This window comes from Arenimonas sp. (assembly GCF_047602345.1).
Classification (GTDB): Bacteria; Pseudomonadota; Gammaproteobacteria; order Xanthomonadales; family Xanthomonadaceae; genus Arenimonas.
In genome coordinates this window covers 900362-1131047 of record NZ_JASGHN010000006.1, presented here as the reverse complement: position 1 = coordinate 1131047, position 230686 = coordinate 900362, and the positions used below count along the sequence as shown (strand labels likewise).

The window sequence follows — 230686 nt, the reverse complement described above, 5'->3', positions numbered from 1 at the left end:
CGCACGGAAGACCGCATTGGTGGTGCTCGGCGCGGGCGTGTTCGCCCCGCCTTCGTTGCAGTTGGCGGTGGTGCCGTAACCGACGAAGTCCTGGATCGATGCGCCGGTGGGGCAGGCGCCCGAGAGGGCTCCGGTGGCATTGACCAGCGCGACCTTGCCGGTGGTGGCGCTCATCGCGATCGTGCCTGTGACGTCAGGCGTCGGCAGATTATTGACGCCATTGGGGCCGGCGCCTTCAGACACCAGTAGATAGCCGCCTGCGGGAATGCTCACATTCGGCAGGTTCGTGACTTGCCAGGACGTGCCGGTGGCTGCGGCGTACTGCACCGACCAGCCATTGACGCTGGCGCTGCTGGTGCCGCGGTTGAACAACTCGATGTAATCGTTCTTGTAGGTCGAGCAGCCTGCCGTGCCGCAGCCGGCGCCGCCGTATACCTGACTGATGACGACTTGCGCCATAACGCCCGGCGCTGCGAGAACGAGCAACGCCGCCACTGCGGCGCGTGTGAGCATGCGAACCATTTGGATCCCCCGGAAACGGTCGGCCCTGCGCCGCCGTACTCCCTGATTCTAGCCCTAGCCGGGCGTCATTGGCATGACAGGCTGCAACAGAATTCCGGGTGGCCCCCGGTTCCTTGCGGGTGAATGGGTTAGGCTAGACAGCTCAAGTCGTTCCGCATTTTCTGCCTCCGATCGCCATGTCCCAGCCCCCGAACCAGCGCCCGCTCGAAGCCGGCATCACCACCGACCTGCGCGACCGCCTCAGCTACGGCGGCTATCTGCAGGTATCGACCCTGTTGTCGGCGCAGCAGCCCCTGTCGGATCCGCCGAACCACGACGAGATGCTCTTCATCATCCAGCACCAGACGGCGGAGCTGTGGATGAAGCTGGTCATCCACGAACTGAGTGCGGCGATCGGCCACCTGCAGCGCGACGAGCTCGACCCCTGCATGAAGATGTTCGCGCGGGTGAAAGCCATCCAGAAGCAGTTGACCGAACAATGGTCGGTGCTCGAGACGCTGACGCCGGCCGACTACATGGGATTCCGCCACGTGCTCGGCCCGGCCTCGGGTTTCCAGTCGGCGCAGTACCGGACGATCGAATTCCTGCTCGGCAACAAGAACGCCGACATGCTGCGCGTGTTCGCGCACGACGAGGCGGTGCAGGCCGAGCTGCGTCGCGTGCTGGAGGCGCCGAGCCTGTACGACGAATTCCTGCGCCATCTCGCGCGTCGGGGCCATGCGATCCCGGCGACGAGCCTGCAGCGCGACTGGTCGCAGCCGCACCGGCACGAGCCCGGCCTGCTGCCGGTGTTCCAGCGCATCTACGAGGACACCGAGGCGTACTGGGACTCGTACTACTTCTGCGAACTGCTGGTGGACCTGGAAGTGAATTTCCAGCTCTGGCGCTTCCGTCACATGAAGACGGTCGAGCGCATCATCGGCTACAAGCCCGGCACCGGCGGCAGTTCCGGCGTGGCGTTCCTCAAGCAAGCCCTGGAACTGACCTTCTTCCCGGAATTGTTCGAAGTGCGCACGACCCTGACCCCGCGCGGCTGATCCCGGCCCGGCTTCGGCGAGGCAAGCCCCGCTGCCGTCGTGATGTTGCGGCGCAGCATATCGTTCAGGTTTGACGGACGCGGCGACAGCGGTTACACCTTCCGGGCCTTGCGGCCGCCCGAAGCAGGTGGCCGCGCAGCCCGTTTTACCTCTTAAGTCATTCCAGGGAGAGACCGCATGAGCGGTGCAGCAAGTACGCAGGATTCGGCGCCCGTGCCCGAGTTCAAGCAGGTGATGGGACATCCGCGTCCGTTGTGGATGCTGTTCATGACCGAGTTCTGGGAGCGGTTCGCCTTCTACGGCATCCGCTGGGCCCTGACGCTCTACATCGTCGCGCAGTTCTACGCCGGTTCCGGCGAGGGCGAGGCGCCGGCCAGCCGCATCTACGGCGCTTATCTCGCGCTCGTTTACGCCGCTGCCATCTTCGGCGGGTACATCGCCGATCGCATCATCGGCTACCAGCGATCCATCCTGCTGGGCGCGGTCATCATGTCGATCGGCCTGTTCATGATCGCGATACCGGACGAGACGATATTCAAGCTCGGCCTGGCGGTCGTCATCACCGGCAACGGCCTGTTCAAACCGAACATCTCGACGATGGTCGGCAAGCTCTACGCCACCGGCGACGAGCGTCGCGACTCCGGTTTCACCCTGTTCTACATGGGCATCAACGCCGGCGCCTTCATCGCTCCCATCCTCACCGGTTGGCTGTCGGACAAGGTTTTCGGTACCGATGCGATGCCGGAATACAAGGTGGTCTTCATCGCCTCGGGCATCGGCATGCTGATCAGCCTCGTCTGGTTCTGGTTCGGTCGCCAGCAGCTGGCGGGTATCGGGCGGCCGCCGGAAGGCGACGGCGGTGGCGTCAAGATCCTGTACGTGCTCGGTTTCTGCGCCGTGGCCGTGCCGGTCTACTACTACCTGCTCGCCATCGACGCGGCCAAGTTGCAAGTGGTGCTGACGGCCTTGTTCCTGCTGCTGTGCGGCATGCTGCTCGTCGAAGGCATCAAGAACGGCCCGGAGGCACGCGACAAGGCGATCGCGATGCTGATCATCTTCACCTTCAACATCGTGTTCTGGATGTTCTTCGAGCAGGCCGGCAGCTCGTTCAACTTCCTGGCCGACAAGATCGTCGATCGCGATTTCGGCGGCTGGATCTTCCCGGTGGGCTGGTTCCAGTCGGTCAACTCGTTGGCGATCATCACGCTGGCGCCGATCGTCGCCTGGACCTGGGTCAAGATGGGCACGCGCAATCCGTCGATCCCACGCAAGTTCGGCCTCGGCATCATCTTCAACGGCCTGGCCTTCCTGCTGCTGATGGCGGCGCTGTCGGGCATGGTCAACCAGGCCGGGCTGATCCCGTTCTGGACGCTGTTCATGGTCTACGTGATCCAGTCCGTCGGCGAGCTCTGCCTGTCGCCGATCGGCTTGTCGATGACGACGAAACTCGCCCCGGTTCGCCTGGTCGGTTTCGGCATGGGCGGCTGGTTCCTGTCCACCGGCATCGGCAACAACCTGTCCGGCATCTTCGCCAGCCACGCCAGCGGCGAAACGGGCATGACCGTGGCGTCGGCGCATGCGAGCTACACGCAGGGCTTCTGGATCCTGATGGGATTCGGCGTGCTGCTGTTCCTGGTCGCGCCGCTGATCCAGAAACTGATGCATGGCGTGAAGTAAGCGATCACCATCGCTTCAGCAAGACGGAACGGCGGCCTTCGGGCCGCCGTTTTTTTTGGCAGGATGCCCAAACGCCGCGGGTACATGGATGTACAGGAGCGGCGCGTCCGCGCCCATCGCGTATGCGATGGCGCGGAATGTCGTCGAGACGGTGGGCCAGGGCCCACCCTACGGTTCGCGCGTCTCGCGCTCGCGTTCTTCCATGCGCGTCAGCAGGCGGTCGAGCGCGGCACGCTCGTCGGCTCGCAGCCCCTCCAGCAGGCGTTGTTCGTAGGCCAGGGCCAGGGGCGCGACTTCGTCGTACACCTTGTAACCCTTGGCCGACAGGGCCAGCACGGACCGGCGCCGGTCCGTGCCGTGCAGGTGGCGTTTCAGCCTGCCGTCCAGCAGCAGGGAGTTCACCGCGCGACTCACCGCGACCTTGTCCATGGCCGTGCGCTCGGCGACTTCGCCGGCCGACAGGTCCGGATAGCGCCCGAGGACCGCCAGCACCCGCCATTCCGTCACGCCCAGGTCGAAGCGCGCGCCGTACAGGGCAGCGATGTCCTGGCTGATGCGGTTCGACAGCACGGAAAGCCGATAGGGCAGGAAGCGGTCCAGCTCCAGCACGGCATGCTCCGGCGCGGCGCGGGCATTCTTAGGCGGTTCAGCGGCTCGGGGCATGTCGGCTTGCGAATAGTTTCAGATGAAACTAAATTATCACTCCCCGATTGGCAAGTCAGCCGGAGCCGCCGATGAACGCCCAGCCCAACCACGGCATGCAGGTCACCACCTTCGAGAACCCGATGGGCATCGATGGTTTCGAGTTCGTCGAGTTCGCTTCGCCGGAGCCGGAGAAGCTGCACGAGTATTTCCGCCTGCTCGGCTTCACGCCGGTGGCGCGCCATCGCACGCGCAAGATCACCAATTACCGCCAGGGCGATTGTACCTTCCTGATCAACGAAGATCCGGATTCGTTCGCGGCCGAGTTCGCCCGCCAGCATGGCCCCAGCGCTTGCGGTTTCGCCATTCGCGTCAACAAGCTGGCCGAATGGGTGCGGGTGCAGGCGCTGAAGAACGGCGCGGAGCCCTTCGGTGCGGAAGAGCTGACGAAGGCGGTCGCCGCGCCGGTCATCAAGGGCATCGGCGGCTGCATGCTGTACATCGTCGACCGTTACGACACCAAGGGCACGATCCACGATCCGGACTGGATGTGGCTGCCCGGCGCCGAAATGAAGCCGCAGGGCTTCGGCCTGACCTTCATCGACCACCTGACCCATAACCTGTATCACGGCAACATGGGCAAATGGGCCGATTACTACGAACGCCTGTTCAACTTCCGCGAGATCCGCTACTTCGACATCAAAGGCGCGAAGACCGGCCTGCTGTCGAAAGCGATGACGGCGCCGGACGGCATGGTGCGCATCCCGCTGAACGAGTCGTCGGATCCGAAGTCGCAGATCAACGAATACCTCGACGTCTACAAGGGCGAGGGCATCCAGCACATCGCCTGCTTCACCGACAACATCTACGACACGGTCGAGCGCATGAAGGCGGGCGGCATCAAGTTCCTCGACACCCCGGACACCTATTTCGACGTGGTCGATCAGCGCATCCCGAACCACGGCGAGGATCTGCCGCGCCTGCGCGCGAGCAAGATCCTGATCGATGCCGACCCGGAAACGAAGCAGCGCAAGCTATTGCAGATATTCACCCAGAACGCGATCGGACCGATCTTCTTCGAGATCATCCAGCGCAAGGGCAACGAAGGTTTCGGCGAAGGCAATTTCCAGGCCCTGTTCGAGAGCATCGAACGCGACCAGATGAAGCGCGGCGTGCTCTGAGGCCGCGCCCATGAGCCTCGCCTACCAGTCCGGTTTCGGCAACGAGTTCGCTACCGAGGCCTTGCCCGGAACGCTGCCGGTCGGACGCAATTCGCCGCAGCGCGTTCCGCATGGCCTGTATGCCGAACAGATCTCCGGCACGGCCTTCACCGCGCCGCGGCACGCGAATCGTCGCAGTTGGCTGTACCGCATCCGCCCGGCGGCGATGCACGGGCGATTCGAGCCTTTCGCGCAACCGCGCCTGCACAACGACTTCGCCAGCGGCCCCGTAACGCCTGACCAGCTGCGCTGGAGTCCCCAGGCGATGCCGGCCGTGCCGACCGATTTCGTCGACGGCCTGTTCACGATGGCAGGCAATGGCGGCCCGGAAGCGGGCGCCGGTATCGGCGTGCACCTGTACGCGGCGAATCGCAACATGGACGGCCGCTTTTTCTACGATGCCGATGGCGAGTTGCTGATCGTTCCGCAGCAGGGCCGTCTGCGCATCGCCACCGAGATGGGCGTGCTCGAGGTCGAGCCGCAGGAAATCGCCTTGATCCCGCGCGGCATCCGCTTCTCGGTATCGTTGCTCGACGGCGAAGCGCGCGGCTACGTCTGCGAGAACTTCGGCGCGATGCTGAAGCTGCCCGACCTCGGCCCGATCGGCAGCAACGGCCTGGCGAACCCGCGCGACTTCCTCGCGCCGGTCGCGGCTTACGAGGATCGCGAGGGCGATTTCGAGCTGATTGCGAAATTCCAGGGCCATCTGTGGCGCGCCGCGATCGGCCATTCGCCGCTCGACGTGGTCGGCTGGCACGGCAACTACACGCCTTGCAAGTACGACCTGCGCCGCTTCAACACGATCGGTTCGATCAGCTACGACCACCCCGATCCGTCGATCTTCCTCGTGCTGCATTCGCCCAGCGACAGCGAGGGCGTCAGCAACATGGACTTCGTGATCTTCCCGCCGCGCTGGCTGGTGGCGCAGGACACGTTCCGCCCGCCGTGGTTCCATCGCAACATCGCCAGCGAGTTCATGGGCCTCGTGCACGGCGCCTACGATGCGAAAGCGGAAGGTTTCGTGCCCGGCGGTTGCTCGCTGCACAACAGCTTCACCGGGCATGGCCCCGATGCGGCGACGTTCGAGAAAGCGTCGAATGCCGACCTGTCGAAGCCCGACGTCATCCGTGACACGATGGCCTTCATGTTCGAAAGCCGCGCGGTGTTGCGGCCGACGCGACAGGCGCTCGAGGCGCCGCAACGGCAGAAGGACTACCAGCAGTGCTGGCAGGGTCTAGTACGTCACTTCGATGGAGGAAAAGCCCGATGAAGAAGATGTTCGCGCTGGCCGCGTCGGCCCTGACGATCGCCGTTTCGCTCGCCGCCTGCTCGCGCGCGCCCGAACCTGCACCGACTCCCGCGCCTGCCGCAGAACCTGCGCCCGCGCCGGAACCGGCGACATCGCCGGAGGCCCCGGCCACATTGAAGAACGATCCCGCCGTGGTGAACTTCGAAGGCTTCGGCCCGGCCAAGTTCGGCGCGAACCAGGAACAGGTGCGCATGGCCTGGGGCCGTCCGCTCGAGGCCTCGAACGAAGCCGGCGATCCGGAAAGCGAAGCCTGCTACTACCTGACGCCGGATCCGGCGCCGCCGGATCGCAACGGCATCAATTTCATGATGGAAGAAGGCAAATTCGTGCGCTATTCCGTCGATGGCGACCTGTACGCGGCCCCGGGCGACATCCTTGTCGGCATGACCGAGGCCGACGTGCTGGCGAAGTTCCCCGGTCGCGTCGAACAACAACCGCACAAGTACACCGACGGCAAGTATCTGGTCGTCTCGCCGGAAGGCGGCGGAGAGTCCCGCCTGGTGTTCGAGACTGACGAAAAGGGCGTGATCGAACGGTGGCGCATCGGCGTTCCGCCGGCCGTTCACTACGTGGAAGGCTGCCTGTGACGGCAGCGCGAAATCGGAGCAATGGATGAAACTCGGTAGCTTGAAAGAAGGCGGCAGGGACGGCACGCTCGTGGTGGTTTCGCGCGACCTGTCGAAAGCGGTGAAAGCCAGCGGCATCGCGCCGACCTTGCAGCGTGCGCTGGAAGACTGGTCGAACGCGGCGCCGCGCCTGAATGCGCTGTATGACGTGCTGAATCAGAGCTCCGCCGAAACGGTGAATGGCGAAGAGGTGTTCGCGGTGGATTTCGCGGCACTGGCTTCGCCGCTGCCGCGCGCGTACGAGTTCGTCGACGGTTCCGCCTACCTGCCGCACGTCGAGCGCGTGCGCAAGGCGCGCGGCGCGGACGTGCCCGAGAGTTTCTACGTCGATCCGTTGATGTACCAGGCGGTCAGTGCCGGTTTCTACGGGCCGCGCGATTCGGTGCTGGTGGCGGACGAAGCCTATGGCATCGACCTCGAAGCGGAGATCGTCGTGGTGACCGACGATGTGCCGCAGGGCGCGACGCCGGAAGCCGCCGCCGCGCATATCCAGCTCATCGGTCTGGTGAACGACGTATCGCTGCGCAACCTGATTCCGCCCGAGCTCGCCAAGGGCTTCGGCTTCCTGCAGTCGAAGCCACGTTCGGCCCTGAGCCCGGTCTTCGTCACGCCTGACGAGCTTGGCGAAGCCTGGCAGGGCAACAAGGTGCATCTGCCCCTGTTGACTCACGTCAATGGCAAGTGGTTCGGCGCGCCGGAAGCCGGCGTGGACATGCAGTTCGATTTCGCCCAGCTAATCGCCCATGCCGCGAAGACGCGTCCGCTGTCGGCCGGCACGATCGTCGGTTCGGGCACGGTCGCCAATCAGGACACCTCGCTGGGCGCTTCCTGCTTCGCCGAGCAGCGCACTGTCGAAACCCTGCGCGACGGCAAGCCGAGCACGCCTTTCATGAGCTTCGGCGACGTCGTGCGCATCGAGATGCGCGGCCGGGACGGCGAGGATATTTTCGGCGCGATCGAACAGCGCATCGCCCGGGCCGAATAGGCCCGCGCGACCGTCTGGCTGCGCTCGTGGCGCGGGTGTAGGCTAGTCCGACGCCGGCCTTCGCGCCGGCCATCCAGGCGAAGGGGGCGTTATGACGGCAGGTCCTATCCGGCTGTATTCCTTCTGGCGGTCCAGCGCGGCTTACCGCGTCAGGATCGCGTTGAACCTGAAGGGACTTCCCTACGAAACGGTGCCGGTGCACCTGCTCAAGGACGGCGGCGAGCAGCATTCGTCCGAGTTCGCCGAACTCAATCCGCAGGAACTCATCCCGGTGCTGATGCACGGCAACCGGGTGCTGCGCCAGTCGATGGCGATCATCGAATACCTCGAGGACACCTGGCCGGAGCCGGCGCTGATCCCGACCATCGTGCGCGACCGCCAGCGCGTGCGCGCGCTGGCGCAGGCCATCGCCTGCGAGATCCATCCGCTGAACAACCTGCGCGTTCAGCAGTACCTGGAAAAAACCTTCAAGGCCAGCGAAGCGCAGCGCGAGGAATGGACGCGGCACTGGATCCACGCCGGATTCGAATCCTTCGAGAAGCTGCTTGCGGACAACCCCTCGACCGGCGAGTTCTGCGAGGGCGATGTGCCGACCATGGCCGACTGCCTGCTGGTACCGCAGGTGTACAACGCCGTGCGCTTCAAGGTGGACATGGCGCCGTTCCCGACCATCCGTCGCGTCAATGAGGCCTGCCAGGCGATGGAAGCGTTCCAGGCGGCGAAGCCGGAGAACCAGCCGGACGCGCCGAAAAGCTGAGGTTCGGATGCGCGAAAAAAACGCGGCCCATGGCCGCGTTTTCTTTTCCGCGATGAAATGGCGATTACTGGAAGCTGCTGGTGCTCTGCTGCTCGCCGCTGCCGTACATGTCGGCGTAGGGATCGTGCTCGCCGGAACCGCCTTCCGACAAACGGATCTTCAGGGCCAGGCCGTCGCGCGAGTCGGCCTTGCGCAGCGCCTCTTCCAACTCGATCTTGCCGTCCTTGTACATCTTGAACAGCGACTGGTCGAAGGTGTGCATGCCTTCCTGCAGCGACTTGTCCATCGCTTCCTTGATCTCGTGCACCTGACCTCGGCGGATCAGGTCGCGGATCATCGGCGTGTTGATCAGCACTTCGCTGGCGGGCAGGCGCTTGCCGTCCTTGCCGACCACCAGGCGCAGCGAGATGACCGACTTCAGGTTCAGCGACAGGTTCATCAGGATGTTCTTGTGCGCGGCCTCGGGGAAGAAGTTGAGGATGCGCTCCAGCGTTTGGTCGGCATTGTTCGAGTGCAGCGTCGCCAGGCACAGGTGGCCGGTCTCAGCGAAGGCGATGGCCGATTCCATCGTCGTCGCATCGAGGATTTCGCCGATCAGGATGACGTCGGGCGCTTCGCGCATGGCGTTCTTCAGCGCGTTGTGGAAGGCGTGCGTGTCCAGGCCGACTTCGCGCTGGTTGACGATTGACTTCTTGTGCCGGTGCAGGAACTCGATCGGGTCCTCGATGGTGAGGATGTGGCCGGTGCTGTTGGTGTTGCGGTGGTCGATCATCGCCGCCAGCGCGGTCGACTTGCCCGAGCCGGTGGAGCCGACGACGAGCACCAGTCCGCGCTGCTCCATCACGATGTCCTTCAGCACCTGCGGCAGCCGCAGCTGGTCGATCGTCGGGATCTCGCTCTTGATCGCGCGGATCACCATGCCGACTTCGCCGCGTTGCTTGAACACGTTGACGCGGAAGCGGCCGGCATCCTTCACGGCGATCGCCATGTTGAACTCCAGGTCGCGTTCGAACACCGGAACCTGGCCCTCGTCCATCAGCGAATAGGCGATCTTCTTGACCATGCCGGCCGGCAGGCCGGTATTGCCGAGCGGGTACAGCTTGCCCTCGACCTTGATGTAGACCGGCGCGCCGGTCGTGAGGAACATGTCCGAGGCGTTCTTCTCGGTCATCAGCTTGAGGAAGTAGCCGATATCCATGGGTGATCCCTTTCTCCTGGCCGCCTGGTTGCGCGTTGGGGCGACAGCTGTCGACAATACCGCCAAGCGGGCTTTTCGTGAATGAACTATATGGCACTAACCCGACGAAAAATCTATCTGTCGCTGGCCTTGACGGCGTTTGTCGTGACGGCTTTCGCAGCTACGCCCCCGACGGCCGATATGGCCGCCGCCGAAGCGGCCATCGTGGCCGCCGAGCGGGCCCAGCCGCGGGGTTCGGCCGAGCAGGCGCTGCTGGAGGCTCGGGACCGTTATTCGCAGGCCCAGGCCGCGATGGGTCGCAAGAAGTACAAGGACGCGCAGCGCCTCGCCCAACAGGCGACGGCTGGGGCCGACCTGGCCCTGGCCCGGGCCAGGTTGGCGACAGCCCTGCAGGACGTCGAGGAAAAGTCCACCCGGAATGCCGAGATGCGCCGGCAACTGTTGTTGCAGTCTGGGGGTGAGCGATGAATCGCCTCGCTGCCTGCCTGCTTGGCTTCGCCTTGCTGGTTTCCGCCGCTACGACGCTGGCACAGCGCGCACCCGATCCCGACGTCCTGCGCCTGCAGGAACAGTTGCAAGCCCTGGACGGCGACCCCTCCCTGGCCGAGCTGGCAGGCCTGGCCAGGCTCAAGGCGAGGCAGGCGGTGGCGAGCCTGCAGACGGCGCGGCGCAGCGATCGCGAGCATGCCCTGTTCCTGGCCAATCGCTGGGTCGAAGCCGCAGTTGCCTCGGCGCGCGCCGAACTGCTGCAGCAGCAGGCCGCCCAGCTCGATCGCGAACGCGACCAGATCATGCTGGAGGCGAGTCGACGCGATGCCGAGCGGGCGCGGCGCGAAGCCGACGACTTGCGTCGCCAGACCCTGGCGCGCGAGGAAGAGGCGCAGCGCCTGGCCGAGCAGGTCGAAGCCGAACGCCTGGCCAGCCAGCAGACCACGGCCGATGCCGAGGAAGAAGCGCGGCAGGCGCGAAAACTCGCCGATGCCCGCGGCCGCGAAGCCGAGTTGGCGCGCAAGGAAGCCGAGCTGGCGGCCGCGGTCGGCTCCGACGTGGCGCCGATCGGATCGCTGCCGCCGATGCGACGCAACGGTTCTCGCAGCATCTACACGCTCGATGGCAGCGCCTTCGCCAGCGGCAAGGCCAACCTGACCCCGGGAGCGCGGGCGAGCCTGCAGCGCCTGGCCAAGGCCATGCCTGCGCGCGGAAGCATCCGCATCGTCGGTTACACGGACAGCCAGGGCGACGATGCCGCGAACCTGGCCCTGTCCAGGCAGCGGGCCGAGGCAGTGAAAGCCAGCCTGCAGTCCGCCGGTATCGCCGCCTCGCGCCTGGGCGCCAGCGGCAAGGGCGAGGCCGATCCGGTGGCCGACAATGCCACGGCGGCGGGGCGCGCACGCAATCGGCGCGTCGAAATTGCCGTCGAATAGTCTTAAGGAACAAAGGCTTAGCGGATTCGTGCGAGCTAAGTGATTGAATTTCCGAGGCCGTTCCCGGTGTCTTGAAACGTCGGGGATAGTTCGGTGAGTGGTGAAAAAACAAGGGCTTGCGAAAGCCCTTGCGACCCCCGAAAGGCGGGAGTAGCGTCGGTATCCCATGCGGCATTCGCCGCATGGCGAACCGAGCCAGGCCGATGAAAGCAGACCTCGTCCGCACGGAGACCGCCGCCTCAAAGACCGAGGCGGGAGCGTTTTTCACGGACGCCGCCCGCACCGACGACCTGACCTGTACTCAATCCACACGCCCGGCCAGTCCGGGCGTTCGTGTTTCTGAAGGAGGTCACTGATGTTTGAAGGGCAACCCCAATCCGAAGTGGACGCGCTGATGAAGAGCGATCCGGAATTCCGGCAGCTCTATCACCGCCATCGCGAACTCGACAAACAGGTGTTGGACGCGGAGCTCGGCGTACTGCCGATCGACGACAACACGCTGGGCAAGATGAAGCGCGAGAAGCTGCACGCGAAAGACCGTCTGCTTCGGATGTTCGACGCCAGGCCGCACTGAACCAGTTCACCGCAGCGGTGGCGGCGGCCCATCCTCGTCGGGCCGCCGCCACCCGCAACCTGGGGCAGCTTTCCCTGGCGCAGGCTACAATCCCGCGTCGGCCCTCCGGCCATCGCACGCGCTTTCCATGACGGTCCAGAACAGTGTCCTCGAACTGATCGGCGAGACGCCGATCGTCAAAGCCCGCAACCTCGATACCGGCGTCTGCGAGCTCTACCTCAAGCTCGAATGCATGAATCCGGGCGGTTCCATCAAGGACCGCATCGGACTGCAGATGATCGAGGCCGCCGAAAAGGCCGGCCGCATCAAGCCCGGCGACACCCTCGTGGAAGGCACCGCCGGCAACACCGGCATCGGCCTGGCGCTCGTCGCGCAACAGAAGGGCTACAAGCTTGTCCTCGTCGTGCCGGACAAGATGAGCCGCGAAAAGATCTTCAACCTGCGTGCGATGGGCGCCGAGGTGGTGCTGACGCGCTCCGACGTCGCCAAGGGCCATCCGCAGTACTACCAGGACATGGCCGAGCGCCTGGCCAGGGAAACGCCGAACGCCTATTTCATCAACCAGTTCGGCAACCCCGACAATCCCGCCGCGCACGAGCAGGGCACCGGCCCGGAAATCTGGCGGCAGATGGACGGGAAGATGGACGCGATCGTGTTCGGCTGCGGCAGTTCCGGCACGATGACGGGGCTGTCGCGTTACTTCGCGAAGACGGCGCCGAACGTCGAATTGATCCTGGCCGACCCGGTCGGTTCCATCCTCGAGGAATACATCAACCGCGGCACGCTCAGCGAAAAGTCGGCGAGCTGGTTGGTCGAGGGCATCGGCGAGGATTTCCTGCCGCCGATTTCCGATTTCACCCGGGTCAAGAAGGCTTACGCCATCACCGACAAGGAAAGCTTCCTGGCCGGTCGCGAACTGCTGATGAAGGAGGGCGTGCTCGGCGGCTCTTCTACCGGCACCTTGCTGGCCGCGGCGCTGAAGTATTGCCGCGAGCAGACCGAGCCGAAGAAGGTCGTCGTCTTCGTCTGCGACACGGGCAACAAGTACCTGTCGAAGATGTTCAACGACTACTGGATGCTCGACCAGGGCTTCCTCGACCGTCCGGTCCACAACGACCTGCGCGACCTGATCCTGCGCCCTTACGCGCAGAAGGATACCGTCGTCGTAGGCCCGAACGATTCGCTCACCGTCGCCTACCAGCGCATGAAGATGTACGACGTCTCGCAACTGCCGGTGATGGACGGCGACCGCATCGTCGGCATCGTCGACGAGAGCGACGTCCTGCTGCATGTCTACGGCGAGGAGAAGCGCTTCCTCGATCCGGTATCCACGGCGATGGTCAGCAAGCTCGACCAGCTGGACGTCACCGCGTCGATGGAATCGCTGCTGCCGGTCTTCGATCGTGGCCACGTCGCCATCGTGATGGATGGCGCGAAGTTCCTCGGCTTGATCACGCGCATCGACCTTTTGAACTACCTCCGCCGTCGCGCCCAATAACTCCCTCTCCCATCGGGAGAGGGGCGGGATGAGGGTTCGCCTTCGTCCCGAAACACGGAAAAGAGAATGACCTCCGAAAACAAGTCCCACGGCCTCGGTACCCTGGCCATCCACGCCGGCCAGTCGCCCGATCCGAGCACCGGCGCGGTGATGACGCCGATCTACGCGACCTCGACCTATGCGCAGAAGAGCCCGGGCGTGCACCAGGGTTACGAGTATTCGCGCAGCCACAATCCGACGCGCTTCGCCTACGAGCGTTGCGTCGCGGCGCTCGAGGGCGGTCGAAACGGCTATGCCTTCGCTTCGGGCCTCGCCGCCACGTCCACCCTGCTCGATGCGCTCGACGCCGGCAGCCACGTGATCTGCATGGACGATGTCTACGGCGGCACTTACCGATTGTTCGAGCGCGTGCGCCGTCGCTCCGCCGGGCTGGATTTCAGCTTCGTCGATCTGAACGACATGACCGCGCTGGAAGCCGCCGTTACGCCGAAGACGAAGCTGATCTGGTGCGAGACGCCGACCAACCCGTTGCTGAAGATCGTCGATATCGCCCGCCTGGCCGAATTCGCGCGCAAGCGCGGCATCCGCCTCGCGGTCGACAACACCTTCTCCTCGCCGATGCTGCAGCGCCCGCTCGATCTTGGCGCGCACATCGTCATGCATTCGGCGACGAAGTACCTCAATGGCCATTCCGATATCGTGGGCGGCATCCTCGTGGTCGGCGACGACACCGAGCTGGCCGAGCAAATGACCTTCCTGCAGAACGCCGTCGGCGGCGTGCAGGGGCCGTTCGACAGCTTCCTGGCGCTGCGCGGACTGAAGACGCTGCATTTGCGCATGAAGGCGCATTGCGACAACGCGATGCAATTGGCCGAATGGTTGCAGTCGCATCCGGCGGTTGAAAAAGTCGTTTACCCCGGCCTGGCCTCGCATCCTCAGCACGCGTTGGCCAAGACGCAGATGCAGGGTTTCGGCGGCATGGTCAGCGTCTGGCTGAAGGGTGGCCTGCCTGCCGCGCGCCGCTTCATGGAGCGCACCGAGCTGTTCGCCTGCGCCGAATCGCTTGGCGGCGTCGAGAGCCTGGTCAATCACCCGGCGATCATGACGCATGCCTCGATTCCGCCGGAGCGTCGTGCCGCCCTCGGCGTGACCGACAACCTCGTGCGGCTGTCGGTCGGCGTCGAGGATGTCGCCGACCTGCGCGCGGAGCTGGCGGCGGCCTTGGCGGACTGATTTGTGACTGAGCGGGCCGACCGCGTCCGCGACGCCTGGAGCGATCTCTCCGCGATCGCGCGCACGCGCGAGTTGTGGTGGGCGCTGGCGGTGCAGGATCTGCGCCAGCGTTATCGGCGATCGGTGCTGGGCCCGTTCTGGATCACGCTGAGCATGGCGGTGCTGGTCTTCGCCATCGGACCCTTGTATTCGCTGTTGTTCAAGGTGCCGGCGCGGGAGTTCATCCCGCATTTCGCCCTTGGCCTGTGGTTGTGGAACCTGCTGTCGAGCCTGCTGACCGAAGGCTGCCAGGCCTTCATCCAGTCCGATAGCCTGATCCGCTCGATACGCCTCCCGTACAGCGTGCATGCGCTGCGCACGTTGGCGCGCAACCTGATGGTGTTCGCGCACAATGCATTGGCGATCGTCGCCTTGGTGCTGGTGTTCGGCATCGCGCCGCAGGCGAGCTGGTTGTGGTTGTTGCCGGGCCTGATGCTGATCGCGCTCGCATCGCTTCCGGCCATCCTGTTGCTGGCGATGGCCTGCGCGCGTTTCCGCGATCTGCCGCAGATCGTCGCCAGCGTGCTGCAGGTGCTGTTCTTCGTCACGCCGGTGATCTGGCAGCCGCGACTGCTCGGTGAACGCCAATACATCGCCGACTACAACCCCTTCCATTGGTTCATCGAAATCGTGCGGGCGCCGATGCTGGGAGAGGTGCCGCCGATGTGGATGTACGGCGCCTGCCTGGCCTGCGCTTTCGCGCTCGCTTTGCTGGCCATGATCGCTTTCGTCGGCTATCGGCGTCGCATCGCCTTCTGGGTCTGACATGGCCGCGATCTCGCTCGAACGCTGCAGCCTCGACCTGCCGATCTACGGCACGATCAACCGTTCGCTGAAGGGCGCGATCATGAGCGGCGTGACCGGCGGTTCGATCGCGCACGCCTCGCGCCGAGTCAGCGTCGTCGAAGCGGTGAAGGAGGTTTCGCTGGAGCTGCGCGATGGCGATCGCCTCGGCCTCGTAGGACACAACGGCGCCGGCAAGACCAGCCTGCTCAAGCTGATGGCGGGCATCTATACGCCGAGCTCGGGGCGCTGCGACGTGCAAGGCCGTCGCGTCAGCCTGCTCGACATGACGATGGGCCTGGACATGGAGGCCACCGGCCTGGAGAACATCCGGCTGCGCGGCCTGATGCAGGGCCTCGATCGCCAGCAGTTGCGCGAGCTGACGCCGGCCATCTGCGAATTCTCCGGCCTCGGCGAATTCCTCCGACTGCCGGTGCGCACTTATTCCAGCGGCATGCTGCTGCGTCTGGCCTTCGCCATCGTCAGCCAGGTGGAGGCCGAGGTGCTGCTGATGGACGAGTGGATCGGTGTCGGCGATGCCGACTTCATGCGCCAGGCCGACAAACGCCTGCACGAACTGGTCGACAAGGCGAACATCCTCGTGCTCGCCAGCCACAACGCCGACCTGGTGCGCGATGTCTGCAACCTCGTGGCCCGCCTGGAGCACGGGCGCCTGGTGGCGCTGGATCGTACCGGCTGAGTTTCCGGCGGACGCACAGGCGCGCAAGGTAGGGCGGTCGCGATAGAATCCGTTTCTCCCGACACGCCGAGTTTCCGCCATGGCCGACGCCGCCCGACGTTCCGACAAGGTCTATCCCGACGCCGCCACGGCCCTGCGCGACATCGTCAAGGACGGGCAGACACTGGCGGTCGGTGGCTTCGGCCTCTGCGGCATTCCCGAAGCACTGATCGCCGCGTTGCGCGATTCCGGTGCGAAGGGCTTGACCGCCATCTCCAATAATGCCGGCGTCGATGGTTTCGGCCTTGGCATGCTGCTGGCCACGCGACAGATCAAGAAAATGATCTCGTCCTACGTCGGCGAGAACAAGGAATTCGAGCGGCAGTATCTCGCTGGCGAACTCGAACTCGAATTCAACCCGCAGGGCACGCTGGCCGAGCGCCTGCGCGCCGGCGGCGCCGGCATCCCGGCATTCTTCACGCGCACCGGCTACGGCACCATCGTCGCCGAGGGCAAGGAAACGCGCGAGTTCGACGGCCACCACTACGTGATGGAAACGGCGCTGAAGGCCGATGTCTCACTGGTGAAAGCCTGGAAGGCGGATCGCTCCGGCAATCTCGTGTTCCGCAAGACCTCGCGCAACTTCAATCCGGCCTGCGCGATGGCCGGCAAGGTCTGCGTGGCCGAAGTCGAGCAGATCGTCGAGGTTGGTGCGATCGATCCCGACAATGTGCATCTGCCAGGCATCTACGTCGATCGCATCGTGCTGAACGCCTCTCCCGAGAAGCGAATCGAACAGCGAACCGTGCGGGCTTGACCGCGCCGTTTGCACGACACCCAGTGCGTATCGGGCAAGCAGTGCCACGCGCCACTAACGAAACCGAGAGGTAACACAATGCCCTGGACCCGCGATCAAATGGCGCAGCGCGCCGCCAAGGAACTCAGCGACGGCGCCTACGTCAACCTCGGCATCGGCCTGCCGACCCTGGTGGCGAATTTCATTCCCGAGGGCATGGACGTCTGGCTGCAGAGCGAGAACGGCCTGCTCGGCATCGGGCCGTTCCCGACCGAAGCCGAAGTCGATGCCGACCTGATCAATGCCGGCAAGCAGACGGTGACCGCGCGCGAAGGCGCCAGTTTCTTCGGCAGCCACGACTCCTTCGCGATGATCCGCGGCGGCCATATCGATCTCGCCATCCTCGGCGCGATGCAGGTGACGCACACCGGCGACCTGGCCAACTGGATGGTGCCGGGCAAGATGGTCAAGGGCATGGGCGGCGCGATGGATCTCGTCGCCGGCGTCAAGCGCGTCGTCGTGTTGATGGAACACACGGCGAAAGGCGGCGAACACAAGATCCTGCCGGAATGCACGCTGCCGTTGACCGGCGTCGGCGTGGTGAATCGCATCATCACCGAACTCGCCGTGCTCGACGTGACGCCGAATGGCCTGGTGCTGGTCGAGACGGCGCCGGACGTGAGCGAGGATGAGTTGCGCGAGAAAACCGGCGTTCCGATTGAAGGTTGATGGTGTGTGGTTGGTGGTTGATGGTTGGGAGCAGGTGCTTTTCACCACCAACCACTCACCACGAACCACCAACCAAGAAAAACGGCCGCTTTCGCGGCCGTTTTCTTTCGCAACAACGAAGCCGCGGATCAGCCCAACGCCGCTTCCAGCTCGGGCACCAGCGTGAACAGGTCGCCGACGAGGCCGATGTCGGCGATCTCGAAGATCGGCGCATCGCCGTCCTTGTTGATGGCCACGATCGTGCCCGCATCCTTGATGCCGGTCAGGTGCTGGATGGCGCCGCTGATGCCGATGGCGACATAGAGTTCCGGCGCGATGATCTTGCCGGTCTGGCCGACCTGCATGTCGTTCGGCACGTAACCGGCGTCGACCGCCGCGCGCGAGGCACCGACGCCGGCGCCCATCTTGTCGGCCAGCGAGTAGATAATCTTGAACGCATCGGACGAACCGAGCGCGCGACCGCCGGAGACGACCTTGCTCGCGCTCTGCAGGTCGGGGCGATCGGACTTGCCCTGCTGCAGCTCGACGAAACGCGTATGCGTCGGCAGCGCGACCGACACGGCCAGCGATTCAACCGAAGCGTTGCCGCCTTCGCCCGCCGCCGGCCACGAGGCCGTGCGCACGGTGCCGACGACAGTCTGGTCGCCCGGGGTGGTGACGGTGATGATGGCGTTGCCGGCGTAGATCGGCCGCTTGAACGTATGCGCGCCATCGACGGCGGAAATGTCCGATACCTGGGCGACGCCGAGCAGGGCGGCGACGCAGGGCATCAGGTCCTTGCCGAAGGTCGTGCTCGGACCGAGCACGTGCGAATAACCCTTCGCGGCTTCGGCGATCTGCGGGGCCAGCACTTGCGCGAGCGCATGCGCATTGGCCGGATTCGCGACGGTCAGCACTTTGCCGACGCCGGCGATCTTCGCGGCTTGCGCGGCGACGGCCTCGGGCGCGTCGGCCAGCACGAGCACATCGATGCTTTCGGCCTTGAAAGCCTGCGCGCAGGTGACGCAGCGCGCGGTGGAGGAGTTGAGTTTGCCGCCCAGGTGTTCGGCGATGATCAGGACTTTGCTCATGTCGTTCTCCTAATTACGCCAGGCCCTTGGCCTTCAATGCCGCGACCAGTTCGGCCACGTCCTTCACCATCACGCCCTTGCTGCGCTTCGCCGGCGGCGCATAGTTCGTCGTGGAAAGATGATCGCCGCTGGTCACGCCGAGATCGGCGAACGCGATCGTCTCCAGCGGTTTGCTCTTCGCCTTCATGATGTCGGGCAGCTTGATGAAGCGCGGCTCGTTCAGGCGCAGGTCGGTGGTGACCACGGCTGGCAGATCCACTTCAAGGACTTCGAGGCCGGCATCGACTTCGCGCGTCACGCGCGCCTTCTGGCCGTCGAGTTCGAGCTTGCTGGCGAAGGTCGCCTGCGGACGGCCCCAGAGCGTGGCCAACATCTGACCGGTCTGATTGCAGTCGTCGTCGATCGCCTGCTTGCCGAGGATGACGAGGCCGGGCTGTTCCTTCTCGATCAGCTTCAGCATCGCGCGCGCGGCGGTCAGCGGCTGCACGGCGCTGTCGGTGACGACGTGGATCGCGCGGTTCGCGCCCATCGCCAGACCGTTGCGCAGGTGCGCCTGGCAATCGGCGGGGCCGAGCGTGGCGACGATCACTTCGGTCGCCAGGCCCTTGTCGCGGATGCGCAGCGCTTCTTCCAACGCGATGTCGTCGAACGGGTTGGCGGAGAGCTTGACGCCCTCGGTCACCACGCCCGAGCCATCGGGTTTGACCTGGATGCGGACGTTGTAGTCCACGACGCGTTTGTAGCCGACCAGAATCTTCATCGTTGCAGCGTTCCTGTGGGACAGGCCCGTGTCCGGCGGAAGCCGGGGACGGGATCAAAGGGAACGCCGATTCTACCTGCTGAGGCCGTGCGCCGCAGTATCCGAGCCCGTGTCGCGGTCTCTATCGCACGAAAAATCAGTGACTTAAGCAGAGACGCCGCATCTCAGGCGGCGATCGCCTCGGCCTCCAGTGCGGCCAGCCAGGCATCGTCGGAACCCTCGGCGACATCCTCGAACAGGACCGTGGACAGATAGCGCTCGCCGGTATCGGGCAGCATCGCCAGCAGGACCGAGCCTTCCGGGGCGTCCTCGGCAACGCGGAGGGCCGCCGCGATCGTGGCGCCGGCCGACAGGCCGACGAAGAGTCCTTCCTCGCGCGCCAGGGCTCGCGCCGTATCGCGTGCAAGCAGGTCGTCAACGGGAAGGATGCGATCGATCACATCGCGATTCAGCACCGCAGGAACGAAATCCGGCGTCCATCCCTGGATCTTGTGCGGTTGCCATGCCGCGCCGGACAGCAGGGCCGCCGCCGCGGGTTCGGAGGCGATGACGCGCACCTCGGGACGCGCGAGTTTCAAGGCTTCGCCGACGCCGGTGATCGTGCCGCCGGTGCCCCAGCCGCTGACGAAATAATCCAGGCGTTTCCCGGCGAAGTCGCGCAGGATTTCCGGCCCGGTCGTCTGACGATGCCAGGCAGGATTCGCCTCGTTCTCGAATTGCCGTGCAAGGAACCAGCCGTGCTTTTCCGACAACTCCTTAGCCCGCCGTACCATGCCGCTGCCGCGTTCGGCCGCCGGCGTCAGGATGACCTTGGCGCCGTAGGCACGCATCAGCTTGCGACGCTCGATGGAAAAGGTTTCCGTCATCACCGCGACGAAGGGATAACCACGCGCGGCCGCGACCATCGCCAGGGCGACGCCGGTATTCCCGGACGTCGCTTCGACTATGGTCTGGCCGGGACGCAATGCGCCGCGTCGTTCGGCATCGAGCACGATGGCCAGCGCCAGTCGGTCCTTGACCGAACCGCCGGGGTTGAAGGCTTCGACCTTCGCGTACAGCGTCACATGTGTCGGTGCGAGCCGATGCAGACGGACGATGGGCGTCTCGCCGATGGTGTCGAGGATGCTGTCGTGCAATGACATGGGAACTCCTGGGAAGAAAACCGTCGCCCCGCGAAGGGAGAGAACCATGGATGCCTTGCGCTGCAGGGATGGACAACGCAGGGGGTGAGCTTTTCGCGGGACGACGAAAGCAAAGAGGGAATCTCTTGAGTCGGATCGTTCCGGATCAGGCGGCTTCGGCCAGGGGCGAGGGCAGCGATTCGGCGCCCAGCGGTGGCGAGCCGAACCAGTGCAGGCGTTCGGCCATCGCCGCCGTTTCGCCGAGGAGCAGCAGGGCCGGAGAACGCACGCCATGCGCTCTTGCGCGTTCCGGCAGCTCGACCAGCCGACCGACGATGACGCGCTGTCCCGGATGCGAGCCGTTTTCAACCAATGCGAACGGCGTCGCCGGATCGCGGCCGTGTTCGATCAGGCGATCGCGCCATTCGCCCAGGTTCGCCACGCCCATGTAGACGGCCAGCGTTTGTCGCGCTGGCGCCAACGCGATCCAATCCGGCGGAGACTCGTCGTCCTTCACATGCGCCGTGATCAACTGAACGGACTGGGCATGTTCGCGATGCGTCAGCGGAACGCCGGCGTAGGCCGCGCAGGCCAAAGCGGCGCTGATGCCCGGCACCACGTCGTAGGCGATGTCGTGCTCTCGCAGGAACTCCAACTCTTCGCCGCCACGACCGAAGACGAAGGGGTCGCCGCCTTTCAGCCGCACCACGCGCTTGCCCGCGCGGGCATGGTCCAGCATCAGTGTGTGGATCTGTTCCTGCGTGACATGGTGATGGCCCGATTCCTTGCCGACTTCGACGCGTTCGGCATCGCGACGCGCCAACGCCAATATCTGCTTGCTGACGAGCCGGTCGTGCAGGATGACATCGGCTTCGTTCAATCTCCGCAATGCGTGCAAGGTCAGCAGACCCGGATCGCCGGGGCCGGCGCCGACCAACGAAACACTGCCGGATGCCGAGTCCTCGTCCTTCGACAGCAGACGCCTGAGCGCGCGTTCCGCGGCGACGTCATCGTGACGGCGCAAGTGCGCGGCGACGTCTCCCTCGATCGCCCGCGTGAAGAATCGACGACGCCTCGCGAGATACGGGAAGCGCCGGCGGATGCGCTGGCGAAAGCGCGAGAACAACAGCGCCAATGCACCCCAGGAAGCGTCGATCTGGGTTTCGAGTTGCTCGCGCAGGTGCCGGGCCAACATCGGCGCATGGCCGCCGCTGGAAATGGCGATCTGCAGCGGGCCGCGTTCGACGCGTGCCGGTACATGGAAGGCCGAGCGCCGCGCATCGTCGACGATGTTCACCCAGACGCGACGGACCTCGCCGGCGTCGGCGACGGCACGATTGACGGCCTCGTCGTCGGTCGCGGCGATCGCCAGCCAGGCGCCGTCTAGCCATCGTGGTTCGAACTTGTCCGCGACGTGCTCGACGTGCCCTTCGGCGGACAGTCGGGTGAGTTCCGGTTCCAGCGCGGGTGCGACGATACGAAGACGCGCACCGGCTTCGATCAAGGTCAAGGCCTTGCGCCGCGCCACTTCGCCGCCGCCGACGATCAGCACGTCGCGGCCTTTCAGGTCGGCGAAAATCGGGAACAGGGCGCTCATGCTTGGGTCCGGGCGAAGGTCAGGGCTCCGACCCTAGGCAGGTTCGCGCCGGCGCGGAAATGGCGGCTGATCCTGTGCTTATGCCGCGCCGTCATGAGCGATACGCACTGCCGACTGGACGCGGCTGCACGCCTGCGATAGTTTGGCCATGAGCCCGGGAACGCCGGGCGTCCAAGACCCGATTCTTCCGAAGCCCATGTCCCTGCGTTCGTTCCCGATGTGTTGTCGCATGCCCGCGTTCACCCGCGCCGCCTGCCTGCGACCACTCTCGGGACGACCCAGATGACCCTGACACAGCTTCGTTACCTCGCCGCCATCGCCGATTCCGGCCTGAACATCACCCAGGCCGCCGAACGCGTTCATGCCACCCAACCCGGCCTGTCGAAACAGCTCAAGCAGTTCGAGGACGAACTCGGCTTCCTGCTGTTCGCGCGCAAGGGCCGCAGCTTGGAATCGATCACACCCGCCGGCGAACGCGTCTTGGCGCACGCGCGGCGTATCCTGGACGAGGCGGCCAACATCCGTTCGTACGCCGCCAACGAGCGCGGCGATCACGTCGGCCGACTCGTATTGGCAACGACGCATACGCAGGCACGGCACGTATTGCCCTGGGCCATCGCCGAGATCAAGCGCGCCTTTCCGCGCGTCAGCGTTCACTTGCAGCCAGTCGGCGATGGCGAGGTGCTGGAGCGTCTTGCGCGCGGCGAGGCGGATTTCGCCGTCGTCAGTACTTCGGGCGAAACGCCGGAGGGCGGCCTCGCGGTTCCGTTGTATCGCTGGCGCCGCCTTGTGCTGGTGCCGCGCGCACATGATTTCGCGCGCCTGGGTCGGGCGCCGAGCCTGGCCGAACTCGCGCGCGAACCGCTGGTGAGTTACGAATCCTCGACGCGCGCCGATTCTTCCTTCCAGCGCAGTTTCGCTGCTGCCGGACTGCGCCCGACCGTGTCGATGACGGCCCGCGATGCCGACCTGATCAAGACCTATGTGCGCGCCGGACTCGGCGTCGGCTTGTTGGCGGAAATGGCGGTGGGCGTCGGCGACGATGACCTGGTCGCCCTGCCCGCGCTGGACTTCGCCGAATGCGTCACCTGGGCGGTGTTGCCGCGTGAACGCGTACTGCGCGACTACGCGCTGGAGCTGCTGAAGACGCTGGCACCGCAGCTCGATCGCCGCGACCTGCGCCGTGCGCTGGAAGGCAATGGTGATGCGCATTGGTCGTCACCGCCGGCCTGGAGCGAGTTGGGGCAGGCGATAAGCGTGTGACTGTTTGATGGTTCGTGGTGAGTGGTTGGTGGCAAGCAGGGCGGCTTCTACCACCGACCATCAACTACCAACTACCAACCCGATTCGGTTCGGTGATGGTTCGTGATGTGCGGTTGGCAGTGCAGCTTTCATCGCCCACCATCAACCACTCACCACGAACCATCAACCACCCACCACCAACCCGCCTTCATGCAGACCGCACTCGCGTTTCAACCCGAAGAACCGGGTGTCTTCCTCGCGCATGCCTGGCTCCCAGCGGCGCGTGCTGTGCACGTCGCCTATCGAGACATAACCTTCGTGCCAGAGCGGGTGGTAGGGCAGGTCGTGTCGTTGCAGGTACTGCCAGACATCGCGATCGCTCCAGTCCGCGATCGGATGCAGTTTCCAGCGGCCGTCCTGCAGTTCCAGGAAATCGATGCCTGCGCGCGTGCTCGATTGCGAGCGGCGCAGCCCGGCGATCCAGGTGCGCACGCCGAGTTCGCGCAAGGCGCGCTGCATCGGCTCGATCTTGCGCAGGCGGTTGTAGCGCGCGAGGCCGTCGATGCCCTGTTCCCACAAGCGACCGTGCCGCGCTTCCATCCAGGCGATGCCGATCTGCGGGCGATACACCTTCAGGTTCAGCGACAGCCGCTCGCTCATCGTATCGACGAAGGCGTAGGTTTCCGGAAACAGATAGCCGGTGTCGATCAGGATTACCGGAAGATCGGGCTTCTGCTGCGAGGTGAGATGCAGGGACACGGCCGCCTGCGCGCCGAAACTGGAGGACAGCGCGTGCGTGCCGGAGAGATTGTCCAGCGCCCAGGCGATGCGCTCCTCCGCGCGCAGGCCGCCGAGCCAGCGATTGAGTTCGACCAGCGAACGTGCCGATTCGGCGGCAGCGACGGGATCAGGCGGGCTCATGCGACCAGTTCCGTGTCGATACGCCGCGAGGCGAGTGCGCCGCTGCGAACGAGGTAGTCGCCGAAACGCTCGCCCTGCTCGCGCTCGTGGGCATATGCGACGAGCAAGGGATCGAGCGCGGCCAAGATCCCCGCTTCGTCGATGTTCTCGCGATACAGGCGATTCAGGCGCTGGCCGCGGTGATCCGCGCCCAGCATCAGGTTGTAACGCCCCGGCGCCTTGCCGACCAGGGCGATTTCGCCCAGATACGGCCGCGAGCAACCGTTCGGGCAACCGCTGAGGCGTAGGTGGATCGGTTCGCCTTGCAGGCCGTGCTTTTCCAACAGCGCTTCGAAACGATCGAGGAAATCCGGCAGGTAGCGCTCGGCCTCGGCCATCGCCAACCCGCAGGTGGGCAGCGCGACGCAGGCCAGGGCGAGTCGGCGCGTCGGCAAATCGCGGCGAAAACGGTCGAGGCCGTGCTGCTGGATCAGGGTATCGATCGCCGCGACCTGCGTACCGGCAATGCCGGCGATCAGCAGGTTCTGGTTCGGCGTCAGGCGGAACTCGGGCCTGCCTTCGACATCGTCCAGCAACAGCAGTGCGATCTCGCGCAGTCCGTTGAGAAACGACGCGCCGTCGTGGTCTTGGATACGCCCTGCCAGGATTCGAAGGCCGAGACTCCAGCGGCCGTCAGTCTGCTGTCGCCAGCCGAAGCGATCGCCATTGTGTTCGAATGCGTGCGCGCGCAATGGTTCCAGCGCGAAGCCGGCGCGGCGTTCCACTTCGGCCTTGAACGCGTCCAGCCCGCGATCGTCGATGGTGTACTTTAGGCGTGCGCGTTTGCGCACGACGCGGTTTCCCCAGTCGCGCTGCGTGGTGACCACCGCTTCGGCCACCGCATTGACTCGGTCCGGCGTGATGAAGCCGATCGCATCGGCCAGGCGCGGATAGGTTTCCGCATCGCCGTGCGTCGCGCCCATGCCGCCGCCGACGGTGACGTTGTAACCGAGCAGTTGATCGTTCGTATCCAGAACGGCGATGAAGCCGAGGTCCTGCGCGAACACGTCCACGTCGTTGTCCGGCGGAATGGCGAAACCGATCTTGAACTTGCGCGGCAGATAGAATTCGCCATAGATGGGCTCGTCTTCTTCGCCGCCGACGATGCATTCCTCGTCCAGCCAGATCTCGTGGTAGGCGCGCGAACGCGGCAGCAGGTGCGCCGACAAGGTGACGGCCTGCGCCTGCACGCGGGCGTGTGCTTTGGTCGGGCGCGGATTGGCCGAGACGGCGATATTGCGGTTGACATCGCCGCAGGCGGCGAGCGTATCGATCAAGGCGGCATTGATCGCCTGCATCGTCGCCTTCAGTTCGCGTTTGATCACGCCATGGAACTGGAAGGCCTGGCGCGTGGTGATGCGCAGGCCGCGCTCGGCCCAGGTCGTGGCGATATGGTCGAGCTGCAGCCATTGCGCCGGCGTCACCACGCCGCCGGGCGTGCGCGTGCGGATCATGAAGCTGTGCGCCGGCTCGAGTTTCTGGCGGCGGCGCTCCTCGCGCAGGTCGCGGTCGTCCTGTTGGTAGCTGCCGTGGTACTTGATGAGTGTCTGGTCGGCCTCGGCCAAGGCGCCGGTGACCGGATCGGCCAGCGAAGCGAGAAGGCTGCCGCGCAGGCGCCGGCTGTCGCGCTTGATGTCTTCGACGGAGTGCGCGTTCATCAGTACACGTCCCGGGCATAACGGCCCTGTTGCTGCAACTGCTTCAGGAAGTCGGCCGCCGCATCGGGCGATAGCGCGCCCTGCGTCGCGATCAGTTCAAGCAGGGACGCATGCACATCGCGGCCCATTACGACCGATCCGCAGACGTACAGGTGTGCGCCGTCGCGCAGCCAGGCGAACAGTTCGCTGGCCCGTTCGCGCAAACGCTGCTGGACGTAGGTCCTGTCCCCGCCATCGCGCGAAAAGGCCAGATCCAATCGATGCAACTGGCCCTGCTTTAGCGCGCGCTGCCATTCGAGCTGGTAGAGGAAGTCGCTGCGCGCATGCGGTGCGCCGAAGAACAGCCAGTTCCTGCCGGTTGCTCCGATGGCGCCGCGTTCCTGCACGAATCCGCGGAAGGGTGCGACGCCGGTGCCGGGACCGATCATGATGATGTCGCGGGCCCCGTCCTTCGGCTGGCGGAAGCGCTCGTTGCGTTCCAGGTGTATCGATGCGTGGCCACCGATCCCGCGCGAGGCGAGGTGGTGCGACGCCACGCCCCAGCGCGTCGCGCCTTCGTGTTCGTACTCGACGTGGGCGACCGTCAAGTGAGCCTCTTCGCCGACGATCTTGCGGCTCGACGCGATCGAATACTGCCGTGGAACCAGCGGGCGCAGCGTCGCCACCAAGTCCTGCGGCGTCCATTCGGTGCGGTGGCGCAGCAGCAGGTCGATCGGTTGCTGCTGCGCGATCAGGGCGGCCAGCGATTCGGCCTGCTCCGCGTCGAGCAGACGCAGCAAGCCCGCATCGCGCGCGCGCGCGGCCTGCGCAGCGATGAAGCCGCGCGACAGTCGCGTTAGTTCGCGCTTCTCGCTCAGCCACGTTCGCAGCGGCAGTTCGACCCCGCCCTGTTCGACCAGGGTATCGCCATCCAGTCGCAAGGTCTCGAGCACGGCATCGACCAGGCGCGGCGGATTGTTCGCATGCACGGCCAGGGCATCGCCCGGCTCGTAGTCGAGCCCCGAGCCTTCGAGCGACAGTTCGATGTGACGGATATCGCGATAGCCTCCCCGTCCGGTGATGCGCTGGTTGGCCAGCAGTTGGGCGGCGAACGGATGTTCGCGATCGATCCGGGCCGGCACCGTGCGCAGCGGCGTGACGTTCGCGATCGCAGGTTGCGGCGATGGCCCCTGCTCTTTCGAGCGTTCCAGCACCTGCGCGGTCCACGGCGCGGCGAGAGTATCGATATCGAGATCGGCATCGACGCGCGGCAGCCAACGGCTCGCCCCGAGTTCCTCGAAGCGCGCATCGAGGCGCCTGCCGATTTCGCAGAAGCGCGAATAGCTCGAATCGCCGAGGCCGAACACGGCGAAGCGCAGTTCCGGCAGCTTTGGTGCGCGCGGGCCGAGCAGGAATTCGACGAAGGCCTGCGCGTCGTCGGGCGGATCGCCGTCGCCCTGCGTGCTGATCACGAGCAGCAGATGCCTTTCGTTCTTCAGCTCGTGCAGCGGGTAGGCGTCGGCCCGTTGCAGGCGTGAGGCGATGCCGGCCGACTCAAGCGTGGCTTGCAGCGTTTCCGCCACGCGATGGGCGTTACCGGTCTGGCTGCCGTAGACGATGGTCGGGCGGAATCCGCTTTCCAGCGCGGCGGCGAGCACCAGCGGCCGAACGCTTGGCGCTGGCGGCTGGGCCCGAGCGAGGCCGGCCGCATAGCCCGATATCCACCAGAGGCTGGCGGTCTCCAAGCCCTCAGTGAGCTGCGAAAGCAAGGCCAGGCGAGGCTCGGGCAAGGGCGGGGCGGGTAAGGAAGCGGCTGACATGGGGGAGTTCCGTAGGCAGGAACCCAGCCTAGGTCGTGCAATTCGCCGGCGGAAAGGACGATGCGGCATGCCGAAATAAGCCCCGTTTATTTGCCCCGGCTGCCCTTGGCCCGGATACTCCCCTTTCCTTCGCCATGGATGGGTCATGGAGCTCCCCCCGGATTTTCTCGTCTTCGTGGCCATCGGCTTGGCCGCGCAGCTGGTCGATGGCGCGCTCGGCATGGCCTACGGGGTCACGAGCTCCAGCCTGCTACTGGCCTTCGGGCTGCCGCCGCAGCTGGCCAGCGCGAGCGTGCATGCAGCCGAGGTCGCCACCACCGGTGTCTCGGGCATCAGCCATGGCATGTTCGGCAATGTCGATTGGAAGCTGATCTGGCGCCTGGCCTTGCCCGGCATGGTCGGAGGCGCCCTCGGGGCCTGGATACTCAGTGAAATGGCGTGGCCCTGGCTGCGCATCCTGATCGCGGTCTATCTGCTGATCATCGGCGCGGTCCTGCTGGTGCGCGCCATCCGCAATCGTCGCGGCGAGCCGCATACGCGCGGTGTGTCCGTGGTCGGTTTCGGCGCCGGCCTGCTCGATGCGATCGGCGGCGGTGGTTGGGGTCCGCTGACGACGACCCAGCTGCTGGCCCGCCATCTCGAGCCTCGTATCGCCGTGGGGACCGCCAACGCGGCCGAATTCTTCGTGACGGTCGCGATATCGACGGTCTTCATCTTCACCATAGGCATCAGCCATACGCACGTCGTGCTGGGCCTTCTGATCGGCGGCGTCATTGCCGCGCCTTTCGCCGCCTGGCTGACCAAGCGCCTGCCGGCGCGCGGCCTGCTGGGCATGGTCGGCCTACTGGTGGTCGCCCTCAGCACGTACAATCTCTACCGCGCTTTTGCCTGATCCCCCGACGTTTTGATGATTCCCGCCTCCCGACTCAGCCACCTCGACCGCCTCGAAGCGGAGAGCATCCACATCCTGCGCGAGGTCGCCGCCGAGTTCCGCAACCCGGTGATGCTCTATTCCGTGGGCAAGGACAGCTCGGTGCTGTTGCACCTGCTGCTCAAGGCTTTCTATCCGGCCCGCCCGCCGATTCCCTTGCTGCACGTGGACACCACGTGGAAGTTCCGCGAGATGATCGCCTTCCGCGACCGTCGCGCCGCCGAAACCGGCATCGACCTGCGCGTGCACATCAATCCGGACGGCATTCGCCAGGGCATCGGCCCGATCACGCACGGCGCCACCGTGCATACCGACGTGATGAAGACGCAGGGCCTGAAGCAGGCGCTGGATCACTATCGTTTCGATGCCGCCATCGGCGGCGCCCGTCGCGACGAGGAGAAATCGCGCGCCAAGGAGCGCGTCTTCTCCTTCCGCACCGCGCAGCATCGTTGGGACCCGAAGAACCAGCGTCCGGAGCTGTGGAATCTCTACAACGCCCGCATCGACAAGGGCGAGAGCGTGCGCGCCTTCCCGATCTCGAACTGGACCGAGCTCGACGTCTGGCTCTACATCTATCGCGAGAAGATCCCGGTGGTGCCGCTGTATTTCGCCGCCGAACGCCCGGTGGTCGAGCGCGACGGCGCCCTGCTGATGGTCGACGACGATCGCCTGCCGCTGCGCGAGGGCGAAACGCCGATGCAGAAGAAGGTGCGTTTCCGCACGCTGGGCTGCTATCCGCTCACCGGCGCGATCGAATCCGAGGCCGACACGCTGGAATCGGTGATCGAGGAAATGCTGGTCGCCACGACGTCCGAACGCCAGGGCCGCGTGATCGACCACGATCCCTCGGCCTCGATGGAAAAGAAGAAGCAGGAAGGATATTTCTGATGGCCGTCGCCGACGAGAACATCGCCGCAACGCCGGTCACCGTCGCCGCTTACCTGAAGCAGCACGAGACCAAGGGCCTGCTGCGCTTCATCACCTGCGGCAGCGTCGACGACGGCAAGAGCACGCTGATCGGCCGCCTGCTGCATGATACCAAGCTGCTGTTCGACGACCAGTTGGCCGCGCTCGAGCGCGACAGCAAGCGCCACGGCACGCAGAACGGCGAGATCGATTTCGCCTTGCTGGTCGACGGTCTCGCCGCCGAACGCGAGCAGGGCATCACCATCGACGTGGCCTATCGTTTCTTCAGCACCGAGCAGCGCAAGTTCATCGTCGCCGACTGCCCGGGGCACGAACAGTACACCCGCAACATGGCCACCGGCGCCTCCACCGCCGACCTCGCCATCGTGCTGGTCGACGCGCGCAAGGGCCTGCTGACGCAGACGCGCCGGCACAGCTATATCGTTTCCCTGCTCGGTATCCGCCACGTGCTGCTGGCGGTGAACAAGATGGACCTGGTCGGTTTCGACCAGGGCGTGTTCGACGAGATCGTCGCCGGCTATCGCGAACTCGCGGCGCAGCTCGGCATCGCCGACGTCACCGCGATCCCGCTGTCGGCCCTGCGCGGCGACAACATGATCCTGCGCTCCGACGCGACGCCCTGGTACGACGGCCCGACCCTGCTCGAACACCTGGAAACGGTGGACGTCGGCGCCGGCGAATCGCAGGAGGGTTTCCGACTGCCGGTGCAATGGGTCTGCCGTCCCGACCAGAATTTCCGTGGTTTCGCCGGCACCGTTGCGGCGGGCGGCATCCGCCCGGGCGACGAAGTCGTGGCCCTGCCGTCGGGCCGGCGCTCGCGCGTGCAGCGCATCGTCACCGCCGACGGCGACCTCGCCCAGGCGCAGGAAGGCCAGGCGATCACGCTGACGCTGACCGACGAGCTCGACATCAGTCGCGGCGACGTCATCGCCGATATCGCGCATCCGCCGCAGATCGCCGACCAGTTCGCCGCGCACGTGTTGTGGATGAGCGATGCCCCCCTGTTGCCCGGTCGCCGCTACTGGCTGAAGGTCGGTGCGCGCACCGTCAACGCCACCGTCACCGAGATCAAGCACAAGGTCGACATCAACACCCAGGAACCACTGGCGGCGAAGTCGCTGGACCTCAACGAAGTCGGTTTCTGCAACCTGTTCCTGGACCAGGACATCGCTTTCGAGCCGTATCGCGAGAACCGCACGCTCGGCGGCTTCGTCCTGATCGATCGCCAGACGAACGCGACGGTCGCGGCCGGCACGCTGGAGTTCGCGCTGCGCCGCGCCGGCAATATCCACTGGCAGCATCTGGACGTTACCCGGCAATCGCGCGCGGCGCTGAAGCAGCAGCAGGCGCGCTGCCTGTGGTTCACTGGCCTGTCGGGCTCGGGCAAGTCGACGATCGCGAACCTGGTGGACAAGCGCCTGCATGCGCTCGGTCACCACACCTACATCCTCGACGGCGACAACGTGCGGCACGGCCTGAACAAGGACCTCGGGTTCACCGACGAGGATCGCGTGGAGAACATCCGCCGCGTGGCCGAAGTCGCGAAGCTGATGACCGACGCCGGCCTGATCGTACTGGTGTCCTTCATCTCGCCGTTCCGCGCCGAACGTCGCATGGCCCGCGACCTGTTCCCGTCGGGCGAATTCCTCGAGGTCTTCGTCGATACGCCGCTGGAACTATGCGAACAGCGCGACGTGAAGGGTTTGTACCGCAAGGCGCGCGCCGGCGAGCTGAAGCATTTCACCGGCATCGACTCGCCGTACGAGACGCCGGAATCGCCGGAGTTCCATCTGCACACGGAAACCGACGCCGCCGAAGTGCTGGCGCAGCGTATCGTCGAGCGCCTGTTGCGCGAATAAGTCGAGAGGCGTTCGTTGCAATCGTAGGCTGGGCTGGCAAGTCCAGCCTCCAATATCCGCGTGAAGCAAGCTGGGCTTATTAGCCCAGCCTACGCCAACCAAGCCTACGCGAGGCGCTTCTTCAGGCTCTTGGCGAACTTGTCCGCCGCCTTGGCGTCGTGCAGGAAGAACAGCGAGGGCTCGGTCAATTCGAGTTCCAGCAATACCGGCGCGCCGCTTTGATCGCGGATCAGGTCTACGCGCGCATAAGCCAAAGGCCCTTTGTTGCCGAACAGTTTCGGTAGCGCGGCCAGGGCGGCCTTCGCGACCTGCAGTTCGTCCTTGCCGGGTTTACGCGCCGTGATTTCTTCCGGCGCGAATAGCAGTTCGGTCGGGCCTTCGTCGCGACGCAGCAGTGGGCCTTTGCGTATGGCATGGCTGAACTGGCCGTCGAAGAACATCAACGCGGTCTCGCCCGCTTCGTCCACCGCAGGCAGGTAGGGCTGTAGCAAGACGCTGCGATCCTCCGACAGCAGCCGCGCAACGTGTTTCTCCGCGGCGGCCTGTTGCGCACGCGAGTAACGCTGCGCATCGCGCGAACCGGCGCCGATGGCGGGTTTGGCGACGAATTCGGCAGCATCGGGAAAGTCGGCCAGGAAATTCCGCACCGCCTTTGCGGCATCTTCGCCCGGTTCGGCGAAACGGCTGGGCACCACCGGCACGTTCGCGCGCCGCAGTTCGTCGAGGTAGTGCTTGTCGGTGTTGTGCCGGATCACCGGCAGGGGATTGAGCAGTTTCGTCTTTTCGCCGATGCGTTCGGCCCAGGCGAGGAACTCCGGCAGGCGCTCGGCGTAGTCCCAGGGCGAACGCAGCACGGCTGCGTCGAAACGCGCCCAGGAAACGCTGGTATCGTCCCAGGCCAGGATCGGCGCTTCGATGCCGTTGGCCTGCAGCGCCTGCTGCAGCGGCGCCAGATCCTCATCCAGCGCGAAAGCGGCGATGGCGGTAACGAGGGCGATCTTCATGCGCCGATTCTCCCATATCCTCAGAGGGAGTGTAGGAGCGACGCAAGTCGCGACCATTCGCGTTCGCCTCAATGCGTAGGAGCGATGGCAATCGCGACCGTTTGGCTGCGCCGCCGCATTTGCCTGCCGGCGGCCCTACTTTTTGTTATGGCAAAAAGTAGGCAAAAACCATTGCGCCCGACGCTCGCCGGCTCGAAGTCCTTTCTCGCCGTACCCTACGCTTCTCGCCGTCCGCGGGCCGGCCCGAACTCGCGCATCCCTGCGCTCGGACAGTCGGGCCTTTCCCCCGCGGCCAGCTCCGATGCTCGGCTCGCTTTAGGGCGCGTTTGTTGCACTAGTACCGCGCTTCCTGCGCTGGGTCAGATTGGCTCGAAGTTCTGAGCCAAAATCGCCGCCGGCAGGGCAAATGCTTCGCAAGGACACTGGATTTGAAGCCACCGAACAAACGGACGGCAATTCAGTTACATCGTATCCATCAAGCGCTCGACCCACAGCGCGTACATCGCGCCGGAAGGATGCAGGCCGTCGTCGGCCAGCATGTCGCGTCGCGCGCCGTAGTCGCGCGTCAGGTCGGTGATGTCGCGCCAGACGGCGCCGCGGGTTTCGCTGACGTCGCGATTGACCGCGTTGTAGTCGTCGATCTCATCGGCGATGCGTGCGAGATCGCGCTTGCCGTCGCGCGCGAACGGCGTCACGCCCCAGTCGGGAATCGACAGCACCAGTACGCGACCGGGGTCGCCGCCGGCATAGGCGGTCGCGCGTTCGAGCAGGGCGGAGAATTCCGCACGATAGTTCTGCAGATCGCGCCCACGATACTGGTTGTTGACGCCGATCAGCAGGCTGACCAGATCCCACTGGCCCAACGGCTCCAGCGCATCGATCGCCGCCGACAGTTCGTCCGTCGTCCAGCCGGTCTGCGCGATGATGCGCGGCGCGTCGATCCCCGCGCCCAGCGCGCGCAGCGCGCTCGCCCACTGGTTCGGCCAGCGCTGGTCCTCGGCGACGCCTTCGCCGATCGTGTAGGAATCGCCCAGGGCGAGGAAGCGCACCGCGGTCAGGCGACGGCGGCGCTGCGGCGCAGAGCGGCGTCGGCGTAACGACCGAGCAATCCGTCGATGCGACGGAACACTTCGCGCATCGTTTCGGCTTCCGGCAACAGGGTCACGCGGAAATGATTGCGGTAGCGCACGTTGAAGCTCGATCCCGGCACGACCAGCACGTCCTCGCTTTCCATCAGTTCCAGCGCGAAGCGATGGTCGTCGAAGCCGTCGGCGGCCGGACCGACCACGGCAGGGAAGGCGTACAAGGCCCCGGCGGGCGCGACCAGTTCGAGATGCTCGCTTTCCGCGCAGGCTTCGATCACCGCGCGACGCGTTTCGTACAGACGACCGCCTTCGACGCAGAGCGGCGTGATCGTGTCGGGGCCCGACAGCGCGCCGGGAACCGCGTACTGGCCCGGCACGTTGGCGCACAGGCGCAGGGCGCCGAGCAGGTCCATCGCGTGGTGGTAGTCGCCCAGGCGCAGCGGATCGCCCGACAGCACCGCCCAGCCCACGCGCCAACCGCAGGCGCGATGCACTTTCGACAGACCACCGAAACTGATGCAGGGATGGTCGCCGGCGAGCGGCGCCAACGGCTGGAACGTCGCCTCGTCGTAGACGATGCCGTCGTAGATCTCGTCGGCCATCAGCAGCAGGCCGTGCCTGGTCGCGATCGCGACGAGCTGCTCGAGCAGGGCGCGCGGATAGGCGGCGCCGCTGGGATTGTTCGGATTGATGATGACCAGCGCGCGCGTGCGCGGCGTCACCAGCGCTTCGACCTGCGCCGGGTCGGGCAGGAAACCGTTTTCCGGGCGGCAGTCGTAGTGCACCGCCTTGCCGTCATTGAGGATGGTCGCGGCCGTCCACAGCGGGTAGTCGGGACTCGGCACCAGGACTTCGTCGCCGGGATTGAGCAGGGCGCGCAGCGAGATGTCGATCAGCTCGCTGACGCCATTGCCGACAAAGATGCGTTCCGGCACCGCGTTCGGCGTACCGCGCTGCTTGTAGTGCGCGGCGATATATTCGCGCACGGCCGGCAGGCCTTGCTGGTGCGTGTACGGATCGGTGCTCGGCAGATTGTCGGCGATGGCGCGCTGCAGATGTTCCGGCGCGCGGAACCCGAAGGCGCCGGGGTTGCCGATGTTGAGTTTGATGAGTTTCCGGCCCTGCGCTTCCAGCTCCTGGGCCCGACGAGCGAGTTCACCGCGAATTTCGTAACGGACTTCGGACAGGCGCTCGCGGGTCAATAATCGGGGGTGGGACATGGGAAGTGTCGGAAAAGGCTGGAAAAAGCAGCCCCGAGACTACCCGAAAGCGTTAAAGTTTTGTAGGCGCGACGCGGCTCGCCGACCGGCTCAGACCAGCCCGCGTTCAGCGTCGGACAAAGGCTCCGGTCCGACGATTCTCGAGGGCAGGTGAGCCAGACCCCAGCCCGCCAGCAAGGCGAAGCCCAGTTCCCAGGCCAGGGCGTAGCCGAAGTAGGGCGTGAACTGGCCGCCCAGGCCCAGGCAGGCGAGGCGTGTCAGGCCGATGCCGGCGTTGCCGAGCATCACCACCCACAGCCCGGCCCGGCGCCAGCGGCGATGCCAGGCGGCCATGAACAGGAAAATGGCCAAACCAAGCTCCAGGCCGCCGTAGAACGCGCGCAGCTCGATCCAGCCTGCCGCGCTGGCCCGCACGCCCAAAGGTTCCAGCGCTGTCTGCGGCGAAATGGCGAGCCAGCCACCGAAGCCGAGGAAACCCAGGCCGGCCAATAGGAGAACGATGCGCGAAAAGGTCGTCATGGGCCGACTGTGCGCTCAGCCAGGTCAAGGAAAAGTGCAGATGCGGCGGCCCGTTCGCGTGGAATCCTTCGGTCGGAACTCACTGGCGGGAACTCACCTGCGGAACCCAGCAGTTAGAATCGGCCCAATGACCCTCGCTCCCGATGCCTTCGACCGCCTGCGCGCCATCGGCTGGCCCGACACGCCGGAGCTGCGCGAAGCGGCTCGCGGCGATCGCGTCGCCCGCGTCATCGGCCAGCATCGCAGCGGCTACGACGTCGCCGAGTTCGCCGGCGATCTGCGCCGCGTGCAGCCCCCCGCCGCCTGGACCCGACCGCGTGGCGATCCGGCCGAGCGTGCCGCGGTCGGCGACTGGGTCGCATTGGATGCCGAGGGCAAACACATCCTGCGTCTGCTGCCACGCCATGCCTTGCTCAAGCGCGCCGCCGCCGGCGAGCATTACAAGCAACAGCTCATCGCCGCGAACATCGACCATGTGCTGGTCGTCAGTGGGTTGGACGGAGACTTCAATCCGCGACGCATCGAGCGTTACCTGCTGATCGTGCAGGCCAGCGGCGCCGCGCCGGTGCTGGTGCTGACCAAGGCCGACCAGTGCGACATGCTTGAGGACGTCATCGAAGTGCTGCACAACGAGCGCCTGACCGGCATCCCCGTGCATGCGGTCAATGCGAAGGATCGCGACAGCGTCGCCGTGCTGCATCCCTACCTCGGGCCCGGCAAGTCGGCCGTACTGGTCGGCTCGTCCGGTGCCGGCAAGTCCACGCTGAGCAATACGCTGCTCGGCATCGAGAAAATGAAGACCAATGCGGTGCGCGAGAACGACCAGCGCGGCCGCCACACCACCACGCATCGCGTGCTGATCCCGCTGCCGCAGGGCGGTTGCCTGATCGACACGCCCGGCATGCGCGAGCTCAAGCTCAGCGGCGACGAGGACCTGGCCGACGGCGGTTTCGACGACATCGAGGAACTGGCGCGCCAATGCCGTTTCAGCGACTGCGGCCACAGCAACGAGCCCGGCTGCGCCGTGCGCGCTGCGATCGAGAACGACGAACTCGACGAGGCCCGCTACAACAGCTATTGCAAGCTTCGCGACGAACGCGATGCCGCCGCCACGACGCTGGCGCAGCGTCGTGCCCGAAGAAAAAGTGATCCACCGCGCGCTGAACAAGCGCCTGAAAGACAAGTACGGCCGACGTTGATGGCGGCCGTCGCGCCCGCGTCGCTCAAGCACCATGCCGCGCTCGATGCGCGCCTGGTCGCGGCGGTGCGCGAAATTCGCCTGCTCGAAATGGTGAGCTGGCCGGCCAGCGCGCAGGAGGAATTCCTCGGCGCCTGGCGCATCGGCAAGATCCACATGCCGAAGATCGAGTACCAGCGGCGGGACTATACCGCCGTGCGCGCCGAGCTCGCCGCGGTCACGGCGGCGGCCGATGCCGACGATCCGGTCGGGCGCTACCTGCTGCAGACGGCGGAAAGCTGGCGCATCGCCACGCGCTTGCTCGATGCGGTCGGCACGCATCGCGTCACCGCGTATTCGGCGCGACTGTACGGCCGGCCGGCGGAGATGTTGCCTGGCGACGGGCCGACCAATCTCGATGCCGCCATGCACTTCGTCGACCTGGCCGACCAGCTCGACCAGGAACTGCGTGAGGTCGAGCCCGACTACGTGCTGCCGGCCGAAACGGTGCAGGCGGAGTTGCAGAAATCGATCGATGCCTTCTTCACCGGGCACAAGGTCACGGTCGAGCTCGATCCGAACCTGATCTCGAAAGCGGCGGCCAGCCCGACGCGCATTCGCCTGCGCACCAATACCGGTTTCTCCGACTACGACCGAAACCAGTTGCTGGTGCACGAGGCCTTCGTGCACACGCTGACCGGCCTCAATGGTCGCGAGCAACCCTTCCTGCGTTCGCTGGCGCGCGGTGCGCCAAGAACGACCGCGACGCAGGAGGGTCTGGCGACCTTCGCCGAACTGATGTCCGGCGCGATGGATATCGAGCGCATGAAGCGCATCAGCCTGCGCATCGTCGCCATCGACAAAGCCATCCATGGAGCCGACTTCGTCGATATCTTCCGCTTCTTCCTCGATGCCGGGCAGCCGCCGGCCGATAGTTTTTCTTCCACGCAACGCGTCTTCCGCGGCGTGCCGCTCGGCGGCGGCGCCGCCTTCACGAAGGACACCGTGTACCTGCACGGACTGCTCAGCGTGCACACCTTCTTCCGTTGGTGCCTGCGCCATCATCGCCTCGGCCAGGCCCGCCAGCTGTTCGTCGGCAAGCTCGCGCTCGAGGATGTGTTCAACCTGCAGGTGGCTTACGACGACGGCGGCATCGCACCGCCGCGCTATCTGCCGCCGTGGATGCAGCGCGCCAATGGCCTGGCCGGCATGCTGGCTTTCTCGCTGTTCGCCAACAAGATCCGCCTCGACCGCGTCGAGGCCGACGACCTCGTCCTCGGGCTGTAACCCCAGCCTGCTAGAATCCACGCCTTACGCCAAAGACAAGCCGCAATGTCAGAACACGACGAATTCAAGGAAGCCGCCCTCGACTACCACCGGATGGCTCCGGCCGGAAAGATCAAGGTCGCGCCGACCAAGCCGATGATCACTCAGCGCGACCTCGCCCTGGCCTATTCGCCGGGCGTCGCGCATGCCTGCGAAGCCATCGTTGCCGATCCGAACGAGGCTTCCTCACTCACCGCACGCGGCAACCTCGTCGCCGTCATCACCAATGGCACCGCCGTGCTCGGCCTCGGCAACATCGGCCCGCTGGCCGGCAAGCCGGTCATGGAAGGCAAGGGCGTGCTGTTCCAGAAGTTCGCCGGCATCGATGTCTTCGATCTCGAGATCAACGAAACCGACCCGGACAAGCTGGTCGACATCATCGCCAGCCTCGAGCCGACCTTCGGTGGCATCAACCTCGAGGACATCAAGGCGCCGGAGTGCTTCGAAGTCGAGCGCAAGCTGCGCCAGCGCATGAAGATCCCGGTCTTCCACGACGACCAGCACGGCACCGCGATCATCGTCGGCTCGGCGATGCTCAACGCGCTGCATGTCGCCGGCAAGCGCATCGAAGACGTCAAGCTCGCTACCAGCGGCGCCGGCGCGGCCGGCATCGCCTGCCTGGACATGCTCGTCTCGCTCGGCTTGAAGCCCGAGAACATCCTCGCCTTCGATCGCGAAGGCGTGCTCTACACCGGTCGTGGCCACATGGACGCCGACAAGCTGCGCTACGCACGCGACACCGACAAGCGCACGCTGGCCGATATCGTCAATGGCGCCGACGTCTTCCTCGGCCTGTCCGCCGCCGGCGTGCTGAAGCCCGAGATGGTCGCGACGATGGCCGACAAGCCCATCATCTTCGCGCTGGCCAACCCGAACCCGGAGATCCTGCCGGAAGACGCAAAGAAGGTGCGGCCCGACTGCATCATCGCCACTGGTCGCAGCGATTACCCGAACCAGGTCAACAACGCGCTCTGCTTCCCCTACATCTTCCGCGGCGCGCTCGACGTCGGTGCGACGACGATCAACGAGGCGATGAAGCTGGCCTGCGTGCATGCGATCGCCTCGATCGCGCGCAAGGAAGCCTCCGACCTCGGCAGCGCCTACAGCGGCGAAGTGCCGCGTTTCGGCGCCGACTACCTGATCCCGCGTCCCTTCGATCCGCGCCTGCTGACCGAGCTGGCACCGGCCGTGGCGAAAGCGGCGATGGACTCCGGCATCGCCGCGCGTCCGATCGCCGATTTCAAGATCTACGGCGAGAAGCTGGCGCAGTTCATCTATCGCACCGGGCTGCTGATGAAGCCGGTATACGAACTCGCGCGCAAGGACCGCAAGCGCGTCGTCTACGCCGAAGCCGAAGAAGAAACCGTGCTGCGCGCCGTGCAGACGATCATCGACGAAGGCCTGGCCGACCCGATCCTGATCGGTCGCCCGGATGTCATCGAGACGCGCATCGCTCGCCTCGGCCTGCGCATGCGTCCCGGCGTCGATTTCCAGTTGACCAATATCAACGACGATCCGCGCTTCAACGAATACTGGCAGCAGTACCATGCCATCACCGCGCGCCGCGGCGTGACGCCCGCGGCGGCGAAGAACCTGCTGCGCTCGCGACCGACGCTCATCGCGGCTCTGATGGTCGAGCGCGGCGAAGCCGATGCGATGATCTGCGGCCTGGTCGGTCGCTACCACAAGAAGCTCGGTTACATCCGCAGCGTGTTTTCGCTCGACAAGGGCTTGACCTCGACCTCGGCGATGACCGGCGTCATCAACGACCAGGGCGTGTCCTTCTTCCTCGACACGCATGTGCAGTACGACCCGAGCGCCGAGCAGATCGCCGAAGCGACGCTGCAGGCGAGCTACCGGCTCAAGCTGTTCGGCATTACGCCGAAAGTGGCGTTGCTCTCGCACTCGAATTTCGGCAGCCACAACAACGCCAGCGCCAAGAAGATGGCGGAGGCACGCGAGCTGATCGTCGCGCGCGCCCCGAAGCTCGAAATCGACGGCGAGATGATGGCCGACACCGCCTGGGACGAAGCGCTGCGCAAGCGCATCTTCCCTGGCACGACCTTGAACGGCCGCGCCAACCTGTTCGTGCTGCCGAATCTGGATTCGGCCAACATCGCCTACAACCTCGTGCGCGTGATGACCGATGGCGTGGCGATCGGCCCGATCCTGATGGGCGTGGACAAGCCCGCACACGTGCTGACGCCGGCCTCGACCCCGCGCCGCGTCGTCAACATGACGGCGATTGCAGCGGTGGAAGCGCAGATCCGCGCCGCGCGGGGCGGGTGAGCGTAAGCGCTCAGACCGTCCGGGTTTTCTTGTAGGAGCGATGACCGAAGGAAATTCCTTTGGATCGCAAGGCGCGACAAGGGTTTCCGCGACAGGGGAGGGCGATGAAACTCCACTCCGGGCTCACCATCAACGGAAAGAAGTACAAGGCCGGCGATGAAGTTTCCGGCTGGTCGGTTTATCCCTTCTTCCTCATGCACATGGGCATCTTCGGCGCTTCCGGCTTTTTCATGGCCTACGGCGCCAACGGCGTGGAACTGTTCTTCCTTTATCTGCACGGTGGCATCGCCATCCTCGCGTACGTGGTCTTTTACCTGACCATCTTCGGTGGCGAGGAAGTGAAATGGATGTTCATCAACGCCGCCCTCGGGCTGTTCGGCATTTATGCCGAGATCAACTACATCCTTTCCTGGTTCGGCAAGGCGCTTTCGGATTTCCCGCCGACCGTACACGTCACCCCTTTCCTGTACTACATCCTCTACACCTTCCTGTTGCGTCAGGCCCTGTTGGACGCCACCGGTTCGCGCGAGAATTCGCACCGCCGACGCAAGGTGGAGATCGCCTATGTGATCGGATCGGTGTTGCTCTACGGTGCGCTGTACCTGGCGCAGCGTTGATTTCTTCGGCCACCTTTTTGGTGGGGCGATGGCGATTGCGACTGTTCTTGCCGGGACGCGCCCGTAGGAGCGATGGCAATCCCGACCGTTCTCGCCTTGCGGCTTCTGTAGGAGCGACGCAAGTCGCGACCGTCCTCAATCTGCCTCGGTCGATGTAGGAGCGACGCAAGTCGCGACCTGTTCCTGCAACCAGATGGCGTCCCAGAACGAGTATTCCCGAATCCTTCGCGTCAATCCCGCGCGGACCGGATTCATTACCAGGTAGCGGGCGGCGACAACCCGATCGTCGCCGCAACGCAGGGCCCGATCATGGAATGATTTCGCCCATACCCGGCCCATTCCGGGGTGTTTCATATGCAGCCTACGAGCTGAATTTGCTTTCAGTTCCTGCACGATCTTCGAGAGATCTGCGCCATCGCCAAGCTCGATCAATCCGTGCCAATGGTCTGGCATCAATACCCACGCGCAAAGTCGAGCATGCCGCCAGTTGATCGGATCCGTCAGGGCGCGTGCGGCGGTGCAGCCCAAGGCAAAACTGGCGAACAGTCGACGGCGCCGGTGCGTCACGAACGTGATCACGTAAATCTGGCCAGCCTGCGAATGTCGTCCGCGGCGCAGTGCGGCATGGCCGTGAGAGTGGCTTGGTCGGCTCCATGTCATACCTGGTCCGGTCTTCCTGCAGCGGTCGCGACTTGCGTCGCTCCTACAAATTGCGCCCAGGCGTCGTTCACACCCACTCGCTGTTCCAGAACGTGTAGTCGTCCAGCGTGGCGGTGAGGCCGCAGCGCACCGGTTCAAGCACGAGGTAGCGCGCCGCTTCGGCCCGGTCGTCGTCGCGACGCAGGCGTCGTTCCTGCGTCGCACGTGCCCAGAGCGGTTCGATCGAGGCATCCCAGTCGCGCACGCTTCGCGTGGTGCTCGACTTGAGGTTCTGCACCAGGCGTGAGCGCGCGGCTTCGTCGCGCGTTTCCACCAGCCCCTGCCAGTGATCGGGCAGCAGCACCCAGGCCAGAAGCCGCGACTCGCCCCAGTGGCAGGGATCCGAAATGGCGCGAGCCGCGGCGCAAGCCAGGGCGAAATCGGCGAACACGGGACGGCGCAGATGCGTTTCGAACGTGAGCAGGGAGACCTGCGGCGCCGGCGCGGCGTTTGACCTGAGGGCGGTGGCGAGACCGGCAAGGGGCGCGAGCGTGGGCAGGGTCGTCATGGTTCGATGCTGTACTCGCTCTGGAAGCCCATGAATCCGACAATCGATCGGGCTGGCGTAGGAAAAGGCCGCCGACGCGCACCGGGTTTCGGCCGGGCCCTCGTGCCCGGCGCAGCGTGCCGACCGACATCCCTCCGGCAATGCGCGCTGTCCCTGGACAGCGCCGGTCGCGCACCTCGGCCCCATACCCCGCCGTACCGTGGATTTCGCCCCCATGCGCTAAACTTCGAGATTCAATGGAACGGAGCCGCGGCGCCGGATGCGTCGCGAGGGAACGCTGATGAGCTGGTTGAACGATCTGCTGGAACACGACCGCGACCCGCGCGAGACGCGCGAATGGATCGAATCGCTGAAGGCCGTGCTCGACCACGACGGCCCCGAGCGCGCGCACGAACTGCTCGAGCGCATGGTCGAACTGACGCGTCGCGCCGGCGCGCAGCTGCCGTTCTCACCGACGACCGAATACATCAACACCATTCCCGCGCACCTGGAACCGTCCATGGGCGGCGACCCGGCGATGGAATGGCGCATCCGTTCGATGATCCGCTGGAACGCGATGGCGATGGTCGTGCGCGCGAACCGCAAGCCCGGCGAACTTGGCGGGCACATCGCATCGTTCGCGTCGAGCGCTACGCTCTACGACGTCGGCTTCAACCATTTCTGGCGCGCACCCAGCGCCGATCATCCGGGCGACCTGCTCTACATCCAGGGCCACAGCTCGCCGGGCATCTACGCGCGCGCCTTCCTCGAAGGCCGCATCAGCGAGAACCAGCTCGACAACTTCCGCATGGAAGTCGACGGGCAGGGCATCAGCTCGTACCCGCATCCGTGGCTGATGCCGGATTTCTGGCAGACGCCGACGGTCAGCATGGGCCTCGGCCCGATCAGCGCGATCTACCAGGCGCGTTTCTGGAAGTACCTGGAAGCGCGCGGCCTGATGCCGAAGTCCGATCGCAAGATCTGGTGCTTCATGGGCGACGGCGAATGCGACGAGCCCGAATCCCTCGGCGCGATCGCGCTGGCCGGCCGCGAAGGCCTGGACAACCTGTGCTTCGTCATCAACTGCAACCTGCAGCGCCTCGACGGCCCGGTGCGCGGCAACGGCAAGATCATCCAGGAGCTGGAAGGCAGCTTCCGCGGTGCCGGCTGGAACGTCGTCAAGCTCGTCTGGGGCAGCTACTGGGATCCGCTCCTGCAGCGCGACCACCAGGGTCTGCTGAAGAAGCTGATGATGGAAACCGTCGATGGCGAGTACCAGAACTGCAAGGCCTTCGGCGGCGCGTATACGCGCGAGCATTTCTTCGGCAAGTATCCGGAAACGCTGCAGATGGTCGCCAACCTCAGCGACGAGGACATCCGTCGCCTGAACCGCGGCGGCCACGATCCGCACAAGGTGCATGCGGCCTATGCCAATGCCGTCGCCACCAAGGGCATGCCGACGGTGGTGCTGGCCAAGACCGTGAAGGGTTACGGCATGGGTTCGGCCGGCGAATCGCTGAATCCGACGCACCAGACGAAGAAGCTCGACACCGAATCGGTGAAGGCGTTCCGCGACCGTTTCCAGATTCCGGTCAGCGACCAGCAGATCGAAGACATTTCCTTCTACCACCCCGGCGCCGATTCGCCCGAGGTTCAGTACATGAAGGAACGTCGCGCCCAGCTCGGCGGTTCGTTGCCGCAGCGCCGGCGCAAGACGAGCAAGGCGCTCACCGCGCCGAAACTCGAAGTGTTCGACCGCCTGCTGAAATCCAGCGGCGACCGCGAGATCAGCACGACGATGGCTTTCGTGCAGGCGCTGAATATCGTGCTGCGCGACAAGCAGGTCGGCCCGCTCTGCGTGCCCATCGTCGCCGACGAAGCGCGCACCTTCGGCATGGAAGGCCTGTTCCGCCAGATCGGCATCTATTCGCCGCAGGGTCAGAAGTACAAACCGGTCGATGCCGACCAGCTCATGTATTACCGCGAAGACGCCGCCGGCCAGGTGCTGGAAGAAGGCATCACCGAATGCGGCGCGTTCTCGTCGTGGATGGCGGCGGCGACCAGTTACAGCACGAACGACCAGCCGATGCTGCCGTTCTACATCTATTACTCGATGTTCGGCTTTCAACGCATCGGCGATAGCGCCTGGCAGGCGGCCGACATGCGCGCGCGCGGCTTCCTGCTCGGCGCTACGGCTGGCCGCACCACGCTCAACGGCGAAGGCCTGCAGCACGAGGACGGCCATTCGCACCTGCTGTCGGGTGCGATTCCGAACTGCAAGTCCTACGACCCGACCTTCGGCTTCGAAGTCGCCGTCATCCTGCAGTACGGCATGCTGCGCATGATGGAAGAGCAGCAGGACGAGTACTACTACCTGACCCTGATGAACGAGAACTACACGCACCCGGAAATGCCGGCGGGCGCGGAGGCCGGCATCCTGAAGGGCATGTACTTGCTCAAGGACGCTGGCAAGGCGAAGAAGGGCGAACTGCGCGTGCAGCTATTGGGTTCCGGCACGATCTTGCGCGAAGCGATCGCGGCAGCCGAACTGCTCGACAAGGATTTCGGCGTCAGCGCCGACATCTGGAGTTGCCCGAGTTTCACCGAGCTTCGCCGCGATGGTTTCGATGTCGAGCGCCACAACCGCTTCCATCCGGAAAGTGAACCGCGCAAGGCCTACGTCACCGAATGCCTGGAAGGCCGCAGTGGCCCAGTGATCGCGGCGACCGACTACGTGCGTGCGTACGCCGATCAGATCCGCGCGTTTGTTCCCCAACGCTACACGGTGCTGGGAACGGATGGATTCGGCCGTTCCGATACGCGCGCGAACCTGCGTCGCTTCTTCGAAGTCGATCGCTACTACATCGCGCATGCCGCCATCGCCGCCCTCGCGGCCGAGGGCAAGATGAATGCGAAAGACGTGGCCAGGGCGATCAAGCAGTACAAGATCGATCCGGAGAAGAGCAATCCGCTGGGCGTGTGAGAAACGTCACGCGTGGGGCGAAAAGGGCGGCCAATGGCCGCCTTTTTCTTTTCGGCATAGGCCATTCGGCACTGGTGATCGGGAAGGCTTGCAAACTGCATTGCAACTACGGCCGCGTATGGCGACGACCCGACAGCAGCTCAGCCAAAAGGCGGCATCGCGAATCGCCGCAAAGCATGCATTCCGTCGCATTTTCGTGTGTGCGGCCTGCGGGCCGCGCATGAGACAATTGCAGGAATTTGCCTGACCTTGCGACCGCCATGCTCCGTTTTCTTCGCCACCTCCCCATGAGCTTCCGCGCCCTGGGTGCGGTCCTCGTCGTCACGACGTTCCTGGTCGCGCCAGCGATGGCAGGCCAGGTGGATTGGCAGGGCCCTGCGGGCAGCCTGAAGTTCGGGGCGCAGGTGGCTGTTTTGCCCAATGGCAATATCGTCGTGACCGACCCTGCGGATCCCGCGGGCGGCGCCGCCTATCTCTACCGCCCCGATCACACGCTGATCAGCAAGGTCACAGGCGTCAATCCCGGCGCAACACCCACGGCCGACTACGAGACGATCAAGATCGTCGTCTTGAAGAACGGCAACTATGTCCTGGTCAATACCGGCTGGAGCTCGGCTTCCACGCCGGGCGTCGGCATGGTGGCCTGGGGTAGTGCCACCACAGGGATCTCCGGTGTGATATCGGCGAGCAATGCGCTCGTCGGCTCGGTGCAGGGCGACTATGTCGGCTCCGACGGCGTCATGCCGCTGAGCAACGGCAACTACATCGTCCGGTCTCGCAACTGGGACAATGGCTCACTCGACGAAGCGGGCGCCGTGACGTGGGGCAACGGCGACGGCGGTACCGTCGGTCCTGTCTCTTCCTCGAACTCACTGGTTGGAACCAAGGCGCGCGAGCATGTCGGCTGGTATGCCTGGACGCTGAGTAACGGTAACTATGTTGCGCTGACGCATGTCTGGAACAACGGCACCGCGAACGTAGGAGCTGCGACCTGGGGCAACGGCGCCTCGGGCACGACAGGCATCATTTCTTCCGCCAATTCTCTGGTCGGATCGACCTTCAACGACTTCATCGGGGCGACCGTGACCCCGTTGACCAATGGCAACTATGTTGTCGCGGTGCCTTACTGGGACAAGAACGGCATCGTCGACGCCGGTGCCGTCGTCTGGGCCAACGGCGCGACGGGTCGCAAGGGCGTGATCGCCGCCAACATCGCCCTGACGGGCGACAAGACGGGAAATTTCGTCGGTTATCCCCAAATCGTCGCGCTCACGAATGGCAACTATGTGGTTGGCAGCTCCGATTGGGAGGACGCCAGCCATGACGATCAGGGGGCAGTGACCTGGGGCAACGGGACGACCGGTCGAACGGGCATTGTGTCGTCGGCAAACTCGCTCGTCGGCGACCAGAGTTTCCAATACATCGGCGACGACTGGGAGCACGTCACCGAAGGCATCGTCGCCCTGAGCAACGGCCACTACGTCGTCCCTTCGCCTCGATGGGGAACCAGCGGCAAACCGGACCTGGGTGCGGTTACGTGGGGTAACGGCAACACGGGAACGACGGGCGTCGTTTCCGCTGCCAACTCCTTGGTCGGCGCATCCAGTGGCGACATGGTCGGCTTGTACTCCGTTCATGGCGTTCGGCCGCTTAGCAACGGCAACTATGTCGTTTCCAGCCGTAATTGGAAGAATTCCGAAGGCATCGAGGTTGGGGCATTGACTTGGAGAAATGGCAGTGCGAGCTCGCCGGGCGTAGTTTCCGCTACCAATTCCGTTATTGGTGCCGTCGACGTCGTTACTCTGAAGGACGGAAACTACATTCTGGCTTCCAGCAACGGCATGTCATGGACCGATGGAGCCACCCCCCGCACAGCCCCTCTCACGGCCGAGAACGGATTGATGCGGCTCGGCAACGTGATCACCGTGATGGACGACGGCAGCTACATCGTCTGCCAAGCGAAAGGTATCGACGGCCCCGATGCTTCCGGTGCGGTCGCCTGGGTTCCGAAGGGCGAAAACCTGCTGGGCGAACTGTCCGCCAAGAACGCGCTGGTCGGAACGACCGCAGATGACAAGGTATGCACCGATTACATCGATGCCGAGTCTCGCGCGCTGGAAGACGGGCGTTACATGATGTTCAATTATTACTGGGACAACGGCGCCATCGTTAACGCCCGGGCGCTGACGCTCATGACGCGCGGCATGGCCGGTCCCGTGGGTGCCAGTAACAGCGTGGTCGGCACGGTCGGGTTTGGAGGAGAGAGCGTTACGGGCCGATCCGGGTTTTCATACGACTACGACCCCGTCCGCAAACACGCCGTTGTCGGCCGCTATGCCAGCAATGTCGTCAGTCTGCTGACGGCGCCGAACGACAGCGGCCCGAATTTGTCGGTTTCCGATGTTTCGATCAGCGAAGGAAACAGCGGCACGAAAGTCGCCACGTTCACGGTTCAGCTTTCCGCAGCCTCTGCTTCGCCTGTCACCTATGACATTTCCACGGCCAATGGGACCAGTACAGCCGGGTCCGATTATGTCGGCAGCTATCTGGTCGGCCAGACGATTCCGGCTGGCAGCACGAGCAAGACGTTCAGCGTCACTATCAACGGCGACGGCGCGTCCGAAGCAGACGAGTTGTTCACCGTCAACGTCAACAACGTGGTAGGCGCGAAACTGACGGATGGCCAGGCAGTCGGCAAGATCGTCAACGACGACGGCACCAGCCTTTCGATAGACGATGTCACGCTCTCCGAAGGTGCCGGTGGCACCAAGCAGATGACGTTCACGGTGAAGTTGCAGGCGGCAATCGCTACGCCGGTCACGTACAACATCGCCACCAGCAACGGAACCGCGACGGCGGGTAGCGACTATGTCGCGGCAAGCCTCACTGGACAGACTATTCCCGCCGGCAGCACCAGCAACACCTTTACCGTGCTCATCAACGGTGACACCGCGGAGGAGCTGGACGAGACCTTCAACGTCACCTTGAGCAACGTATCCGGCGCGAGCATCGGCGATGGCGTTGCGGTGGGTACCATCGTCAACGACGATCTGCCGGTGGTGATGATCGACGACGTCTCGATTGTCGAGGGCAACAGCGGCACGAAGCAGATGACATTCACTGTCAGCCTTTCCATCCCGTCCCTTACCCCGATCACCTACTCGATCGGTACGAACGGCAATACCGCGCTACCGGGTAGCGACTTCGTGTCGAAGCTGCTCGAGGGCGAAACCATACCCGCCGGCCAGACCAGCCGGACATTCACCGTGACCATCAACGGCGACGTGCTGTTCGAACCGAACGAGTCGTTCTGGGTGGAAGTGTTCAATGTCACTGGACGGCCTGGCTTCAGGCTCGAGGGTATAGGCACGATCGTCAATGACGACGCTGCAGCCGTCAACCCGGTACTTTCTGTCGCGGATGTCTCCGTCACCGAAGGCAATGGCGTAAAGCAGGCGGTTCTTACCGTCAGTCTCGACAAACCCGCGACCACCGCGGTGACCTACAGTATTGCGACGGCCGCGTTCTCGGCGACGCCAGGCCAGGATTTCACGTCGACGAGTCTTACCGGCCAAGTGATCCCCGCCGGCAGTACCAGCGGCACGGTCTCCGTTCCGATCATTGGTGACACGGTGCCCGAGTTCGAAGAGTTCTTTCTGTTCAGCGTCTCCAGCGTCGTGGGGGCCGACGTGGGGCTGGCGACCGCAAAATGCTTCATCGTGGATGACGACCAGCCAGGGCTTTCCATCGCCGATGTCGCGATAGAGGAAGGTAGTTCCGGGACACGCGAGATGACATTCACCATCCAGCTGTCGGCGATGCCGACGAGCCCGGTGTCTTTCAATATCGCCACCAGCAATGGGACGGCGACTGCGGGTAGCGACTATGTCGCCACCAGCCAGAGCGGGCTTACCATCCCGACGAGCGTGCATTCGACAACCTTCGTCGTGCCGATCAATGGCGACACGACCGTCGAATCCCATGAGACGTTCAACGTCACGGTAAGCAACGTAGTGGGAGCCACGGTGGTAGACGGGCAAGCGATCGGTACCATCGGCAACGACGATGGCCCGGGAATTCCGACGATTTCCATCGGCGACGTCTCCATCTCGGAAGGCAATAGCGGCACAAAGCAGGCGGTATTCACGATTAGTCTCTCTGCCGCCGCCAGTGGTGCGGTGACCTACGATGTCGCCACCAGCAACAGCACGGCCACCGCGGGCAGCGATTACGTCGCCACCAGTCTCATTGGCCAGACCATAGCGGCTGGGGCCACCAGCAAGACGTTCTCGGTACCGATCAATGGCGACACGGTCGGTGAGGCGGACGAAGTATTCCAGGCCGCCCTGAGCAATGTCGTGGGTGCGTTTGTCGGCGACGCGGTGGGATCCGCCACGATCACCAATGACGATGCTGGCAGTGGGCCGGGAATGTCGATCGCCGACATTTCCGTTGTCGAGGGCAACGATGGCGGAAAATTTGCCTTCTTCAACGTGACTCTTGCCGAACCATCCACCGACGACGTGTGGTTCAGTCTTGCCAGCAGCGATGGCACTGCGACAGCGGGCAGCGACTACAACGCAGTCAATGTTTCAAGTCAGATGATTTCGAGAGGCAATACCAGCGCGTCGGTTCTGGTGATCATCAATGGCGACACGGTTGCGGAAGCCAACGAGACGTTCAATGTGACGCTGAGTCAGGTCGTGAATGCCACCGTGGTCGATGGCCAGGCGGTCGCCACCATCCTCAACGACGATGGTGGCGGGCCAGCGTCGACGCTTTCCATCGGCGATGTATCGATCGCCGAAGGAGACGGCGGTTCGAAAACGGCGACCTTCACGGTAAGCCTGTCCGCGGCGGCGGCGACCGCTGTCACCTACGATATCGCGACCAGCAACGGTACGGCCACCGCCGGCAGCGACTATGTCGCGTCCAGCTTGACGGGCCAAAGCATCCCGGCTGGGCAGACCAGCAAGACATTCACTGTCACGATCAATGGCGATACGGCCGTCGAGCCGGACGAGACTTTCAATATCACGTTGACCAACCCGACCGGCGCGACGATCGCCGACGGCAGCGCCGTGGGTACGATCACCAACGATGATGGCGGCGGTGCGCCCGTCTTGTCGATCACCGATGTTTCGATCGCCGAAGGCAACAGCGGCAGCAAGCTGGCGACCTTCACGTTGAACTTGTCGGGACCCGCCGCCACGGCCGTGACCTACGACATCGCTACGGCCGCCGGCACGGCGACCGCACCGGCGGACTTCATCAACAAGAGCCAGACGGCCCAGACCATCGCCGCCGGCCAGACCAGCAAGACCTTCACGGTCTCGATCAAGGGCGATACCGTCACCGAGCCCGACGAGACCTTCCAGGTGGATGTCACGAACGTGGTGGGCGCAACGCTAGGCGATGGCCAGGCCGTCGGAACCATCACCAACGACGACGGCGCCGTTGCACCCGCGATGAGCATTGCCGATGTGTCCATCAGCGAAGGCAACTCGGGCACCAAGATCGCCACGTTCACGGTAACGCTGTCGGCGGCGGCAAGTACGGCGGTGACCTACGATATCGCCACCAGCAACGGCACGGCGACGGCCGGCAGCGACTATGTCGCGTCCAGCCTGACGGGCCAGAGCATCACGGCTGGCCAGACCAGCAAGACCTTCAGCGTCACGATCAATGGCGATACGACGGTCGAGAGCGACGAGAGCTTCACCGTGACTCTCAGCAATGCCGCCGGCGCCACGATTGGCGACGGCAGCGCCGTGGGTACGATCACCAACGACGATACGGCCGGCGCACCGACGCTGAGCATCGGCGATATGTCGATCAGCGAAGGCAACAGCGGCACGAAGACGGCGACGTTCACGGTGACCCTATCGGCGGCTGCAGCCAATGCCGTGAGCTACGACATCGCCACCAGCAATGGTACGGCCACGGCCGGCAGCGACTATGTCGCGTCCAGCCTGGTCGGCCAGAGCATCGGCGCGGGCCAGACCAGCCAGACATTCAGCGTCACGATCAACGGCGATACGACCGTGGAGAGCGACGAGACGTTCACGGTCACGCTGAGCAATCCGAGCGGCGCGACGATCAGCGATGGCAGCGCCGTCGGCACGATCACCAACGACGATACGGCCAGCGGTTCGACGCTTACCATCGGCGATGTATCGATCGCCGAAGGCAACAGCGGCTCGAAGCTGGCGACGTTCACCCTGACGCTGTCGGCCCCGGCGGCCACGGCGGTGACCTATAACATCGCCACGGCGGCCGATACGGCCACCGCACCGGCGGACTTCGTCAACAAGAGCCAGACGGCCCAGAGCATCGCTGCCGGCCAGACCAGCAAGGCCTTCACCGTCTCGATCAAGGGCGACACGATCACCGAACCGGACGAAACCTTCTTCGTCAACGTGACCAACGTGACCGGCGCGACGCTGGGCGACGGTCAGGCGGTCGGTACGATCACGAATGATGATGGGGTCACGACACCGACGTTGAGCATCGCCGATGTCTCGATCAGCGAAGGCAATTCGGGCACGAAGAGCGCGACGTTTACGGTGACCCTGTCGGCGGCAGCCAGCGCGGCCGTGACTTACGACATCGCCACGAGCAATGGTACGGCCACGGCCGGCAGCGATTATGTCGCGTCCAGCCTGGCGGCCCAGAGCATCGCGGCCGGCCAGACCAGCAAGACGTTCAGCGTCACGATCAACGGCGACACGACGGCGGAGAGCGACGAGACCTTCACGGTCACGCTGGCCAATCCGAGCGGCGCCACGGTCGCCGATGGCAGCGCCGTGGGCACGATCACCAACGACGACAGCAGCGGTTCCCCGACGTTGTCCATGGGTGACGTGTCGATCGTCGAAGGCAATGCCGGCACGGCGACGGCAACGTTCACCGTCAGCTTGTCCGCAGCGGCGGCCAATGCCGTGACCTACGACATCGCCACCAGCAATGGTACGGCCACGGCCGGCAGCGACTATGTCGCGTCCAGCCTGACCGGCCAGAGCATCGCCGCGGGCCAGACCAGCCAGACGTTCAGCGTCACGATCAACGGCGATACGACCGTGGAGAGCGATGAGACGTTCACGGTCGCGCTGAGCAATCCGAGCGGTGCGACGATCAGCGATGGCAGCGCCATCGGCACGATCACCAACGACGATACGAGCGGCGGCGGTCAGACCTTGTCCATCGGCGATGTCACGCTGGCCGAAGGCAATGCGCTGAACACGCAGTTCACGTTCACCGTCAGCCTTTCGGCTGCGGCCGCGGGCACGGTGAGCTTCAACATCGCCACGGCCGACGGGACCGCCCTGGCAGGCACCGACTACACGGCCAAGAGTGCGGCGGGCCAGACGATCGCGGCGGGCACCACCAGCAAGACCTTTACGGTCCTGGTGAAGGGCGATCGAACGCTCGAGTCGAACGAGACCTTCCAGGTAAATGTCACGGGCGTGACGGGCGCGACGCTAGGCGACGGCCAGGCCATCGGCACCATCACGAACGACGATGCGGGACTGATGACGGTGGCGCGCGTTGTCACCGGCGGTCTGGTGGACGACATCGATGACGGCAATGGCCAGCCGGTCGTGGGCAAGGACGAATACGCCCTGCTGTTGCTGGATACGGCGCAGGCCGTGTGTGAGCGCGCGCAGGCGCCGACGATCGCCGGCATCGACGGCGTCGAGAATCGCTGGGTGCTCGAAGACCTCGCCGAGACGGTGAACCTGCTCTGCCGACGCGAGCGGCATTACGCCGCCGTGTTCGATAACGCGCAGGGTGGCGAAGGCCTGGGCTTCCTGGTCGAAGTCGCCGATACGGCGCGATCGGAAGGAGCACGCGTACTCGATGCGCGAACCCTGGGTCAGGATGCGGCGCTCGCGACTTTGACGGTGCTGGCCAACGGCCACGACAAGGCCGTGACGGTGTTGCTGGCGCGCGATGCTGCATCTACCAAGCCCGGCAAGGCGGGGGATCTCGATCGTTACCTCGCTGCCCGCCGCAAGCTGGATCCGGAAGCGCGCCTCATCGTGCTGGGCGCGAACGAAAGACCGGATCTCGTCGATGCCAGCGTTCTCGCGGCCCAGATGCTCGAACTGGATGACATGCCGATCCTGCTGCCGAATGAACGCATCTTCGTCAGCGAGTCGCTGCTGGACGCGTTCGGGAACGCCGAAGTGATCCTGCCGTATCTGGACATTGACCCGCAGGTGCTGAAGCTGCAGCCTTGAGCATCCTCCGACAGAATCGGTGATCCGCTTGCGCCCTGATTTCCCGTCGTTTTGCGATACCACGGCGAAGGCCTTGCTGGCCTTCGCCGTGTCGTTTCCGGCCTTCGCTTCCGCGATGACGACGGGCGACAACGCGCTGCGCTTCCACATCATGCTCGGCGGGCAGCACGTCGGTGCCGCGCAGTGGCAATGGCGTGCGGGTGGCGAGCAGCCGTACTTCGCCGACGATCAGGAGCTTCGCATCGCCCAGCGTGGCGGCGGCGCCGGCGCCTCGCATCGTTACCGGATCGAGCGCGATCCGAAAACCGGCGCACTGCTGGTCCAGCGCCGCCTGGCGGCCGGACCCTCCGTGCAGGAAGACGAGGGCCGCATCGAGAAAGGTCGGTTGCATCTGGATCGCAGCCTGGCCGGCCAGAGCATCGGCGGCGATGTGCCGGCCGATGCCGTGATGCCGTACCAGCTCATCGGCCGCCTGCATGATCTCGCGCTGACGACATCACGCGAAAGCGCCTTCCCGCTGTTCGATCTCGACGGCCTGCGCACGACGAACGCGCGAACCGCCGCTTGCGGCGAGAACAGTGCCGCCGGTCTGCATTGCGTTCGCCTCGCCACGCCGACCCGCCGCGAAGACTGGTACTTCAGCGCCGACGGCCGCCTGCAGCGCATCGAATCGGAGTTCGCCGGCTTGCCGATGGTGATGCTGCGCTGCGAATCCGATTGCGACCGTCGCGTGGCGCAGCAGTTCGACGTCATCGGTCATCTCGTCGTCGCCTCGCCGTATCGCATTCCGAAGGATGCCGCGCAGAAGAAGCTGCGTTTCCTGCTTTCGCGCGAAGATGGGCAAACACCGGTACTCGTGCCGACGGGCGACCAGCTCGTCGTTGCCAACGGAGCACAGGCCGTCGTCACCGTCTGTCGGAATTGTGGTGAAGCCGAAGTCCCCAGTGCCGAAGAACTCGCCCGCTATCGCCAGCCGAACGCTTGGGTCCAGAGCGATCATGCCGAGATCCGCCGCCTGGCCGCGCGTGTCGGCAGCCAGAAGCACAGCGTGGATTCGCGCATGCGCCGCAGCGTGGCGCTGATGATCAAGACGCTGAAACCGGAAACCGGTTACATCGGTTATGCCGACGCCCTGCAGACGCTGCGCCTCGGCCGCGGCGACTGCATCGGCCACGCCATGCTGCTCGCCGCCCTGGCGCGGGCGCAGGGCATTCCCGCGCGCATCGTCGTCGGCATTGCCTATGCGGATCGTTTCAGCGGCCGCCGCGACGTGTTCAGTCCGCATGCCTGGGTACAGGCCTGGGACGGCAAGCGCTGGATCAGTTACGACTCGGCCCTGCAGGATTTCGATTCCACCCACGTCGCGCTGGCCATCGGCGACGGCAATCCGAACCAGGTTGGCGAAGCCTTCCTGCAGCTCAGTCGATTGAAGCTCGAACGCGTCGGCGTCGTAAAGCCCGATTGAGTAGCCTGGGTCGATGACCCGGGAACCGCATCACGACATCGCGAAACTCAGGGCTGCTTCGACGGCAGCCATTCCAGTTCGCCGATATTCGGCAAGGTGTCGAGCGCCGAGGCTTCGATCTCATCCTCGTCCGCCCAGCGCGCTTGGCCGGCGTCGAGGACGCCGCCCAGTGCGACGAATTGGATCTGTTCGGCCGTCAATATCGTCGTCGACTCAACGCTAGCTCGATGGGGTGCAGTAATGCCTGGTCCCAAAGGAATTGCAGCAACGTCTTCGGCCGTAATCACCGTGTCGGAGACGACAGTCTGTACTTCGAACAGTTTGGCGGCAGGCTTGGTTTCGGACGCATGCTGCGCCGGCGATTCCTTTGGCGCGTCCTGCGCTGCCGCCAGGCCCGAGCCCGTCAGCGTCGCCAGCATGGTGATGCCGAGGCCCAGGTTCCGGCGCTCCGCCTTGCGCTGCACCGTGTAGGCCACGCAGACCTTCTGCCCGGCGCAACTGCGCATGAAGGCCTCGCGCTGCGAACGGCTCATGCCATCGAGGTTATGCACCTGCCGGTCGCAATGCCCGCAATGGTCCTTGCCGGTCTGCGGCATCGCGTTGGCGCGCAAGGGGCAGGGCGAATCGATAACGGGGAACTTGGACATGGCAGGCACTCCACGGGCTTGCCACCAATCTAGCGCGGCCGCCCGGGCCTGTCATCCGCGGCTGGCAAGGCGTTCAACCGGTAGCCCGGATCTAAGGCCCGGCATTAGGGTGCAACGCTCAGCGCGGCTTCGATGGCAGCTTTGTAGCCCGGGTCAAAGACACGGGAACCGCAACACGACACCGCGAAACTCAAGGCCGCTTTGACGGCAGCCATGTAGCCCGGGTCAAAGACCCGGGAATCGTGCCGCTACATTGCAAGACTCAGGGCTGCTTCGACGGTAGCCATTCCAACTCACCGATCTCCGGCAGGGCGTCCTTGTCGGACAGCTCGACCTCGGATTCGTCCACCCAGCGCACATCGTCGGCAGACAGGATGGTGCCGCCGACAACGGATACGAGCTCCTGCGTCGGCAAGACCATCGAAGCGCGGGCAATGGGGTCAGGCGTCTGGAATGGCTCATCAGCACGCAAGATGGGGCTGTGCGGGCTGGTGACATAGAACGGCACGGCAGGGACCTTCGCAATCTCTTCTGCTATCCGCACCGTCGTCTCTTCGACCTTGGAAACATCGATCGGAGTGAGCACCGGCCGGGTCTCGGACGCATGCTGCGCCGGCGATTCCTTCGGCGCATCCTGCGCTGCCGCCAGGCCCGAGCCCGTCAGCGACGCCAACAGCGTGATGCCGAGCCCCAGGTTCCGGCGCTCCGCCTTGCGTTGCACCGTGTAGGCCACACAGACCTTGCCCGTACAGCTGCGCAGGAAGGCCTCACGCTGCGAGCGCGTCATGCCGTCGAGGTTATGCACCTGCCGGTCGCAATGCCCGCAATGGTCCCGGCCGGCCTGCGGCATCTCGGCCAAGCGGAAGGGGCAGGGGGAGTCGATGAAGGGGAATTGAGACATGGTCATGGATACCCAGGGGCTAGGTGCCAATCTATCTCTGTAAGAAGCGGCTGTCACGGTAGGAAGAAATGGTGTGGCGATTGTTCGGGCGACCCTGAGGGATGCTCTGATAACTCGGCCATGGGCGCGACCGACTGCGTGCCTACGCCGACCAGATCCGCGCCTTTGGACCGATGCTTTGAACGGTCGCTGGTTCTCGAAGTCGATTGCTGACGTCGCTCATGCCGCTTTCGCCGCCGAGGGCAAGATGAATGCGAAGGACGTGGCCAGGGCGATCAAGCAGTACAAGATCGATCCGGAGAAGAGCAATCCGACTGGGGTTTGAGGATAGTCCAGGTTCATGGAAGCTCTAGCTGATCGGTGACAGGGCGATGCGAAATGGCTACGGGGCCGTTTAGTGTAAAGCCAACGAAAACGTGCATCGTTGAATTCGGACTTGTCGAATACATTGAGCGAGCGGGGAGCGAAAGGTCGAACTCCGGAATTTGCACCCACTGTCTACTGTGCAACGAAGATGGAGTAGCTTGAAATTGCTTTGGTCGGCCCTCAGGGTTCAGATAGAAACAGCGAACGTCTTGCGGCATAAGTGTTGAGAGTTGGAGTCGTCGCAATGCGGAGAACACCGCTGTTGATTCGGTCGTTTCTCCGCACTGAAACAAGGCAACCGCGAAATAGAACTTCTTTAGTACATCGTCGCGATATCGAGGCGACGACATTACTGCCCGGAGATCATTCTTTAGGGCTTGCCAGTCTGGAGGTGTTCCCGTGCGATGCACTCTCCATCGGATCATTAGGTCCGCCCTAAGGGCTATCAGTTCTACAGATGGAGTAAGGCCCTTGTTCTGTATTTGCTGATGGGCGCGCTCCAAAGATTCCCGAACCTCATTAAAGTCTCGCCCCTTGCCGCTCTGAGTTGCTTCAGCGAATAGCTTTCTTGCGGCGACTTCGAATCCGAGCTGATTGCTTGAGCGGTCAAAAATCTCTTGCGCAATCAAGTCCAGCTGCGCACCATTTGGGATCGAGCTCAAGATTCGTCGTTGTAGGTCGAGCAACATTTCAATGCTTTTCTCATGTTTGAAGTGGCCTCGGCCTGACGAACCGACAGCCTGAAGCGCGTGCTCAATCTCTTGGAATGCAGCGGCGAGGGATGACAGCCCAATCTCATCGCTTGCCGAAGAGCCATTCAAGCTTGCGAGCTCGAAAAGCATATTTGCACCGACATGCGACGTATGTGCGTTGAAGAATGTAGGGCTGGATGCCTTTCTGAGGTGCTCTCTTACCAGATCAATCCCTTTGTCTCGATCAAATGCGCCATGCTTGACCATTTGCACAACTGTAGCCGCCATTGATGTATGCACATGCTCAGGCGGGGCGTCTCTTTCAGAGCCCGGGTAAATAGGCATCTCGAGCGCGCGTTCCATCGTCTTGTAGGCTAGTTCCAACTTGGTTCCGCCTTTGTGCTGAATCCAGATCCCTCGGTGCAGCTCGAGTACCCTGTCTTCAAAAGGCAGCGTCTCTGAAGCGAGCTCAAAAAGGGCGGCTCCGTCCTCGTAAGAGAAACTCCTCTCGAGCTTTGGCCGATTTCTGACGAGGACGTCCATCACAAAATTTCGATACACCGTGGACCCACCCTTGCAAGCGGCTATTAGATCCTTCAGTAACCTCAGTTCCCCAACATGGCCGACTGGTCCGCCGTTTAGGAGGACGAGCAGAATCGTAGTTACAACATCATTTCGCGTCCGAAAAACGACGGTCTCGCGCTCGGGATCGAAGTCATCGTATAGCAGCCCCCAGAGAGGGCGTCCGCCGCCCATCATGGAAATCCATTCGTCATAGTTGAGATTCAGGGCTCGCACAAGAACCTCGATCGGGAGCGCGATCCCGAGATGTGAGCTCACAGTGACAAACTCATACGCCCTTCTCGCTACGATGCCGGTAGCAGCGGCTTCCTGAGCGATGCTGGTGACAGCAGACTCTGATTCCCCTAGTCGGCAATATTCGTCTCTGAGCGACTCAGAAATCTGGCTCTTCGTTTCCGGGATCAGATACCAAAGACTGCAAAGAATGTCGTTCGAGTTCCGAGTGCTAGTCTCCTGCACCAATGCTGTTGCCGATGCGGAGTTCGCCGCGGCGCCGATGCGGACAAGCATTGCCGCCAATGAGTCCATTTCCATGCTGCTTAACTTGAATTCAAGCTCTAGTTGCTCAGTGGGTCGCCCAAGTAAATTAGCGCTACCATCACCGGTAAAGAAATCCGAATTCCGAAAAGAGAAAACAAAAACACAGGTGTCCCCGTATTTTTCAAAGCAACTCATCAGGTCGCTCGCGTCAAGTCGCAGAGACCAAGGGTCGTCGCAGAAAATAACTAGCTTGCCAGGCTTTTGCGAGGAATCTCTAGCCGCCTCAGAAAGCTTTGCCACTAGATCCTTGTAGTAGCGAATCCAATTGCCACTTGAGAATCGCTTGCACCAAAGTACATTACGACCGTCGGTGGCAAGGTCGACCGCTAGGCGCTTCAGGCAGGATGTTTTCCCGACTCCCGCTTCGCCGCGAACCACGTACGATAGTGGCTCAGAGCTCGGAGTGGCATCAAGTAGGCGATCTACATCCGTCTTCATTCTCGTGTTTTGGTCCCGACGCAAATCAAGATCCATTAAGAATGGATTCCAGTCGATAGAGCCCGGGCGGAATAAGCTGTCTACCAACGCCCCCAAGTCTCGCGGGAGGCGAACATCGTTTGGTTTGGAGGACGGCACGATTGAGACGATTGACGCAAATGCTGGGGCGACTCCTGAAAAGGCTGAGGCAGGCTTCGGACTAGCGTGTGAAGTCGGTGCTCGACGTTGTGGCCGCAGCGACGAGACCGCGTCGACAATCTCGCGAAGTGTGGCGTCAATCAACTCCGTTCGGAACTTACCCAATAGCGATACGAGTGCTGGCGGTGTGTTTACTAAGTCGCGCTTTGGAATCAAGAGTCTAGACGGTCTCGGTTTGTTCATCGCGAGCAACGCTGAAAGAACCGTGCTGATCATGACGGGGTCATCGAATGTCCCAGTTACTAGCAAAGGAGCATCTGCTAGGTAATCTGGGCAGGAGCTGAGCATCTGCGACCAGGATTGCTGCTTAAGAAGTAGGTCAGATCGTGCGATGACAACGCAGTGATTGGGATCAGGGTCGCTAAGGTTTCCGAGTAACTTGTAAACAGGAACTGTTCGTTCCGTGGGGTTGACGGAGGGGCTATCGACAATTGTTACGGTCTTGGAAGATGCTAAGGCCTCTATGTGCGTCTTGAGGTCAGACTCGAATAGTACGTCGTCGGCGAGCGAAATTACTGCCGACCAGCCAGCTCTTGCTAAGTGAGGAATCTCGGTCGGCGAAGTCAGCCTTCGGATGCCATCGCGAATGGCGGATTCATACTTGACTGCCTCAATAGAATCCAAAGCCCTCAATTCATCGAGAATATCGCGGAAGTCTGTGCTTTGAATTGCTTGCGCAATCGGCGTTGGAATTTGCCGAAATGCGACATCCAATGCATGGCGATATTCGCCCATCACCTGCGTCGTTGCGCCGCCGATGATTAGGCCAGGCCGGTGCGCGAAAGACTTGATTGAGTCTTCAAGAGTCAGAAGGGGGAAGTCCATTGACTATACCTTAGAAGTCTATATCGATGAATTGTGGCTTGGGCGGTCTGATACTCTCAATTATCGCGTCGAGCTGAGAAGCAGAGTTTCCAGAAACACCGGAGTAAGCGAGCAAATCCGCAAACATGTAGGCTGCCGCAAGAGCTTCTGCTTGTACAAACTTCAGTCGAACGCTACGGGGCTTTTCGCATGCCTGGATGAAGATCACAAAAGATGTCAGTACAGCAATGCAATTTGGAAGAAGAAGCAGTGCTTTTTCTGAGGATGCGGATGCTCCAAGCGCCTCGAATCTCTTATCCGACGTTACGAAGGTATTGATCCACCCGGCAACTGTTCGAAAGACGGATTCGCAAGCCAGTTCATGCGAGTACGCGGCGATTCCTTTCCAGATTCGGGTAGGGTGTGGCGTGTCAATTGCCAGGGAGGCTGCGGTAGCGATGTTGTCTAGCGCACTGGCCATCACCGCAGATGAAACCCCTGATTTGACTTGCATGAATGCAGCAACCGAATTCGGCGGAACTATTTCAAATGCTCCAGACCTGAAGAAAGAGGGCTGTCCTTCGCCGTCAACAATTAATACATCGATTTCGCGAGAACACCGCTCGTTGGGGTATACGGTCTTAATAAAACCTTGACTCACACGCAGTCGCGAAGACACATAGTTTCGCAGAAACGAACGAATCAATTCTTCCTTGTGAGCTCCGTCGGAGAGCCAGTGGGCGCCACCGATCAGGTCGCGAACGCGATCAGATTGAGCGGCCAGCTCGGCTGCCCAACTGCTTAGGTAGGAGGGCAAATTTGTGTCCGTACGATCTCCCCTCGACTGAGCCTTGCTACTGGCATTGAGAATGCTATAGGAACAGGTGTCAGACTACAGTTTCAACATCTCGCCCCGTACGCCGGCCGGTTCCCCGAGGCGATTGCGTCTGATTCCGCCATGTATCGCCCGCGTTTGGTCGCGCCGTAGTAGCGTGTTCCTGGGCAGTGATAGACATGCGAGCTTGTATTGACCCAAACCTGGGCTGTCGCGCCGGATGGACTCGACGTTAGCGACTGTCGAGATTCGCTTCTACCTTGTTGGGCTGCCTGAGGTGAACAGGTCTTTCCATAGGCCGCACGGTAGCCGCTGACGACCGCTTCGCGTTCGCTGAGATATTTCCCGCGTTTGGTGTTGCCGTAGTACTGTCCGCCGGGGCAGTGGTAGACGCCGGAGCTGGTATTCACCCATACGTCGCCGCGAGCAAAAGCAGGTGAGGCAAGAATCAGGGCGAACAGGAGGCTGATCGCCAGAAGGAGCCGCTTGCCGAGCATAGGCAAGGATCGGCCAAAGGCCGCTGGCATCAGGGCATGCGAGACGAGCGATTGCATCAGACCAACCCCCCTGAGCCGGCAGATTTCCACCTTACGCCCGGCATTTGGCGTGGGCTAGTGAACTAGTTCACAAGGACGATTTCAGGCACCCTTACCTTGCGTAGCTAGACGGTTCTAGCCTTAGTCGCAGCAAGGGGTAAGTCATGAATGTGCCAAGGGGTAACAACGTGCTGTCCAATCTCGCCACGGTGCGGTCGCGGTTCCGCTTCGGCTGGCTGGCGATTCCGTTCCTGCTGCTGGTCGGGTTGATCCTGTTCATGGGCAGCTGGTACACGATCGACCAGGGCGAGCGTGGCGTGCACCTGCGCAATGGCGCGGTGGTCGGCACCGCCGAGCCCGGCCTGGGCTTCAAGCTGCCGCTGTTCGACGACATCCGTCGCGTCTCGGTGCAGAACCTCACGCAGCCCTACGAAAAGATCCCGGCGTACTCCAAGGACCAGCAGACCGCCGAGATCAAGGTGTCGGTCAGCTTCCACGTGCCGCCCGGTGACGTGGTCGCGCTGTACTCCGAGTACCGCGACATCGAAGGCCTCACCTCGCGCCTGATCGACCGCCAGGTTCCCACGCAGGTCGAGAACGTGTTCGGCAAGTACACCGCCGTGTCGGCCGTGCAGAACCGCGTGCAATTGGTGCAGGACGTGACCAAGGCCATTCGCGACTCGATCAAGGGCCCGGTGGTGATCGACAGCGTGCAGATCGAGAACATCGATTTCTCCGATGCTTACGAGAAGTCGATCGAGCTGCGCATGCAGGCCGAGGTGCTGGTGCAGACAGAGAAGCAGAACCTCGAAAAGGAAAAGGTGAACGCCGATATCGCTGTGACGCAGGCCCGCGGCCGGGCCGAATCGAGTCTGGCCCTGGCCCGTGCCGAAGCCGAAGCCACGCGCTTGAAGGGCGAGGCCGAAGCGGCGGCGATCAAGGCCCGCGCCGAGGCCCTGGCGCAGAACCAGAACCTGGTCGAGCTGACGAAGGCCGAGCGCTGGAACGGTCAGTTGCCGACGACGATGATCCCGAACTCGGCGGTGCCGTTCTTGACCAAGTAGGGTGGGCTCAAGCCCACCTTGGTTTCTGCGGGAATTCATACGTAGTGGGCCAAGGCCCACCCTACGCGTGGATCACGACGAGGTTGTAGGGTGGGCTCAAGCCCACCAACGGTTTCACCAGGCCGTGTGCATGGTGGGCCAAGGCCCAGCCTACGCGGGGCCGGAAATATTGCGCGGTGGGCCAAGGCCCACCCTACGTGTAGATCACGACGAGGTTGTAGGGTGGGCTCAAGCCCACCAATGGTTTCACCAGGCCGTGTGCACGTTGGGCCAAGGCCCACCCTACGCGGGGTCGGAAATATTGCGCGGTGGGCCAAGGCCCACCCTACGTGCAGCCCAGCCATTCGGACAGGCGGTTCATCAGTCGCAGGATCTTGCGCATGTCGGTCTCCTTGGTTAGTGCATCGCCGCGTGGGCCATCACCACGCCGGCGATGCCGATGAAGCACAGCAGTTGCAGGAAGAAGAAGCTGAAGCGCACGGTCACGACGAGGTCGGTCTGCACGGTCGAGATATGCACCAGGCTCTGGCAGATGCGCGCGATCAGCGCCGTTCCCGCCATCGCATCGGCGGCTGGGCTTTGCAGGCCGCTGGCATGCAGGGCCAGCATCACGCCGATGAACAGCGGCAGGTTCTCCACGCAGTTGGCGTGCGCACGCATCGCGCGCTGATACCAGGCCGCGCCTTCGCGGCCATCGGCCGGGAACGAGGCCATGCCGGCGCGACCGGCGAGGATATGGCTGAAGCGGTAAGTGCCGATCGCGAAGATCAGCACACCGGCCGTCCACAGCACGAAACCGAGCATCATCCACAGGGCGAACGACATGGCAGTCTCCTTCGCGGCTATCTGACGAGGATCACTTGCAGGTATTCGGCCGGCACGACCAGCGAAGCGCTTCCGCCGATGTTCATGCCGTCGAGCAGGTCGAGGATTTCGAGTTCGAGTTCGCGCTGGCCGGCGGCATCGAGCGTGGCGAAGGCGCGGTGTGTGGGGCCGTAGTAGTCGCGGAAGGTTTGCAGCCAGTGCGAGGCGGAGAGATAACGCATCGGGAAGACCTTTCGTTCGGATTGGATGTCGACGGCGTGGCGGCCGAACAGGCGCACGATGTGCGGTTCGGTGCCCCAGAGCGCGGGCGATTCGATACCGGCCGGCGGCGGCACGTAGCGACCGACCAACTGGAACAACTGGCCGACGAAACCTTCCGGCGTCCAGTTCGCCAGGCCGATGCGTCCGCCGGGGCGCACGACGCGCAGCATTTCGGCGGCGGCACGGGCGTGGTCGGGCGCGAACATCACGCCGAAGCTCGACAATGCGACATCGAAACTGCCGTCGGTGAAGGGCAGGTCTTCGGCATCGGCTTCCTCGAAACAGAGGCGCAGGCCTTCGGCTTCGGCGCGCTGCGCGCCGCGTTCGAGCAGGGCCGGCACGTAGTCGGTGGACGTGACCTGGGCGAAACGACGCGCGGCCGCGAGGCTGGCATTGCCATTGCCGGCCGCGACGTCGAGCACGCGTTCGCCGGCGCGGATGTCGGCCGCTTCGGCCAACAGTTCGCCGACCAGTTGCAAGGTGGTGCCGATGACGGCGAAATCGCCGCTGGCCCAGGTCGCCTGCTGGCCGCGCTTGATGGCGAGCAGGTCGGGAGTGGGCAGCACGGTGCGTGCGGGACGTTGTCTGGGCAGTGGCATGCGAGCTCCGGCGTGGACGGGTGGGAGCATTGTCGAAAGCCGGCGCCGGCGCGGCTTGATCGAAACTCCCCGCCATTCGGCCCGTTGTCCGCGATGGCGCCGACGACGCCCCGTGGGCCGCAGGCTTCTGCCAGAATCGCCGCCATGAGTCAGGACACGCTCTCGGATGTCTTGCGCACGGTGCGTTTGCGCAGCGCGCTGTTCTTCGATCTTTCCTGCGGCGGCGCCTGGTTGGCGGAAGCGCCGGGTTCGAAAGACCTGGCCGCGCTGGTGATGCCGGAAGTCGATCAGGTGATCGACTACCACGTCGTCACCGAAGGCGAATGCTGGATCGCGATCCAGGGCGAACCGCCGCTGCGCCTGCGGCGCGGCGACATCGTCATCCTGCCTTTCGGCGACCCGCACGTGGTGTCGAGCGCACCCGGCATGCGCGCCGAGCCGGGCGTGGACTGGTATCGCGAAATGAAACTGCACAACCGGCCGTTTCGCGTCGCGCACAAGGACGGACGCCCGCTCGGTCCCGAATCCTGCGGCGGCGAACCGGGTCGCGATTACACGGTGGATACCTCGGTGATCTGCGGCTTCATCGGCTGCGACCGGCGCCCGTTCAATCCCTTGTTGGCGACCTTGCCGCGACTGTTGCACCTGCCGGCGGACGACGGCCGCTCCTGGGGCGCGCAGTTCGCGCAGCTGGCGGCGGCCGAGTCGGCCGTGCAGAGCCCGGGCCGCGAAGCCATGCTCGAACGCCTGAGCGAGATGATGTTCGTCGATGCGGTGCGCCGACATATCGATCGCATGCCCGAACAATCCACCGGCTGGCTGGCGGGTCTGCGCGATCGTTACGTCGGCCGGGCCCTGGCCCTGATGCACGAAGAGCCGGCCGCGCCATGGAGCATGGACGAACTGGGCCACAAGGTCGGGCTGTCGCGTTCGGCCCTGCACGAGCGTTTCGTCGACTTCATCGGCGTGCCGCCGATGCAATACCTGACGCAATGGCGCATGCAGCTGGCCTCGCGCCTGCTGCGCGAAAGCCAGTCCACCGTGTTGTCGATCGCCTTGCGCATCGGCTACGACTCGGAAGCGGCCTTCGGTCGCGCGTTCAAGCGCTTGGTCGGCATGCCGCCAGCGGCCTGGCGCCGCCAGCAGGGGCAGGCGCGCATCACGGAATGAGTGAGGTAGGACGCGCCTTGGCGCACCGACCACAGGCAAGCACGGTGGTGGGCCAGGGCCCACCCTACGAGTGCCGTGCATCGTATGCGCGTCGCGGAATGAGCGGCGGCGGAGTTTCGGTGTAGCGGCGAGGACGATGGGTGAAGCCGGCGACGGCACGGTGCCGGAGCATGGCGAGGCTGCTACGCAGCCTCCCTCTTCATCCCCAAGGAAACCGCTCCGTGAACGCGCTTGCTTCCGATTCCCCTTCTTCCCCCCGCGAGACCAACCGTTACGCCAAGGTCATCGAAGTGTCCCGGCGCGTGCGCTGGGAGATCGAACGCGATGTCATCAAGGGCCGCCGCTTCGATTTCCAGGACAAGTTCCTGCCCGACGGACTGAGCCGCGTCGATCGTTCCAGTCTCGTCGATGCGAACGAACGTCGCCTGATGAGTCAGATCCAGGGCCGCACCTACGCGAACATCTTCGGCCTGGTCGAACGCTTCATCAACGCGAAGATTCTTGAGCTGAGCCGCGACCACTGGTTCGGCGACCAGGCGGCGCTCGAAGCCCTGGTGCGTTTCAGCGACGAGGAGCTCAAGCACCAGGCTCTGTTCCGCCGTATCGAAGAACTGATCGACGACGGCATGCCGGCCGGCTATCGCGCCGCCGCCGATCCGAACGACATCGCGCACGCGGTGCTCGGCAAGGGCAGTTGGGCGGTGCTGGCGCTGACCTGCCATATCGAACTGTTCACCCAGGCGCATTACCGGCAGAGCATCGAAAGCGACGAGTCGCTGTCGGCGTTGTACAAGGACGTGTTCCTGTTCCATTGGCGCGAGGAGTCGCAGCACGCCATTCTCGACGAGCTGGAATGGCGGCGCATCGACGCGCAACTGTCCGAGGCCGAGCGTGATGTCGCGGTGGGCGAGCTGATCGATCTTGTCGTCGCGGTCGACGGCATCCTGCAGGCGCAGGCGGCGGCCGATGCCGAGTATTTCAGCGCGATCGTCTCGCGCCCGGTGTCCGCCGGCGAACGCCGCACGCTGGAGGCCGAGATCCTGGCCGCGTATCGCTGGCAGTACATCGTCTCGGGCGTGCAGGGGCCGCGTTTCCTGTCGGTGCTGGCGGAGCTGCTGAATCCCGCGCAGCGCGAGCGCATCGCCAATGCGCTGGCGCCGCTGGTGGCGGCTGTCTGAGTTTCCTGGGCGGGTCTTGATGCGAATGTAGCCCGGGTTGAGCGCCGCAGGCGCGATACCCGGGGAAGTTTGCCGAGGTAATCCCGGGTATCGCGCCTGCGGCGCTCAACCCGGGCTACGTCTTGTCGCGGTAGCGCGCGGTCCAGGGCGATGCATCCCGGCCTGGAGCGATGTCTGGTGAACGAAGTCAGTTGCGCCGCAGCAATTCCGACGGCGCCTTGCAGAATTGCTGCACCTGCAGCTTGATCGCCATCTTTGGTCCCGTTAGCGTCGGTTCCGCTCGACGTTAGTGCATGACCCCCGACCCCGGCCTTGGCCGGGTTTGTTTTTGCACCGGACAAGGGACTGCCCCCCATGAAGGCTCTTTGCGCGTTTCTCGCTGTCGCCCTGTTTTCGTTCGCCGCCGATTCCGCTTCCGCCGCTGGCAACACGTCTACAAGAACGCACGACCATGCCGGCGATCTCGCGCGGCTCGGACTCGAACAGGACCCTTTCGCACCGGTCTTCATCGTTTCGTCCGAGGCGAGTTTCCAGACCGGCATAAAACTCTTCGCGCGCAATCCGTTGCGCCGCACGGACAGCATGGGCAAGCCGGTCGTGTTGTCGGAAATCCGTGCGCACCAGCTCGGTGACGTGACCCGAGTGATCCACGAACGCGAACTGCGCTGCGGCGGCTATTTCGCTTTCGCCAGCGCGAAAGAGGCCGAGCACTTTCTGCGCAACGACCGCTCGCGCCAGGCCGTGCAGCAGGCCGCGCTGATCGCCTACACGGTCGACAACCAGGCGACGGTGAATCCGTGGTTGCCGCAGGTGTCGGCCACCAATATCTACAGCACCATCAACACGTTGTCGGGCTACAAGAACCGCTACTACACCAGCACCTACGGCAAGGCCTCGGCCGAGTGGATCCGCACGACCTGGCAGGGCCTGGCCGGCGCGCGTACCGATGTGACGTCGGAACTGTTCGCCTGTGCGACCTGCTCCACGCAGCCCTCCGTGATCCTGACCGTGCAAGGCGCGGAATTGCCGAATGAAGTGGTCGTGCTCGGCGCACATCTCGACTCGATCGACGTCAATGCCGGCGGCAGCAACGAACAGGTCGCACCCGGTGCGGACGACGATGCCTCCGGCGTCGCGACGCTGACCGAAGTGATCCGCGTGGCGCTCGCCAGCGGCTGGAAGCCGAAGCGCACGGTGAAGTTCATGGGCTATGCGGGCGAGGAAGTCGGCCTGCGCGGCTCGAACGCCATTGCCCAATCCTTCAAGACCGCCGGCACGAATGTGGTCGGTGTGTTGCAGCTCGACATGACGAACTACAAGTCGGGCGGCGGCGTCGACATGAAGCTGATCACTGACTATTCCAATGCCGAACTGAAGACCTACCTGACGACGCTGTTCGATGCCTATCTCGCACCGCTGGGCCTGACGCGCGGTACGTACACCTGCGGTTACGGCTGCTCCGACCATGCCTCATGGACCAGCGCGGGCTATCCCTCGGCGATGTTCTTCGAAGGCGGCAGCGCCAGCGGTTACAACCCGAACATCCATTCGTCCGCCGATACGCTGGCCAACATGAGTTCGTCGGCGGCCAACAGCGCGAAGTTCGCCAAGCTCGGCCTCGCCTTCCTCGGCGAGATGGCGAAGACGCAGGGTACGGCGACGCCGCCGCCCCCGCCGCCGAACAACGTGCTGCAGAAGGGCGTCCCGGCGACGGGACTGTCCGCCGCGACCGGCGCTTCGCTGAACTACACGATGGTGGTGCCGGCCGGTTCGCAGAACCTGACCTTCACGACCTCCGGTGGTACCGGCGATCTGGACATGTACGTGCAGCTCGGTAGTGCGCCGACCGACACGTCCTATCTCTGCCGCCCCTACAAGTCCGGCAACGCCGAGAACTGCACGTTCGCGGCGCCGACGCCTGGCACCTACTACATTCGGTTGAAGGCTTACGCCGCGTTCTCGGGCGTGCAGCTGGTCGGCAACTACGCGCAGTGCGCCGACTGCGGCAACGGCCCGCTGGTCTATACGAACGCCACCGATTTCGCGATCGCCGACAACGCCACCGTCGACAGCCCGATCGTCGTCAACAATCGCTCGGGCAATGCGCCGACGAACGCGTCGATCTCGGTGACGATCCTGCACACCTACAAGGGCGACCTGAAGGTGGACCTCGTGGCGCCGGACGGCACGCTGTACAACATCCACAACCGCAGCGGCGGTAGCGCCGACAATGTCACTGGCACCTTCGTCAAGGATCTGTCGAGCGAACTGCTCAACGGCACCTGGAAGCTGCGGGTGAACGATAACGGCGCCGGCGACGTCGGCAAGATCGACACTTGGAGCATCACGTTCTGAGGATGCTTTGTAGCCCGGGTTGAGGCCGTAGGCCGAAACCCGGGAAATCGTTTCGTCGCGTTGGCCCCGGGTATCGGCCTGCGGCCTCAACCCGGGCTATGAGTTGCGCCAGACGGTGGGCCAAGGCCCACCCTACGTCGGCGGGAAATCGAACTTGAACGCGGTCGCTTTCGCCGAACTGCGCGCCGCGAAGCGCTCTGCGAAGGCGCGCAACTGCGGATACGGATCGAGCGAGAGCACTTCGCGGAATTCAAGGTGCTCGACCAGGCAGAACAGCGAGACTTCGAGGAAGCTCAGGTCGCGCTCGGGGTGCAGCGTGGCGATGGCGCGGCCGGCATTGAGCTCCAGCCATTCCATCGCGCCGAGCAGGCTGGCACGCATCTTTACCTGGTGGGCGTTGTCCGCCGCGATGCCGGTGGCCTTGCCCATGATCAGGCCGACTTCGGTAGACATCGCCGTGGACACCAGTTCCTGCGCGTTCGCGGCTACCGGGCGATCGAGATTTTCCGGCCAGACCACTTCGAGATTGAGTTCGGAGTTGGCGATCAGTTCGCGACAGATCGGCAGTGAGCCGTACCAGACGCCTTCTTCGGTCTGCAACGTCGGCATCTTCATCGCCGGATGGCTGCCGTAGTGATCAGCGTCCTGCGACATCAGGTCGCGGATCAGCACGAAATCGACGGTGACCTCGGCTTCCGCCGCGAAGATGCGCGCGATGCGCGTGTAATGCGAGCTGGAGCGGCCGTAGAGCTGCATCGTCATTTCCCCAGGTCCAGGACGGTCTCGAAGCCGCCGAAGATCATGCGCTTGCCGTCGAAGGGAATCGGCAGGTTCTCGCGGCTGAAGCGCGGATCGGCGCTCAACTTCGCCAGCGCAGCATCGCGCGTGGCTTTGTCCGGCCATTCGATCCAGGCGAAGGCGACGACCTCGCCGTCCTGGCATTGCACGGCCCGCTTGAAGTCGGTCTGCTTGCCGTCAGGCACGTCGTCGCCCCAGCACTCCACCACGCGCGTCGCACCCAGCTCCAGGAAGGCCGGATCGACGAAGTTGGCGTGATCGAGGAAAGCTTGCCGGTTGCCGACCGGAACCGCGATGACGAAACCATCCACGTAGGCCATGGTCTTTGCTCCAGATCGAGTCGGGAACCCAGTTTGCTATCTGTGTCGATGCCGCGCCAGCGCCGAATCCGCCGGGCAGGGATCTCGTCAGTCGGCAAAGGCGTGTCGCGCCCGTTGATGTCGATCCTTGTCCTTCGGGTCGCCCGTCGTCAGGACGTGATCGAACAACGCCAACCGCATCGGCTGCGAAAGAAGTTTTTCGTCTCCGGGGCGTGTCCGACCGAAGTCCCAGCCCGCGAAAAGTCGCGCGGCGCCTTCGCGCTGTTCGCCACTGAGCTTCGAAAACGGCGACGCCGCACCGAGGATTTCGAGCGTGGAGTACTCGAGCAGCAACTGCTCCGGCACCGATTCCCAGCCAGGAACGCCCGTCCACGGGCCGGCGCCCGAACCGAACCAACCGAGCAGGCGCCGTATGCGTTCGGCGCGATCCGGAAACTGCTTTTCCAGTGCTGCACGCATCGCCGCACTTTCGCTCGCGCTGGGTCCCGCACCGAAATGGAAGCGCTCGCTGGCTTCCCAGACGGACAGGACGGAGGTCGGCATGCCGGCGAGCCAGCGTGCTTCCTCCGCTTCCCGTTTTGCGATTTCCTCCGGCGTCGGCGGTTGGTAGCCGGTCTTCGACAGGACCAGTCCTTTGGCCAGCATCAGCTCGTTCAGCGCTTCAGGCGAGCCGGCCGCACCCACGCCATCGAGGTGCTTGCCGTCGCGGAACACCTCGAGTTGGTGACAGTCGTAACACAGCAGGAAATCCCAGGTGTGGCCTTCCGCCTCGATGCGCAGCGCATGCCTGGGATCGAAACAGCCGGCGATCATGCCGTCCCAGTTCGCCACGGCCTTCTCGAAGGCCTCGATCGCCAGTTTCGACGAGTCGGCGTCGAGCATGGTCTTGCCGAGCACCTCGTAGCCATACCATCGCTCGCCTGAGCTCGGCCTATTGGGCATCGGCACCGGTTCCAGCGAGTAGATCTGGACGACTGTCGCCGTGCGCAGCACCGCCGCGACCTGCGCAGGCAATTCGTTCTTGTCGCCGGCATGGGCAGGCGCCGACATGGCGAGCCATAGCAGGCACAGACAGGAAAAGACGGTCTTGTTCATGCCGGCAGTATGCCGCCGAGGCGAGGGCCCCGCCATGACCACCGGCACTCCCGCCATGCTGGTCTCGGGGCTACGGTCGCGGGACTCATGTCGGGGGAATGCCATGCGCCACGCCGCTCTGTTCGTTGCCGTCTGCCTGGCGCTTGCGCCGGCGATCACGTCCGCTCAATCCGCCAAGCCGGTGGCGGCCTCGGAACTCGCGCGCAGCGTGAATATTCCCTATGAGGCTTTCACGCTCGACAACGGCCTGCGCGTGGTCGTGCATACCGATCGCAAGGTGCCGGTCGTCGCGATCCAGGCCTGGTACAACGTCGGTTCGAAGGACGAGCCGAAGGGCAAGACCGGTTACGCGCATCTTTTCGAGCACATCGGCCTGTTCAATCCGACCGAGAACTTGCCGGGCGGCCTGATGGAGCCGCTGCGTGCGATGGGCGCGACCGACTGGAACGGAACGACCTGGTTCGACCGCACCAATTTCTTCCAGACGGTGCCGACGTCGGCGGTCGAGCAGGCGATGTACATGGAAAGCGATCGCATGGGCCATCTGCTCGGCGCGCTGAACCAGGAGCGTCTCGACAACCAGCGCGGCGTCGTGCAGAACGAAAAGCGCCAGGGCGACAACCAGCCTTACGGCCTGGTCGAATACGCGCAGCTCGAAGGCCTGTTCCCGGAAGGCCATCCCTACCGGCATTCGACCATCGGCTCGATGGCCGATCTCGACGCCGCCAGTCTCGAAGACCTGCGCCAGTGGCATCGCGACAACTACGGCCCGAACAATGCCGTGCTCGCCATTGCCGGCGATATCGACGTCGCCACGGCGAAAGCGCTGGTGCAGAAGTATTTCGGCCATATCCCGCGTGGCGCGGTCAACGATCCGGCGCAAGCCGACGTGCCGACCCTGCCGGCGCGCGTGGACAAGACCTTGCATGATCGCGTGTCGAACACGCGTCTTTATCGCACCTGGGCCGTGCCCGGCATGCTGGACGCTTCCGCCGCCGATCTCGATGTCGCGGCGACGGTGCTCGGCGGCCTGGCGAGTTCGCGTCTCGACAATGCGCTGGTGCGCGGCGACGAAACGGCGGTCGCCGTCACCGCCGGTTACCAGCCTTTCCATCGCGTGAGCCTGTTCGAGGTCAGCGTGGACGTGAAGCCGGGGCAGGATGTCGCGGCGGTATCGGCCAAGCTCGATGCGCTGATCGCCGACTTCATCGCGAAGGGGCCGACCGAGGACGAAGTCGCACGCGTCACGACCAAGCACATGGCAGACAAGATCCGCGCGCTCGAACCGGTCGGCGGTTTCGGCGGCAAGTCCGTCGTCTTGGCCGAAGGCACGCTATACGCGAACGACCCTAACTTCTATCGCCATGAACTCGATGCCTACGGCAAGGTCACGCCGGCCTCGGTACGCGCCGCGTCGGCGCGTTGGCTGGGCCGGCCGGTGCTGGCGATCCGGGTCGATCCGGGCGAGCGCGAGGCTTATGCCGAAGCGGCGACGCAACTGCCGCCGCCGAAACCGGCGGCCGCGTTGGCGATCACGCCGCGCGAGACCATGCCTGTGGTGGGCACGATGAAGCCGCTGGATTTCCCGGATGTCGAGCGCGCGAAACTGAAGAACGGCGTCGAAGTGGTGTACGCGCGTTCGACGGCGGTGCCGCTGACCCAGGTCACGCTCGAATTCAATGCGGGCGTCGCCGCCGATCCGGGCGATGCGCTCGGCACGCAGCGCCTGATGCTTTCCCTACTCGACCAGGGCACGACGTCGCTCGACGCCGTGCAGATCGCCGAAGCGAACGAACGCCTTGGCGCGACCATCGGCAACAACGCCAGCCTCGATCGCACGGCGATCACGCTGAGCGTCGTCAGCCCGAATCTGGCGCCGGGCCTCGACCTGTTCGCCGATGTCGTGCGCAACCCCGCCTTCAAGCCGTCCGATCTCGAACGCATGCGCGCACAGCAGCTGGCGAACATCGCGCAGGAACAGACCTCGCCGATCGGCATGGGCGGGCGCGCCCTGCCGGGCATTCTCTACGGCAAATCGCATCCCTATGGCCGGCCGGGCTCCGGCCTCGGCAGTCCCGAGGCGGTGAAGGCCCTGGATCGCGACGATCTCACGGCATTCCACCAGCGCTGGATCCGTCCGGACAATGTTCGTATCTACGTCGTGTCCGACAAGCCGCTGAATGAACTGACGCCGCTGCTCGATGCGCGCTTCGGCGCCTGGGCTGCGCCGTCCGCTACCAAGGGCAACAAGGACTTCAGCGCGGCCATCCCGAAAGCGCAGCCGCGCATCGTGCTGATCGATCGCCCGCAGTCGCCGCAGTCGGTCATTCTCGGGGCGCTCGTGCTGCCGGTGTCGGGTCGCGACGACATCGTCGCCTTCAACGCCGCCAATGAAGTGATCGGCAATGGTTTCCTGTCGCGCATCAACCAGGACATCCGCGAAACGCGCGGCTGGTCCTATGGCCTGAACGGCCGCGTCACCTTCGCCGAACAGCGTTCGCCTTACCTGATCACCGCGCCGGTGCAGTCGAACCGCACGGGCGAATCGGTTGCGGTGCTGATCGACCAGTATCGCCACTTCCTGTCGGACAAGGGCGTGACGGCGGCCGAGCGCGAACGCGTCATCAATGGCAACATCCGGCAGATTCCCGGCGGTTTCGAAACGTCCGCGGCGCTGCTGAATGCGATGCGCACGAACGCGCTTTACGGCCGTCCCGACGATTTCTACGAAACCCTGGCACCGCGCTACGAGGCCATGACCGCCGCGACGATGGACGCCGAGGCGCGCCGCATCATCAAGGACTCGGAGTTCGTCTGGGTGGTCGTCGGCGATGCCAAGTCGGTGAAGCCGCAGCTGGAGAAACTCGGCCTGCCGATCGAGGAGCGCGCGGCGCAGTAATACGGGGTTCGCGGCGACGCAATCCAACGTATGGCATCCTGTCCGTCGTCGCCGCATGGCGGCGGACAGGAGTTGCGACGGGATGCGAAGGCGGTCGGAGAAACGATTCTCCTGGGTTGCGCTACTGACGGCCTTGCTGGCGGTCGGGCTGCTGACGGGCACGACGATCGTGCGGACGCAGTTCTGGCCGGATGTCGTGGTAGTCGATGGCCAGCGGCAAGGAATGATCACGAAACCATTGATCGGCTGGTTGAATACGCATGCAGAACAGCTTGAGAGGGCGAGCGATCTGCCACTGCACGAATGGCGGGACCATGCGTCGACCTGGAGAATCTCAGAAGGCAAGCTCTGGCTGCGCAAGGTGGAGATTTGGCGCGATGCGGGGGATTCTCGCCGCCCGGGTCGCCCCATTCGGAGCGACGTCATCGAGCGTTTGTTCCCGGACTCGCGAAACATCGTCGCAAGTTGGTATACCGGTGCGTTGGTGCTACCGAAGAATTTCGGGTCCGAGCCCCGGTTCTATTTTGACGACGCCGCTTTCGAGCGCTACACGGTCGTCTGGGTGCGTTCGGGCGAAGTGACGCGACGCCTTGACCTCAGTCGCGAGCAGTTTGCGGCCATGCGCAAGGAACGTTTCGCGGCCTGGCGCGGTACGGAGAGCTATCACCGGAACGTGACCGCCCTGGGTTGGAAAGACCCGACAGGAATCGACGAGTATCTTTTCTCGAAAGCGATGGGCACGTACCTCGCGGTGGAGCCTGTGCGGCCGGTGCATTGAGTTCCAACCACCGGCCCGTGGCCGCCCCGCCGCCCCGAGGCCGTATCCTTCAGGAACCGCCCCCAGGAACCGGACCGATGTTCTCTTTCCCGCGCGCCCTGTCGTTCTCCCTCGTGCTGGCGTCGGCCGCGTGGCTCGCGGCCTGCAGCAGCAGCCACTACGAGCCGCCGCAGATGCAGGGGCCGCCGGCCATGGTGGATGACGGCGGCAAGCCGCGGCTATGGATCCTGACGAAGCAGGAAGAGGTCAAACAGGTCAGCGTCGGTGGCGGCACGCGCAGCGCCAGTCGCTGGCGCAGCGACACCTTCATCCATTTTGGCGTGCAGGCCTACGATCCGCTCGAGACCAAACCGCTGTGGAAGAAGCGCCTGCTGACCTTCGGCGACCCGGACGCGCACGGTAGCGAACCTTCGCGCGTGATCGGTTCGGCCGAGAGCGCGTACCTGCTCGGCCAGGACGGCCAGGTGGTGTGGTTGATGATCGGAGATGCGCCTTTCGGCGTCAGCGCAGCCGATGGCAGCGTGGTCGCCGACAGCGAAGCCCTGCAGCGTATCAATCCGGAGCTGAAAGGATTGCTGCCGAGTGAAGCGAGACGCTATGGCTTCGATCGAGGCCTGGTGTTGATGACGGCGGACGCGCGCATGTTCGTCGTGCGCGGTCCGGAACAGAAGGCCACCGCCTACACGCCGCCACCGCCCGTGCAGGAAGTGGCGCCGTTGAAGGCCAACGGCATGCCGGAGATCGTGCCGATGCGGCCGGTGATCGGCGAACCGCCGACGCGACAGGCGACGTTCCAGGACCAGTGGCTGGGCCTGTACACAGAAAAGGAAGCGGCCGACCTCGCCAACGACGAATGGGGTCGCAAGTTCAGGTATCCCTATTCGGTCACCGACGAAGGCGCGTTGGCGCGACGCGTGTTCTACCGCGGGAAGATCGTCGATGCGCAGCATTTTGAAGATCGCTTCAAGAAGGTGACCGAGCTGCAGCCGGTGGCCGGTTCGCCGGTATTCCTGAAAGGGCGTTTCATGAACGAGGCCGGCAAGGAGATGGCTTTCTTGGCGGAAGACGGCAAGGGCATCTTCGTCTGGCATAGCACGCGCGTCGACGACGCCGGGCGCTTGGCCTTGACCCGCTTCGACGGCGAGCTGAAGCCCGTTTGGGAGACTGAGTTGCCGCTCAGCGAGAGCAGCACGCTCAACCGCATCTCGACCTGGCCGGTCTCGGGACACATCGTGGTGATGGGCGTGCTGCAGTCCGAGAAAGATGGGGTCACCAGTCGCGAGCCGCAGCTGGTCAGCATCGATCTGGCGTCCGGCGCGATGAAGTCGACGAAGCTGGCGGAGTAGGGAAGTCCCGGTAGAATCGGAGCCATCGCACGACGGATGGCTCCGATGAAACGCGGATGGTTCGACAAGCTCAGGTGGGGCCTGCTGGCGATGCTGCTGGTCGCCATGCCCGGTTGGGCGACATTCCAGCACGCGGAGCAGCTTGTAGTCGACGGAAAGACCTTCGACCTGCTGATGTTTCCGCTCGATCCCTGGATTCGGTCGCATCCGGACGCGATTCCCGACTACGGCATCACCTCGACAAACAATTGGCGGGGGTATCGAGGCTATTGGCGGATCGCCGACGGACGGCTTTGGCTGACGAAGCTGACGGTGCAGGCGCCGGGGCCGATCACGAAAGTGAAGGGCGGATCGATCGATCTCGGGCCAGATGGCAGCTTCGCCCCCGGCGATCCGAACGAAGAAATCGAGCTGCCGACGTTTGTCGACCGCGATGTCCTTCCGCAGCTCTTCCAAGGATCGAATCGTGTTTTCGCCGACTGGTTCACCGGCACCCTGGTGACCATGGCGGACGAAGTGGATGGCGTCATCAACTATGACGGCAAGGATCACAGGTATCTGGTGATCTGGGTGACCCGTGGCCAGGTCGATAAACAGATGGAAATCGACCAGCGGCAGTTCGAGGAATTCAAGCAAGGAAAGTTCGCGGCGTACAAGCGCACGGCTCTGTATGCGCAGCGCGTCGCCGAGTTTGAACAGGGGCGACGCGAGCATCCGGAAATCGAATACGACGATACCGTCGAGCAATCGATCGCCAACTTCATGACGGCGGAATACTTGGCAGTCGACGCGGAAGCGCCGTTGCCGTGACGGCGACATTAGCAATCTTGCCGGCCCGCTGATCCGGTTCCGTCGCGCCTTTCCCCCGTTTCGTCGCAAACCGCTGGCCTGGCCCGGGCCGCGGGCCTAGCGTGAGCGTCGCTTCCACCTTGGGACGACGCCATGAAACACCTCAGCCTGGTTCCGGTCGCGATCCTGATCGCCGCGTTCGCGGCCGGTTGCGAGATGGAGCCCAGCACCACGACCGCCCGATCGATGGAGGATGGCGCCCGCGTCGAAAAGAGCTGGGTCCGCACCTGGCGCGACCGCGCCCGCTTCGAATGCGTGGCCAGCAGCAGCGGCGCCTGCCAGATCGTCGTCTTCGTGACCGACTGCCCCGGAGCCGCCTGCCGGACCCGGGTGCTCAAGGAGCTGACGCTGCCGGCGGATTCGACCGCCGACATGCCGCAGCTGCCGCGCGACTTCCGCTATTGCCTGGCGCATGGGCGCAAGCCCATCGCCCCCGACTGCCTGAAAGGTTAAGGTTCCCTCCCATGATCCGCAGCTTCTTCTTCATCCTCCGCCTGGTGCTGGCCTGGGGCCTGGCCGTCTTCATGCCCATCGCGATCGTCGCGATCGCCACCAATTCCGATCCGGCCGGTTTTATGGCCTTCGTGCTGTTCCTCGTCGTGATCATCGTGGTGATCGCGGGGTTTTCGCACGTGCGCCGCGTGCGCCTGATCGCTGGCGAGGTGAACAGTCGGACGCTGTCGAACCGTCAGCGGCGACAGATAGAAATTCCGTTCGAGGCCGGCCAGGCGTTCGACCTGCTGGCCGCGGCCATCGGCGAATTGCCCGGCGTTTCGCAGGTGCAGGCCACGCGCGACAGCTTGCAGGTGCGCGCGCGTCTCGACCGCATCGATCCCTACGGCGCGCAGCCGCGCATCAGTCCGAACCGCTGGCTGCGCGTCACGCGCAACCAGATCCTCGCCACCGTCACGCCGAATGCCGATACCGGCAGCGTGCTGCTGATCTGCGAACCCGAAGCCGGCGCCTGGAGCGACCTGTTCCGCGTCGACGACGGCACCAATCTGGAGAACGCCGAGGCGGTGGCGCGCGCCATCACGCGCCGCGTGGCCGAACGCCGGCGCGGCGAGCAGGCCGACAGCACGCAGACGCGTACCGAAAAGGAGCTGACGGCGGCGAAACTGAGCCTGCTGCATGCGCAGGTCGAACCGCACTTCCTCTACAACACGCTGGCCAGCGCCCAGCATCTGACGCGCACCGATCCGCCGCTGGCCGACCAGATGCTCGGCAACCTGATCACCTACCTGCGGCATTCGCTGCCGCGCACCGACACCTCGCCTTCCACGCTGGGCGAAGAGGTCGAGCGCGCGCGCGCCTATCTGGAGATCCTGCAGATCCGCATGGGGCCGCGACTGCAGCTGCAGATCGAAGTGCCGCGGCACCTGCTGGCGCTGCCGTTCCCGACGATGATGCTGCAGACCCTGGTGGAGAACGCGATCAAGCACGGGCTCGAGCCACGCACGGCTGGCGGCACGGTCTGGATCCTGGCGCGCGAAACCGATGGCCGCGTCGCGGTGACGGTGGCCGACGACGGTCAGGGCTTCGGCGGGTCGAACAGCAGCGGCACCGGCATCGGCCTGCAGAACGTGCGTGAGCGCCTGCGCCTGGCCTATGGCAGCGAGGCTTCGCTGTCGGTCGTAGCGAACTTCCCGAACGGCGTCGCCGCGACGATCACCGTACCGACGAACGCGAGCGCCTCGGGGCTGGCATGAACACCTGCATCGTTGCCGAAGACGAATCCCTGCTGCGCGAAGCGCTGGTGCAACGCCTGGCCGAAGCCTGGCCCGACGTCGAAATCGTGGCCGAATGCGCCGACGGCGGCACGGCGCTGGAAGCCATCGCCGAACTGCAGCCCGATGTCGCTTTTCTCGACATCCGCATGCCGGGACTGACGGGTCTCGAAGTCGCCGCGGCGGCGGTGACGGCCAGCCCGCGCACGCAAGTGGTATTCGTGACCGCCTACGACCAGTACGCGATCGAGGCCTTCGACAAGGGGGCGGTGGACTACCTGCTGAAGCCGGTCGATCCGACGCGCCTGGCGCAGACGGTGCAGCGCCTGAAAGCGCGGCGGGAGGCGGCGTCGCCGTCGTCGGGCGAACAGGCTGCGCTGGCCGACGTGCTGGAGAAACTCAGCGCCGCGCTGCCGCGCAAGCTGCCGGCCCCCACCGAACCGCTGACCTGGATCACGGCCAGCACCGGCAGCGCGACGCGCCTGATCCTGGCGACGGACGTGCTGTACTTCCGCGCCGACAACAAGTACACGACGGTAATGACGGCGAATGGCGAAGCCCTGCTGCGCAAGTCGATTCGCGAACTGCTCGACGTGCTCGACCCGACCATGTTCAAGCAGATCCATCGCGGCACGGTGGTGAACCTGCGCGCGATCGATCACGTCACCCGCGACGATACGGGCAAGGGCCTGATCCACCTGAAAGGCCGCAACGAACTGCTGGCCGTCAGCCAGCCCTTCATGCACCTGTTCCGGGCGATGTAAAGCCTGTCGTGTAAGCTGGAGTCATGCGGATACGATTCCTGACGACGCTTCTGTTGCTGGCCTGGCTTATTCCGTCGCAGGCGAGGACGGTGGATTCGGCGCCCGTCGCCCGAGTGTGCGCCGCTGGCGAACTGTCCGAAGACATGCCCGCGCCTGTCGATGTGGAGGCGCATCGTCGGTTCTCGTTGCCGCTGCTGAGTTACCCTGCCGGTACGAAGATGAAGAAAGGCCTGTGGGGGTTGAAGCTCACGCTGTTGGTGGGGCCGGATGGCAGGGTCGCGTGCTACACCGTCTGGTCCGGAGACAACGGAGTCACGTCCTACATGGACGAAACGCCGCAACGCACGGCCGTCCTGGACAGCATCGCGACCTGGCAGTATTCGCCGTTCCTGGAGAACGGCGTGCCCGTGGCGGCCGTGATCGAGGAGCAGGTTCGCGAACAGGAATTGCTCGAGGATGGCCCCGACTGGACGGGCGTGCCGTTGGTCGATTTCGGTTTCCGACTCGAAGAATACGGTGACGGGCGAGAACCCACGTTCTCGATCGATATCCGGGGCGACGGCAGTGTGGAATTCAACGGGGAACATGCCGTCGATGTCGCCGGCATCCGCCGCTATCGCATTTCACGCGAGCAGGTGAGGAAGCTCGTCGACCTCGCGTAGCGCGAGAACCTCTGGTCCGCGAAGCCGCGCTACGACGTCGGGCTGTTCCACCAGCTGGAAACGCACGTCGTCCTGTCCGTCGGGAACAAGCGCCACACGATCGTCGATCGGCGAGGTCACGTACTCGGAATGCCCGCCGGCGTCGATCGGCTGAAAGAAGCTATCCGCGACGTCGTCGGCGTCGAACGCTGGTTCGACCTGTCGAACGAGACGCTGCAGTTGCTGCTGGACGAAGGATTCAAACCCCGCTCGCTGGCGGGAGCGCAGTTGTTGACTCGGGCCATGTGCAACCACAGGACGCTGGATGAGCCTGCGGCCGCTCTTGAGCGACTTGTGCAGCTGGGTGCGGCGGATATCGAGCTGGAATCGGATGGCCTGAGCAACGTATACGGTCCGGATAGCCATCTGGAAAACGCCTTGTTTTGTCAGCGTGGTTCCCTGGTAGCGCCGATGCTGGCACGCGGCGCGCTGATGACGAATGGCGTTCCCGACCAGGCGAAGCTCGACCGCGCGTTCTGGATCGCGATCGTGTCGAGGTTATTGCCGCAGGCCAGGCTCATATGGGATGCCGTTCCGGGCTTGAGGCCTCAACTGCGCTACCCGGATACGTCCAAGAAGGTGGCGCCACTGCTGTCGGTGGTCTATCTGCTGGGCGAATGGAATGTTTCGAACGAAAACAATGGCGCGGCCATGGCGCAATGGCTGGCGAGCCTGGGCGCGGATATTCGCTCGAAGAATGCCGCCGGAGAGACGTTGCTGCACATGGCTGCGGACAAGGGCGATGCCGAGCTTGTGCGCTGGCTGCTGGAGCAAGGCCTGAGCCCCAACGCAGCGGATGAGGATGGCAGGCCCGCCGTCGTATCCGCAGAAGAAGAGACGACCGTCATGCTCCTGCTCGACGCCGGATCGGTCGACGAGAAATTCAAGCCGGAACTGAAGCGCCGCGCGGAAAAGAATGCGTGGCGGCGCGTCCTGGCCTGGCTGGACGCCAGCAAGCCCTAGAGGCGCGTAGCATCGCGCACCTGCTCCAGACGGTGTGGCGACGCGATGCCGAGTCTGCCTAGCGCGCGTGGATCCAGCCTGGCAGGAAACGCTTCGGATCCATCTCGCCGTCCAGCGCTTTCGTCTGGTACTTGCGCAGGCGCCCGGCCGCGAATGCCTCCATCGTCTCGCTGCAGCCGCCGATGTATTCGCCGTCGACGAAGACCTGCGGAATGGTGATGCTGCCGGTCATGCCGCGCAGCACGGCGCGGATCTGGCCGCCGCGATCCTCGCGCTGATACGTCGTCGAATCGAGGTCGACCGCGCGGTAGGCAATCCCGCTCGCGGCGAACAGCTTGCGCAGCGCCCAGCAGAACTCGCACCACTCCAGCGCGAACAGGACGACCGGTTGCTCGGGGTCCTTGACCACGCGGGCGACGAAATCCTCGATCTCCGGCGAGGGCGTCGGCCAGGCCGGTGCGGCTGCGGGTTTGGGCGAGGGCGAGGGCGCAGTGGCCGATGCAGGCGCCGGCGGCGGCGCATCGAAACGCGCACCCGGCGTCGAGCGCGAAATATTCCATTCCGCTTCATCCATGTCGGCGCCGATGCCGTCGAACAGCGGCGTGCTCAAGTAACGCTCGCCGGTGTCGGGCAGCATCGCCAGCACGTTTGCGCCTGCAGGAAGTTCCTTGGCCAACTGCACGGCGCCGGCGACGGTGGCGCCGCCTGAGATGCCGCAAAAGATGCCCTCGCACTGCGCCAGTTCCCGCGCCAGTCGCATCGCGTCGGCGCCATTGATGCCGAGCACGCGATCCACGTGCTGCAAGGCGTCTTCGGTCAGTTTCGGAATGAAATCCGGCGACCAGCCTTGCATGACATGCGGTCGCGCCAACGGATGGCTTTCGCTGGGACGCCCATCGGCGCCACGCTTCTGCCCGACGCCGCTACCCAACACCGGCGAGTTGTCCGGCTCGCAAACGATGACCTGAGTCTGCGCGCTCTGCGCTTTCAGCACGCGCGCGACGCCTTTCAATGTGCCGCCGGTGCCGGCGCCGGTGACGAAGGCATCGAGCGATTCGCCGGCGAACGCCTCGAGGATTTCCGGCGCCGTCGTGCGCGAATGCATGTCGGCATTCGCTTCGTTGTCGAACTGCCGGCACAGGAACCAACCGTGTTCGGCGGCCAGTTCTTCGGCTTTCGACACCATGCCTGTGCCGCGCAGGGCGGCGGGCGTCAGGATCACCCTCGCGCCGAGGAACCGCATCAGGCGTCGGCGTTCGACGCTGAAGTTCTCCGCCATCACGACGACGAGCGGATAGCCCTTCGCTGCGCAGACCATCGCCAGGCCGATGCCGGTATTGCCGCTGGTCGCTTCGATCACGGTCTGTCCGGGTTTCAGCGTGCCGCGTCGTTCGGCATCTTCGATGATGCCGAGCGCGAGTCGATCCTTGACCGAGCCCATCGGATTGAAGGCTTCGATCTTGACGAAGACATTCCTGCCTTCGGGCGACAGCCGGTTCAGGCGGACCACCGGTGTGCGGCCGACGGTGGCGAGGATGTCGTCATAGCGGCGGGGGGTGTTCATGCTGCCTCCAAAGGGGACCGCGACCCAAGCTCGGGTCCGGCTCCCGGATGTACGCAAGCCTGTGGCAACATCGGCCAGCGTCGGCGGATTGGTCTGCCGACTTTACCGGGAGCAGGCCCATGCCGCTGATCGCCACCCTGTTGCTGGCCGCATCCACGGCCGCCGCGCCTGCCACTTTGCGCGTCGATCTCCAGCATAGCGGCACCAGCGACCGCGAAGCCTGGGCGCTGGAGCGCGTGCTGGTCGAACCCTTGCCCTGGCCCGGCAACCCGGCCAGGCCCGTTGACGACAGCAACCGCGGCATCAATCGTTTCGACGTGGTCGATGCTGCGACCGGAAAGCGGCTGTATTCGCGCGGCTATAGCACCGTGTTCGGCGAATGGCGCACGACCGACGAGGCCAAGACGCTGGCACGCAGCTTCCAGGAATCGCTGCGTTTCCCGAAGCCGTCGGCGCCGGTGGAGCTGCGCGTTTTCGGGCGCGATGCCAACAACGCCTTCGTGCAGCAGTGGTCGGCGACGATCGATCCGAATGCGCTCGACGTCGAACGCGGGAACTGGCCGGCGCCGGCCGAACCGATCCGCGTTCACTACAGCGGCGATCCGGCGACCAAGGTGGATCTGCTGATCCTGGGCGAGGGCTACGCGAAGGACGAGCTGCCGAAGTTCGAAGCACAGGCGCGACGTATGGCCGCGCATCTGTTCACCGTCTCGCCGTTCAAGGAGCGTGCGAAGGACTTCAACGTCTGGGCCCTGACCGTTCCGGTGCCGGAATCGGGCGTCAGCCGGCCTTCGACCGGCATCCATCGCGCCGGCGCCGTCGGACTGCGCTACGACATCTTCGGCAGCGAGCGTTACGCCTTGACGCTGGACAACCGCCGTTTCCGCGACCTGGCGCAATACGCGCCTTACGAATTTGTCGAGATCCTGTTCAACGGACAGACCTATGGCGGTGGCGGCATCTTCGGCCAGTTCAGCACCGCGGCAGCCGACAATGATTGGATCGACTACCTGTTCGTGCACGAATTCGGCCACCACTTCGCCGGCCTGGCCGACGAGTACTACACTTCGCCCTCGGTCTATGCGCCCGCGAGCGGTCAGAAAGTGGAGCCGTGGGAGCCGAACGTGACGGCCCTGCACGATCCGGCCGCATTGAAATGGAAGTCGCGGGCGACGCCGGGCGTCGCGCTACCGACGCCGTGGCCGAAGGCGGAGTTCGAGACTTTCGAGCGCGACATCCAGGCGCGCCGCGCGAAGCTGCGCGCCGACAAGCGCCCCGAGTCCGAGATGACGGCGCTGTTCAAGGAAGAGATGGGCCTGGAGATGGCCTTGTTCGACCGCTCGCCGGTGCGCACGGCGGTCGGCGCGTTCGAGGGCGCCAATTACGAGGCCACGGGTTACTACCGGCCGCAATTGCAATGCCTGATGTTCGATCGCAGCGGCGAGTTCTGCCAGGTCTGCAGCGATGCGATCGAGCAGATCATCGATCTGTACAGCAAACCTTGAGGAAGGTTGGTGGTTCGTGGTTGGTGGTAAGAAGCGAGGAACGAGTGGTCAGCAACGAGAGGTTCTTGGCTAGGTCGCCATCAAACGTCAACCATCAACCAGCGTCCTCTTTCCTCGTCGACGACTGGGCGAACGCGTAACGCCAGCCGGTCGCCGTGCGGATATACACGTCGCTGAAAAGCACCTTGTACTCGAGGATGCCGCCCTCGCGGTCCTCGGCCTTCACCCAGAGCAGGGCGCTGACGACGGCGGTGTCGGCATTGAGCAGGCGCACCGTGCGCTCGCTGCTTTCCTGGCGTTCGTAGCGATATTTCTCGTCCCAGGCTTCGCGCAACAGTTCCTGTTTGTCGATGATCGCGCCGCGTCCCGTGACCAGGGTGAAATTGTCGGTGAGGATGCGATCCATCGTCTCGGCATCGTTGTTCTTCACTGCCGACTGGTATTCGTCGTCCAGAGCATGCAGCAAGGCGATGTCGGCGTCGGCGCCGGACAGCAGGGAAGCGTGGGCGGAAAGGGCGACGTTCATGGCCGGAAGAGGGAAGGGCAGCGGTGCGATTCACCGGCTATCAGAATGCTATGCGCCGGTCTTTGCTGCTCGCCGTTTTCGGACGCGATCACCCGGCCAGCGACAGCAGTTCCCGGACCTGGCCGAAGCGCCGCGCCGGCCGCATGAGCGCCAGCGCTTCGGGCGTCGTATAGCCCCAATCGACGGCGCCGAAGTCCATGCCCGCTTCACGGGCCGCTTCGGCGTCGGCCGTGGCGTCGCCGACATAGATGCAGGCTTCAGGCTTCGTGCCAAGGACGCGGGCCGCGCGTAGCAAGCGACTGCGCTTGCCGAAGATCGACGCGCCGCAATCGATATGACCGAACAAGGCGCATAGTTCGGGGCCGAGCACGCGGTCGATGTTCGGGCGGGAATTCGACGTCACCAGGGCGAGGCGCAATCCGGCGGAGGCCAGTGCGTGCAGGGCTTCGCCCGCTCCGTCGAACAGGCGGACCTCGTCGGCCTCTTGCATGCGTCGGGTGAAATCGCGGGCCACGACCGGCAGGCGCCAGGCCGGCAGCCCGGAACGTGCCATCAGCTCGCGGGTGGACATGGCGCGCAGGGCGGGTACGTCTTGCGGCGCGACTTCGCGAAAGCCGTGCTTGCGCGCCAGCTCGTTGTGCAGTCGCAGGAAGAACGGGAACGAGTCGGCGAGCGTGCCGTCGAAATCGAAGATGGCCAGGGCGTAGGCGGGGGAGGGGCTGCTTGCGGCGTTCATGTCGCAAGAATAGCCGGGGCCGCCGCGCCTCGGCGCCTTCCCGCATCCCGCCATCGCCGGGCCGACGCTTCCTTGCGTCGGCACAGCGATCGGCGCGGTTCCCTCCCACCAGCCCGCTTGCGCGGGGCACCCATGCAACCAAGCATGGGAGCACTCTGGCGGGCCGAAAACAACGTAAATAGTTCACACCCGATCAGCTGCGAGTTTGTGATGCATGGCAGGTTTGTCGCCTCGCCGGATTTGTTAGATTGTTTCGGGGGATTGTCCAGTCACGCTGCCTTGCTCGAGCCGCCATGCAGGACGAAAAGTCGCGCCTACTGTCGCAGAAGCTGTTGATGAGCCTTGCCGATCGCGGCGACATACGCCGTTTTTCGCGCGGCAAGCAAGTCATCACCGAAGGCGAGATGTCAGGCTCGCTATACATCCTGGTCAGCGGCGAGCTGAAGGTCTATACGCGGGACGAGAGCGGGCGCGAACTGATCTACAACATCATGCGGGCCGGCGAGTTCTTCGGCGAGATGTTCCTGGACGGGGAACCGCGTTCGGCCTCGGTGAAGGCGATCAGCGATGCCCTGTGCGTGGTCGTCGGCGAGGACAAGCTGCGCTCGTTCATGGAGCAGTACCCGGAGTTCGCCGAATGCCTGGTGCTCAAGCTCATCGAGCGCCTGCGCCACGCCACCCAGCAGATCCGCAGCCTGGCGCTGGACGGAGTGTACGAGCGCACGGTGCTGCTGCTGAACCAGTTGTCGGAGGAGGAGGACGGGATTCGCGTCATTCCGCCGACGCTGACGCAGCAGGAAATCGCCGATCGGGTCGGCGCCAGCCGCGAGATGATCAATCGCATCCTCGGCGATCTGCTGCGCGGCGGTTTCCTCGAAAAAGCGCACGAGCGGCGCCTGGTGATCACCAAGGAACTGCCGAAACACTGGTAGTCGTGCGTGATGCCGATGCTGCATGAGGAAAGGCCGGCTCGCGCCGGCCTTTCCATTTGCATCGGCCCTGTGGCTCAGCGGAACAGGTTGTAGATCACTTCAGCGATCAGGCCATCGCGGGTGGACACCAGGTAGACGTTGTTGCCGACGCGGTTCCACTGGTAGCCGTACGGGGGCGGGGCCAGGCCGTAGGGACGATAGTCGATGTAGTAGGTATTGCCCCAATAGCCGTTCGGCAGGCGCGCGCCCACGCGATAGCGGTAGTCGTGGTAGCCGCGCGGTGCGATGTAGCGCGGGCCGTCGTAGCGCGTGCGCGCCTGGTAGGTGCGATTGTCGATGCGATCGAAGCGGTTCGGTACGCCGTCGCAGTCGCGGTCGCGACGGTTCTTGCGATCGTTGCGGTCATAACGATCCGGCAGGCCGTCGCAGTCGCGATCGCGCAGGTAGCGGGCGTCGTTGCGGCCATAGCGATTGTCGTAACGGTCGTAGCGGTCGGCGATGCCGTCGCGATCCACATCCGACCAGTACGGGTCGTTGCCGTGTCGGTTCTGCGCCGAGGCGCTGCCGGCGGCGCCGGCCAGGAGCAGGGCGGAGGTAAAGGCGATCACAGTCTTCTTCATGACAAGTCCTCTTGGGAGTGAGCGAAATCCTTTCGCAGGACCGATGATGACGTTGCGCGATTAACGCTTCCTTACCTTTCAGGCCCGCAGGCCTGCTGCTCCGTGAACGTTCATCCGCCGTTGGCCAGGCGAAGGCGAGATGAATTCCGTTGCCGGACAAAGAAAAAGCCGGCACGAGGCCGGCTCTTCCGCTGTCGCCGTTTCCTGCTTCAGAGCGACAGGCTGGCGACGCTCATGCGGTACGGCAACAGGACCGCCTGGACGACCGGGGCGTCCTTGCGCCGAGCGTCGGTGAACGAAACCACGTTGGCTGCCATGACGGCCGGTTCTGCGGCATGACGACTGGCGAGGTACTGACGTCCCTTTTCGGCGCGCGAGTAGAAACCCAGCGGGTCCGACGCGATCAGATGGGAAATACGGGCGTAGTACTGGGCGCGGCGGTCGATGCTTGTGCTGACATACGTCATTGTCTTTCCTCCGGATAGACTGCAAGCGAAACGTAACCGGGTCCGCCCCCTCGCCTCGTTACGCGACTCAAACCTTAGTCAGGGCTTCCTTAACGGAAACCTAAATTTTTGCAACTGAATTGCGGCCGTTCAGTCAGATGATCGGCACGTGAGCTTCGTTCAGCGAATGCTTTCAGGATGAACGGGATTGAGGACCAGGCTCAGCGTCGTTGCGACGTATTGTTCAGGCGGCCCGCGATGACTGCAGCCAGATGCGGACGTCTTCGGCGTCGCGACCGACCTGGGCAATGGCGATTTCGAGCTGCGCCTGGGTGGCATCCAGCACGACATACCAATATTCGGCCTCGCAGGGATCGGAGAGATCCACGCGCTGGTAATGCGCAGGTGCGCGCATCGTGATGTATCCGTCCATCGACCCCGCCCGGCCTTCCATACGCAGGTTCGGATGCGGAAACACATGAAAAGGTTGCAGCCGGAAAGAGAAAGGCGGGCCGAAGCCCGCCTTTCGGTTCGTCAGAGGTGAAGAGCTTCAGCGCTTGCTCTTGCCCTCGTCGTAGAACTTGCGCATGGCCACGCAGCGCACGTCTTCTTCGTGCGAAATCAGCAGTGAGCGCTTCGTGCCGGCCGAGAGCGGGCCGGCGTTGGCGATGGCGCGTTCCAGCCGGGCGACGCTTTCCGATGTGCAGGCCGCCGGGATCATCTGGCCGGCATAGGTGCGCATGAACACCGGATCGGCCTTGGCGTCGATGGCCGCGAGCGTGTCCAGACGCTGCTGCGCGCTGGCCTCGGCCAGGGCGTTCTGGCCGGCCGGGTACAGGCTGCCCATCATCACGCGCAGGCGCGAATAGGGCTCGCTATTGTCCAGCGCCTGCACCTTGGCCAGGGTCTCGGCCTTGGCTTTCGCATCCGGACGGATCACCGTCGCGGCCAGCGCGGACAGTTGGCCGTTTTCGCTGCCGTCCTTGGCCAGCTCCTTCGCGATCAGCTCGAGGCTGCCAGCGGTGTCGTAGCGATTGAGCTGTTCGATGATCGACCAGCGCGTTTCCTGGTCGATCTCGATGCCGGCGTCGACCTTGCCGTCCAGCATGCCGCGCAGGCGCTGCAGGGCGGCATCGCTCGTGGCCAGTTCGATGTAGTTGCTCAGCCAGGTCTTGGCGCGATCGCGATTGGCGCGATCGGCCTGCAGGCCGTTCCACAGCGTTTCCTCGATGCGTGCCTGTAGCCGTCGTTGCGTATCGCTGCCGCTGGCGAAGGTGCCCAGATAAGCCTTGCCGATGCCGATAGCCGTCATCGCCTGGCGCAGCAGGGTGTAATCGCGTTCCTTCGGTGCATTGGCCAGCACGGTTTCGATGTAGTCCTCGAGGCCGAGGCGACGATCGCGCAGGCCATCGTTCAGGCTCTGCCACAGCATCGAGCGCAGCATGGTGTCTTCGATGCCGGACAGTTGCGTGCGCGCCGTGGCGAACGAGACCGGATCGAGCACGACCTTCGTGAAGCCCCAATCTTCGTAGTTCGGATAGACGAGGGCGGGGCAGGCCTTGCCGACCAGGGCGGGAACTTCGGTGCTGGCGCCCGAATAGGTCACCGGCAGCTTCTCGGACAGCACCAGCTTGCCGCCGTCGAGCCCGAACACCGCCACCTGCACCAGTTGCTCGCGCAGCGTGGGGTAGGCGGAAACGGTGGCGGACTGCTTCAGTGCGAAGCGCGAGATCTTGCCGCCTTCGCAGGCGAAATCGGCACTGATGGCGTTCAGGCCCGGCTCGTACAGCCATTGTTTCGCCCACGGCTGCAGATCCTTGCCGGAAGCTTTCGACAGCGAACCGATGAAGTCGTCCAGCGTCGCGTTCTGGTAGGAATACTTGACCAGATAGTCGTGCACGCCCTGGCGGAAGGTTTCCGGGCCGATCATCTGGCGCAACTGGTGCAGGGTCGAAGCGCCCTTGGTGTAGGTGATCGCATCGATGTTGTCGAAGGCGTTCTGCGTGGTCGCGACCGGCACTTCGATCGGATGCGTCGCGATGCTGTCGTCGGTGCGGTAGGCGCCCTGCTTGCTCTGGTACTGCGACAGCCAGGGCTGGTCGAACTCATCGGACTTCGTCGTGCCCAGCGTGGCCATGTAGGACGCGAAACTCTCGTTCAGCCACAGGCCGTTCCACCAGCGCATCGTCACCAGGTCGCCGAACCACTGGTGCGCCATCTCGTGCAGGATCACCGAGGCCAGGCGCTGGCGCTGCACGGTCGTCGGCGGCGTGGTGGAAGTGAAGCGCGTTTCGGTGAACGTCACCGCACCGGCATTTTCCATCGCACCATAGATGAATTGCGGCACTAGGATCTGGTCGTACTTCTTAAACGGATACGGGATGCCGAAGTAGTCGTCGAAATAGGTCAGGCCCTGCTTGGTGTAGCGGAACCAATCCTGCGGATACACCTGCGAGGCCAGCGACTGCCGCGCGAACAGTCGCATCGGGTACTTGCCGCTGTTGTCTTCCCAGACCTTGTACGGGCCGGCGTGCATCGAGAAGTTGTAGGGGCTCAGCTTCGGCGTAGCCGGGAAGGTCCAGCGGCGGGTCGCGCCGAGCTCGTCGATCTTCGTTTCGCGCGTGGTCGAGATGACCTGCCAGTCCTTCGGCGCGGTGGCGGTGAGCTGGTAGGTCGCTTTCAGGTCGGGCTGGTCGAAGGACGCGAACATCTGGTGTGCGGCGGCCGGTTCGAAATGCGAGTACAGGTAGACGCGGCCGTCGCTCTTGTCCACGTAACGATGCAGGCCTTCGCCGTTCGTGCTGTGCTGGCGGCTGAATTCGACGCTGACCGTGTTGCGACCCTTCTTCAGGTCGCTGCCCGAAATGGTGATGAACCACTGGTTGTATTGCGGACGGATCTCACGGCCGTTGACGGTCAGGCGCAGGATGGTCGCCTTGTCCAGGTCCACCGTCAGCGGCGACAGCGTGTCGCTCAGGTCGAAATCGATCTTCGATGTCGCCTTGAAAGTCGGTTCGCCGGTCAGCGTGAAGTCCAGCGCATAGGCGACATTCGAAACGCGGGCGGAACGTGCGGCGGCCGCTTCCTGGCTCAGGAAAGCATTTTCGGCACGCGGCGCGGCTTCCTGCGCCGACAGGGGCAGGGCCAGGGCCAACAGCAGGGCGGCGAGCAACGGGGTCGAACGGGCGAGCTTCGTCTTGGACATGGCAGGCGGTCGGTTCAGGGAAACGGCGATGGTAGCCCCCGCGCGGAACCCGGCCGCTAGCCCATTAGTCATGGTCCGCGTGACGGTCCCCGGGTATTTCTTTGTCTTGGGTGGGTGGATGATGCAATCTGCAGCCCCGAACCCCCGCGTGGCCCGATGTCCGATCGATCGATCAAACCCTACGACAAGCCCGCCGGCGGCTGGGATTCGCTGAAGCGTTCCTGGCAGGCGTTGCGCGACGAGGGCATCGTGACGCGTGGCGCCAAGGCCCTGCTTCGCACCAATCAGAACGACGGCTTCGACTGCCCCGGTTGCGCCTGGCCGGACCGCAATCCGAACTCCACCTTCGAGTTCTGCGAGAACGGCGTCAAGGCGGTCGCCGCCGAGGCGACATCGAAACGCATGGGCGCGGAATTCTTCGCTGCGCATACGGTGACGGAACTCACGGCGCGGGACGATCTCTGGCTCGAAGCGCAGGGCCGGTTGACCGAACCGCTGCGTTACGACGCCGCCAGCGATCGCTATCTGCCGATTGCCTGGGACGAGGCGTTCGCGTCGATCGCCACGCACTTGCGTGGCCTCGCGCATCCCGACGAGGCTCTGTTCTACACCTCAGGCCGTACCTCGAACGAAGCGGCTTTCCTGTACCAGTTGTTCGTGCGTGAATTCGGCACCAATAATTTGCCGGATTGCTCCAACCTGTGCCACGAGGCTTCCGGCGTCGCGCTAGGCGAGCAGATCGGCAGCGGCAAGGGCGCCGTGCTGCTGGAGGATTTCGAGCAGGCCGAGGCGATCTTCATCTTCGGGCAGAACCCGGGCACCAATCATCCACGCATGCTCGGCGAGCTGCGCGCGGCTTCGAAACGCGGCTGCAAGATCGCCGTGTTCAATCCGTTGCGCGAGCGAGGGCTCGAGCGTTTCGCCTTCCCGCAGAGCCCGGCCGAGATGCTGACGGGCGGCAGCACGCCGATCGCCACGCATTATTACCAGTTGCGTATCGGCGGCGATCTCGCGGCGCTGACCGGCCTGTGCAAGTGCCTGCTGGCGAACGGAAGGCTGGATCGCGATTTCATCGAGATGCATACGCTGGATTTCGATGCATTCGCCGCTGCGCTCGAAGCCGAGCCCTGGGGACGCATCGTCGAACAGTCGGGCCTGACACAGGCGCAGATCGAACAGGCCGCGACCGTTTACGACGCCAGCCGCGCGACGATCTTCTGCTGGGGCATGGGCATCACCCAGCATCGGCGCAGCGTCGCCACTATCCAGATGCTGATGAACGTATTGCTGCTGAAGGGCAATATCGGCCGGCCTGGCGCCGGGCCTTGTCCGGTGCGCGGGCATTCGAACGTGCAGGGCGACCGCACGATGGGCATCTACGAAAAGCCCACGGACGAATTCCTCGACCGCCTAGGCGCCGAGTTCGGCTTCGATCCGCCGCGCGAGCACGGGCACGACGTCGTCTCCGGCATCCAGGCGATGCTGGCTGGTCGCGCGAAGCTGTTGTTCGCGATGGGCGGCAATTTCGCCGCCGCGACCCCGGACACGCAGCGCACGGCCGAGGCCTTGCGCCGCTGCGAACTGACCGTGCACGTGTCCACCAAGCTCAATCGCTCGCATCTGGTACACGGGCGCGACGCCTTGATCCTGCCCTGCCTTGGGCGCAGCGAAATAGACCAGCAGGCCGAAGGACGGCAGGCGGTGTCCGTCGAGGATTCGATGAGCATGGTGCATCTGTCGTCGGGCATGAAGGCGCCGGCATCGGAGCATCTCCTGTCGGAGCCAGCTATCGTCGCGCGGCTCGCGAAAGCGACGATGCCGGACAGCCCGACGCCCTGGCTCGAATTGATCGCGCACTACGATCGCATCCGCGAGCGCATCGCGAGGGTCATTCCCGGGTTCGAGGACTTCAACGCGCGGGTTCGTGTGCCCGGCGGTTTTCATCTGCATCACCCTGGGCGCGAACGCGTATTCCCGACGCGCACGGGCAAAGCTCTGTTCTGCGCGCATGCGCTGGCCGATGAAGTCCTGTTCGCGGCGCCGGGTTTGTTCGAGCTGATGACCGTGCGTTCGCACGACCAGTACAACACGACGATCTATGGGCTCGATGATCGCTATCGCGGCGTGCACGGCTTCCGCCGCGTCTGCTTCATCCATCCGGACGACCTGCGCGAACGTGGTTGGAAGGCCGGCCAGCTGGTCGACATCACCTCGGTCTGGCGCGACGGCGCGGAGCGCACCGTGCACGGTTTCATGCTGGTCGAATACGACATCCCGAGAGGATGCCTGGCCAGCTATTTCCCCGAGACGAATCCGCTGGTGCCTTTGGATAATGTCGCCGAACGCGCCGGTACGCCCGCCTCGAAATCCATCCCGGTGCGGCTGGCGCCGAGCGCCGCCGGCACGCTGGCCTCGTGAGTGGGCGATGACCACGCCTGATCGGGCATCGGCCGTCTCCTCGCGCTCGGCCTTGCGCATCGACGGCGGGCAGCGGCATCGGTTCAACGATGTCGTGATCGAGGAGCGGCCTGTCGCGCTGTCCTACAACGGCGTCGCGCATGCGGTGATGATGGCGACGCCGGCCGACCTCGAGGATTTCGCGTTGGGCTTCTCGTTGAGCGAGGGCATCGTTGATTCGCCGGCGCAATGGCGTTTCGTCGAAGCCATGCGTACCGACGCCGGCCTGGTGCTGGAGATGCTGGTGCCGCAGGCCAACTTCGACCGGCTGGCCGAACGACGACGCGCGATGGTTGCGCAGAGCGGCTGCGGCCTGTGCGGCAGCGAGTCGTTGCAAGCCGCGATGCGGCCGGCGCCGCGGGTCGACGCTCGCCGGGCGGTGTCGGTGGACGAAATCCTGCGGGCGGTCGATGCGCTGGCGGCGCATCAGGACCTGAACCGGCAGAGCGGCGGCGTGCATGCCGCCGGCTTCGCGCATGCCGAGGGCCTGCTGGTGCGCGAGGACGTCGGCCGACATAACGCGCTGGACAAGTTGGTCGGTGCGCGCGCGCGACAATCGTTGGGCGAAGGTTTTCTGGTGCTGAGCTCGCGCGCCTCGCACGAGTTGCTGCACAAGGCCGCCACGGCCGGCATCGCCGTGGTCGCGACGATCTCGGCGCCGAGCACGCTGGCGATCGAGACGGCGCAGCGTTGCGGCATCACGCTGGCCTGTTTCGTGCGCGGCAGCCAGATGACGGTCTATTCGCATCCCGAACGGCTGGCATGAGCGCGACGGGTTTTGCGCGATAATCGGATCGGACGACACGGAGATTGCCCATGGCCACGACCCTCATCGCCGGCGCCAATCGCGGCATCGGCCTCGCGCTCGCGCAACGAAGCCTGGAACGCGGCGACGAGGTGATCGCCGTTTGCCGCCAGAGCAACGAGGAACTCGACCGCAGCGGTGCGCATGTCGTGCCCGGCGTCGACGTCACCGACGCGCAGGCCTTGGCCTCGCTTGCGCGCAGCCTGGCGGGCAAGCGCATCGACCGCTTGTTGTTGAACGCCGGCGTGATGACGCGCGAAGCGCTCGGCGGCATCGACGAAAGCGCATTCGACGACATGCGGCGCCAGTTCGAAATCAATTCGCTCGGGCCGCTGCGCGTCGCCCAGGCCTTGCTCGGCAACCTCGGGGAGGGTTCCAAGGTCGGCATCCTGACCAGCCGCATGGGCTCGGTGGCCGACAACGGTTCCGGCGGCTATTACGGTTACCGCGCGTCGAAGGCGGCGGTGAATGCCATCGGCAAGTCGCTGGCGGTGGACCTGCAACCGCGCGGCATCGCCATCTTCCTGTTCCACCCCGGCTACGTCGCCACCGACATGGTCGGCGGCAAGGGCGATCTGTCGCCGCTGCAATCCGCCGGCATGCTGCTCGAACGGCTGGAGGGGCTCGGTCTCGCGCAGACGGGCAGCTTCTGGCACGCCAACGGCAGCGAACTGCCCTGGTAGCACCGCGATCAGGTTCAGACGAAGCGCGAATCTTCCCAGGCCATGCCGCTACGGCGGCGTTCGTGCCGCAGACGCCGTTCCGGCTTCGTGCCCGTGACGCGGAACAGTTCACGGCGATCTTCTCCGTCCCGGCGCGCGCGCTTGCGCTGTTCCGGAACCGGCTGGTAGTAGCACTGGCAATCGATGCGGCGGCAGTGCGGTTGCGCCAACGGCACAGTCTCCGACGTCGGCAGGCGCCGCGGGCCGAACTGGCGCGACAGCGAGCAGTTCGTGCCATTCGATTGCAGTTGCCACAACTGCCCCAGGCCTTTGCCGGCGGCGGCGACCGGATCGGCGACGCGCACGGGGCGGGCGAGCGGGGCGGTGACTACCGGCAATTCCTGCGTGGTGTCCGAGTCGTATCCCAGGCCCTGCGCTTCATCGGCGACGAGGCGGCGGGAAAACACCCAGGCGCCGAAGGCGACGGCCAGGCCGAGGATCAGGAAGAAGATCGCGCTCATTGGAGACTCCCCTAGGTTTCGGCGCGGGGTTCCGCGCCCACGCCTTCAAGCTAGGGGGCAATTGTGGAGCGGCGATGGAGCCGCTCAGTCCGGCAGCACGAACTTGTAGCCGACCCCGTAGATCGAGGTCAGCGGGTCGGCGCCGGGGCAGGCTTCGGCGATCTTGCGGCGCAGGTTCTTGATGTGGCTGTCCACGGTGCGGTCGTTGACGACGTGGTCGTCGCTGTAGATCGCATCGAGCAACTGCGCGCGCGAGAACACTCGGCCCGGTCGCTGGCCGAGCGCGCGCAACAACCGGAATTCGACCGGCGTCAGGTCCAGGCGCACGCCGTTCCAGCGCGCCGCCATGCCGGCTTCGTCCAGGCTCAGGGGCGAGCCCGGTTGCGCGTCGCGCCACTCGATGGAGCGGCGCAGCAGCGCGCGCACGCGCGCCGCCACTTCTTTCGGCACGAAAGGTTTGCAGATGTAGTCGTCGGCGCCGATTTCCAATCCGCGCAGCCGGTCCATTTCCTCGATCCGGCCGGTCACCATGATCAGCGGTACGGTGGAGAAGGCGCGGATCTCGTGGCAGACGGCCAGTCCGTCCTTGCCCGGCAGGCCGAGGTCGAGCAGCACCGCATCGGGACCGTGCGCACGAACCCAATCGGCGACCTCGGAGCCGTCGTCGAGCAGGGCGACGCGGAAGCCGGCGTCGCCGAGCGTCTCGCGCAGCAGCGCGGCCAAGCTCGGTTCGTCCTCGACCACCAGGATGGTGCGCGGGCGTTCCGCCGGCGGGGTTGCGGTCTGGACCATGGCTGGCTTGGGAACTCCTCGGTTCCTCCACGATTGCCGCGCATTATGACCAAGGGCGGTCGGCGCGCCAGCCCGGGCGCCGCCCGCTTCGCCGATGCCATCCACTCGGGCAAGATGCCGACGATGAGGACAGACCTTCGCCGCTCCGATTCCTGCCCGCGTCCGGTGCGACGCGGCGGTGCGTCCGCGCGAAAGTTTCCCGTCCGGGAGGCGCGGTGATGCGTCGTGCCCCGCTGCTCGTCGCGCTGTCCTTCCTGCTGCTGGCGCTGATCCTGGAGGGCGCGCTCGCGCTGTACTGGTCGCACTGGCTGCAGCCCCGCCTGCAGGCGCAGGGCAGGCAACAGGCGCAGGTGCTGGCGCAGTCCCAATCCGTATTGCTGGCGGTCGCCTTGTCGCAGGCGTCGCCGGCCGAACGCGAACGCCGGCTCGACGACACGATGGACCGACTGTTGTTGCTGCACGATGCGGGACAGGACACGCCCTTCTTCACCGGCATCGGCCTCGAGCCCGACTACGGCGCGATCGATTCGCGGCCCGGCAGTCTCGACCGCGTCCTGCCGCCGAAATCGCCGGATGCGTTTCGCGTCGAAACCGAGCTCTATCACCGGGACACCGGCGAGCCGATCGGCAAGGCGCGCTTCGACGTCAGCGGCGATTTCTTCCGCGGCTTTGGCGAGGACGTTAGGCGGCAGCTGACGATGCTGGGCCTGTTCGTCGCCGTGCTGCTGGCCGCGCTGGGCGGCATGCTCGTCACCCTGCTGGGCTTGCTCGAACGCCAGCGCGAACGGCGCCAGCAGGCCGAGCGCGATCTCGCCGGTCGCGAAGCGATGTTCCGGCGCGAACTGCAGGAGGCGAAAGACCAGGCCGATGCCGCGAACCTGGCCAAGAGCCAGTTCCTGGCCAACATGAGCCACGAGATCCGCACGCCGATGAACGCCGTCGTCGGCATGGCGACGCTGCTCGAACGCACGCCGCTGGACCTGCGCCAGCGCGGCCTGTTGGCGCAGCTGCGCGCTTCCGCCCGCTTGCTGCTAGGCCTGATCAACGACGTGCTCGATCTTTCCCGCATCGAGGCGGGGAAGCTGCGCATCGAGCAGGTCCCGTTCCAGTTGAACGACCTGTTCACCGACCTGACGGCGGTGATCGGCGAGCGTGCGCGAGAGAAGAAGCTGGAGGTGTTGTTCTCGATCGAGCCCGACGTGCCGCGCGCGCTGAAGGGCGACCCGACGCGATTGCAGCAGTTGCTGGTCAACCTGGTGACGAACGCGCTGAAGTTCACCGAGCGCGGCGAGATCGTCGTCGAAGTAGGCCTGGTCGAGATGGCGGGCGATTCGGCGCGGCTGCGATTCGAAGTGCGCGACACCGGCATCGGCATCGATCCGCAGACCCTGCCGCGCCTGTTCGATCCCTTCACCCAGGTCGACGAATCGAATACGCGCAAGCACGGCGGCGTGGGGCTGGGGCTGGCGATCTGCAAACGCCTGGTCGAATTGATGGATGGCGAAATCGATGGCGACAGCGAGCCCGGTCGCGGCAGCCGTTTCTGGTTCACCGCGCGTTTCGGGCTCGCCGCAGCGCAGGCCATGCCATCGACCGAACGTCGGCCGGCGGACGGACTGCGCGCCCTGGTCGTGGACGATAATCCGTCCACGCGCGAAGTGTTCGGCAGCATGCTCGAATCCCTGCGCTTCGACGTTTCGCTGGCCGAGACGGCTGAGTCCGCGTTGGCGCGGCTGGCGCAGGATCCGCAAGGTTTCGATCTGCTGGTGATCGACTGGAAGTTGCCGGGCATGGACGGCATCGAGGCCGTGCGACAACTGCATCGCGATGGTATCGAGGTGCCCGGTATCGTGATGGTGACCGCCTACGGCGGTGAAGGCCTGATGCGCGAAGCCGAGGCCGCTGGCATCGACGTCTTCCTGCACAAGCCGGTCAGCCCCTCGGCGCTGTTCGATGGCGCGATGGACGCGCTCGGGCGCGAGCGCGGCAGCCGAATGGCGACGGCGGGGAGCGTGCTCGCGCAGCGCCTGCGATTCGAACCCGGCAGCGAAGTCCTGTTGGTGGAGGACAACGAGGTCAATCGCATGGTCGCCCAGGAACTCCTGGCCGGCATGGGCGTGGACGTGGTTTGCGCCGAGGGCGGTCTCGATGCCTTGCGCATCCTCGGCCAGCGTCGCTTCCGCGTGGTGCTGATGGATATCCAGATGCCCGGACTCGATGGCGTCGAGACCACGCGGCGACTCAAGCGCGATGCGGAACTGCGCGACATCCCGGTGGTCGCGTTGACCGCGCATGCCATGGTCGGCGACCGCCAACGCTTCCTCGACGTCGGCATGGACGACTATCTTTCCAAACCCGTCGAAGAGAGCGAACTGATGCGCGTGCTGGCGCGCTGGCTGCCGCATCACGCGGAGGCCGAACCGGCAACGTTGCCGCCGGACGGCGATGCGGTCGGCCACCTGGCCGCGGCGATCGACGCAGTGCCGGGTGTCGATGTCGCGACGGCGCTGGCGCGCGTCAACGGCAAGGCGGGGCTGTTGTGGCAATTGCTCGACGGATTCCGGCAGCGCCATGCGTCGGCGGCGACGCGCCTGCGCGAAATGATCGATACCGGCCAGACGCAGGCGGCGCTGGATCTGGCGCATACGCTCAAGGGCGCGGCCGCGACCCTGGCGGCGCAGGGCATCGCCGAGGCGGCGGCGCGCGTGGAGGCGGCATTGCGGCGGCGGGAAGACGCCCGGGCCGAGCTCGGCGAACTGGCGACGGCGCTGGCGCAACTCGGCGCGGCGGAATTGCCGCAGGCGCAGGCACGCGCCGATTCGACGGCGGCGGCGGTCGACCCGGACGAGGCGGTCGCGCAGCTGGCCCGCGCCCTGTCGAGCAATAGCCTGGGCGCGCGGCAGGCGTTCGAAACATTGCGGGCGAGCCTAGCCGGCGCCGGCTACGCCGAAAGACTGGAGACGATCGGACGCTTCATCGACCGGCTCGACTATCCTGCCGCATCAGCCGAGCTGCATTCATTGCGTGACATCCTGGCAACCGGGGAGCCGATACGATGAACACGAATCCGAATTCCAACGGCAAGGCGCCCGGCGGGCGCGTGCTGATCGTCGACGACGAGCTGGCCAATATCCAGGTGTTGGCGGAAGCCCTCGGCAGCGACTACGACATCCGCTTCGCCACCGGCGGCGTGCGCGCGCTGGAACTGGCGATGGAGCAGCCGGTCGACGTCATCCTGCTGGACGTGGTGATGCCGGACATGGACGGATTCGAAGTATTGCGCTGGCTCAAATCGGAGGCGCGTACGCGCCATGTGCCGGTGATCTTCGTCACGTCGATGGACGAGAGCGCGGAGGAAGAGCGGGGATTCGCGCTGGGTGCCGTCGATTACGTCGTCAAGCCGGTCAGTCCGGCGATCGTGCGCGCTCGCGTGCGCACGCACATCGAACTCAAGCGCCAGCGCGACCTGCTGGAGGAACATGCCGCGCTCGATGGCCTGACCGGCATCGCCAACCGCCGTCGATTCGAAGCCGAACTCGACCAGCGCTGGCGCGCGGCGCAGCGCGCCGGCGGCGGCCTGATGCTGCTGCTGGCCGATGTCGATCATTTCAAGCAGTACAACGACAATTACGGTCATGGACCCGGCGATGATTGCCTGCGTCGCGTCGCGGCGGCGCTGGCTTCGGCCTTCTCGCGCGGCGACGATTTCGTCGCGCGCTACGGCGGCGAGGAGTTCGTGTTGCTGTTGCCGGCAGGCGAAGCGGGGGCGCAGATCCAGCGCCTGCTGCTGTCGGTGTCGGCGCTGGCGATTCCGCATGCGTATTCGAGCGCGGGCCGTTACGTTTCCCTGAGCGTCGGTGCGCTGGAACTGAAGCCGGCGCCGGGGGATCTTCCGCAGGTCGCGATGGAGGCCGTGGACGGCCTTCTCTACCAGGCCAAGCGCGAGGGGCGGGACCGCTGCGCCTACCGCCTGGCGGGCGAGAGCGAAGTCCGGACGATGGCGCCAGGCGACCCGGTCTAGGCGAGGGCTGGCCCGCATCGCGGCAGCGGCCTCGGAGATTCGCTGCGTGATCCCCAGATGCCGACGGGACCTGTCGCCGGTCGGTTAGACTGCCTCGGGGAGGGCTGTCGGGGCATGGCGAAACTGCGGTTGGACGACAAGGCGGGCAAGGATCCGGAGTATTTCTGGGACCGGCAGGACGCGCTTGGCCGTCGCGCCATGCTGACCGAAATCCTGGCCCAGGTTTCCCGCGAAGCGCTGCTCGGCGAAGGCCTCGAAGCGGTGCTGCAGGGCATCGTCGATTGCCTGGTGCGGCGCCTGCCGGTAGGCATCGCCAGCATCATCCTGCTCGACGACGACGGCAGCGGTTTCGTGCAGGAGGTTTGGGCCGGCGTGCTCGATCTCGATACGCCGGTGGGCGCACCCGCGAACGGGCCATGGCCGGTCAGCGTCGGCGCCGCCGGCCGATGCGCGCGGACCGGTCAGCCGCAGCTGATCGTCGGTGTCGAGAACGATCCGGACTACGTGCCGGGCAATACCGCCGTGCGTTCCGAATACCTGCTGCCGATCGTGCACCACGGGCGCATGCTCGGCGTGCTCAACATCGAAAGCACGCGCGAGGATTTCTTCACGCCGGAAGCCTGCGCCGTGTTCGACGCGGTGGCCGCGCAGGTGGCCGGTGCGATCCATCTGGCGCGCGTCGTCGGTGAACTGGAGATCGCCAACCGGAAGTTGCAGGCGCTTTCGCTCAGCGACGGCCTGACCGGCATCGCCAATCGTCGTCGTTTCGACCAGCAGCTCGAGCAGGACTGGTTGCGCATGGCGCGGGAAAGATTGCCGCTGGCGCTGGCCCTGGTCGATGCCGATTGCTTCAAACCACTCAACGATGCGCGCGGCCACCTCTATGGCGACGAATGCCTGCGCGAACTCGCGCGCCTGTGCACCGACGTGGCCATCGGCGCTAATGATCTGGTCGCTCGCTATGGCGGCGAGGAACTCGCCTTGCTGTTGCCCGGACGCAACCTGCGCCAGGCCCGCAACATGGCCGAGCGATTGCGCCGCAACGTCGAAACGCAGCGCATGCTGCATCCGGCTTCGCCAGTGGCCGGGCATGTCACGGTGAGCATCGGCGTGACGGCCCTGATGCCGAGTTCGGCCCAGTCTCCGCAGCGCCTGATCGAAATGGCCGACCGCGCGCTGTACGCGGCGAAAGCGGGCGGCCGCAACCGCGTTGTCGGTCGCGGGCTGCGCCGGCTGGTCGCCGGGGCATGACCTTCGGGTCGTGACCCCGGCATCCCGCGCTGCCATGGTCGCTGTCTGCACGTCCGATTCGCGGAATTTCCAGGAGCTCTTCGCATGACCGTTCGCACCCGGTGGTTCTTGGCTACGCTGCTGGTCTTCGCCTTGCCATTGAACGCGCGCGCGGCGACGCCCACCGCCGACTTCCTGCAGGCGAACATGAATCCGGAAGTCGACCCCGGCGTCGATTTCTTCGAATACGCCAATGGCGGTTGGCTGGCGCGCAATCCGATACCGGCGTCCGAATCGTCCTGGGGCATCGGCAATGCCGTGACCGACCAGATCCATCTGAGCCTGCGCAAGATCAACGAGCAGGCGGCGGCCGGCCCGCGAACGCCAGGCAGCGACGAGCAGAAGATCGGCGATTTCTGGGCGACGGCGATGGACACGGCGCTCGCCGATCGGGTCGGTACGCAGCCGCTTACCGACGAATTCCGCCGCATCGATGCCATCGATGGCGCGCGGCGCGCGCTGGACGCGGCTTTCGCGCTGCATGCGATCGGCGTGGAGCCTTTCTTCGGTTTCTACGTCGGCCAGGACGAGAAGGACAGCGCGGCGATGGCCGTGCACCTGGGGCAGGGCGGCCTCGGCTTGCCCGATCGCGATTTCTATTTCAACGACGACAAGGACGTGGCCAATATCCGCAAGGAGTACGTCGCGCACCTGGCGCGCGTGCTGGCCCTGCTCGGCCGCAATGTCGAACGTGCGCCGGCCGATGCCGACGCGGTGATGCGTTTCGAAACCGAACTGGCCGCCGCCTCGCGCAAGCTCGAGGACCTGCGCGATCCGCAGGCGAACTACAACAAGATGACCCCGGCCGAACTGACGCGGCGGAACACGCCGTCGATCGACTGGGCGACGCGTTTTTCGGCTTGGGACATCGCGCCGGCCTACGTGATCGTCGGCCAGCCGGAGTTCATGGCGGCACTGGACGGCATGCTCCGGCGCACGCCGGCGGGCGTGCTGCGCGACTACCTGCGCCTGCGCCTGATCACGACTTACGCGGACACGCTGGGCAGCGGCTTCGACGACGAGAACTTCAGCTTCCATGGCAAGGTGCTCTCGGGTCAGAAGCAGCAGCGCGCGCGCTGGAAGCGAGTGCTCGACAGCGAGGACACGGCGATGGGCATGGTGCTTGGCCGCATCTTCGTCGGCGAGTATTTCTCGGCGCAGGCCAAGCAGCGTTATGTCGACATGGTCGAGGCCGTTCGCACGACCTACCGCGATCGCATCGATCGCCTGGAATGGATGAGCCCGGCGACGAAGGCGAAAGCGCGCGAGAAGCTGGCTTCGATCACGCCGAAGGTGGGTTATCCCGACAAGTGGCCGGATTTCTCCAGCCTGGCGATCGGCCGCGATTCGTACGCCACGAACATGATGAATGCGATGCGCTGGCACCACGCCGACCGCCTGTCGAAGCTCGGCAAGCCGGTCGATCGCAGCGAGTGGGTGATGACGCCGCAGACCTACAACGCCTACTACAACCCGTCGAACAACGAGATCGTGTTGCCCGCGGCCATCTTCACCGTGCCGGGCACGCCCGATGCGCTGGTCGACGATGCCGTCGCCTATGGTTATGCCGGCGCCTCCACCATCGGGCACGAGATCACCCATGGTTTCGACGACGAGGGCCGGCAGTTCGATGCGGCCGGCAACCTCGCCGACTGGTGGACGGCGCAGGACGCCAAGCGATTCGAGCAACGGGCCGCGCGCATGGTGCAGCAGTTCGATGCCTACGAGCCCTTGCCCGGCCTGCACATCAACGGCAGCGCCAGCCTGGGAGAGAACATCGCCGACTACGGCGGCGTACTGCTGGGCCTGGAGGCGTTCAAGAAAACCGAGCAGTACCGCAAGGGCGAGACCATCGGTGGCCTGACCCCGCTGCAGCGCTATTTCATGGGCTATGCCCTGGGCTGGATGTCGCGGCCGCGCGAAGAGGTGCTGCGAGCGCGCCTGCTCTCGGACGTGCATGCGCCGGCGAAATGGCGGGTGCTGGGGCCGATGTCGAATATCCCCGAATTCTACGAGGCTTTCGGCGTCGAGCCCGGCGAGCCGATGTATCGCCCGGCCGAAGAACGTGTGAACATCTGGTAATGAGCCAGTTCACCCAAGCCATCGTCCGCCTGCCCGGCAGCAATTATGCCGACGGGCTGACGCGCGTGGACCTCGGCGTACCCTCGATGGCGCGGGTGATGGCGCAGCATGAGCGTTACTGTTCCGTCCTGCGCGATTGCGGATTGGAACTGACCGTTCTGCAGGCGGACCCGCGCTATCCCGATGGCACCTTCGTCGAGGACACGGCGGTGTTGCTGCCCGATGCCGCGATGATCACCCGTCCGGGTGCCGACAGCCGGCAGGGCGAAGTGATCGCCATCGATGGCGCGCTGCGAACCCATTACTCCTCGTTCGAGCGCATCGAAGCGCCAGGCACGCTCGACGGCGGCGATATCTGCGAAGCCGATCGCCATGTCTTCATCGGCCTGTCGCATCGCACGAACGAAGAAGGCGCGGCGCAACTCGCGCACTGGCTGCGTGAGCATGGTTACACATCCAGCACGGTCGATATCCGCGGCATGGACAGCATCCTGCACCTGAAGAGCGGCATCGCCTGGCTCGGCGATCATCGCCTGCTGGTGATCGAGGAGCTGGCCGATCATCCCGCCTTTGCGGGCATCGAACAGGTCGTCGTCGAACCGGACGAGATGTATGCCGCGAACGCGATCCGCGTGAACGACCATGTGCTGGTCGCCAAGGGTTATCCGAAGTTGCAGGCCCAGCTCGAAGCCCTGGGTTACGACTGCGTCGCGCTCGACATGAGCGAGTACGCGAAGATGGATGGCGGGCTGAGTTGTTTGTCGCTGCGGTTCTGAAGTTCTCGCTGCCCCGGAGCGAGTTCATCCGGCCTGGCGATGGGTTCGGATGCTTGTCATCGGGCGACACACGCTCGCTGTGGAGATGAAAGCATGAGCGAGCTGGCTGACTTCCTGGCATCGCGCGGTTATGTACGCATCCCGCTGACGCGCAGCGCCGTCGGGCACTACCACACTACCGGCACGCTCAACGGCCGGCCGGTCGAAGTGATGGTGGATACCGGTGCCGCCTGCACGGTCGTCGCGATGTCCCTGGTTCGTGCGCTCGGCTTGAAGTCGGAGTGGTTGAACAAGGACGCGGGTGGGGCGGGGGGAGCGCTCGACCAGTTCATGATCGAGGGCGCCGAATTTCGCTTGGGCGACTTCGCGCCGCGACTGGTCGGGCCGGTCGGACTGGATTTCGAGTCCATCAACGCGCCGCTGCGAGCGCAGGGGTCGGCCGAGGTGGACATGATCCTCGGCGCCGACGCGTTCGACGCCCATGCCGCCGTGATCGACTACGCCAGCCAATCACTTTTTCTCAGAGCGATCATGAGTTAAGCGGAAATGGTTCCGAAAACGGCGGCGCTTGAAAGATTGCGCCGCCGCCTTTCGGCGACGGCGCGGGCGAACCAGTGACGACGATGCGCGGCGTCCGACAAAGGGGGAGAGGGAGCGCCGCGTACCGTCGTTACCGCCTCACCAGGGGCTTACTTCTTGCTGGTCTGCACGCTGGGATTGGCGGCGAGGTAGCTGCGGTATTCGTCGCCGCTGAGCTGCCCGTTCGCATCGCCATCGGCCTGGTCGAAGATCTCGGCGAGGCTCTTGTTCGCCGTGGCTTCGTCCTTGCTCAGGCTGCCGTTGCTGTCCTTGTCCATCTCGGCCCAGCTCAGCGCGGCGGGGGCCGGCTGAGCTTCCGCGACGGCGGCGGCTTCCTTGGTGTCCTGCGCGAAGGCGGAGGCGGTGAACAGGCTGGCGAGCACGCAGCTCATGAGCAGGGTGTTGGAGTTTTTCATTGTGATCGTCCTGTGGGGGTGAGGAAGAATGCGACTCCAGTCGCGGCGCCACCATGTCACCCGTTTCGTGAACGATCACTGATGCGAAAACATGCGAACAAAAAAATAATGCCGATCTAACCGAAGGATAATTTTTCGGCGCTCTCGTCGCATGTTCGTTCAGCTGGCAATGCGATCTGCAAAGAAAAGGGCGGCCGAAGCCGCCCCTTCTTTCTGTTCAGGAATTCCGCTCAGCGCGCGTTATCGACCGGCTTCGCCTTGCCGTTGCGCAGCGCCTGCTCGATCAGGCCGCGCACTTCGCTGTCGGCGGCGTGGCTGAGCTTTTCCTGCTGCTTGCCGAGCGCGCCCAGGCGTCGACCGATTTCTTCCATCGGCTTGCTCGCGGCTTCCATCTCGCGGCCGAGCGCTTCCATCGGCTGGTGCGCAGCCTCGAGCTCGCGGCTCTGCTTTTCCATCGCGAGGCTCAGCGGCTCCATCTTCTGGTGCAACTGGTCCATCTGGACATGCAGGACTTCCATTTTCTTCGCGATCGTCTCGCGTTCGACGGCGCTGTCGACTCGGCTCATGTCCTGGGCCAGCGGCTCGAGCTTGCGGCCGAGCGCCTCCTGCTGCCGTCCCAACGTTTCCATTTCGCGGCCGAGTCGTTCCATCTCGCGGCTGTTGGGCTGGCCGCGCTCGCTGAGGGCTTCCATCTTCTTGCTCAGCGTTTCCATCGCGCGGCTGTGGGGTTCCATCTCCTTGCTGATCGCTTCCATCTTCGCGCCCATCTCCTCCGCCGGCTGCCAGGCGCTGACGGCCTGGGCGATCAGCGCAGGCTCCTGGATCAGATAGGCGCGACCGTCCTGGCGGAACCAGATGAAGTCGCCGTCGACCAGGCGCATCGCGCGTTCTACGTCGATGCGATCGCTGCGATCGCTCGAGACGGTGATGCTCTCGTGACCTTCGCGCACGAGCGCATAGGATTGCTTCGACTTGTAGTTGTCCTCGTCGTCCTCGTCCGTTTCGATGTAAGTAGTGCCCAATACCGATGCAATGGCGCCGGTGGCGGGCACGGGAGCAACCGCGGGCACGGCATCGACGGCCGACACTGCGGCCACGGGGGCGACCGACGCCACGGGGGAAGTGGCATCGACCGGCGACACCGCGGCTACGGGTGCGACGACCGCGACGGGGGCGGGCCGGTTCTGCGCGAAGACGGTGAGGCAGACCGCCGCGAGTCCGAGCACGGGCAGGGCCGTTTTCCAGCTGAAAGCGTGCTTGGACGGGCGGATCAGGCGTTGTATGCGTGTCATGAGGTTTCCTCCATTGGCCGCGGGGGCGAGGGATGAGGTGGAGAACTGGAAACGATCCAGTTCCTGGAGGGCCAACGCCAGGCGCCTAGGTTCGCCGAGGGCGCGGGCCGCGAGATCGTCGGCGATCTGTTCGCGCTCGTCGCGGACGCGCCGCGACAGCCACCAGACCACCGGGTGATAGAACAGCAGCGCTTCGATGGCGCTCTGCAGAAGATTGACGAGGTAATCGTGGCGACGAACGTGCGCGAGTTCGTGCGCGATCAGCGCTTCGAGCAGGTCCGGCGACAAGCGCGCGATCAGGGCGCTGGGGACGATGACGACGGGGCGCCACCAGCCGGCGGTGATCGGGCTTTCGATGCGATCGCACAGTCGCAGGCCGACATCGCGCCAGAGGCCGAAGCGTTCGACGAGACGGTCGAAACGCAGCTGCCAGAGACGATCGACGACCGGCCCCGGTTCGCGACTGATGCGGCCGACCCAGGCCAGGCCGATGAACATGCGCAAGCTCAGCAGGCCGGCGCCGATCGACCATGCGATGACGATCCAGGGCATCCGGTCCTGCAAGGCCGGGCGCAGGGTTTCCAGTTTCACCGTATCGAACCGGACGGCGAGATCGGCATCGGCGGCGAGCGCCGGCACGGCCGATGGCAGGGCGGCTTGCTGCAGTCCACGCCAGACCTGCACGGAAGGAATCGCCAGGCAGAGTACGAGCGCGACGCAGGCGACGGCATATCGCGTTTGCGGGCGCGCGTTGCGCAGCGCGGCCAGGACGATGGCGGCAGCGAGGCCGATCAGCGCGCCTTGCCAGACGAAGTGCAGCAGGGCCCAGCCCAGCGTGGAAACCAACGCGTTCGGGTCGAGGCTCATGGCTTGTCTCCGTTGAGCAGCTTCTGGATTTCCTCGCGCTCCTTGCGGGTGACATGACCACCACGCAGGGCGGCCATCACCAGGTCCTTGCCGGAACCGGCGAAGGCTTTCTGGATCAGGTCCTTCAGCAGGCTGGTGCGCAGCGAATCCTGCGCCTGCGCCGGTGCATAGACATGCGAGCGCTGGCTTTCGTCGCGGACCAGCAGGCCCTTGCCGTGCATGACTTGCATCAGGCGCAGCACGGTGGCGTAAGTCGTCTCGGGCCGCTCCTTCAGCAGCACCTCGTGCACCTGCTTGACCGTGGACGGACCCAGCGGCCACAACGTGCGCAGCAGGTCGAGTTCGGCGGCGGTGGGTTTCGGCGGGGCGGGAGTCTTGGCCATGGCGCGGGTTCCTGAGCTTGCAAGCAGGCTAGAACACCTAGACCGATTTGTCTAGACCTTTTTGTCTATGACTGATGGCAGGGGTCCCTGTCCCCTGGGATGCAGGGCGGCGCCGAAAGGATGCGATGCGACAGGGCGCGTTCGCCCGTGCCCTTGCGGGCCGCCGCTAGTGGCGGCTCAGGGCCAGAGCCAGACGAACGCGAAGGCGCTGACGGTGCCGTAGATCAGCGCATCGAGCAGGTCCTTCGCGACCGTGCCCCAGGGCTTGGCGAACCAGATGCCGTTCGTCACGCTGCCGCAGCCATAGGCGAGCAGGCTGATCATGCCGACCAGGTGGCCGGCCGCATGCGGATGCGCCTGCAGGCCGACGACCTGCAGCACGAGCATTGCGGCGATCGTGGCGATGGCGAGGTTCAACAGGAACCACTGGAACAGGATGGGCCCCATCCCCGGGATGCCCGGCTTGCGCACGATCAGCACGGCGATCGGGCCGTCGCGATAGCGCTTCTGCATTTCTTCGGTCTGCATTTCCTTCATGCCGTCGCAGTAAGGCAGCGTGTACTGGCCCGGCGGCAGCGGCTTGCTACGCAATGCCGCAGCGGCGGCGTCCTCATCGGGAAGCCGGCGGAAATCCGAATGGTGCCAACGGAACAGCATGTGGATCAGCGCGCTGGCGACGAAAACGCCGATGGCGGCGACGAGGATGGGCAGCCAGACGGCAGGCAGCATGTGCATGGAAGACTCCCGGTCAGGAAAAGGCGGATGGCCGCGTGATCATCTCAGCCGGCCATCGCGGACGCCAACACCACGCGATCGCGACCGCCGGCCTTCGCCGAATACAAGGCGCGATCGGCCTGGCGAAGCAGGTCCTCGAAATCGGCGTGGCTCTCGTCGAGCACCGCGATGCCGATCGACACCGTCAATGCGATGGGCGCCTCGCCGGCGTGCAGCGGTTGCGCACGCAGCGCGTCCTGCAGGCGTTCGGCCCTTCGCCGCGCACGCACTGCATCGGCGCCACGCCAGAGCAGGATGAACTCTTCGCCGCCGAGGCGGCCGGTCAGGTCGCGTTCGTCGCAAGCCGCAAGCAGCTTCTCCGCCAGGTATTTCAGGGCCAGGTCGCCGGTATCGTGCCCGTGCTGGTCGTTGATGCGCTTGAAATGATCGACGTCGAGCACCGCCAGCGAAAGCTGTCCGCCTTCGCGCCGCGCCAAAGCGAACGCCTGCATGCCGGCCTGCGCCACCGTGCGGCGGTTGGCCAGTCCGGTCAGGTAATCGGTGGAGGCCGCCTGTTGCCATTGGCGGCGGATTCGCTCGGAGCACATCAGCAGGAACGCCGTCGTGCCGATCACCGGCAGCGTCGTCATGACCACCAGCGCGAGCGCACGGATGCTGTTCCCGGTCTGCAACAGGCTGGCCTCGGCGGGCGGGATGAACAGCGTCTGCACCGCGCGCACGACCATCAGCAGGGCGATCACCATGAAGATCGCCGATTGCACGCGCTGGCTGGTCATCGGCTGACGCTCGCCGTAGCGCTGCAGGGTGTAAACGCAGGCGAACATCACCGATGCCAGCGCCAGCGAGGCGAACAGGATGCGCGCGCCCAGGTTCGGGTGTATCGCGGCGAACCAGAACACGCCGAACGTGCCGATCACGGCGGGCCACAGGATGGACCAGCGATCGGGCAGGCCGTAGAACTGCCGCAGGGCACGCAGGTAGCCCGTCATGCCCAGCAGGATGCAGGCATTGGCCAGCGGCAACACGAAGCCGGCGGGCAACTGCGCCTGCACGGCCTGCAGGATGCAACCCGCCGCCTGCAACAGCGTCGCCACGCGCCAGCTGAAGGCGCTGGGTTGCACGTCCGGCGCCAGCGTGTCGTGCATCAGGCCCAGCACGCCGCCGTTGAGCAGGATCATCAGGGTCGCGACCAGAAAGACGGTATGCGGCTCGATGGTGAACAGAAGCGGCATGGTCGATGGCCAGGGCGGGCTGGGGAAATGCTAGCACCGGCGAAGGCCGCACGAGGCCTTGCGGCGCCTGCCGCGACCGGCCATCCTCAAGCGCCGTGACGCGGAGCACAGACCCGATGCAGGACGACCGCCGGCCGCTGAGCGCGAAGTCCCTGCCTGCGCTCGAATGGAAGCGTTGCGGCGAGAACGTGCTGATCGATGCGGCGGCGGACGATCTCGCGCGCTTCCAGGTGTATCGCTACTGCTCGCTGCCCGAAGCCCTGCAACTGTTCGGCGCCGGTACCTGGACGATGGCGCATCCGCGCCTGTGGCCCGACAAGTACGAACATCACGTCAGCCGCAGCCTGTTCGACGGCGCCGGGCCTTTCGCCAACGTCTCGGCCTACCTGAAATGCCTGAGCCTGGAGTTCGGCTCGAACGCGTTGTGGCGCATGTATGCCGGCGCGATCGGCGTCGTGCGCATCGGCATCGCCTTGCAGGATCTGGTCGTCATGCTGGACAAGGCCGAACTGCCGGCGCGTTCGAAGATCCACGTCGCCCGCGTGCGTTACATGGACGAACGACCGATGCTGCGCGAAGTGAATCGCCTGCTGCGCGATCCGCCCAAGGCCGGCGCCGAGGCGGCGATGCAGGCGCTGGCGATGAAACGTTCCGGCTTCGCCTACGAAAACGAGCTGCGCATCTGCCTAGTGTCGCCGCGCCGCAGCGATCCGCCGCCGGTGCAGATGTTGCGGGGCCTGAAGACGGAACGCATCAAGAGCCTGCATCTCGATCCCTACCTGCCGGCCTGGCAGGCGGACGAACTGCGCGTATTGTTCGAAACACGGTTGGGCATCAAGGCCAAGGTGGCGCAGTCCGCCTTCGATGCCGAAGTGCCCGCTCACTGATTTTCCCGGGAGAACCTCATGTCGCATCCTTTGCCTGCTTTGCGTAACCGGTTGCTGGTGCTTGCCTGCGCGTGCGTGCTCGCCGCCTGCGGGGGTTCGGACGACAAGAAGGCCGAACAGTCGGCGCCCTCGGCTCCCGCTGCGCCTGAAGGGGCGACCCCGGCGGCGGGCGGCAGCGAAATCAAGCCTTCGTCCGAAGCCGCGGCGGCCCGATCGCAGATCGAACAGCTGTTGCAGATGCTCGATGCCGACGGGGACGGCCGCATTTCCCGCGACGAGCACCTGTCGCGCGTCCACTCGATGTTCGATCGCATGGACGCCGATCGCGATGGCTACGTCAGCGTCGAGGAAATGGATGCGGTGCGCAGCGAATTGCACGGGGAGAAACGTACGCCTTCGCAGGTCGAATTGTCCAAGGTCGATGGCGATGGCGACAACCGGTTGAGCCAGGACGAACATTCGAAATCGACTCAGGTCGAATTCGACCGCATGGACCGCGATCGCGACGGCTACCTGACCGCGATCGAACTGGAACAGGCGCAAAGCGCCGGTCGATGAGCGCGCGGCCCTAGGCGACCGGCGCGACCTGCAGCGAGACGCGTTTTTTGCCGTCGGCGACGAGCTGCGAACCGACTTCGCGAAAACCGTAAGCGGCATGGAAGCGCCGCGAGGCTTCGTTCGGCGGTTCGACATCGAATTCGCAGGCGATGCGCTCGAAACCTTGGGCGCGCGCCCAGGCGAAAAGCGCGTCGTACAACTGCCGGCCGAGTCCGCGCCCCTGGAAGGCGGAGGACACGACGACACGATCGACATAAAGGAACTGCGGGAAGTTTTCCGAGAACCATCGATAGTTCGGGCTGGCGTAGTCGGCGCCTTCGCGCAGCGCCAGCAGGAACGCGGCGACCTCGCCATCGATCTCCACGACCCGATGCCAGGCGGCCTGGCCATGCAAGCGACGCAGGCCGGCCAGATCCAGCGGGCTCAGGAAGGCGACCGACTCCTGGTTCAAGGCGAGCAAGGCGGGGAAATCGCTGTCGAGCGCGTCACGGATCATGGGGATTTTCCTGGGCAGGCATGACTTTCGTTGGGGTCGGGCCGTTGGCGCGTGGTGCTAGCATTCCCCGGTTCCGACGAGGACGCTCCGGGGAGATCCGATCATGCGACACACGATGCTGCGCCTGCTGGCCGCTGCCCTCATTCTCGCACCCGTGCTGACGGCTGCGGTTACGCCCGAAGAATATGCGGCTCGCCGCGCCGCGCTGGCGCGGCAGATCGGGCCCGACGCGATGCTGATCCTGATGTCGCCGCCGGCTTCGGTGCGCAATGGCGATGTCTCCTGGCCGTATCGCCAGGAGGACAGCATCCTCTACCTGACCGGTCTGAAAGAACCCGATACCACGCTGGTGCTGGTGCCCGGCGAGCAGGATCATCGCGAGATCGTCTTCAGCCGCGACAGCGATCCGTCGCAGGAACTCTGGACAGGCCGCATCCCGAGTTTCGACGAAGTCTCCAAGCACAGCGGCGTCGCCGAAGTGGCGTCGGCGGCGCAGTTCAACGGTTTCGTGCGCGCGGCGATGGAAGGTCGCGCCTGGGGTAAACCGAGCACCTATCGCTCCTTCGGCTCGGCCGGCCTGCCGGCGTGGCGGCAGAAGGTGCGCGATGGCAAGGCGACCGTCTGGCTGATCATGGAAAGTCGCGGCTATCGCGGCGACGCCAGCGCCGAGCAGAAGTTCATCGAAGAACTGCGGCGCAGCTATCCGGAACTGCAGTTCCGCGACGCCTTTCCCTTGCTGGTTTCGATGCGCATGGTGAAGAGCCCGGCCGAGATCGCCACCCTGCAGCGCGCGATCGACGCGACCACCGAAGCGCAGAAGGCGGCGATGCGCCGCGTGCTGACGGCGAAGCACGAGTACCAGGTGCAGGCGACGATCGAATTCACCTTCCGCGACCAGGGCACCTGCTGCTGGGGCTTCCCGTCCATCGTCGCTTCCGGCAAGAACGCGACGACCCTGCACTACGAGACCAACAACGATCCGATCCCGCCCGGCGGCCTGATGCTGACCGACATCGGCGCCGAAGTGGAGGGCTATTCGGCCGACGTCACGCGCACCTATCCGCAGGACGGCAGTTTCAGTCCCGAGCAGCGCGCCATCTACGAGGCGGTGCTGCGCGCCCAGACCGAAACCATCGCGATGATGAAACCCGGGGCTTACATGCGCGACGTGCATGAAGCCGCCGGCCGTATCCTCGGCGAGGAGTTGCTCAAGCTCGGCCTGGTCAGCAAGAACGAGCCGGCCCAGGTGCGCTGGTATTTCCCGCATGGCCTCGGGCATGAGCTCGGGTTGCGCGTGCACGACGTCAGCGACCGCAGCCGCAAGATGGAAGCCGGCATGGTCATCACCAACGAACCGGGTATCTACGTGCGCGCGAACGACGTGCGCGCCAGTCGTGCCTATGCCGCCTTGCCGGCCAACGAACGCGCCGGTATCGACGCGGCCCTGGCCAAGTACGCCGACATCGGCGTGCGCATCGAGGACGATATCCTGATCACCGACGGCGTGCCGAAGAACCTGTCGGCCGCGGCACCGCGCACCGTCGCCGAAATCGAAGCCTTCATGCGCGCTGCCGGCAACTAGGGCTTCGCCTGCCTCGCGATGTCCGCTCCCGTGCTCCGCATGCGGCCGCGGCGCTTCTTCGGCGAGTATCGCGCCGAGCGCCGCGTCGGCGAACTGGCGCTCGCCGAGCTGGAACCGACGGTGCCGGAAGACGAGGTGCGCCGGCATACGCACGACGACGCGCACTTCCTGCTGTTGCTCGAAGGCCAGTACCTGAGCGAAGCGCGTGGCATGCCGGCGCTTTGTTCGACGCGGACGCTGGTCCTCAATCCGCCGGGCACGACGCATCGCGACCGGTTCCGCGGATTGCAGGGCCGTTTCTTCACATTGTCCGTGCCGGCGCAGGCCTGGCAGGAGGCCGCTACCGTGCGTGCCTTGCCGGAATCGGCGCTGCGCATGCCGGCCACGGCCCTGGTGCGCGCGACCTTGCTGCGGCGCGAGCTGCAGGAATGGGACGGCGCATCGCCGTTGGCGGTGGAGGCAGGCTTCGAGGAGTTGCTCGACGCCGCTGCGCTGGCGCGCGCCGAATCGGCGGTGCATGCGCCGGCCTGGCTGGAGCGCGCCTGCGATCGTTTGCGCCAGGATTGGTCGGCGACGCCGCGACTGGCCGAATTGGCGCGCGAAGCCGACCTGCATCCGGTGTATTTCGCCCGCGCGTTCCGCCGCCGCTACCGTTGCTCGCCCGGCCAGTACCTGCGGCGTTTCCGCCTCGAGCGCGCACTGGACATGCTGCATGAGCGCAGGGCCTCGCTGGCCGACATCGCCCTGGCCTGCGGCTACGTCGACCAAAGCCACTTCACCCACGCCTTCCGTCGCGCCTATCGCTGCACGCCGGCGCAGTACCGCGCCCTGGCCTGAAACCGGTTCCGAACATACAAGGCGAGACGGCCCGCTTTTGCTAGTTTTGGGGCGTCCCTGTCCTGGAGCCGGTCATGACGTCGCTGCGCCTTTTCAGTTTCTTCCTCGCGACCGCCGTCGCCTTGCCTGCCATGGCGGCGGACGACCGGCGTTTCGACGACATCACGCGCGCGGTGGAGGCGGGCGAGTACAAGCAGGTCACCAGCGTGCTGATCGCACAAAACGGCAAGCTGGTGTACGAGCACTATTTCGACGAGGGCGGGGCGGAGGCGCGGCGCAATACGCGTTCGGCGACGAAGACCATCGCCGGCATGCTGGTGGGCCTGGCGATCGCGGACGGGAAGATCGCTGGCGTCGACGCGGCTGTGCTGCCCTACCTGCACTACGACAAACCGATCGAGAACGACGATCCGCGCAAGGCCAGGATCAGCTTCGCCGACCTGTTGACGATGTCCTCGCTGCTCGAATGCCACGACGAGAACCAGTTCTCGCGCGGCAACGAGGAGCGCATGTACCTGGTCGAGGACTGGGTGAAGTTCTATCTCGACCTGCCCATCCAGGGCTTCCCGGCCTGGATGCCGAAGCCGACCGACTCACCGCATGGCCGCAGTCTGCGTTACTGCACGGCAGGGGTGACGACCCTCGGCGCGGCAGTGCAGGGCGCGGTCGGCGAGAACCTCGATGCCTATGCGCAACGGCGCTTGTTCGCGCCGCTCGGCATCGAAAAACCGGAATGGCAGTATTCGCCGCTCGGCTTGCCGCAGGCCGGCGGCGGATTGGCCCTGCGCAGTCGCGACCTGCTGGCGTTGGCCCAGCTCTATCTCGACGGCGGAAAACGCGAGGGCAGGCAACTGATGCCGCCCGACTGGGTGCGCGCCTCGACGACGGCGCAGGCGAACATGCAGGAGGGCGTCGACTACGGCTATCTGTGGTGGCTGATGCGTTTCCCGGTCGGTAGCGCGCAATGGTCTTCGTACGCGATGAACGGCGCCGGCGGCAACACGGTGCAGGTATTTCCCGAGCAAGGGCTGGTCGTCGTCGTCACCACCGTGAACTACAACGTGCAGCAACCGCATCTGTTGACGATGAAGCTGTTGTCGGAGCGCATCCTGCCGAAATTCCAGCCCTGAACCGCCACGGCGTTCACCGCGGGCTCATGCTGGCGATTGCGGCGCCGCGCGGCACGGCGCAGGATGCAGGGGCATCCATCGGAAGGAGGCTCGCATGATCCGCATCCTCGGCATTTCCGGCAGCCTGCGCGCCGGTTCCTACAACACGGCCCTGCTCAAGGCCGCCACCGGCCTGGTGGACGAGGGCGTCGTGCTGGAAGCCGCGGGCATCGCCGGCATCCCGCTGTACGACGGCGACCTCGAAGCGGCGCAGGGTATTCCCTCCGCCGTGCAGGCCTTGAAGGCGAAGCTGCTGGCCTGCGATGGCCTGCTGCTCGCGACGCCGGAATACAACAACGGCATCCCGGGTCCATTCAAGAACGCGATCGACTGGCTGTCGCGCCCGACCTCGGACATCAAGGCGCATTTCAACGGTAAACCCGTCGCGGTGATGGGCGCCTCGCCCGGCGGCTTCGGCACCATCCTGTCGCAGAACGCCTGGTTGCCGGTCCTGCGCACCCTGGGGACGCAGCCCTGGTGGGGCGCGAAGCTGCTCGTTTCGCGTGCTGGCAATGTATTCGACGCGGGTGGCGAGCTCGTGGACGACAAGGTGCGCGCGCAGTTGCGCGAATTCGTGGCCGGCTTCGCGCGTTTCGTCGAGGACAGCCGGCGCGCCTGATTGCGTCGTCATGCCTGCGGGCACAGGGCGACGCGTGTAAGATCGCGGCGCCCCGCCCGAGAGCTGTCCCAACCCATGAAAGTACGCTTCTGCAGCCCCGTGCGTTCGCATATCGGCTATGGCGAACTCGGGCGCATCCTCGTGCACCAGTTGCTGCAGGCCGGCGTCGACGTTTCCGTCGCGCCGATCAGGATGGGCGAGGCGAACCTGGATTTCGGACCGCTGGGCGCCCAGGCGCAGGCGCGTACGCTGCAAGTGGACCGGGTGGATGTGAACATCGTCAGCATGGTTCCGCAGATGTTCGCCCGCTTCCGCGACCCGGCGGCCAAGAACATCGGCTATACGATGTTCGAGACCGACCGGCTGCCGCCGGAGTGGGTGGTCGAGTGCAATCGCATGGATGCGATCTGGGTGCCGTCCGAGTGGGGACGACAATCTTTCCTGGCTTCCGGCGTGTCGGTGCCCATCCATGTGGTGGGCGTGCACGCCGAGGCCCGCGAGCCGGCGCTCGAACCTGTGGAAGGGCCTTTCCGGCTGCTTTCCATGTTCGACTGGCAGCCGCGAAAGAATCCGACCGGCCTGCTGCGCGCCTACTGCGCCGCCTTCCATCGTCGCAAGGACACGGTACTGGTGCTGAAGGCCGGTCATGGCGGCGGCAGTGCGGGCGATTCGGAACGGCAGCTTCAGGCCGCCGTGGCTTCCATCTGCAACAACATCGGGCCCGCCGCCGATCTTCCGCGCATCGAGCTGGCCTCCGGCCTGCTGTCGAGCGAGCAGGTACAACGAATGCATGCCGGCGCGCACGCCTATCTCAGTCTTTCGCATGGCGAAGGCTGGGGTTTGCCGGCCTGGGATTCGGCCTTGTTGGGCAAGCCGGTGTTGCATACCGGTTGGTCCGCGCCGACGGAGTTCCTGCCGGACGCGTCCTGCATCGCGTATCGCATGGCGCCGGTTTACGGCATGCATCCGCTGATGCCGTTCCACGACGGCAGCATGCGTTGGGCCGATCCCGATCTGGACGATGCCATCGACAAGCTACGCGAACTCGAGGCCAACTACTCGGTTCGCGCCGACGCGGCGCGGGAGCATTGCCGTGGCCTGCGCGAACGCTACTCGTTGCCGCGCAGGCTGGAGCAGTTGCGCGCCGCCCTTTGAGCGGCGCGCCTGCCGATCAGTCGTCGTTGGCGATGTTGCCGAAGGCCAGGTTGTCGATGGCGATGGCGCCGACGACCGCCGTCACGTTCACGCGGAAGCGCTCCGCGCCTTCCTTGCTCGTGTCGCCGTTCACCAGCACGACGAAGGTCTTGCTGGTCTGGCCCGCCGGGATCGTCTGGCCGGCGGCGCTGTTGGCGACGTAGTCGCTGTTCGACAGGGCCGTACCGTTCGCCGTGGCGATGTTGTAGGTCACCGGGCCGGCGGCTGGCGCCGAGAGGCTCACCGTGAACGTGGCGGCCGTCGTGCCGCTGTTGCCTTCGGTCACTGTGACGTCGGCGATGCTCAGGTTCGGCGTTCCGCCGCCACCGCCGTCGTTGTCGACGATCGTGCCGACGCCCTGCGCATCGGTCACGGTAGCGCCGACGACGCTGCTGACGTTGGCGAAGAAAGTCTCGTCGTCCTCGTCGGCGGTATCGCCGTTGATCGTCACCACGAAGGTCTTGTTGGTTTGTCCGGCCGGGATCGACTGGCTGCTGAGGCTGCTGGCGACATAGTCGCTGCCCGCCGCCGCCGTGCCGTTGGCGGTGGCGATGCTGTAGGTCACCGCGCTGGCCGACGCCGCCGACAGGTTCACGGTGAAGGTCGCGGTGGACGTGCCGCTGTTGCCTTCGGTGACGCTGACATCGGTGATGCTCAGGTTGGGCGTCGCGACGGCATCGTCGTTGTCGACGATCGTGCCCATGCCCTGGGCATCGGTCGCGGTGGCGCCGCTGACGTTGCTGACATTGGCGAAGAAGGTTTCGTCGTTTTCGTCGCTGGTGTCGCCATTGATCGTCACGACGAAGGTCTTGCTGGTCTGGCCGGCCGGAATCGACTGCCCGGTCAGGCTGCTGGCGACATAGTCGCTGCCGGCCGTGGCCGTGCCGTTGGCCGTGGCGATGTCGTAAGTCACGGCGCCGGCCGCCGGCGCAGAAAGGCTGACCGTGAAGCTCAAGGTCGACGTGCCGCTATTGCCTTCGGTGACGCTGACATCGTTGATGCTGAGCGTCGGCGCGCTGCCGCCGTCGTTGTCGATGATCGTGCCGACGCCCTGGGCGTCGCCCAGCGTGGCGCCGGTGACGCCGCTGAGGTTGACGAACAAGGTCTCGTCGTTTTCGTCCAGCGTGTCGCCCTTGACCGACACGATGAAGGCCTTGCTCGTCTGTCCCGCCTGGATGAGCTGGCTGTTCAGGTTGCGCGCCGTGTAGTCGCTGCCGGCGGTCGCCGTGCCGTTGGCTGTCGCGATGTTGTAGCGCACTGGTCCCGCGGCGGCGGCCGACAGCTGCACCGTGAAGGACAGGTTCTTCGAACCCGCAGTCGCCTTCGGTGACCGATACGTCGTTGATCGACAGCGTCGGGCTGCTCGTCGCGGTCACCGTGACCTGCTTGGTCACGCTGTGGGTGGCGCCGTCGTCATCGGTGACGGTGAGTTGTACGTCGTAGGTGCCGGCGCTGGCATAGGTGCGCGAAGGGTTGGTGGCGGTGGACGTGCCGCCATCGCCGAAGGTCCAGCTGCGCGAGACGATGCTGCCGTCGCTGTCGGTGGAGCCGTCGGTGAAGTTCGCCGTCAGCCCACTGGTGCCGAAGCTGAAGTTGGCCGTCGGCGGATTGTTGCTGGCGCCTACCGAATAGTCGCCGAGCAGGGAGACGCCGCCGATCGTCGAATAGGCATAGAGCAGCACATGGTAGGTGCCGGTCTGCGCCGGATCGATCGTGCAAGACTCGGTCGTGGTCGGCGAGAACGAGCCGCAGTCGTAGTCGGAGGTCGTCGGCGGCGAGCCGAACTTGATGTACAGGTCGGCATCGCCGTTGCCGCCACTGGTATTGAAGCTGAGGTTGCTGCTGTTCGCCGGCACGGTGAAGGTGTAGCGCAATTCTCCGCCGGTGTTGGCGGCCAGGCCGGTCGCGGCGACGCCCTTGCTCAGGACCTGCACGGCCGGATGCGCGCCGATCGCGCGCAGCGTGCAGCCCTTGGCCGAGCCGTTGTCGGTCGTCGTCAACTTCACCGTGTAACGGCCCGCCAGGTTGTAGGCATGCACGGGATTGGTCGTGGTGGTGCTGCTGCCGTCGCCGAAACTCCAACTGCGCGTGGAGATGCTGCCGTCGCTGTCGGTCGACGTGTCGGTGAACGTGACGCTCAGGCCGCTCGCGCTCTGGCTGAAGCTGGTCGCCGGCTTGCGGTTGCCGCTGAGGTCGCCCGTCAGCGAAACGCCGGAGAAACCCGAAGCCGCCCGCAGCATCACGTAGTAGTTGCCCGCCTGGGCGGTCGGAATCGTGCAGCTTTCCGTATTGCCGCCCGCCGTGGAACTGCAGGCGAATACCGAGGTGGTAGGAAGCGCGTTGAACTGCACGTAGAGATCGACGTTGCCGCTGCCGCCGGAGGTATTGAAGGCCAGGCCCTGGCTCAGCGCCGACGCCGGCATGACGAAATACAAGACGTTGCCGGTCGTGGCCGTCAATCCGGTGACCGCGCTGCCGTTGCTCAGCACTTGGGCATCGCCGCCGGCGACATCGAGTACGGCACGCGCATCGATGATGCCGGTGCCGCTCATGCCGACGCAGCCGTTGACGATCGGGTAAGCGGTCGATTTCAGCAAGGTTTCCATCGCGGCCGGCGTGTACGGCGACAGGCCGCGCGCGACGCGATGGCTTTGCGCGAGCGCGACCGTGCCGGCCACGTGCGGCGTCGCCATCGACGTGCCCTGGTAGGTGGCATAACCTTCCGAGACCGGGACGGTCGTGCCGGTATTGATGGTGGACAGGATGCTCGAGCCCGGCGCCGAAACATCCACCGGCGCACCATAGTTCGAGAAGCTCGAACGATCGCTGTTGCTGGCCACCGCGCCGACCGTCACCACATTGGCGCAGGACGCCGGCGAATGATCGACCGTGTCGGTGTTGTCGTTGCCTGCGGCGACGACGACTGTCGTGCCCAGAGCGATCGCGGCGTCGATGGCAGCCTGCGTGGTGTTGTCGCAGGCACCGCCGCCGCCGAGGCTCATGTTCGCCACTTCGGCCGGATTGGCGTTCGCCGGCACGCCCGGCACATTGCCGCCGGCGGCCCAGATCAGGCCGTCGGCTATATCGGACGTGGCACCGCCACCGACGCCGAGCACGCGCACCGGGACGATCTTTCCGCCCCAGGCCACGCCGATCACGCCCTTGGCGTTGTTGCCGACGGCGCCGACGGTGCCGGCGACGTGCGTGCCGTGCCAGTTGGAGTTCGACGTGGCGCTGTTGTTGCCGGGATCGCTGGCGTCGCCATCGCGACCGTCGCCGTCGTTGGCGCGATCCACCTCGGTGATGAAGTCGTAACCCGGCAATACGTTCGCGTTGAGGTCGCTGTGGCTGGTGATGCCGGTGTCGATCACCGCCACCACCGTGCCGGCGCCCGTGTTGAGATCCCAGGCCTTGTCGGCGCGGATACCGGCATCGGCGTCGAACATGCCCCAGAGGTTGCCGTAGTTCGTGTCGTTCGGCGTGAAGGTCGGCTTCAGGATGCGATCGATTTCGACGTACTGCACGTCGGGGTCGGCGGCGATCTGCTGCAGCAGTATGCGTGTCTGTTCGCGATCGAGCTTGCGCGTCGTGCCGATCACGTCGGCGCCCAGCGACATGCGGCGCACATGATTCAGCAGCAGCGTCGGCGGCTGCACGCCGCGCCTGCGCGGGTCGGCATCGCCGATCTTCGCGCGTGCCCGACCAGCGGCGGCGTCGAGGGAGCGTTGGCGTGCCGTGGGGTTCGTCGCTGGCGCGCTGCCGGCCTTGAACTTCACGATGAACCGGTCGAACTGTTTCGCCGAGGCAAGGCCGGTCAGCTGCACCCGTTGCGGCGCGGCGGTTTGCGCGACCAGCGGAACGAAGGCCAGGCCGACGGCGAGCAGGACGGCACAGGCGTGGGAAGAGGGGGTCATGGCGGCTCCGGACGGACGTTCGATCAGGATTACCCGGGCCGCTGGAATGCCGCTGCCGGGCATAAGGAGGCCATGATCGGCCCGCAGGGAGGCTGCGTCAAACACCGTTCATGAAAATGGAGAGGAATGCACGATCGGTCGACGAAGCCCGCGGATTCGGCCACTGAAAAGAAAACGGCCGGTGCGTTTCCGCCCCGGCCGTCGTCACGATGCAGCTACGCGGCTGCTTACCAGACCTTCACGCGCTGCTCCGGCGTCAGATAGCGTTTCTGGCCGGGCTTCACATCGAAGGCGCCGTACCAGGCGTCCTGGTTGCGCACGGTCTCGCTGCGATACTGCGGCGGCGCGTGGCCATTGGTCAGCAGGCTGTTGCGCAGCGCCTGTTCGCGCTGCTTGCCGCGCCACGCCTGCGCCCAGCCCAGGAAGAAGCGTTGGTCGGGCGTGAAGCCGTCGATCGTCTTCGCTTCCTTGCCTTCCTGCGACAGGCGGTACGCGTCGTAGGCGGTGGCGAGGCCGGCGACGTCGGCGATGTTCTCCGCCAGCGTCAGGCGACCGTTGACGTGCGCGCCCGGGAAGGGCTCGTAGGCATCGAACTGTGCGGCCAATGCGTCGCCGGCGGCTTCGAACTTCTTCAGGTCCTCGGGCTTCCACCAGTTGATGAAGCGACCGTTGGCGTCGAACAACGCGCCGCTGGAATCAAAACTGTGGGTGATCTCGTGGCCGATCACCGCGCCCATCGCGCCGTAGTTCACCGCATCGTCGGCGGCGCCGTCGAAGAACGGCGCTTGCAGGATCGCCGCCGGGAAGATCAGGCGGTTCTCCAGCGGGATGTTCAGCGCGTTCACCGTCTGCGGCAGCATGTACCACTCGCTGCGGTCCATCGGCTTGCCGAGTTTGGCGATCTGTTCGCGGTAGTTGGCCAGGCCGGCCCGTTGCGCGTTGCCGTAGGCGTCGTTGGCGCGTACTTCCAGTCCGGAATAGTCGCGCCAATGCGCCGGGTAGCCCATGCCGATCTGCAGCGTGCCGAGCTTGGCCTTGGCGGCGGCCTTGGTTTCCGGCGTCATCCATTCGATGGCGTCGATGCGGCGACCGAAGGCGGTGATCAGGTTCCTGACCATCTCGTCCGCGCGCGCCTTCGTGGCGGGCGTGAAATGGCGCTCGACATACACCTTGCCGATGGCTTCGCCGAGCGCGCCATTGGTGGCGTCGACGCTGCGCTTCCAGCGGTCGCGCTGTTTCGGCGTGCCGGTCAGCGTAGTGCCATAGAAGGCGAAGTTCTCGTCGACGAAGGCCTTCGGCAGCGTGCCCGAGGCGCGGTCGAGCGCGTGGAAGGCGAGATAGGCTTTCCAGGTGTCGAGGTCCTGCGAGCCGACGAGCTTGGCGATGCCGCTGACGGCGCCCGGCTGCCAGACGATGAATTCCTTCTGCGTCGACAAGCCGGCCGCATCGAAGTACGCCGCCCAGTCGAGGCCCGGCGCCTTGCTGGCGAAGGTCTCCGGCGACCAGTAGTTCGCGCCCTTCTTCACGTCGTTGCTGTCTTCGGCATTGGCGTGCGTGTGTGCGATGGCGGTTTCAAGCGCGAGGATCTTCGAGGCTTTCGCATCGGCATCGGCGATGCCGGCCAGCGTCAGCACCTTGGCGATATGCGCCTGGTAGGCCTTGCGCATCTCGGCCATGCGGCCGTCGCCGAGGTAGAAATCGCGATCGGGCAGGCCGAGGCCGCCCTGGATCAGGTACGGCGCCACTTCGCTCGGTCGATCGAGATGCTGCGTGACCCACAGGCCGAACAGACGATCGGTGTAACCGTCGGCGGTGTTGAGGATGTCGACATCGGTGCGCAGCGTACCGCCGAGTGCACGCGACAATTCGGCCTTGTCCTTGATCGCGGCGATCGCGTCGAGTTCCGGCTGGATCGGCGCGATGCCCTTGGCTTCGATGCCGGCCTCGTCCATCAGCGCGGTGTAGTAGTCGCCGATCTTGCGCGTGTCGCCGCTGGCGGACTTGTTCGCCGCGGCTTCATCGATGATCGCGCGGATGTCGGCCTGGGTGCGATCCGACAGCGTGCCGAAGCTGTTCCAGGTGGAACGATCGGCCGGGATCTCGGTGTTCTTCGCCCAGGTGCCATTGGCATAAGCGAAGAAGTCGTCGCCGGGCACTTGCGTGCGGTCCATGCCGGCGGCGTCGAAACCGAAGTCGCCCATGACCGGCTTGGCGGGGGCGTCGGCTTCCGCGACCGGGGCCATCGCCGCGGGCGCCTGGGAACGGTCGCAGCCCGAGAGCAGGGCGGCGGAGACGGCGAGGCTGAGCAGCAGCGGGGTCAAGCCCCGGCGTAGGCGCGCGGACATGGCGGAATCCTGGAGGAGGGAGGCCGAGCATAGGAGCTATGCCCGCGGCGGGCATAGTGCGGAAGTCATGGGTCGACCGTTCAGTCGCTGCGCTTGCGCCGGCGAGCGTCCTGCCTGCGCGCGGCGTCCGCCAGGATGCGCTCGCGTTCGACGGGCGTGCTCTGGCGCCAGCGCAGGATTTCGTCGATGTGCCGCCCGCAGCCGAGACAGACGTCGGCTTCGTCCAGGCAGCAATCGCGCACGCAGGGCGAGGCGGGGCCATCGTCGGCGGAAGGGAACGGCGGAAGCGGGCTCCGCGCCATGGCTGGTCTAGGCGAGGTTCAACACTTCGCGCAGGCGGGCCAGGTAGCTGCGGCCCGAGGCCACGCGCACGCCGCACTTCAGGCGCAGCAGGTATTGACCGGAGGCGTAGGGCTCGACATCGACGATGCCGTCGATGCGCACGATGCGCGAGCGGTGCACGCGCACGAAGCGTTGCGGATCGAGCTGATCCTCGAGATTGCTCATCGTCTCGCGCATGACCAGGGCGCGACTGCCCATGTGCAATTCGACGTAGTTCGCATGCGCGCTGACGTGGTCGATCTCGTCCACCGGCACCAGCTGGATGCGGCCCGAGCCGGGTACCGCCAGTCGAAGCGGATAGTGGCGGGTGCCATGCGCGGGCGCCTGCGGGCGCACGCGTTCGATGGCCTGGCGCAGGCGATCGGCCGAGATCGGCTTCAACAAGTAGTCCACGGCGCGCGCCTCGAAGGCGCGCACGGCATGCTCGGAATGGGCGGTGACGAAGACAACGTGCGGTCGACGCCCGTCGCGCGGAAGCGATTCGAGGACATCGAAGCCGTCGAGGTCCGGCATCTGGATGTCGAGGAATGCGACATCGGGTCGTGCGCTTTGCATCGCCGAGATCGCTTCGCCGCCGTTGCTGCAGTCGGCGACGATGTCGATGTCGTCGTATTGCCCGAGCAGGCGTTGCAGGCGCGCGCGCGCCAGCGGCTCGTCGTCGGCGATCAGGGCGCGCAGGCGGTGCATCAGGCGGCCTCCTTCAGTCGGCGCAGGGGCAGGGCAAGTCGCACCAGGGTGCCGACCTCCTGTCCGCGCTGCAGTTCTAGATCGAAATCTTCGCCGTACAGGCATTCCAGTCGCGCGCGCGTCGTCGACAGGCCGATGCCGTGGCCGCCGGGCGCCTCGCTGTCGGCACTGTCGTTCTGCACTTCCAGCAACAGACGGTTCTGCGCATCGCAGTACGCGCGCACGGAGATCCAGCCCGGCGCGATGCGTCGGCTGATGCCATGGATCACCGCGTTCTCCACCAGCGGCTGCAACAGTAGGGGCGGCACCTGGGCCGTCAGGGCTTCCGGCGCCACCGACCAGTGCACGCGCAGGCGCTTGCCCAGGCGAACCTTCTCGATGTCGAGGTAGTGGCCAAGCAGCTTGAGCTCTTCCTGCAGCGCGACGACCTGGGTACCGCTCTTGTCGAGGCTGCTGCGCAGCAGGGCGCTCAGCCCGACGATCATGCGATCGGCGGCATCCGGATCGCTGTGCACGAGCTCGGCGACCGAGTTGAGCGCATTGAACAGGAAGTGCGGATTCAGCTGCGACGAAAGGGCGGACAGGCGCGCATCGGCCAATTGCGCCTGCAGCCTGACGGCCTGTTGTCCGCGCTGGTGCGCACGCTGGGCGTAGAGCAGCGCGTGCGCCACGCCGATCATCAGCCAGCTCTGGAAAAGGTTGTTGCGCACGCTCTGCTGCAGGACGCGTCCGAAGGTCGGCGTCTCGTCGTACCAATGCAGCCATTCGTCGAGCCCGTAAATGAAGCCCGCGCGCAGCACGATCACCACGGCGACGGCGACGTTCAGCGCCAGCAGCGAGCGCCCGATCCGGCCCGGATCGAGCGGGGAAGCGGAACACGCACCAGATCAGGAAAAGCGAAAAGGGCACCCAACCCCAGGCGCCGACCATGCTCGCCGGCATGGCCTTGGTCCACGGCACCGGTTTGCCGGCCGCGTCGAGCATGGTCATCCAGTCCAGGCCGTTGGCCAGGCCATTGAGCGTCCACCAGGCGACCACGACGAGGCAGAGCAAAACGAGCTTGCGATTCATGCGATCAAGCTAATCCCCGCGCGGCAACGTTGCAATACGGTTTTCATGCGTTCGTCCCCGCGAGCGCGCGCTTCGTCCCAAGCCGCTTGCCGGGGCTTTAACGCCGGCACAGTTTGTCGATGCAGGTGCTATCCGGCGCAATCTCCGGGGAAGCACCTCATCAACAATAACGTGAGGGGAGAAGGCAGGAGCGATGAACAGGAACTATACCCACAACCGTTTGCGTCGGACCGGATTGGCCGTCGCGCTCGGACTTTGCTTCGCGAGCGGCGCCCAGGCGCAGTCGAACTCGACCGGTAACATCTCCGGTACGACGACGGCCGGCGCTACTGTCGTCATCGAGAACGAGGCCACTGGCTTCCGTCGTGAAATCACGGCCGATGCCAATGGCAACTACCGCGTCGGTAACCTCGCCATCGGCGACTACAAGGTCACCGCCGGCGGTCAAACCAAGACGGTCAACGTCAGCATCGGTCAGACGACCGATATCGGCGCCGTGGAAGTGGTTGGCGGCGGCATCATCAACGCCATCGACGTGTCGTCGGTCGAGTCGACCACGATCCTGACGGCCGAGCAGATCGCCAAGGTCCCGGTTGCGCGCAACATCACCAACGTCGCCCTGCTGGCTCCGGGCACGGTGCGCGGCGACGCCGCTTTCGGCAACCTGGCCTCCTTCGGTGGCGGCGCGGTGTCCGAGAATGGTTACTTCGTCAACGGCTTCAACATCACCAACTCGTTCCGTAACCTCAACTTCGCCCAGATTCCGTTCGAAGCGATCGCTGAGCAGCAGGTCAAGACGGGTGGTTACGGCGCTGAATTCGGTCGTATGACCGGCGGCGTGATCAACATCGTGACCAAGCGCGGTACCAACGACTTCCACGCGGGCGGCAACGTCTTCTACTCGCCGGAATCGCTTAACGGCCACAACCCGGACGTCTACTACAACGATTCGCGTTATCCGGGCGGCAAGCGCCATGTCTCGGACAACAGCAAGGACACGCCGGGTTCGGTCACGACGGCCTCGGTCTGGGCCAGCGGCGCGCTGGTCAAGGATCACCTGTTCGCCTATGCCCTGCTGAGCTACGGCTGGGTCAACGGCGCCGACACCTACGGCAACATTTTCGGCAACATCAACACGACGTTGTCGCAGCGCACGCCGACCTGGTTGCTGAAGTTGGACTGGGCGATCAACGACAGCCACTCGCTGGAACTGACCGCGTTCTCCGACAAGACCAAGCAGGAAACCGACGTCTATTCCAACGCGATCGCGTCGTTGAGCGTGGCCAACCGCGGCCCGAACAACGGCACCGCCTCGACCGCCGGCAACGGCTGGAACGGCACGCCGGGCGGCCCGCAGGATCCGTTCCCGCCGCTGACCCCGGCCACCACGGATCTGCCGATCGGCACCACGCTGCAGCGCACCGGCTACCTGGGCACCACGTTCAACGAGAACGGCGGCACCAGCTGGTCGCTGAAGTACACCGGCTACCTGACCGACAACTTCACCCTGTCGGCCCTGTACGGCCAGGGCGAATCCAGCCGCTCGAACTACGGCATCGCCGCCAACGGCTTGGTCGCCGAATACAACGGCGAAGTGGGCGGTCCGGTCGCCGGCTGCCCGGTGCTCGGCACGACGGTCAGCATCACGCCGCCGAGCTGCGCCTTCATCGGCACGCTGGGTTCGCCGAAGGCCAAGGATGAGCGCGAGCAGTTCCGTATCGACGCGGAATGGGTGATCGGCGATCACCTGCTGCGCTTCGGTTACGACCGCGACGATTTCACCTCGATCGACGGACAGGCTACGGAAGGCGGCTCGGCCTGGCAGTACCGCACCGACTATCGCGTCGCGTCCGCGCAGAACCCGGGCACCGTGCGTCGCCGCCTGTTCCAGACCGGCGCCGAAGTCCAGGTCAACTCCGAGGCCTTCTACATCGAAGACCGCTGGCAGGTCACCGACAACTTCCTGGCCTACGTCGGCCTGCGTTGGGACAGCTTCGAGAACGTCAACAACGACGGCGAGACCTTCGTCGAGATCAAGCGCCAGTTCGGTCCGCGTCTGGGCTTCAGCTGGGACATCAACGGCGACGGCAAGTACAAGCTGTACGGTAACGCCGGTCGCTACTCGCTCCCGCTGACGGCCACCGTCGCCGTGCGCGGCGCCTCGGCTTCGCTGTTTCTCGAGCAGTTCTACACCTTCACTGGCGTGGATCCGGTCACCGGCGCCCCGACGGGCCTGACCCAGATCATCAACACGGCCTGCGGCTGCTTCGACCGTTACCTGAACAACGAGTACGGCGTGTCGAAGGATCCGAACGGCATCGCCGATCTGGATCTGCAGCCGATGTACCAGGACGAGTACATCCTGGGCTTCCAGGCCCAGCTGACCGACCACCTGAGCGGCGGCGTGCGCGGTATCTACCGCGAACTGAAGGCGGCGATCGACGACCAGTGCGATTACCGTCCGATCTACGCTTATGCGGCGGCCAATGGCCTGGCGTTCAACCCGTACAACCCGGGTTTCGCGTTCTGCCATCTGTACAACCCGGGTGAAGACGCGACGTTCTCGATCGACATCGACGGCGACGGCACCTTCGAAACCGTGCACCTCGACGCTGCCACGCTGGGCCCGAAGGCCAAGCGTACGTACAAGGCGGTCGAGTTCTTCCTGGAAGGCAGCTGGGACAAGTTCTTCCTGCAGGGTTCGTACACCTGGGCGAAGAGCTCGGGTAACACCGAAGGCGGCGTGAAGTCGGATATCGGCCAGCAGGACACCGGCACGACGCAGGACTTCGACTATCCGGAGCTGACCATCGGTTCGATGGGCTACCTGCCGAACGATCGTCGTCACGCGCTGAAGCTGTTCGGTAACTACGAGTTCAACGAAGAGTGGTCGGTGGGCGCGAGCCTGCTGGTGCAGTCGGGCCGTCCGATCAACTGCTTCGGCTTCCTCGATGGCGCGAACGTGTCGCACTACGCCAACGGCTACTTCTCGTGCAACGACGGTCAGACGGAGCCGCGTTACATCGCGAACCCGAACTACAACCCGAACCTGCCGCTGTCGTCGACGAACCCGCGCACGATCCAGAACCCGAACTGGCACAACGGCGGCAACAACGGCACGACGATCGTGTCGCGCGGTACGCGTGGTCGCACCGAGTGGCAGCGTACGCTCGACCTGAACGTGGCGTACAAGCCGAAGTGGGCCGACGGTCACCTGACGATGAAGATGGACGTCTTCAACGTGTTCAACTCGCATGCGGTCACTTCGGTGATCGAGCAGGGTGAAAACACCGCCGGCGAACCGCAGCTGGATCGTTACAAGACGCCGACGGGCTTCCAGGCTCCGCGTTCGTTCCGCTTCATGGTGCAGTACGACTGGTAAACCCGGTCGTCGTGGTTGAGGTGCGCCGGGACGAAGCATCCCGGCGGCCCGCGAAACAAGACTCCCCGCCGACGGTACTAGCCAGCCGTCGGCGGGGTTTTTTTATGCATGCTCATGGCGGCCGATTCTTGGCAAGCCAGGACGATTTGGCTAAGTTGCGGCATGGAGAAAATTCCGCCGCGCCCGTCCGCCTGGACCCGCCGCGCCTTCCTGGTTGCTGCAGGACTGGCCGGCCTTTCCGCCACCGCCTGGTTCAGGTCGCGACGCACGGATACGGCGACCGATTCCGGCGAGGCTGCTGCTGCAGGCGATTCGCATCCCCGGTTGCCGGCGGGATCGGATGCCGGGGTTCCGGTGTTCTACATGCCGGCCTATGTCGGAGCCGCGCACGCGTTCGAGACCACGCGCAAGGCGCGCTGGGTCGCCGATTCGTTGCAGCAGGCGCCGATCGAAGGCGTGTGGCTGACCGAACATGCGGCGCTGCAGGCGAGCGACGTACTGGGCGTGCATTCGCCGGAATACGTCGAAGCCGTTCGTACCGGCGAGCCGAGGGCGCTGGCCCAATCGCAGGGATTCGCCTGGGATGCGGGGCTGTGGCCGATGGTGCTTGCTTCCAACGGTGGGGTGGTCGCTGCGGCCCGCGCCGCGCGCCAGCATGGCGTAGCCGGCGCGCTCGCCAGCGGCTTGCATCATGCGCGACGCGAACACGGCGCCGGGTTCTGCACCTTCAACGGGCTCGCCATCGCCGCGCAGGCGCTGCGGGCGGAGGGCGTGCGGCGCATCCTCATCCTGGACCTCGATGCCCATTGCGGCGGCGGCACGCATTCGCTGATCGCCGGCATCGATGGCTTGCGCCAACTCGACATTGCCGTGGATGCGTTCGATCAATACGATCCGGCGGCGGGCAATACGCTCGACCTGCTGGGCTCGGCGGCGGAGTACCTTCCGACCCTGCGCAACCGGCTCGCCGCGCTCGCCGACTCGGAGTTCGACCTGTGCCTCTACAACGCCGGCATGGACCCGCATCAGGATTGCCCGGTCGGTGGTCTGGCCGGCGTCGACGAGCGCCTGATCGCGCAGCGCGAGCGCATCGTTTTCGACTGGTGCCGGCAGCGCCGCCTGCCGGTCGCTTTCGTCCTGGCCGGCGGATACATCGGCCCAGGCCTGGGCGTGGAGGGGCTGGTCGGCCTGCATCGCCTGACGTTGGAGGCCGCCGCCGGGCGGCCGCCCCGCGCCTGAAACTTGGCCTGCGAGGCCATCGCGGCGAGAATATCGGCCTGAATCTCCAGGCTACGATCTATGAATTCCCCGCAGACCGAGTTCCAGAAGGCGCTGGCCTTGCACCAGCGCGGGCAACTGGAGCAGGCCGAGCGCGCGTACGGCGCCTTGCTCGCGCAGGATCCGCGCAATTTCGATGTGCTGCACTTGCTGGGCATGGTGCACCAGCAGCGCGGCGACGCCGAAAAGGCCTCGGACCGCATCGCCGAAGCGCTGGCGATCGACGAAGGCGTCGCCGAGGCGCATTGCAATCTCGCCCATGCGCTGCGCAAGCTGCGTCGCTTCGACGAGGCCTTGGCCAGCTATTCGCGCGCGATCGAACTCAAGCCCGATTATTTCGAAGCCGGGTTCCACCGCGCCTGGCTGTTGCAGGACTTGCGCCGTCTGGAAGAAGCGCTCGCCGGCTACGACGACCTGCTGGCCATCAAGGCCGATGCGCCTCAGGTCCTGCATAACCGTGGCCTGGTGCTGCACGACCTCGGCCGGCTGGAAGAGGCCTTGCGCAGCTACGACCGCGTGCTGGCCCTCAATCCGGCCAGCCAGCCGTCCTGGCATAGCCGCGGCAATGTGTTGCTCGAGCTCGAACGCTTCCAGGAAGCGCGGGCGAGCTACGATCGCGCCATCGAGCTCAAGCCAGACGATGCCGAGGCGCTGAAGTCGCGCGGCATGCTGAAGCTGTTGCTTGGCGATTTCGCCACCGGCTGGAGCGATTACGAATACCGGCGCAAGCACAAGTCGGTCGTTGCCGCCGAGCAGGCGAACAACATCCCCTATTGGGAAGGACAGGAGCCGCGTGGTCGCTCGATCCTGGTGTCGGACGCCAGCGGGCTCGGCGACACCATCCAGTTCAGCCGTTACCTGCCCTTGCTGGCGGCGCGCGGCGCCAGCGTCACGTTCTTCGGTCCGCAGAAGCTGATGCGCCTGCTCTCGGGTTTCGGACCGCGCGTGCGCATGGTGTCGGAACTGCCGCCCGGGCAGCGCTACGACTACCGTTGCAAGCTGCTGAGCCTGCCGCATCTGCTGGGCACCGAAGCCGACAGCATTCCGCAGGGCGTACCGTACATCCAGGCCGAACCCGAGCGTGCGGCGCAATGGCGCGCCCGCATCGGAGGACACGGTTTCCGCATCGGCATCTGCTGGCGCGGTGCGCCGAACCGCTTGTTCGATCGCGGGCGTTCGCCGCCGTTGTCGGCGATGTTGCCGATCGCGCGCCTGCCCGGCGTGCGCCTGATCAGCCTGCAGAAGACATACGGACTAGACCAGCTGCAGGACCTGCCGACAGGCATGCAAGTCGAGACGCTCGGCGAGGATTTCGACAACGGGGCCGATGCCTTCCTCGACACCGCGGCGGTGATGGAGTCGCTCGATCTCGTCCTGAGCATCGATACATCGATCACGCACGTAGCGGGCGCGCTGGGGCAGCCGGTCTGGCTGGCCCTGCAGCGCGTGCCCGAGTGGCGGTGGCAACTCGAACGACGCGACAGCCCCTGGTATCCGAGCGTTCGCCTGTTCCGTCAGGCCAGCCTCGGCGACTGGGATGGCGTGTATGCCGCGATGGCGAACGAACTCAAGCCGTGGTTGGCGCGCCGTCTCGCCAACGAAGCCACTCGCCTGCCGTAAGGCGGCGTCGCATCTTCGCGCGGCGATCACGCGACGAAATCCGGGCTGAATTGGCGGTGCTCGTTTCCGCTGCCGTTCAGGCGGTTCATGGAGACTGGCCTCGCTGTCCAAAGCAACGGCTCAAGGAGATCCACGTGAACAAGATTCGTTCGACCCTTATCCTGGGTTCGGCCCTGCTGCTCGGCTCTGTCGCCACCACCGCCTCGGCGGGCGAAGACCTCAACTGTCGCCTCGACTACGACCTGAAAGGCTGGTCGCTGGTTTACAAACACACTTACGGCAATGGCACGGTCAGCTGCGACAACGGCCAGACCATGAAGGTGAAGCTGACCGCGAAGGCCGTCGGCTTGACCGCCGGCAAATGGCATATCGACAACGGCAACGGCCGATTCACCGACGTACACAAGATCGAGGACGTGCTCGGCCGTTACGCCCAGGCGAGCGCCAATGCCGGCGTGGTCAAGTCCGGCGAGGCGCAGGTGCTGAGCAAGGGGCCGGTCTCGCTGGCGCTGGCCGGCGGCGGCGAAGGCGTCAATCTCGGCGTCGACATCGGCGCCTTCACCATCGAGCGCCGCTGATCCGCGAATAACCGCGGGTTAACCGGCGTTGGATACCATGGCGCTCGCCGAAAGGGGAGCGCCATGGTCGCGCCTAGACTTCCATCCTTGTTGTTGCTCACCGTCGTCGCTTGCGCTTCGCACAGCGACGTGCCGTTGCCCGCAGGCGCGTTCGTCGTTCAAGACGAAGGGCTGAGCGAAATGAGCGGCCTCGAAGCGTCGCCCACGCACGAAGGCGTGCTCTGGAGCATCAACGACAGCGGCAACCGACCGACGCTGTTCCGGGTCGGGACGCGCGGCGAGAGCCTCGGTCGCGTGCAGGTGCGCGGCGCGACGCTCGGCGACTGGGAAACGTTGGCTTTCTGGAAGGAAGGCGAGAAGACCTGGTTGCTGATTGGCGATGTCGGCGACAACCACGGCTGGCGCAGTCATGTGCGCGTCTACGCCGTTCCCGAACCGGGCCCCGGGGACACGACTGCCGACGTCGCCTGGACGCTTTCCTTCCGCTACCCGGACGGCGCACGCGATGCCGAGGGCATCGCCGTGGATGCCCGCGATCAATCCCTGCTGATATTGAGCAAGCGCGACAAGCCCGCGCGTCTCTATCGCGTGCCCTTGGCGGCCCGCGGCATGGAAGAACCGGTGCAGGCCCAGTTCCTCACCACGGTATCGGTTGCGCGCGACCGGATGTTCCCGGCGCGACCCACGGGTCTGGACGTATCCAAGGACGGTAGCCGCATGGCCGTGCTGACCTACAAGGGCCTGTTCGTGTGGAACCGCTCGATCGGCGAAGACTGGGCGGCCGCGTTGGCGCGCGATGCTTCGGAGGTCGTGGTTCCGCGCATGGCCAAGGCCGAGGCCATGTCCTTCGGTGCGGAACAGGACGTGTTGTTCGTCGGGTCCGAACGCCTGCCGGCGCCCCTGATGATGCTGACCATCGAGTGATGGGGCTGGCAAGGGCGATCGCTGTTTTCGATGGCCTGCTGGACTGCGCCGCGGGCCCGGCAGAAAAATCCGCCTGCATCGATGGCTGGAGACGCGACATCGGCGATCTGGTGCCGGCCACGCAGCGGCCTTCGGCGCGCGGCATGCTCGACTATTACTTCGAAACGAGCCTGCGCGTGGATTCCGCCAAGCTGGCAGGACGTTGCGGCACCTAGCGGGCGGCCCGGCTTGACTCGGCCGCCGCATTCCCCGACTGTGCGATCCAGGGCCTGGACGTCGCCGGCCGCAATCCGTCGTCAGCATCGCATCGCCTCCAGACGTGTCTTCCGCTCCCGCCCCCGACATGAACACGCAGGCGCAATGGCGCCTGACGCAGATCGTCGCCGATACCTACGAGCGTTCGAAACTCGGTGGTCTGTTGTATCTGTTCGGTTGGTTCGTCGTTGCCTTGTTCGGGCAGATGCACCAGCGCGCGCCAGGCTGGGCGCTGGCGATCGGCATCGGATTGCTGCTGGTCGGCGTCTGGCGTTGGGCGTATCGCCCGCCTGGTGTGGCCGACCCCGAGCGCCTGCGTGCCTATCTTCGGAGCTATGGGCTAGCGATGTTGCTCAGCCCTGCGATCTGGGTGGTGGCGCAGGTCTGGCTGCTGCGCGACCCGCGTTTCGACGACACCACGCAGACGGTCGCGTTGATCGCGACGATCGGCTACTGCACGGTGTTCGCCAACGTCTACGTGACCACGCGCATCCTCGCCGCGACCGGCGTGGCCATCATGTTCCTGCCGACCCTGGTGGCCTTGTGGAGCGACCCGCGCCACCTGGCCATGGCGGTGACGATGACTTTGTACGGCGTCTATCTCGTGGGGGCCGTGTTGCGCAGCCACGCCGATTACCGGCGACGGCTGCGCCTGGACCAGCAGTTGCGCGAGCAGAGCGATCGCTACGAATGGCTGAGTCGCGTGGATCCGCTCACCGGCCTCTACAACCGGCGCTTCTTCGCCGCGAAGCTGGACGAGTCGGTGCTGCAGGCACAGCGTGGCGAGGCCGTCCTGATGCTGATGATCATGGATGTCGATCACTTCAAGCGCATCAACGACCGCTATGGCCACGCCGCCGGCGATGCCTGTCTTGCCGGGCTGGCCGGACGACTGCAGAAGGCCTTCGATGGCAGCGACGCGCTGCTCGCGCGCTTGGGCGGCGAGGAGTTCGGCATCCTGATGTACGGCGGTAGCGAAAGCGAGGCGCTGGCCCATGCGGAAGCCTTCCGCCAGGACCTGGAAGCGACGCCGCTGTCTGTCGAAGCGCAACCGCTGACGGTGACGGTCAGCGTCGGGGTCGGCGTGTTCGACGCAGCACGCGACGGCGATGGCGACGGCTTGTATCGGGAAGTGGACCAGGCGCTGTATCGGGCGAAGGACCTGGGGCGCAATCGGGTACAGCGGGTCGCGTCGGCCGAAGCGAAATAAAAAACGCCGCTCCGAAGAACGGCGTCGCCCGGAAGATCTCCGGAAGTTTCAGCCCTTGATACAGACCACCTGGCGCAAGGTGTGCACGATCTCGACGAGATCGCGCTGCGCGGCCATCACGGCATCGATGTCTTTGTAGGCGGCCGGCGATTCATCGACCACCGCGGCGTCCTTGCGGCACTCGACATGCGCCGTGGCCTTGGCATGCGCATCCACGCTGATGCGCTTGCGCGCTTCGGTACGACTCATCACGCGACCGGCGCCATGGCTGCAGCTATGGAAGCTGTCGGCGTTGCCCTTGCCGCGCACGATGAAGCTGCGCGCGCCCATGCTGCCCGGGATGATGCCGAGCTCGCCGTCGCGGGCGCTGACGGCGCCCTTGCGGGTCACCAGCAGCGATTCGTCGCCGTGCTGCTCGCGCTGCACGTAGTTGTGATGGCAGTTCACCGCCATCTTGCCGAGCTGGAACGGGGGCAGGGCGTGATGCAGACAGTGCAGCACGCGCGCCATCATCGCCTCGCGGTTGCAGCGCGCGTAGTCCTGCGCCCACGACACCGCTTCCACGTAATCCTCGAACAAGGGCTCACCTTCCAGGAAGAAGGCCAGGTCCTTGTCCGGTACGTGGTAGCCGAGCACGCGCTTCGACAACTCGCGACGCGCCTGCTCGATGAAGTAGGTGCCGATCAGGTTGCCGGTGCCGCGCGAGCCGGAGTGCAGCATCACCCAGACCGAGTCGGCCTCGTCGAGGCAGAGTTCGATGAAGTGGTTGCCGCCGCCGAGCGTGCCGAGCTGGCGATCGACCTTGTCGAAGCGGATCTTCGGATGCTTGTCGCGGATGCGCTGCAGTCGCGGCTCGAGTCCGACATCGCGCAGCTTGCTGCCGACGCTGTCGGGCAGCTTGCGGTGCTCGCCGCCGGGGCCGTTGCCGACCGGCACGCCGCGCTCGATCGAATGACGCAGGGCCGACAGGCTGTCGGGCAGGTCGTTCGCGCGCAGCGTGGTCTGCACCGCCATCATGCCGCAGCCGATGTCGACGCCGACCGCCGCGGGGATGATCGCCCCGCGCGTCGGCACGACCGAACCGACCGTCGCGCCCTTGCCCAGGTGCACGTCGGGCATGACGGCCAGCCACGGCCCGACGAAGGGCAGGGCGGCGATGTTCCGCAGCTGCGTACGCGCCGCGTCCTCGAGCGGGACGCCGCGGACCCAGGCCTTGATCGGCGTGACGTCCGGCGCATGCAGCAGTTCGTAGTTGATGTTGCTCATGATTCCTTCCTTGTGATTGTAACCCCGGCGATCCGGGTCATTCCTGTTGCTCGTTGTCCAGGCCGTGCCGACGGAGCTCACGCGCCGACAGCTGGCGCTTGCGTCGCGCATAGACGCCGTCGCGCCCGAAAAAGCCCGCATCGCTTCCGACGAACCGCCCTTCCACCGGACGTCCGGCGAACTGCACCGCGGCATGCCGCAGCGCATCGATCGGCCGGACCTCGGCTTCGCGCTCCGATGGAATCGCCGCCAGGTCCACCAGGTACCAGAGACCATTGCGACGATGCAGTTGCGCCCATGGAGAAAGATCCCGACGGTTCTCCGGCATGGACGTGCGTGCCGCGCCGAACTCTTTTCGCTCTTGGCGCCTCACCCGATCGAAGCCCTTGTTGCGCCTCAGCAGGCCGCTGACCGGGTCGACGTAGAGTGCGTGCCAGCGCGATTGTTCCAGCGGTTGCAGCCCGCGCCAACCGTCCCGGTGACAGAGCACCCCGTCCACGACGACCACTTTAACGACGACGAAATCCTCGATGTGCTGGTGGATGTGTCGCTGCACGGCATTGCGGCGGTCGATTTGGGCGCAGATCTCCGAATACACCTTGTCCCACGGGCGCCCGATCTGTCGGTGCAGGAAGCGCTTGAGCGGGCTGAGGTTCTCGTTCAACCCCTTGCGGTCGCGATGGCGACGACGGATGCCTTCGTGCGACGGCGCGTCCTCGACGGTCGCATCGATGCGATGCGATTCGCCCTGCCAGCGGCCGCCATGACGCGGCCGCTCGACGATTACCTTGTACATGTCATGACGCATGGTTTCTTCCTTGAGATGCCATCGGGCGATTCCTTTCGCCCGACAGCGGTTAAGACTTCAATGTGACGAGTTGCTTGAGCACGCCGTCCAGGCCGCCGAAGACCGTGAGCTTGTCGATCTTCTCCGTCACCTTTTCCAGCGCCTCCAGCTCCTTGAGGCGCATCAGTACCGGGCTCTCCTCGATCAGCTTGGCGGTGTTGAGCAGGGAACGGGTCGCGTTCGCCTCTTCACGCCGACGGATGACGTTGGCCTGCGCCGACTTCTCCGCCTGCACCACGCTGTTGAGGATCTCCTTCATTTCGCCCGGCAGGATCAGGTCCTTCACACCGACACCGAGCACCTCGATGCCCAGTGCCCGCACCTGGCCATGCGCGTGACCGAAGATCTCGGCATCGAGCGCGGCCTTGTCGCCGAGCAGTTCGTCCAGCGTGCGGGCGGAGACCGCCTTGCGCAGGCCAAACTGCAGTTCGCGGTACAGGACGTCGGCGACCTTGCTCACCTTCGTGCGCGCGATCACCGGATCATCGACGCGATAGCTCGCGGCCAGGTTCACCCGCAACGAGACCTTGTCGCGGGTCAGCAGCTCCTGGCCCGAAACCTCGACCGACTGCACGCGCAGGTCGACGACTTCCGACACGACGTTGCGGAACACGTTCCAGAACGCGTAGGTGCCGGCCGACAACGCACGCGATAGCTTGCCGTCGACGAACAACAGGCCGAGGTGCTCTTCCGGCACCGCCACGGTCGCGGCGAACTTGTCGAGCAGGCCGAGCTGACGCAAGCGCTTGGCGATCGCCTCATCCAGTTCCAGGCCGGCACCGAGCGAGATACTCCGCACTTCGACGGCGACCAGGCCCTTCCAGTAGAGCCGGCGCGTGCCGGGCGCGAGCACGTCCTCGACACGGCCGTTCTTCAGCACGAGACCGACTTCCTGTGCGCCGAGGTCGGCGAGAACGAAGTGCTCGGACAGGCGATCGCCGAGGCGATCGACCAGCACGTCGACGTCCTTGCCGGTGTAGTCGCAGACGGCGATGTTGTGCAGGGCGATGTCGACCTCGTCGAACAATGCGCGAACGCGGTGCACGCCCGGGCCGAGCACGCGCTCGATACGCCGGTTGCGATAGATCAGCGCGCGCTCGGCGTCGCCGACCACGAGCTTGCGGTTCATCAACATGGGTAACCTCCTTGTGGCTGTCGATGAGTGGTTCGATCCGGAAAGAACGGACGCCGGGCCGCCGGATCGAACCGGCTCGGCGATTTCGAAGGCAAGGCGTTTCGCCTTGCCGCGGACGCAACGCGCGTCGTTTGTTTGCCGCGTCGTCGTCGGACGCCGCAGCGAATAGGTGGAATCGCTCCTGGCGGAGCGATCGCGGAGGACGCGTGCGCCTTCGGGAGCGGTTGTCGCGGCATCGCGGCAGCTGCGCGAACGCAGCGGGCGATCGATCGCGACGCGCGGCCCCTTCGGCAGGCGCGTCCCCGGCGAGGGATCCGCTGCGATTGCGGTTCGCGCTCCGGTCGAAACCTCGGCGTGAACCGCGCCCGCACGGAGCGATTCCGGGTTTGGGGCTTGCGCCCCTGGGTACATCACTGCGTGACAGGCAGTTGTTGGAGCGGGATTCGAACCCGCGGCCGGCGCTTTCGCGCTGCTCTACCCGACTGAGCTATCCAGCGGTGGGCGGACCGGATTCGAACCGGCGACCGACGCTCTCGCGTTGCTCTACCCGACTGAGCTACCGCCCTCGCGAAGAACCCTCGTGCGATCCTCGGCATACGCCACGGCAAGGCCGCGCGCACCGGGCGGATCCGGAATCCGCACCGCTGCGAACCGTCGATCGGTTCTTCGCATTGCCGTCGTCCGACGGCAATTCCTTCGCGTCGCCGCTTCTCCCGTCGCCCTGCCGAAGCATCAAGGCACGCTGCGCATTCCGGGCAAATCAGGCCCGTGACGGACCATCCCTGGTCCGCGCATCGTCGGTCGTCGTCGCCCCTGTTTCGGCCTGTGCCGGATGCTTCGGAGCGGAAGCGGCATCGCAATACTTTTCGTGTTTCCTTTGCGAACGCACCGGAGTTTTCGGCTCCGGAAAGAAAAAGCCCCCGGGTGGGAACCCGAGGGCATTCGCGTCGCCTCGGGAGATCGGGGTGGCCGATCTCCCTGCGGGAAGATCAGCCTGGAATGTTGTCCACGTCCTGGCGCGGATTGCCTGCGCAGAGGCCGCGCGCTGCCATGCCGCGGCTTTCGCGCCGCAGTCGATAGCAAACTGGTTTGTGGAAGGACAGGGTCATGTCGTTGTCTTGGTGAAGTTCGCGTTTGCGAATGGGCGCGCACGATACGCCCGAAAAAAACGAAATGCAAACTTTTTTTCGATCAATCGAAAAAAATTCCTCGCGGCGAAACAAAGTAACGTCGCCGGCACCATGCCGAGCGCGGCACGGACGGCTAGAATCGACTGCGTGCGCGGCGCCCGCCGCCGCCGAACAGCCGGTGATGAACGACGACCCCGCCCTCGACAGCCTGTGGATCGCCTGCGAAGCAGGGGCCGTGCCCTGGCCGGCCGGCTCGCACGTGCTGTTCTTGCGTGCGCGAGCGCGCCAGGGCCTGCCCGTCGACCGGCGCGAAGCTTTGCGTTGCGTGCAGAGTTTCAAGCCCCTGGCCGATGTCTTGCGAAGGCATGGACATGCCATGGCCGGCGACGACGAACGCAATTTCGCCCTGACCCTGCTGCTGCCGCCGCGCCAGCGCGACGAGGCGCGTGCGCTGTTCGCCGAAGCCGTGCGTCGCACGATCGACGGCGGCATCGTGCTGGCGAGCCAGGCCAACAACGAAGGCGCGCGTTCGGGCGAGAGCGACCTGCGCGAGCTGCTGGGCGAAACGAGCAGCCTGAGCAAGAACCATTGCCGCGCGTACTGGGGGCGAGTGACGGCGGCGGCTCGCACGAGCGAACTGATGCAACGATGGTCCATGCTCGATGCACCCCGTGCGATCGCCGATGGACGCTTCCTCAGCCGGCCCGGCGTGTTCTCCTGGGAGCGCGTCGATGCCGGGTCCGCACTGCTCGCGGAACATCTTCCGGCCGGACTTGCCGGTCGCGCGGCCGATCTCGGTGTGGGTTGGGGCTATCTGTCGGCGCAATTGCTGGCGAAGAATCCCGGCATCGTCGCGTTGGACCTGTACGAGGCCGAAGCGCGCGCTCTGCAACTGGCGGAGCGCAATCTTGCCGACGAAGGCAAGCGCGTCGCATTGGAGTTCCATTGGCACGACGTCGCGCAGGGGCTGTCGTCGCGCTACGACATCATCGTCAGCAATCCGCCTTTCCATGTCGGCCGCGCCGACTTGCCCGAACTCGGCCGGGCTTTCATCATGGCGGCGGCGAACGCCTTGAATCCCGGTGGGCGCCTGTGGATGGTGGCCAACCGCCACCTGGCCTACGAGCAGACGCTGGCGCAGCATTTCGCCGATGTCCGGACGGTGGTCGTTCGCGATGGCTTCAAGGTGATCGAGGCGAACAAGGCGGGCGCATGAAACTGGTGAAACTGATCGCCAACCTCGGCTACGGCAGTCGCAAGGACGTCGGTTGGATGTTCCGCGAAGGGCGGATCACCGATGCCGCCGGCGAAGTCCTGTACGCCGATGACCGCGTGGCGCACGGCGACATCCGCGTCGATGGCGAAGCGCTGGACCCGCCGCAAGGCCTGCTGATCGCGCTGCACAAGCCGGTGGGCCATACCTGTTCGACGAAAGATCCGGGCCGCGTGATCTACGACCTGTTGCCGCCACGTTTCCGCCTTCGCGACCCGGCTCTGTCGCCAGTAGGTCGGTTGGATCGAGACACGTCGGGCCTCTTGCTGATGACGGATGACGGGGGCTTGCTGCACCGGATCATTTCGCCCAAATCCAACCTGCCCAAGGTGTACGAAGCCACGTTGGCGCAGGATCTGCGCGGCGACGAGGTCGACGTGTTCGCCAGCGGTAGCTTGATGCTCGAGTCGGAAGACACGCCGCTGGCGCCGGCGGCGATGCAGGTACTGTCGCCGCGGCACGCGCGCCTGACGTTGACCGAAGGCCGTTATCACCAGGTGCGCAGGATGTTCGCGGCGATGGGCAATCGAGTGGAGACGCTGCAACGCGTTTCCATCGGCGGTCTCGGCCTCGGCGATGCGGCGCCCGGGCAGTGGCGGATCCTCACGGGCGAAGACCGGTCCCGCCTATTCTCGTCGCCGTAGGAGCGCTGCAAGTCGCGACGATGGCGCGTGCGTCAATCGCGAAAGTTGTCGAACTGCAGCGGCAGTTCCAGCTCGGTCTGGCGCAGCAGGGCGATCGCCGCCTGCAGGTCGTCGCGCTTCTTGCCGGTGACGCGCAGTTTCTCGCCGTTGATCTGCGCTTCTACCTTCAGCTTGGCGTCCTTGATCGTCGCCACGATCTTCTTGGCGATCTTCTGCTCGATGCCCTGCTTGATCGTCACCTTCTGTCGCGCACCGGCCAGGTTGACCTCGGGCTCGGCGACGTCGAGGCAGCGCACGTCGATGCTGCGGGCGATCAGGCGCGCGCGCAGGATATCGAGCATCTGCTTGAGCTGGAAATCACTGGGCGCGCGTTGGGTCACCACGAAACCGTCGAGTTCGAATTTGGCGTCGCTGCCCTTGAAATCGAAGCGGTTGGAAAGCTCGCGGTTTGCGGTGTCCACGGCATTTGTCAATTCGTGCTTGTCGACCTCGGACACGACATCGAAGGAGGGCATGGCGGCGTCTCGTTCAGCAATGTGGATGGCGGCCATTCTAGCCGCTGCCGCTGCCGGCAGAAGGTGATTTCAGCCGCTTTTTCTCCGTTTCGTGACGGCAGGCGATTGCGGTCAGAGGCGTTTCGTGGGAGCCTCTGGCGTCGATTTTCCAGCCACCGGGGAGGGCGGCCGGAATGACGTGGGTGTTCGACATCCGTACCGCGATTCTGCTCGGCGCGTCGTTGACGTTGCTGATAGGTGCGATGTTGCAGGCCGTCAGTCACGGCCAGCCGAAAGAGCACCGGGGCCTGATGCGCTGGTGGGTGTACGGCGCCGTGGCCTATGCGGTCGGTTACGCCCTCACGGGTTTCCGCGAATGGATCTGGATCGGTTGGTCGGCGGTGTTGGCCAATACGCTCATCACCCTGGGCCTGGGCTGTTTCGCCATCGCCCTGCGCCGGTTCTCCGGCTTGCCCGAACGCGGCCGCTGGTTGCTGACGCTGGGCTTGCTGAGCCTCCTGGTTTCGATCGCCTTCTGTTTCGTCTGGCCGGACGAACGCCTGCGCCTGGGCTTCACCACGCTGATTTTCGCCCTGGTCGCCCTGGCCTGCGTGCGGGCGATCTACCGGCGCGGTCATTCGCCGACCCTCAGCGAACACGTCGCCGGCTTCTACCTGCTCATCGGCCTGCTGATGCTCAGCGCGCGCGTGGTCGCCATCCTCGGCTTCGGCCTGCCCTTGCGCAGCATCTTCGAACCGACGCCGGTGTCGATCGCGGCCTATGTGTTCAGTGGCCTGCTGCCCGTGGTCAGCACGATCGCTTTCCTGCTGATGTGCACCGAGCGCAGCCAGCGCGACCTGGAGCGATCGGCCAGGCTCGACTACCTGACGGGCATCTACAACCGCGGCGCCATCGAGGAGCTGGCCGCCGCGCAGTTGGCGCAAGCGCAGCGCCATGGTATGCCGATGTCGCTGATGGTCGTGGATATCGATCATTTCAAACGCATCAACGACGAGCTCGGGCACGCCGCCGGCGACAAGGCGCTGGCTGAAACGGTGCGGCTGTTCCGCGGGCTGTTGCGCACCGAGGACCTGATCGGGCGCCTCGGCGGCGAGGAATTCGTCGTGCTGATGCCCGATACCGACGCGATCCAGGCGCGCAATGCCGGTGAGCGGCTGCGACGCGCCGTCGCCAATACGCCCCTGCAGCTCGAGCAGGGCGAACGCCCGATGACGGTTTCCATCGGCGTGGCCGAATTCCGCGCCGAAGACGCCGGTTTCGCCCGCCTGCTGCTGCGCGCCGACAGCGCCTTGTATGCCGCCAAGCGCGCCGGCCGCAATCGCGTGCAGGTCGATCAATTGCAGCCCGAAACGCTGGGTTTGCCCTAGGCGTCGGCGACGAAGAGCTCGCGTTGCGGCGGTACGTCGTCGGCATGGCGGAAACCCGCCAGGCCCACCCCGACCAGGCGATAGCGCGTGCGCGAAGGCAGGTCCACGCGTTCGCGCAGGCCCAGCACGATGTCCCCGAATTCGGCCAACGACGATGGCGGCTGCGCCGGCGTCAGGCTGCGGGTCAGGATGCGGAAATCGGAGGTCTTGAGCTTCAGCACCACGGTGCGGGCGACCCGGTCGGGTTCCCGCTGGTTCGCCTGCCAGACTTTTTCCGCCAGGCGCAACAAGGTTTCGCCGGTGTCGCGCAGCAGCAGATCGCGTTCGAAGGTGTCCTCGGCCGAGATCTGCAAGGTCGGGCGCTCGCTTTCCACCGGGTGCTCGTCGATGCCGAGCGAAAGCTGGTGCAGGCGCCGGCCCCAACGACCGAAGCACTGTTCCAGCGCGCTTTCGCCGAAGCCGCGCAATTGCGAGATCTGCGCGATGCCGAGTTCGGCGAGCTTGGCTTCCATCACCTTGCCGACGCCGGGCAGGCGGCCGACCGGTAACGGTGCGAGGAAATCCAGCGCCTGCTCCGGCCGGATCACGAACAGGCCATCGGGCTTCTTCCAATCCGATGCGATCTTCGCCAGGAACTTGTTCGCCGCGACGCCGGCGGAAGCGGTCAGCGCGGTCTCCTCGCGAATGCTGGCGCGGATGCGTTGCGCGACTTCGGTGGCGCTAGGCAGGCCCAGTTTGTTTTCGCTGACGTCGAGGTAGGCCTCGTCCAGCGACAGCGGCTCGACCAGGTCGGTATGGCGCGCGAAGATTTCCCGCACCTGGCGCGAGACCGCCTTGTAACGCGGAAAGTCCGGCGGCACGAATACCGCTTTCGGACATAGGCGCTCGGCGCGCACGGCCGGCATGGCGGAGCGAATGCCGAACTTGCGCGCTTCGTACGAGGCCGCGCAGACCACCGAGCGCGAGCCGCGCCAGGCCACGACCACGGGACGCCCTTGCAGGGACGGGTCGTCGCGCTGTTCGACCGAGGCGTAGAACGCATCCATGTCGATGTGCACGATCTTGCGCATGCGTTCGCCGGCTCGACCGCCGGATCAGCCGCGCGGGCAGGCGACGTATTCGAAGGGAATGCGCATCTCGCCGTTCTTGCCCGGGCCGGCGATCTCGGCGCGCAGCTTGTCGCCGTCGCGCCAATAGCTGACCGACTGCGGGAAATCATGCGCGGGGTTGGCGAAATCGACGCGCTGCGCCGCCTGCGAGGTCAGGCGGAAAATCGTCGGCGCCGATCCACCGGGCTGGGCGACGAATTGCAGCCCCTCCTTGCCCATTTCGATGCGCGTGAATTCGAAGCTGCGCAACTTGCCTTCGCGAACGGTGCCGGCCATGCCGAGCAGCGTGTCGCCATGCAATCGCCAGGATTCCTGCAGGCCGTCCTTGCCCTGGCTGCCGCACCAGTCGCCGACCAGCCAGCCCAGCGACGAAGGTGTCGGGGCCGCCGCATGATCGCCATGGCCTTCGTGGCCCGAGGCGGGAGACAGGGAAAGAAACGCAGCGACGCTGGCAAGCAGGGCGAATGGAAGGCGCATGGGCTGTCTCCTGGCAGGGCTGGTCGCATCATCCCGCGCGCGGCGCGTGGACGCCACGGCCGGAGGGCATACCCCGCGCGCGGTGGGCGTATGCTGGGCTTCCCTCGTCTCAGGAGTCGAGCCATGTCGACCGATCATGCCCTGGGTTCTCCGAGCTGGTTCGAACTGGCCACCACCGACCAGGCTGCGGCCAAGCGCTTCTACGAAGCGACGTTCGGCTGGCGGGCGAAAGACAATCCCATGCCCGACGGCAGCGTCTACACCATCTTCGAACTCGATGGCCGCGAAGTCGCCGCCTGTTACACGATGATGCCGGAACAGGCGCAGGCCATGCGTCCGACCTGGGGGGTTTATTTCCGCGTCGCCGATGCCGACAAGGTGGCTGCGGTCGTGCGCGCCGGCGGCGGCCAGGTGATCACCGAACCGTTCGAGGTGATGGAGCATTTGCGCATGGCTGTCTGCGCCGATCCGGAGGGCGCGATGTTCTCCCTGCACCAGGCGCGTGCGCATCATGGCGTGGCGGCGATCCGCGAGAACAATGCGGTGAACTGGGTGGAATTGGCGACGCGCGATCTCGACCGCACCGACGCCTTCTATCGCAGTTTGTTCGGTTGGCAGACCGAGGATTTCCCGGGTGGCCCCTCGCGTTACCGGCTGTACGGCGACGTCGAGGCCAAGTGGGGCGGTCTGCTGCAGATGACGCCGGAATGGGGCGACATGCCTTCGCACTGGTCGATCTACGTGCAGGTCGAGGACGTCGATGCGACGATCGCACGGGCGACGGCGGCGGGAGGTTCGGTCTGCGTACCCCCGTTCGACATCCCGAAAGTGGGCCGCATCGCGCGCGTCGACGATCCCGCCGGCGCCGGGTTCTATCTGATCGCGCCGAATCCGAACTGAGTGGCCGGTAGCGCTGCCAGCACGGTCGCCGATTACCTGGCGGAGCTGCCGCCGGAACGGCGCGCCATCGTTTCGACCGTGCGCGACCTGGTCAATCGTCACCTGCCCGCGGGTTATTCGGAGACGATGGGTTGGGGAATGATCTGTTGGGGCATCCCGTTGGCGCGTTACCCCGACACCTACAACAAACAGCCGCTCTGTTACGCCGGTCTGGCAGCCAACAAGAACGCCTATTCGCTTCATCTGATGAGCGTTTATGCCGAGTCGAAGCAAGAGAACTCTCTGCGCCTGGCCTACGAGAAGGCCGACAAGAAACTCGACATGGGCAAGTGCTGCCTGCGGTTCAGATCGCTGGACGGCCTGCTGATGGACGAAATCGGCCGCATCGTCGCCGCCACCTCGGTCGACGACTACATCGCTCACTACGAGAGCGCGCGGCCGAAAAAGCCGAAGAAGAAATGAGCGAGGGTGCGGCCGCGTGAACCTGAACCAGATCACCGTGCCCGTGCAGGACGTGCAGGCTGCCGTCGGCTTCTATCGCAGGCTCGGCCTGCGCCAGATCGTGGGTTCGCCGCACTACGCGCGATTCGAAAGCCCGGAAGGCGAGGCGACTTTTTCCGTTCACCTCGCGGAACGAGTGCCTGCCGACAGCGGCGTTGTCGTGTATTTCGAATGCGCCGAGCTCGACGACACCGTCAGGCGGTTGTTGGCGCAGGGGCTCGTTTTCGAGCGCTTGCCCACGGACGAGCCGTGGCTCTGGCGCGAAGCGCGACTGCGCGATCCATCGGGCAATGTCGTCTGCCTGTATTTCGCCGGCGAGAATCGGCGTCACCCGCCCTGGCGTCTGCGCGAAGCTTGAGCGACCGCCGCATCACTTCTTCGAACGCGCCACGGCGGCGGTCCAATTGGCCTGCGCCGACTGGTAACGCGCGGCCGTAACCGATTCGCCGCCCCGCGCCTTGCAGTCCCAGCGCGCCAGCCGCATAGGTCTCAGCACTTTCACGTAACTGGCCTTGCTGCCGAGCTGTCGCAGTTGCGCCGGCAACAGGCAGTTCACGATCACCAGGTCTTCGGGTTTGCGCGCGGCCGGCGGCGGCGCCTTGGCGACCGCGACGGTGTATTCACCGCCCCGCACCTGGCATTCGGCGGCCGTGAGGCGCGCGATGCGCCGGGGACCCATCGTCGGCACGCCGTTGGCGCCAGTACGGACCTGGCCGGGCAGGAGGCATTCGACCAACGGCTGCGTCGCCACCTTCGCGCTGGCCTGGGCCGGCATCGGTGCGGACAGCGCCATCGCGGCAAGTCCGACGAGAGCGGTGGAAACGAGAGCGGCTGACAACGAAGCGGTCATGCGATTTCCCCTGGGCGCCCGGCGACGGGCGTGTTCCGAAACTAACGCCGGCTCAGGTCCATCGCAACCACAGGCCGACCAGCGGCTTGCGCAGGACTTCCGGGCCGTTCGTCTGGCGCCGGCCGGCGCTAGAATCGACGGGCGTTCATGCGGGGAGCATGCCGTGGCACAGCTGGCGAAACTGACGCGCCCCAAGCTGCACCAAGTATTGCCGCGCGAGCGCCTGTTCGAGCGCCTGGATGCCTGCCGCGAACGTCCCATGACCTGGGTCACCGGGCCACCGGGCGCCGGCAAGTCCGCGCTTGTCGCCAGCTACGTCGAAGGCCGTCGCCTGGGCGGCATCTGGTATCAGGTCGACCCGGGCGATCGGAACCTCGAAACCTTCTTCCACTACCTTAGTCGCGCCGCGCTCGACGGCAGCCGCAAGAAAAAACTCGTACTTCCGCAGTTCGGCGCCGAGCATCGCGCCGATCTGTCCGGGTTCGCGCGCCTGTATTTCCGAGCCCTGTTCGAGAGCCTGAAAGCCCCGGCCATCGTCGTGCTGGACAATTACCACGAGTTGCCCGCGGGTTCCGAACTGCACGGCCTCCTGGACATCATCGCGCGCGAGATCCCGGAAGGTTTCGCCATCGTCGCGACCAGCCGCAGCGATCCGCCGGACGAATGCGCGACCTTGCGCGCGCTCGATCGCCTGGCCGTGGTCGATTGGGACGATCTGCGACTGACGCTGGACGAGACGCGGCGCATCGCGGCGCTCCGGCATGTCGTGGACGAAACACTCGTCCAGGGCATGCACGAGCATGCGGGCGGTTGGCCGGTGGGTCTCACCCTGTCGCTGGAGCAGGTCAAGCGCGGCGTCGGCGGACCCGCCAGCCAGGAATCGCAGAGCCGCGAAGTCCTGTTCAACTACTTCGCCGGCCAGATCGTCGCGTCCCTGCCGGCCGCCGGCCGCGAACAGCTCATGCGCGTGGCCCTGTTGCCGCGCGCGACGGCGGCGCAGGCTTCGGCCATCGCCGGCGACGCGGGCGTGGCATCCCTGCTCGAATCCCTGTATCGCAAGCGCCTGTTCGTCGAGCGACGCGGCGATTCGTTCCAGTTTCACGATCTCTTCCGCGCCTTCCTGCTCGACGAGCTCGAGCGCACGCATGCGATGGACGAGGCGAACCGGCTGCGCATCGCCGCCGCCGGTCTGCTTGCCGAGGCGGACCAGGTCGAAGCCGCCTTCGTTCTGGCGACGCAGGCGAGGGATTGGACCTTCGCCGCATCGCTGATGCTGCGCTTCGCGCCGCGACTGTTCGAGATGGGCCGCGCGCCGGTGTTGCGCGATTGGTTCGCGGCCTTGCCCGCGCCCATGGTCGATGCCTCACCCTGGCTGACCTTGTGGCAGGGCGTATCGCTGTCGCCGGTCGCACCCTTGCAGGCCCGCGAGCGCTTCGAGGCGGCGTTCTCGCGTTTTCCGCCGGAAGAGAAAATCGGCCGCATCCTCGCCAGCGGCGCCATCCTGATGACGCACTACCTCGAGTTCGATCATGGTGCGGTCGATCGCTGGCTGGACGAGCTGTTGCCCTTGCTAGCCGATCCGCCGGTTTTCCCGGCGGTCGCGGCGGAGCTGCGGACGCTGTCGGCGCTTTCGTTCGCGCTCAGCTACCAGCGTCCGCGCAGCGAATTGACCGAACCTTGCCTTGCGCGCATCCGCACCCTGCTGTCGTCGGCAGAGCTTCCGATCAACGCGCGCGTCGAGGCCGCCACGCTGTTGCTGGCGCACTACCAGATCGCCGCCGATTTCGAGGAAGCCTCGCGCATCATCGCGATGGCGGCTGCCTGGACCGCCGACCCGCAATTGACGCCGACCTATCGCGCGCTGTGGACATTGCAGCTGGGGCATTGCCGGGTGAAGCAGGGCTTGTACGACGAAGCCATGCGCACCTACGAATTGGCCGAGGCCATCGCGCGCGACAACGCCCTGGTGTTGATGCCTTTGCGCGTGTACGTGCACATCGGCCGCGCCACGGTGGCCTTGTGCCTTGGCGACGCCGACGTGGCCGAAGCGGAGCGCCAGCGTGCGGCTTCGCACTGGACCTTCGCACGGCGGCTCGACCGCGCCCTGGACGCTGGTTTGCGCGCGTCGATCGCCTCCCATCGCGGCGAAACGGCCGAAGCGATCGCCTGCGGCAGCGAACAGCTGCAACGCCTGGATGAATGCGGGCCCGTCTGGCTGCGCTGTTTCGCCAGATTGCAGCAGGCCCTGATCCTGGTTGATGCCGGCGACGAGTCCGATGCCGAAGTGCATGGCCTGGTCGCTCAGGCGCGCGCCTTGCTGGAAGGAACCTGCCTGTCGCGCCTGGCGGTCGCCGCGGATTGCGTGGAAGCCTACGCGAGCTTGCGAAAGCATGAACCGGTGCAGGTGCGCGAGTTGCTCGAGCGCTGCGTGGCGGGCGCGCAATCGCACCAGGGCCTCTACTACCTGCGCATGCATCCGCAGGCGTTGTCCACGGTGTTCGGCGCTGCCTTGGCCTGCGGCATCGAAACCGACTACGTGCGTCGGGTGATTCGCGAGATGGGCCTGCGCGCGCCCGCTTCGCCGCCCGATGCCTGGCCCTGGCCGTACGAGATCCGAATGCTCGGCCGTTTCGAAGTGCTGCGCGAAGGCCGGCCGCTGGAGTTCTCGCGCAAGCTGCCGCGCAAGACCCTGGCCTTGCTCAAAGCCATCGTCGCCCTCGGCGCCGGCAGCGTGTCCGAGCAACGCCTGATCGATACCCTTTGGCCGGACGAGGAAGGCGATGCGGCAGCGCGCGCCCTGGACGCGACGGTCCTGCGATTGCGCAGCCTGCTCGGCGATGCTTCGGTGGTGAACCAGCGCGGCGGCAGCATCAGTCTCGACCTCGATCGGGTCTGGGTCGATGTTGCGGCATTCGAGCAGTTCCTGGCGGCGGCCCAGTCGGCGTCGCACCGCCGAGCGCCCAGCGAGATGCATCATCTCGATCGCGCCCTGGGCCTGTACCAGGGCGCCTTCCTGACCGAAGACGAAGGCGAGGGCTGGCCAGTGGCCGTGCGCGAACGCCTGCGCGGACGTTTCATCCATGCCCTGGGGCAATACGCCGAGCGGCTGGAAGCGGCCGGCGAGGAAGAGGCCGCGATCCGCGCCTATCTGCGCGGCATCGATGCCGATGCGGCCGTCGAATCCTTCTATCAGGGCCTGATGCGCTGCTATCAGCGCATGGACCGGCGCAGCGAGGGCATCGCGGCCTACCAGCGCCTGAAACAGATCCTGTCCATCACCCTTGGGCTGGCACCTTCGGCCGCCAGCGAGCGGCTCTACCAGGCCCTGCGCCAGCAGTAGTTGGATCCTGAAGCGCTCGGCCAATGGCCGGGTTCGGCAATAAGTAGGCAATAAGTAGCCTGCCCCCCGCGAAGCTCTCCGCATCGACAAGGAGAGCTCCATGCAACCCATCCGCAGTTTCGTCGTCCGCGTGTATCGGCAGGGCCGTTCCGGCTTCGCCGGCACCGTCGAGGACGTCAAGACCGGCCAGTCCCAGCCCTTTCGCAGCACGGTCGAACTCTGGGCCGCCCTGTTCGCGCGACCGCCCAAAGCGCCGCGCCGGAAAAAGCCCGTACCCACGTCCGAACCGTCCGCCGACTGAAACCCTCACCTCAGGAATCCCGACCATGTCCCGCCGCCTCACTTTCGCCATCACGCTCGCCTGCGCCAGTCTGCTGACCGCCTGCGGCGAGCAGGCCCAGGAAGCCGAAACATCGCGCCCGGTCCGTACGCAGGTCGTCGCCGCGCAAGCCGGCGACGCCATCGCCAGCTATTCGGGCGAAGTGCGCGCACGCCGCGAAACCACGATCGGTTTCCTGGTGTCCGGACGCGTGCAGCAACGCCTGGTCGAAGTCGGCGACACCGTCGCCGTCGGAACGCCGCTGTTCCGGCTCGACCCGACCGACGCGGCGCTGAACGCGTCGGCGTCGCGCAGCCAGCTCGAATCGGCGCGCAGCCAGTACGAACAGGCGAGGATCGACTACCAGCGTTATGCGCAACTGGCCGAGAAGAAGTACGTCTCGCGCTTCGAGCTGGAGAAGTCGCGTCTGTCCCTGCAGACCAGCCAGCAATCGCTGCAGGCGGCCGAGGCGAACTACCGCATGGCGGCCAACCAGTCGGCCTACACCGTGCTGAAGGCCACGACGGCCGGCGTGATCACCGCCATCGACGTCGAAGTCGGTCAGGTCGTTCAGGCGGGCCAGGCGGTCGTGCGCGTAGCCGAACAGGGTGAGCGCGAGATCGTCGTCAGCGTGCCGGAGTCGCGCGTGGACGAGTTGCGCAACGCGCGCAGCCTGACGATCGAACTCTGGGTGGATCCGTCGCGCCGTTACCAGGGGCGCCTGCGCGAAATGGCGCCGGATACCGACTCGGTCACCCGCACCTATGAAGCGAAGGTTTCGCTGCTCGACGCCGACGCTTCGGTACGCCTGGGCATGACCGGCAAGGTGCATGTCGCGTCGCCGTCGGCCGACGGCCTGCGGCGGATACCGCTGACGGCGATCTACGACATGGACGGCAAGCCGCGCGTCTGGGTCGTGGATGCCGGCACTTCGCGCGTCAGCATGCGCGACGTGCGCCTGGCCGGCATGCGCAAGGAAGGCGTGCTGGTCAGCGCCGGCCTCAAGGACGGCGACATCGTCGTGACGGCCGGCGTGAACCTGCTGCATGCGGGCCAGAAGGTGCGCCTGCCCGCCGCCTCCGCCCATGGCGAGGGTTGATCATGGACTCGTTCAATCTTTCACGCTGGGCCTTGCAGCACAAGCAGTTCGTGCTGTTCCTGATGCTGTTGGTCGGCCTCGGCGGCGTGTATTCCTACCTGCATCTGGGTCAGATGGAGGATCCGTCGTTCACGGTGAAGGCGATGGTGGTGCAGGTCAACTGGCCGGGTGCCGGCGCCGACGAAACGGCGCAGCAGGTCACCGACAGGCTGGAGCGCAAGCTGCAGGAAGTGGCGGAGATCGACTACACGACCAGCTATTCCAAGCCAGGCGTGGCGCAGATCACCATCGCACTGCGCGAGGAAACCCCGGCCGGCGACGTGCCCGAGGTCTGGTACCAGATCCGCAAGAAGCTCGGCGACATGAAGAACGAACTGCCGCAGGGCGTGCAGGGCCCGTTCTACAACGACGAGTTCGGCGACACCTTCGGCAACCTCTACGCGTTCACCAGCGACGGTTTCGACTATGCCGAGTTGCGCCGTTTCGTCGACCAGGCCCGCGACGAATTCCTGCGCGTCGGCGATGTCAGCAAGGTGCAATACATCGGCGTGCAGGACGAAAAGGTCTTCGTCGAAACATCGTCGGCCAAGCTGTCTTCGCTGGGCATCGACCCGCGCGTCATCGAAGACGCGCTACGCAACACCAACGGCGTCGTGCCGGCCGGTATCGTCGAAGCCGGCGAACAGCGCGTGGCGCTGCGCATCACCGGCGAGTTCGATTCGGTCGACGCGATCGCCAATATCGGCATCCAGGCCAATGGGCGCAGCTTCCGATTAGGGGACGTCGCCCGCGTCTATCGCGGCTTCGTCGATCCGGTGACGAGCAAGATGCACTACGACGGCAAGGATGCCATCGGTCTGGCCATCGCGATGCGCGATGGCGGCGACGTGATCCGCATGGGCAAGGACCTGGACGCGGCGGTCGCCCGCGTGCGCGCCGCGTTGCCGGTGGGCGTGGAGATCCATGCGGTGTCGAACCAGCCGGCCGTGGTGGCCGAATCGGTGCACGAGTTCACCAAGAGCTTGGCCGAGGCCATCGTGATCGTGCTGGTCGTGAGCTTCCTGTCGCTAGGCTGGCGCACCGGCATTGTCGTCGCGCTTTCCATCCCGCTGGTGCTGGCGATGACCTTCCTGGTCATGTACGCGCTCGGGATAGATCTGCAACGCATCTCGCTCGGCGCCTTGATCATCGCGCTCGGCCTGCTGGTCGACGACGCCATCATCGCCGTCGAGATGATGGCCCTGAAGCTGGAGCAGGGCTGGGATCGTGTTCGCGCGGCCACGCATGCCTATACGGCGACGGCGTTCCCGATGCTGACCGGCACGCTGATCACGGCCGCCGGCTTCCTGCCGGTCGGCCTGGCGAATTCCAGCGCCGGCGAATACACCATTTCCATCTTTCAGGTCGTCGGCATCGCGCTGATCCTGTCCTGGCTGGTGGCCGTGCTGTTCACGCCCTATCTGGGCTACAAGCTGTTGCCGGAACACAAGGCGGCGACCGACGGCCACGCGCATGAGGCCGACTATTCGCGCGGCTTCTACGGCATGTTCGGTCGTTTTCTGGGGTGGTGCCTGCGCCATCGCGGACTCGTGCTGTCGACCACGCTCGTGATCTTCGTCGCCTCGCTCGCGCTCTTCCGCACGGTGCCGCAGCAATTTTTCCCGGCATCGAGCCGGCCGGAACTGATGGTGGACCTGTGGTTGCCGGAAGCGGCCAGCATCGCCGCGACCGAAGCGGCGGCGCAGAAGCTCGAAGCCGCGCTGAAGAAGGACCCGGACATTGTCGCGGTGACCGGTTACCTCGGCATGGGCAGTCCGCGCTTCTACTTGCCGCTCGACGTGCAGCTGCCGAACACGAACTTCGCCCAATTGATGGTGATGACCAAGGGCGAGCACGAGCGCGACCAGGTGCTGGCACGCATTGAACAGTTGTTCCGCGACGATTTCCCGAACGTTCGCGGTCGCGTGTCGCGCCTGGAGAACGGTCCGCCGGTCGGTTATCCGGTCAAGCTGCGCGTATCGGGTCCCGACCCGGAAAAACTCGTTCCGATCGTCAGGCAGGTGCAGGACGTGCTGCGCAAGGACGCGGCCATCCGCGACGTGAACTCCGACATCGGCGAACGCGTGCAGACCGCGCGCCTGATCGTGGACCAGGACAAGGCGCGCGCGCTGGGCCTGAGTTCCAAGCAGATCGCCGACGCCACGCAGAACTCGCTGTCCGGCAAGGTCACCACGCAGTACCGCGAAGGCGACCAGTTGATCGATGTCGTCGCCCGGCTTGAGGAGAGCGAGCGCAGCGATCTCGACAACCTGAAGGACGCCAAGGTCTATGTGCGCGAAGGGCAGTTCGTCGCGCTGTCGCAGGTGGCCCGGATCGAACTGGGCAGCGAGAGCAGCATCCTGTGGCGCCGCAACCGCATGCCGACCGTGACCGTGCGCGCCGATGTCGGCGGCGACGCCCAGGGTCCGGACGTGACCGCGCGGGTCTGGCCTGCGGTCAAGAGGATCGCCGACGACCTGCCGCTGGGCTATCGCATCGAGATCGGTGGCGCGACCGAATCCAGCGCCAAGAGCCAGGCTTCGATCGCCGCCGTCGTGCCGCTGGCCTTGGCCATCATCCTGGTCCTGCTGATGCTGCAACTGCAGGACATGAAGAAGATGCTGCTGGTGCTGATGACGGCACCTTTGGGCATGATCGGCGTATCCTTGGTGCTGGCCGTCTTCCAGGTGCCGTTCGGCTTCGTGGCGATGCTGGGCACCATCGCACTCGCGGGCATGATCATGCGTAACTCGGTGATCCTTATCGACCAGATCGACCAGGACCTCGCGCAGGGCATTGCGCCGTTCGAGGCCGTCGTGGGTTCGACGTTGCGTCGTTTCCGTCCGATCGTGCTGACGGCGCTGGCCGCCATCCTGGCGATGATCCCGCTGACGCGTTCGACGTTCTGGGGCCCGATGGCGTGGGCGATCATGGGCGGATTGACCGCGGCGACGCTGCTGACCCTCGTCGTGTTGCCGGTGCTGTACGCGGCGAGCTATCGCATCAAGGCACCGGCGTGAACGGGCGCTGCGCGTTGCTGGTTCTGTTGCTTGCGCTGGCCTCCACCGCCGCGGCGCAAGACGATCTGGCCGCGCGCACCGCCGCGCTGCGCGCCGAACTGCCGCCCTCCGGGGGAGCCGCGCCCGAAAGCCGGGCGAACCTGTTGCGGCGTCAGTTGCTGACCTCGTTCGAGCGTCGCCTGAGCCTGGAGCATTCGCGCGTGGACGCCGCGCGTCTCTCCAAGGGCTTGTCGGTGGGGCCGCCGCCGGCCACTGTCCTGGAACTCGACGATCTGCGCCGCGAACTGCAGGACATCGAGTTCGCGTTGGCCGACGACGATCGCCGCGTCGCCGTGCTGCGCGAGGAGCGCGATGCCAGCGCCGCCCAGCTCGCGCAGGCCGTGGCCGCGCAACGCGTACTGCAGGAGTCCGCCGGGGCGACGCCCGCGGCGATCGAGGTCGCCAGGCTCGAAACCGCGTTCTTCGAATCGTCCACCGCCGAGCTCGACAGCCTGGCCGAACTGGTGGCGCAGCAACAACGCAACTCGCGCGAGCGACGCGATAGCCTCGCCCTTCGTCTGAAGCAGGCGGCATCGGCCGGCACGGTGAAGGCGAGCGCTCACGACGAAGCGGTCGTCGAGGAGCGGTTGCAACGGCGCACGCGTTCGCTGGAGGCACGCCTCGCGGCAGCGACGAGCGAGCGCGCACGCGCGCAGGCGCAGTTCGAACAGGAGGCGCGTGGGGCTTCGCCGACAAGGCGCGAGTGGCTGGTGGAAAGCCTCGCGAATGCGGACATCGAACTCGATGTCACGCGCGAAGCCCTGATCAATCTCGGTATCGAGCGCGCGCTCTGGCAGGTCGCGTTCGCCTACTACCGCGATGGCGACGCCGCGGCGGTGCTCGAGGCGAAACAGCGCGGCCCGGCCTTGCGTGGTCGCCTGGATCGTCGCCTGGATTTCCTGCAGGCCTCGGTCAACCAAGTGCTGGCGCGCCTGGGTGCGCACGACGCGCAATCGAGCCAACAGGCTGGCGCCGACGCGCAGGCCGAGGCGGATCGCCGTGCCGTGCACGAAGTGCTGCAGCAACGCGTCGAGAAGCTGCAGATGGCTCTGCTGGACGAGCGTCGGCTGGCGAACACGCTGGATCGCATGCGCGGCGATTTCGACCAGCGCATCGGCGAGGCCGGTTGGTCGGAGCGGGCGGCGGTGGCCTGGGCGAGCCTGCGTTCGTGGGTTTCGCGCGGATGGAACTTCGAACTGTTCACCGTCAGGCAGACGATCGAGGTCGATGGACGGCAGACGCAGGTGCCGCGTGGCGTAACGGTCGGAAAACTGGTCAAGGCGCCCTTGCTGCTGCTCGTCGGCCTGCTATTGGCCGGACACGTCAGTGCCTGGGCCGAAGCCTGGCTACGACGCCGTCGCGGCGCCGACGAAGGCTCGGCGCGGCTGTTCCGCCGATGGGTGTTTTTCCTGCTGGTCTGCATCTGCGCCTTGGGCAGCCTAGCGATCGCCGGCATTCCTTTGGCGGCGTTCGCCTTCATCGGCGGCGCGGTGGCCATCGGCATCGGTTTCGGCATGCAGACCCTGTTCAAGAACCTGATCAGCGGCGTGCTGGTCTTGATCGAACGCCCGTTCCGGCTCGGCGACGTGATCGAGGTCGGCGACCTGCGCGGCACCGTGGTCGACATCGACCTGCGCACGTCGGTCGTGCGCGACAGCGACGGCGCCGAAACCCTGATCCCGAATTCGTCGCTGATGGAAGAGAACGTCAAGAACGTGACCTTCCGTTCGCGCACGACGCGGCAATCCCTGGCGGTGACGGTCGATTCGTCGGCCGACCCGCGCATCGTCATCGACGCGATCCGTGACGCGGCGAGCCGCCATGGGCAGCTGGCGCCGTCGACCGAGCCCGTCGTTTTCCTCGACGAGTTCGCCGACAACGGCCTGCGCTTCGTGCTGCACTACTGGATCGAGCTCAAGCCCGGCATCGAGCGTCGCCGTGTCGCCAGCGACTTGCGGCTGATGATCCTCGGCGCTTTCGAAGAGGCGAAAATCGCGATGGCGCCGCCGCCGGTCTATCGCGCCTGAGGCCCGCGTGCCGCCTCAATGCGGGCGCAGGCGGTAGCGTTCGCGGTAGTCGCCCGGCGTCATCGCCGTCGCGCGCTTGAACAACTTGCGGAAACTGGCGCTGTCGAGGTAGCCGCAGCGTTCGACGATCTCGTCGAAACTCAGGTGCGTGCTTTCCAGCAATGCCTTCGCCCGTTCCACGCGCAGGTGCTGGATGTGTTGCAGGGGCGACTGGCCGAGATGCGCCTGGAAATGCCGTAGCAAGCTGCGCTCGCTGACGCCGCAGGCCTCGGCCAGGCGGCCGACGCTGAGTTCGCGATGCAGCTCGTGCTGCAGGTCGTGCTCGGCTTTTTCCGACAGCGAATGACGCGGTCGCTGCAGCAGGGCTTCGCTGACGTAGGGCGCCTGGCTCTGGCGTTCGGGATCGATCAGCAACATGCGCGCGGTCTGCTGGGCCAGCTCCTCGCCGCCGGCCGAGGCGATCAGCCGCATGAGCAGGGCCTGGATCGACGACGCTCCGCCGGCGGTGATGAATTCGCCGTCCTCGATCACCATCGCGTCGGCTTCGAGCCGGATGCCCGGATAGCGCAGACGGAACGCCGAGGCCAGCCACCAGCTGCACGTGGCGCGACGGCCGTCGAGAAGACCGGTTTCCGCCAGCAGCATGCTGCCGCTGCAGGTGCCGGCGATGCGGACGCCGCGCAGGTGGAAACGCCGGACGAGGTCCATTTCCTCGCGCATGCCTTCCATTTTCTGGATCAGGTCCTTGATGCTGGTGTGGCCGATGCCCGGCAACAGCAGCAGATCCAGATCCTCCGGAATCGGCACCAGGCCGCCGAGTTCGAGGCCGGTCGGCGTGCGTACCGACGTCTGGCCGCGGGCGCCGAAGACCAGGACTTCGAAGTTCAGGGCCGTGGTGGGCGAACGGATCTGCGCCAGCGTGCGCGCGACCAGCAGGGTATCGGTCGCCGACGCGACGGAAGACATCATGCCGCCCTCCATCGCGAGGATGCCGACGCGGAAGCTGCGCTCACTCATTCACGTACACCGCGCTGGTCTGCTGGGCGAGCAGGTCGATCAGGGCTTGTGGGACGGCGAGGTCGGCCGGACCAGCCTGGGCGCAATCGCGCAGTTTCACTTGCGGGGCCGCGCCGGCGGGCAGGCGCGTGACGGACGGGGCGACGAGGTCGTAGCGGCCGCGTTCGCCCGGGACCAGCAACCACAGGCCCTTGGGCAGAACCTTGCCGTTCTGGCAGGCGAGCGTGTCGATCATCAGGTCCTGGCCGTTGGCGGGCTGCAGCTGCCAGACGCCACGGGACTGATGCAGCACGGCCGAATACTGATCGCGGGTGACATAGGCCGATTCTTCGATCGGGGCGACGGCGGCCTGGCTCGTAAAGGAGAGCAGCAGGCCGGCGGAAAGGGAAAGCAAGGTCGAGGTACGCATGGTGGGTCTCCAATGGGGAGGGGTCCCCGGGTGTGACCAGCTTCCTCTCGGGCCGGGTCCACCATCAGTGGCGGAAACGACATTGTAATGGCTAAAAACGCCAAATGCTTGATCGGGCCCTCTCTCCGGCATGCTGGCGGTTCCTGCCCACCGGAACTTGCCATGTGCCTGATTGCGCTCGCCTGGCGATGCCACCCGCGCTATTCCCTGGTCGTGCTGGCGAATCGGGACGAGGCGCATGCGCGCCCCGCGCTGGCCGCAGCGGAATGGCCGGAGGCGCCGGGTGTGTTCGGCGGGCGCGACCTGGACAAGGGCGGTAGTTGGTTGCTGGCGTCGGCATCGGGCCGTTGGGCGGCCGTGACCAATGTGCGTCGCGGTCGTTCGAACGAAACCGCAACGCTGTCGCGCGGGAATCTCGTGGCGGATTTCGTCCGAGGCGACGAATCGTGCACGCGGTTCCTCGAGCGACTGGAAAGCGAAGCCCCACGCTACGGCCGTTTCAACCTGCTGGTCGGTGACGGCGACGAAGCTTTCTACGCCGGCAATTTCCCGGCATTCCGGCAGCGCAAACTCACGCCCGGCGTGCACGCCGTTTCCAATGCCGATCTCGACACCGTCTGGCCGAAGACGCGCCACGCGGAAGCGGCGCTCGTCGATTGGTTGCATACGGAAGCCACGACGGACGACGCCGATACCGAACCGTTGTTCCTTGCGCTGGCCGATACGCGCCTCGCCGACGACGATCATCTGCCCGACACCGGCGTCGGCCTCGAACTCGAACGCCAGCTTTCGTCGGCCTTTGTCCGACTGCCCGGTTACGGCACGCGCGCCAGCACCCTGTTGCTGGCCGGGCAGCGTCGCGCGCGGCTGATGGAACGTCGGTTCGATGGCGAGGGCAGCGTTTCTGGACAAGGCGAACTGCAATTCGCCTGGCCTTGAAGAAAGTCATGGCCGATTCCGCCACGGCGATGCGTGGTGTTGGGAGTCCGGTCATGCGGGCGCGCCTTGTCGCCGGCTCCTGACATTTCTTTAACTTTTTGAGGGCTGAACATGAAACTGCGATTGCTTACCTGCGCCATCATCGGCGTGAGCATGGCCGGTGCGGTCTGGGCCAAGAAGCCGGTGCGCCCCGAATATCGGCAGATCCAGCAGGAGGTGGCGAAGGAGCGTGCGGCGGAAGCGAAGGCACCGTCGAACGATGAAGTCGGCGACGCCGATTCCTTCGGCAAGAACGTCAAGTTCGCCGGTCTGATGAGCTCGGGCGTGATCAACCTCGCCAGCGACTGCACGCCGGATCCGTCCTTCCCCCCGGGCCCGGACGACCACTGCTTCGTGACCAACCCGGCGCCTGGCCTGACCTCGTTCACGGTGACCGATGCCGCGCGCATGACGATCCCCGGCAAGACCGCGCAGACCTTGTTCTGCCATTGGCAGACGCCGGCCGTGATCTACACCTTCGCCAACCCGACCGGCACGTACCAGCCGAACGCGCGCATCGTGATCACGCCGAGCTACAAGATCGAGAATCCGGTGTTGAGCGACCCAGCGCTGATCGATCCGAACACCGGCCTGCCGTTCAACGGCTCGTTCACCGTGACCTTGCCGGGCATTCGCCATGCGCGCAGCCTGCAGCCGAACGAATTCCAGACCGAACGCGACTACGGCACGCGCTCGTGCATCGCCGGCCTGGTCAGCAAGCGGGCGCTGATGGAAACGTATGGCCTCAGCGAAAACCAGGCCGACAAGTTCTTCAAGAAAGACACGATCATCACGATGAACCTCACCGGCCAGGGCGTGCTGGTGGACTTCGCGTCGATCATCTACGGCACCCGCTTCGTCAGCGACTGAACCGAACGCGAGAGACGCGGCGTGCGCGGGGCGGCTTCGGCCGCCCCGTTTTTTTGTGCCACGCCGGAATGCGACAATCTGCAACGGGTCCGCAGGGAACGCATCGATGAATCGTCGCCAGCCGCTCAACGGTATCGCCGCGATGCTGCTCGCGGTCGCCTTGTTCTCGGTAATGGATACCGGGCTGAAGCTGCTGTCGACGCATTACCCTGCGCTGCAGGTCGCGGCCTTGCGCGCGATGTCGTCGCTTCCGCTGGTCTGTGCCTTCGTGCTGTGGCGCGGTGCCGTACGCTCGTTGTTCCGCGTGCGCTGGTCGTTGCATCTGCTGCGTGGCGTCCTGGGCATCGGCATGCTGGCCCTGTTCGCGTACGGGCTGCGCCATCTGCCTTTGGCCGAAGCCTATTCGATCTTTTTCGTGGCGCCGCTGGTGATCACGGTCTTGTCGGTACCGATGCTGGGCGAACGCGTGAGCAAGGGGCGCTGGTGGGCGGTAGCGGTCGGATTGTTGGGCGTGCTCGTCGTCTTGCGTCCCACGGGCGAAGGCATTTTCACGCTGAGCGGGCTGGCCATCCTGGTGGCCGCGGTCTGCTACTCGGTGTCGGCAATCACCGTACGCATCGTCGTCCGGACCGATTCGGTGGAAAGCCAGCTGTTCTGGTTGATGACGATGGTCGCGCTCGGCGCCGGCGCCATGGCGGCGCCGCAATGGGTGGCCATACGACTCGACGATGCATGGATCCTGCTTGTGGTGGCGATCACCGGGTTCCTCGGACAGCTCGCCATTACCCAGGCCTTCCGCTTCGGCGAGGCCTCGGCCATCGCGCCTTTCGAATACACGGCCCTGGCCTGGGGGCTGCTGATCGACTGGAGCCTGTGGAACACGCTCCCGGATGCCTGGATGCTGGCCGGCGCCGGCATCATCGTGGCCAGCGGCGTCTATCTGGTGCGGCACGAGACGGTGCACGCGGAGTGCGAGCACCCCTGATCGACGTCAACCGCGGCGAGGGTCGTGCGTTCTTGGCGGTAACGACCCAGGAGATTCCAGATGAAAAAGTCACTCGCGGTTCTTGCCCTGTTCGCCGTGGCAGGCGTCGCATTGGCGCAATCGGCTGGCGAAAGCCCCGGCCCGCGTCGCGCCCACGGCGACCTGTTCGCCGAACGCGACGGCAACAAGGACGGCCGGATCAGCCTGGCCGAATGGCAGCAAGGCGAACAGGCGCGCCAGAAGGCGATGTTCGAGCGCATCGACGCGGATCGCGATGGCCTGGTGACGCGCGAGGAAATCCAGAAGCAACGCGGCCAGCGCCACGAGCGGATGCGGGCGCAGCGCGATCAGCGGCGCGACCGGATGGAGAAGTTGCGCGAGCTCGACAAGGATGGCGACCATGCCCTGAGCCGCACCGAGATCGGCGACCGGTTGCCGAAACTGGCCGAGAATTTCGAGCGGCTCGACGGCAACCGCGACGGCAAGCTGACGCGCGAAGAAATCCGCGCCGGGCGTTCGAAGATGCGCGGGGAACCGGCCGGCAAATAGGCCGCGTCGTCCGACCCGATCTCAGCGCGGCGGGAAATCGCCGCGCAGCGTATAGACCACGCGATCCTTTTCGGTCTTTCCGCGTTCGTCGGCCAGCACGCCGAGTTCGATCGTTTCCACGCCCGCTTCGTGCGCGGCGGCCAGGAAGTGCCCGCGGTGCGGTCGCGGCACCAGGTAGACGCGACCGCCGTGTTTCTGCGCGAAGGATTGCGCCAGGCTCATGTCGAAGCGCGCATCCGAAATCTTCTTCGGCTCGGGCTTGAAACCGACGCGGGCGACGTCGGCATCGAGATACAGGTTCAAGCCGTAGCGCGTCTTGTCTTCGACGAAGACGATCTCGCGCGGCGCGCCGGGCAGCAGCGGACGCAACTGCGCCGACACCATCGCCGCATTGTTGCGGCGCAGGCCGCGCGCCAGTTCGCTGTCGCCGGGCAGGGTCAGCGCCAGCGCGCCCTTGAAACCGATCAGCAGCAAGGCCCAGCCACCGATGGCGACGGCCCAGCCGCGGCCCGGGCGCCAGTCCGACAACGCCCGCGCGACCAGCAGGCTGATCGGCACGACCAGGGGCAAGACATACAGCGGCAGGCGCGAGCGCGCCAGGCAGAACACCAGCAGGGGCAGGGCGAGCCAGAGCCAAAGGAAGCGCTGCGACTCCGTCGCAGGCTTCCAGCGCGGAATCAGCCGACGACGATTGCGCCACAAGGCCAACGGCAACCAGGGCAGCAGGCCCAGCACCAGCACCGGCAGATAGACGATCAGCGGCCCGTACCATTGCGGGTTGCGATCCATTTCTTCACTGGCGATGCGCGCGACGACTTCATGCCCGAGGAAGTACTGCAACAGGCCCGGATGGCGTTCGATCACCAGCGCGTACCAGGTGAAGCCGATCAGGGCGAAGGCCAGCAGGCCGAGCGGTCGAAGCAGATTCACGCTCGAGCCGCGGTGCAGCAGTTGGAACGCGATGATCCCCAGCAGCGGCAACAGACCGGGCGGGCCCTTGGCGAGGAAGGCGAGGCCGAAAGCCGCCCACATGCCGTCGATCCAGCGTGGCGACCCGCCGCCGAATCGCGCTTGCGCGTAGCACAGCACCGCCAACGTCTCGGTCGCGGCCAGTACCGTGTCCGTATTCACCGTGTACGCCGCGAGGAAGGGGTAGGGCGAGACGAGGAAGATCAGCGCCGGCAACCAGGGTCTTTCAGGAACGAACAGCCGGCCCAGCCGGAATACCATCAAGGCGCTGAGCAGGAAGGCCAGGGCCATCGGCAGGCGCACCGCCCACTCGTTGCGGCCGAAGGTCTTCACGCTGGCGGCCATCGCCCAGTAGGTCAGCGGCGGCTTGGTGAAATGGAACGAAGCCGGGTGCCGATACAGGGTGACCGGATCGCCGGTCTTGAGCATCTGCAGGGCGACATTGCTGTAGCGCCCTTCGTCCGGATCCCAGAGCCCGCGGCTGCCCTGGAACGCGAAGGCCATCAGGGCGGCCAGCAGGAAGAAGGCGAGCAGGGAGCGGCGGCGCAGGAAGTCGATCACGCGTCTGTGTCTCGGCGGAGTGCGGCAAGGATACCCGCTGGACTGCGACGGCCAAAACCGGGCGTCCGGCCGGGCATGACCTTCGTCACTGCGCCTTCAGGCACGTGCCAGCGAGACCTGCGGTGCGCGAACCTTAGCCCGTACCCGCCGGACCCCACCCTGAGGATCTGACCGTCATGAAACGTTGCCTGCTGGCTCTCGCCCTGTTCGCCGCCGTCGGTGCCGCTCAGGCGCATGGTCGCGATGCGCACTTCAGTTGCGACATCGATTCGCGCTACGACTTCAGCACCTACCGCAACGCCTTCGTCTTCGAGCGCAAGGACGAAGCGCCGCATCGCATCACCCTCGGCGGAGGCCGGCTGTACGTCGACGGCCGCGAGGCGCAGTTGTCCGACGCCGACCGTGCCCGCCTGCGCGACTTCGAGAACGAACTACGCCGCCTGATGCCGGAAGTGCAGCAGGTGACGACGGAGGCGGTCGAAATCGCCTTCACCGCGCTCGACGAAGTGGCGCGTGCCTTGTCCTCGCATCCGAAGGAGACGATCGCCAAGCTCGACAAAGCGCATGCGCTCGCGCGGCGCGAACTGCAGCGGCAGCCGAGCCTGATGTTCAGCAAGGAGCGCGAGCCGGATATCGACAAGATCATCGAGCCGATCCTGGCCGACTTCGTGCCCGAAGTGACCGGCGGCGCGGTCAGCATGGCGATGAAGGCCGTTTTCGCCGACGACAAGGAACGCGCCGAGATCCAGGCGCGCATGGAACGCATGAAATCCGTGCTCGAGGTCAAGGTCGATGCGCGCGCCAAGCAGCTCGAGCCGATGGCCGAAGCGATGTGCCATCGCATGGAGCGGATGGACTCGATCGACAACCAGATCGAATACCGGCTGCCCAGCGGCGATCGGATCGAATTCCTGAAGGTCAAGAACCGTAAAACCAGCGACGTGCTTTGACGCGAACGCGCCAGCAAGCCATTTCCCCTCAGCCCTCCCCACGGAGGGCTCTTTTTTTCCGACGGCTCAGTCGCCGATCTTGAATTTCGACAGCCAGTCGCCGGAGAAGAATCGCTTCACGCGGTCGCCGAGACTGTCGGCGCTGGAAGGCGGCGGCGCATCGGCGGCCGGCGGCGGCGCCGATGGCACGTTCCAGGAAATGCGACCGGCACGCGATTCGCGTTGGCTGCGCAGCGCGTCGGTGACCAGGCGATCCCATCGCGTCATCTGCGAGGCAGGCAACCAGACCCAGCCGGGAATGCCCGGCGGCGGTTTGTCCGGCGACAGCGGATCGAAGGGGCGGACGCCGGGGATGCCCATGGCCTGGGTCAGCGCGCGCCCATGCACGCGCACCGCGAGCCCCTGCTTGTGGAAGACGGCGAAGGGCTGGCCTTCGAAGAGCATGCCGGGTTTGCGGTACACGTTGTCCCGGGTCACTTCGGGCTGGGTCCGCTCGAAATACTCAGCGACCATGTCGAACTTTTCGCGAGCGTTGGCCATCGCGCCCCCCGCAGCGAGGATCCAGCGAGCAGTCTAGTCCCAGCCGCCGCGCAAAGATATGCGCGACGCGCGTACGGCCCCGGATGGCCGGGCGGTTGGCCGGGGCCGGCAACCGAGCCACAATAGCCGCCTTGCGCAAAGGACGGACGAGATCATGGCCGAATTGAAGGAAGCCCGAGTGCCGGACATCGGCGGTCACACGGATGTGCCGGTGATCGAACTGCTGGTGCAGGTCGGCGAGACGGTGAAAAAGGACCAGGGCCTGGTCACGCTGGAATCGGACAAAGCGACGATGGAAGTCCCGTCGCCGTTCGCAGGCGTCGTGCGCGAACTCAAGCTCAAGATCGGCGACGAAGTCGGCGAAGGCGCGGTGGTTGCCCTGATCGAAGCCGTGGAGGGCGATGTAGCAAAGCCCGCCGCCGCGCCTGTTGCCGCTGCGCCGGCACCCACGCCCGCGGCCCCTGCTGCGGCGGTTCCCGCACCTGCGCCCGCACCCGCGAAACCGGCGACCGCACCAGTCGCGGCGGGGAGCCCGCCCGTGCGTTTCGAGGCCGATGCGTTGCTGCCCGACAAGGTGCCCTACGCCAGCCCGGCGGTGCGCGTGTTCGCGCGTGAACTCGGCGTCGATCTCGCCCGGGTCGGCGGCAGCGAGCGCGGCGGACGCATCAGCAAGGAAGACGTGCAGGCTTTCGTGAAGAAAGTGATGTCGGGTTCGGCGTCGCCTGCGGCCGGGGCCGGCGGTGCGAGCGCCGGAGGGTTGAATCTCATTCCGTGGCCGCAGGTCGATTTCGCCAAGTTCGGCGCGGTCGAGTCGCAGCCGCTGTCGCGTATCAAGAAAATCTCCGGCGCGAACCTGGCCCGCAACTGGGCCATGATCCCGCACGTCACGCAGCACGACGACGCCGACATCACCGAGATGGAGGCGTTCCGCAAGAAGCTCGGCGAGGAGCACAAGGACGTGAAGATCACGCCCTTGGTGTTCCTGATCAAGGCCGTGGTGGCGGCGCTGAAGAAGTACCCGGCCTTCAACGCGTCGCTCGACGGCGACAACCTCGTGTTGAAGAAGTATTTCCACATCGGCATCGCCGTCGACACACCGGACGGATTGGTGGTGCCGGTATTGCGCGATTGCGACACCAAGGGCCTGCTGCAGTTGTCGCAGGAGCTCGCCGAGATCAGCGGCAAGGCGCGCGAGAAGAAGCTGGGTCCGACGGATATGCAGGGCGGCTGTTTCTCGATCTCCTCGCTCGGCGGCATCGGCGGCACCGGCTTCACCCCGATCATCAACGCGCCGGAAGTGGCCATCCTCGGCGTGTCGAAATCGCAGACGAAACCGGTGTGGAACGGCAGCGAGTTCGCGCCGCGCCTGATGCTTCCGATGTCCCTGAGCTACGACCACCGCGTGATCGACGGCGCCGCGGCGGCGCGCTTCACCGCCTATCTCGCGCAAGTGCTCGGCGACCTTCGCCGGCTGCTGGTCTGAGGGCGCGACGATGGCAAGCATAGAAATCAAGGTTCCCGACATCGGCGGCCACCAGGGGGTGCCGGTGATCGAATTGCTGGCCAAGCCCGGCGATACGATCGCGAAGGATCAGGGGCTGGTCACGCTCGAATCCGACAAGGCGACGATGGAGATTCCTTCCAGTGCCGCGGGCGTGCTGAAAGAACTGAAAGTGAAAGTCGGCGACGAAGTCTCCGAAGGCAGCGTCATCGCCGTGCTCGAATCGGCGGAGGCGGCTTCGGCTGCGATGCCGTCGAAACCGGCCGAAGCGCCGAAGCTCGAATCGCCGCAAGCCGCGCCGACGATGGCTGCGCCTGCCGCCCCGGCGCCCAAGGCAGCGGGCGCGTCCGGACGCCAGGCCGATGTCGAATGCCGCATCGTCGTGCTCGGCGCGGGTCCCGGCGGTTATACCGCCGCCTTCCGCGCGGCCGACCTCGGCCTCGACACCGTGCTGATCGAACGCTACCCGCAACTCGGCGGTGTCTGCCTCAACGTCGGCTGCATTCCCTCCAAGGCCCTGCTGCATGCCGCCGAGATCATCGAAGAAGCGAAACACGCCGCTGCCTATGGCGTCGATTTCGGCACGGCGAAGATCGATCTCGACAAGCTGCGCAAGCACAAGGAGAAAGTGGTCGGTACGTTGAACTCCGGCCTTGCCGGCATGGCCAAGCAGCGCAAGGTGCGCGTGCTGACGGGCGTCGGCCGTTTCGTTTCGCCGAACGAGATCGAGGTCGAGGGCGCCGACGGCAAGAAGCTGGTGCGCTTCGAGCAATGCATCATCGCCGCCGGCTCGCAGCCGGTGAAGCTGCCGGCCTTCCCCTGGGACGATGCGCGCGTGATGGATTCGACCGACGCGCTGATGCTGGCCGACATCCCGAAACAGTTGCTGGTCGTCGGCGGCGGCATCATCGGCCTGGAAATGGCCTGCGTGTATTCGGCGCTGGGCAGCGCCGTGACCGTCGTCGAGTTCATGCCGCAACTGATGCCCGGCACCGATCCGGATCTGGTCAAGCCGCTCGCCGACCTGTTGAAGAAGCGTGGCGTCGCCGTGCACCTGTCCACGAAAGTGGCGAAGGTGGAGGCGAAGAAAGATGCCTTGCACGCGACCTTCGAAGGCGAGAAAGCGCCCGCGAACACGAAATACGACCGCGCGCTGGTATCGGTCGGCCGCCGACCCAATGGTGGGAAGATCGATGCCGACAAGGCCGGCGTCGTCGTGGACGAGCGCGGCTTCATCGCCGTGGATCGGCAGATGCGCACGAACGTGCCGCATATCTTCGCCATCGGCGATCTGGTCGGTCAGCCGATGCTGGCGCACAAGGCCACGCATGAGGGCAAGCTGGCGGCGGAAGTGGCGGCGGGCGAAAAACGAGAGTGGGTCGCGCGTGTGATTCCTTCCGTGGCTTACACCGATCCGGAAGTGGCCTGGGTCGGCGTCACCGAAACCGAAGCCAAGGCCAAGGGCCTGAAGATCGGCGTGGCGAAATTCCCCTGGGCGGCCAGCGGCCGCGCCATCGGCCTCGGTCGTACCGAAGGTTTCACCAAACTGATCTTCGACGAGGCCACGCATCGGGTCATCGGCGGCGGCATCGTCGGCACGCGCGCCGGCGAATTGATCGCCGAGATCACGCTCGCCATCGAGATGGGCTGCGAAGCCGGAGACATCGGGCACAGCATCCATCCGCATCCGACCTTGAGCGAATCGGTGGCGATGAGCGCCGAGGTGTTCGAAGGCAGCATCACCGACCTGTATATTCCGAAGAAGAAATGACGGGCCGGGGGGGTAGGCATGCTGGGTGCCACGGGATATTTCGCGCTGGGAATCTTCCTGCTGCTGCTCGGCGGGGATTCGGCGGTCAAGGGCGCTTCAGGACTGGCGCAGCGACTCGGTCTTTCGCCGTTCGCGGCGGGCTTGCTGCTCGTCGCATTCGCGACCTCGTTGCCGGAACTGGCGATCAATGCTTATGCCTTGAAGCAGGGCCAGGTCGAACTCGCGCTGGGCAACGCTGTCGGCAGCAATGTCGTCAACATCGGCCTCACCCTGGCGGTGGCCGCGTTGGCGGCGCCGTTGGCGTTACGCATGCGCTTGCTGGCATCCAAGCTGGTTTTCGTGCTGGTTGCGACCGGTGCGGTGTTGTTCTTCTCGCTCGACGGACGACTGCTTGCCTGGGAAGGCGCGGTGCTTTGCCTGGGGTTCGTCGCGGCGCTGTGGCACTACTTCCGGCGCGGATGCGGCGAGGAGGCCGAGGTGCAAGCGCAGTTCGTCGCCTTCGCAGAAACACGCACCGGCCTGCTGCAGAATCTCGCCCGGCTCCTCATCGCTGCCGTGGTCCTGTATTTCGGCAGCAAGTTGATCGTGCAGTCGGCGCCGCTACTGGGCCAGGCCTTGGGACTGGCGCCGCTGGTCACCGGCCTGACCGTCGTGGCCATCGGCACGGCCCTGCCGGAAATGGCCATCGCGGCGATCGCGTCGCGCCAGGGACAGGGCGACGTCATCGTGGGCCAGGTGCTCGGTGCCTGCCTGGTCAACCTGTTGCTGGTCGTTGGCGGCATGGCCGTAGTGCAGCCGCTGGCCATTCCCGCTTCGTTCGTGATGCTGGAACTGCCGGCCGCGATGGCGTTCGCGCTCGCGCTCTATCCGATCCTCGGCGGCGACCTGACGGTGAGTCGCCGCGAAGCCGGCATCTTGCTCGCGCTGTTCTTCGCGTGGCTGGCGTTCGTGCTGATGCAGGCTTGGACCTGAATCGGTGGTGCTCGCCGCCTCGCCCGTACAGCGGGCCCGCGATGCGCTGACCGAGTTCTTCCGGCTCGAATCCGCCGGCGGCATCCTGCTGGTGGCGGCCGCCGTGCTCGCGCTGGTGGTGGCGAATTCGCCGCTGGCCCCTCTCTACCATTCGCTGTTGGACTTGCCGGTGCAGGTGCGCGTGGGGCGGCTCGACCTGCACAAGCCGCTGCTGCTCTGGATCAACGACGGATTGATGGCCTTGTTCTTCCTGCTCGTCGGGCTGGAGCTCAAGCGCGAGTTGCTGCAAGGGCAGTTTGCCGATCGCCGCCAGGTCGCGTTGCCCTTGGCGTGCGCCATCGGCGGCATGGTTGTGCCGATGGCGATTTACACGTGGTGCAACTGGAATGACGCCGTTGCCTTGCGAGGGGCGGCCATTCCTGCGGCGACCGATATTGCATTCGCGCTCGGCGTGCTGGCGATGCTCGGTTCGCGCGTCCCGCTGGCGTTGAAGCTGTTGTTGACCGCGATCGCTGTCGCCGACGATTTGGGGGCGATCGTGTTGATCGCCCTGTTCTATACCAGCGGCTTGTCGGTGCAGGCCTTGGTGCTTGCCGCCGTCGCGGTCGCGGGCCTGTTCGCGCTCAATCGTTTCGAGGTCGGACGGCTTTCGGCTTACGCGGTCGTCGGTATCGTGCTCTGGATCGCGGTGCTGAAATCAGGCGTGCATGCCACCTTGGCCGGCGTCGTGATCGGCATGAGCATTCCGCTGAAAGTCGCCGGGGATCCCGACGCGCACCCGTTGGAAACCCTGGAGCACGCGCTGCATCCGTGGGTCGCGTACGCGATACTGCCCCTGTTCGCCTTTGCCAATGCCGGCGTGTCTTTGCAGGGCTTGTCGCCGAGCAGTCTGTTCGAACCGGTGCCGTTGGGCATCGCCCTCGGCCTGCTGCTGGGCAAGCCGATCGGGATTCTCCTCGCGGCCGCGTTGCTGGTCGCGACAGGCTGGGTCAAACGCCCCGATGGCGTCGACTGGTCCGCGCTGATTGGCATGGCCCTGCTCTGTGGAATCGGTTTCACCATGAGCCTGTTTATCGGATCGCTGGCATTCGATGCGAGCGATGAGGGGCTCTCCGTGATGAATCGCCTCGGCATCCTCGCGGGGTCCGGCCTGTCGGCGTTGGTGGGTTTCCTGGTGTTGCGAAACACCCTGCCGTCGCGAAGCATGTCGCCGCGAAGCGAATGAGGCGCTGGCTGGTTTTCGGCCTGAGCGGCATGCTCGGGCGTGCCGTGGCGGCGCAACTGCCGCTCGACGTCGAGGTCGACGCGCCGACGAGACGATCGTTCGCTGAGACGCCGGATGCGCGCTTGCATTGGCGTCAGGCCAGTCTTGCCGACTTCGTGCCGGACGAAGCCGGATACGACGCGATCCTGAGCCTCGGGCCGCTGGATCTTTTCGCCGACTGGTACCAGGCGCATGCCGTTCGGACTTCGCGCATCGTCGCGATCGGTTCCTGCAGCCTGCGCTTCAAGGCGGACTCGCCGGATCCCGCCGAACGCGAATTGGCGGCAGGATTGCAAAGTGCGGAAGACAGGCTGTTCGCGCTCGCGTCGCAGCGCGGCGTCGCGGCTACGGTACTCCGCCCGACCTTGGTTTACGGCAATGGCATGGATCACAGCCTCACGCCCATGCTGGAATTCGCGCGGCGTTGGGGCGTATTGCCCATGCCGGCGCGAGCCCAGGGGCTGCGCCAGCCGGTTCATGTGGACGATGTCGCCCAAGCGGTCCTGGCCAGCCTGGAGCCGCAGCCTGGCATCGGACGGCTCTACGAACTGCCGGGCGGGGAGGCACTGGCGCTCGCGGCGATGTTGCGGAGGTTGGCGCGGGTGCGTCTGCCCGGCGCCAGGATCGTGGTCTTGCCGAATGGCCTGTTCCGGTGGGGGCTGAGGCTGGGCCCGTGGCTGCGCGGCCGGAACCTGAGTGCGGCGGGCATCGTCCACCGGCTGGGTCAGGACCAGACCGCCGATCCTGCGCCGGCCCATCGCGACCTCGGCTTCAGTCCGCGGGTTTTCGATCCCTGAACCATCAAATGCCGGGTTGTGCTGCGGCGCAGCATCATCAGTTCCATCTTCCGTACGCCAGAGCATTGCTCTTTTGCATAACGGACTTTTAATATGGGCTAGAGTAAAGCGTCAAAACCGGGGGAGGGTCCATGAGTGAAGCCATCGAGCCGCTCAGTTTCGCCTTGTCGTCTTCCGGGGGACACGCCTGCGCTTGCCGTTCCCACCTGCTGTCTTGCCCTGATGAGGATCTGAAGCAATGAAATCCAACCACCTTGTTCGCGGGCTGCTTGCCCGTGCTCCGCTGGCCTCGGCCGTGGCCTTCGCCCTGCTCGCCGCGCCGGCTGCGCAGGCTTTCGATTTCGAGAAGGGCGAGCTCACCGGCAGCTTCGACACCACGATTTCCTACGGCGTGTCCGTGCGCACGGAAGACGCGGATACGGATCTGATCGGCAAGGCGCAATTCGATCCCACCCTGTGCTTCCAGAACATTCCGCTGGGCGCGATCGCGCCGGGCCCGCTCCGTTGCTCGAGCACCGGTGGCGTCCCCGGTTCCGCCGCGCACTACGCCGCGCCGGGCCGCTTCTCGATCAACCGCGACGACGGCGATCTGAAGTACGACAAGGGCGACGCGTTCTCGAACGCTTTCAAGATCACGTCCGAGCTGAGCCTGAAGTACCGCAACTGGGGCGCCTTCATGCGCGCCACCTACTTCTACGACTTCGAGAACAATGGTCGCGACGACCTGACCGAAGCGGCGAAGGAGAAAGTCGGTTCCGACTTCCGCTTGCTCGACGCCTTCATCTACCACGACTTCAAGATCGGCGATCACCAGGGTAGCTTCCGCATCGGTCGCCAGGCCGTCAGCTGGGGCGAGAGCACCTTCATCCAGAACGGCATCAATGTCATCAATCCGATCGACGTCTCGAAGCTGCGCGTCGCCGGCGCGGAGCTGAAAGAAGCCTTCATGCCGATCGACATGCTGTGGGGCTCCTTCAGCTTCACCGACAATCTGTCGGTCGAAGCCCTGTACATGCTGGAATTCGAAGAAGTCGAAGTCGACCCCTCGGGTACCTACTTCAGCTCGAACGATTTCGGTTCGCCGGGCGGTACCTATGTGATGCTTGGCTTCGGCACCGCGCCGCAGCCGGTCAACAATCCCGAGCTTTACGCCGCGACCTGCCTTACCTCGCCGCTCGGCTCGGGCTTCGGCAACTCCGACGTCAGCCTCGGCGCGCTGCAGGGCTTCGCCTGCGGCAACTCGGTGCCTCGTCTGCCGAACCGCAACGCGCGCGATGACGGCCAGTGGGGTATCGCCCTGCGCTGGTTCGCCGAAAGCCTCGGCAACACCGACTTCGGCTTCTACTTCCTGAACTACCACAGCCGCCTGCCGCTGCTGTCGGGCAAAGCAGTCTCGACCGCCGCGCTCAGCGGCACGCCGGCCGGCCTGACCGCCGGTTTCTTCGTCGAGTATCCGGAAGACATCCAGATGTTCGGCATGAGCTGGAACACCACGCTCCCGGGCGGCGTCGCCTGGCAGGGTGAAATCAGCCATCGCACGAACATGCCGTTGCAGGTGGACGACGTCGAACTGCTGTTCGCCGCGTTGAGCCCGCTCAATCCGTTCGTGGCGGGCACGGCCCTGGACTTCTGCAGCCAGCTCAATCCGGCCGGTTGCGCACCGCTGCCGGGCGGTTTCGGCAGCGAAGTGCGCGGCTATCGCCGTCATGAGGTCAGTCAGTTGCAGATGACTTTCACCAAGGCCTTCTCCGAAGTGCTCGGTGCTGATCAGCTCGCTCTCGTCGGCGAAATCGGCGCGACCGAGGTGTGGGATCTGCCGCCGGCCTCCGAGCTCCGTTACGAAGGCGAAGGCACCGACACCGGTGGCGGCGTCGACGTCAACGATTGCACCTACATCACCGTGCCGGGCGTCGGCCAGGTTCCTGTGGTCGCCACCTGCCCGCCGGGTGCGTTGCGCAATCCGGAAACCCTCACCGGCGGCTTCCCGACCCAGTTCTCCTGGGGCTATCGCCTGGCTGCGCGTGCCGACTACAACGCGGTGTTCGGCAGCTCGATCAACCTGTCGCCGCGCCTCGCTTTCAACCACGATGTCAGCGGCATCACCCCGGGCCCGGGCGGCAACTTCCTCGAGGGCCGCAAGTCCGGAACGATCGGTCTTGAGGCGAACTACCAGAACAAGCTGGTGTTCGACCTGAGCTACACCGCCTTCTTCGGCGGCGAGCCGTACAACCAGATCGCCGATCGCGATTTCGCTTCCTTCACCGTCAAGTATTCGTTCTGAGCCAACTGGGAGGGCAAAAGACGATGAGCATGATCAAGAAGACCGCGCTGGCGACAATCGTCGGCGCAGCGGTACTGAGCCTCGGCGTCGCACAGGCCAAGGTCGGCGCCGACAAGGCCGGCCAGTTGGGCGGTCGCCTCACCCCGATGGGATCGGAGAAGGCGGGCAACGCCTCCGGCACGATTCCGGCCTGGGAAGGCGGCATCACGCGCGCGCCGGCCGGTTACCGCGCCGGCAGCGGCCACCCGGATCCGTACGCCAGCGACAAGGTGCTGTTCCAGGTGACGCCGGCCAACTACGAGCGTTATGCGGAAGCCTTGTCCGAAGGCCAGAAGGCGATGTTCCAGAAGTACAAGACCTATCGGATGGACGTCTATCCGAGTCGTCGCAGCGCTTCGTTCCCGCAGCGCACTTACGATTTCACCAAGCGCAATGCCACCCAGTGCGAACTGGTCGCCGATGGCGACGGCATCAAGAACTGCGCCGAGGGCTTCCCGTTCCCGATCCCGAACAACGCCTATGAGCTGATCTGGAACCACAAGCTCAAGTACAAGGGCGTGTCGGTGCGCAGCTATTCGAACCAGGCCACGCCCTCGGCGGGCGGCGCCTATACGCTGACGCGCCTGCAGGAAGAGATCCTCGGCCTGTACTACAAGCCGGGCAATACTTCCGAGTCGATCAACAACATCTTGCTGTACTACAAGCAGGACGTGCTGGCGCCGGCGCGCCTGGCGGGCGGCGTGCTGCTCGTGCACGAAACCTTGAACGCAAAGGCGGCTCCACGCCAGGCATGGGTGTACAACCCGGGCCAGCGCCGCGTGCGTCGCGCTCCGAACGTCGCCTACGACAACCCGGGCACCGCAGCGGACGGCCTGCGCACCAACGACATGACCGACATGTTCAACGGTGCGATGGACCGCTTCACCTGGACGCTGGTCGGCAAGAAGGAAATGCTGATTCCGTACAACTCGTACGCCGCCGACAGCGAGAAGCTGAAGGTCAGCGACCTGATCCGTCCGGGCCACATCAATTCCGACTACCTGCGTTACGAGTGGCACCGCGTCTGGGTGGTGGAAGCCAAGCTCAAGGCTGGCCAGCGCCACATCAACAGCCGCCGTACCTTCTATCTCGACGAGGACAGCTACCAGATCGTGATGGTCGACCACTACGACGGCCAGGGCAAACTGTGGCGCTATTCCGAAGCCGAGCCGATCAACTACTACGAAGTGCCGACGCTTTGGACCACGCTGGAAACCCACCACGACCTGAAGTCGGGTCGCTACATCACCGGCCTGCTCGACAACGACGACAAGCCGCGCGATTTCAGCTTCCAGAGCACACCGGCGGATTACTCGCCGCAGAACCTGCGCAACTCCGGCGTACGTTGATCCAGTGACGAACGACTGCGCCCCCTCAGCGGGGCGCAGTCGCTTTCAGGGCTGCGTGCGTGCCGCAGCCTTCGCGATAGAGAGACTGCCATGCCCAGATCCCGCCGTTTCCGCACGCGCCCGCTCGCCGCGGCGCTACTCGTCCTGACCCTGCCGCTATTGGCGCAGTCCTCGCCTGAGCCGGCGAAGGACGATCCGTCGATGCTGCCGGCGGAGAAAATGGACCGCGCCAGCCAGTCGCTGCTGCTCGACATCGTGCAGACGACGGCAGGCATGTTCGCGGTGGGCGAACGCGGCCACGTGCTGAGTTCGAACGACGGCAAGGCGTGGACGCAGCTGTCGACCAATACCCGCTCGACGCTGACGACGGTGGCTTCCGCCGACGGCCAGCTCTGGGCTGCCGGCCACGATGGCGTGATCGTGCATTCCGCCGATGGCGGGCAGACCTGGCGTCGGCAGCGCGCCGCGCCGTGGATGCCCGACGCGGACGACCCGGACCAGGGCGTACCGATCCTGGATCTTCTCTTCACCGATTCGAGCAACGGATTCGCCATCGGCGCGTACAGCCTGATGCTGGTCACGCACGACTCGGGCGTGACATGGACGCGGCAGGCCGTCGGCCAGCCGGGCGCGGCGGAGCCGACCAAGCCGGCGGAACCGAGCTACGATGAGACCGGCCTGCTCAATACCGACGAACTGGAACTGGGCGAAGAATCCGATCCGCATCTCAATGCGATCGCGCGTACCGGTTCGGGCGCGCTGGTGATCGTCGGCGAACGCGGCACCTTCCTGCGATCGCGCGACAACGGCGCGACCTGGCAGAAGGCGAGTTTCCCCTACCAAGGTTCGATGTTCGGCGTGCTGGCCTGGGAAGGCGAGCACATCCTCGCCTACGGCCTGCGCGGCAATGCCTATGAGTCCGACGACCTCGGCACGACCTGGCGCAAGCTCGACACCCAGGTCAACGCCAGCCTGATGGGCGGCGAGGCCTTGCCGAACGGTGGCGCCGTGCTCGTCGGCGCCACCGGCGTGGTGCTGACGCGCAAGGACGCCGGCTCGCCTTTCGTCGCAAGTACCTACCAGAATGCCGCCGGCGAAACGCCCGTGCTTTCGGGCGCGCTGGCGCAGACCGATGGCAGCACTGTCCTGATCGGCGAGAAAGGCGCCGATCGTTACCAGCCGAAGTGATGGAGAACGCATGAGCCTGCCCAATAGCCAGCCCGGCCCGTTCGCCCGCTTCGCCGAAACCTTCGTCTTCGGCAGTCGGCCGGCGATCCTGATCGTCTTCGCGCTGGTCACCGCGGCGATGACCTATTTCGCCACGCAGTTGTCGGTCGATGCGGGTTTCAAGAAACAGATCCCGCTGAAGCACGAGTACATGCGGACCTTCGTCGACTACGAAGCCGACTTCGGTGGCGCCAATCGCGTCCTGATCGCGGTGATGGCGAAGGACGGCAACATGTTCAGCCAGCCGTTCATGGGAACGCTGGAGAAGGTCACGGCCGACGTCATCAACCTCGAGGATACCGACGACTCGCGCGTGCGCTCCCTGTTCACGCCGAACGTCCGTTTCGTCGAAGTCGTTGAAGACGGTTTCGCCGGCGGCAACGTCATTCCGAACACGTTCACGCCGAACGTGCCCGGATTCGAGGCCACGCAGGAACAGCTCGACACCGTACGCGGCAACATCGTGAAAGCCGGCATCCTCGGCCGTCTCGTGGCCAAGGATTGGTCGGGCGCGATGATCTGGGCCGACATCATTCCGGAATCCGACACGCACAAGGTCGACTACCAGAAGGTCGCCAAGCAGCTCGAGCAGATCCGCCGGAAGTACGAGACCGGCAACACGACGGTACACATCATCGGTTTCGCCAAGATGGTCGGCGACATCAGCGACGGCGCCATGTCGGTGATGAAGTTCTTCGGCTTCACCGTGCTGTTCACCTGGTTCCTGCTCTTCCTCTATTCGAGTTCGGGCAAGCTGGCCACGCTGACGGTGTTCTGCGCCCTCGTATCCGTCGTCTGGATGCTCGGCGCCCTGCGCCTGATGGGTTTCGGCATCGACCCGATGAACATGCTGACGCCGTTCCTGATCTTCGCGATCGCCGTCAGCCATGGCGAGCAGATGATCAACCGCTTCCGCGGCGAGATCTTCTTCGGTGGCCTGGAAGAAGGCACGGTGGAAGAGCTTCGCCAACGCGCGTCGCTGGCGGTGCCGCCGCTGGAAGCCGCGAAGCGCTCGTTCCGTGCGTTGTTGATCCCCGGCGCGGTGGCCTTGCTGGCCGGTTGCATCGGTTTCGGCGCCATCCTCGTCATCCCGATCCAGATGATCTTCGAGCTGGCGATCACCGCGACCGTCGGCGTCGGCCTCACCATCCTGACCGATCTGATCCTGCTGCCGGTGCTGCTGAGTTACACGCATGTCGGTAAGATCGACCGCAAGCGCGAGTACCGCCTGCGCCAGTTGACCCAATTCGACAAGATCTGGGCTTCCCTGACCAAGCTGAGCCGGCCGACGGCGGCGGCGGCGGTGATCCTGGTCGGCGCGGTGATCTGGTTCTTCGCCTGGCAGGAAGGCAACAAGGTCATGATCGGCGATGCCCAGAAGGGCGTGGCCGAACTGCGGCCGGAAGCCCGCTACAACCAGGACGCGGGCGTCATCAGCAGCAAGTTCGCCCTCGGCGTCGACATCCTCAACGTCATCGTCGAAGCCGGCCCCTCCGCCTGCACGACGAGCTACAAGGCGATGGAGACGATCGATCGCTTCGCCTGGCACCTCGCCAACGTGAAAGGCGTCGAACAGGTCATCACGCTGCCCTCCGCCGCCAAGATCGTCAACGCGGGCTGGAACGACGGTTCGATCCGCTGGCGCAACCTGCCACGCAATCCCGACGACTTGCGTCTTTCGACGCAAGGGTTCGAGACCGATTCCGGGTTGCTGAACGCCGACTGCAGCGCGATGCCGGTGACGGTGTTCACCAGCGATCACCAGGCGACCACGATCGACCGCCTGGTCAAGGCGACCAAGGATTTCCGCAAGGAGAACGGCGCCTACGATCCGGCTTTCGCCAAGAAGCGCGACGCCGCCGTCAAGGCGGCTTCCGAGAAGGGCGAAGAGTATCGCAGCGACCAGGTCAATTTCCGCCTCGCCACCGGCAATCTCGGGGTGATGGCGGCGATCAACGATACCGTGCGCGAATCCGAGCACACGATTCTCTATCTGCTTTATGCCGCCGTGTTCCTGATGTGCCTGATCAGTTTCCGCAGCCCGCGCGCCGCGCTGTGCATCCTGCTGCCGCTGGTGCTGGTTACCGAACTCGGCCACTCGCTGATGGTGCACCTCGGCATCGGCATGAAGGTGAATACCCTCTGCGTCGTCGCGCTGGGCGTCGGTATCGGCGTGGACTACGGCATCTACATCTTCGCGCGCATGCGCGAAGCCCTGCTGCAGGGCAAGTCGTTGGGCGAGTCCTACTTCATCGCCTTGAAGACGACCGGCATCGCCATCTTCTACACCGCGCTGACCCTGGCGGTGGGCGTTGCCCTGTGGATCAAGTCGGACCTGAAGTTCCAGGCCGACATGGGCATCATGCTGACCTTCATGTTCCTGGTGAACATGATCGCGGCGATCGTCTTCCTGCCGGCACTCTGCCGCTGGTTGTTGCGGCCGGGCGAGAAGGACGACTTCGACGCCGCCCATTGGCACGAGAAGCCAACGCAGGTCGGTTGAGTCGGTCGCGCGCTTTCATGGCCCGTCGCGGAAACCCGCGACGGGCCTTCGCCGATGTTTCCTCAAGGTTCGACCGGTGCGGCCGGGCGCGCCTTGGCCAGGTTGCGCAGGCCGATGACCAACACGCCGCCGAGCACCATCGCGCCGCCCAGCCACAGTCTCGGCCCGACGCGATCGTGCAGGAATACGATGCCGAGCACGGTGGCGATCAGCGGCGCGATCAACAGATAGGGCGTGACCTGCGCGACGGGATGGCGTTGCACCAGCCGGAAATAAAGCCCGTGCCCCACCAGCGACGCGATGATCGCGGCGTAACCGACGCCGAGCCAGGCGACCCAGCTGGCCTGGCGTATCGACGCAAGCAGGTCGTGTTCGCCGGCCGCGCTCCATAGCAGCAAGGGCGCGATGCCGATGACCGAGGTCCAGCCCTGCTGGTTGACCAGGTCGAAACCGCGCAGGTCGCGCATCAGAACCGAACCCAGTGCGATGAAGAAGGCCGATACCAGCATCAGGCCGAGCGCGGCCGGATTCTGCAGTACCGAAGGATCGAATCCGAGGACGAGCACACCGGCGAAACTGAGTGCGATCGCCATGCCGGTACGCCAGTGGAACCGCTCGCCGAGCAACCACCAGGCCAACAGGCTCGCCATCGGCACATAGCTCTGCATCAGGATGGCCGGCGAGGCGAGCGTGCTGGACAGTTTCAAGGACCAGAAACTCAAACCGAAGTGCAGCACCGCATTGCACATCGCCACCGCGATCAGCCGCGGCCACTGTCCTTTCGGCGGCGGGCGCAGGAAGGCGGCGAGCAGGGCGGCCAGCAACATCAGCCGCAATGCCGTGAACAACAACGGCGGAAACTCCTGCAGGGCCAGCTTGGAAGTGAGGAAGTTGCCCGCCCAGGCGAGACAGATGAGGAAAACGAGGAAGAAATCGCGGGCCGGCATGCGCTCAGTGTATCGTCGCGGGACAGCGGGTGCCGAACGGGCGGCGCTCGCCGTGACTGCCTAGGGAGGGCGCGCGATGGGAACCGATGAAAGTAGCGCGGTCGTGCCGTTCGTCCTCGGCCTGGCTGTGGGCATGTTGTTCGCGGTGTTCGCCGGCGCACTGATGCTGAAACTCTCGATGCGCATGATCGAGAAGTTCTCCCCGTCCTACCTGCGCTGCTGCCTGGCGATGCTGGTGTCTACGCTGGCTTCGTTCGCGCTCAACGCGGTCATCTGGTTCGCGGCCGCTTTCGCGGTGAACAGCGCCTCGCAGGCCGCGGCCGACCTCGGTAGGATCGCCCTGCTGCAGTTCCTGGCCCTCGGCTTGGGCACGGTCGTGGCATTCGTCGTGAATGCGCTCGCGATCCGCAAGCTGATCCGCCGACCCGACGGCAGCGCGCTGGACTTCGGCCGCGCCTGCCTGGTCGGTCTGCTGCAGATGGTGTTCCTGTTCGTGCTGTACTGCCTGCTGCTGCTCGTGTTGGTTGTCGTCGCCGGCGCGCTGTTGCCGTATGCGAGTTTCCTGCATCACTGACCGCGTCAGTGGCCGATGCCGACCCGGCGATAGAGTTTGTCCAGCGTCCAGGCCGGTCCCACCAGCAGATAGACCAAGTCGGTCAGGAAGCTCGGTCGCTTGCCCTCGATCTTGTGGCCGATGAACTGGGCGATCCATGCCAGCACGAAGACGGCGATGGCCGTATACAGCAGTGCCCGCATGCCCCACGTGTCGGCGATCCAGCGATTGAGGAAACCGGCGGCGACGAAGCACAGCAGCATGCCGATCGCGAGCTTGCGCGATTGCCGCCAGTACCAGGCGAAGGCGAGGAAGGCGCCGAAGGCGAACCAGGTGCCCGGCCGGAACCAGGCCGAAGGTACCGGAATCGTCCACAAGAAGGCGCCGACCGTCCAGGCGATGGCCGGTACGCAGATCACGTGGATCAGCTGGTTGGTCGGATTGAGGTGATCGCCCGAGTACTGGTCGAGCATGGGGTCGATGCGGCTCATGCGATGTCCTCCTGAGGTCTCAGTCGATCTTCAGATCGGCCAGGCGCCAGAGCGCCTCGGCGTATTTTGCGCGCGTGGCTTCGATGACGTCCGCCGGCACCTTCGGCCCGGGGGCCGTCTTGTTCCAGTCCAGCGTTTCCAGGTAGTCGCGCACGTACTGCTTGTCGTAGCTCGGCGGGCTGATGCCGACGGCGTAGGAGTCGGCCGGCCAGAAGCGCGAGGAATCCGGCGTCAGCATTTCGTCCATGACATGCAGAACGCCGTTCTCGTCGAGGCCGAATTCCAGCTTGGTGTCGGCGATGATGATGCCGCGTTCGGCCGCGTAAGCCGAGGCGAAGGCATAGATCCGCAGGGTCGCGTCGCGCACTTGCTCGGCGAGTTCGCCGCCGATGCGCGCGGCGACCGCGTCGAAACTGACGTTCTCGTCGTGATCGCCGACCGCCGCCTTGGTCGACGGTGTGAAGATCGGCTCCGGCAGACGTTCGGCCTGGCGCAGACCTTTCGGCAATTCAATGCCGCAGATCGCGCCCGTCTTCTGATAGTCCTTCCAGCCGCTGCCGATGATGTAGCCGCGTGCGATCGCCTCCACCGGCACCGGCTTCAACTTCTTCGTCACCACCGAACGCTTGGCGTACAAGGCGACGTCGGTGCCGGCCGGCAGGACATCGGCCACGGCATCGTGCGTCAGATGATTCGGCATCAGGTGCGCGGTCTTGCCGAACCAGAAGTTCGACACCTGGCAGAGCATTTCGCCCTTGCCCGGAATGGGGTCCGGCAGCACGACATCGAAGGCCGACAACCGGTCGCTCGCGACCATCAGCAGGCGATCGCCAGGCAGGCCGTAGACGTCGCGCACTTTGCCGCGATGAAGCAGGGGCAGGCCGGGCAGGTTCGAGGTATGCAGGGTGGTGGGCACGGACGATCCGGAGCTGGCGGCAGCGCGCATTGTAACCCGCGGTCTCGCGCGGTCCGGCTGCTAGAATGGGTCATGCGCCGCATTTTTCTCTTTTCCGCGATGGCCTTCGCGCCGCTGGCGGTCGCCGGTCCTGCGGCCCCGCTGGCGAAGCCGGCCAAGCTCGGCCAATGTGTGGCCTGTCATGGCGAGGATGGCCGCAGCCGCGTCGCCGGAACGCCGCATCTGGCGGGGCAGGACGAAACCTATCTCGTCAATGCGCTTGGCGCCTACCGCAATGGCAAACGCCAGGCCCAACCGATGAATTCGCTGGCCAATACCTTGCAGCCGCGCGATATCGCGGCGCTGGCCAAGTGGTACGCCGCACAAGGAAGTGCAAGTGCCGCGAGAGGCAAGACGCCGGGAGCGGCGAAAGCACAGGGCGCTTCGCGATGAGCTGGACCGGCAAGATCGTGGGCGTGTTGCTGGGCCTGCTCACGCGGCGTTGGCAATTCATCGTGCTCGGCTTCGTCATCGGCCACTTGTTCGACATGGGGCTGTTCCGGGCCAAGCGGGCTTCGCCGGCCAATCCGCCGGCCCGGGCGCCCGCTGACGATCCCTATGCAGTACTGGGCGTGAGCGTTTCGTCCAGCGACGAGGAAATCGAACAGGCTTGGCGAAGGAAGATGTCCGAGTATCATCCCGATCGCGTGGCCAACGCCGCCGACGAGATCCGCGCGCTGGCCGAAACCCGGGCGCGCGAGATCAACAGCGCCTACGAAACCATCCAGCAACAGCGTCGCCGAGGCTGAACCCATGTCCGAATGCCTGATCGCGCCCTCCATCCTTTCCGCCAACTTCGCGCGCCTGGGCGAGGAAGTGGACAACGTGCTGAGGGCCGGCGCCGATTGGGTGCATTTCGACGTGATGGACAATCACTACGTGCCGAACCTGACCATCGGACCGCTGGTCTGCGAAGCCTTGCGCAAGCATGGCGTCACGGCGCCGATCGACGTGCACCTGATGGTGAAGCCGGTGGATCGCATCGTCCCGGATTTCGCGAAGGCCGGCGCATCGCTGATCAGCTTCCATCCCGAAGCCAGCGAGCATGTGCACCGCACGATCCAGCTGATCAAGGCGTCCGGCTGCAAGGCGGGACTCGTATTCAATCCGGCGACGCCGCTCGATGTGCTCGAGCACGTGCTCGACGATCTCGATCTCGTGCTGATCATGTCGGTGAACCCCGGTTTCGGCGGGCAGAGCTTCATTCCTTCGGCGCTCGGCAAGTTGCGTCGCGTACGCGAAATGATCGATGCGAGCGGGCGCGACATCCGCCTCGAAATCGATGGCGGCGTGAAGCCGGACAATATCGGTGAGATCGCCGCGGCCGGGGCCGACACCTTCGTCGCCGGTTCGGCGATCTTCGGCCAGCCCGACTACGCCGATGTCATCGCGCGCATGCGCGCGGCCGTCGCCGAGGCGCGACGCTAAACCGTTGTTTTGCGGCGGGTCGTTTGTCCCGCCGTCCTCGCACTTGCAACTTGCGCCCGCCCTGCTAGAGTGACGCCATGGTCCGGGTACACATCACTGCAGAAAATCTCGCCAGCCATTGCTGGCGATGGTGGCGCTGATCTGACGTGGCGCCGTAACCGCTTTGCGGTTCCGGCTTGAGATATGCCGAGTCTGCGTCTCGGCGTCCCGTTCATCGTTACCCGGACCATCTTCCCTTGCTCTCCGCCGACGAATTCCGACAGCTCGCCGCCGCCGGTCATAACCGCATTCCGGTCGTGCGCGAAGTCCTCTCCGATCTCGATACGCCGCTCTCGGTTTACCTGAAGCTGGCCGACGGGCCGCATTCCTATCTGTTCGAGTCGGTCGAAGGCGGCGAGACCTGGGGCCGCTATTCCATCATCGGCCTGCCCGCGCGCCGCACCTATGCGTTCTCGGGGCGACGCCTGACGGTGCGCGAGCATGGCGAGGTGGTCGAAACCCGCGAGCTCGACGACCCCCTCGCCGAGATCGATCGGCTGCGCGAAAGTTTCGTCGTGCCGAAGCTGGCGGGACTGCCGGCATTCACCGGCGGGCTGGTCGGCTACTTCGGCTTCGAGACGATCGGCTGGATCGAACCGAGGCTTGAGCGTGGCGACAAACCCGATCAACTGGGCACACCCGACGCCCTGCTGATGCTGAGCGAAGAAGTCGCCGTCTTCGACAATCTGAAGGGCCGGCTCTACTTGGTGGTGCATGCCGATACGTCCGAGCCCCAGGCCTATGCCAAAGCGCAACGCCGGCTCGACGCGCTGGTGCATCGCCTGCGCCATGCCGGCGCATCCTATCCGGATGTTCTCGATCCTTCATTGTTGAAGGAAGAGGATTTCGTGTCCGGCTTCACGCGCGACGGGTTCATCACGGCGGTGGAGAAGGCCAAGGACTACATCCGTGCCGGCGACATCTTCCAGGTCGTGCTGAGCCAACGGATGTCCGTGCCGTTCCGCGCGCGGCCGGTGGACGTGTATCGTGCGCTGCGCGCCTTGAATCCGTCCCCGTACATGTACTTCCTCGATCTCGGCGGTACGCAGGTGGTCGGCAGCTCGCCGGAAATCCTGGTGCGATTGCAGGCTGGCGAAGTCACCGTGCGCCCGATCGCGGGGACGCGGCCGCGCGGCGTCACGCCGGAGGAAGATGCCGCGCTCGAGGCCGAGCTGCTGGCCGATCCGAAAGAGCGTGCGGAGCACCTGATGCTGATCGACCTTGGTCGCAATGATGTCGGCCGTGTCGCCGAAGCCGGCAGCGTGCGCGTCGGCGAGCGATTCGTGATCGAGCGCTATTCGCATGTGATGCATATCGTCAGCGAGGTCACCGGTCGCCTGCGTGGCGACCAGAAGTTCGGCGACGTGCTGAAGGCGACGTTCCCGGCGGGCACCGTCAGCGGCGCGCCGAAGATCCGCGCGCTGGAAGTCATCCGCGAACTGGAGCCGGTGAAGCGCAACATCTATTCGGGTGCGGTCGGCTACCTGGGCTGGTGGGGCGATGCCGACACGGCGATCGCCATACGCACGGCAGTGATCCAGGACGGCCGACTGCACGTGCAGGCCGGCGCCGGCATCGTCTACGACTCCGACCCGCAGAAGGAATGGGAAGAGACGATGAACAAGGGCAGGGCGTTGTTTCGGGCCGTGGCGCAGGCGGCGGGTGGGCTATGAAACGTCTCCAGCAACCTGATATTCGATCGATCAAGGAGATCGCGATGTCGAAAGCAATGATTTGTCTGCTGATCGCCGTACTCGGCTCACCTGTGGCGTTCGCCCAGAACATCGCCGGAAGGCCGTTCATCGCGGTTCGAGGTCATGCCGAGGTTCGCGTGGTCCCGGATGTCTTCCCGGTGGCCGTGACGTTCTCGGATACGCAGATGGATGGCGGCAAGGCCCAGGCGACCGTGGAGCAGCTGGTGGCGACGGTCATCGCGAAGGCGAAAGCAAGAGGGCTCGAGGACGCGGACCTCTCAATCGGCAACTTGCTGGTGACGGCCGATAGCGAATACGACGACGAATCAGAAAAGAGCAAGTTCACTGGTACGAAGTATCAGCGGCGCCTGGAGTTTCGGTTCCGCAAGCTGGTCGACCTCAAATCGTTTCTCGCGGAACTTCCGGCCAGAAAAGAGGTGCAGGCGCAAACGCTCGAATTCAGGCTCGCCGAACCGGGCGACATCCGCCGCCGGTTACTTGCGGCCGCCATCGAGGACTCCCGTAAGACGGGCGATGTCTTTGCCCAGGGAATGGGCGGCACGCTGGGGAATGTGCAAACGATTTCGGACAAGCCCTTGCAGCTTTCGACGGGCTCTTACATCAATCCCATCGACGTCAGTTCCGTCGAGTCGACCACCATCCTGACGGCCGAACAGATCGCCAATATTCCGGTGGCGCGAAACATCACCAGTGCCGCGCTTCTTGCGCCCGGATCCGTTCGGGGCTCTTCGACGGAGATCGCCATCAGCGAAGGTGTCGTCCGGGTCGTGGCGGACGTGTATGTCATCTACCTGTTGAACGATTGACGGGAATCGAGTGCATCCATGTTGCTGATGATCGACAACTACGACAGCTTCACCTACAACCTCGTGCAGTATTTCGGCGAGTTGGGGCAGGAGGTGAAGGTCGTGCGTAACGATGCGATGACGGTCGAGCAGATCGCCGCGCTGGAGCCGTCGCGCATCGTCATTTCGCCTGGCCCGTGCACGCCGAACGAAGCGGGCGTATCGCTGGAGGTGCTCTCGCGCTTGGCCGGCCGCGTCCCTATTCTCGGTGTCTGCCTCGGCCATCAGTCGATCGGCCAGGCTTTCGGCGGCAAGGTCGTGCGGGCCAGGACGATCATGCACGGCAAGACCTCGATGGTCCGCCACAAAGGCGTCGGGGCATTTGCCGGCATCCCCGATCCGTTCGAGGCGACGCGCTATCACTCGCTGGTGGTGGAGAAGGACTCGTTGCCCGACTGCCTGGAAGTCACCGCCTGGACCGAAGGCGCCGACGGCGGTTTCGACGAGATCATGGGCCTGCGTCATCGCGAGCTGTCGGTCGAAGGGCTGCAGTTCCACCCCGAATCCATCCTCACGCAGCACGGCCACGACCTGCTGCGCAATTTCCTGCGTGCCTGATCCCATGCCCATCACGCCACAGGAAGCCTTGCAACGCGTCATCGTCCATCGCGAGATATTCTTCGACGAGATGGTCGAGCTGATGCGCCAGGTCATGCGCGGCGAAGTATCGCCGGCGCTGACCGCTGCGCTGTTGACTGGTTTGCGCGTCAAGAAGGAAACCATCGACGAGATCGCCGGCGCAGCAACGGCGATGCGAGAGTTCTCGGCCCGCGTCGACCTGCCCGATCGCAGGAATATGGTGGACATCGTCGGCACCGGCGGCGACGGCGCGCACACCTTCAACATTTCCACCGCCGCGATGTTCGTCGCTTCGGCGGCTGGCGCCCAGGTCGCCAAGCACGGCAACCGTTCGGTGAGCTCGAGTTCCGGCAGTGCCGATGTCCTGGAGGCCTTGGGGGCGGCGATCGAGCTGCAGCCCGACGAGGTCGCCCGTTGCATGGCGGAGACCGGTTTCGGCTTCATGTTTGCGCCGATCCATCATCCGGCGATGAAGAACGTCGCACCGGTGCGGCGCGAACTGGGCGTGCGCACGATCTTCAACATCCTCGGCCCGCTTACCAACCCCGCTGGTGCGCCAAACATACTGATGGGCGTTTTCCATCCCGATCTGGTCGGCATCCAGGCCCGTGTGCTGCAGCGCCTCGGCGCCGAACATGCGCTGGTCGTGCATGGACGCGACGGTTTGGACGAGATCACGCTCTCCGGTCCGACGCTGGTCGCAGAATTGCGCGACGGCGGCATACGCGAGTACGAAGTCGTTCCCGAAGACTTCGGCTTCCAACGGACCGAGACCGAGCGTTTGCGCGTACAAGGGCCTGCCGAATCGAAGCGGATGCTGCTGGCGGCGCTGGAGGGGCGCGACGATGCGGCGCGCGACATCGTTCTGTTCAACGCCGGCGCAGCGCTGTATGCCGCGGGCGTGGCCGACACGATGGCGGACGGCATCGAACGCGCCCGTTCCATGGTCGCCGACGGTTCGGCCCGCGACCGGGTCGATGCCTACGTAGCGGCGACGCAGCGCCGCCTCGCCGAACGAGCGCGCGCGAAGCGCACCGTCTGATGCCCCATTTGTCAGGAGAGCCCATGAGTGCTGGAAAATTCGCGGCGACGCCCGAGCCGCCTTATTACGCCGTGATCTTCTCGTCGCTTCGCCATGGCGCGGATGCCGGCTACGGAGGAACGGCGGAACGCATGATGGAGCTTGCCGCACAGCAGCCGGGATATCTCGGGGTGGAAAGCGTTCGAGGACAGGACGGCTTCGGCATTACGGTCAGCTACTGGCGCGACGAGGAATCGATCCGGAACTGGAAGCGCGACGCCGAACATGCGGAAGCTCGCCGCCGTGGGCGCACCGAGTGGTACGAGCACTTCGAACTACGCGTCGCCCGGGTCGAGCGCGCGTACGCGGGCCCCCGTACCGAACGCGAGGCGGGTGCGGCGTGAGCGACATCCTCGACGCCATCCTGGCCCGAAAACGCGAAGAAGTTCGCGATCGTTCGGCTCGCCTGCCATTGCAGGAACTGGCTTCGCGTTGCGAGGATCTGCCCTCGGCGCGCGGGTTCGCGGATGCCTTGGCGCGGAAGATCCGGCAAGGACGGGCTGCCGTCATCGCCGAGGTCAAGAAGGCGAGCCCGAGCAAAGGTGTGATCCGCGCCGATTTCCGTCCGTCCGAGATCGCCCGCAGCTATGAGATCGGCGGCGCAACTTGCCTGTCCGTGCTCACCGACGTCGATTTCTTCCAGGGCAGCGACGACTACCTGCGGCAGGCACGCGCCGCCTGCGCCTTGCCGGTGTTGCGCAAGGATTTCGTCATCGACCCCTGGCAGGTGTACGAAGCCCGCGTACTCGGTGCGGACTGCATCCTGTTGATCGTCGCAGCGCTGGACGATGAGATGCTGGCGCAGTTGGCGAACCTGGCCATGGACCTCGGCATGGATGCGTTGCTGGAGGTGCACGACATCGACGAACTCGAGCGCGCGCTGCAGGTGGGCTCGCCGCTGATCGGCATCAACAACCGCAGCCTGCGCAGTTTCGAGGTGTCGCTGGAGACGACCTTGTCCATGCGGGCGGCGGTGCCGGCCGACCGTCTACTGGTCACCGAGAGCGGCATCCATAGCCCTGGCGATGTCGCCCGCATGCGTGCCGCCGACGTGCATGCGTTCCTGGTCGGCGAAGCGTTCATGCGCGCCGAGAATCCCGGCACCGAACTGGCGCGCCTGTTCGGCTGAATCAGTTGCTGCCTGGTTTGGCCCGCGGCAGGTAGAGCTGCAGCTGCAATCCCTGGAACGACGGTGCGGACTCCGCCAGCAGGCGGCCGCCCATCGAGGTCACCGCGTTTTCGGCCCAGGCAATGTTCAATCCACTTTCGTTCTCGCCCGCGGCCCGGTCGCGGTCGAAAAGATTGCGCGAAGCTTCGGCCGCGTCGCTGCGGTTATCGTCGAAACACAGGCAAAGGAAGGACCGGCCGTCGCGGAACTCGTTGTGCGCGCTGATGCGCAGGTGCACATGCCCATCCGTTTCGGAGGATCGCCCCTGCGCGCCGAACTCGACCAGCACGTTGACGACCTGTTGCAACACTTCACGGACGGCCTGCACGGGCGGCGCCCGGTAGACGGAATCGTCCACGTCCACCGACAGCACCTGGCGCTGCGTATGGCTGAGCTTGCGCAGGGCGTGTTCCAGCAGCTCCGCCACCAGAACCGGCTCCTGCGCGCCGCTGCTGCCGACATAACGCGAGTATTCGGTGACGATGCCTTGCAGGCGTTCGAGGTTCTTGCGGATGCCGCGCAGCTCGCCGCGCGCTTCCGCCAGCAGGTCGGCCTGCTCGTCGATTTCGCGCTGCAGCAGCTGCGCGATCTCCACCTGCCGGTGATGCGACGCGCCTTGCGTGTGCAATTCCTGCAACAGCAGTTGCATGCCCGACGTGTGCGTCCGGTCGAGCAGCTTCAGCGGCTGGTCGATGTGCTCCTTCAGCGGCTCGAGCAGGCGTCGCAAGTCCTGGATGACGCCGCCGGCCATTTCGTTGGCGCCGGCCCGGTAGCTTTCGTTGAACAGGCGCTGGCGCGTTTCCTGCAAGCGATCGAGCATCAGGTCGAATTCCGCCGCGAGCTGGCCGATCTCGTCCTCGCGGCGCAGGCCCAGGCGCGCGTCGCGGTTGTCTTCGCCGGTGATGCGTTGCGCATGGCGCGTGATGCGCACGAGAGGCTGCAGTACGTCGGCGTTCAGAAGCCAGGCCAGCAGGCCGGCGACCACCACGCCGGCGATCGCGATCGTCACGATGGACGAGCGTAGCGAGCTGCCGCCGCGCGCACTGATGTCGCGCGGGGTGGAAATGGAAAGATCGAGGCTGGGTTGCCCATCCAGGGTGAACAGCACCGTCTTCAAGTGCACGTACTGCGGGTCGATGCGCTGCACGAAGGGCGAATGGATGACGCGCAGACTGTCCGGGTCGATTTTCGGTGGAGCGACGGCGATGCCGCGATGTGGCTCCAACTCGACGCCCAACCCGGTCTGGCGGGCGATCTGGCGGATGCGCGCAGCGTCGAAATAGCGGCCCATGAATACCGTGCCGCGTCTCGGACCGGTGTAGTCCGAGGTGAGCACCGGGGCCGCCGCGATCATCATCGGGCCGCGATCGGTGTCGACGAGGCCGACGTGGATCTTGTTTTCGTCGCTGCGAGCGAGCAATGGATGTTGCGGCGAGATGCCGGCGCCGGTGAACTGCGCCAGTTCGTAAGGCTTGCCCGTTTCGAGATCCAGCGCGCGCGCCCAGATCTTCCTGCCGCGCGTGTCGTAGAACGCCAGCACGTCCACGCCCAGGCTCAGCTGTCCGTTGATCGTCAGGTTTTCCGGTTCGAAGTCGGGATTCTCGCCCGTCATGAAGCGATAGGTTTCGTCCCAGAAACCCCAGTCGGCGGGCTGACTGGCCAAGGCCTCGAGTTCGCTGTCGGTCAGTTCGATGACCATTTCGGCGTTGCGCCTGGCCTGTTCCTGCTCAAGGGCAAGGAAGCTTGGATAGACGCGCACGTGCTGCACGGCCATCACGATCGCCACGACGGCGAGCATCAGCGCAGCGACGACCAGCAGCGTCCGGCGGCGTAGGCTCGCCATGGGCGTCAGGCGTCCCCGAGGCGTTTCAGGAAACGCAAACCCTGTTCGGCGTAGCCGCAAGCGCGATAGAACGCATGCGCCTCCTCGCGATGAACGGCGGACGTCAATTCGATGCGCGCGGCGCCCGACTGTCGTGCCCGGCCTTCGACTTCACGCAGCAGCTGCCGGCCGATGCCTTGTCCTTGCGCGTGTTCCCGCACGGACAACGCGGTGATGCGGCAGGTCGTCACGCCCAGGGGCAGGTAGTACATCAGGTCGTAGGCCAGCATGCCGAGCAGTTCGCCGTGCGAGTCGGCCACCAGCAACTGCTGGTCGGGATCCAGGCGCAGGGCATGCAAACGCTCGCCCGCTTCCTCGGCGGTGCAGGGGTAACCGAGCGTGGTGAGCAGCACGGCGAGTTCGATGGCGTCGCCGTCCTGCGCCGGCCGCACCATCAGCGAAAGGGGCGACGGCTGTCCTAGGCTCGCCATGGCCGTTGGTTCAGCGAGTGCCGTACACCACGACCGTCTTGCCGCGTGCGTGCAGCTTGCCGTCGAGCTGGAGCTGCTTCAGCACCCGGCCGGCCATCTCGCGCGAGCAGCCGACGATGCGGGCCAGTTCCTGGCGCGAGACCCGGATCTGGGTTCCCTGCGGATGACTGAGGGCATCGGGTTCCTGGCAGAGATCCAGGAGGGTGCGGCTGATACGCCCGGTCACATCCAGGAAGGCGAGGCGGCTGGCTTTGCGGCTGGTTTCGAGCAGGCGCTTGGAGAGCTGGCCGCCGATGGCGTACAGGATCTTCGGGCATTCGCTCGACAGCGGGCCGGCGAACAACTGGTAAAGGCGTTCGTAGCTGAGCTCGGCCAGGTCGCAGGCGGTGCGGGTTCGCAGCAGCACCGAACGCTTCTCGGACTTGATGTACAGGCCCATTTCGCCGATGAAATCGCCGGCATTGATGTATCCCAGGACCAGTTCGCGGCCGTCCGACTCCTCGCTGATGACGCTTAGCGAGCCGCTGACCACATAGTAAAGGGAGCTGGCTTCGTCGCCCGGCCGGAAGATGTCGCTGCGGGCCGGATGCTTGCGCCGGTGGCAATGGTCCAGGAAATGGTTCAGCGAGACATTGTCCAGCGCCAGCGGGTTGCTCGGCAGGGCGCGGGGCGTGACCTCGCTGAGGGTAGTCCGGTGCGGCGCCATGGCAAGCCCGTGAAAGTGTGCGTTGGCGCAAGCTTAGGGCGTGACCGGGCTGGCAGCAATCTCCCTGTCGAGGCGCGAACGCCTCTTTCCGCCCCCGAGGTGGTCCCCGGGGGACGTTTGCCCGATAATGCGCGCCCGATCCGTTCCCCCGTGCGAGGAATCACGCCGTGGTCAAGCCACTGCCGCGCCTGCGACTCCAGGGCTTCAACAACCTCACCAAGGCCCTGAGCTTCAACATCTACGACGTCTGCTATGCCGTCTCGGAAGAACAGCGCCGTCGTTACATCGAATACATCGACGAGATGTTCAATGCCGAGCGCCTGACGCAGATCCTCAGCGAGGTCGCGCACATCATCGGCGCCAACATCCTCAATGTCGCGCGCCAGGATTACGACCCGCAGGGCGCCTCCGTGACCATCCTCATTTCCGAGGAGCCGGTGATCGACAAGAAGGCGGCCGGCAAGGAGCTGATTTCCGATGCCGTCGTGGCGCACCTCGACAAGTCGCACATCACGGTTCACACGTACCCGGAAACGCATCCGCACAACGGCATCGCGACCTTCCGCGCCGACATCGACGTGGCGACCTGCGGCGTCATCTCGCCGCTGAAGGCCCTGAACTACCTGATCGAGAGCTTCGACTCCGACATCGTGGTGATGGACTACCGCGTGCGCGGCTTTACCCGCGACATCAAGGGCAAGAAGCACTACATCGACCATCGCATCAACTCGATCCAGGATTTCTTGTCGAAGTCGATCAAGCAGACCTACGAGATGATGGACGTCAACGTGTACCAGGAAAACCTGTTCCACACGAAGATGCACCTGAAGGATTTCGACCTCGATACCTACCTGTTCGAGGAAAAGGCGAAGAACCTCAGCTTCAAGGATCGCCAGCGCATCGAGATGCAGCTCAAGCGCGAGATCGAGGAGCTCTTCCACGGCCGCAATCTGATCGATTGAGCCGCGCCGTTGCCGGCAACGAGAAAGCCCCGCTTCGGCGGGGCTTTTCTTTTTCGGAGACGCCGCTTCGCGCGCGCCTAGACGCGATAGGCCACGGTTTTCATGATCGACGAGGCGAGCGCCATGATTCGCGGAATCGGCGGAGGCAGCACGCGGGCGCCGGCCTGTTCGGCATCGTCGGCATGGCGGGCCTCGTCGGCCTTCATGGTTTCGAGGATGGCGCGACTGCGCCGGTCTTCGGACGGCAAGGTCTGGAGATGTTCCTCCAGATGCGCCTCGACCTGGCGTTCGGTCTCGACGACGAAGCCGAGGTTCCAGCCATCGCCGCGCAGTCCTGCCGCGAAACCGATGGCGTAGCTGCCGGCGTACCACAGGGGATTCAGCAGGCTGGGTCGGCTGTGCAGCTCCTCGAGGCGTTGTGCGCACCAGGCCAGATGATCGGTCTCTTCCTGAGCGGCGGCCAGCAACTGCGAGCGCGTGGCTTCGTCGCGGGCGACGGTCGCCTGGCCGACGTAGAGCGCCTGGGCGCAAACCTCGCCGGTATGGTTTATCCGCATCAGGCCTGCGGCGTGACGCTGCGATGCGGCATCCATGGCGTTCTCGACCTCGCTCTCCGCGGGGTTCCGGCGTTCGGCGAGCGAGCGTCCGGCGGTCGTGGTCAGTGCGCGCTGCGCTTCGACGATGAGGCGATCCAGCGTAGAGAGTTGGCGAAGATGGCTCATGCCAGGTGTTCGGCGAGGAATTCGATCGGGTGTCGTACCGGCATTGTAGTGCCGTTCGCAAGATGCAGGCGGCAACCGATGTTGGCGGAAAGCAGTTCACGGCCGTCGTTGCGTTGCATTGCCTCGATCAGGGGCGCGCGCAGGCGCTCGGCGCGCTCGCGTTCCTCCAGCATGTGCAGTCCGGCCGCGCCGCAGCAGCCGGTGTCGGGGAGCTCCTGCACATCCAGGTCGGGGATGCGTGCCAGCAGGGCGCGTGTCGCTATCAGCGAGTCGGGATCGGAACGTTGGCTGCAGGGCAGGTGCAAGGCCACGCGCCGGCCTCCAGCGCTACGAAAACGGAGGGTTTCGCCGCACCGATGCAGGAATGCCAACGCGTCCAGGACGGTGCTGGTCCCGGCCAGGTTGCGGCCGAGGACGTCGCGACAGCCGGTGGCCAGGCAGATCACGGTCTCAACCCTGGCGAACGCACGGCGGTTGCTATCGGCCAGGCGTTCCGCCATCGCGGTATCGCCGGCATGGAGGGAGGCAGTTCCGCAGCATCCCTGAGCGCTAGTCGGCACGGAGCGCATACCCAGCGAGCCGAGGCAGAGTTCCAGCGCGGCGCGCACGTTCGTCTCGTAGACGCTGGCGACGCAGCCGGAAAAGACGGCGAGTCCGCTGCCAGCTTCCGGATGGGTGGGCGGCAGAAGCGGCGAGCGCGCCAGCGGCTCGGGCGGCCGGGGCAGGCTTCGCCAGGTGGTTGGCAGCCAGCCGTAGGCCAGGCGGTAGAGGCCAAGCAGTCGTGTCAGCCAGAACGGCCGGGCCAACAGGCCCAAGCGGAGACGCTGAACGATGGGTCGGGGGCGGCGGGATGCGTGCTCGGCTCGGGCGAGATTGAGCAGGCTTCCGTATTCGACGCCGGCCGGACAAACCTGCTCGCAGCGCAGGCAACCCAGGCAGTGGTCCAGGTGGCGGTCGCCGACTGGCGTGGGCGCGAGTTGCCCGGTGGAAACGGCTTTGGCGTAGGCGATCCGACCCCGCGGGGACTCGGCCTCGCTGGCATCCAGGCGGTAGGTGGGGCAATGGGGCAGGCACAGGCCACACTGGACACAGCGGTCGGCCAGCGCCGGCAAGGACATCGCGTCGCGGGAGGGCGGGGCGGGCATGCCTGGCGATCCTAACATGCGGGTTTTGAAGGACTTGCGCCGTGGTAGCGCCAGCAGCTATCATTCCGCTTCTTTCACTTTGCATTTCCTTTGGAGCCGTCATGAAGACCATGACCGTCAGCGCCAAGCCGGAGACCGTCAAGCAGGACTGGTACGTCGTCGACGCCAGCGGCAAGACTCTGGGTCGTCTGTGCTCGGAACTCGCGCGCCGTTTGCGCGGTAAGCACAAGCCCGTTTTCACCCCGCACGTGGACACCGGTGATTACCTCGTCGTGATCAACGCCGAGAAGATCGCCGTCACCGGCAACAAGCTGCAGGACAAGATGTATTACCGGTTCACCGGTTACATCGGCAACATGAAGTCCGAATCCCTCGGTCAGGCCCTGAACGCCCATCCGGAACGCGTCATCGAAACCGGCGTGAAGGGCATGCTGCCCAAGAACCCGCTCGGTCGCGCGATGTTCAAGAAGCTCAAGGTCTACGCCGGCCCGAACCACCCGCACACCGCCCAGCAGCCGCAGGCGCTGGACTTCTAAGGTAAGCATCCATGGCACTGCAGCAGAATTACGGCACCGGCCGTCGCAAGTCCTCCACCGCCCGCGTGTTCCTGCGCGCCGGTAGCGGCAAGATCACGGTCAACGGCCGTCCGCTGGACGAGTTCTTCGGTCGCGAGACCTCGCGCATGATCGTGCGCCAGCCGCTCGAGCTGACCAAGACCACCGACAAGTTCGACGTCTCCGTGACGGTCGAAGGCGGCGGCATCACCGGCCAGGCCGGCGCCATCCGCCTCGGCATCGCCCGTAGCCTGGTCGAGTACAACGAGTCGCTGAAGTCCGAGCTGCGCAAGGCCGGCTTCATGACCCGCGACGCCCGCGAAGTCGAGCGCAAGAAGGTCGGCCTGCACAAGGCTCGCCGCGCCACCCAGTTCTCGAAGCGCTAATCGAAGAAATACAGCCCCGTCGCCAAGCGGTAAGGCACCTGACTCTGACTCAGGCATTCGGTGGTTCGAATCCATCCGGGGCTGCCAACTCAAAGCCGGTCGCTTGTTTGGAACCGGCAGCTGCAGGAAACCCGCCTTCATGGCGGGTTTCTTGTTTTCCGACCAGCAATTCGTATTGCCGTTGCTGCGGTCGCCGCCGATGATGGCCGCATTCCAGAGTGCGGCCGATGACTTTTCAGATCGCGATTCCCGAGTGGTACGTCGACCGTCCCTTCGCACGCGGGCAATACGAAGCCATCGCCCGTTGGGCGGCGATCGAACACCCCTTCTATCGCAAGCATGCGCCCGATCCTTCGCTAGTGTTCCCGGTGCTGACGCGAGCGGTGGTGCAGGCCGACAACGAGCTGCTGCTCAACGGACATCCGGAGACCGAGCGGACTTCAGGCGCCACGTCCACGCCGGTGCGCGTGTCCTGGTCGCCGCAACGCGCGCGACGGGAAAAGCTCGACGCTGCGCGCATGCTGGGTTGGCTCGGCGGATCCATGCCGGTGCTGCGCATCGTATCGACCCAGGTGCACGCACCAAGCGAACGCACCTTCGACATCAGCCGGCCGGTGGAAGAGCAGCTCGAGTTCATCCGCGAACGTCATGCCATCGACGGAACGAGTTCGATCGTCACCTATCCGACGAACCTGGAACTGCTTTGTCGCCACATCATCGCGCAGGACCTGGACTTCTCTTTCGTCCGGCGCGTGACCTGCCTGTCGGAAGTGTTCGAGCCGGAGCATGACCGGCTGATCGGCCAGGCCTTCCCGAACGCCTACGCGAACGTCACCTATAGTTCGGTCGAAGTCGGCCTGATCGCCGCCCGTTGCCCGCACCGACCCGACAACTACCATGTCATGGCCGACAAGCTGGGCGTCGAGATCCTGGACGAAGACGACAGGCCCTGCGCGCCCGGCGAACTGGGGCGAGTGGTCGTCACCGACTATCGCAACCGCTGGTCCACGCTGATTCGTTACGCCCAGGGCGATCTGGCGGCCCCCGTCAAATGCGATTGCGGACGGATTCCCCTGCCGGCGATCACGAACATCGTGGGCAAGGTGCAGGGCGTGTTCCGCACGCGCGAGGGTCGCCGGATCATCTTCACCTACTTCTCGCCGACGTTCCGCGATTCGCCCGAGATCGGTCAGTACCAGGTGGTGCAGGAGAGCCTCGATCGTTTCACCGTCCGTTGCGTTCCGCGCGCGGGCGCCGATCTGGCTCCCTTCAAGGCGCGCATCCAGGCCAAGTTCGAAGCGGAGTTCGGCCAGGGTATCCGCATCGCCTACGAAACGATGGAGCACATTCCGCGCGGCCCCGGGGGCAAGTTCCTCGTCGCGATCTGTCGCCTGCAGGATTGAAAGGCGAGCCTGGCCTGCGCTGGATGCGCCGGGCGCGCGCGATTCCAAACCGACCTGGTTTCGTCCATCCTTTGCGGATGGAAGATTGGCGTCGAGCAGCGCGATGAATCGGAACCCGGCCGAATCGGCGGGCGCTGCGCTGCCCGAGTTGCGCGAAGACCTGGACGCCGCCGCCCGGGTGGCGCGCGATCTGGCCGAGCGCTACTGCAATCGCGATGAGCTCGAATGCCGCTGGTATCACGCCAGCTGGCCCGTATTGCGCGCGCTCGGCGCCGTCAACAGCCCCGGCTCGGACGACGACTTCCTGTTGCGCGCCATCGCCGCGGAGATCGCCGACGGCGCGCGCAGCATCCTGGTCTCGGGCGCGGCCGACGCCGGCATGCTCGCCCGCGTCAGCAGTTGCCTGGGCGATCGCCGCGACCTGCGCATCACCGTGCTCGATCGTTGCCGTACGCCACTTGAGCACAGCCTGCTGCATGCGCGGCGCTGCGGGATCGAAATCGATGTCGTGCAGACCAATATCCTGGACTACGCGCCTTCCGCTCGCTACGACATCATCTGCACGCACTCGTTCCTGACCTTCTTTCCGGCCGCAGACCGGCAACGGCTGGCAGCGCGCTGGCTCGACCTGCTCAATCCGGCGGGTTGCGTCATAACGGCACAGCGGGTGCGTCCGGGCGAGAGCGAAGAGATCACGCGCTTCCCGCCCGAGGACACGAGGAAGCTGGCCGACGCGGCCGAGGCTCGTGCAATGGAGCGGGGAGCGACGATCGGCGTCGACGCCGTGTCTGCTCGCGCGCTGGCCGAAGCCTACGGCATCCACCACCATACCCACCTGATCGCATCGGCGCAGTCGCTGGAGCGATTGTTCGTCGAGGCCGGTTTCGAGCTGGAGGAGTTGGCGCCGCCTTCGGCCGAGCGCCGTCGCATGGACCTGTCCGGCGCGCCCTCGAACGCCGAATCCTGCCGATGGCGGATACTTGCGCGTCGCCCCGGCCGATCGTCGCGATAGCCGGATCGTTACCTAGCCCCTCCACGCCCATCACGAATGACCGACCTGCATATCCCCGAATCGTTCCAGCACCGGCCCTACGCGAAACGCCGCTTCAGCATCATCGCCCACTGGGCGAGGGCGAACCATCCGTTCTACATCAAGCATGCGCCGGATCCGTCGCAGCCTTTCCCGATTCTGACGCGTGCCGTCATCCAAGCCGACAACGACCTGCTGCTCAATGGATCGCCAGTCACCGGGCGGACGTCGGGCTCGACGTCGACGCCGGTCGAGATCTCGTGGGCGCCGCCGCGAGAACGCCTGGACAAACAAGATTCGGCCTACCTCGTGAGGATGATGGGCGGCCCGTTGCCGAACATGAAAATCGTTTCCACGGTAGCGCACAAGAAGGACGCGTCGACGATCGATGTGGCCACGCCGATTCCCGAACAGATCGAGTTCATTCTCAAGCGGCAGGTCGAAGCAGGCGCCTGCTCGCTGGTCACCTATCCGACCAATATCGAGATGCTGTGCAAGCACATCATCGAGAACGGCATCGACATGTCCTTCATGCGGCGCGTCAGCTGCCTGTCCGAGGTTTACGAGCCCTATCACGACGAACTGATCGCCCAGGCCTTTCCGAATGCCGACCCGCATTGCACCTACAGTTCGGTGGAAACCGGTCTGATCGCGATCCGTTGCCCGTATCGCCGTCAGAACTACCACATCATGGCGCATAAGCTGGGCCTGGAATTCCTCGACGCCGAGGGGCGTCCCTGTCGCGATGGCGAACCCGGCCAGGTGGTGGTCACCGATTACTTCAACCGCCGTTCGACCCTGATTCGCTACGCGCTCGGCGACCTCGCCGCGCCGACCACCTGCGACTGCGGCCAGAGCGACCTGCCGGCCATGACCAACATCATCGGCAAGGTGCGCGGCGTGTTGAAGGATCCGACCGGTCGGCCCGTCATCTTCACGCACCTGTCGCCGATGTTCCGGGACTCGCCGGAGATCGGCCAGTTCCAGGTGGTGCAGGAGGCCCTGGACCGTTTCATCGTCCGATACGTGCCGCGGCGCGGGGCCGAGGTCCAGCCCTTCCTGGACCGGGTGAGGGAAAGGTTTGCCGGGGAATTCGGTGCCGGGGCCGTCATCGCCTTCGAAAGCCATGCTGAGATCCCGCGTTCGGCCGGCGGCAAGTACCACGCCGCCATCTGCCTGGTTTGAGGCTCCCTGTGGCGGGCCGGTCAACCGGGAGGGGCGATGCGCGTTAAGCCCGCAGGGAAGGGGGGTGACTAATGGCCTATCCGCCGGGTTTTGCCCGTTGTGCCGGATATCTGTGACGCCTTGCCCGTGCCGAGCGAGACCTCATTCACAAAATTTAGTTCCCGAACAGGATTGCGGTATTCAGAGGCCAGTGTTAAAAATATGGTTGGGGTAATTACTCAGGATGGGTAGTCGCGCCCCCGCGCGGCAAACCAAGCGCAACATAAACTGTTGACTAGAAAGGGGTTTTTAATGAACGGAAACACCACGAAAGGCGGTCTGACCAAGACTCGCAAGGCCAAGACCATCAAGGTCGCACCCGCTACCCGCGCCATCCGACTCGCCTTGGCGACCTCGGCCACCATGCTGGCCCTCGCCGGAAGTGGCGTTACCTTCGCCGGCACCTGCTTGCCGACCGGCGTCACCGAAACCACCTGCGCCGGCATCTTCGCGGATACCGTGAATGCGGGCGACGAATTCCCCGGCGTCATCGACCTCACCCTGATCCTGGACGACAGCGTCGTCATCACGACGCCCGTCGGCAACGACGGCGTGTATGCCTCCTGGAACGGCGATGTCACCGTCACGAACTACGGTAGCATCAGCGTCGACGACGCGAACGGCATCGAAGTCAATGCCTACAACGGCGACGGTACGGTCAACAACTCCGGCATCATCGATTCCACTGCGGTCGGCGCGGACGTCACCACGGTGTTCGTCGACGCCTATTATGGCGCTAACGTCAATAACGACGGCACGATCATCGCCGGTGCCGATGCCGGCACCAGCTACGACGCCACTGGCATCTACGCCACTGGCAAGTACACCAACGTCACCAATTCCGTCGACGGTGAAATCTTCGTCGGCTCGTACAACGGCGACGCCACGGGCGTCGTTTCCTACGCGACCGGCTACTTCAAGTACGCCGGCGTCACCAACGACGGCGACATCACCGTCGGTTCGTTCGGCGGCAACGCTTACGGCGTCGTCGCGCAAGGCGAATACGTCGGCGTGACGAACAACGGCAACATCGAGGTCACGGCGCAGGGCGGCACCGCGATCGGCGTGATCGCGAACGCCACTTTCTACGACGCCAGCGTCACCAACACCGGCTCGATCGATGTCGAGGCCTATGACGTGGGCATTGGTGTTTACGCCATTGCCGACGACAACGTATCCATCGACAACGCCGGTGGCAGCATCAACGTCGTGTCCGAGGACAAATACGCGATTGGCGTGGCTGCGGTCGGTGGAGAGTCCGCTTCGGTCGAGAACTCCGGCAGCATCGGTGCCTATGGCTACGGTTACTCCGTCGGCATCGTGGCCTCTGGCGGCTATAGCGCCAACGTCAACAACACCGGCAGCATCGACGTCGTCGACTATGCGGTCGGCGGCACGGCCGCCGGCATCACCGCGGTGAGCGGCGGCAGCGTTTACGTCTACAGCAACGGCACCATCAACGTCACCGCCACCGGCGACGGCTCCGGTCCGACGACGGCCCTGCCGTATTCGGAAGGCGGCAACGCCACCGGCGTCAGTGCCATCTCCGAGTACTACAGCGAAGGCGGTAGCCAGCCGCCGTCCATCCTGTACGGCCCCAACGACGTCAACGTCGTGTTCGGCGCTGCCAACGTCCTGAACGTCACGGCGGGCGGCAACGCCCAGGGCGTCTATGCTGCGGCGCTGGGCGCCGGCAGCGTTTACGTTAGCAACGACGGCACCATCAACGTGGATGCCGGCGGCATCGCCTACGGCATCATTGCCTACTCCGACACCGACGACGTCTACGTCTACAACGGCGGCGTGATGGACGTGTACGCCTATAACGGCCCGGCCACCGGCATTTTTGCCATTGCCTACGACACCGCCACGGTTGGCGTCGACGGCAGCCTGACGGTCGAGTCCTACTACGACACGGCGATCGGCGTCCAGGCCGTCAGCAACTACGGCACCTCGGTCAGCGTCAACGGCAGCGTCTCGGCTGATGGCAAGTATTACGCGGCTGGCGTCTTCGCCACTGCGTACGCGGGTACGGCTATCGTCAGCACGGGCGCCGATGCCACCATCGACTCGACGGCCAAGTACGGTTCCTACGGCATCGTCGCTCAGGGCCAGTACGGCGCTGGCGTTTACAGCCAGGGCGACATCACGGTCATTGCCGAGGGCCCGAACTACACCAACTACGCCACCGAAGCTGTCGGCATTGAAGCTCTGGGCGTGTTCGGCAACGCGGTAGTCACCAACAGCGGCGCGATTTCGGCTTCGACCAGCGGCTATTCGGCGACCGAGCAGTACGCGACCGGCATTTCCGCGACATCCATCTACGGCAGCGTCAGCGTCTATAACGAAGGCTCCGTTGACGCGACCGTTGGCGCCTACTACAGCTACAACGGCTCCTACGCGGTCGGCGTCTCTGCCCAGGCGGTGAACGGGTCCGTCTACGTCGGCAACGTCGGCTCCATCACGGCCACCAATAACGGCACCGGCTACTACGGGTCCAGCGCGGTCGGCGTCGATGCCTACGCGGGCTACGGCAATTCGTTCGTGAACAATGGCGCGTATGGGTCGATCGAAGCGACCAGCGCTTACGGAACCGCGACCGGTGTTTCGTCCGTTGCGTACGGTACCTCCGCCATCTACAACGAAGGCGGCTCGATCACGGCTAATGCGTACGGTTCGGCGGTCGGCATCGACTCCTACGGCTACCTCGGCAATTCGTTTGTCTACAACACCGGCAGCGTCGAGGCCACCAGCGCCTACGGTTCTGCGGTGGGCGTGACGTCGTATTCGTTCAACTACGATTCGATTGTCTCGAACAACGGTACGATCACGGCGGACGCCTATGGCTTCGCCCAGGGCGTCTACTCGCACAGCAAGTACGGCGACTCCATCGTCGTGACGGGCGGCGACAGCGACATCACCGCGACCTCGGACTACAGCAGTGCGGTCGGCGTTTACACGTACACGAAGTACGGCGTGGGCGTTGATGCTGCGATCCAGAACGCCGGCGACATCACCGCGATCTCGTACTACGCTGGCGGCAGCGCCACGGGTGCGGCGGCTACGTCCAAATACGGCGACGCCACCGTCATCAACTCGGGCAACATCACCGCGACCGCCGAATACGGCGCGACCGGTATCTCCGCCAACGCCAAGTACTACGTCGGCGGCGAAGCTTTCGTCAGCAACAGCGGCACGGTGACTGTCAGCGGCGGGCTCGACAATGCTGTCGGCATCAGCGCGCAGGCTGCCTACGGTTATGTGACCGTCTACAACGAAGGCAGCATCACGGTCGACTCCGACTGGGTCTCGGCCGGCGTCCTGTCCTACTCGGGTTACGACACGCTCGTCGTCAACTCGGGCAGTATCGATGTCGACGGCTACTACCTGTCGGCCGGTGTTTATAGCCAGTCCTACCTCGGTGACATCACCGTCGCCAACCTCGGCACGGGCACGATCAGCGCCTATGCCGGCCCCGGCAATGTCTACGGCGGTTCGTCGGTCGGCGTGCATGCCGAGACGGTCTTCGGCGACGTGATCGTCTACAACGAAGGTTCGATCGCGGCCGAGTCGTACTCGTACAGCCTGCTCGCCGGCAATTCGATCGGTGTCGAGGCCTATACGGTCTACGGCAGCGTGGGCGTGTTCAACGGTGGCGACATCAGCGCCAGTTCGGAAAGCGACCACGTCTACTACAGCAACAGCGCGGTCGGCGTCGATATCACCAACTACCTCGGCTTCGCCGTGGATGTGATGAACACCGGCTCGATCACCGCCAGCGCCGACACCACCTACGGTTCGCTGCTCGGTTACACCAGCGCCGTCGGCGTGAACATCTACGGCCTGCAGAACGGCTATGTCGATGTCGCCAATGCCGGCGACATTTCGGCCGAAGCCAGCACGACCCAGTACTCGGCGCAGGCCACGGGCGTGTACGTGAACACGACGGTCGCCATCTACGGCGTCGACGTCATCAACTACAGCGAGGCCAGCATCTCCGCGGCGGCCAGCACGGTGGCCTACGGTTACGACACGGCCGCCTACGCGGTCGGCGTCAACATCGCGGTGCCTGCTTATGGCGACATCTACGTCGGCAACGGCGGCGACATCACGGCGACGGCCGATGTCGGCTACGGAACCGCTTACGGTCGCGCCGATGCCTTCGGCGTCCAGATCTACGGCTACTCCGGTTACAACGACGTCATCGAGATCCTCAACATCGGCAACATCAGCGCCAGCGCCACCAGCGGCGATGGTTTCGAGAGCGTTGCTTATGCCACCGGCATCTCGGCGACGGTTGGCGTCGACGGCACCAGCAACATCTACTTCGAGAACGCCGGCAACGTGACGGCGACGGCCGAAGACGGTGCCACCGGCGTCGAGCTGGTGAACTACAACTACGTCGGCCATGTCGAGTTCGAAAACTTCGGCGGCTACGTCGGTGCTACCGCGATCGGCGGCGACAATGCCGAAGCCATCGGCGCTCTGCTCGATTCGTACACGGTGCGCGCGCAGAACTACGGCGACGTCTCCGCGACGGCGAGCGGCGTCTACACGGCCGCTGCGTACGGCGTGGGCTCTATCGGCGGCCTGTACTCCTTCGTGGGCAACTACTACGGCGCCAGCGTCACGGCCGACGCTTCGGCGACCTACATCGCGGTCGCGGCGGGTATCGTCTCGAACGCCTTCCAGTCCTCGGTTTACAACGAAGGCACGGTCAGCGCTTCGGCGACGGCGGATGATGGCGTGGGTCAGGCGACTGCCTATGGCGTCTACGTGACCGGCAAGTACGCCGGCTTCGTGTCCAGCACGGACAGCGACATCAGCGCCGAGGCGAGCGGCTACGACGCTCTCGCGGTCGGTGTGGCGGTCGACGCCTACGACGCCATCTTCTACAACGAAGGCGCCATCTCGGCCGAAGCCACGGGCTACGAAGCGGTTGCGGTCGGTGCGGTGGTCGAGTCCTACACCAGCGTCGACGCCTTCAACTCGGGCGACATTTCGGCCGAGGCCAACGGTGACTTCGCTTATGCCTACGGCTTGGCGGTCATCTCCAACGGCGGCTATGCCGTGGCGGACAACGAGGGCGACATCACGGCCACTTCGGACGGCTACGCTTACGGCGTCTGGATCAATGGCTACACCGGCAACTACGTCTTCAACGACGGCACGATCACGGCCGAAGGCGGCAATGATGCGCAGAGCATCGCCATCTACGCCGGCGACGCCTACACCGAGATCCTGAACTACGGCACCATCAACGGTGCGGTCGTGACCGGCGACGGCTACGGCTTCTTCTACAACGAAGGCTCGTGGAACGCGATCGGTTATTCGTACCTGGGCGGCGGCGACGACGAGATCCTGAACTGGACGGGCGGCGTCATCAACATGACGAACGCGTCGATCGACCTGGGCACGTTCACGTCGGACGGCAACTCGTTCTACAACTACGGCCTGATCAACGTGTCCGGCGACAACCTGATCGACATGGGCGGTCCGCAGGCGGCGATCCCGTCGCTGAACCCGCTGCCGTTCTACAACTACGGCACGATCGACTTCCAGGACGGCGCGCCGAACGACACGCTGACGATCATCGGCGACTTCGCCGGCGAGGGTGAGATCAATGTCGACGTGAGCATCATCAACGAGCTCAGCGACATGCTCTACATCGACGGCAGCGTGGTCACGGGCACCGTGCAGACGGTGAACGTGGACCTGGGCGGCCCGCTGGTGCCGGTGCAGCAGTTCACCGAGATCCCGGTGGTGGAAGTGACGGGCGTGTCGGTCGACAGCAACTTCGTGCTGGGCGACATCGACTACGATCCGGACAACAGCTTCCTGAACCTGGACTTCGGCCTGTTCGCGCACATCAACGCGGCCAACACCTCGCCGGACGTGCACTACCTGGGCATTGAGGTCACCGGTCTGAACGACCCGGGCACGATCGCGGCGGCGGTCGCCGGCGGCGCCCAGGCCATGATGAACACCCAGATCGGCACCTGGCGCCAGCGCGAGGGCGTGATCAGCTCGACCGAGAAGTCCTCGGTCACGCTGTGGGCCCGCGTGTTCCGCGACAAGGGCGAGATCAACCCGGGCCACGATGCCTTCAACTTCGGCAACGGCGGCAACTTCAACTACGACCAGAAGATCTCGGGTGCGGAGGTCGGCGTGGACTTCGGCGTGACCGACGAGTTCCGCCTGGGCCTGCTGCTGGCCAAGACCGACGGCGACCTCGACCTGACCAGCCCGGGCGCGGGCCATGCCAGCATGGATGGCGACACCTGGGGCGTGTACGGCACCTGGATCTCGCCGACCGGCTTCTATGTCGACGCGTCCTACCGCTGGATGGATTTCGACGCCACGATGCACTCGAGCCTGGGTGAGCGTGAGGTCGACGGCAGCGCCGAAGCCTTCAACATCGAGATGGGCTATGCCTTCACGATGGCGAACGGCCTGAAGGTCGAGCCGCAGTTCCAGTACACCCGCGTGAACGTCGACGAGATCGATACGGTCGCGGCGCCGGGCGCGGTGATGAGCCTGCACGGTGGCGATTCCTCGCGGGCTCGCTTGGGTGTGGCGCTGCGCAAGTCCTTCACCTCGGGCAACACGGTGTGGACCCCGCACGCGACCCTGAGCGCGGTGCGTGAGTTCGATGGCGAGAACTTCTACGACATCAACGGCGACTTCTTCGGTTCGACGAACACCGAGGGCACCAGCGCACTGCTCGAGCTCGGCGTCAATGCCGACATCGGCGGCAACCTGGCCATCTTCGGCGGCCTGAACTGGCAGGACGGCGGCGCCATCAACAACAGCTTCGGTGGCCAGCTCGGCATCCGCTACACCTTCGGCAAGGCTGCGCCGGCCCCGGCGCCGGTGGCTCCGCCGCCGGCCAAGACCTGCGCTGACCTCGACGACGACGGCGACGGCGTCAACAACTGCAACGACACCTGCCCGAACTCGACCGCCGGCCAGGCGGTGGGTCCGGATGGTTGCCCGGTGCCGCTGACGATCGACCTGCGCGGCGTGAACTTCGACTTCGACAAGGATGCGCTGCGTCCGGACTCGATCGCGATCCTCGACGAGGCCGTGTCGATCCTGAACAAGTATCCGGAGTTGCGCGTTGAAGTCGCCGGCCACACCGACGAGTGCGGTACCGACGGCTACAACCAGGGTCTGTCGGATCGTCGCGCCAAGGCCGTGTACGAGTACCTGACGGGTCACGGCGTCGACGCAGGCCGCCTGTCGGGCCCGAACGGTTACGGCGAAAGCCGTCCGCTGGAACAGCTGGGCGACGACTTCCCGGGCTGCAAGAGCGAGAAGAACCGTCGTACCGAGCTGAACGTGCAGAACTGAGTCAGTCCCGCACCCGCAAGGGTGCGGGTTCCAACGACCCGGCGGAGCAATCCGCCGGGTTTGTTTTGTGCATCGCCCGCAATTGCCGCTCTGCGGCGCTACACAAGGGCGCGGAAATGTGGTCAAAATACGGACCCCGCGCAGCACATTGAATCCGGAGAACTACGTGACGAATAAGAAAGGCTCCTCCCAAGAGGAGATTCAGGAGGTCAGCGACAAGTCGCAGATGGACAAGGGCCTGGAGCCTGTCACCGCGGATGTCTCAGTTCCCACGCCGGCGCCCGCACCGATCCCCGGTGCCGATGCCAAGAAGCCGCCGGTCGATATCACCAAGCTGAAGGTCGAGAAGAGCTGCTCGCGCGGCTTGGCCGGCTGGTTGGCCAGCAATCGCATCTCGCTCGCCATCACCTCGTACCAGACCGGTCGCGTGTACCTGGTCGGCAGCGACAAGCAGGGACGCGTCTCGTTCTTCGAGCGCATTTTCGAACGTGCCATGGGCATCGTCGGCAACGCCCAGCGCATGTACCTGGGTGGCCTGTACCAGCTGTGGCGCTTCGAGAACGTGCTGCGGCCGAACGAGGTCATCCATGGCCAGTTCGACAAGTGCTACGTTCCGCGCAACGCGCAGACCATCGGCGACCTCGACATCCACGAACTCGGCATTTGCAAGAACGGCAAAGTCGTCTTCGTCAACACCAAGTACTCCTGCATCTCCGAACTGAGCCAGACGCACAGCTTCAAGGCGATCTGGAAGCCGGAGTTCATCAGCAAGCTGGCGCCCGAAGACCGCTGTCACCTCAATGGTCTCGCCATGGTCGACGGCATGCCGAAGTACGTTACCGCCGTGTGCAAGAGCGATGCCGTCGACGGCTGGCGCGACCGTCGCCAGGACGGTGGCGTGGTCATCGACATGGACACCAACGAGATCGTCTGCGAAGGCCTCTCGATGCCGCACTCGCCGCGTTGGGCGAACGGCAAGCTCTGGGTGTTGAACGCCGGCACCGGCGAGCTCGGCTGGGTGAACTTCGAGACCAAGAAGTTCGTGCCGCTGGCCTTCTTCCCGGGCTTCCTGCGTGGTTTGTCCATCGTCGGGAACATTGCCGCCGTCGGCCTGTCCAAGCCCCGCAACAAGCGTTTCGAGGGTCTGCAGCTCGATGAATCACTGACCAAGCGCGACGTGGAGCCGTGGTGCGGCGTTCAGATCGTGAACCTGAACAACGGCGACGTGTTGAACTGGATCCGTTTCGAGGGCGATATCACCGAAATTTTCGACATCAGCTTCCTGCCGCAGGTGCGCAACCCGATGATGGTCGGCTTGCGTACTCCGGAGATCAGGGATCTGATCACGTTTGAAACCGACATGAAGACGGAGACGGTAGCCTCATGATCAAGAACAAGAAGATGCAGATGGCCTGCGTTGCGGCGATGCTGATCGCCGGGTCGCAGATGGTCGCGGCGCAGAACAAGCCGGCTGCGGAGCCGGTCCGTCGTGCCGCTTCGCCGGAAGACATGTTCAACGCCTGGGACAAGGACAAGAACAAGTCGCTGTCGCTGGACGAGTTCAAGGCAGGTTGGGGCAACGTGATGCAGGCGAATGCAGTCGTGCGCCTGCAGGGCCAGTTCCGCGCCCACGACACGAACAAGAGCGGCTTCATCGAGGCCACCGAGTTCGCCAACCTTCCGATCATCAAGCAGGCGGGCAAGTCGGCACCGATGCTGTCGGCCTACGATGCCAACGCCGACCAGAAGCTCGATTTCAAGGAATACATCAGCCTGATCGAGACGATGATGAAGAACCGGCCGCAGGCGGCCAAGTAATCGCTAAGATCCGGCCGGCGATCGCATCGCCGGCCGGCAACCACGTTGGGGAGAGTGTTTGTGTCGTTTGAATTCACTGCGGTCTGGAAGAACATCACGCCCGAGCTCGAAGCCGAACTCGTGGATTTTTGGATTGACAACAAGGCCATCGCCGACAAGAAGCAGGCCGCTCTGCGCTCCAAGCAGGTCGTCTGCATCGTCCGGGAAGATGGCGGCAAGATCGTCGGCGTGAGCACCGCGCACCCGCGCGTGATCCCGCGTCTGCGCCAGCCCATGTTCTACTACCGCAACTTCATCGCGGCCGACTACCGCGGCAAGCAGCTGGCTGCTCCCTTCCTGGAGAAGTCCAAGATCGCGTTGCAGGAACACACCAAGTCGCTGCCCAAGCCGATCTGCCTGGGCATCCTGATCGAGCTCGAGAACAAGGGGCTGGCCGCACACCGCAACGAGGCCGTTTGGCCGGAAGCGGGCGGCACCACTTTCATCGGCTATTCGCCGAAGGGTCTGCACCTGCGCGTCAGTTATTTCGACGATGCCAAGCTCGGTGCGCCGATGCCGGTGCGCCGTCAGGCCGTGCGCGGCGGCGGACAGCAGCAGCGCGGCCCGGGCGGTCCCCAGGGCGGCCGAGGCAGGGGCCGTCAGCGCGCTTGATTGATATCCCGGCCCCGGACTTCCGGGGCCGGTCGTTTGAGCCGGCGTGTCGGCGGGGATAGACTGACCGAACGTCGAGGGGAGCAGGGGCCATGCCTATCGCGGTCGCGGAACTATCCAAACTTTTCCCGCTGGATGCCTTGCGTCCGGAGACGCGGGAGCAGTTGGCGCGGGAAGCCGCCGTTAGCGATTACCGCCGGGGCGAAGCGGTGTTCCGCGCGGGCGATATCGACGAGGAAACCGTTTACCTCATCGAAGGCGAACTGCGTTGCGAGTATCCGGATGGCCGCGTCGTCGCGCACGTCGCCGGTACCGGTCACGGCAGGTATTCGCTGAACGATGCCGTGCCGCGGCGCTTCACGGCGATCGTGGTGGGGCAGAAGGCCAAGGTGCTTCGCCTCGAGCGACGCTACGTCGAAAAGGTCATCACCTGGGACCAGCTCAGCCGCGATCCGAGCTATCGCTTCCGCGACAGCAGCGCTGGCGCCAACGCCTGGGTGTTCCGCCTGCTGCGCAGCCACGCCTTCATCAAGCTGCCGACCGGAAACCTGGAGAAGATGTTCCAGCGTTTCGTCGAGGTGCCGGTCAAGGCCAGCGAAGTGATCATGCGCGAGGGCGACGCGCCCGACAATTTCTACGTCATCCGCGAAGGCACGGCTGCCGTATCCAAGGTGCTTGACGGTGCGCCGCAAGTCGTCGCCTATCTGCGCGAGGGCGACATCTTCGGCGAGGATGCGTTGCTGGCCAATGCGCCGCGCAACGCGACCGTCCGCATGCTGCAGGGCGGCCAGCTGATGAAGTTGTCGAAGGAAGACTTCGAGGCCGTGCTCAAGCCGCCGCTGGTTTCGTGGGTGCTGCCGGCCGAGGCTTCGCGCCTGGTCAAGGAAGGAACGCGCCTCATCGACGTGCGCATGCCGGAAGAATTCGCCCAGCGGGCGATCCACGGCGCGGTGAACGTGCCGCTGTACCGCCTGCGCGAAGAAATGCCCAGCATGATCACGCCGGGCAGTCGCGTGCTCGTCTACTGCAATACCGGCGAACGTTCTGCCGCAGCGGCTTTCGTGCTCAACGGCCTGGGCTACACCGTGCACGCCCTGCACGGCGGCCTGAGCGCGATGCTGCGCCTGCAGGCCAGTGCGGACGCTTCCTCCGCCTGAGTTTCAGCCGCGCCCGTGCGATCAGCGATTCGCGCGTAGCGTTCCGTCGACGATGACCGTATCGGCTGGGCGCGCCGCGAACAGGCCGATGGTCACCACGCCCGGGATCTGGTTCAAGTCGCGCTCCAGCGCGACCGGATCGGCGATGCGCCAGTTGAATACGTCCAGGATCCAGTTGCCGTTGTCGGTGACGGTGCCTTCGCGCCAGACCGGTTGCCCGCCGCGCTCGGCGATCGCCCGACCCACCAGGCTGCGCGCCATCGGGATGACTTCGATAGGCAGCGGGAACTTACCCAGGACATCCACCTGCTTGCTCGCGTCGATGATGCATACGAACTGGCGGCTGGCTTCGGCGATGACTTTTTCCCGCGTCAGCGCGCCGCCGCCGCCCTTGATCAGGCGGTTGTGCGGGTCGCATTCGTCGGCGCCATCGACGTAAAGATCGAGCGGCCCGGTAGCGTTGAGGTCGAGTACCGGGATGCCGTGTTGCTTGAGCAGGCGCGTGCTCTGTTCCGAACTGGAAACGGCGCCTTCGATTTCGTGCTTGCGTCGCGCCAGAGCGTCGATGAAAAAGGCCACCGTCGAACCGGTGCCGACGCCGACGATCGTGCCGGGTTGCACGTACTCGGCGGCCTTCTCGCCGGACAGGCGCTTGCCATCTGCTTGCGACATGGGACTGCTTACTCCAGGGACAGGATCTGTTTCCACTGCGCCGCCGTCACCGGCAGCACGGACAGGCGGTTGCCCTTGCGCAGCAGGGCGAAGTCGCCGAGTTTGTCCGCGCGCGCCTTGATCTCGTCGAGCGTCACGACGCGGCCGAACTTGCGCTCGAAGGCGACGTCCACCAGCCACCAGCGCGGGTTGTCGCGCGGGCTGGCGGCATCGAAATAATCCGACTTGCGGTCGAACTGGGTAGGGTCGGGATAGGCCTCGCAGGCGACCTTCGCCAGGCCCGCTACGCCCGGTATCGCGGTGCTCGAGTGATAGAACAGGATGCCGTCGCCGACCTTCATGTCCTTCATCATGTAGTTGCGCGCCTGGTAGTTGCGCACGCCGCTCCAGGGTTCGCGGCCGACCTTGGCCAGCGAATCGATCGAGAACTCGTCGGGTTCGGTCTTCATCAACCAGTAGGCCATGGGTCCTCCGTGCAGGCGGATATTATCGCCCGCAAACGATCGCTTCGCGCTCGGTGAGCACGGCATCGAGCGCCACATCCCAGGGATCGGTCGCCAGCGCGTCGATCTCCTGGAAAGCGTAAGCGACGCCGATCAGGGCCGGCGGAGCCGCTGCGTTCTTGCGGAAGGCAAAACTGCGATCGTAGTAGCCGCCGCCCATGCCCAACCGGCTGCCGTCCCGGCGAAAACCGAGCAAGGGCAGCAACACGACGCTCATGTCGGCAGGTGCCAGCAGGGACGAGGCCTCGACGGCCGGCTCCGGAATGCCGTAACGATTGGCGAGCAAGGGGTCGCCGGCACGCCAGGGAGCGAAGGCCAGCCGACCATCGGGCTGCGTTACCGGAAGGCACCAGATCTGGGTCGGGCTCAGCCGCATCTGCAGGGCGTGCAGCGGAAGTTCGCCATGCATGGCCCAGTAGCCCGCGACATAGCCGGCTCGGTCGAACGTAGGGAGGGATTTCGCTTGCGTAACGATCGCCTCGGCGGCGGCCATTCTGGCAGTGGCCGGCAAAGCCTTGCGTTCGGCGCGTAGCCGCTGGCGGAGCGCGTGCTTGCCGTCGTCGCCGTCCCGCGTCATCGGAAATACACCCTCCGCCATGCCGATGCCAGCGAACGACCTTGATCCCTGGGATCAAGTGGGTACCCGTGCGATCGCTTCAGGCTTTCCGCAACAGGGCGGACATGCACACCGCGAGCGCCGCGGATTCCCGGGTCGTGTATATGGGACAAGGCGAATGTTGCGCGACTGTCGAACACGGCAGAGGATGCGAAGCCATTATAGCGCCGACGAATCCGGCAAAGGTGAACGATCAGCGGCTGACGAGCGTGTCGAACAATCCGTCGAGTTTGCGATTCATTTCGCCGAGCGTGCGGGCGATGGCCTGGTTGTCGGACCGGTCGCCATGTTGCGATTGCAGCAGCTCGTGCGCCATGTTCAGCGCCGCCAGCACCGCCACGCGCTCGAGCGCAGCCATCTTGTTGTTGCCGCGGATGTCGCGCATGCGCGAGTCGAGCAGTTGCGCGGCCGCCATCAGGCTGTCGCGTTCGCCCGGTTCGACGCCAACGGTGAATTCGCGGTCCAGGATTCGGACGTTGACCGGCTCGCTCACGCATTGCTCTCCAGCGACTTGAGGCGGTTGATCATCGCCTCGACGCGCGAGCGCGCCATCTCGTTCTTGCTCAGCAGCTGCGCGCGTTCCGTGCTCAGCTGTTCCTGGCTTTGGCGCAGGCTGCGGTTCTCGTCGGCCAGGCGCCGTACGAGCTCGAGCAGTTTGTCGATGCGGGCCGACAGCTGCTGCATCTGTTCAAGGGTGTTTCCGGCGTCCATGCGCGCACGGTAGCGAGGGCCGCCCCCGCCCGCAAGTGGCAGGGGCGAGGGCAGGGCGGCATCAGTAGGGTGCCGGGATCGCGGCGACGGCGCCGGGCTGCCAGCTACGGATGAAGGCCAGGCAGCGGTGCGCGTCGATCGGCTGGGACAGCCAATAGCCCTGGATTTCGTCGCAGCCTTGTTCGCGCAGGTAGGCCAGCTGCTGCTCATTCTCCACGCCCTCGGCGATCACGTTCAGGCCCAGCGAATGGCCCATGGTGATGACCGTCGCGGTGATGGCCTCGTCGTCCGGGTCGCGGGTCAGGTCGCCGATGAATTCCTTGTCGATCTTCAGGGTGTCGATGGGCAGGCGCTTGAGGTAAACCAGCGAGGAGTAGCCGGTGCCGAAATCGTCGATGGCGAGGCTCACCCCGATCTCGCGCAGGGCGTTCAGCGCCGCCGTCGTCTGCTCGGCGTTCTGCATGACCATGCTTTCGGTGACTTCCAGTTCGATGCGGTCCGCCGGCACGCCTGTCGCGGCGATGATCCGTCGCAGCAGCTCTGGCAGCTTGCCGCGCAGCAGTTGCAGCACCGAGACGTTCACCGCCATCGAAATATCGTGCAGGCCATGGCTGCGCCAGCGCTTGAGCGTCTGGCAGGCTTCCTCCAGCACCCAGTCGCCGATGCTGAGGATCAGACCGGATTCCTCCGCCAGCGGAATGAACACCGAGGGACTGATTTCGCCGAGCTCGGCGCTGTGCCAGCGCAGCAGGGTCTCGACACCGGTGATGCGGCCGTCGGCCAGGGCCATGCGCGGCTGGAACATCAGGCGGAACTCGCCGCGGTCCATCGCCTTGCGCAGCGACGACAACACGGTCGCGCGTTTGCGCGCCTCCGCATCCATCGCTTCGTTGTAGATCTGGTAGGTGTTGCGGCCTTCGGCTTTCGCCTGGTACATGGCCGTATCGGCGAACTTCAACAGATCGGTCGGGACCAGCGCATGGTCGGGGTAAAGGCTGATGCCGAGCGACGGCGTGATGATGACATCGTGCCGTTCGTCCACTTCGAGCGGCATCGAGAACGCCGTCAGGATCTCGCGCGCCATGCGCTCCACGGCCGGCAGGCTCTCGACGTCTTCCAGCACGACGGTGAATTCATCGCCGCCGAGACGCGCCACCGTGTCCGACGCGCTGACCGTCGCCTGCAGGCGCGTGGCGGCCGCCTTAAGCAGGCGATCGCCGGCGGCGTGACCAAGAGAATCGTTGATGTCCTTGAAGCGGTCGAGGTCCAGGAACAACACGGCGACCCGGGTTTCCTGCCGGCGCGCCCGCACGATGGCGCGGCCGAGGCGTTCGGAAAGCAGGGCGCGATTGGGCAGGCCGGTCAGCGTGTCGTAGTTGGCCAGGTAGCGCAGCTCCTGTTCGGCGCGCTTCTTGTCGGTGATGTCGTTGACCACGGCGACGAAATGACTGCGCTGTCCCTGCGCGTCGCGGACTTCGCTCATTTCGATCCAGCCGAGGAACTCCTCGCTGTCCTTGCGCTTCTGCCACATCTCGCCGGCCCAATGGCCGGTACGTTCGAGGATGTCGCGTACGCGCCGGTAGAAATCGCTGCTGTGCTGGGTCGAATCCAGCAGGCGGCTGTCCTGGCCGACGACCTCTTCTTCGCTGTAGCCGGTAATGCGCGAGAACGCCGGGTTGACCGAAATGAAGCGGAAGTCGAGGTCGATCACCGCCACGGCCTCGCTCATCGAACGCAGGACCTCCAGCGCGACGCGGCGCTCGCGTTCGGCACGACGGATGGCGGTGATGTCGCGTGCCGTACCGGCCATGCGCAGCGGGGCGCCGCTGGCGTCGCGTTCGACCACCTTGCCGCGCGAGCGTACCCAGACCCATTCGCCGCGCGCGTTGCGTATGCGGTGCTCGGATTCGTACATCTCGGTATGGCCGACGATGTGTTCCTGCAGCAGCTTCTGCACGCGCGGCAGGTCGTCGGGATGCACGGCGTTGGATCGCCATTCGTCCGTGCTCAGGGATTCCGTGGAGCCCTGCCCGAGCAACTGGTTCGAACCGAGGCGATGCAGGCTGTTGTCGCGGATATTCCAATCCCAGAACTCGTCGCCCGAGCCCCAGAGCGCGAGGTTCAGGCGGGCCTCGCGTTCGCGGATTTCGGCCGAGAGGGATTTTTCCTGTTGGCGCCGCTTGCGCACCACCTGCCAGAGCAGCCACAGCAGAACCGCTGCCAGCACCAGCAATGCGTACTGACCGGTCTGCGGCAGGAAGGAATTGACCGGGGCGGCCTGCGCCGGGCCGGCGAACGGCGTCAGCAGTCCGACGCCCACACCCAGGCAGCGCGGCAAAGACCTGGCCGTCTCCTTCCTAGCCTGCACTTATCCTGCCCCTGGATTTGCTGCGCCCGAGGGCAGTGTAGGTTCGGCCGTCCGCCCCGACAAGCCGAGCCGCAGCGTGGAAGGCGGTTCGGGCCGGTCGCCGCCTTCGCGGGCACCGCCCACGCGCCCTCTGTTCATGCTGCACGCTCGTCCACGCCCACGGAGATCGTCGCCGTGCGGGATAGCGAGACAGGTTCTAGAATGGCGCATGCCTGGCGCGATTCCATGACCGACCAAGATCTGCCCTCCCACGCCGAACTCGAAACCCATCTGCGGCAGGCGCGCCTGGGCCTGGCGGCCTCGGAACTGCACGGCGCCTTGTGCGGATACCTGTCCCGCGGCGGCGAACCCGAGCGGCGCCTCTGGCTGCAACGCGTCATGGCCGATCCTGAAGTGGGCGAGGTGGATCGCGACAGCCTCGTCGACCAGCTGTATCTGGCGACGACGCGTCAGCTGGAATCGCCGGATTTCGGTTTCGACCTGCTGCTGCCCGATGCCGACGAGCCCTTGGTGGCGCGCGCGGACGGCTTGCTGGACTGGTGCCGCGGTTTCCTGGGCGGCTTCGGACTGGCCGCCAGCGGGGAAGCGCCGCTGTCCGACGAATCGCGCGATGCGCTGGGCGACCTGTCGCGGATCGCGGCCAGCGAATTGAGCTACGACGATCCGGACGGAGACGAGGAGGCGCTGGAGGAAGTGGCCGAGTTCGTGCGCGTCGCGTCCTTGCTGTTGTACAGCGACTGCGTGCTTGGGCCGCGCCATCGCCGTTCCCTGAACTGACATCGCCACATGATCAAGACTTCCGAATTCGCGCGTCGCCGCAAGCAGCTCATGCGCATGGCCGACGACGACGCCATTCTCATCCTGCCGGCGGCGCCCGAACGCATTCGCAGCAAGGACACGCATTATCCCTACCGCCAGGACAGCGATTTCTGGTACCTGAGCGGATTCGCGGAACCCGATGCGGTGCTCGTGCTGGTACCGGGCCGCAAGCACGGCGAATGCCTGCTGTTCTGCCGCGAGCGCGATGCCGACAAGGAGGCCTGGGACGGCCCCCGCGCCGGTCCGGAGGGCGCGATCGACGCCTTCGGCATGGACGATGCGTATCCGATCTCGGACCTCGACGACATCCTGCCGGGCTTGCTGGAAGGGCGTTCGCGCGTCTACTACCACTTCGGTCGCGACACCGAGTTCGACCTGAAGCTCATCGGTTGGGTGAATCGTGTGCGCGCGCAGGCACGCCAAGGCGCGCAACCGCCGCACGAATTCCTCGAACTCGGCCATTTCCTGCACGAATTGCGACTGTTCAAGAGCGTGGGCGAGATCCGCCTGATGGAGCGCTCGGCCGACATCGCCTGTCGTGCGCAGGTCGCCGCCATGCGCGCCACCCGCGCCGGCGCTTTCGAATACGAAGTGGAAGCGGCGCTGCAGCAGGCTTACCGCGCCAACAATGCGGTCGCCGCGTACGAGCCCATCGTCGGCGGCGGGGCCAACGCCTGCGTCCTGCACTACCGCGCCAACAACGCGCGCCTGAACGAAGGCGACCTGCTGCTGGTCGACGCTGGCGCCGAATACGGCCTGTACGCATCGGATATCACACGCACCTGGCCCGTGAGCGGACGCTATTCGAAGGAGCAGCGCGCCTTGTACGAGATCGTGCTCGACGCGCAACGCGCCGCGCTGGCCGAGGCCAGGCCGGGGCGTCCCTGGATCGCCGGGCATGAAGCCGCCGTGCGCGTGCTGACGGAAGGCATGCTGTCGCTCGGCTTGTTGAAAGGCACGCTGAAGCAGAACCTGGCTTCGGGCGACTATCGCCGTTTCTACATGCACAAGACCGGTCACTGGCTGGGACTGGACGTGCACGACGTCGGCGAATACAAGCTCGCCGGCGATTTCCGCGAACTTGAGCCCGGCATGGCCTTCACGATCGAGCCCGGCCTCTATGTCGCTCCTGGCAGCAAGGGCGTGCCCGCCAAGTTCCAGGGTATCGGCATCCGCATCGAAGACGATGTACTGGTTACCAAGGAAGGCCATCGCGTGCTGACCGATGGCGTGCCGCGCGAGATCGACGCGGTCGAAGCGGTCATGGCCGGAAGCTAGAAACGAGTTGAGAGAAACGAGTTGAGAGAAAAAGAAAAGAGTGGAAGCCCGCTCTCACTCGTTTCTCATTCCTCTGCACTCGTTCCTCGCTCCTCTGCACTCGTTCCTCGCTTCTCCTACATGTCGTGCTTGTGCACGTCCAGGCCGCTGTCCTTGTAGTGTTTCCAGCGCTGGCGCAGGGGCTCGCGCGCCGACGGATCGGCCGGCACGACTTCCAGCACGCGTTCGAAACCGCCGGTCACCGGTTCGTTGCGCAGATTGAGGACCAGCGGGCGCATCGGTGCCTGGAATTCCGGCGGCACGATGAGCACCGGCGTGATGTCGTCGTCCTCGTCCGTGCCGGCGATCTGATGCGCGACGTAGGCGTCCTCGTCGAACTCCCAGAGCAGTTCGTCCAAAGCCTCGGCCTGCTGCATCGATGCGGCGAAGATCAGCATGGCTTGGCCGCTGTCGCTGGCCTTGCGCGCCAGCTCGCAAACCAGCAACAGCGGGCGTTCGAGAAAACGCGGCTTTGCTATCAGATAGAAGTCGGCGCGCGCCATCGTTCAGTCCAGCAACGCGCGCAGGTCGCTGGGCAGCGGCATCGGCTGGAATGCGCTGACGTTGGCGCCACCGGTGTTGCCCGGCGGCACCCAGATCCGCGAGAACAGCGACGCGGCCAGGGTGCGGCTGATCTGTCCGAAGACTTCGCGGTGGTCGCGGTGCCGCAATCCGTGCGCGAGCATGCTCAAATGCACGCGGACATGCCAGAAGGTGTGTCGCTGCGACAGAACGTGCGCACGCTCGAGGTGGCGAAACGCGCCATCGCGATCGGAATCGCGCAACGACCTTCCTCGCTCGAGCTCTGTCCTGATCGCCACCAGCAAAGCCGGCTTCATCGTGTCGTCACCGGCCTTCGCGGCGCGATCAGGCAACGCGATCCAGCAGCCACTGGCAGAGCAGGCCGACGGGGCGGCCGCTGGCCAGGCCCTTGCGGCCTTCATCGTTGGACACGCCGGCGATATCCAGGTGCGCCCAACGCTGGCCTTCGGTGAAGCGCGCGAGGAAGCAGCCGGCGGTGATCGCGCCTGCGCCCTTGCCGCCGATGTTGTAGACGTCGGCGAAGCTCGAATCGAGCTGCGTCTGGTATTCGTCCCAGAGGGGCAGGCGCCAGGCGCGATCGAAGACCTGCTCGCCAGCGCCAGCCAGCTCCTCGGCGAGGTCGTCGTGCTTGCTCATCAGGCCGGATGCGTACTTGCCGAGCGCGATCACGCAAGCGCCGGTCAGCGTGGCGACGTCGATGGTGGCCTGCGGTTCGAAGCGTTGCACATAGGTGAGGGCGTCGCACAGGATCAGGCGGCCTTCGGCGTCGGTATTGCCGACTTCGATGGTCTTGCCGCTCATCGAGGTGATGACGTCGCTCGGGCGATAAGCGTCGGCGTCGGGCATGTTTTCCACCGCCGGCACGATCGTCACGAGGTTCAGCGGCAACTGCATCTTCGCCGCCGCGAGGAAGGTGCCCAGCACCGAGGCGGCGCCGCACATGTCGAACTTCATTTCCTCGATGCCGCCCTGCACCTTCAGGTTGATGCCGCCGGTATCGAAGGTGATGCCCTTGCCCACCAGCGCGAAGGGCTTGGCATCGCCGGCGCCTGTGTAGCGCAGCACGATCAGGCGTGGCGGATTGGCCGAACCGCGAGCGACCGCCAGCAGCGAGCCCATGCCGAGCTTCTCCATGTCGGCGCGTTCGAGCACTTCGCAGACGACATTGGCGTGTTCGCCCGCGAGCTTTCGCGCCTGATCGGCGAGATAGCCCGGGTTGCAGATATTCGGCGGCAGGTTGCCGAGTTCGCGCGTGAAGGCGATGCCGGCGGCGATCGCCGAGCCCTGCGCGAGCGCCTTGCCGCGGGCGGCGTCACCGGAAACCTGGACGGATTCCAGCGTCACCTCCGCCTTCTTGCTGCGCGTGGCCGTGTATTCGTAGGCGGCGTGGTCGGCGGCGATCGCCGCCTGACGCACGTTCCAGTCGGCATCGCGCCCCTTCACCGGCAGTTCGGTCAGGGTCAGCAGCATGTTCTTCGTCGGGCCGGTGCGCAGTGCGCGCACCGCGTCGGCCACGGCCTTCAGGTACTGCGGTACGCCGAACTTGCCTGGGTCGCCCAGGCCAATGACCAGCACTCGCGGTGCCCTGATGCCCGACAGATCGGGCAGCAGCGCCGTGCGCCCGGTCTTACCGGACAGGTCTCCACGGGCGGCGAGGGCGGCGAGGCGGCCGCCGCTGGCGGCATCCAGGCGCTGGCCGGCGGGGCTGAGGCTGCGATCGGCGAACAGGCCGACGACGACGCAATCGGTCTCGGCGGAGGCGGGATCGGATTGCGTCAGCTGGAATTCGAGGGACATGGGGGGATTTCCGTACAATATCGGTCTAGGTCGGTGCGGCGGTCAGGCCGCTATGCCCTTCATTCTATCCTGAAGCCGACCCCCGCCCGCCCCGAGGCCCCGCAGACGAATGCTGCTGATCGAAAGACACCTGTTGCGCCAGTTCGCCGAGAGCGTCTTCGCCGTGACGGCGGTGCTGCTCCTGGTCAGCCTGGGCGGGTTGCTGACCGATCTGATCGCGGAGATTTCCCGCGGCAAGGTGCCGGCCTCGCTGTTGTTGTCCCTGCTGGGCTTGCGCTCCATCCGTTTCCTGACCTTGGTGCTGCCCCTGGCCCTGTTCGCGGGCCTGATGCTGGCGATCGCGCGGCTGTACGCTCACAGCGAAATGTCCGTGCTGGCCTCGATCGGGCTGGGCCCGCAGCGTCTGTGGCGGCCGGTGTTCTGGGTGGCGGTGCCGGTGGTCCTGCTGGTGGCGTTCGCTTCGCTTTGGCTGGGGCCGTGGTCGGCGAAGCAGGCCAAGGACATGATCGAGGTCGCCAACCGTTCCTTCCTCATCGCCGGGCTCGAGCCGGGGCGTTTCGTCGAGATGCCGGGTCGCAACGGCATTCTCTATGTGGGCGACCTGAGCACCGACGGCACGAAATTCCGGCACCTGTTCGTGCAGACCGAGCGCGACGGGCGGCTGGACATCGTCACGGCGCAGGAGGGCGACCTGCAACTGCAGGGCGAGACGCAGCGCCTGCTGCGGCTGAAGAACGGCTTCCGGGTCGAGGGCGCGACCGGCGCCAAGGATTTCCGGATGATGCATTTCGAGCGCAACGAGGTTCGCGTGCCCGATCGCGACCCGACCGTCAGCAACGACCTGACCGCCAAGGACACCCTGAGCCTGTTGCAGCAGAACGATTCCGGTTCGCGCTCCGAACTGCACTGGCGCCTGGCGATGCCGTTGTTCGCGGCGGTGCTGGCGATCTTCGCGTTGCCATTGGCGCGCAGCGAACCGCGGCAGCCGCAATACGGCCTCATCCTTTTCGCGCTGCTGGTCTATCTGCTGGGCATGCTTTCCCTGCTCGCCGGCACTTACCTGCTCGGTAGCGGACGATTGCCCGCGCCGCTCGGCCTGTGGTGGCTGCACCTGCCGATGCTGGCGTTGGCGCTGTGGATGTTCGTTCGCGACGGCCGCGTGGCATCGCCAGGGACCGCCTCGTGAAGCTGCCACCCCGCCTCGCCGGCGTTTACGTCGCCCGCACGGTGCTGATGTCCACGTTGCTGGTGGGCGCGGTACTCGCCGGTTTCCTGGTCGTGATCGCCTTCGCCGACGAAGTGGCCGACGTCGGCAAGCAGAGCTATTCGCTCGGTCACGCCGTGCTGTACACCCTGTTCACGATACCGCGTCGTTTGTACGACGTATTCCCCACCGTGGCGGTGATCGGCAGCTTGCTCGGGCTGGGAGGTATGGCCGCGCGCTCCGAGCTCACGGCCTTGCGCGCCGTGGGCCTGTCGAAACTGCAGATCGGGCTGGGTGCCTTGCTGCCCCTGTTCGGCCTGATGCTTCTGATGGCGTTGAACATGGAGACCCTGGCGCCGGCGGGCGAGCAGCGCGCGCAGGCCTTGGCCAATGCCAAGTCGAACCAGCTCAGCGTCGCGCGTTATTCCGGCCTGTGGGTTCGCGAAGGCGACCTGTTTTTCAATGCGCGCAGCGGTTCGCCGCGCAACGAAGGCAACGAGCATTGGATCCAGCTCGACGACGTTCGTCTCTACCAGTTCGACGGGCAGGGACGATTGCAATCGCTCGCGCATGCGCGCATCGCCGAACACCGCAGGGACGGCTGGACGTTGATCGATGGCGAGCGGGTGCACTTCCTGCCGCGGGCGGTCAAGGTAGACAAGATCGTGCGCGAGCATTGGGATAGCGAGATCGACGATCGCTCGCTGGAAGCGACGCTGTCGCGGCCGCGCGTGCTCAGCAGCAGCGAATTGAGCGACAACATCGACTACCTCAAGCGCAACCACCTCAACGCCTGGAAGTTCGAGAGCGCCTATTGGGGCCGCTGGTTCTATCCGCTGAAGGTGATCGTGCTGTGCCTGGCGACGCTGCCGTTCGCCTTCGGCTCGCTGCGTTCCGGCGGTTTCGGCAAGCGTTTGTTCCTCGGCATCCTGATCGGCATCGGCTACCTGTTGTCGGAACAACTCTTCGTCAATCTCGCCGACGTCTATCGTTTCGACGTGCGCTGGGCCTACCTGCTGTCGCCGGCCCTATTGCTATGGGTCTGTTGGGGCTGGCTGGCGAAACGGATCTGAAGATCGGTCAGGGCTTCGGCGGCGGATCGAGCCGCACCAGCACCGTGCCGGCGGCGAGGTCATGCAGGCCGCGTCGTTCGCCGTCCACCAGCGTCCACAGCAGGCACACGCCGGGCGTCAGGCAGGCGACGAAAAAACGCAACCACAGGGCGCGAAGGGTAGCGGGTCGGCCGTCGGCCGCCAGTACCTGCAATCGCCACGGGCGCATGCCCATCGTCTGGCCGCCGCGCCGCCAGGAAAAAACGAAGTAAGCGCCGACGATCAAGCAGAGGCAGATGAACTCCAGGCCGGCGAACAGCGGGTCGTTCTCGACGGTACGGCCGCCGTGCAACAGCAGGAAGATCCCGCTGGTGAGCATCAGCAAGGGGATCATCGGCAGGCTGTCGTAGGTGAGTGCGAGCAGGCGCCAGCCCAAGTGGGCGGGACGGGCGCTGCGTCGTGTCGCGGAATCCGTGGCCGTTTGCATGCGCATAGGATAGCCGTCGCCGACTCTCCTGCTAAGCTCGCCGCATGAGCGCGCGCACGCCGGCCGAACGTCGGATCCAGACATTGGCCTTGCCACCGGCGGCGGATGCGGACCTGCAGTGCATCGACCAGTTCCTGGAGCGTCTCTGGGCCGAATCCGGCCTGGCCCGCGCCACGCTGGACAGCTATCGCCGCGATCTCGAAGGTTTCGCGCGTTGGCTGGCGCCGCGAGGCGCTGGCATGCTCTCGGTTTCGCAGCAGGATGTTTTCGCCTATCTGGCCGACCGCGCGACGCAGCGCTACGCGGCGCGAAGCAATGCCCGGCTGTTGTCCGCATTGCGAGCGTTCTACGCGCAACAACTTCGACGCAAGACGATGGCGCAGGATCCCACGGCCTTGATCGAAGCGCCACGCCTGGGCCGCTCGCTTCCCAAGGCCTTGTCGGAAAGCGAGATCGACGCCTTGCTGCAGGCACCGGCCGTCGACACGCACCTGGGCTTGCGCGATCGCGCGGTGATCGAACTGATGTACGCCGCCGGCTTGCGCGTCAGCGAACTGGTGAACCTGCCCGCCGTCGCGGTGAACCTGCGCCAGGGCGTTCTGCGTGTGATGGGCAAGGGCAGCAAGGAGCGCTTGGTACCGATGGGCGAAGAGGCGCAGCACTGGCTGCAGCGTTACCTGGACGAGGCCCGGCCGGTGCTGGCCGGCAAGCGGGCCCTGGCGCCTTTGTTCATCACGGCCAAGGGCGAGGCCTTGACGCGACAACAGTGCTGGCAGTTGGTGAAGCGCCTAGCTGCCGCCGCCGGCATCGATCCGGCCCGCATCAGCCCGCACGGGCTGCGACACAGTTTCGCCACCCACCTGCTCAATCACGGGGCCGATCTGCGTGCGCTGCAGATGTTATTGGGCCACAGCTCGCTGTCGACGACGCAGATCTATACGCTGGTGGCGCGGGAAGGCCTCAAGCGCCTGCATCGCCAGCATCATCCCCGCGGCTAGGTGCCGGTCGCGATTCCGGTCTGTGCGACAATCTGAACTTTCCGCCCGCCCCCCGGTCGGATGACACGTCCCGTTGCAGGAAACCGCATGAACCGCAAGATCGCCGTCGCCCTGGGCCTGATTGCCGGCCTGACGATCATCGTCGCCGTGGCCCAGACACGCCCTGCCAACCCGTCTCCTGCCCCCACGGCCAGCGACGCGCTGGTGCGCAACGCATTGAGCAAGGCCATCCCGGGCATCAAGATCGACGGCATCAAGTCCTCGCCGATCGCCGGCTACCGCGAAGTGGCGGTGAACGGAAAGGTCATCTACGTCAGCGCCGACGGAAAGTACCTGATGCAGGGCCAGCTGGTGGAGCTCGCCACGCGCGACAATCTCACCGCGATCAGCGAAGGCGCCTTGCGCAAGGGCCTGCTCGACGCCGTCGGTAAGGACCGGCGCATCATCTTCTCGCCGCCGAATCCCAAGTACCGCGTGACGGTGTTCACCGACATCGACTGCGGCTACTGCCGCAAGTTGCATTCGCAGATCGCCGCCTACAACAAGGCCGGCATTTCGGTCGAATACCTGTTCTTCCCGCGCGCCGGCATCAATTCCGAGCCCTACAACCAGGCCGTCAGCGTCTGGTGCGCGGCCGACCAGCGCAAGGCGATGACCGACGCCAAGTCCGATCGTCCGGTTCCGAAGAAGACTTGCCCGAACCCGGTCGCGAAGGATTACGAGCTTGGGCGCCTGGTCGGCGTGGACGGAACCCCGGCCATCTATGCGCCGGACGGCACCCAGATCGGCGGCTACCTCAGCCCGCAGGAAATGGTGGATGTGCTGAGCCGCCAGGCGGCCCGGACCGCCGCCCGCTAGGCCTGCCGCGTCGCCAGCGGCCCGACCCGGACGACCGGGAGGGCCGTATCGTTTAAACTATCGCGCTCATTTCCCCCGGAAATCCGTGGACATGATCGTCCTTGAGGGCCTGCCGGCCCTGTCGCCGTTCAGGCGCGAACGCCTTCAGGCCCGACTGCGTCGCCTTGTTGCCGATATCGCCGTTACCGGCGCCTGGCACGTCTATTTCATCGAACCGGAGGCCGACGCCAAGCCCGATCTGGGAGCGATCGGCCGCATCCTGGAAGGCTGCGTGGCGGACGAGCCGCCCGTAACCGGCGCGCAATCGCGCTATGTCACGCCGCGACTGGGCACTTTGTCGCCCTGGGCGAGCAAGGCGACCGAAATCCTGCGCGGCGCCGGCCATCCGGTGAAGCGCGCCGAACGCGGCCTGCGAATCGACCTGTCGGGCCTGCCTTCCGATACCGACCCGCGCAGCGTCGCGCTGGCGCGCGCCTTGCACGATCCGATGACGCAGTCGCTGCTGGCGCGGCGCGAGGACGCCGCGGGTTTGTTCCGCAGCCTGCCTCCGGGCGCGCTGGAGCGCATCCCGTTGGCCGCGTTGCGCGAAGCCAATGCACGACTGGGCCTGGCCTTGAGCGTGGACGAGATCGAATACCTGGAAGCGCGCTACGCCGAACTCGGCCGCGACCCGAGTGACGCCGAGCTGATGATGTTCGCGCAGGCCAATTCGGAGCACTGCCGGCACAAGATCTTCAATGCCTCGTGGGCGATCGACGGCGAGGAACAGGACACGTCCCTGTTCCGGATGATCAAGCACACCCATGTGCAATCGCCGCAACTCACGTTGAGCGCATACAAGGACAATGCCGCGGTGGTGGAAGGCTTCAGCGGCCGCCGACTGCGTCCCGATCCCGACAGCGCCGAGTTCTCGTTCGCTGCGCCGCTCGACAGCGCTTTCTGCATCAAGGTCGAAACGCATAACCATCCGACCGCGATCTCGCCTTTCCCGGGCGCCAGTACCGGCGCCGGCGGAGAAATCCGCGACGAGGGCGCGACCGGCCGCGGCGGCAAACCGAAAGCGGGCCTGACCGGGTTTTCGGTATCGCACCTGCGCATCCCGACCTTGCCGCAGCCCTGGGAACAGGTTCGTCCGCTGAATCCGCGCATGGCGACGGCGTTCGAGATCATGCTCGACGGTCCGCTCGGCGGCGCTGCTTTCAACAACGAATTCGGGCGCCCGAACCTCACCGGCTATTTCCGCAGTTTCGAACTGCCGACCGATACGCCCGGCCTGGTGCGCGCTTACGACAAGCCCATCATGCTGGCGGGCGGCATCGGCGCGATCGATCGCGGGCTGGTGAAGAAATTGTCGTTGCGTCCGGGCGATGCGGTGATCGTGCTCGGCGGCCCGGCGATGCTGATCGGCCTCGGCGGCGGTGCCGCTTCGTCGGTGGGTTCCGGGCAAAGCTCCGAAGACCTGGACTTCGCTTCCGTGCAGCGCGACAACCCCGAGATGGAGCGGCGTTGCCAGGAGGTGATCGACCGCTGCATCGCCTTCGGCGACGCCAACCCGATCCGATTCATGCACGACGTCGGCGCTGGCGGTCTGTCCAACGCCATTCCCGAGCTGCTGCACGATTCCGACATGGGCGGCGTGATCGATCTGGCGAAAATCCCCAGCGACGATCCTTCGCTGTCGCCGATGCAGTTGTGGAGCAACGAATCGCAGGAACGCTACGTACTCGGCGTGGCTGCCGAGCATCTCGAGCGCTTCGCCAATATCTGCGCCCGCGAGCGCTGTCCCTTCGCCGCCGTCGGCGCCGCTACCGCCGAACAACGCCTCGTGTTGCAGATGCCGAACGGCGAGCGCGCGGTCGACATGCCGATGGACGTGCTGTTCGGCAAGCCGCCGAAAATGCATCGCGATACGCAGCGACCGGCGCAGGCGCGTTGGCCGCGACTGGACACGGAAGCCGTCGACCTGCGCGAGGCCGGCCTGCGCGTGCTCTCGCATCCGACCGTTGCATCGAAGAATTTCCTGGTCACCATCGGCGACCGCACCGTCGGCGGCCTATGCTCGCGCGACCAGATGGTCGGCCCCTGGCAGCTGCCGCTGGCCGACTGCGCGATCACGCTGACCGATTTCCTCGGCAATGCCGGCGAAGCCATGTCGGTCGGCGAACGCACGCCCTTGGCCCTGATCGATGCCGCCGCCTCGGCGCGCATGGCCGTCGGCGAAGCGATCACGAACCTGGCGGCGGCCCCCGTGGCGTCGCTGTCCGAGGTGAAGCTTTCGGCGAACTGGATGGCGGCGGCATCGCACAACGGCGAAGACGCGCTGCTGTTCGACGCGGTGAAGGCCGTGGGCCTGGAGCTTTGCCCCGAACTCGATATCAGCATTCCGGTCGGCAAGGATTCGTTGTCCATGCAGGCGCAATGGCAGGCCGACGGCAGCCTGCAGAAGGCCGTGGCGCCGGTGTCGCTGATCGTCAGCGCCTTTGCGCGCGTAGCCGATGCACGTGCGCAACTGGTGCCGGTGCTCGATCGCGAGGTCGACTCCGAGTTGTGGCTGATCGGCCTCGGCGCCGGCAAGCAGCGCCTCGGCGGCAGTGTGCTGGCGCAGTGCTACGGCCAGTTCGGCGGTGCCTGCCCCGATGTGGACGACGCCGCTGCCTTGAAGTCGTTCTTCGACCTGATCCAGGCCGCGCGTGCCGACGGCCTGTTGCTGGCCTATCACGACCGTTCCGACGGCGGCGCGTTCGCTGCCTTGTGCGAAATGGCCTTCGCTTCGCATCTCGGCCTCGAACTCACGCTCGATGGATGGGGCGACGACGCCTTCAAGACCTTGTTCAACGAGGAGTTGGGGGCGGTCGTGCAGATCGCCGGCGAGGATCGCGCGGCCTTCGCCGACCTCGTGCATCGCCATGATCTGACTCATTGCGCGCAACGCGTGGGCAAGCCGACGCGCGCGCCGGTCGTGCGCGTCGAGCAGGACGACGAAACGTCGGCCGAATGGTCCTGGCAGGAATTGTTCGATGCCTGGTGGTCGGTCACGCATGCAATGCAACGCCTGCGCGACAACCCCGACTGTGCCGACGAGGAGCGCGAGGTCCGGCGCGAATTCGACGAGCCGGGCCTGGGACCGGTGCTGCGTTTCGATCCCGACGAGGATGTCGCCGCGCCCTACGTGAACGCCGGCAAGAAGCCGCGCGTGGCGATCCTGCGCGAGCAGGGCGTCAACAGCCAGTACGAAATGGCCGCTGCCTTCACCAAGGCGGGTTTCCTCGCCGTCGATGTGCATATGTCCGACCTTATCTCCGGGCGAACCTCGCTGGCGCAGTTCAAGGGTTTCGCGGCCTGCGGCGGCTTCAGCTATGGCGACGTGCTTGGCGCGGGTCGCGGATGGGCGACCTCGATCCTCGAGCGCCCGGAACTGCGCGAACAGTTCGCCGCGTTTTTCGCACGCTCCGATAGTTTCAGCCTCGGCGTCTGCAACGGCTGCCAGATGATCGCGCAGCTGAAGGCGTTGATTCCCGGTGCCGAACACTGGCCGCGTTTCCTGCGCAATCGCAGCGAGCAGTTCGAGGCGCGCCTGTCCCTGGTGGAGGTGCTCGAATCGCCGTCGCTGTTCCTGCGCGGCATGGCCGGTTCGCGACTACCGATCGCCGTGTCGCATGGCGAAGGACGCGCGCAGTTCGACGCGCCCGAGCACATCGCGCTGGCCAAGGTCGCGCTGCGTTTCGTCGATGGGCATGGGCAGGTCGCCGGCCGCTATCCGATCAATCCGAACGGATCGCCCGATGGCATCACCGGCCTGACTTCCGCTGACGGCCGCAGCACCTTGCTGATGCCGCACCCCGAGCGCGTTCATCGCAGCCTGCAGATGAGCTGGCATCCGGCGGGCTGGGGCGAGGCCTCGCCCTGGTTGCGCCTGTTCCGCAACGCGCGCGCCTGGGTGGATTGAGCCCGAGGGCAGGGTGCCGGCGGCCGCATCGCCGCGCACTTTCCCCAGCTTGTTCAGGGCAGAGAACTGCTAAAGTTCGCGGGTTAATGCAGGATCGACCGCCCTTGAACGCCGCCCTGAACCAGAACCCTGCCGACTCCGCCGATTCGCGCATCGCCCAACTTCTGCTGACCCGGGGGCGCCTGAAAGAGGGCGATCTGGCGCGCGCCCAGCGCTTGCAGGGCGAGGCCGGTGGATCGCTGGGCACGCTGCTGGCGCGACTGGGCATGGTGTCGGAGCGCGACATGGCCGAGGCCGCCAGCGAGGTGCTGGGCCTGCCCCTGGTCGCGGCCCGCGATTGCCCGGATGGGCCGCCCGACAACGTCAACGTGTCCCTGCGCTTCCTCAAGCAGCAGTCCGTCTGCCCGATCGGCGAGGACGAGCATGGCGTCGACCTGCTGGTCGCCGACCCGCAGGATGCTTACGGGGCCCAGGCCGTCGGCCTGGCCAGCGGCCGGATGGTGCGGGTGAAGGTGGGCCTGCGTTCCGAGATCGCCGACCTCATCGAGCGCTATTACGGCCAGGGCCGCAGCGCGATGGGCACCATCGTCGAGAACATCGGCGACGACAGCGCCGGCGACGAGGACGATGTCGAACATCTGCGCGATCTGGCGTCGGAAGCGCCGGTCATCCGGTTGGTGAATCTCATCATCCAGCGCGCGGTGGAGCTGCGCGCTTCCGACATCCATGTCGAACCCTTCGAAACGCGCCTCAAGGTGCGTTACCGCGTCGACGGCGTGCTGATCGACGCCGAATCGCCGCCGGCCAACCTGACCGCCGCGGTCATCTCGCGCGTGAAGATCATGGCCAAGCTCAACATCGCCGAGCGTCGCCTGCCGCAGGACGGCCGCATCATGGTGCGCGTGCAGGGCAAGGAGCTCGATCTGCGCGTGAGCAGCGTCCCGACCGCGCATGGCGAATCGGTGGTGATGCGACTGCTCGACCGCGAGTCGGTCGCGCTCGATTTCCCGGCGCTCGGCTTCACCGACGAATTCCTCAGCGGTTTCGTCCGCGTGCTGGAACAACCCCACGGCATCCTGCTCGTCACCGGCCCGACCGGTTCGGGCAAGACGACGACGCTGTACGCGGCGCTGAGCAAGCTCAATACGCCCGACGTGAAGATCATCACGGTCGAGGACCCGGTCGAATACCAGATCGAGGGCATCAACCAGATCCAAGTGAAGCCCGCCATCGGCCTGGATTTCGCCCACGCGCTGCGCGCGATCGTGCGCCAGGACCCGGACATCATCATGATCGGCGAAATGCGCGACCTGGAAACTTCGCGCATCGCCATCCAGTCGGCGCTGACCGGCCACCTGGTACTCAGCACGCTGCACACCAACAATGCCGCCGGCGGCATCACCCGCCTGCTCGACATGGGCGTGGAAGATTACCTGTTGACATCGACCGTCAACGGCATCCTCGCGCAGCGCCTGGTGCGCCGCATCGAGCCGACGCATGCCGAGCGCTACGAGGCGCCGCCGGAAGTGATCGAGGAATTCGGCCTGCGGCGTTTCCAGCCGACCGGAACGATCCATCTCTATCGCCCGAAATCCTCGCCCTTGTCGCCGACCGGTTATCTCGGCCGCAGCACGATCATGGAATTCCTGGTGATGAACGACGAGCTGCGTCGCCTGGTGATGCAGCACGCGGGCATGGGCGAGCTCGAAGAAGCCGCGCGCGCGGCCGGCATGCGCACCATGTACGAGGACGGCCTGGTCAAGGCGATGCAAGGCATCACCACGATCGAGGAAGTCCTGCGCGTGACGCAGGAAGGCTAGTGTGCGAAAGATTGGGCATCCTGCCGCAACTTTCGCGTGTTGGGCAAAAGGCGTGACTTTTGCCCAACACCGCAAGCAACGCATGCGCGTTGCCTGCGTCGGCACATCCATGTGCCGAGCTACTGCTCGTGATGGGGCCGTGAGCTGATGCCCTTGTTCCGCTACAAGGCGCTCTCCGCCAGCGGCGAATCGCTCGCGGGCCAGATGGAAGCGGGCACGGCCGACGAAGTCATCGTGCGCCTGCAGGAGCAGGGCCACCTGCCGGTCGAGGCGCGACGCGCCGACGAAGGCGGCGAAGGCTTCAGCTTTTCCAGCCTGACTGAGCGGCGCGAACTCAGCGCCGACCAGATATTGCAGTTCACCCAGCAACTCGCCACGCTGCTCGGCGCCGGACAGCCATTAGATCGCGCGCTCGGCATCCTGCTCGAATTGCCGGAAAGCGGCGGCGCACGCAAGGTTATCGAACGCATCCGCGATTCCGTGCGTGGCGGCGCGCCGCTGTCCACGGCGCTCGAACAACAGCACGGCCTGTTTTCGCGCCTGTACGTGAACCTGGTGCGCGCCGGCGAATCCGGCGGTGGCCTGCACGTGGCGTTGCAAAGGCTGGCCGACTATCTCGAGCGCAACCGCGAACTGCGTGGCCGCGTGATCAACGCGATGATCTATCCGGCCATCCTGCTCCTGCTGGTCGTCGGTTCGGTGATCTTCCTGCTGCTGGTGGTGGTGCCGCAGTTCGAGGCGATGTTCGCCAGCATGAATGTCGAACTGGCCTGGTACACCGCCGCGATCGTTTGGCTCAGCAAGACCTTGCGCGCGGGTTGGTGGCTGGGCCTCATCCTGATCGCCGCGGCTTTCTTCGGCCTGAACCGGCTCTGGGCCGACCCGGCCTGGCGCCTGCGTATCGACGCGGCCCTGCTGCGCAATCGCTGGGTCGGTTCCTTGATCGGGCGTCTCGATACGGCGCGCCTGGCGCGCACGCTGGGTACGCTGGTCGGCAACGGCGTGCCCTTGCTGAACGCGCTGAACCTGGGCCGCAACGTGCTGTCCAACCGGGTGTTGGGCGAGGCGCTGGAAGCGGCTTCGGCGGAAGTGAAATCGGGGGCCGGGCTCGGCTATGCGCTCGGTCGGCAAAAGGTCTTCCCGCGACTGGCCGTGCAGATGGTGCAGGTCGGCGAGGAGTCGGGAGAGCTCGACACGATGCTGATGAAGGTCGCCGATACGTTCGACATCGAAACCCGCAACGCGCTCGACCGCCTGATCGCATTGCTGCTGCCCACGATCACCGTGCTGATGACCGTGCTGATCGGCGCCATCGTCCTTTCCATGCTCTTGCCCATCTACGACCTGACAGGAAGCCTCGGCTGATGAACACCTTCCGTTACGCCCCCCACCGCCGCGCGCAGGCCGGGTTCACCCTGCTCGAAATCGTCATCGTCATCGGCCTGATCGGCCTGATCCTGGCGTTCGTCGCCAGCCGCATCATGGGTAGCCAGAAGCAGGCGGAGTACAGGCTCGCCAAGGCACAGATGCAGACCATCGCCGGCAAGGTCGAACAGTTCCGTTCCGATGTCGGACGTTGGCCGGCTTCGCTGGACGAACTGGTCAGCGCGCCAAGCAATGGCGCCGGCTGGCTCGGTCCGTACTCGAGAGCGGAAGAGCTCAACGATCCCTGGCACCGCAAGATCGAGCTGCGCCAGCCCGGCGAGAACGGCCAGGAGTTCCAGCTGATCAGCCTCGGCGCCGACGGCAAGCAGGGCGGCGAAGGCGTCGACGCGGACCTGGTCGTTCCCTGAAACCCGATGGGTTTCGCGCCATGCCGGCTAACCTCGCACGCAACGCGCTGTCGAAGCCACGCGAAGGTCTGATCGCGCGCGACGTGCATCGTCGGCGGAACGCGGGATTTACGTTGCTCGAACTGATGATCGTGGTCGT

The 230686-nt window shown here is 65.3% G+C and carries 197 protein-coding genes, 3 tRNA genes, 1 other RNA gene and 4 pseudogenes (2 of these 205 cut by a window edge); 124 read left to right on the top strand and 81 right to left on the bottom strand.

Annotated features, from left to right (window positions below):
• Positions 1-522: the 5' end (the start) of a lamin tail domain-containing protein gene (locus QM707_RS09750; protein ID WP_415001654.1), read on the bottom strand. Its footprint begins 3156 nt before the window's first position; the window shows 522 of its 3678 coding nt (coding positions 1-522); its start codon is at positions 520-522; its stop codon lies off the left edge, out of view.
• A 176-nt stretch (positions 523-698) separates the two neighbouring features.
• Here QM707_RS09750 and QM707_RS09745 point away from each other — a divergent pair, with 176 nt between their 5' ends.
• Both QM707_RS09745 and QM707_RS09740 read left to right on the top strand, forming a co-directional pair.
• A complete protein-coding gene (locus tag QM707_RS09745) occupies positions 699-1559 on the top strand; it encodes a tryptophan 2,3-dioxygenase (protein WP_415001653.1) in 861 nt (286 codons plus the stop codon).
• A 177-nt stretch (positions 1560-1736) separates the two neighbouring features.
• Entirely contained in the window at positions 1737-3236 is a 1500-nt protein-coding gene (locus QM707_RS09740) for a peptide MFS transporter (protein ID WP_415001652.1), read from the top strand.
• 168 nt (positions 3237-3404) lie between these two features.
• Here QM707_RS09740 and QM707_RS09735 read toward each other — a convergent pair whose 3' ends face one another.
• Positions 3405-3899, bottom strand: coding sequence for a MarR family winged helix-turn-helix transcriptional regulator (locus QM707_RS09735; protein WP_415001651.1), 495 nt, complete (start codon positions 3897-3899; stop codon positions 3405-3407).
• A gap of 71 nt (positions 3900-3970) precedes the next feature.
• Between QM707_RS09735 and hppD the strand changes: the two genes are divergently transcribed.
• From hppD to maiA, 5 genes are all read left to right on the top strand, one after another.
• The gene (gene hppD, locus QM707_RS09730; RefSeq protein ID WP_415001650.1) at positions 3971-5059 is read left to right on the top strand and encodes a 4-hydroxyphenylpyruvate dioxygenase; all 1089 of its coding nucleotides are present in this window, start codon (positions 3971-3973) and stop codon (positions 5057-5059) included.
• A 10-nt stretch (positions 5060-5069) separates the two neighbouring features.
• Complete coding sequence (gene hmgA, locus QM707_RS09725) at positions 5070-6368, top strand: homogentisate 1,2-dioxygenase (protein WP_415001649.1); 1299 nt, start codon at positions 5070-5072, stop codon at positions 6366-6368.
• Positions 6365-6994 carry a hypothetical protein gene (locus QM707_RS09720; protein WP_415001648.1) on the top strand — a complete coding sequence of 210 codons (630 nt, stop codon included), beginning with the start codon at positions 6365-6367 and terminating at the stop codon, positions 6992-6994. The genes hmgA and QM707_RS09720 overlap by 4 nt, the downstream gene beginning before the upstream one ends.
• Positions 6995-7019: 25 nt before the next feature.
• Entirely contained in the window at positions 7020-8018 is a 999-nt protein-coding gene (locus QM707_RS09715) for a fumarylacetoacetate hydrolase family protein (RefSeq protein ID WP_415001647.1), read from the top strand.
• Between the two features lie 91 nt (positions 8019-8109).
• Positions 8110-8775: a maleylacetoacetate isomerase gene (maiA, locus tag QM707_RS09710; RefSeq protein ID WP_415001646.1), complete on the top strand. Its 666-nt coding sequence runs from the start codon at positions 8110-8112 to the stop codon at positions 8773-8775.
• A 64-nt stretch (positions 8776-8839) separates the two neighbouring features.
• On the opposite strand, the gene QM707_RS09705 is transcribed toward maiA, so the two are convergent.
• A complete protein-coding gene (locus QM707_RS09705) occupies positions 8840-9973 on the bottom strand; it encodes a PilT/PilU family type 4a pilus ATPase (protein WP_415001645.1) in 1134 nt (377 codons plus the stop codon).
• An 81-nt stretch (positions 9974-10054) separates the two neighbouring features.
• Here QM707_RS09705 and QM707_RS09700 point away from each other — a divergent pair, with 81 nt between their 5' ends.
• From QM707_RS09700 to QM707_RS09660, 9 genes are all read left to right on the top strand, one after another.
• Positions 10055-10441, top strand: coding sequence for a DUF4398 domain-containing protein (locus QM707_RS09700; protein WP_415001644.1), 387 nt, complete (start codon positions 10055-10057; stop codon positions 10439-10441).
• The gene (locus tag QM707_RS09695) at positions 10438-11397 is read left to right on the top strand and encodes an OmpA family protein (RefSeq protein ID WP_415001643.1); all 960 of its coding nucleotides are present in this window, start codon (positions 10438-10440) and stop codon (positions 11395-11397) included. The genes QM707_RS09700 and QM707_RS09695 overlap by 4 nt, the downstream gene beginning before the upstream one ends.
• Before the next feature lie 355 nt (positions 11398-11752).
• The gene (locus QM707_RS09690) at positions 11753-11971 is read left to right on the top strand and encodes a YdcH family protein (protein ID WP_415001642.1); all 219 of its coding nucleotides are present in this window, start codon (positions 11753-11755) and stop codon (positions 11969-11971) included.
• Positions 11972-12098: 127 nt separating this feature from the next.
• Positions 12099-13469, top strand: coding sequence for a pyridoxal-phosphate dependent enzyme (locus QM707_RS09685; protein WP_415001641.1), 1371 nt, complete (start codon positions 12099-12101; stop codon positions 13467-13469).
• Between the two features lie 66 nt (positions 13470-13535).
• Entirely contained in the window at positions 13536-14702 is a 1167-nt protein-coding gene (locus tag QM707_RS09680; protein WP_415001640.1) for a cystathionine gamma-synthase, read from the top strand.
• A gap of 3 nt (positions 14703-14705) precedes the next feature.
• Positions 14706-15506: an ABC transporter permease gene (locus tag QM707_RS09675; RefSeq protein WP_415001639.1), complete on the top strand. Its 801-nt coding sequence runs from the start codon at positions 14706-14708 to the stop codon at positions 15504-15506.
• Position 15507: 1 nt separating this feature from the next.
• Positions 15508-16224 carry an ABC transporter ATP-binding protein gene (locus QM707_RS09670; protein ID WP_415001638.1) on the top strand — a complete coding sequence of 239 codons (717 nt, stop codon included), beginning with the start codon at positions 15508-15510 and terminating at the stop codon, positions 16222-16224.
• Positions 16225-16303: 79 nt separating this feature from the next.
• Positions 16304-17020: a CoA transferase subunit A gene (locus QM707_RS09665; RefSeq protein ID WP_415001637.1), complete on the top strand. Its 717-nt coding sequence runs from the start codon at positions 16304-16306 to the stop codon at positions 17018-17020.
• Positions 17021-17098: 78 nt separating this feature from the next.
• Positions 17099-17728 (top strand): CoA transferase subunit B, encoded by a 630-nt coding sequence (locus QM707_RS09660; RefSeq protein ID WP_415001636.1) that lies wholly within the window; start codon positions 17099-17101, stop codon positions 17726-17728.
• Positions 17729-17856: 128 nt separating this feature from the next.
• Here QM707_RS09660 and QM707_RS09655 read toward each other — a convergent pair whose 3' ends face one another.
• From QM707_RS09655 to cysG, 4 genes are all read right to left on the bottom strand, one after another.
• Positions 17857-18798, bottom strand: coding sequence for an electron transfer flavoprotein subunit alpha/FixB family protein (locus QM707_RS09655; protein WP_415001635.1), 942 nt, complete (start codon positions 18796-18798; stop codon positions 17857-17859).
• Between the two features lie 13 nt (positions 18799-18811).
• The gene (locus tag QM707_RS09650; protein ID WP_415001634.1) at positions 18812-19558 is read right to left on the bottom strand and encodes an electron transfer flavoprotein subunit beta/FixA family protein; all 747 of its coding nucleotides are present in this window, start codon (positions 19556-19558) and stop codon (positions 18812-18814) included.
• 164 nt (positions 19559-19722) lie between these two features.
• Positions 19723-20700 carry a cysteine synthase A gene (gene cysK, locus QM707_RS09645; RefSeq protein ID WP_415001633.1) on the bottom strand — a complete coding sequence of 326 codons (978 nt, stop codon included), beginning with the start codon at positions 20698-20700 and terminating at the stop codon, positions 19723-19725.
• Positions 20701-20845: 145 nt separating this feature from the next.
• Positions 20846-22276 carry a siroheme synthase CysG gene (gene cysG, locus QM707_RS09640; protein ID WP_415001632.1) on the bottom strand — a complete coding sequence of 477 codons (1431 nt, stop codon included), beginning with the start codon at positions 22274-22276 and terminating at the stop codon, positions 20846-20848.
• Between the two features lie 282 nt (positions 22277-22558).
• Between cysG and QM707_RS09635 the strand changes: the two genes are divergently transcribed.
• Positions 22559-23539 (top strand): LysR family transcriptional regulator, encoded by a 981-nt coding sequence (locus QM707_RS09635; protein ID WP_415001631.1) that lies wholly within the window; start codon positions 22559-22561, stop codon positions 23537-23539.
• 162 nt (positions 23540-23701) lie between these two features.
• Here the strand turns inward: QM707_RS09635 and QM707_RS09630 are convergent, their stop codons facing one another.
• From QM707_RS09630 to QM707_RS09620, 3 genes are read right to left on the bottom strand one after another with little or no spacing between them, the layout of a single operon-like run.
• Positions 23702-24439, bottom strand: coding sequence for a phosphoadenylyl-sulfate reductase (locus QM707_RS09630; protein ID WP_415001630.1), 738 nt, complete (start codon positions 24437-24439; stop codon positions 23702-23704).
• The gene (cysI, locus tag QM707_RS09625; protein ID WP_415001629.1) at positions 24436-26136 is read right to left on the bottom strand and encodes an assimilatory sulfite reductase (NADPH) hemoprotein subunit; all 1701 of its coding nucleotides are present in this window, start codon (positions 26134-26136) and stop codon (positions 24436-24438) included. The genes QM707_RS09630 and cysI overlap by 4 nt, the downstream gene beginning before the upstream one ends.
• Positions 26136-27935, bottom strand: coding sequence for an assimilatory sulfite reductase (NADPH) flavoprotein subunit (locus tag QM707_RS09620; protein WP_415001628.1), 1800 nt, complete (start codon positions 27933-27935; stop codon positions 26136-26138). Before QM707_RS09620 ends, cysI begins: the two co-directional genes overlap by 1 nt.
• A 145-nt stretch (positions 27936-28080) precedes the next feature.
• Here QM707_RS09620 and QM707_RS09615 point away from each other — a divergent pair, with 145 nt between their 5' ends.
• The 3 genes from QM707_RS09615 to cysN are packed head-to-tail and all read left to right on the top strand — an operon-like array spanning position 28081 to position 31652.
• Entirely contained in the window at positions 28081-28827 is a 747-nt protein-coding gene (locus QM707_RS09615) for a sulfite exporter TauE/SafE family protein (protein ID WP_415001627.1), read from the top strand.
• A gap of 15 nt (positions 28828-28842) precedes the next feature.
• Positions 28843-29754 carry a sulfate adenylyltransferase subunit CysD gene (cysD, locus tag QM707_RS09610; protein WP_415001626.1) on the top strand — a complete coding sequence of 304 codons (912 nt, stop codon included), beginning with the start codon at positions 28843-28845 and terminating at the stop codon, positions 29752-29754.
• Entirely contained in the window at positions 29754-31652 is a 1899-nt protein-coding gene (gene cysN, locus QM707_RS09605) for a sulfate adenylyltransferase subunit CysN (protein ID WP_415001625.1), read from the top strand. The genes cysD and cysN overlap by 1 nt, the downstream gene beginning before the upstream one ends.
• A gap of 104 nt (positions 31653-31756) precedes the next feature.
• Here the strand turns inward: cysN and QM707_RS09600 are convergent, their stop codons facing one another.
• The 4 genes from QM707_RS09600 to QM707_RS09585 form a co-directional block, all read right to left on the bottom strand.
• Positions 31757-32656 (bottom strand): ATP-grasp domain-containing protein, encoded by a 900-nt coding sequence (locus tag QM707_RS09600; protein WP_415001624.1) that lies wholly within the window; start codon positions 32654-32656, stop codon positions 31757-31759.
• A 461-nt stretch (positions 32657-33117) separates the two neighbouring features.
• On the bottom strand, positions 33118-33705 hold the full coding sequence (locus QM707_RS09595; protein WP_415001623.1) for an SGNH/GDSL hydrolase family protein: 588 nt from the start codon (positions 33703-33705) through the stop codon (positions 33118-33120).
• 5 nt (positions 33706-33710) lie between these two features.
• Positions 33711-34961, bottom strand: coding sequence for a pyridoxal phosphate-dependent aminotransferase (locus QM707_RS09590; RefSeq protein WP_415001622.1), 1251 nt, complete (start codon positions 34959-34961; stop codon positions 33711-33713).
• A gap of 90 nt (positions 34962-35051) precedes the next feature.
• Positions 35052-35480, bottom strand: a complete 429-nt coding sequence (locus tag QM707_RS09585; RefSeq protein ID WP_415001621.1) for a DUF4345 family protein — start codon at positions 35478-35480, stop codon at positions 35052-35054.
• A 127-nt stretch (positions 35481-35607) separates the two neighbouring features.
• Between QM707_RS09585 and rsgA the strand changes: the two are divergent.
• The 4 genes and pseudogenes from rsgA to QM707_RS09565 form a co-directional block, all read left to right on the top strand.
• A pseudogene (rsgA, locus tag QM707_RS09580) lies at positions 35608-36663 on the top strand (ribosome small subunit-dependent GTPase A); the annotation flags it as partial.
• A 15-nt stretch (positions 36664-36678) separates the two neighbouring features.
• Entirely contained in the window at positions 36679-37944 is a 1266-nt protein-coding gene (locus tag QM707_RS09575; RefSeq protein ID WP_415001834.1) for a flavohemoglobin expression-modulating QEGLA motif protein, read from the top strand.
• A gap of 45 nt (positions 37945-37989) precedes the next feature.
• Positions 37990-40272: an NADP-dependent malic enzyme gene (locus QM707_RS09570; RefSeq protein WP_415001620.1), complete on the top strand. Its 2283-nt coding sequence runs from the start codon at positions 37990-37992 to the stop codon at positions 40270-40272.
• A 104-nt stretch (positions 40273-40376) separates the two neighbouring features.
• Entirely contained in the window at positions 40377-40889 is a 513-nt protein-coding gene (locus QM707_RS09565) for a hypothetical protein (protein WP_415001619.1), read from the top strand.
• Between the two features lie 135 nt (positions 40890-41024).
• On the opposite strand, the gene QM707_RS09560 is transcribed toward QM707_RS09565, so the two are convergent.
• Both QM707_RS09560 and QM707_RS09555 read right to left on the bottom strand, forming a co-directional pair.
• Positions 41025-41549, bottom strand: coding sequence for an REP-associated tyrosine transposase (locus QM707_RS09560; RefSeq protein WP_415001618.1), 525 nt, complete (start codon positions 41547-41549; stop codon positions 41025-41027).
• Positions 41550-41616: 67 nt separating this feature from the next.
• A complete protein-coding gene (locus QM707_RS09555; RefSeq protein ID WP_415001617.1) occupies positions 41617-42096 on the bottom strand; it encodes a transposase in 480 nt (159 codons plus the stop codon).
• A 280-nt stretch (positions 42097-42376) separates the two neighbouring features.
• On the opposite strand from QM707_RS09555, the gene aceE reads away from it, so the two are divergent.
• The 3 genes from aceE to QM707_RS09540 all read left to right on the top strand — a co-directional run bounded on the left by aceE (position 42377) and on the right by QM707_RS09540 (position 54766).
• Positions 42377-45058: a pyruvate dehydrogenase (acetyl-transferring), homodimeric type gene (gene aceE / locus QM707_RS09550; RefSeq protein WP_415001616.1), complete on the top strand. Its 2682-nt coding sequence runs from the start codon at positions 42377-42379 to the stop codon at positions 45056-45058.
• 287 nt (positions 45059-45345) lie between these two features.
• Complete coding sequence (locus tag QM707_RS09545) at positions 45346-53301, top strand: Calx-beta domain-containing protein (RefSeq protein ID WP_415001615.1); 7956 nt, start codon at positions 45346-45348, stop codon at positions 53299-53301.
• Positions 53302-53329: 28 nt separating this feature from the next.
• Positions 53330-54766 carry a transglutaminase-like domain-containing protein gene (locus QM707_RS09540; protein WP_415001614.1) on the top strand — a complete coding sequence of 479 codons (1437 nt, stop codon included), beginning with the start codon at positions 53330-53332 and terminating at the stop codon, positions 54764-54766.
• A 47-nt stretch (positions 54767-54813) separates the two neighbouring features.
• Here QM707_RS09540 and QM707_RS09535 read toward each other — a convergent pair whose 3' ends face one another.
• Both QM707_RS09535 and QM707_RS09530 read right to left on the bottom strand, forming a co-directional pair.
• Positions 54814-55413, bottom strand: a complete 600-nt coding sequence (locus QM707_RS09535; protein ID WP_415001613.1) for a hypothetical protein — start codon at positions 55411-55413, stop codon at positions 54814-54816.
• Positions 55414-55675: 262 nt separating this feature from the next.
• Positions 55676-56272, bottom strand: a complete 597-nt coding sequence (locus tag QM707_RS09530; RefSeq protein WP_415001612.1) for a hypothetical protein — start codon at positions 56270-56272, stop codon at positions 55676-55678.
• Between the two features lie 220 nt (positions 56273-56492).
• Between QM707_RS09530 and QM707_RS09525 the strand changes: the two genes are divergently transcribed.
• The gene (locus QM707_RS09525) at positions 56493-56639 is read left to right on the top strand and encodes a hypothetical protein (protein WP_415001839.1); all 147 of its coding nucleotides are present in this window, start codon (positions 56493-56495) and stop codon (positions 56637-56639) included.
• Positions 56640-56652: 13 nt separating this feature from the next.
• On the opposite strand, the gene QM707_RS09520 is transcribed toward QM707_RS09525, so the two are convergent.
• The 3 genes from QM707_RS09520 to QM707_RS09510 form a co-directional block, all read right to left on the bottom strand.
• The gene (locus QM707_RS09520; RefSeq protein ID WP_415001611.1) at positions 56653-59955 is read right to left on the bottom strand and encodes a hypothetical protein; all 3303 of its coding nucleotides are present in this window, start codon (positions 59953-59955) and stop codon (positions 56653-56655) included.
• A 10-nt stretch (positions 59956-59965) separates the two neighbouring features.
• A complete protein-coding gene (locus QM707_RS09515; protein ID WP_415001610.1) occupies positions 59966-60751 on the bottom strand; it encodes a DUF6602 domain-containing protein in 786 nt (261 codons plus the stop codon).
• Positions 60752-60834: 83 nt separating this feature from the next.
• The gene (locus QM707_RS09510) at positions 60835-61323 is read right to left on the bottom strand and encodes a hypothetical protein (RefSeq protein WP_415001609.1); all 489 of its coding nucleotides are present in this window, start codon (positions 61321-61323) and stop codon (positions 60835-60837) included.
• Positions 61324-61469: 146 nt separating this feature from the next.
• Between QM707_RS09510 and QM707_RS09505 the strand changes: the two genes are divergently transcribed.
• A complete protein-coding gene (locus QM707_RS09505) occupies positions 61470-62369 on the top strand; it encodes a prohibitin family protein (RefSeq protein WP_415001608.1) in 900 nt (299 codons plus the stop codon).
• A 396-nt stretch (positions 62370-62765) separates the two neighbouring features.
• On the opposite strand, the gene QM707_RS09500 is transcribed toward QM707_RS09505, so the two are convergent.
• Together QM707_RS09500 and QM707_RS09495 are read right to left on the bottom strand one after the other, a co-directional pair.
• On the bottom strand, positions 62766-63194 hold the full coding sequence (locus QM707_RS09500; RefSeq protein ID WP_415001607.1) for an MAPEG family protein: 429 nt from the start codon (positions 63192-63194) through the stop codon (positions 62766-62768).
• 17 nt (positions 63195-63211) lie between these two features.
• Positions 63212-64054: a class I SAM-dependent methyltransferase gene (locus QM707_RS09495; protein ID WP_415001606.1), complete on the bottom strand. Its 843-nt coding sequence runs from the start codon at positions 64052-64054 to the stop codon at positions 63212-63214.
• A gap of 144 nt (positions 64055-64198) precedes the next feature.
• Here QM707_RS09495 and QM707_RS09490 point away from each other — a divergent pair, with 144 nt between their 5' ends.
• The 3 genes from QM707_RS09490 (at position 64199) to QM707_RS09480 (ending at position 68757) form a co-directional block, all read left to right on the top strand.
• A complete protein-coding gene (locus tag QM707_RS09490) occupies positions 64199-65224 on the top strand; it encodes an AraC family transcriptional regulator (protein ID WP_415001605.1) in 1026 nt (341 codons plus the stop codon).
• Positions 65225-65445: 221 nt separating this feature from the next.
• Positions 65446-66402, top strand: coding sequence for a hypothetical protein (locus tag QM707_RS09485; protein ID WP_415001604.1), 957 nt, complete (start codon positions 65446-65448; stop codon positions 66400-66402).
• A 354-nt stretch (positions 66403-66756) separates the two neighbouring features.
• Positions 66757-68757, top strand: coding sequence for a M20/M25/M40 family metallo-hydrolase (locus QM707_RS09480; protein WP_415001603.1), 2001 nt, complete (start codon positions 66757-66759; stop codon positions 68755-68757).
• 132 nt (positions 68758-68889) lie between these two features.
• Here the strand turns inward: QM707_RS09480 and QM707_RS09475 are convergent, their stop codons facing one another.
• From QM707_RS09475 to QM707_RS09465, 3 genes are all read right to left on the bottom strand, one after another.
• A complete protein-coding gene (locus QM707_RS09475) occupies positions 68890-69519 on the bottom strand; it encodes a glutathione S-transferase family protein (RefSeq protein ID WP_415001602.1) in 630 nt (209 codons plus the stop codon).
• Entirely contained in the window at positions 69516-69875 is a 360-nt protein-coding gene (locus QM707_RS09470; RefSeq protein WP_415001601.1) for a DUF1428 domain-containing protein, read from the bottom strand. Before QM707_RS09470 ends, QM707_RS09475 begins: the two co-directional genes overlap by 4 nt.
• Before the next feature lie 87 nt (positions 69876-69962).
• On the bottom strand, positions 69963-70970 hold the full coding sequence (locus tag QM707_RS09465; RefSeq protein WP_415001600.1) for a hypothetical protein: 1008 nt from the start codon (positions 70968-70970) through the stop codon (positions 69963-69965).
• 103 nt (positions 70971-71073) lie between these two features.
• Between QM707_RS09465 and QM707_RS09460 the strand changes: the two genes are divergently transcribed.
• From QM707_RS09460 to QM707_RS09420, 9 genes are all read left to right on the top strand, one after another.
• The gene (locus QM707_RS09460) at positions 71074-73869 is read left to right on the top strand and encodes a M16 family metallopeptidase (RefSeq protein ID WP_415001599.1); all 2796 of its coding nucleotides are present in this window, start codon (positions 71074-71076) and stop codon (positions 73867-73869) included.
• 133 nt (positions 73870-74002) lie between these two features.
• Positions 74003-74647 (top strand): hypothetical protein, encoded by a 645-nt coding sequence (locus QM707_RS09455; RefSeq protein ID WP_415001598.1) that lies wholly within the window; start codon positions 74003-74005, stop codon positions 74645-74647.
• 77 nt (positions 74648-74724) lie between these two features.
• The gene (locus QM707_RS09450; protein ID WP_415001597.1) at positions 74725-75993 is read left to right on the top strand and encodes a PA2928 family protein; all 1269 of its coding nucleotides are present in this window, start codon (positions 74725-74727) and stop codon (positions 75991-75993) included.
• Between the two features lie 90 nt (positions 75994-76083).
• Positions 76084-76803, top strand: coding sequence for a hypothetical protein (locus QM707_RS09445; RefSeq protein ID WP_415001596.1), 720 nt, complete (start codon positions 76084-76086; stop codon positions 76801-76803).
• Between the two features lie 132 nt (positions 76804-76935).
• Entirely contained in the window at positions 76936-77295 is a 360-nt protein-coding gene (locus QM707_RS09440) for a hypothetical protein (protein WP_415001595.1), read from the top strand.
• Between the two features lie 11 nt (positions 77296-77306).
• The gene (locus QM707_RS09435) at positions 77307-78551 is read left to right on the top strand and encodes a sensor histidine kinase (protein ID WP_415001594.1); all 1245 of its coding nucleotides are present in this window, start codon (positions 77307-77309) and stop codon (positions 78549-78551) included.
• Entirely contained in the window at positions 78548-79333 is a 786-nt protein-coding gene (locus QM707_RS09430; RefSeq protein ID WP_415001593.1) for a LytR/AlgR family response regulator transcription factor, read from the top strand. The genes QM707_RS09435 and QM707_RS09430 overlap by 4 nt, the downstream gene beginning before the upstream one ends.
• Before the next feature lie 23 nt (positions 79334-79356).
• Positions 79357-79995, top strand: a complete 639-nt coding sequence (locus QM707_RS09425) for a DUF6438 domain-containing protein (protein WP_415001592.1) — start codon at positions 79357-79359, stop codon at positions 79993-79995.
• Between the two features lie 129 nt (positions 79996-80124).
• Positions 80125-80997, top strand: coding sequence for an ankyrin repeat domain-containing protein (locus QM707_RS09420; protein WP_415001591.1), 873 nt, complete (start codon positions 80125-80127; stop codon positions 80995-80997).
• Between the two features lie 58 nt (positions 80998-81055).
• Here the strand turns inward: QM707_RS09420 and QM707_RS09415 are convergent, their stop codons facing one another.
• Together QM707_RS09415 and cysK (QM707_RS09410) are read right to left on the bottom strand one after the other, a co-directional pair.
• Entirely contained in the window at positions 81056-81571 is a 516-nt protein-coding gene (locus QM707_RS09415) for a glutaredoxin domain-containing protein (protein WP_415001833.1), read from the bottom strand.
• Positions 81554-82561 (bottom strand): annotated as a pseudogene (gene cysK, locus QM707_RS09410) (cysteine synthase A); the annotation flags it as partial. The pseudogene cysK (QM707_RS09410) and the gene QM707_RS09415, both read right to left, overlap by 18 nt.
• A 119-nt stretch (positions 82562-82680) precedes the next feature.
• On the opposite strand from cysK (QM707_RS09410), the gene QM707_RS09405 reads away from it, so the two are divergent.
• The gene (locus QM707_RS09405) at positions 82681-84066 is read left to right on the top strand and encodes a M64 family metallopeptidase (RefSeq protein WP_415001590.1); all 1386 of its coding nucleotides are present in this window, start codon (positions 82681-82683) and stop codon (positions 84064-84066) included.
• A 94-nt stretch (positions 84067-84160) separates the two neighbouring features.
• On the opposite strand, the gene QM707_RS09400 is transcribed toward QM707_RS09405, so the two are convergent.
• A complete protein-coding gene (locus QM707_RS09400; protein ID WP_415001589.1) occupies positions 84161-84592 on the bottom strand; it encodes a nuclear transport factor 2 family protein in 432 nt (143 codons plus the stop codon).
• An 88-nt stretch (positions 84593-84680) separates the two neighbouring features.
• Positions 84681-85328: an HAD-IA family hydrolase gene (locus tag QM707_RS09395; RefSeq protein WP_415001588.1), complete on the bottom strand. Its 648-nt coding sequence runs from the start codon at positions 85326-85328 to the stop codon at positions 84681-84683.
• A gap of 293 nt (positions 85329-85621) precedes the next feature.
• On the opposite strand from QM707_RS09395, the gene QM707_RS09390 reads away from it, so the two are divergent.
• Complete coding sequence (locus QM707_RS09390; protein WP_415001587.1) at positions 85622-86260, top strand: Crp/Fnr family transcriptional regulator; 639 nt, start codon at positions 85622-85624, stop codon at positions 86258-86260.
• A gap of 74 nt (positions 86261-86334) precedes the next feature.
• Here QM707_RS09390 and QM707_RS09385 read toward each other — a convergent pair whose 3' ends face one another.
• The 4 genes from QM707_RS09385 to pepN form a co-directional block, all read right to left on the bottom strand.
• Entirely contained in the window at positions 86335-86880 is a 546-nt protein-coding gene (locus QM707_RS09385; protein WP_415001586.1) for an RcnB family protein, read from the bottom strand.
• A 209-nt stretch (positions 86881-87089) separates the two neighbouring features.
• Positions 87090-87347, bottom strand: coding sequence for a hypothetical protein (locus tag QM707_RS09380; protein WP_415001585.1), 258 nt, complete (start codon positions 87345-87347; stop codon positions 87090-87092).
• A 223-nt stretch (positions 87348-87570) separates the two neighbouring features.
• A complete protein-coding gene (locus QM707_RS09375; protein WP_415001584.1) occupies positions 87571-87741 on the bottom strand; it encodes a DUF3606 domain-containing protein in 171 nt (56 codons plus the stop codon).
• Between the two features lie 135 nt (positions 87742-87876).
• Positions 87877-90531, bottom strand: a complete 2655-nt coding sequence (pepN, locus tag QM707_RS09370; RefSeq protein WP_415001583.1) for an aminopeptidase N — start codon at positions 90529-90531, stop codon at positions 87877-87879.
• Between the two features lie 156 nt (positions 90532-90687).
• Between pepN and QM707_RS09365 the strand changes: the two genes are divergently transcribed.
• The 3 genes from QM707_RS09365 to QM707_RS09355 are packed head-to-tail and all read left to right on the top strand — an operon-like array spanning position 90688 to position 94476.
• On the top strand, positions 90688-92949 hold the full coding sequence (locus QM707_RS09365; protein ID WP_415001582.1) for an FdhF/YdeP family oxidoreductase: 2262 nt from the start codon (positions 90688-90690) through the stop codon (positions 92947-92949).
• Between the two features lie 7 nt (positions 92950-92956).
• The gene (gene fdhD / locus QM707_RS09360) at positions 92957-93754 is read left to right on the top strand and encodes a formate dehydrogenase accessory sulfurtransferase FdhD (protein WP_415001581.1); all 798 of its coding nucleotides are present in this window, start codon (positions 92957-92959) and stop codon (positions 93752-93754) included.
• A gap of 50 nt (positions 93755-93804) precedes the next feature.
• Positions 93805-94476, top strand: a complete 672-nt coding sequence (locus QM707_RS09355; RefSeq protein WP_415001580.1) for an SDR family oxidoreductase — start codon at positions 93805-93807, stop codon at positions 94474-94476.
• Between the two features lie 14 nt (positions 94477-94490).
• On the opposite strand, the gene QM707_RS09350 is transcribed toward QM707_RS09355, so the two are convergent.
• Complete coding sequence (locus tag QM707_RS09350; protein ID WP_415001579.1) at positions 94491-94976, bottom strand: hypothetical protein; 486 nt, start codon at positions 94974-94976, stop codon at positions 94491-94493.
• An 84-nt stretch (positions 94977-95060) separates the two neighbouring features.
• A complete protein-coding gene (locus QM707_RS09345) occupies positions 95061-95768 on the bottom strand; it encodes a response regulator (RefSeq protein WP_415001578.1) in 708 nt (235 codons plus the stop codon).
• 218 nt (positions 95769-95986) lie between these two features.
• On the opposite strand from QM707_RS09345, the gene QM707_RS09340 reads away from it, so the two are divergent.
• The 6 genes from QM707_RS09340 to QM707_RS09315 all read left to right on the top strand — a co-directional run bounded on the left by QM707_RS09340 (position 95987) and on the right by QM707_RS09315 (position 104477).
• A complete protein-coding gene (locus QM707_RS09340) occupies positions 95987-98827 on the top strand; it encodes a response regulator (protein WP_415001577.1) in 2841 nt (946 codons plus the stop codon).
• A complete protein-coding gene (locus QM707_RS09335) occupies positions 98824-99789 on the top strand; it encodes a diguanylate cyclase domain-containing protein (RefSeq protein ID WP_415001576.1) in 966 nt (321 codons plus the stop codon). The genes QM707_RS09340 and QM707_RS09335 overlap by 4 nt, the downstream gene beginning before the upstream one ends.
• A 114-nt stretch (positions 99790-99903) precedes the next feature.
• Positions 99904-101040, top strand: coding sequence for a diguanylate cyclase domain-containing protein (locus QM707_RS09330; RefSeq protein ID WP_415001575.1), 1137 nt, complete (start codon positions 99904-99906; stop codon positions 101038-101040).
• 84 nt (positions 101041-101124) lie between these two features.
• Positions 101125-103161, top strand: a complete 2037-nt coding sequence (locus QM707_RS09325) for a M13 family metallopeptidase (protein WP_415001574.1) — start codon at positions 101125-101127, stop codon at positions 103159-103161.
• On the top strand, positions 103161-103937 hold the full coding sequence (locus QM707_RS09320) for a dimethylarginine dimethylaminohydrolase family protein (RefSeq protein WP_415001573.1): 777 nt from the start codon (positions 103161-103163) through the stop codon (positions 103935-103937). Before QM707_RS09325 ends, QM707_RS09320 begins: the two co-directional genes overlap by 1 nt.
• A 93-nt stretch (positions 103938-104030) precedes the next feature.
• Positions 104031-104477, top strand: a complete 447-nt coding sequence (locus QM707_RS09315) for an aspartyl protease family protein (protein ID WP_415001572.1) — start codon at positions 104031-104033, stop codon at positions 104475-104477.
• Between the two features lie 149 nt (positions 104478-104626).
• Here the strand turns inward: QM707_RS09315 and QM707_RS09310 are convergent, their stop codons facing one another.
• The 5 genes from QM707_RS09310 to QM707_RS09290 all read right to left on the bottom strand — a co-directional run bounded on the left by QM707_RS09310 (position 104627) and on the right by QM707_RS09290 (position 109441).
• The gene (locus QM707_RS09310; protein WP_415001571.1) at positions 104627-104932 is read right to left on the bottom strand and encodes an EF-hand domain-containing protein; all 306 of its coding nucleotides are present in this window, start codon (positions 104930-104932) and stop codon (positions 104627-104629) included.
• Positions 104933-105162: 230 nt separating this feature from the next.
• Positions 105163-107091, bottom strand: coding sequence for a M56 family metallopeptidase (locus tag QM707_RS09305; RefSeq protein ID WP_415001570.1), 1929 nt, complete (start codon positions 107089-107091; stop codon positions 105163-105165).
• Positions 107088-107474, bottom strand: coding sequence for a BlaI/MecI/CopY family transcriptional regulator (locus QM707_RS09300; protein ID WP_415001569.1), 387 nt, complete (start codon positions 107472-107474; stop codon positions 107088-107090). Before QM707_RS09300 ends, QM707_RS09305 begins: the two co-directional genes overlap by 4 nt.
• A 177-nt stretch (positions 107475-107651) precedes the next feature.
• Positions 107652-108209, bottom strand: coding sequence for a hypothetical protein (locus QM707_RS09295; RefSeq protein ID WP_415001568.1), 558 nt, complete (start codon positions 108207-108209; stop codon positions 107652-107654).
• A 44-nt stretch (positions 108210-108253) separates the two neighbouring features.
• Complete coding sequence (locus QM707_RS09290; RefSeq protein WP_415001567.1) at positions 108254-109441, bottom strand: GGDEF domain-containing protein; 1188 nt, start codon at positions 109439-109441, stop codon at positions 108254-108256.
• A gap of 116 nt (positions 109442-109557) precedes the next feature.
• On the opposite strand from QM707_RS09290, the gene QM707_RS09285 reads away from it, so the two are divergent.
• Together QM707_RS09285 and QM707_RS09280 are read left to right on the top strand one after the other, a co-directional pair.
• Positions 109558-110328 carry a DUF2971 domain-containing protein gene (locus tag QM707_RS09285; protein ID WP_415001566.1) on the top strand — a complete coding sequence of 257 codons (771 nt, stop codon included), beginning with the start codon at positions 109558-109560 and terminating at the stop codon, positions 110326-110328.
• An 18-nt stretch (positions 110329-110346) separates the two neighbouring features.
• Positions 110347-110886: an EF-hand domain-containing protein gene (locus tag QM707_RS09280; RefSeq protein ID WP_415001565.1), complete on the top strand. Its 540-nt coding sequence runs from the start codon at positions 110347-110349 to the stop codon at positions 110884-110886.
• Positions 110887-110896: 10 nt separating this feature from the next.
• Here the strand turns inward: QM707_RS09280 and QM707_RS09275 are convergent, their stop codons facing one another.
• A complete protein-coding gene (locus QM707_RS09275; RefSeq protein ID WP_415001564.1) occupies positions 110897-111382 on the bottom strand; it encodes a GNAT family N-acetyltransferase in 486 nt (161 codons plus the stop codon).
• Between the two features lie 103 nt (positions 111383-111485).
• Between QM707_RS09275 and QM707_RS09270 the strand changes: the two genes are divergently transcribed.
• The 5 genes from QM707_RS09270 to QM707_RS09250 all read left to right on the top strand — a co-directional run bounded on the left by QM707_RS09270 (position 111486) and on the right by QM707_RS09250 (position 116744).
• Positions 111486-112964, top strand: coding sequence for an aminopeptidase P family protein (locus tag QM707_RS09270; RefSeq protein ID WP_415001563.1), 1479 nt, complete (start codon positions 111486-111488; stop codon positions 112962-112964).
• A 39-nt stretch (positions 112965-113003) separates the two neighbouring features.
• On the top strand, positions 113004-113801 hold the full coding sequence (locus tag QM707_RS09265) for an AraC family transcriptional regulator (RefSeq protein WP_415001562.1): 798 nt from the start codon (positions 113004-113006) through the stop codon (positions 113799-113801).
• A gap of 74 nt (positions 113802-113875) precedes the next feature.
• Positions 113876-114931 (top strand): serine hydrolase domain-containing protein, encoded by a 1056-nt coding sequence (locus QM707_RS09260; RefSeq protein ID WP_415001561.1) that lies wholly within the window; start codon positions 113876-113878, stop codon positions 114929-114931.
• Between the two features lie 94 nt (positions 114932-115025).
• Positions 115026-115589 carry an NADPH-dependent FMN reductase gene (locus QM707_RS09255; RefSeq protein WP_415001560.1) on the top strand — a complete coding sequence of 188 codons (564 nt, stop codon included), beginning with the start codon at positions 115026-115028 and terminating at the stop codon, positions 115587-115589.
• Between the two features lie 75 nt (positions 115590-115664).
• The gene (locus tag QM707_RS09250) at positions 115665-116744 is read left to right on the top strand and encodes a hypothetical protein (protein WP_415001559.1); all 1080 of its coding nucleotides are present in this window, start codon (positions 115665-115667) and stop codon (positions 116742-116744) included.
• Positions 116745-116760: 16 nt separating this feature from the next.
• Here the strand turns inward: QM707_RS09250 and QM707_RS09245 are convergent, their stop codons facing one another.
• From QM707_RS09245 to QM707_RS09215, 7 genes and pseudogenes are all read right to left on the bottom strand, one after another.
• Entirely contained in the window at positions 116761-118041 is a 1281-nt protein-coding gene (locus QM707_RS09245; RefSeq protein WP_415001558.1) for a Calx-beta domain-containing protein, read from the bottom strand.
• Positions 118042-118165: 124 nt separating this feature from the next.
• A pseudogene (locus QM707_RS09240) lies at positions 118166-118987 on the bottom strand (PKD domain-containing protein); the annotation flags it as partial.
• Positions 118973-120697 (bottom strand): annotated as a pseudogene (locus QM707_RS09235) (S8 family peptidase); the annotation flags it as partial. The pseudogenes QM707_RS09240 and QM707_RS09235, both read right to left, overlap by 15 nt.
• A 227-nt stretch (positions 120698-120924) precedes the next feature.
• The gene (locus tag QM707_RS09230) at positions 120925-123042 is read right to left on the bottom strand and encodes a M13 family metallopeptidase (protein ID WP_415001557.1); all 2118 of its coding nucleotides are present in this window, start codon (positions 123040-123042) and stop codon (positions 120925-120927) included.
• Positions 123043-123122: 80 nt separating this feature from the next.
• Positions 123123-123344 carry a DUF1289 domain-containing protein gene (locus QM707_RS09225; RefSeq protein WP_415001556.1) on the bottom strand — a complete coding sequence of 74 codons (222 nt, stop codon included), beginning with the start codon at positions 123342-123344 and terminating at the stop codon, positions 123123-123125.
• A 7-nt stretch (positions 123345-123351) separates the two neighbouring features.
• Positions 123352-124071, bottom strand: coding sequence for a LytR/AlgR family response regulator transcription factor (locus QM707_RS09220; protein ID WP_415001555.1), 720 nt, complete (start codon positions 124069-124071; stop codon positions 123352-123354).
• Complete coding sequence (locus tag QM707_RS09215) at positions 124071-124880, bottom strand: sensor histidine kinase (RefSeq protein ID WP_415001554.1); 810 nt, start codon at positions 124878-124880, stop codon at positions 124071-124073. The genes QM707_RS09220 and QM707_RS09215 overlap by 1 nt, the downstream gene beginning before the upstream one ends.
• A gap of 455 nt (positions 124881-125335) precedes the next feature.
• On the opposite strand from QM707_RS09215, the gene QM707_RS09210 reads away from it, so the two are divergent.
• From QM707_RS09210 to QM707_RS09180, 7 genes are all read left to right on the top strand, one after another.
• Entirely contained in the window at positions 125336-128524 is a 3189-nt protein-coding gene (locus tag QM707_RS09210) for a TonB-dependent receptor (protein ID WP_415001553.1), read from the top strand.
• A 162-nt stretch (positions 128525-128686) separates the two neighbouring features.
• Entirely contained in the window at positions 128687-129763 is a 1077-nt protein-coding gene (locus QM707_RS09205; protein WP_415001552.1) for a hypothetical protein, read from the top strand.
• A gap of 60 nt (positions 129764-129823) precedes the next feature.
• Positions 129824-131422, top strand: coding sequence for a tetratricopeptide repeat protein (locus QM707_RS09200; protein WP_415001551.1), 1599 nt, complete (start codon positions 129824-129826; stop codon positions 131420-131422).
• 134 nt (positions 131423-131556) lie between these two features.
• Positions 131557-132000: a hypothetical protein gene (locus QM707_RS09195; RefSeq protein ID WP_415001550.1), complete on the top strand. Its 444-nt coding sequence runs from the start codon at positions 131557-131559 to the stop codon at positions 131998-132000.
• Between the two features lie 63 nt (positions 132001-132063).
• Positions 132064-132924: a hypothetical protein gene (locus tag QM707_RS09190; RefSeq protein ID WP_415001549.1), complete on the top strand. Its 861-nt coding sequence runs from the start codon at positions 132064-132066 to the stop codon at positions 132922-132924.
• Positions 132924-133139 carry a hypothetical protein gene (locus tag QM707_RS09185; protein ID WP_415001548.1) on the top strand — a complete coding sequence of 72 codons (216 nt, stop codon included), beginning with the start codon at positions 132924-132926 and terminating at the stop codon, positions 133137-133139. The genes QM707_RS09190 and QM707_RS09185 overlap by 1 nt, the downstream gene beginning before the upstream one ends.
• A 104-nt stretch (positions 133140-133243) precedes the next feature.
• The gene (locus QM707_RS09180) at positions 133244-134389 is read left to right on the top strand and encodes a GGDEF domain-containing protein (RefSeq protein ID WP_415001547.1); all 1146 of its coding nucleotides are present in this window, start codon (positions 133244-133246) and stop codon (positions 134387-134389) included.
• A gap of 48 nt (positions 134390-134437) precedes the next feature.
• On the opposite strand, the gene QM707_RS09175 is transcribed toward QM707_RS09180, so the two are convergent.
• From QM707_RS09175 to QM707_RS09155, 5 genes are all read right to left on the bottom strand, one after another.
• Positions 134438-135655, bottom strand: a complete 1218-nt coding sequence (locus tag QM707_RS09175; RefSeq protein WP_415001546.1) for an RtcB family protein — start codon at positions 135653-135655, stop codon at positions 134438-134440.
• 37 nt (positions 135656-135692) lie between these two features.
• A complete protein-coding gene (locus tag QM707_RS09170) occupies positions 135693-136463 on the bottom strand; it encodes a hypothetical protein (protein ID WP_415001545.1) in 771 nt (256 codons plus the stop codon).
• Between the two features lie 49 nt (positions 136464-136512).
• Complete coding sequence (locus QM707_RS09165) at positions 136513-137637, bottom strand: slipin family protein (RefSeq protein WP_415001544.1); 1125 nt, start codon at positions 137635-137637, stop codon at positions 136513-136515.
• Between the two features lie 428 nt (positions 137638-138065).
• Positions 138066-138134 (bottom strand) — tRNA-OTHER (locus QM707_RS09160).
• A tRNA-OTHER gene (locus QM707_RS09155) sits at positions 138135-138203 on the bottom strand.
• 745 nt (positions 138204-138948) lie between these two features.
• Between QM707_RS09155 and QM707_RS09150 the strand changes: the two genes are divergently transcribed.
• Together QM707_RS09150 and QM707_RS09145 are read left to right on the top strand one after the other, a co-directional pair.
• The gene (locus QM707_RS09150) at positions 138949-139983 is read left to right on the top strand and encodes a class I SAM-dependent methyltransferase (RefSeq protein ID WP_415001543.1); all 1035 of its coding nucleotides are present in this window, start codon (positions 138949-138951) and stop codon (positions 139981-139983) included.
• The gene (locus QM707_RS09145) at positions 139980-140684 is read left to right on the top strand and encodes a pseudouridine synthase (RefSeq protein WP_415001542.1); all 705 of its coding nucleotides are present in this window, start codon (positions 139980-139982) and stop codon (positions 140682-140684) included. The genes QM707_RS09150 and QM707_RS09145 overlap by 4 nt, the downstream gene beginning before the upstream one ends.
• Before the next feature lie 32 nt (positions 140685-140716).
• Here the strand turns inward: QM707_RS09145 and QM707_RS09140 are convergent, their stop codons facing one another.
• A complete protein-coding gene (locus QM707_RS09140) occupies positions 140717-141199 on the bottom strand; it encodes a YajQ family cyclic di-GMP-binding protein (protein ID WP_415001541.1) in 483 nt (160 codons plus the stop codon).
• Between the two features lie 173 nt (positions 141200-141372).
• Here QM707_RS09140 and QM707_RS09135 point away from each other — a divergent pair, with 173 nt between their 5' ends.
• On the top strand, positions 141373-142566 hold the full coding sequence (locus tag QM707_RS09135) for a GGDEF domain-containing protein (RefSeq protein ID WP_415001540.1): 1194 nt from the start codon (positions 141373-141375) through the stop codon (positions 142564-142566).
• On the opposite strand, the gene dinB is transcribed toward QM707_RS09135, so the two are convergent.
• Both dinB and QM707_RS09125 read right to left on the bottom strand, forming a co-directional pair.
• On the bottom strand, positions 142563-143636 hold the full coding sequence (dinB, locus tag QM707_RS09130; RefSeq protein ID WP_415001539.1) for a DNA polymerase IV: 1074 nt from the start codon (positions 143634-143636) through the stop codon (positions 142563-142565). The two genes, QM707_RS09135 and dinB, sit on opposite strands and share 4 nt — an antisense overlap.
• A gap of 24 nt (positions 143637-143660) precedes the next feature.
• Positions 143661-144152, bottom strand: a complete 492-nt coding sequence (locus QM707_RS09125) for a DUF6265 family protein (RefSeq protein WP_415001538.1) — start codon at positions 144150-144152, stop codon at positions 143661-143663.
• A gap of 123 nt (positions 144153-144275) precedes the next feature.
• On the opposite strand from QM707_RS09125, the gene QM707_RS09120 reads away from it, so the two are divergent.
• The 3 genes from QM707_RS09120 to QM707_RS09110 are packed head-to-tail and all read left to right on the top strand — an operon-like array spanning position 144276 to position 145911.
• Complete coding sequence (locus QM707_RS09120; protein ID WP_415001537.1) at positions 144276-145052, top strand: VOC family protein; 777 nt, start codon at positions 144276-144278, stop codon at positions 145050-145052.
• A complete protein-coding gene (locus QM707_RS09115; protein ID WP_415001536.1) occupies positions 145053-145514 on the top strand; it encodes a DUF1801 domain-containing protein in 462 nt (153 codons plus the stop codon).
• Positions 145515-145530: 16 nt separating this feature from the next.
• Positions 145531-145911, top strand: a complete 381-nt coding sequence (locus QM707_RS09110) for a VOC family protein (RefSeq protein ID WP_415001535.1) — start codon at positions 145531-145533, stop codon at positions 145909-145911.
• 12 nt (positions 145912-145923) lie between these two features.
• Here QM707_RS09110 and QM707_RS09105 read toward each other — a convergent pair whose 3' ends face one another.
• Positions 145924-146403, bottom strand: coding sequence for a hypothetical protein (locus QM707_RS09105; protein WP_415001534.1), 480 nt, complete (start codon positions 146401-146403; stop codon positions 145924-145926).
• A 163-nt stretch (positions 146404-146566) separates the two neighbouring features.
• On the opposite strand from QM707_RS09105, the gene QM707_RS09100 reads away from it, so the two are divergent.
• From QM707_RS09100 to QM707_RS09080, 5 genes are all read left to right on the top strand, one after another.
• On the top strand, positions 146567-149743 hold the full coding sequence (locus QM707_RS09100) for a BTAD domain-containing putative transcriptional regulator (protein ID WP_415001533.1): 3177 nt from the start codon (positions 146567-146569) through the stop codon (positions 149741-149743).
• Positions 149744-149843: 100 nt separating this feature from the next.
• On the top strand, positions 149844-150044 hold the full coding sequence (locus QM707_RS09095) for a hypothetical protein (RefSeq protein ID WP_415001532.1): 201 nt from the start codon (positions 149844-149846) through the stop codon (positions 150042-150044).
• 25 nt (positions 150045-150069) lie between these two features.
• Positions 150070-151161: an efflux RND transporter periplasmic adaptor subunit gene (locus tag QM707_RS09090; RefSeq protein WP_415001531.1), complete on the top strand. Its 1092-nt coding sequence runs from the start codon at positions 150070-150072 to the stop codon at positions 151159-151161.
• Positions 151162-151163: 2 nt separating this feature from the next.
• Entirely contained in the window at positions 151164-154220 is a 3057-nt protein-coding gene (locus tag QM707_RS09085; protein ID WP_415001530.1) for an efflux RND transporter permease subunit, read from the top strand.
• The gene (locus tag QM707_RS09080) at positions 154217-156286 is read left to right on the top strand and encodes a mechanosensitive ion channel domain-containing protein (RefSeq protein WP_415001529.1); all 2070 of its coding nucleotides are present in this window, start codon (positions 154217-154219) and stop codon (positions 156284-156286) included. The genes QM707_RS09085 and QM707_RS09080 overlap by 4 nt, the downstream gene beginning before the upstream one ends.
• A gap of 15 nt (positions 156287-156301) precedes the next feature.
• On the opposite strand, the gene QM707_RS09075 is transcribed toward QM707_RS09080, so the two are convergent.
• Positions 156302-157303 carry a GlxA family transcriptional regulator gene (locus QM707_RS09075; protein ID WP_415001528.1) on the bottom strand — a complete coding sequence of 334 codons (1002 nt, stop codon included), beginning with the start codon at positions 157301-157303 and terminating at the stop codon, positions 156302-156304.
• Positions 157296-157712: a hypothetical protein gene (locus tag QM707_RS09070; RefSeq protein ID WP_415001527.1), complete on the bottom strand. Its 417-nt coding sequence runs from the start codon at positions 157710-157712 to the stop codon at positions 157296-157298. Before QM707_RS09070 ends, QM707_RS09075 begins: the two co-directional genes overlap by 8 nt.
• Before the next feature lie 162 nt (positions 157713-157874).
• Here QM707_RS09070 and QM707_RS09065 point away from each other — a divergent pair, with 162 nt between their 5' ends.
• From QM707_RS09065 to QM707_RS09050, 4 genes are all read left to right on the top strand, one after another.
• Positions 157875-158651 carry an NRDE family protein gene (locus QM707_RS09065; RefSeq protein WP_415001526.1) on the top strand — a complete coding sequence of 259 codons (777 nt, stop codon included), beginning with the start codon at positions 157875-157877 and terminating at the stop codon, positions 158649-158651.
• Between the two features lie 111 nt (positions 158652-158762).
• A complete protein-coding gene (locus QM707_RS09060) occupies positions 158763-159560 on the top strand; it encodes a hypothetical protein (RefSeq protein ID WP_415001525.1) in 798 nt (265 codons plus the stop codon).
• 106 nt (positions 159561-159666) lie between these two features.
• Positions 159667-160545, top strand: a complete 879-nt coding sequence (locus tag QM707_RS09055) for a DMT family transporter (RefSeq protein WP_415001524.1) — start codon at positions 159667-159669, stop codon at positions 160543-160545.
• Between the two features lie 60 nt (positions 160546-160605).
• Positions 160606-161094, top strand: a complete 489-nt coding sequence (locus tag QM707_RS09050; protein WP_415001523.1) for an EF-hand domain-containing protein — start codon at positions 160606-160608, stop codon at positions 161092-161094.
• Between the two features lie 21 nt (positions 161095-161115).
• Here the strand turns inward: QM707_RS09050 and QM707_RS09045 are convergent, their stop codons facing one another.
• Complete coding sequence (locus QM707_RS09045; RefSeq protein ID WP_415001522.1) at positions 161116-162624, bottom strand: ArnT family glycosyltransferase; 1509 nt, start codon at positions 162622-162624, stop codon at positions 161116-161118.
• A 176-nt stretch (positions 162625-162800) separates the two neighbouring features.
• Here QM707_RS09045 and QM707_RS09040 point away from each other — a divergent pair, with 176 nt between their 5' ends.
• A complete protein-coding gene (locus tag QM707_RS09040; protein WP_415001521.1) occupies positions 162801-163574 on the top strand; it encodes a DUF2884 family protein in 774 nt (257 codons plus the stop codon).
• 66 nt (positions 163575-163640) lie between these two features.
• Here QM707_RS09040 and QM707_RS09035 read toward each other — a convergent pair whose 3' ends face one another.
• Positions 163641-164114 (bottom strand): hypothetical protein, encoded by a 474-nt coding sequence (locus QM707_RS09035; RefSeq protein ID WP_415001520.1) that lies wholly within the window; start codon positions 164112-164114, stop codon positions 163641-163643.
• A gap of 58 nt (positions 164115-164172) precedes the next feature.
• Here QM707_RS09035 and aceF point away from each other — a divergent pair, with 58 nt between their 5' ends.
• From aceF to QM707_RS08990, 9 genes are all read left to right on the top strand, one after another.
• Positions 164173-165597: a dihydrolipoyllysine-residue acetyltransferase gene (aceF, locus tag QM707_RS09030; protein WP_415001519.1), complete on the top strand. Its 1425-nt coding sequence runs from the start codon at positions 164173-164175 to the stop codon at positions 165595-165597.
• Between the two features lie 10 nt (positions 165598-165607).
• Positions 165608-167386, top strand: coding sequence for a dihydrolipoyl dehydrogenase (gene lpdA, locus QM707_RS09025; RefSeq protein WP_415001518.1), 1779 nt, complete (start codon positions 165608-165610; stop codon positions 167384-167386).
• Positions 167387-167404: 18 nt separating this feature from the next.
• Positions 167405-168358: a sodium:calcium antiporter gene (locus tag QM707_RS09020; protein WP_415001517.1), complete on the top strand. Its 954-nt coding sequence runs from the start codon at positions 167405-167407 to the stop codon at positions 168356-168358.
• Between the two features lie 4 nt (positions 168359-168362).
• Positions 168363-169583, top strand: a complete 1221-nt coding sequence (gene nhaA, locus QM707_RS09015; RefSeq protein ID WP_415001516.1) for a Na+/H+ antiporter NhaA — start codon at positions 168363-168365, stop codon at positions 169581-169583.
• The gene (locus tag QM707_RS09010; protein ID WP_415001515.1) at positions 169580-170419 is read left to right on the top strand and encodes an NAD-dependent epimerase/dehydratase family protein; all 840 of its coding nucleotides are present in this window, start codon (positions 169580-169582) and stop codon (positions 170417-170419) included. The genes nhaA and QM707_RS09010 overlap by 4 nt, the downstream gene beginning before the upstream one ends.
• Before the next feature lie 238 nt (positions 170420-170657).
• Positions 170658-172700, top strand: a complete 2043-nt coding sequence (locus tag QM707_RS09005) for a DUF1302 domain-containing protein (RefSeq protein WP_415001514.1) — start codon at positions 170658-170660, stop codon at positions 172698-172700.
• A gap of 23 nt (positions 172701-172723) precedes the next feature.
• Entirely contained in the window at positions 172724-174088 is a 1365-nt protein-coding gene (locus QM707_RS09000) for a DUF1329 domain-containing protein (RefSeq protein WP_415001513.1), read from the top strand.
• A gap of 90 nt (positions 174089-174178) precedes the next feature.
• Positions 174179-175276 carry a WD40/YVTN/BNR-like repeat-containing protein gene (locus QM707_RS08995; protein ID WP_415001512.1) on the top strand — a complete coding sequence of 366 codons (1098 nt, stop codon included), beginning with the start codon at positions 174179-174181 and terminating at the stop codon, positions 175274-175276.
• Between the two features lie 10 nt (positions 175277-175286).
• Positions 175287-177818, top strand: a complete 2532-nt coding sequence (locus QM707_RS08990; RefSeq protein WP_415001511.1) for an efflux RND transporter permease subunit — start codon at positions 175287-175289, stop codon at positions 177816-177818.
• Between the two features lie 62 nt (positions 177819-177880).
• On the opposite strand, the gene QM707_RS08985 is transcribed toward QM707_RS08990, so the two are convergent.
• Positions 177881-178765, bottom strand: a complete 885-nt coding sequence (locus QM707_RS08985; RefSeq protein ID WP_415001510.1) for a DMT family transporter — start codon at positions 178763-178765, stop codon at positions 177881-177883.
• 76 nt (positions 178766-178841) lie between these two features.
• On the opposite strand from QM707_RS08985, the gene QM707_RS08980 reads away from it, so the two are divergent.
• Positions 178842-179339, top strand: coding sequence for a hypothetical protein (locus tag QM707_RS08980; protein WP_415001509.1), 498 nt, complete (start codon positions 178842-178844; stop codon positions 179337-179339).
• A gap of 5 nt (positions 179340-179344) precedes the next feature.
• Here QM707_RS08980 and QM707_RS08975 read toward each other — a convergent pair whose 3' ends face one another.
• Together QM707_RS08975 and QM707_RS08970 are read right to left on the bottom strand one after the other, a co-directional pair.
• Positions 179345-179809, bottom strand: a complete 465-nt coding sequence (locus tag QM707_RS08975; protein ID WP_415001508.1) for a DUF962 domain-containing protein — start codon at positions 179807-179809, stop codon at positions 179345-179347.
• Between the two features lie 19 nt (positions 179810-179828).
• Complete coding sequence (locus tag QM707_RS08970) at positions 179829-180725, bottom strand: phosphoribosylaminoimidazolesuccinocarboxamide synthase (protein ID WP_415001507.1); 897 nt, start codon at positions 180723-180725, stop codon at positions 179829-179831.
• A gap of 72 nt (positions 180726-180797) precedes the next feature.
• Between QM707_RS08970 and QM707_RS08965 the strand changes: the two genes are divergently transcribed.
• The 9 genes from QM707_RS08965 to trpC all read left to right on the top strand — a co-directional run bounded on the left by QM707_RS08965 (position 180798) and on the right by trpC (position 187580).
• Positions 180798-181157, top strand: a complete 360-nt coding sequence (locus tag QM707_RS08965; RefSeq protein ID WP_415001506.1) for a c-type cytochrome — start codon at positions 180798-180800, stop codon at positions 181155-181157.
• The gene (locus QM707_RS08960; RefSeq protein ID WP_415001505.1) at positions 181154-181513 is read left to right on the top strand and encodes a DnaJ domain-containing protein; all 360 of its coding nucleotides are present in this window, start codon (positions 181154-181156) and stop codon (positions 181511-181513) included. Before QM707_RS08965 ends, QM707_RS08960 begins: the two co-directional genes overlap by 4 nt.
• Before the next feature lie 4 nt (positions 181514-181517).
• Complete coding sequence (rpe, locus tag QM707_RS08955) at positions 181518-182192, top strand: ribulose-phosphate 3-epimerase (RefSeq protein WP_415001504.1); 675 nt, start codon at positions 181518-181520, stop codon at positions 182190-182192.
• A gap of 236 nt (positions 182193-182428) precedes the next feature.
• Positions 182429-183904 carry an anthranilate synthase component I gene (trpE, locus tag QM707_RS08950; RefSeq protein WP_415001503.1) on the top strand — a complete coding sequence of 492 codons (1476 nt, stop codon included), beginning with the start codon at positions 182429-182431 and terminating at the stop codon, positions 183902-183904.
• Positions 183901-184752, top strand: coding sequence for an SIMPL domain-containing protein (locus QM707_RS08945; RefSeq protein WP_415001502.1), 852 nt, complete (start codon positions 183901-183903; stop codon positions 184750-184752). The genes trpE and QM707_RS08945 overlap by 4 nt, the downstream gene beginning before the upstream one ends.
• Before the next feature lie 18 nt (positions 184753-184770).
• The gene (locus tag QM707_RS08940) at positions 184771-185349 is read left to right on the top strand and encodes an anthranilate synthase component II (protein ID WP_415001501.1); all 579 of its coding nucleotides are present in this window, start codon (positions 184771-184773) and stop codon (positions 185347-185349) included.
• A gap of 4 nt (positions 185350-185353) precedes the next feature.
• Complete coding sequence (gene trpD, locus QM707_RS08935) at positions 185354-186412, top strand: anthranilate phosphoribosyltransferase (protein WP_415001500.1); 1059 nt, start codon at positions 185354-185356, stop codon at positions 186410-186412.
• A 23-nt stretch (positions 186413-186435) separates the two neighbouring features.
• Entirely contained in the window at positions 186436-186795 is a 360-nt protein-coding gene (locus QM707_RS08930; protein ID WP_415001499.1) for an antibiotic biosynthesis monooxygenase family protein, read from the top strand.
• A complete protein-coding gene (trpC, locus tag QM707_RS08925; protein WP_415001498.1) occupies positions 186792-187580 on the top strand; it encodes an indole-3-glycerol phosphate synthase TrpC in 789 nt (262 codons plus the stop codon). Before QM707_RS08930 ends, trpC begins: the two co-directional genes overlap by 4 nt.
• 1 nt (position 187581) lies before the next feature.
• On the opposite strand, the gene QM707_RS08920 is transcribed toward trpC, so the two are convergent.
• From QM707_RS08920 to crp, 3 genes are read right to left on the bottom strand one after another with little or no spacing between them, the layout of a single operon-like run.
• Entirely contained in the window at positions 187582-189462 is a 1881-nt protein-coding gene (locus tag QM707_RS08920) for a CHASE4 domain-containing protein (RefSeq protein WP_415001497.1), read from the bottom strand.
• A gap of 5 nt (positions 189463-189467) precedes the next feature.
• Positions 189468-189932 carry a GNAT family N-acetyltransferase gene (locus QM707_RS08915; protein ID WP_415001496.1) on the bottom strand — a complete coding sequence of 155 codons (465 nt, stop codon included), beginning with the start codon at positions 189930-189932 and terminating at the stop codon, positions 189468-189470.
• Between the two features lie 10 nt (positions 189933-189942).
• The gene (gene crp / locus QM707_RS08910) at positions 189943-190638 is read right to left on the bottom strand and encodes a cAMP-activated global transcriptional regulator CRP (protein WP_415001495.1); all 696 of its coding nucleotides are present in this window, start codon (positions 190636-190638) and stop codon (positions 189943-189945) included.
• A gap of 167 nt (positions 190639-190805) precedes the next feature.
• Between crp and speD the strand changes: the two genes are divergently transcribed.
• Positions 190806-191600: an adenosylmethionine decarboxylase gene (gene speD / locus QM707_RS08905; RefSeq protein ID WP_415001494.1), complete on the top strand. Its 795-nt coding sequence runs from the start codon at positions 190806-190808 to the stop codon at positions 191598-191600.
• A 77-nt stretch (positions 191601-191677) separates the two neighbouring features.
• On the opposite strand, the gene coq7 is transcribed toward speD, so the two are convergent.
• Both coq7 and QM707_RS08895 read right to left on the bottom strand, forming a co-directional pair.
• Positions 191678-192322, bottom strand: a complete 645-nt coding sequence (gene coq7, locus QM707_RS08900; RefSeq protein WP_415001493.1) for a 2-polyprenyl-3-methyl-6-methoxy-1,4-benzoquinone monooxygenase — start codon at positions 192320-192322, stop codon at positions 191678-191680.
• A complete protein-coding gene (locus QM707_RS08895) occupies positions 192319-193467 on the bottom strand; it encodes a (Fe-S)-binding protein (RefSeq protein WP_415001492.1) in 1149 nt (382 codons plus the stop codon). Before QM707_RS08895 ends, coq7 begins: the two co-directional genes overlap by 4 nt.
• Before the next feature lie 101 nt (positions 193468-193568).
• On the opposite strand from QM707_RS08895, the gene rplM reads away from it, so the two are divergent.
• The 11 genes from rplM to QM707_RS08840 all read left to right on the top strand — a co-directional run bounded on the left by rplM (position 193569) and on the right by QM707_RS08840 (position 209043).
• Positions 193569-194003, top strand: coding sequence for a 50S ribosomal protein L13 (gene rplM, locus QM707_RS08890; RefSeq protein ID WP_415001491.1), 435 nt, complete (start codon positions 193569-193571; stop codon positions 194001-194003).
• Between the two features lie 11 nt (positions 194004-194014).
• The gene (gene rpsI / locus QM707_RS08885) at positions 194015-194407 is read left to right on the top strand and encodes a 30S ribosomal protein S9 (RefSeq protein WP_415001490.1); all 393 of its coding nucleotides are present in this window, start codon (positions 194015-194017) and stop codon (positions 194405-194407) included.
• A 12-nt stretch (positions 194408-194419) separates the two neighbouring features.
• Positions 194420-194494, top strand: a tRNA-Gln gene (locus QM707_RS08880).
• 140 nt (positions 194495-194634) lie between these two features.
• Positions 194635-195810: a hypothetical protein gene (locus QM707_RS08875; protein ID WP_415001489.1), complete on the top strand. Its 1176-nt coding sequence runs from the start codon at positions 194635-194637 to the stop codon at positions 195808-195810.
• 103 nt (positions 195811-195913) lie between these two features.
• Positions 195914-196822 carry a class I SAM-dependent methyltransferase gene (locus QM707_RS08870; RefSeq protein WP_415001488.1) on the top strand — a complete coding sequence of 303 codons (909 nt, stop codon included), beginning with the start codon at positions 195914-195916 and terminating at the stop codon, positions 196820-196822.
• Between the two features lie 36 nt (positions 196823-196858).
• On the top strand, positions 196859-198025 hold the full coding sequence (locus QM707_RS08865) for a hypothetical protein (protein WP_415001487.1): 1167 nt from the start codon (positions 196859-196861) through the stop codon (positions 198023-198025).
• Positions 198026-198316: 291 nt separating this feature from the next.
• Entirely contained in the window at positions 198317-205417 is a 7101-nt protein-coding gene (locus tag QM707_RS08860; RefSeq protein WP_415001486.1) for an autotransporter outer membrane beta-barrel domain-containing protein, read from the top strand.
• Between the two features lie 166 nt (positions 205418-205583).
• The gene (locus tag QM707_RS08855) at positions 205584-206804 is read left to right on the top strand and encodes a TIGR03032 family protein (RefSeq protein ID WP_415001485.1); all 1221 of its coding nucleotides are present in this window, start codon (positions 205584-205586) and stop codon (positions 206802-206804) included.
• Positions 206801-207235, top strand: a complete 435-nt coding sequence (locus QM707_RS08850; protein WP_415001484.1) for an EF-hand domain-containing protein — start codon at positions 206801-206803, stop codon at positions 207233-207235. Before QM707_RS08855 ends, QM707_RS08850 begins: the two co-directional genes overlap by 4 nt.
• A gap of 60 nt (positions 207236-207295) precedes the next feature.
• Positions 207296-207886: a hypothetical protein gene (locus QM707_RS08845; protein ID WP_415001483.1), complete on the top strand. Its 591-nt coding sequence runs from the start codon at positions 207296-207298 to the stop codon at positions 207884-207886.
• 92 nt (positions 207887-207978) lie between these two features.
• Positions 207979-209043, top strand: coding sequence for a cyclic nucleotide-binding domain-containing protein (locus QM707_RS08840; protein WP_415001482.1), 1065 nt, complete (start codon positions 207979-207981; stop codon positions 209041-209043).
• Positions 209044-209064: 21 nt separating this feature from the next.
• Here QM707_RS08840 and rpiA read toward each other — a convergent pair whose 3' ends face one another.
• From rpiA to QM707_RS08805, 7 genes are all read right to left on the bottom strand, one after another.
• Entirely contained in the window at positions 209065-209715 is a 651-nt protein-coding gene (rpiA, locus tag QM707_RS08835; protein ID WP_415001481.1) for a ribose-5-phosphate isomerase RpiA, read from the bottom strand.
• Between the two features lie 8 nt (positions 209716-209723).
• Positions 209724-210179, bottom strand: coding sequence for an EVE domain-containing protein (locus QM707_RS08830; protein WP_415001480.1), 456 nt, complete (start codon positions 210177-210179; stop codon positions 209724-209726).
• Positions 210180-210201: 22 nt separating this feature from the next.
• The gene (locus tag QM707_RS08825) at positions 210202-210795 is read right to left on the bottom strand and encodes a 5-formyltetrahydrofolate cyclo-ligase (protein ID WP_415001479.1); all 594 of its coding nucleotides are present in this window, start codon (positions 210793-210795) and stop codon (positions 210202-210204) included.
• A 7-nt stretch (positions 210796-210802) separates the two neighbouring features.
• A non-coding RNA gene (ssrS, locus tag QM707_RS08820) (6S RNA) lies at positions 210803-210985 on the bottom strand.
• A 42-nt stretch (positions 210986-211027) separates the two neighbouring features.
• A complete protein-coding gene (locus tag QM707_RS08815) occupies positions 211028-211327 on the bottom strand; it encodes a cell division protein ZapA (protein ID WP_415001478.1) in 300 nt (99 codons plus the stop codon).
• Entirely contained in the window at positions 211324-211545 is a 222-nt protein-coding gene (locus tag QM707_RS08810; RefSeq protein WP_415001477.1) for a TIGR02449 family protein, read from the bottom strand. Before QM707_RS08810 ends, QM707_RS08815 begins: the two co-directional genes overlap by 4 nt.
• A 61-nt stretch (positions 211546-211606) precedes the next feature.
• The gene (locus tag QM707_RS08805) at positions 211607-213883 is read right to left on the bottom strand and encodes an EAL domain-containing protein (RefSeq protein ID WP_415001476.1); all 2277 of its coding nucleotides are present in this window, start codon (positions 213881-213883) and stop codon (positions 211607-211609) included.
• 255 nt (positions 213884-214138) lie between these two features.
• On the opposite strand from QM707_RS08805, the gene QM707_RS08800 reads away from it, so the two are divergent.
• Together QM707_RS08800 and QM707_RS08795 are read left to right on the top strand one after the other, a co-directional pair.
• Complete coding sequence (locus QM707_RS08800; protein ID WP_415001475.1) at positions 214139-214690, top strand: UPF0149 family protein; 552 nt, start codon at positions 214139-214141, stop codon at positions 214688-214690.
• 9 nt (positions 214691-214699) lie between these two features.
• Complete coding sequence (locus QM707_RS08795; protein ID WP_415001474.1) at positions 214700-216010, top strand: aminopeptidase P N-terminal domain-containing protein; 1311 nt, start codon at positions 214700-214702, stop codon at positions 216008-216010.
• A gap of 116 nt (positions 216011-216126) precedes the next feature.
• Here QM707_RS08795 and QM707_RS08790 read toward each other — a convergent pair whose 3' ends face one another.
• The 3 genes from QM707_RS08790 to QM707_RS08780 are packed head-to-tail and all read right to left on the bottom strand — an operon-like array spanning position 216127 to position 218389.
• A complete protein-coding gene (locus QM707_RS08790; protein WP_415001473.1) occupies positions 216127-216552 on the bottom strand; it encodes a DNA polymerase III subunit chi in 426 nt (141 codons plus the stop codon).
• 3 nt (positions 216553-216555) lie between these two features.
• Positions 216556-216888, bottom strand: coding sequence for a DUF3703 domain-containing protein (locus QM707_RS08785; RefSeq protein WP_415001472.1), 333 nt, complete (start codon positions 216886-216888; stop codon positions 216556-216558).
• Between the two features lie 28 nt (positions 216889-216916).
• Positions 216917-218389: a leucyl aminopeptidase gene (locus tag QM707_RS08780; protein ID WP_415001471.1), complete on the bottom strand. Its 1473-nt coding sequence runs from the start codon at positions 218387-218389 to the stop codon at positions 216917-216919.
• Between the two features lie 109 nt (positions 218390-218498).
• Here QM707_RS08780 and lptF point away from each other — a divergent pair, with 109 nt between their 5' ends.
• Positions 218499-219575, top strand: a complete 1077-nt coding sequence (lptF, locus tag QM707_RS08775) for an LPS export ABC transporter permease LptF (RefSeq protein ID WP_415001470.1) — start codon at positions 218499-218501, stop codon at positions 219573-219575.
• Positions 219572-220666 carry an LPS export ABC transporter permease LptG gene (lptG, locus tag QM707_RS08770; protein ID WP_415001469.1) on the top strand — a complete coding sequence of 365 codons (1095 nt, stop codon included), beginning with the start codon at positions 219572-219574 and terminating at the stop codon, positions 220664-220666. The genes lptF and lptG overlap by 4 nt, the downstream gene beginning before the upstream one ends.
• A 7-nt stretch (positions 220667-220673) precedes the next feature.
• Here lptG and QM707_RS08765 read toward each other — a convergent pair whose 3' ends face one another.
• A complete protein-coding gene (locus tag QM707_RS08765) occupies positions 220674-221132 on the bottom strand; it encodes an RDD family protein (RefSeq protein ID WP_415001468.1) in 459 nt (152 codons plus the stop codon).
• Positions 221133-221176: 44 nt separating this feature from the next.
• Here QM707_RS08765 and xerD point away from each other — a divergent pair, with 44 nt between their 5' ends.
• The 7 genes from xerD to QM707_RS08730 form a co-directional block, all read left to right on the top strand.
• The gene (gene xerD, locus QM707_RS08760) at positions 221177-222130 is read left to right on the top strand and encodes a site-specific tyrosine recombinase XerD (protein WP_415001467.1); all 954 of its coding nucleotides are present in this window, start codon (positions 221177-221179) and stop codon (positions 222128-222130) included.
• Positions 222131-222217: 87 nt separating this feature from the next.
• Positions 222218-222988, top strand: coding sequence for a disulfide isomerase DsbC N-terminal domain-containing protein (locus tag QM707_RS08755; RefSeq protein ID WP_415001466.1), 771 nt, complete (start codon positions 222218-222220; stop codon positions 222986-222988).
• A 91-nt stretch (positions 222989-223079) separates the two neighbouring features.
• On the top strand, positions 223080-226934 hold the full coding sequence (gene purL, locus QM707_RS08750; RefSeq protein ID WP_415001465.1) for a phosphoribosylformylglycinamidine synthase: 3855 nt from the start codon (positions 223080-223082) through the stop codon (positions 226932-226934).
• 104 nt (positions 226935-227038) lie between these two features.
• Complete coding sequence (gene gspE, locus QM707_RS08745) at positions 227039-228754, top strand: type II secretion system ATPase GspE (protein ID WP_415001464.1); 1716 nt, start codon at positions 227039-227041, stop codon at positions 228752-228754.
• 147 nt (positions 228755-228901) lie between these two features.
• Positions 228902-230119: a type II secretion system F family protein gene (locus QM707_RS08740; RefSeq protein ID WP_415001463.1), complete on the top strand. Its 1218-nt coding sequence runs from the start codon at positions 228902-228904 to the stop codon at positions 230117-230119.
• Positions 230119-230547: a type II secretion system major pseudopilin GspG gene (gspG, locus tag QM707_RS08735; protein WP_415001462.1), complete on the top strand. Its 429-nt coding sequence runs from the start codon at positions 230119-230121 to the stop codon at positions 230545-230547. Before QM707_RS08740 ends, gspG begins: the two co-directional genes overlap by 1 nt.
• Before the next feature lie 20 nt (positions 230548-230567).
• On the top strand, positions 230568-230686 hold the 5' end (the start) of the coding sequence (locus tag QM707_RS08730) for a GspH/FimT family pseudopilin (RefSeq protein WP_415001461.1). The gene runs 403 nt beyond the window's last position; the window shows 119 of its 522 coding nt (coding positions 1-119); it begins with the start codon at positions 230568-230570; its stop codon lies beyond the right edge, outside the window.

Excerpts from the sequence above, each read along its gene's own strand:
- QM707_RS09745 (WP_415001653.1), top strand. The coding sequence starts at position 699 with ATGTCCCAGCCCCCGAACCAGCGCCCGCTCGAAGCCGGCATCACCACC.
- QM707_RS09740 (WP_415001652.1), top strand. The coding sequence starts at position 1,737 with ATGAGCGGTGCAGCAAGTACGCAGGATTCGGCGCCCGTGCCCGAGTTC.
- QM707_RS09735 (WP_415001651.1), bottom strand. The coding sequence starts at position 3,899 with ATGCCCCGAGCCGCTGAACCGCCTAAGAATGCCCGCGCCGCGCCGGAG.
- hppD (WP_415001650.1), top strand. The coding sequence starts at position 3,971 with ATGAACGCCCAGCCCAACCACGGCATGCAGGTCACCACCTTCGAGAAC.
- hmgA (WP_415001649.1), top strand. The coding sequence starts at position 5,070 with ATGAGCCTCGCCTACCAGTCCGGTTTCGGCAACGAGTTCGCTACCGAG.
- QM707_RS09720 (WP_415001648.1), top strand. The coding sequence starts at position 6,365 with ATGAAGAAGATGTTCGCGCTGGCCGCGTCGGCCCTGACGATCGCCGTT.
- QM707_RS09715 (WP_415001647.1), top strand. The coding sequence starts at position 7,020 with ATGAAACTCGGTAGCTTGAAAGAAGGCGGCAGGGACGGCACGCTCGTG.
- maiA (WP_415001646.1), top strand. The coding sequence starts at position 8,110 with ATGACGGCAGGTCCTATCCGGCTGTATTCCTTCTGGCGGTCCAGCGCG.
- QM707_RS09705 (WP_415001645.1), bottom strand. The coding sequence starts at position 9,973 with ATGGATATCGGCTACTTCCTCAAGCTGATGACCGAGAAGAACGCCTCG.
- QM707_RS09700 (WP_415001644.1), top strand. The coding sequence starts at position 10,055 with ATGAACTATATGGCACTAACCCGACGAAAAATCTATCTGTCGCTGGCC.
- QM707_RS09695 (WP_415001643.1), top strand. The coding sequence starts at position 10,438 with ATGAATCGCCTCGCTGCCTGCCTGCTTGGCTTCGCCTTGCTGGTTTCC.
- QM707_RS09690 (WP_415001642.1), top strand. The coding sequence starts at position 11,753 with ATGTTTGAAGGGCAACCCCAATCCGAAGTGGACGCGCTGATGAAGAGC.
- QM707_RS09685 (WP_415001641.1), top strand. The coding sequence starts at position 12,099 with ATGACGGTCCAGAACAGTGTCCTCGAACTGATCGGCGAGACGCCGATC.
- QM707_RS09680 (WP_415001640.1), top strand. The coding sequence starts at position 13,536 with ATGACCTCCGAAAACAAGTCCCACGGCCTCGGTACCCTGGCCATCCAC.
- QM707_RS09670 (WP_415001638.1), top strand. The coding sequence starts at position 15,508 with ATGGCCGCGATCTCGCTCGAACGCTGCAGCCTCGACCTGCCGATCTAC.
- QM707_RS09665 (WP_415001637.1), top strand. The coding sequence starts at position 16,304 with ATGGCCGACGCCGCCCGACGTTCCGACAAGGTCTATCCCGACGCCGCC.
- QM707_RS09660 (WP_415001636.1), top strand. The coding sequence starts at position 17,099 with ATGCCCTGGACCCGCGATCAAATGGCGCAGCGCGCCGCCAAGGAACTC.
- QM707_RS09655 (WP_415001635.1), bottom strand. The coding sequence starts at position 18,798 with ATGAGCAAAGTCCTGATCATCGCCGAACACCTGGGCGGCAAACTCAAC.
- QM707_RS09650 (WP_415001634.1), bottom strand. The coding sequence starts at position 19,558 with ATGAAGATTCTGGTCGGCTACAAACGCGTCGTGGACTACAACGTCCGC.
- cysK (WP_415001633.1), bottom strand. The coding sequence starts at position 20,700 with ATGTCATTGCACGACAGCATCCTCGACACCATCGGCGAGACGCCCATC.
- cysG (WP_415001632.1), bottom strand. The coding sequence starts at position 22,276 with ATGAGCGCCCTGTTCCCGATTTTCGCCGACCTGAAAGGCCGCGACGTG.
- QM707_RS09635 (WP_415001631.1), top strand. The coding sequence starts at position 22,559 with ATGACCCTGACACAGCTTCGTTACCTCGCCGCCATCGCCGATTCCGGC.
- QM707_RS09630 (WP_415001630.1), bottom strand. The coding sequence starts at position 24,439 with ATGAGCCCGCCTGATCCCGTCGCTGCCGCCGAATCGGCACGTTCGCTG.
- cysI (WP_415001629.1), bottom strand. The coding sequence starts at position 26,136 with ATGAACGCGCACTCCGTCGAAGACATCAAGCGCGACAGCCGGCGCCTG.
- QM707_RS09620 (WP_415001628.1), bottom strand. The coding sequence starts at position 27,935 with ATGTCAGCCGCTTCCTTACCCGCCCCGCCCTTGCCCGAGCCTCGCCTG.
- QM707_RS09615 (WP_415001627.1), top strand. The coding sequence starts at position 28,081 with ATGGAGCTCCCCCCGGATTTTCTCGTCTTCGTGGCCATCGGCTTGGCC.
- cysD (WP_415001626.1), top strand. The coding sequence starts at position 28,843 with ATGATTCCCGCCTCCCGACTCAGCCACCTCGACCGCCTCGAAGCGGAG.
- cysN (WP_415001625.1), top strand. The coding sequence starts at position 29,754 with ATGGCCGTCGCCGACGAGAACATCGCCGCAACGCCGGTCACCGTCGCC.
- QM707_RS09600 (WP_415001624.1), bottom strand. The coding sequence starts at position 32,656 with ATGAAGATCGCCCTCGTTACCGCCATCGCCGCTTTCGCGCTGGATGAG.
- QM707_RS09590 (WP_415001622.1), bottom strand. The coding sequence starts at position 34,961 with ATGTCCCACCCCCGATTATTGACCCGCGAGCGCCTGTCCGAAGTCCGT.
- QM707_RS09585 (WP_415001621.1), bottom strand. The coding sequence starts at position 35,480 with ATGACGACCTTTTCGCGCATCGTTCTCCTATTGGCCGGCCTGGGTTTC.
- QM707_RS09575 (WP_415001834.1), top strand. The coding sequence starts at position 36,679 with ATGGCGGCCGTCGCGCCCGCGTCGCTCAAGCACCATGCCGCGCTCGAT.
- QM707_RS09570 (WP_415001620.1), top strand. The coding sequence starts at position 37,990 with ATGTCAGAACACGACGAATTCAAGGAAGCCGCCCTCGACTACCACCGG.
- QM707_RS09565 (WP_415001619.1), top strand. The coding sequence starts at position 40,377 with ATGAAACTCCACTCCGGGCTCACCATCAACGGAAAGAAGTACAAGGCC.
- QM707_RS09560 (WP_415001618.1), bottom strand. The coding sequence starts at position 41,549 with ATGACATGGAGCCGACCAAGCCACTCTCACGGCCATGCCGCACTGCGC.
- QM707_RS09555 (WP_415001617.1), bottom strand. The coding sequence starts at position 42,096 with ATGACGACCCTGCCCACGCTCGCGCCCCTTGCCGGTCTCGCCACCGCC.
- aceE (WP_415001616.1), top strand. The coding sequence starts at position 42,377 with ATGAGCTGGTTGAACGATCTGCTGGAACACGACCGCGACCCGCGCGAG.
- QM707_RS09545 (WP_415001615.1), top strand. The coding sequence starts at position 45,346 with ATGAGCTTCCGCGCCCTGGGTGCGGTCCTCGTCGTCACGACGTTCCTG.
- QM707_RS09535 (WP_415001613.1), bottom strand. The coding sequence starts at position 55,413 with ATGTCCAAGTTCCCCGTTATCGATTCGCCCTGCCCCTTGCGCGCCAAC.
- QM707_RS09520 (WP_415001611.1), bottom strand. The coding sequence starts at position 59,955 with ATGGACTTCCCCCTTCTGACTCTTGAAGACTCAATCAAGTCTTTCGCG.
- QM707_RS09510 (WP_415001609.1), bottom strand. The coding sequence starts at position 61,323 with ATGCAATCGCTCGTCTCGCATGCCCTGATGCCAGCGGCCTTTGGCCGA.
- QM707_RS09505 (WP_415001608.1), top strand. The coding sequence starts at position 61,470 with ATGAATGTGCCAAGGGGTAACAACGTGCTGTCCAATCTCGCCACGGTG.
- QM707_RS09500 (WP_415001607.1), bottom strand. The coding sequence starts at position 63,194 with ATGTCGTTCGCCCTGTGGATGATGCTCGGTTTCGTGCTGTGGACGGCC.
- QM707_RS09495 (WP_415001606.1), bottom strand. The coding sequence starts at position 64,054 with ATGCCACTGCCCAGACAACGTCCCGCACGCACCGTGCTGCCCACTCCC.
- QM707_RS09490 (WP_415001605.1), top strand. The coding sequence starts at position 64,199 with ATGAGTCAGGACACGCTCTCGGATGTCTTGCGCACGGTGCGTTTGCGC.
- QM707_RS09480 (WP_415001603.1), top strand. The coding sequence starts at position 66,757 with ATGAAGGCTCTTTGCGCGTTTCTCGCTGTCGCCCTGTTTTCGTTCGCC.
- QM707_RS09475 (WP_415001602.1), bottom strand. The coding sequence starts at position 69,519 with ATGACGATGCAGCTCTACGGCCGCTCCAGCTCGCATTACACGCGCATC.
- QM707_RS09470 (WP_415001601.1), bottom strand. The coding sequence starts at position 69,875 with ATGGCCTACGTGGATGGTTTCGTCATCGCGGTTCCGGTCGGCAACCGG.
- QM707_RS09465 (WP_415001600.1), bottom strand. The coding sequence starts at position 70,970 with ATGAACAAGACCGTCTTTTCCTGTCTGTGCCTGCTATGGCTCGCCATG.
- QM707_RS09460 (WP_415001599.1), top strand. The coding sequence starts at position 71,074 with ATGCGCCACGCCGCTCTGTTCGTTGCCGTCTGCCTGGCGCTTGCGCCG.
- QM707_RS09450 (WP_415001597.1), top strand. The coding sequence starts at position 74,725 with ATGTTCTCTTTCCCGCGCGCCCTGTCGTTCTCCCTCGTGCTGGCGTCG.
- QM707_RS09445 (WP_415001596.1), top strand. The coding sequence starts at position 76,084 with ATGCTGCTGGTCGCCATGCCCGGTTGGGCGACATTCCAGCACGCGGAG.
- QM707_RS09440 (WP_415001595.1), top strand. The coding sequence starts at position 76,936 with ATGAAACACCTCAGCCTGGTTCCGGTCGCGATCCTGATCGCCGCGTTC.
- QM707_RS09435 (WP_415001594.1), top strand. The coding sequence starts at position 77,307 with ATGATCCGCAGCTTCTTCTTCATCCTCCGCCTGGTGCTGGCCTGGGGC.
- QM707_RS09430 (WP_415001593.1), top strand. The coding sequence starts at position 78,548 with ATGAACACCTGCATCGTTGCCGAAGACGAATCCCTGCTGCGCGAAGCG.
- QM707_RS09425 (WP_415001592.1), top strand. The coding sequence starts at position 79,357 with ATGCGGATACGATTCCTGACGACGCTTCTGTTGCTGGCCTGGCTTATT.
- QM707_RS09420 (WP_415001591.1), top strand. The coding sequence starts at position 80,125 with ATGCCCGCCGGCGTCGATCGGCTGAAAGAAGCTATCCGCGACGTCGTC.
- QM707_RS09415 (WP_415001833.1), bottom strand. The coding sequence starts at position 81,571 with ATGGATGAAGCGGAATGGAATATTTCGCGCTCGACGCCGGGTGCGCGT.
- QM707_RS09405 (WP_415001590.1), top strand. The coding sequence starts at position 82,681 with ATGCCGCTGATCGCCACCCTGTTGCTGGCCGCATCCACGGCCGCCGCG.
- QM707_RS09400 (WP_415001589.1), bottom strand. The coding sequence starts at position 84,592 with ATGAACGTCGCCCTTTCCGCCCACGCTTCCCTGCTGTCCGGCGCCGAC.
- QM707_RS09395 (WP_415001588.1), bottom strand. The coding sequence starts at position 85,328 with ATGAACGCCGCAAGCAGCCCCTCCCCCGCCTACGCCCTGGCCATCTTC.
- QM707_RS09390 (WP_415001587.1), top strand. The coding sequence starts at position 85,622 with ATGCAGGACGAAAAGTCGCGCCTACTGTCGCAGAAGCTGTTGATGAGC.
- QM707_RS09385 (WP_415001586.1), bottom strand. The coding sequence starts at position 86,880 with ATGAAGAAGACTGTGATCGCCTTTACCTCCGCCCTGCTCCTGGCCGGC.
- QM707_RS09380 (WP_415001585.1), bottom strand. The coding sequence starts at position 87,347 with ATGACGTATGTCAGCACAAGCATCGACCGCCGCGCCCAGTACTACGCC.
- QM707_RS09375 (WP_415001584.1), bottom strand. The coding sequence starts at position 87,741 with ATGCGCGCACCTGCGCATTACCAGCGCGTGGATCTCTCCGATCCCTGC.
- pepN (WP_415001583.1), bottom strand. The coding sequence starts at position 90,531 with ATGTCCAAGACGAAGCTCGCCCGTTCGACCCCGTTGCTCGCCGCCCTG.
- QM707_RS09365 (WP_415001582.1), top strand. The coding sequence starts at position 90,688 with ATGTCCGATCGATCGATCAAACCCTACGACAAGCCCGCCGGCGGCTGG.
- fdhD (WP_415001581.1), top strand. The coding sequence starts at position 92,957 with ATGACCACGCCTGATCGGGCATCGGCCGTCTCCTCGCGCTCGGCCTTG.
- QM707_RS09355 (WP_415001580.1), top strand. The coding sequence starts at position 93,805 with ATGGCCACGACCCTCATCGCCGGCGCCAATCGCGGCATCGGCCTCGCG.
- QM707_RS09350 (WP_415001579.1), bottom strand. The coding sequence starts at position 94,976 with ATGAGCGCGATCTTCTTCCTGATCCTCGGCCTGGCCGTCGCCTTCGGC.
- QM707_RS09345 (WP_415001578.1), bottom strand. The coding sequence starts at position 95,768 with ATGGTCCAGACCGCAACCCCGCCGGCGGAACGCCCGCGCACCATCCTG.
- QM707_RS09340 (WP_415001577.1), top strand. The coding sequence starts at position 95,987 with ATGCGTCGTGCCCCGCTGCTCGTCGCGCTGTCCTTCCTGCTGCTGGCG.
- QM707_RS09335 (WP_415001576.1), top strand. The coding sequence starts at position 98,824 with ATGAACACGAATCCGAATTCCAACGGCAAGGCGCCCGGCGGGCGCGTG.
- QM707_RS09330 (WP_415001575.1), top strand. The coding sequence starts at position 99,904 with ATGGCGAAACTGCGGTTGGACGACAAGGCGGGCAAGGATCCGGAGTAT.
- QM707_RS09325 (WP_415001574.1), top strand. The coding sequence starts at position 101,125 with ATGACCGTTCGCACCCGGTGGTTCTTGGCTACGCTGCTGGTCTTCGCC.
- QM707_RS09320 (WP_415001573.1), top strand. The coding sequence starts at position 103,161 with ATGAGCCAGTTCACCCAAGCCATCGTCCGCCTGCCCGGCAGCAATTAT.
- QM707_RS09315 (WP_415001572.1), top strand. The coding sequence starts at position 104,031 with ATGAGCGAGCTGGCTGACTTCCTGGCATCGCGCGGTTATGTACGCATC.
- QM707_RS09310 (WP_415001571.1), bottom strand. The coding sequence starts at position 104,932 with ATGAAAAACTCCAACACCCTGCTCATGAGCTGCGTGCTCGCCAGCCTG.
- QM707_RS09305 (WP_415001570.1), bottom strand. The coding sequence starts at position 107,091 with ATGAGCCTCGACCCGAACGCGTTGGTTTCCACGCTGGGCTGGGCCCTG.
- QM707_RS09300 (WP_415001569.1), bottom strand. The coding sequence starts at position 107,474 with ATGGCCAAGACTCCCGCCCCGCCGAAACCCACCGCCGCCGAACTCGAC.
- QM707_RS09295 (WP_415001568.1), bottom strand. The coding sequence starts at position 108,209 with ATGCACATGCTGCCTGCCGTCTGGCTGCCCATCCTCGTCGCCGCCATC.
- QM707_RS09290 (WP_415001567.1), bottom strand. The coding sequence starts at position 109,441 with ATGCCGCTTCTGTTCACCATCGAGCCGCATACCGTCTTTCTGGTCGCG.
- QM707_RS09285 (WP_415001566.1), top strand. The coding sequence starts at position 109,558 with ATGCAGGACGACCGCCGGCCGCTGAGCGCGAAGTCCCTGCCTGCGCTC.
- QM707_RS09280 (WP_415001565.1), top strand. The coding sequence starts at position 110,347 with ATGTCGCATCCTTTGCCTGCTTTGCGTAACCGGTTGCTGGTGCTTGCC.
- QM707_RS09275 (WP_415001564.1), bottom strand. The coding sequence starts at position 111,382 with ATGATCCGTGACGCGCTCGACAGCGATTTCCCCGCCTTGCTCGCCTTG.
- QM707_RS09270 (WP_415001563.1), top strand. The coding sequence starts at position 111,486 with ATGCGACACACGATGCTGCGCCTGCTGGCCGCTGCCCTCATTCTCGCA.
- QM707_RS09265 (WP_415001562.1), top strand. The coding sequence starts at position 113,004 with ATGCGGCCGCGGCGCTTCTTCGGCGAGTATCGCGCCGAGCGCCGCGTC.
- QM707_RS09260 (WP_415001561.1), top strand. The coding sequence starts at position 113,876 with ATGACGTCGCTGCGCCTTTTCAGTTTCTTCCTCGCGACCGCCGTCGCC.
- QM707_RS09255 (WP_415001560.1), top strand. The coding sequence starts at position 115,026 with ATGATCCGCATCCTCGGCATTTCCGGCAGCCTGCGCGCCGGTTCCTAC.
- QM707_RS09250 (WP_415001559.1), top strand. The coding sequence starts at position 115,665 with ATGAAAGTACGCTTCTGCAGCCCCGTGCGTTCGCATATCGGCTATGGC.
- QM707_RS09230 (WP_415001557.1), bottom strand. The coding sequence starts at position 123,042 with ATGTCCGCGCGCCTACGCCGGGGCTTGACCCCGCTGCTGCTCAGCCTC.
- QM707_RS09225 (WP_415001556.1), bottom strand. The coding sequence starts at position 123,344 with ATGGCGCGGAGCCCGCTTCCGCCGTTCCCTTCCGCCGACGATGGCCCC.
- QM707_RS09220 (WP_415001555.1), bottom strand. The coding sequence starts at position 124,071 with ATGCACCGCCTGCGCGCCCTGATCGCCGACGACGAGCCGCTGGCGCGC.
- QM707_RS09210 (WP_415001553.1), top strand. The coding sequence starts at position 125,336 with ATGAACAGGAACTATACCCACAACCGTTTGCGTCGGACCGGATTGGCC.
- QM707_RS09205 (WP_415001552.1), top strand. The coding sequence starts at position 128,687 with ATGGAGAAAATTCCGCCGCGCCCGTCCGCCTGGACCCGCCGCGCCTTC.
- QM707_RS09200 (WP_415001551.1), top strand. The coding sequence starts at position 129,824 with ATGAATTCCCCGCAGACCGAGTTCCAGAAGGCGCTGGCCTTGCACCAG.
- QM707_RS09190 (WP_415001549.1), top strand. The coding sequence starts at position 132,064 with ATGGTCGCGCCTAGACTTCCATCCTTGTTGTTGCTCACCGTCGTCGCT.
- QM707_RS09185 (WP_415001548.1), top strand. The coding sequence starts at position 132,924 with ATGGGGCTGGCAAGGGCGATCGCTGTTTTCGATGGCCTGCTGGACTGC.
- QM707_RS09175 (WP_415001546.1), bottom strand. The coding sequence starts at position 135,655 with ATGAGCAACATCAACTACGAACTGCTGCATGCGCCGGACGTCACGCCG.
- QM707_RS09170 (WP_415001545.1), bottom strand. The coding sequence starts at position 136,463 with ATGCGTCATGACATGTACAAGGTAATCGTCGAGCGGCCGCGTCATGGC.
- QM707_RS09165 (WP_415001544.1), bottom strand. The coding sequence starts at position 137,637 with ATGTTGATGAACCGCAAGCTCGTGGTCGGCGACGCCGAGCGCGCGCTG.
- QM707_RS09150 (WP_415001543.1), top strand. The coding sequence starts at position 138,949 with ATGAACGACGACCCCGCCCTCGACAGCCTGTGGATCGCCTGCGAAGCA.
- QM707_RS09145 (WP_415001542.1), top strand. The coding sequence starts at position 139,980 with ATGAAACTGGTGAAACTGATCGCCAACCTCGGCTACGGCAGTCGCAAG.
- QM707_RS09140 (WP_415001541.1), bottom strand. The coding sequence starts at position 141,199 with ATGCCCTCCTTCGATGTCGTGTCCGAGGTCGACAAGCACGAATTGACA.
- QM707_RS09135 (WP_415001540.1), top strand. The coding sequence starts at position 141,373 with ATGACGTGGGTGTTCGACATCCGTACCGCGATTCTGCTCGGCGCGTCG.
- dinB (WP_415001539.1), bottom strand. The coding sequence starts at position 143,636 with ATGCGCAAGATCGTGCACATCGACATGGATGCGTTCTACGCCTCGGTC.
- QM707_RS09125 (WP_415001538.1), bottom strand. The coding sequence starts at position 144,152 with ATGCGCCTTCCATTCGCCCTGCTTGCCAGCGTCGCTGCGTTTCTTTCC.
- QM707_RS09120 (WP_415001537.1), top strand. The coding sequence starts at position 144,276 with ATGTCGACCGATCATGCCCTGGGTTCTCCGAGCTGGTTCGAACTGGCC.
- QM707_RS09105 (WP_415001534.1), bottom strand. The coding sequence starts at position 146,403 with ATGACCGCTTCGTTGTCAGCCGCTCTCGTTTCCACCGCTCTCGTCGGA.
- QM707_RS09095 (WP_415001532.1), top strand. The coding sequence starts at position 149,844 with ATGCAACCCATCCGCAGTTTCGTCGTCCGCGTGTATCGGCAGGGCCGT.
- QM707_RS09090 (WP_415001531.1), top strand. The coding sequence starts at position 150,070 with ATGTCCCGCCGCCTCACTTTCGCCATCACGCTCGCCTGCGCCAGTCTG.
- QM707_RS09085 (WP_415001530.1), top strand. The coding sequence starts at position 151,164 with ATGGACTCGTTCAATCTTTCACGCTGGGCCTTGCAGCACAAGCAGTTC.
- QM707_RS09075 (WP_415001528.1), bottom strand. The coding sequence starts at position 157,303 with ATGAGTGAGCGCAGCTTCCGCGTCGGCATCCTCGCGATGGAGGGCGGC.
- QM707_RS09070 (WP_415001527.1), bottom strand. The coding sequence starts at position 157,712 with ATGCGTACCTCGACCTTGCTTTCCCTTTCCGCCGGCCTGCTGCTCTCC.
- QM707_RS09065 (WP_415001526.1), top strand. The coding sequence starts at position 157,875 with ATGTGCCTGATTGCGCTCGCCTGGCGATGCCACCCGCGCTATTCCCTG.
- QM707_RS09060 (WP_415001525.1), top strand. The coding sequence starts at position 158,763 with ATGAAACTGCGATTGCTTACCTGCGCCATCATCGGCGTGAGCATGGCC.
- QM707_RS09055 (WP_415001524.1), top strand. The coding sequence starts at position 159,667 with ATGAATCGTCGCCAGCCGCTCAACGGTATCGCCGCGATGCTGCTCGCG.
- QM707_RS09050 (WP_415001523.1), top strand. The coding sequence starts at position 160,606 with ATGAAAAAGTCACTCGCGGTTCTTGCCCTGTTCGCCGTGGCAGGCGTC.
- QM707_RS09040 (WP_415001521.1), top strand. The coding sequence starts at position 162,801 with ATGAAACGTTGCCTGCTGGCTCTCGCCCTGTTCGCCGCCGTCGGTGCC.
- QM707_RS09035 (WP_415001520.1), bottom strand. The coding sequence starts at position 164,114 with ATGGCCAACGCTCGCGAAAAGTTCGACATGGTCGCTGAGTATTTCGAG.
- aceF (WP_415001519.1), top strand. The coding sequence starts at position 164,173 with ATGCGCGACGCGCGTACGGCCCCGGATGGCCGGGCGGTTGGCCGGGGC.
- lpdA (WP_415001518.1), top strand. The coding sequence starts at position 165,608 with ATGGCAAGCATAGAAATCAAGGTTCCCGACATCGGCGGCCACCAGGGG.
- QM707_RS09020 (WP_415001517.1), top strand. The coding sequence starts at position 167,405 with ATGCTGGGTGCCACGGGATATTTCGCGCTGGGAATCTTCCTGCTGCTG.
- QM707_RS09010 (WP_415001515.1), top strand. The coding sequence starts at position 169,580 with ATGAGGCGCTGGCTGGTTTTCGGCCTGAGCGGCATGCTCGGGCGTGCC.
- QM707_RS09005 (WP_415001514.1), top strand. The coding sequence starts at position 170,658 with ATGAAATCCAACCACCTTGTTCGCGGGCTGCTTGCCCGTGCTCCGCTG.
- QM707_RS09000 (WP_415001513.1), top strand. The coding sequence starts at position 172,724 with ATGAGCATGATCAAGAAGACCGCGCTGGCGACAATCGTCGGCGCAGCG.
- QM707_RS08995 (WP_415001512.1), top strand. The coding sequence starts at position 174,179 with ATGCCCAGATCCCGCCGTTTCCGCACGCGCCCGCTCGCCGCGGCGCTA.
- QM707_RS08990 (WP_415001511.1), top strand. The coding sequence starts at position 175,287 with ATGAGCCTGCCCAATAGCCAGCCCGGCCCGTTCGCCCGCTTCGCCGAA.
- QM707_RS08985 (WP_415001510.1), bottom strand. The coding sequence starts at position 178,765 with ATGCCGGCCCGCGATTTCTTCCTCGTTTTCCTCATCTGTCTCGCCTGG.
- QM707_RS08980 (WP_415001509.1), top strand. The coding sequence starts at position 178,842 with ATGGGAACCGATGAAAGTAGCGCGGTCGTGCCGTTCGTCCTCGGCCTG.
- QM707_RS08975 (WP_415001508.1), bottom strand. The coding sequence starts at position 179,809 with ATGAGCCGCATCGACCCCATGCTCGACCAGTACTCGGGCGATCACCTC.
- QM707_RS08965 (WP_415001506.1), top strand. The coding sequence starts at position 180,798 with ATGCGCCGCATTTTTCTCTTTTCCGCGATGGCCTTCGCGCCGCTGGCG.
- QM707_RS08960 (WP_415001505.1), top strand. The coding sequence starts at position 181,154 with ATGAGCTGGACCGGCAAGATCGTGGGCGTGTTGCTGGGCCTGCTCACG.
- rpe (WP_415001504.1), top strand. The coding sequence starts at position 181,518 with ATGTCCGAATGCCTGATCGCGCCCTCCATCCTTTCCGCCAACTTCGCG.
- QM707_RS08945 (WP_415001502.1), top strand. The coding sequence starts at position 183,901 with ATGAAACGTCTCCAGCAACCTGATATTCGATCGATCAAGGAGATCGCG.
- QM707_RS08940 (WP_415001501.1), top strand. The coding sequence starts at position 184,771 with ATGTTGCTGATGATCGACAACTACGACAGCTTCACCTACAACCTCGTG.
- trpD (WP_415001500.1), top strand. The coding sequence starts at position 185,354 with ATGCCCATCACGCCACAGGAAGCCTTGCAACGCGTCATCGTCCATCGC.
- QM707_RS08930 (WP_415001499.1), top strand. The coding sequence starts at position 186,436 with ATGAGTGCTGGAAAATTCGCGGCGACGCCCGAGCCGCCTTATTACGCC.
- QM707_RS08920 (WP_415001497.1), bottom strand. The coding sequence starts at position 189,462 with ATGGCGAGCCTACGCCGCCGGACGCTGCTGGTCGTCGCTGCGCTGATG.
- QM707_RS08915 (WP_415001496.1), bottom strand. The coding sequence starts at position 189,932 with ATGGCGAGCCTAGGACAGCCGTCGCCCCTTTCGCTGATGGTGCGGCCG.
- crp (WP_415001495.1), bottom strand. The coding sequence starts at position 190,638 with ATGGCGCCGCACCGGACTACCCTCAGCGAGGTCACGCCCCGCGCCCTG.
- coq7 (WP_415001493.1), bottom strand. The coding sequence starts at position 192,322 with ATGAGCCATCTTCGCCAACTCTCTACGCTGGATCGCCTCATCGTCGAA.
- QM707_RS08895 (WP_415001492.1), bottom strand. The coding sequence starts at position 193,467 with ATGCCCGCCCCGCCCTCCCGCGACGCGATGTCCTTGCCGGCGCTGGCC.
- rplM (WP_415001491.1), top strand. The coding sequence starts at position 193,569 with ATGAAGACCATGACCGTCAGCGCCAAGCCGGAGACCGTCAAGCAGGAC.
- rpsI (WP_415001490.1), top strand. The coding sequence starts at position 194,015 with ATGGCACTGCAGCAGAATTACGGCACCGGCCGTCGCAAGTCCTCCACC.
- QM707_RS08875 (WP_415001489.1), top strand. The coding sequence starts at position 194,635 with ATGACTTTTCAGATCGCGATTCCCGAGTGGTACGTCGACCGTCCCTTC.
- QM707_RS08870 (WP_415001488.1), top strand. The coding sequence starts at position 195,914 with ATGAATCGGAACCCGGCCGAATCGGCGGGCGCTGCGCTGCCCGAGTTG.
- QM707_RS08865 (WP_415001487.1), top strand. The coding sequence starts at position 196,859 with ATGACCGACCTGCATATCCCCGAATCGTTCCAGCACCGGCCCTACGCG.
- QM707_RS08860 (WP_415001486.1), top strand. The coding sequence starts at position 198,317 with ATGAACGGAAACACCACGAAAGGCGGTCTGACCAAGACTCGCAAGGCC.
- QM707_RS08850 (WP_415001484.1), top strand. The coding sequence starts at position 206,801 with ATGATCAAGAACAAGAAGATGCAGATGGCCTGCGTTGCGGCGATGCTG.
- QM707_RS08840 (WP_415001482.1), top strand. The coding sequence starts at position 207,979 with ATGCCTATCGCGGTCGCGGAACTATCCAAACTTTTCCCGCTGGATGCC.
- rpiA (WP_415001481.1), bottom strand. The coding sequence starts at position 209,715 with ATGTCGCAAGCAGATGGCAAGCGCCTGTCCGGCGAGAAGGCCGCCGAG.
- QM707_RS08830 (WP_415001480.1), bottom strand. The coding sequence starts at position 210,179 with ATGGCCTACTGGTTGATGAAGACCGAACCCGACGAGTTCTCGATCGAT.
- QM707_RS08825 (WP_415001479.1), bottom strand. The coding sequence starts at position 210,795 with ATGACGCGGGACGGCGACGACGGCAAGCACGCGCTCCGCCAGCGGCTA.
- QM707_RS08810 (WP_415001477.1), bottom strand. The coding sequence starts at position 211,545 with ATGGACGCCGGAAACACCCTTGAACAGATGCAGCAGCTGTCGGCCCGC.
- QM707_RS08800 (WP_415001475.1), top strand. The coding sequence starts at position 214,139 with ATGACCGACCAAGATCTGCCCTCCCACGCCGAACTCGAAACCCATCTG.
- QM707_RS08795 (WP_415001474.1), top strand. The coding sequence starts at position 214,700 with ATGATCAAGACTTCCGAATTCGCGCGTCGCCGCAAGCAGCTCATGCGC.
- QM707_RS08790 (WP_415001473.1), bottom strand. The coding sequence starts at position 216,552 with ATGGCGCGCGCCGACTTCTATCTGATAGCAAAGCCGCGTTTTCTCGAA.
- QM707_RS08785 (WP_415001472.1), bottom strand. The coding sequence starts at position 216,888 with ATGAAGCCGGCTTTGCTGGTGGCGATCAGGACAGAGCTCGAGCGAGGA.
- QM707_RS08780 (WP_415001471.1), bottom strand. The coding sequence starts at position 218,389 with ATGTCCCTCGAATTCCAGCTGACGCAATCCGATCCCGCCTCCGCCGAG.
- lptF (WP_415001470.1), top strand. The coding sequence starts at position 218,499 with ATGCTGCTGATCGAAAGACACCTGTTGCGCCAGTTCGCCGAGAGCGTC.
- QM707_RS08765 (WP_415001468.1), bottom strand. The coding sequence starts at position 221,132 with ATGCAAACGGCCACGGATTCCGCGACACGACGCAGCGCCCGTCCCGCC.
- xerD (WP_415001467.1), top strand. The coding sequence starts at position 221,177 with ATGAGCGCGCGCACGCCGGCCGAACGTCGGATCCAGACATTGGCCTTG.
- QM707_RS08755 (WP_415001466.1), top strand. The coding sequence starts at position 222,218 with ATGAACCGCAAGATCGCCGTCGCCCTGGGCCTGATTGCCGGCCTGACG.
- purL (WP_415001465.1), top strand. The coding sequence starts at position 223,080 with ATGATCGTCCTTGAGGGCCTGCCGGCCCTGTCGCCGTTCAGGCGCGAA.
- QM707_RS08740 (WP_415001463.1), top strand. The coding sequence starts at position 228,902 with ATGCCCTTGTTCCGCTACAAGGCGCTCTCCGCCAGCGGCGAATCGCTC.
- gspG (WP_415001462.1), top strand. The coding sequence starts at position 230,119 with ATGAACACCTTCCGTTACGCCCCCCACCGCCGCGCGCAGGCCGGGTTC.